Origin of the sequence: uncultured Tateyamaria sp. (assembly GCF_947487805.1) — a bacterium.
In the GTDB taxonomy this organism is placed as follows: Bacteria; Pseudomonadota; Alphaproteobacteria; order Rhodobacterales; family Rhodobacteraceae; genus Tateyamaria.
Genome location: NZ_CANKXW010000001.1, coordinates 1 through 224,697, shown reverse-complemented (window position 1 = coordinate 224,697; position 224,697 = coordinate 1). Strand labels below are relative to the sequence as shown.

Genomic DNA, 224,697 nt, shown 5'->3' with positions numbered 1-224,697 from the left:
TTGTGTCCGCCCCTTATCAGACTTTTTTGATCGGGTTTCCAGACCCCGGCCCGCGATCAATCATAGCTGCGCTGGTCCTCGATCACCAACCCGTCCCGCGGCAAGCTGCCCGGCGCGTGAACCTCGATGACCCCGCGCAGCTTGAGGGTCTCTGCCACGCTTTGTGCATAGGCCTCAGGCGCGCCCTCCGCCGTCTCGATCTGAACCGTCAGCGCATCCTGCTCGCCCTCGCGGCGGGCGATGACACGCGCGCGCGCCACCTCGTCGTGCTTGGCCACAAGCGCCGCCACCTGCTCGGGACGGACAAACATACCCTTGATCTTGGTCGTCTGATCCGCGCGCCCCATCCACCCCTTGATGCGCATATTTGTGCGCCCGCAGGGGCTTTGGCCCGGCATCACGGCGCTCATGTCGCCAGTGGCAAATCGGATCAGCGGATAGTCGGGGTTGAGCGAGGTCACGATGACTTCGCCCACGTCTCCCGGCGCCACGGGATCCCCCGTGCCGGGCGTCACGATCTCGACGATCACGCCCTCGTCCACGATCATCCCCTCCATCGCAGGGCTTTCATAGGCGATATTGCCCAGATCCGCTGTGGCATAGGACTGCATGCAGCTGATCCCGCGGTCGGCATAATGCTGGCGCAGTGACGGGAACAGCGCCCCGCCCCCCACAGCCGCCTTTGTGATGCCCAGCGTCACCCCCATCTCGTCGGCTTTGTCCAGAATGACCTTGAGGTAATCCGGAGTCCCGGCATAGGCGGTGCTGCCCACATCGCGCGCGGCAGTTACTTGCAATTCCGTCTGGCCGGTACCTGCGGGCAACACGGTCGCCCCCACGGCCCGCGCCCCATTCTCAAAAATCATGCCGGCAGGCGTCAGATGATAGCCAAAGCAGTTCTGCACCACATCGCCCGGGCCAAAACCCGCCGCATGCAGAAACCGCCCCATGCGCCACCAGTCGTGGCTGATCCCGCCGGGTTCATAGATCGGTCCCGGTGACTGGAACACGTGCGCCACATGCGCCACCGGCATCCCGCCAAACGGGGGCTTTTCCGCCTGCCACTTGGCCAGCTCGGATTTGCGCAGCACCGGCAGATGCGCGAGGTCTTCGAGGTATTTCAGCTTGCCAATATCCGGCAAACACGACCCCTCGGCCGCGGCAACACGGGCCAACTGCTGATTAACCGCGTCCAGTTGCGCAGCATGGCGCGCGTCCGAAGACCGCGTTTCCAGATCGTCGTAATATACCTTGTCCAGCATCGCTCACACCGCCCTGATCTGTTGCGGACCCTTGACATCAAGGCGCTCGATCTCGCCCCGCACTTCCATTTCCAACTTCACCGTCACCACGTGCCATCCCAGCTTGCCCAGATCGTCCAGCGTCTGGCGTCCAAGCCGCGCCTCAACGGCTGCGTTCAGGTCCTTGTACAGAACGGGCCCATCTGCCAGCGCCTCCAGAATGGCGCTGCGCACGGCATCGAACTTCCAGGCCGGAATGTTCGTGACCCCATCCCGACCGGCGGCGGGGGTGCGGCACGCAACCCGCTCCATCAGCTCAGCCAACGTTTGCGCCGCCGATAGGACCGCACATCGCGGAACGATTTGCGCCCCTCGTCCGACATACCCAGGTAGAATTCCTTCACATCCGGGTTCTCACGCAACTCTGCTGCGGGGCCGTCCATCACCACGCGACCCGATTCCAGAATGTATCCGTAATGCGCAAAGCGCAGCGCCACGTTGGTGTTCTGTTCGGCCAGAAGAAAGGTCACACCCTCATTCTCGTTTACCGACTTCACGATCTCGAAAATCTGCTCCACCAGCTGCGGCGCAAGCCCCATGCTCGGTTCATCCAGCAAGATCGTCTCGGGCCTGCTCATCAACGCGCGGCCAATGGCCGTCATCTGCTGCTCACCCCCGGAGGTGTACCCGGCCTGCGACTTTCGCCGCTCCCTCAGACGCGGAAAATAGTCATAGACCATCTCGAGATCCGCCGCGATGGCTCCCTTGCCATCGGACCGCGTATAGGCCCCGGTCAACAGGTTCTCTTCCACGGTGAGGTGCTCGAAACAGTGACGGCCCTCCATCACCTGAACAACCCCGCGCTTGACCAGATCGGCAGGATCCGCATGGGCGGTGTTCGCCCCGCGATAGAGGATCGACCCCTTGGTCACCTCTCCCCGCTCACTGGCCAACAGGCCGGAGATGGATTTCAACGTGGTGGTCTTGCCCGCACCATTGCCACCCAGCAAGGCCGTGATCCCACCCTTGGGCACCTTCAGGCTCACGCCCTTCAACACAAGGATCACGTGATTATAGATCACCTCGATATTGTTGACCTCAAGAACGGTCTCGGCTTCCGTCTGGCTGTCCAGCATGACCCCACCTTCATTGTTCCAAAAATATGCAAATCCCCGGCGGCAACGGGTGCCGCCGCCGGGGTATGTCTTAGTTACAGCCGGGCTCGATGCCGTTCTCGCTGGCATAGGCCGCGCTGTCCTCATCGATCAGCGGCTGGATCACGCCCATGTCCGTCTCACCGAATTCAGAGATCAGCGACCATGTCTTGCTGCTTGCATCCCACTGCGTCATGCCGATCAGGCCGGGACCGCCGTGGTTTGCACAGGACACGTTAAACGACGGGCCGAAACCGGGCAGGCCCAGATCGGTCATCTTCGCTTCGGTGATCTCCAGCGCTTCCATACCGTCGCGCATCATCGCAGGGGTAATGTCGCCTGTGCCGTGAATGCCCTGCGCCGTCTTGGCGGCCTCAGCGGCAAGCATCGCCGCATAAAGCCCGCGGTTATACAGGACGGTCCCGATCTGATCGCCCGAACCGGCGGCGAGACCCTTGTCGACCACATGCGTCTTGATGTCGTCAAACACCGGGAAATCGCTGCCCACGCCGTGGAAGGTCAGCGCCTTGTACCCGTTCGCCGCGTCGCCTGCTGGCAGCACGTCGTTTTCCGATCCGGACCACCAGATGCCGATAAAGTTCTCCATCGGGAACCGGATGTTCGCCGCCTCTTGGATGGCAACCTGGTTCATGACACCCCAGCCATACATGATGACATTGTCGGGACGCTCACGACGGATCTGCAACCATTGCGACTTCTGTTCCTGGCCGGGGTGATCCACCGCCACCAGCATGAGCTCGAAACCGTGCTTTTCCGACAGCTCTTCGAGCGTACGGATCGGCTCCTTGCCATAGGCAGAGTTGTGATAGACCAGCGCGATCTTCTTGCCGGAAATGTCGCCTTGGCTCATCAGATAGTTGATCGCACCCGACGCGCCGTTCCAGTAGTTGGCCGGATAGTTGAACACGTGGCTGAAGACTTCGCCATTGGCGGCGGATGTCCGGCCGTAGCCCATCGAGTGGATCGGAATGTCATCCGCCGTGGCCTTGGGGATCAGCTGATAGGTGATGCCCGTCGACAGTGGTTGATAGACCAGCGCGCCCTCGCCCTTGGTCGACTCGTAGCATTCCACACCCTTCTCGGTATTATAGCCGGTTTCACATTCCAGAACCCGCGCCGCAACACCGCCGATGCCGCCATCGCGCTCGTTCAGCAACGTAAAGTAATCGGCATAGCCATCCGCAAACGGAATGCCGCCCGCCGCATATGGGCCCGTCCGATAGCTCAGGCTCGGGAACACAAGGTCCGCCAATACCGGGCTTGCCGCCATCATGGCCGCAACGGTCATAGTACCTAGTTTCATCTTCATCGGTAATTCCTCCCTGGTGGTTGTCCGATGTCAGGCCAAAAGGCCCATGTGTTGGGCGGGGTTCTCCCCGCCATTCTTGGCAACCGGCCCCGTCAGTGCGGGAACGGCCACAATCTCAATTTCTCCTTGGCCACGCGCCACAGCTGCGCCAGTCCGTGCGGTTCCAGGATCAGGAACATGATGATCAGCGCCCCCACGATCACCAACTGGAAATGCGCCACGATATCCGTGGGCCACCCCAGCATATCCACGCCCACGATCTTCAGCACCACAGGCAGAACCACAAGAAATGCGGCCCCGGCAAAACTGCCGAATATCGATCCAAGCCCACCGATGATGATCATGAACAGAACAAGGAACGACTTGGTGATGCCAAAGACTTCGCCCACCTCGACCGCACCCAGATAGACAGCAAAGAACAGGGCCCCGGACACGCCAACGAAAAAGGACGACACCGCAAAGGCCGTCAGCTTGGCACGCAGCGGGTTCACCCCGATGATCTCGGCCGCGATGTCCATGTCCCGGATCGCCATCCACTGGCGCCCCACGGACCCCCGCGTCAGGTTGCGCGCGATGATCGCCGCCCCCACCGTAAAGACAAGGCAGAAAAGATAGGTGGCCCAGGCTTCGGTATTGGGGCCCGTCACCTCGACACCGAAAACGGTGCGCTCCGGCGCGTTGATCTGCCCGGAGGCCGAGTAGTTGTAAAACCACGACACCTTGTTGAAGAGCCACACGAGAAAGAACTGCGCCGCCAGCGTCGCCACGGCCAGATAGAACCCCTTGATCCGCAAGCTCGGCAGGCCAAAGGCGGTACCAACAAGCGCCGTGATCCCCCCCGCAATAATCACGTGGAAAAAGATGTTCACATCCGGAAACGCCGTCATCAGCTTATAGCAAGCATAGGCTCCCACAGCCATGAACCCCCCGGTACCAAGGCTCACCTGCCCGCAATACCCGGTCAGTATGTTCAACCCGATCGCCGCGATCGCATAGATCAGAAACGGCAGAAAGATCGAATTGACCAGATAATCATTCATCACAAACGGCATGACCAACACGGCCACCGCCAGCACGGCATAATACCGATATCGGTCGAACCTGATCGGAAATGTCTGGCTATCCTGCGGATATGTCGTCGAAAAATCGCCCGCCTCACGATACAGCATGGGGTGCTCCTCCTGTGGCACGCACCTTGGGCGCGGCCTTAACCATCATTTCCGGATTTCCGGTTTCGCCACATTTCCCACTCGATTCCGTGGCACCTTGGGGCCGGGAAAATGGAGTGGGATCTATGACCGCGATACTGGACGACATCCGTCGTCTCGATGCCGCGCATGCACGGGGTGAAATCAGTGCCGTCGACCTGGCCGCCGCCAAGGCGGACCTGTTCGAGGCGATACCGGACGCAGACGACATCGAGATCGACGCCCCCGATACGACACCGCCGCCGCCCGTGACACTGTCGCGGCTCAGCCAGACATTGCTGCTGTGCCTCTTCGTGCTCACGCTCTGCGCCGGGGCGACGCTGCTGATCACGGGCGACCTCATGCTGGCCGCCACCCTGTCCATCACCATCCTGGCCGCCATGACCGTGGCCCTTTTCCGCCAGATCGACGGATAGCCTGCGAAGGTTCCCGGGTGGGCGGGTCTCGTTGGGCGCAGCCCAACGGGGTCGCACGCGCGGGGATCACACACGTTCAATGATCTTCTCCCCAAACAGACCCTGCGGGCGGAACACCAGGAACACCAACGCCAGCACATAGGCAAACCAGTTTTCGGTCGCATTCATCGTAAACCCAAAGAGCGCTCCGGCCAGATCCCCCGAGGACATGAAGAACTCAAAAAGTTTCTCGCCCACACCAATGATCAACCCGCCGACAATCGCGCCAGGGATCGACGTGAACCCGCCCAGCATCAGCACCGGTAACGCCTTGAGCGCAATCAGGCTCAGCGAAAACTGTACCCCCGACTTGGCCCCCCACATGATGCCCGCAACAAGTGCGACAAAACCCGCAACCGACCACACCAGGATCCAGATATAGTTCAGCGACACACCCACGGACAAAGCCGCCTGGTGATCGTCGGCCACCGCACGCATCGCGCGTCCTTGCTTGGTGTACTGCGAAAACGCCACCAAAACGGCCACCAGCAGGATCGCGATGACCGTCGCTGTGATGTCCAGATTGTCGATAAAGAACCCATAGCCAAAGATGTTGAATGTCGCCTCGTCAATGGCCAGGTTGATGCCCTGCGGCAGGCACGTGCCTTCGGCCAGACAGACGTCCAGCTTCTTGATCTCCGACCCCCACATCAAGTCCGCAACCCCTTCGAGCAAGTACGCCAAACCAATCGTCGCCATGAACAGAATGATCGGCTCCTGCCCGACCAGATGCCGGAAAATGAACCGCTGCACCGCCCAGGCCAGCCCGACCATCACCACAACCGTCAACAGGATCGCGATGATCGAATGCAGCTCCCAGCCGAAGTGATGGATCTTGGTCCCGAACACCGCGTTGATCAGATGCGCAAACGGCACCTGCCCGGTCTGGATCCCCACCAGCGTCATCGCCGCAAAAAGCGCCATGACCCCCTGGGCAAAGTTGAAAATCCCGCTCGCCTTGAAGATCAGAACAAAGCCCAGGGCCACAAGGGCGTACATCACCCCGGCCATCAACCCGTTCAGGAACACCTCCATCGCGTAGATCAGTTGATCCGACATATCCTAACCCTTCCATCCCATCGACGTGCAGAACGCTGCGGCGGCAGGCCCCGTTGTGGCTGCAAACACCACCCGGTCACCGTCGCCTGCGTTAAACAAGACATAAATATCGGGCGCATCCGCGCCGCAGTTTGCATACGCCCGTTGGGGCGGCGGAAACTTCAACTCGACCAGACCGTTGGCGCGCAGCCGCGCATCGGCACTGATCCAGCCGGTCGCGTTGAATGCAGGCCATTGCGGCGCCTTCGGTCCGCTCCCGCTGCACGTCCACGTTCCCGGCGATGTCGACGTGCCGCGGTCATGCGCAAAGCTTACCGCGAAATCAAACCCGCCACCGGACCCTTGCGGATACACCACTGTGGCATCAATGCCCCCTTCGTCCTCATCAACGGAAAGCGGTGCAACCTGCGACGCCCATACGGTCGTCGGCTTGGCCGAAATGTAGCGCGCGCACTCCCCCAGACCCGCGTCAAAGGCGGCGGTGTCCTGCGCCACTGCCGCTACAGGCAGGCAAAGACAAACGGACAGAAAAAGCGCCTTCATTTCAACGCCACCCCCATCAAATCCGCCGTGTGATTCCGCAGCGGCTGGTAACTCACCCGCAACCGCGTCAGCCCCTCGAATGTCAGGTTCCAGTTCAGCGTGATCTCCGTCACCCGTCCGTCCCGACGCGGGGCGGCCAGAAACGCGGCCGCATAGGCCCGGTCCATCGTGACCCGTGACGTGGGCTCAAAACCCGTTGTCGACACGAACCGCGCCCCCGGACCCGTCCGCCAATCGCGAAACGCCAGAAACAGCTCGGAATAGCTCAGCCCGCTCGAAATGATCTCGCAGGCGGGGGCGTCATACATGAACACCACCAGCGTCGCAGGCAGGTCCGTCTCCTGATAGCCCAGCGCGTAAGAATTCAGCGTGCTTTCGAAATAGCGCCGGAATGTGCGCGGGATCGGCATGATGTCCTGCGGCGACAGGCTGGCGGGATCTTCCAGGTACGGCAGGCACCGGGTCTCGATCACTTCGCACAGACCCGCCATGCCGGGCTGTGCCGCGTCACAGATCGCAGGCTCCTCCGCCAGTGCAGTGCCAGCCCAAAGGGCGGCGCATATGGCCAGCGCCCTAGCTTTCAAGGTCCGTCTCCACCACGGCGAATGTCGTGCGCGCCCGGCTGACATCCATGCGCACCATCACCCGCGGCTCGATCCACTCATTGCTGACCAGCCACGCGCCATCCAGCGCATAGCGCCCGGTCGCCAACTGCTCTGCCCGCCACGCAGCACCACCCGGCGACATGTCTTTGCCCGCCTGCTCCACCGCGCAGGCCCGTTCCCCAACCGTGGGCGCCGCATCCAGAACCAGCAGATATCCCTCATCTGTCGGGCCATAGACCCGCCGCGCCTCATGCATCTGATCGACGGGCTGTTCGGCGAGGTCGCCGACGATGGGCAAGGTCTGATGTTCGAACGGGTCCAGACACCGCGCCACGAACATGTCCCACGCCGTCCCGGCCTGTGCCGCAACAGGGAAAAGGCACAGGCAAAGAGCCCAGACCTTAATCATGCGCCACACCCAGATAGGCGTCGATCACCGCCTGGTTGCCGCGCACCTCATCGGGTGTGCCGTCGCCAATCTTCTTGCCGTAATCCATCACGACCACGCGGTCGCTCAGATCCATGACCACACCCATATCGTGTTCAATCAACGCAATCGTGGTGCCAAACTCGTCATTCACATCCAGGATAAAGCGGCTCATGTCCTCTTTCTCCTCGACATTCATCCCCGCCATTGGCTCGTCCAGCAACAAGAGCGACGGCTCCGCCGCCAGCGCACGCGCCAACTCGACCCGCTTTTTCAACCCATAGGGCAGACGCGACACGGGCGTCTTGCGAATCGCCTGAATCTCAAGGAAATCAATAATCTTTTCCGCCACTTCCCGATTCGCCGTCTCTTCGGCCTCGGCCTTGCCCTTCCAGAAGGACTGCGCAAACAACCCGGTCTTCATATGCGTCAACCGCCCGGTCATCACGTTGTCCAGCACGGACATCCCCTCGAACAGGGCGATGTTCTGGAACGTGCGCGCAATGCCCTGACGGGCCACTTCAAAAGGCTTCATCGGCGGGCGCGGCGCACCCTTGTAGAACACCTGTCCCTCCTGCGGGATATAGAACCCCGAGATCACGTTCAGCATCGACGACTTGCCCGCCCCATTGGGCCCGATGATGGCGCGGATCTCGCCCTCGCGAATGTCGAACGAGATATCCTTGATCGCCTCGACACCACCAAAACGCAGGGTGATGTTCTTCATCTCCATCACGACGCCGCCAATCTTGCGCCCGTCCGCGGTGGTGTACCCTTCGACCTGATCAAGCATGATCCGCCTCCATCGCCCGCCGCATTGGGGGCATGTTAACCAATTTATGCGCATGCTCGGACCAACCTGTATCGGAGGGTCCATCATGTTTGACGCACTTGAACGCCGCTATCTGCTGAAACTCGCCTTCGACTGCCGCCGCAAGGGCCTCAGTGCCCGACAGACCCGCGCGGTCATGCGCAACAGCATCGGCGCCTTCACCGGTGACAACCGCCTGCGCTGTGCGGTGCGCCACGTCTTCGACACCTGACACCAACGCCCAAGGGATGGTGGGTGGGGCGATGCCCGAAGGGCGAGCGTCACGCATCATCACTCCGCCGCCATCTTTGTCACAACCGCAGATGTCGCCGCCGACCTGATTTCCAGTGTCGCCGAAATCGACCCTTTGCGCCCATCCTCATAGGTCACCTCGGTCACCGTCGACACGTTGGATGACCCATCATAGAGCGCCGCAATGATGTCCGCGTATTTCTCTTCGATGATCCGGCGACGCACCTTGCGGGTCCGCGTCAACTCACCGTCATCCGCATCCAGTTCCTTGTGCAACACGACAAACCGGTGCACCTGGCATCCCGACAACATCTCGTCCTGCGCCACGGACGCATTCACCTCTTCGACATGTGACTGGATCGTGGCCAGAACCTGCGGATGCTGTGCCAGTTCCTGATAGGACGCGTACCCGATATTGTTCCGCTCCGCCCAGTTGCCCACCGCCGTCAGGTCGATGTTGATAAAGGCCGTGCATTCGTCCCGGCCATTGCCGAACACAACCGCCTCCAGAATGTTGGGAAAGAACTTGAGCTTGTTTTCCACGTATTTCGGCGCGAACAGCGCACCAGAGGCCATCTGACCCACATCCTTGGCCCGGTCGATGATGCGCAGATGCCCGGTGTCTTCCTCGATGAACCCCGCATCACCCGTCGCAACCCAGCCTTCCGCGTCCTTGGTGTCCGCCGTGCTCTCGGGGTTCTTGTAATACTCCACGAACACGCCGGGCGACCGGTAAAACACCTCGCCATTGGGCTCGATTTTCAATTCCACACCGGGGCATTGCACACCCACCGTGTCGCTGCGCACCTCACCATCGGGCTGTGCGGTGATGAATACCGTCGCTTCGGTCTGACCATATAGCTGTTTGAGGTTGATCCCCATCGACCGGTAAAAATCAAAGATCTCCGGCCCAATCGCCTCACCCGCGGTATAGCCCACGCGCACACGGCTGAACCCAAGCGTGTTTTTCAGCGGGCCGTAAACCATCAACTCGCCCAGCGCGTATTTCAGACGGTCCCCAAGACCCACGGACTTTCCGTCCAGAATGGCGGGGCCCACCTTGCGCGCGTGGTCCATGAAATAGTGGAACATGCGCTGCTTGAACTTGCCCGCATCCTCCATCCGGATCATCACATTGGTCAGCTGACCTTCGAACACGCGCGGCGGGGCAAAGTAATAGGTCGGCCCGATCTCGCGCAGGTCCACGTGCATGGTCTCGGCACTCTCGGGGCAGTTCGTGCAAAACCCGGTCCACAGAGCCTGGCCCACGGAAAAGATGAAATCGCCCACCCATGCCATCGGCAGATAGGCCAGAATGTCATCCGTCTGCCGCAGCCCGTCGAACTCGGACGAGGATTTCGACGTCTCGATCACGTTGCGATTGCTCAGCACAACGCCCTTGGGCTTGCCGGTCGTGCCAGAGGTATACAGCATCACGCAAGTGCTGTCGTAATCCAGCTTGTCGATGCGCTTGGCCATCTCGGGCGCCAGCGCATCCCGCTTGGCGCGCCCGGTCTCCTGCACGGTGGAATACTGATGCAGCTTGGAATGATCGTACTTCCGCAACCCCCGCGGGTCGAGATAGATCATCTGCTCGAAATTGGGCAACTCGGCTTGCACTTCGATGACCTTGTCGACCTGCTCCTGATCGCCCACGATCACGAACCGCGCGCCACAGTGACCGAGGGTATAGGCCATCTCTTCGGCCGCAGCGTCCTGATACAAGGGCACAGGCACCGCGCCGCACATCTGTACGGCCATCATCGACCAATAGAGGTAGGGCCGGTTGCGTCCGATCACGGCGACAAAGTCGCCTTCGGCCACGCCCAGATCGATCAGGCCAAGGGCCAGCGCCTCGATCTCGTCGCGCGTTTCGGCCCAGGTCCAGCTTTGCCAGATCCCGAATTCCTTTTCCCGATAGGCAGGGGCGCTGCCGAACTGGGTCGCGTTGCGGTGCAAAAGCGCAGGCACGGACGCAAGGCCCGGCGCGCCATTAGGCGTTTCAACCAACTTCTTTCCTCCCAGACACGCCCCGACTGGCCGGGGTCGCGTTCGATCGCTCAGGCGATTCTTATCCGTCTCCTAAGGATGTCGCTCATACCTTCCACGTCAACTTTTTCCTGATGTTTTCCCAAACCTTACGAATTGTAACAGCCCGTCCGACAGCGTTGTGCGCGGGTCCGTGACAGTGCTAGCCATGTTGCATGGCACAGGATCACACAGCGTCCCTCACGGCCTCCGGCCTGAACCTGATCGCGCAGGCGTTGACGATCTACGACCGTGATTTGCGGCTTGCGGTGTGCAACGCGCCATTCCAGCAGATGTTCGACCTGCCCGACGCGTTGGTCACGCCCGGGTCGACCTTTCGCCAGACAATCACCCATCTGGCCCTCCGTGGCGAATACGGGCCGGTGGATGATGTCGACACCTTCGTACAGGAACGCGTCGATCAGGCCCTCGCGTTCGAGCCGCATTACATGGAGCGTACCCGCGCCAACGGCCGCACCATCAGCGTCGAAGGATCCCCCCTGCCGCAAGGTGGCTGGGTCACCGTCTATACGGACATCTCGCACACCAAGTCCCAGGAAGCGCTCTTGCGCGCCCGCGCCACCGAACTCAGCGATCAGGTCCTGCAACATACCGAAGCGCTCAGCGCCACCAACCGCCAGCTGGCCGCCACCGTCTCCGCACTCGAAGAGGCCAAGCGCCAGTTGACCCGGACCGAGGCGCGCACCCGTCTGACCACCGAAATGATGCCCGCCCATATCGCCCATGTGGACGCATCCGGGCACTATACATTTTCGAACAGACGGCTTGGCTCTGTGATCCCGAACCGGCCCACGGATATCGTCGGGCAACACATCTCGGATGCGCTAGGGGCCTTTGCCTATGGCCGGATCGTGCCAAACCTCACCCGCGCCTACAAGGGCGAAGCATCGGTGTTCGAATTCACCGACGAGGCCAGCGCGCGCCGCATCCGCGTGGCCTTTACCCCCGAAACATCCGGGGGCGTCTACATCCTGTCGATGGACATCACCGAAGAAACCCAGGCCCGTGTCGCCCTGCAACAAAACCGCCGCCGCACGTTGGCGGCCCAGATGACATCGGGCATGGCGCATGACTTTTCCAACCTGCTGACGATCATCCTCGGCCTGCAATCGAAACTGGCGCGTATGGACGATCTGCCACCCGGCGCGCAGGACCTGATCGACGGCACATTGTCGGCCTCGCGGCGCGGCGGCGAATTGCTGAATGCGCTGGCCGACATGACTGCCGGGCGCGCAATGCGGCCCGTGGCCACCGACATCCGGACACTGCTTGGCGATGTGCAGACCATGGCCCGCTCCACCTTGCCGGACGGCGTGACCCTGACCACACATGCGGATGTGACAGGGCCGCAAATGATCGACCCCGGCCTGGTCAAGGACAGCCTGCTCAACCTCATCCTCAACGCCCGCGACGCCTGCGGCACCGCAGGAGACATCACCGTCACCGCGCAATCCGTGCACGACACCTGGCTGGAGTTCAACGTATCCGACACCGGGCCGGGGTTCTCCGATGAAGCGCTGACGCATGGCTTTGACCCTTTCTTTACCACCAAGGGCAGCGAGGGGTCCGGCCTTGGCCTGCCCATGGTGTACGACATGACCAAACGCGCAGGCGGCGACCTCAAGCTTGGCAAGGCCGAGACCGGCGCACGGGTACGCTTGCGCCTGCCGCTGCGCCCCGCCCCTCAGCTGGCGGGCGCGCTGGTTCTGCTCGTCGAGGATGATCCGGACCTGCGCATGCACTACCGGGATATGCTGATGGGTCTGGGTCACGCCGTAATCGAGGCCGCAGGCGTGGACGAGGCCATCGCGCTCACCGCCGATCTGCCTGACATCGGGCTGGTCCTGTCGGACATCAACCTCGGCGCGGGCAGCCGCACAGGGGTCGATCTGGCCCGCCAACTGGGCCACGATCTGCCGGTGATCCTCATGACCTCTCTGCCGCCAACCGATCCGACCTTTCAACAGGCCACCCGCAGCGCACCGGTGCTGCGCAAACCATTCGAGGCCGCAGACCTTCAGGCCCTGTTGCAGGCAGATGCCGCATGACCCAGCCGCTTGTCACCATCCTCGACGACGAACCCGCAATCCGCACGATCCTGTCGGACGCCCTCGAAGAGGCCGGTTTCCGCACCCTGTCCTTTTCCCGCGCCGCTGCGTTCGAGGCGGCGTTGAAAACTCACAAACCCGATGTGTGCCTTGTCGATCTCGGTCTGCCGGACACCGACGGCCTGACGTTGGTGCACAAGCTCGCACTTGAACAGGGGGCCGCCGTCATCATCATCTCGGGCCGCGCGCAGGTGCAGGACCGGGTGACCGGGCTCGAACTGGGGGCGGACGACTATATCATCAAACCCTTCGATCCCGCCGAGGTCGTGGCCCGAATCCGCGTCCGCCTCCGCACGCCCAAGGCCGTCGCCCATCCCGGCCAGACCGCACGTTTCAACGGCTGGACGGCGTCCTTTGACAGTTACACGCTCACCGACGATGCAGGCGTGCAAACCACCTTCTCCCATGCCGAGGGCGAGGTGCTGCGCCTCTTCCTCGAGGCCCCCAAACGCCTCATCAGCCGCGCGCAAATGCAGGAAATGCTGGGCGGCGCGGCGGGCGAAAGCTTTGACCGCGCCATGGACGTCCGGATCAGCCGCCTGCGTACCAAGCTGCGCGAAGACCCCAAGAACCCGCGCCTGATCAAGACGATCTACGGGGCCGGGTACATCTTTCTGGGCGATGTGAACTGGGCATGACAGACCACTCAGGACATGGCGACACGCGCCCTCTTTGCGATGACGAAAACTCTGCTATATTCGCCCCATGGTAGAGGCCCTGCTATATCGCACCTGTCGCAAACACGTCCGGTACTACCGCGTGGAAATCGCGTTCAACCTGTTCACCGAGGCCTCCGTCGTGATCGAATGGGGCCTGCGCGGCGGCACCCCGAACCGCCTGATCTTCTGTCACGGCGATCTGCGCGGCGCGTCCGCGGCAGCCGACAAATACCGTGAACGCGCGCTGCGCCGTGGATACGTCCTGTCCTGATCTGCGCCCAATGGCCCGGAATACCTGACTATCATATCCCGTGCGGGTTGCCCTAAGGTCAGGCATTCCTCCCCCCGAAAGGGCCACACCATGTCTTCCGCACTTCGTTTCAAGGGCTTTGCCCTCATACTCAACACGCTCCTACCATTTGTCCTGATCCTCGGCCTCGGCGTGTTCTTCAACGCCCTCTACGGCACCATCCGCGCCGAACTGGCCCCGCCGGTCAATCAACTGATCACCGATGCACGGCAGCTGGCCAGCCACGCCCAGGAGGCCGCGCGCACCGTCGACGCCACCGCCAAACTGGTTCAGGCCAACGCAGGCGAGGCCGCAGACGCGGTGCAAAACCTCGTCGAACCCCTGACCAACTTCAAGATCAGCATCCCCGCCCTCAACATCCCGATCCCGAAATTCGGCGACTGCAAGATCACCAAGATCAGCAAGTGCGTCGGCAAGATCAACGTGTTCAAAGGACTGGGCGACACGATCAACGCGGGCCTGCGCGAGGCCTTCAAGGAACCCCGCGCCGAGTTCGCCAAGATCAGCAAAACCGTCGACGAAACCCTCGCCGAAGTGAACAAGCTCAAGCCGCTCGCCGAAAGCTTCCGCGCCCAAGCCCGCGAATTCACCAACCGTGCCCAGGCGCTCTCCGGCGCACAACGCCGCCTCGCCGAAGGGGTCGCCGACATTCTCTACGTGGCCATGTGGGTGCTGGGCGCGATCTTTGTCTGGGTGTTGATCAGCATGGGCTGGTGGGTGCTGGAACGGCTTGGCCTCGGTTGGCACCTGATGCGCCACGGGGCCTACCCTTAGGCGTTCAACCCCGCCGCATGCGCGAGAACGCGCAGCCCGGCAACCAGATCGGGTTCGGCCGTGTCTTCGTCAAAGGCATGGCTGATCCCGCCAATGGACGGCACGAACAGCATCGCAACCGGCATCAGTCGCGCGACATTGGTGGCATCATGCAAGGCACCGGACGGCATGGTCCGCCACCGGCCCGGGGCCACGGCTTCGGCCCCTGCCTCAAGCCGCGCGCGCAAGCCTGCATCCATCGCCACAGGCTCCAGGCCCAACAGCGGCCCTTTCTCGACACCCAGTTCCATCTCGGCGGCCACTTCGCTCAGCACCTCGTCGATCACTGCCTCCATCCGTGCCAAACGAACCGGATCGCCGTCACGCCACTGCATCGAAAACCGCACCTCACCCGGCACAATAGACGACGCATTGGGCGCAACCGACACATGGCCAATGGTCCAGACACTCTGCGGCGTCACCACATTGCGCAACCGGTCGTTCAACCGCGACGAATACGCAACCAACCCCTGAAACGCATCCCGCCGCAGCGCCATGGCCGTGGTGCCCGCATGGTTCTGCTGCCCGGTCAGCGTGATCACCCGGTCGCGGATACCAACGATGTCCGTCACAACGCCAATCCGCTCGCCCGCTGAATCCAGCGTCGCCCCTTGTTCAATATGCAATTCGACAAACCCGGTGAATTGTGCGGGATCAACGGCACCTGTCACCCGATCCCCCACCGCCTGACGCGCCGAGCCAAGCGTCACACCGTCATGATCCAACAACTCATCTGCATCCCCGAGGGACAAACCACCAGACCACACGTTCGATCCTGTTGTGACGCCGAAACGGCCTTCCTCATCCTGAAAGGACACAACCGAAATCGCAGGCCCGCCCGCTTCGACACTGGCCCGCGCCACTTCAAGCGCCGCCACCACACCCAACGCCCCATCCAGCCACCCGCCCTGAGGCTGGCTGTCCGAATGTGAGCCCAACAGCAACGATGGCGCACCCGCCAAACCAAACAGATTGCCCATCGCATCGCACTGCACGTGCAACCCTGCCGCATCCATACGCTCCGCCAGCCAATCGCGCGCCGCCATATCCGCGTCACTATAGGCTGGCCGCACAACACCCTTGCCCACACCCGCGGCACCAAAGCGCCGCAGATCCTGCAAATCCTGCAAGAACCGTTCGGGGTTCACCACCGCACAGCTTTCCTTTCGCCCAAAATACCTTGGGGAGTTTGAGGGGTGAAACCCCTCATTCACAAGACAAAATCGCGTGCGCCGTCAGGCGCGCCTGTGGGTCACTCCGCCGCAACCGCCCCCGCCACGGCTTCCACGCGCACGGCCGAAAACTTGAACTCGGGGATCTTGCCATAGGGATCCACCGCCGGGTTGGTCAGGATGTTCGCTGCCGCCTCTACATAGGCAAAGGGCAGGAACACCATGTCCGGTGCGACCGCGCGATCTTCGCGCGCCATGATCTCGATCGACCCGCGTTTGGTCGTCAACCGCACCATCCCGCCCGCAGGCACGCCCAGCTTGCGCAAAGTACTCGGATGCAACGAACAGTTGGCTTCCGGCTCCACCGCGTCCAGCACCGTGGCCCGCCGCGTCATCGACCCGGTGTGCCAATGCTCCAACTGCCGACCGGTGGTCAGGATCATCGGATACTCCGCATCCGGCACATCATCCGGCGGGATCACTGCCGCAGGCGTGAACCGCGCGCGCCCGTCGGGCCGCGGGAACCCGTCGCCAAACACAATCGGCTGCCCGGGATCCTCGGGGCTGAGCGACGGGTAAGTCACCGCGTTCTGCCCCTCCAAACGCTCCCAGGTGATGTTGTTCAGCGACTTCATGTTCAGCTTCATTTCGGCAAACACATCTGCCGGGCTCTGATAATCCCAACCCAGCCCCAGCCGCTTCGCCAGTTCGACCTCGATCCACCAATCCTCGCGCGCCTCACCGGGCGGCGGCACCGCAGGCCGGCCCATCTGCACCTGACGATTAGTGTTGGTCACGGTCCCCGTCTTTTCGGCAAAGGCCGACGCAGGCAGGATCACATCGGCATAGTTCGCCGTCTCGGTGATGAAAATGTCCTGCACCACCAGATGATCCAGCTTGGCCAATGCATCCCGCGCATGTTCCACATCCGGGTCCGACATCGCCGGGTTCTCGCCCAGAATGTACATCGCCTTGATCTCATCCGCATGGACCGCATCCATGATCTCGGTCACGGTCAGCCCTTTCTCGTTCGAGAAATCGCCCGACCCCCAGACATCCGTAAAGGCCGACCGCACACCATCATCCGTCACCGTCTGATAGTCCGGCAGGAACATCGGGATCAAACCCGCATCCGACGCGCCCTGCACATTGTTCTGCCCCCGCAACGGATGCAGCCCCGCACCGGGCCGCCCCACTTGACCTGTCATCAACGCGAGCGAAATCAAACAGCGCGAGTTGTCCGTCCCGTGAATGTGCTGCGACACACCCATGCCCCAGAAAATCATCGCCGACTTGGCCCCGGCAAAGGTCCGCGCCACATCGCGCAGCGTCTCCGCATCGATCCCGCACATCTCGGCCATCTTTTCGGGTGCAAAGCCCGCCAGATGCGCCTTCTCCGCCTCCCAGTTCTCGGTATAGGCGTCGATATACTGCTGGTCGTAGAGGCCTTCCTCCACAATCACATGCATGATCGCGTTCAGCATCGACACATCCGCACCCGGCCGGAATTGCAGCATATGCGACGCAAACCGCTTCAGCGCCTGCCCCCGCGGGTCCATCACGATCAGCTTGCCGCCACGCTTGGTGAACTGCTTGAAATATGTGGCCGCCACCGGATGGTTCTCGATCGGGTTACACCCAATCGCAATCGCCACATCCGCGTTCTCAATCTCGTTGAATGTCGCGGTCACAGCGCCCGAACCCACATTCTCCATCAACGCCGCCACCGAACTCGCATGGCACAGCCGCGTGCAGTGATCCACGTTGTTGTGGCCAAATCCCTGCCGGATCATCTTCTGGAACAGATAGGCCTCTTCATTCGTACACTTGGCCGAGCCAAAACCCGCCACCTCACGACCACGCCCCTTCATGCCGTTCGCGGCAAAGTCCAACGCCTCGTCCCACGATGCCTCGCGGAAATGCGTCGACCAATCACCGGGGTCCACATTCAACCCCTTGGCAGGCGCATCCTCGCGCCGGATCAGCGGCTTCGTCAGGCGGTGATCGTGGTGGATGTAATCGAACCCAAACCGCCCCTTCACACAAAGCCGCCCTTCGTTCGCGGGGCCATTGATGCCCTCGACATATTTGACGCGGCCGTCCTTCACCTTCAGCGAAATCTGACAGCCCACGCCACAGAACGGGCAAATGCTCTCGACCTCGCTGTCGTAGTCCTTGCTGTCGCCCACCTGCGCATCATCCACCACCGTGGACGGCATCAAAGCCCCCGTCGGACACGCCTGCACACACTCGCCACAAGCCACACAGGTGCTGTCCCCCATCGGATCGGCAAAATCAAAGGTCGGATAGGCGTCATGCCCGCGCCCCGCCATGCCGATAACATCGTTGACCTGAACCTCGCGGCACGCCCGCACGCACAAACCGCACTGAATGCACGCATCAAGGTTCACCGACATCGCCACGTGGGAATCGTCCAGCAGCGGAATGCGCCCCTCTTCCAGCTTCGGAAACCGGCTCTCCGTCACGCCGTTCATCTCGGCCATGTCCCAAAGATGCGCGGACTTGTCGTGGGCCACGTCACGCTCCGGCTGGTCAGCCACGAGCATCTCGACGACCATCTTTCGGGCTGTCTCGGCACGGGCCGAATTGGTGGTGACCACCATGCCTTCAGCAGGCTCGCGAATACACGAGGCGGCCAATACCCGCTCGCCCTCGATCTCGACCATACAGGCGCGACAATTGCCGTCAGGGCGATATCCGGGCGCCGGCTTGTGGCACAGATGCGGGATCACAAGGCCACGGCCGTTGGCTACTTCCCAAATGGTCATGCCGGCCTCGGCCTGCACCTCTTGGCCATCCAGCGTGAATGTCACCTTGTCCGTCATCGCGCACATCTCCCTGCAACTGCACCCGTTCTAGCCTGCGCACCGAAGCCAAAGGACTCCCAATCCCGACACCAAGCCCCGGTTTTGCGCCACCCGCGTTTCCGATCCGCAACCATTGCCCCGCCTGCGCAACAAAGATAGCCATGGACCATGCTCGCCCGCCCAACACCCGACAGCCTGCGGATCACCGCCCAAACCCTGCTTGTCGGTGCCATCGGCGCAGGGGTCGCCGAAACGCTGCACGCCCCCATCGCGGTCCTCACGGGACCCGCGCTTGTTGTGGCCGTGGCAGCACTTGCGGGCCTGCGCACCGGCATCGACGACACGGTCCGCAACCTCGTCTTCCTGCTGGTGGGCGTCAGCATCGGCAGCGGCGTCGACGCGTCCTCGGTCCAGGCCATGCTGCGCTGGCCCTTGGCCTTTGCCGCCCTTGGCGTGATGCTCTGGGCAACGCTGTGGCTCTGCGGCCAGATCCTGCAACGCGGCTTTGCCATGGATCGGCGCAGCGCCTATCTCGCCGCCGCCCCCGGTCACCTCAGCTTTGTCGTCGGCCTGTCGACGGGCCTCGGCCTCGACACGACCCGCATCGTGGTGATCCAGTCCGTGCGCCTGCTGGCCCTTACACTGACCGTGCCCGCAATTGCCCTCGCCCTCGGTTTCGAGCTGACAGGCCAGGTCCTGCCCAGCGGCGCGCCCATGCACTGGATCGATCTTTTCATGCTGCTGGGCCTCGGCTACGTGCTGGGCTATGCGCTGGACAAGATCGGCCTGCCCGCACCCCTGCTGATCGGCGGCATGGTGGCCTCATCCGTGGGTCACGCCACCGACCTGACACCCGGCTTCATGCCGCCTTGGCTGGCCTATGCCGGGCTCATGACCGTGGGCACGCTGATCGGCGCCCGGTTCAACGGCCTTACCCGTGCAGCCTTTGCCCAATCGCTCGGCGCGGGGCTTCTTGTTACCGCGCTCACCGTGCTGATGGCGCTGGCCACGGCGCTGCCGGTGGCTCTCGCGCTCGGCTTTGACCCCGCCCATGTCCTTGTCGCCTTCGCTCCCGGCGGGCTCGAGACGATGATCGCCATGGGCATCGTCCTGGGCGCAAATCCGGGCTTTGTCGCGGCCGCCCATGTCGCACGGCTCCTCTACCTGACGGTCATGCTGCCCGCCTTCGTTGGCCGCATCAAACGCGACTAACCCTTCATTGTTCCGATAAATATGCCCGCCGGAGGCACCCGCACTTTCCACACCGCGACCCGTGACCTAGAACAATGCACACAGAGCAGCCGAAGGCCCCCATGTCCCACATCACACTCATCCGCCACGGTCAGGCCAATACCCACGCAAAGGACGAGGCCAGCTACGACCGGCTCAGCCCGCTGGGCCACCAGCAGGCGGCATGGCTGGGCGACCACATGCGGGCCACCCACCAGCATCACACCCGGCTCTATACCGGCACCCTGCGGCGGCACCTGGAAACGGCGGACGGCATGCAGACGGGGCTCGAGGCCACCCGTGACGCGCGCCTGAACGAGCTGGAATATTTCACGATGGCCCGGGCGCTCGAGGCCGAGCACGGCATCGCCGCCCCCGAAGATCCCAGCCAGTTCGTCCACCATTTTCCCAAGGTACTGGCCCATTGGCAAGACAACCGCCTCGAAGGCGCCCCCGAACGCTTCGACGCCTTCGAGACACGGATCAGGGACTCCCTGCGCGAGATCGGCGAAGGCGAAGGCCCCGCGCTGGTGGTCACCTCCGGTGGCCTGATCGCGATGGCGATGCGGTTGCATCTGGGGCTGGACATCAGGGCCATGGCCAATGTCGCGCTGGCGATCATGAACACGTCCATGCACCGGCTGCACCCGATCGGTGGCACGTGGTCGCCGGTGATGTTCAACGCCGTCCCCCACCTTGAAACACCGGACAGGCATCATGCGCAAACGCATGTATAAAGTCGTGTGCGCAGACGCATGTATGACACTCACCTAAGCCTCACAGCCAAGGATCTGACATGAAACTCTACTACGCCCCCGGCACCATCTCCATCGCTGTCGCCATCGCGCTGCGCGAGGCAGGGATCGACCATGACACGCACAAACTGAACTTTGCCGCAGGCGAACAAGGCAGCGCGGACTATGCACGCATCAACTCCAAGGGCCGCGTGCCCGCGCTCGAGACGGACGGCACGATCCTGACCGAAACCGGGGCCATCCTCGAATACATTGCCGCCCTATCGCCCGGCCTGATGCCCGCCGACCCGGTCGAGGCCGCACGCGCCCGGGCGGTGATGTTCTATCTGGCCTCGACCATGCATGTGAACCATGCCCACAAGATGCGCGGCCACCGCTGGGCCGACACCCCCGCAAGCTGGGAGGACATGACCGCCAAGGTGCCCGAGACAATGGCCGCCTCGGCGCAGTATATCGAGGACGAATGCCTCACGGGCCCCTTTATCCTTGGCGACACGGTCACGATTGCCGACGCCTATCTCTTTGTGGTGTGCAACTGGCTGCCGGGTGACGGGGTCGATCTGGCCCCCTATCCGAAACTGTCCGCCTTCATGACCGCGATGGAGAACCGCGTGAGCGTGCAGGCGGTGCGCAGCAACGGCATGCTGCCGTGACCCATCTGTGGGTCCGCGCCGAACAACGCGACAATGAAACCCGCGTGGGCCTCACGCCCGAGGGCGCGGGCAGGCTACGCGCCGCCGGCATCGCGGTCACGGTAGAAGACAGCACCGCCCGCTGCATCCCCACCGACCGCTACGCCGCCGCAGGCGCTGCAATCGCGCCCGAGAACAGCTGGCCCATGGCGCCCGATGACGCCATCATCTTCGGGCTCAAGGAATTACCAGAGGATGGGACGCCCTTGCGGCATCGCCACATCATGTTCGGCCACGCGTTCAAGGGGCAACCTGCGGGCCAGATCCTCTTGCGCAGGTTCCAGGCGGGGGGCGGGACGCTCTATGATCTGGAATATCTGGTGGATGCGGACGGACGCCGCGTCGCCGCCTTTGGCTATTGGGCGGGCTATGCCGGGGCGGCGGTGGCGCTGCGCTGCTGGATCGCGCAGCAAAATGGCACCATCGCGGGGCCCGTGGCCCCCTATCCCAGCTCGAACCACCTGCTTGCCGATCTGCAAGGCGCACTGGTCGCCACCGGCACGCACCGTCCCACCGCGCTGATCATCGGTGCACTGGGTCGCGTGGGCACTGGGGCCGCCGATCTGTGCACCGTGATGGGCGTGCCGACAACGCGCTGGGACATGGCCGAAACCGCGTCCGGTGGGCCGTTCCCGCAGGTGCTGGCCCATGACATTTTCTTCAATTGCATCCTCGCGCGGCCGGGCACGCCGGTGTTTGTCCCCGCGGGGACACCCCACCAGCCCCGCAAACTGACGGTAATCGGCGACATCGCCTGCGACCCCGACAGCGATTTTTCCCCGATCAAGGTCTATGACCGCACGACCACGTGGGACGCGCCTGCCCTGCGGGTCCACGACCACCCTGCGCTGGATGTCACGGCCATCGACAACCTGCCCTCGATGCTGCCGGTGGAAAGCAGCGAGGATTACGCCGAACAGCTGCTGCCCAGCCTGCTGGGCCTGACCGACCTCGATACCGGCGTCTGGGCCCGTGCCCGCGCGACCTTTGACGCAGCACTGCGGTGACGATGCGGGCGCAGTACCATTTCCGCCCCGGCCCGGACGGGCTGCGGGCGTGGGACATGCGCAAGATCGTGGCACAATGCGCCGATCTGCCGGTGCGCGATGTGCCCCTGTCCGAGATTGCGGAACTGGATGAGGATTGGTGGTTCGCCCATGGCGGCACCGCCACGCCGCGCGCGCTGGCCGCACATATGGCGCAGGTTACCGAGGTCGACTGCACCTTTCCAATTGTACTGGACGCGGAGGGGCGGCTGATGGACGGCATGCACCGCGTGGTGCAGGCGCTGCTCGCGGGGGCGCAGACGGTCAGGGCCGTGCAGCTGGCGCAGACGCCGGCGCCCGACTTTGTCGGTGTGGCGCCGGGTGACCTGCCCTATGGCGATGATCCGGCGCGCAACGATCAGGAAAAGATGCGGTAGTACAACCAGTCCGGCAAGAACTGCGACCCGCGGAACAGCAGCGAAAAGAAGGTCGGGAAACTCTTTTTGAAATGGTCGGACATCATCAGCTCGACCATCTCGCGCGCGGCGTCCTCCGGCTCCATGATGAACGGCATCTTGAAATCGTTCTTGTCGGTCAGCTGCGTCTTGATGAATCCTGGATTGGCCACCTGCACCCGCACGCCGGTGTCGCGCAGATCGGCGTACATGCACTCGGCCAACGACATGGTGGCCGCCTTGGACGCCGTGTATCCGATGGACCCCGGCAAGCCGCGGAACCCGGTCAGGGACGAGGTGACGACGATGTGGCCCGCATCACGCGCCACGAATTGCGGCACGACCTGCCCCAGCACCCGCATGAACCCGGTAAAGTTCACATCCGCCATCGCCACGGCCTGCTCCGCGTTCCAGTCGCGCGCAGAGAACGGCCAGTAGACCCCCGCCAACAGCACCAGACCGTCGATCTCGCCCACGGCTTCTGCTGCGGCGCGCACGCTGTCGTCATCCGCGATGTCGATGGTCTGGTAGGACGCCTTGCCCGGCAGCCCTTCGACCACCTCGGCCAGCTTTTCCTCGGACCGGGCCGACACGATCACCTCTGCGCCGATGCGGCTGAGTTGCTGTGCCAGCGCCTTGCCCAGACCGTCGCTGGCGCCCACCAGCCAATAACGTTTCCCTGCCAGGTCAATCGAACTCATGCTGCCTCTTTCAGTTCTTGTGGTGCCGGACGCATGGTCGCCACCAGTTCGGCCACTTTGATCCCGTATTTACGGAACTGCGAGCGGTTCACGATGGTTCCATTGGGCGCGAGATACATCCAGTCGACGGTGTCCAGCACGTGCCCGCCCGAGCTTTTGGGCAATTGGAAGCGGTACTTGAGCTGTACCGAGCTGCCCGATTGCTGGCCCGTAGCCGTGCCCACTACATCGTCGGCCGTGGCCGTGATCGCCCCGTCCGGTTCGACCGTCAGATGCCAGCAGCGGTCCTGTTGCGTGCCGTCATCGTAATGGAAAACCTCGTCCATGGTGCCGCTGTCGCCGTCCCAGTGGCACTGGAACTCGCCGACAAACCGCGAGGACACGCGCCCCATGGGGCCATAGATCACGCCCTCGCAGATGATCGGGCCATTCAGATGCGTCCGCACATCGAACAGGGTGTCCGCACCGGCATAATCCGCCGGGGATTGCGCGAGAAAGTCGGCATATCGGGACCGTGTCCAGCCTAGGGCAAAGATCACGACGGCACCGATCAGTACAAAGATCAGGTCTTCCATCTCAGGTCTCCTTCAGGTCCGTGGTGGCAAGCAATGCGATGGCCACCACCTTGAGGCCGCACGGCACGGCGGCATAAAGCAGCGTCAGAAGCATAAGCGCTTCGGGCGGTGATCCGGCCCCGGCCGCGCTGTCGAAACCCGCATAGTCGAGCGCGGGCAGCAACGTGACGGCGGCAAAGGCCAGGGTAAATTTCGACACAAACGCCCAGAGGCCAAAGCCTTCGGCGGCCGAGGGGCTGATGCGCGCCATGCGGGTCGCAAAGACCGCCGGCAACAGGGTCAGATCCGCGCCCAGCGTCGCCCCCGACAGCGCGCAGATCACGGCAAAGGCGAGGACATCGCCCGGCCCCAGCGCCATCGCCCCGCCAAAGGCCGCGATGGCCAGCACCATCGCGCTGAGCAGCACGGGTTTGACCCCGAACCGTTCCGCGAGCTTGCCCCAGACCGGGGCCGCAATCGCCGCGCTGAGGAAAAAGAGGAGCAGAAGCGGCCCTTCGAAACCGGGCGCGTCCAGACGGCTTTCGACAAAAAACAGGAACAGCGTGGAACTGACCGCAACCGGGGCGGCATTGACCAGCGCAATGAGCAGTAGACGGCGCGCCAGCGCGTCGCCAAGCACCGCGCGAAAGCCAATGGAGGGGGCAAGCCCGTCGCTGACCCATTCGCCGCGCATCATCACGATTGCCACCAGCGCCAGCACGCAGAACCCCACCGCAAACCCGGCAAACGGCGCATCCGTCACGGCACCCAGCATCACCGGCGCAATCGCTGCCACGCACACACCCAAAAGCGCGCCGGTCTCGCGCCATTGCGCCAGCCGCAGGTGGCCCTGTCCGGGCAGGCGGTCGGCCTTGACCACCCCTTGGGCATAGAAATTGATGGTCAGAAAGCTGAAGGCGGAAAACACGCCCGTAAGCATCAGCGCGAACCACAACAGCGGCGGCAGCATGGGTGGGACCGCAAACAGGCCCAGCATTGACAGCGCCATGACACCGGCCCCGATCAGCACACCTGCCGCGCGCCGCGTTCGGAGGGTTTCCGACAACCGGCCAAAGAGCGGGTCCTGCACCACGTCCAGCAGACGCAGCGCAAACAGGACGGACCCGAGGGCCGCCAGCGATACGCCATATTCGTCGACATAGAATTTAGGCGCGTGGATATAGATCGGTAACCCCGCCGATGCGAGCAACGCGGCAAAGACCGCGTAGGCCGGCATGTTTTGGGAGCGGGTCACGGTCACCGCGACACCTCTTTGGCGGGGGGGGTGGGCCGGGGGCGGTAGGTGGCGCGCTTGACCCACAGCTTGAGCGCCTGCCAGTGGATCAGGCCCAGCACGCGGCGCGACCCGAAGGGGCGGCGCAGGGCAGCGCGCAGGATGGACCGGTTGGTCAGCGGACAGCGCCGCCCGGTGAGCGTGGCGATCAGGCCGCCTTCGCCGCGCGAATAGTCGATCCAGATCCCGATCCGGTCGTCGCGGATGTCAAAGCGGAATTCATACCCGCCCTCGACCGGCTGAAAGGGCGAGACGTGGAAAATCTTGGTCGCCTGCATCCGGTCATCGGGCGCGATGGGGCGCAGGTCCGGGTGGTGCACAAGATAGCTGTGCCGGTCGCCAAAGGTGTTCGTCACCTCGGCAATGACCGCGATCATGGCGCTGTCCGTCCGGCGGCAAAGCCAGAAGCTGACGGGGTTGAACACGTGACCCATCACCTTGGGCTGGGCCAGCAGTTCGATCCGCGTCACGCCGGTGATCTGGTGCGCCTCGAGCACATCGCGCACCCATGCGGCCCCGCGCCCGGCCTTGGGCGCGCCACCGTGATCCACGTCATCCAGCGCCATCAGCGCGCGGCCATTGCGCCTGAACAGGCTGGGCGTGCGCAGCGGCGCTTCGGCATCCAGCAACATGTAGTCCACGGAGTAGCGAAAGGCGTTCTCGATCGCGCCCTTGCGCCCGTGATATGTCACCCCGGCAATATGATCGACGGATGCGGTCATTCCGCCGCCACCTGCACTGTGGGTGTCCGGGTGATCGCGTGGGCGACGTCCAGGCCGCTGCTCAGCCCGTCCTCGTGAAAGCCGTGGCGCATCCACGCGCCGCAGAACCAGGTGTGGTTCTCGCCGTTGATCGCACGCACCGTGTCCTGCGCGGCCAGCGCCGCCAGATCATAGACCGGGTGCCGCAGCACGGTCTGGTCATAAATCCTGTCCTCGCGGATCGTACGCTTGGTATTGAGCGTGACGAAATGCGGATCGTCCATCGGGATCGGTTGCAGCGAATTGATCCAGTAGGTCAGGTCGATGCGGTCGGAGCGGCAGTTGCGGTCCTCGGTATAGACCCAGCTGGACCAAGTCTGACGCTTGTTTGGCATGATGCTGTCATCGCAATGCAGGACCACGTCGTTGGGCTGGTACTTGACGGCCCCGAGGGCCGCGCGCTCGACCTCTGTCGGGTCGTCGAGCATGGCAAGGCTGTCGTCGGAATGGGTGGCAAACACAACTTCGTCGAACATCTCCCAAGTGTCGCCCCAGGCTTTGACCTGCGCGCCCCCTGCGGTGCGACGTACCGCCTGCACCGGCGCACCCAGCCGGATGTCCGCACCGTGCGCCAGCAATGCCGCCTCGAGCCGTTGGACATATTGCACCGACCCGCCATCGACCGTGTACCACTGGTGCTGGCCCGTCGTGTTCAGCAGCGCGTGGTTTTCAAAGAACTGGATCATCGCATGGGCCGGGAAATCCATGATCTTTTGCGTCGGCGTGGACCATATCGCCCCGCTGAGCGGCAGAAGGTAGTAGTCGCGGAACCACGCACCCGTGCCCAGCGCCTCGAGGAACTGACCCACCGTCCGCGTCCGGTCGGCATTGGCAATACGCAGCCCGTCGCGGTTGAACCGGAAGATATCCCGCACCATGCCCAGAAACCGGGGGTTCAGCGCGTTGGACCGCTGCGCGAACAGCGCGTTGAGGCTGGCCAGACCGTATTCCAGACGCCCCCCGTCGATGGAGGCGCCAAAGCTCATGTTGGATTTCACGACCGGCACGTCCAGTTCGTCAAACAGTTGCGCCATGTTGGGATAGTTCGCGTAGTTGAACACGAGAAAGCCAGTATCGACCGGTTGGTCGCCCCGGCGTCCTGCGGTGATCGTGCGGGCGTGCCCGCCCAGCCGCGGCTCTGCCTCGAACAGGGTGACGGAGTGTTCGGACGCCAGCGCATAGGCCGCCCCCATACCCGAGATACCGCCCCCTATGACGGCGATGCGTTTGCGGGCGGCGGGCATTGTTTCAAAAGGCATAAAGGTCAGGTGTCCGTTCGTTGGTCGTTTGAAGACATGTACGCCACCAGACGCTGATCGGATGACCAAAAACCAGACATTTATTTTTGATCCAAATCGCTTTTGTCGGCGTAGACGAGATATGTTCGCGGGTTTAGACACGACCAAATCAATGGAACAGCCAGATCCCAACGTGGTTGCGGCGGCTGTCACGGGGCACGCGGGCATGGAAGACAGTGATGGAAAACGGATGTTGTGGGTGTCCCACATGGTCCACATCCGCGACACCCGCGACCAGGCCGCGTTCAAAGAGCTGTTCGAGCACTTTGCCCCGCGCGTCAAAGGGTTCCTGGTCAAGTCGGGGGCGGATGCGTCGCTGGCCGAGGAATGCGCGCAGGAGGTCATGGCCACCTGCTGGCACAAGGCACATATGTTCGACCCCGCGCGGGCGTCGGTGGCGACCTGGATCTTCACCATCGCGCGGAACCGCAAGATTGACCTGCTGCGCAAGCAGCGTCGCCCCGAACCCGAAGATCTGGGATGGGGCCCCGAAGAAGACCCTGATCAGGCCGATGTTCTGGCCCTGCAACAGGAAAGCGAACAACTGGGCCGGGCGATTGCCGAACTGCCGGCCGCCCAGCGCGAATTGGTACAACGGGCGTATTTCGGGGATCTGTCCCACAGCGAAATCGCCGATCAAACCGGTCTGCCCCTGGGCACGATCAAATCGAGATTGAGGCTGGCGCTGGAACGACTGCGCCACGCAATGAAGTGAGCGGAACGATGCAGAATGAGATCAAACATCACCTGACGGATGAGATCCTGATGGGGTACGCGGCGGGCACCTTGCCCGAGGCGTTCAATTTGATGGTGGCCACGCACCTGTCGCTGTGTGACACCTGCCGCGCCCACGCAGAAAGCTACGACGCGCTGGGCGGTGAGTTGATCGCGCAGACCCCCGGCAACGATGTCACGATGGACGATGACAGCTTTGCCGCGACGATGTCGCTGATTGCGGGCGGTGCGCCGGACGAAATCCGCGTGCCGCGCGTCGCGGGGTCGATCCTGCCCGGTCCGTTGCAGGACTATGTCCGCGGTGATCTGGACGCGGTGAAATGGCGCGCCATCGGCATGGGTGTCAAACAGGCGATCCTGCCCACGTCGCGCGACGCCTCGGCCCGGTTGCTGTTTATCCCGGCGGGTGCCGCGATGCCGGATCACGGTCACAAGGGCACCGAGATGACGATGGTGCTGCAAGGCGCGTTTCAGGACGAAGATGACTATTTTGCGCGCGGCGATGTCGAGGTTGCGGACAGCGATCTGCATCACACGCCCGTGGCCGACATCCACGAGGACTGTATCTGCCTGGCTGTCACGGACGCGCCTTTGGAATTCCAGGGCTTGCTGCCGAAAATCGCGCAACGCTTCGCCCGCATCTAAACACAGCGACCGACGCTACTCTGCGGCGTCGGTCCGTTTGCCTATGGGCAGCGGGGGCGTGTCCTCCAACTCCTCGAAATCGAAATTGTCCAGCCGGTGCGCGCGTTTGCCCGCCTTGTCGGCGCTGATCTTGATCTCTTCGATATCCTTGGCGGCCTGACCGAAATGCCGGTCCAGATTGCCGACCCGCGTGCCCAGCCGGTCCACATCCGCCACCAGCATCGACAATTCCTTGCGAATGGCCCCCGCCTGTTCGCGCATGCGCGCGTCCTTGAGGATCGCGCGCATCGTGTTCAGCGTCGCCATGCAGGTCGTGGGTGACACGATCCACACCCGCGCATCGAACCCCGCCCGCACCAGATCCGGGAAATTTGCGTGCAGTTCGGCATAGACCGCCTCGGACGGCAGGAACATCAACGCGCCGTCCGCCGTCTCGCCCTCGATGATGTATTTCTGCGAGATGTCCGCGATGTGTTTTTTCACCGCCACCTTCATCTGTGCCACGGCAAGTTTCAGGTCGTGTTCCGTCTCGGCCCGGCGCAGCGCCTCATAGGCCTCAAGCGGGAATTTGCTGTCGATGACGATGGGACCCGGCGGGTTGGGCAGGTGGATCAGGCAATCGGCCCGCTTGCCATTGGACAGGGTCGGCTGCCAGGCATAGCTGTCATTGGGCAGCGCCTTGCCCACGATGTCGCGCAACTGGATCTCGCCAAAGGCGCCGCGCGTCTGTTTGTTGGACAGGATATCCTGAAGGCTGAGCACATCGCCCGACAGTTTGGTGATGTTGTCCTGCGCCCGGTCGATCACGGCCAGACGTTCCTGCAACTGCGTCAGGCTGGTGGTGGTCTGTTTCGACGACCCGTGCAGCGTTTCCTTCATCCGTTCCTGCATCTCGGTCAGGCTGCGCTGGCTGCGCAGGGCGTTATCGGCCAGCCGGTCCTGCATCTGCTGCTGCACCGCGCCCAACCTCTGTTCCAGCGTCTGCGCCAGTTGCGCCTGACTGTTGGTGGCCGTGTCGGACACCATCTGGATCGAGGCGCGCAGCCCCTCCTGCCCTTGCGCCAACCCCTGCACGTGCTGGCCGAGATAGCCCAGTTGCTGCGCCAGCGGCTGCACCGCGCGGGCCGAGCGGCCCGACCGCACCACCGTCACGATCAGCAGGACAAAGAGCAGCAGGACAAGCGCCGCAGCAACACCCGCAATGATCAGCACAGGCTGGCTCAGCATGATCTGGGTCCCGTCAAATTCGAATGTCATCAGGTGCGTCCGAACAGCCGTTCGATATCGGCCAGCTTGAGTTCGACATAGGTTGGCCGCCCGTGGTTGCATTGACCGGAATGGGGCGTCGCCTCCATCTCGCGCAAGAGCGCATTCATCTCTTCGGCGCGCATCCAGCGGCCCGACCGGACAGATCCGTGACAGGCGACGCGGCTCAGGATCGCTTCTATCCGGGCCTGCACCGACTGGCTGCTGCCCAGATCGGCCAGTTCATCGAGGATGTCGTGGATCATCGCCTTGGCATCGACCTCACCCAGGATTGCGGGCGTTTCGCGCACCGCGATGGCGTCCCCGCCAAAGGCCTCGATCCCGAGGCCCAGCGCCGACAGCGCCTCCGCAATCTCGAGCAAGCGCGCGCAGTCGCCAGGCGACAGGCTGACGATCTCGGGGATCAGCAGGGCCTGTGCGGCAACGCCGTTCTCGGCCATCTGTGTCTTGAGCTTTTCATAGACCAGCCGTTCGTGGGCGGCGTGCTGATCGACGATCACCATGCCGGTCGCGGTTTGGGCGACGATGTAGTTCTCGTGCACCTGCCCGCGCGCCACACCCAACGGCAGATCCTCGGGTGCGGGCGCGGTGTGCACCTCCACCACCTGCGCGCTATAGTCCTGCGCCATCTCGGCAAAGCCCGCGTCGATGGGCGCGCGCGGCCCGAGGCTGGGGCGGTCCATCTGGTAGACACGCGGTTCGGTCACTTCGGGGCGCATGGCCCCCAGCGTCGCCCCCGCCACCGTCGATGACGCACGGTGCCCGGCCCCGGCCAGCGCATGGCGCAGGCCCGATACAATCAGCCCGCGCGCGAGGCCAGGATCACGGAACCGCACCTCGGACTTGGCGGGGTGCACGTTCACATCCACCAACTGCGGGTCGCAATCCACGAACAGGGCCGCCGCCGGGTGGCGATCACGGCTGAGAAAATCGAAATAGGCGGCGCGCAGGGCACCGCTCAGCAGCTTGTCCTTGACCGGGCGGCCATTGACGAACAGGAACTGCGCCACCGCCGCGCCGCGCGAATAGGTGGGCAAGGCGGCATAGCCCGACAGGTGCAGCCCCTCGCGCATCGTATCAATCGCGATGCTGTTTTCGGCAAATTCCTTGCCCAGCACATCAGACAGCCGCCCGCGCAGCGCGTCCATCGGATCGCCGGTCTGTGCCTCGACCTTGAAGACGGTGCGCGGATCATTCGACACGTCACGCAGTTCGAACCGCACGAAGGGTTCTGCCATGGCCAGCCGTTTGATCACATCGGTGATCGCCTGCGCCTCGGCCCGATCCGTGCGCAGGAATTTCAACCGCGCGGGCGTGGCATAGAATAGATCGCGCAGGGTGATGACCGTGCCGCGGTTGAGCGCTGCGGGTTTGATTGCGCTGTGCGCGCCGCCCTGCACCGAAATCTCGGCCCCTGCATCGCCCGGCACCCGGCTGGTGATCGTCAATCGCCCCACCGCACCGAGGCTGGGCAGCGCCTCGCCACGGAATCCGAAGGTGTGGATGTTCAGAAGGTCAGAGCCGTCGATCTTGGACGTGGCATGGCGGCTGAGCGCCAGCGGCAGATCATCCGGCGCAATGCCACAGCCGTCATCCGTCACCCGGATCAACGTCTTGCCCCCGTCCGCCACGTCGATGGCAATGCGCGTGGCACCGGCATCAATCGCGTTTTCAACCAGTTCCTTGACCGCGGAAGCGGGGCGTTCCACAACCTCGCCCGCCGCGATACGGTTCACGGCGGCCTCGTCCAGCTGGCGGATCACGGGTCTTATGTTGGGGGTCTGGTCGTTCATCCCACAAGACTTAGCATGTGGTGGTCCGATTCGACCACAGCCGAAGCGGGGTTTCAGCCGCCGGTTGCCGCGCGGTACCACGCCACGATGGCGGCACGCTCGTCGTCTTCCATATAGCTGAGATTGGCGGGCGGCATCGCGTGGCTGATCCCCGATTGCAGATAGACGGCAAGGGCATTCCGGCTCAGATCCGCCGGGGTTTCGAGCACGACGCCCTTGGGTGCCCAGAGCAGGCCGGACCAGGCCGGTTCGGCGGCGTGGCACATGCTGCACCGGCCCTGCACTATCTCATGGACGGTTTCGAACCCGTCGGCTTGGGCAAAGCGGGTGACGATGGCGGCCTCGCGCTGTGCCATCGGCGCAGTGCTGAGCCAGACAATCGCGATGAAAAGCAGCGCAGTTACACCCCATGTCCAATGCGGATTGCCCTTGCGCGCGTGATGGGTGTTGAACCAGTGCCGGATCGTGACCCCCATCAGGAACACGAGGCTGGCGATCACCCAGTTCCAGTCGCTCGCAAAGGCCAGCGGGTAGTGGTTGGACAGCATCAGGAAGATCACGGGCAGGGTGAGGTAGTTGTTGTGGGTCGACCGCTGCTTGGCGATCTTGCCGTATTTGGCGTCAGGCGTGCGGCCCGCCATCAGGTCGGCGACCACGATTTTCTGGTTCGGGATGATGACAAAGAACACGTTGCCGGACATCAGCGTGGCCGTGAACGCGCCCAGATGCAGCAGCGCCGCGCGGCCCGAGAAGACCTGCGTATAGAACCACGCCATCCCCACCAGCACGGCAAAGAGCGCCACCATCAGCACCGTCTGGTCTGCGTCCACAAAGATGCGACACAGTTGGGTATAGACGATCCAGCCAAAGGCCAGCGAGGCCAGCGAAATGCCCACCGCCTGCCACACGGTCAGGTCCATCACATTGGGGTCGATCAGGTAGAATTCCGCCCCGAGGTAATAGACCAGCACCAGCAGGGCAAAGCCGCTGAGCCATGTCCAGTAACTCTGCCATTTGTGCCAGATCAGCCCGTCGGGCATGCCCGGCGGGGCGACGAGATATTTCTGGATGTGGTAAAACCCGCCGCCGTGGACCTGCCATTCCTCGCCATCCGCACCAGAGGGCAGGTTCCGGTCACGGTGCAGGCCCAGATCCAGCGCGATGAAGTAGAAGGACGACCCGATCCATGCAATCGCCGTGATGACATGCAGCCAGCGGACGGCAAATTCAGCCCATGCGCCCAAGGCGGCCAGATCGTACATGCGCGGGGTTCCTGTCTGTTGTGGAGCCTCAGACTAGACGCCGCCGCGGGCGAGGGGAAGATGCTGCGCACGCCGTTTTGTGTGGCGGGCGTGCGCATGCATATTTTTGGAACAATGAAGGGTCAGTCGTAGCGCAGCTCGGCCGCCTTGCCCTTGAACACGTAATACGCCAGCGCGGTGTACCCTGCGATCATCGGCAGGACAAAGACGGTGCCCACCAGGATGATGAACAGGCTTTCAGGGGCGCTGGCAGCCTCGTAGATCGTGAGCTTTTCCGGGACCACGTAAGGGTAGAAGGAATAGGCCAGCCCGCCGAAGGCAAAGACGAAGAGCGTGATCGACAGCATGAACGGCGTGCGCGCGCCGGCGTCGGTCGCGTTGGGCAGGCGGCCCAAGGCGCGCCAGAGCCAGTAGACGGTGACGCCGGACAGGATCGGCAGGGGCGCAAGCCAGAAGATTTCCGGTGCGGTGAACCATTTGTCGAAGATGCGCGGGCTGACCAGCGGGGTGGCGAGCGAGATCAGGCCGAGGCCGAGTACAAGGCCCCAGATGCCGCCCTTGGCCCAGTCGACGGCTTTGGCTTGCAGGGTGTATTCGGTCTTGAGGATCAGCCAGCACGCCCCGATGAAGGAATAGGCCACCGTCAGGAACACGGCCGTGATCATGGCAAAGGCCCAGGTCCCCAGCGTGCTTTCGAGGCCCATGACGTATTTGCCCAACATGAACCCTTGGCTGAGCGAGGTCATCAGCGACCCGGCAAAGAACAGCCAGTTCCATGTGGCCTTGTGTGGTGTGGGCGCCTTGACCCGGAATTCGAACGCCACACCGCGCAGGATTAGACCGATGAGCATGATCGCCACCGGCAGGTAGAGCGCCGTCAGAATGGTGCCATGGGCGGTGGGAAAGGCCACCAGAAGTAGGCCGATGGCCAGCACCAGCCATGTTTCATTCGCGTCCCAGAACGGCCCGATAGAGGCCACCATCATGTCCTTTTCGCTGTCCGAGGCGAAGGGGAACAGAACCCCTACGCCCAGGTCAAATCCGTCGAGGACAACGTAGACGAGGATGGACACCCCCATCAGTGCTGCAAAGGTAAACGGCAGCCATTGTGCCGGATCGCCGAATAGTTCCATCAAGGTCACTCCGCAGGAACTTGGCGGGCCAGGGCCTCGCCGGATTGAGGGGTGCGGCGACGCGGGACATCACCGTCCACGCCCTTGCGCGCCAGATAGAACAGCACACCGATATAGGCCGTCAGCAGCAGCACATAGATCGACAGATAGGCGCCGAGCGTCGTTGCCACGAAGGGCGCGGGCACATCCGCTACGGCCATTTCGGTGGTCATGATGCCCTGCACCAGCCACGGCTGCCGCCCGATTTCGGTGGTGTACCATCCCGCCAGCGTCGCGACCCAGCCCGAAAAGGCCATCGGCACCATCGCAAAGAGCATCAGCTTGGGCAGCCCTTCGGCCCCGCGCCCCTTGCGCAGCATCATGAAGGCAGCACCCCAGCTGAGCAGCAGCATCGCCATGCCGGTCGCCACCATGATGCGGAACGACCAGAACACCGGGGCCACAGGCGGGTGCATGACTTCGCCGTCTTCGCTGACGAAGTCGTCCAGACCGGGCACGACACCATCAGCTTTGTGCTTGAGGATGATCGACGCCATGTTGGGGATGCCGACCTCGAAATGGTTGGTGCGGGCCTCTTCATCAGGGATGGCAAAGAGGAGCAGGGGCACATTGGACTGGGTTTCCCAGTTGCCTTCCATCGCGGCGACCTTCTGGGGCTGGTATTTCAGTGTGTTCAGACCGTGCATGTCGCCCATGAAGATCTGTACGGGGATCAACAACGCGCCAAGGTAGACGCCGGTTCTCAGCGTCGCGCGCACGCCTTGAGACCGGTCGCCCAGCAGCCAGCGGAACGCGCTGAGACCTGCGATGAGGAAGGCAACCGTCAGGCCCGAGGCCAGCATCATGTGGGTAAAGCGGTAGGGCATCGACGGGTTGAAGATGATCGCGAACCAGTCGGTGGCATAAGCCACGCCATCGCGCATCTCGTACCCCTGCGGCGTATGCATCCAGCTGTTGAGCACGATGATCCAGAACGCCGACATCGAGGTGCCGAACGCCACAAGGAAGGTCGCGGTGGTGTGCAACCAACCCGGCACGCGCGAGAATCCGAACAGCATGATCCCGAGGAACACCGCCTCGAGGAAAAACGCGGTCATCACCTCATAGGCCAAAAGCGGCCCGGCGATATTGCCCACGGTTTCCATGAACCCCGGCCAATTGGTGCCGAACTGGAACGACATGGTGATGCCTGACACGACACCCATGGCAAAGCTGAGGGCAAAGACCTTGACCCAGAACCGGTAGGCGTCCATCCACTTGCCGTCTCCGGTCGCGTTGAACCGCAGCTTGAAGAACAGCAGAACCCATCCCAGGGCGATCGTGATCGTCGGGAACAGGATGTGAAACGAAATATTTGCCCCGAACTGGATCCGGGAAAGCATCAACGTGTCCATGGTGACTTACCTCAAATGTCGCGTATCGCGTTGGATCAGAGATAGGGTATCAGCGGCCTGCGACACCGGGGGTGCGACAGGGTGCGCAGGCGCGTTTTGTCACAGGGGATTTACGGCCCCGCAACGGCATCCGGGATCGCGCGTGGGCGCGGCTACATATCGGCGAACATGCGTTTCAGATCGGCCACATCATCATGTGACAGCAGGCGTATGGGGCCGCCGCGCAATCCGGCCAACACCTTGGCGGTTTCTTCCAGCTCTTCTGCGGCACAGACGGCGGAAAACAGATCCCTGCCGTTGACCACCGGCCCATGATTGGCCAGAAGGACCGCCGCATACCGCCCGCCCAGATCCTCGATCAGTTGCCCGGCCTTTGGATCGCCCGGCCTGACATAGGGTATCCGTTTCACGGTGCCGACGCGCATCACCACATACGGGGTGAGCGGCGGCACGCAGTCGTCCGGGTCAATGTCATCGCGGCACGACAGCGCCGTGGCCCAGGTGGAGTGCAGATGCACAACCGCCCCACAATCGGGCCGGGACCTGTAGAATGCGCGGTGCAGAAACGCCTCCTTCGTGGGTGGGTCGCCCGCGATATGCCGACCGTCTGCATCCAGCGTGGCAATCCGGTCGGGTTCGATATCGCCCAGCGTCGCATTGGTCGGCGTCATCAGGATGCGATCCCCAATTCGCGCCGACACATTTCCGGCCGTGCCGACGCTGAACCCCCGCTGAAACAACGAGGCGCAAAGGCTCGACATCTGTTGCCTGAGGATCTGCTCCTTGGTCATTCCATCGCACCGGTCATGCGGTGCACCGCCTTGGCAAAGAAATCCGGCGCGCCAAAGTTGCCGGATTTCAGCGCCAGCGCCACAGGCGTATCCGTTCCGATGGTCAGCACGGGCACGCCGGGGTCGATCTCCGGCCCGATGGTCATGGCGGACACCTGAAGCGTGTCCGTCACCGCTTGCGCTACCGCGCCCGAGGTCTCGCCGCCCGCAACGACAATCCGGGCAAAGCCCGCGCACACCAATTGGCGCGCCGTTTTCGCGAAAAGGGCGTCCAGCCGTTCCGCGACCGCTATGCGCCCATATTCCGCCTGAAGGGCTGCGACCTCGTCCGGTGTGCCGGACGAATGGACCAGCGGCACCGCATCCGCATGGCGGATGACAAAGGCCACCAGATCCCGCGCCGTCACCGTGCCGTCCATTACGCCCGGCACATCGATGGCATAGGTCGGCTGTGTCTGCGCATGGACCTCGATCTGGCCACGCGTGGCCCCGGAACAGGACCCCGCCAGCACAGCCGCTGGCCCGGCCACGGACACCGGGCTGGCCCCGCCGCCCGTGGCGCGCCCGTCGCGGATCAGGTTGCGCGGCAACCCCAGCGCAATGCCGGACGCCCCTGTCACCAGTGGTTGCCCGGCCACGGCCGCGCCCAACACCAGCAGGTCCGCTTCGGTCACTGCATCTGCCACGACAAAGCGTGTGTCCCGCACCATCTCCACCGTCAGCGCGTTGCGCGTGTCGTGGGCGCCGGACAGGACTGTATCCAAGCCGATGTGACCAATGGTGCTGGCAGTCTGGTGTCCCAACCAACGGCGCAGATCGGGATCCGTCATCGGTGTCAGCGGGTGATGTTGCATGCCGGATGCGTCCAGCAGCCTGTCGAACACAAACAGGTGGCCCTGATAGACCGTGCGCCCCGTCGCGGGAAAGGCGGGGCAGACAAGAACTCCCGTCGCCCCAAGCGCATCGGCAAGCGCATCCGCCACAGGGCCGATATTGCCCGCGCGGGTGGAATCAAAGGTCGAACAATACTTGAACACTAATTGCTGGCACCCTTGTGCCCGCAGCCACGCCAGTGCGTCCAGACTGTCGGCAACAGCCTCCGCCACAGGCGCCGACCGGCTTTTGAGAGAGATCACGCCCGCCTCGATCGCCGGATCTGCGGGGGCGTCCGGCACACCGGCAAACTGTGCCGTGCGCAGGCCGCCTTCGGGGGCCACGCCCTTGGCCAGCGTATTGGCGATGTCACTCGCGCCCGTAAAGTCATCGGCAATGACACCTATCAACATGGTGTTGGGCCCTTTCCTGCATGCTCTACACGGCGGCGCAGCGCGTTTATGGCGGCGTCCGGGCTGGTCAGAACCGGGGTTGTGGTTGCCGCCCGAACGGCATCAACGGCCCCCGCCATCGAAAACTGGCCCAGCAGAATGACATCGAACCCGTCGAGGTCGGCCGCCATCCGTGCAATCAGATCGTCATGGGTCGCGTCATCGCCCGCGCGTTTCGCCGCCAGCGCACCGGGGCAGAATACCGACGTGATCCGCGCCGCTGACCCGCGCTGTGCCGCGGCGGCGCGGAACTCGGCCTCCATGCTGGCGGCGGCGGGTGCAAAGGTCGTGATCAGGGCAACACGATCGCCATGGGAAAAGGCCGCGTCGAACATGGCTTCGTTGGGCTTCATCACCGGAACGGGGCTGTTGTCGGCGGCGTCTTCGATCGCCGGGCCAAAGGCGGAACAGGTGAACAGGATACCGTCCGCGCGCGCCCCTTCGGCGTATCTGGCAAGCCCGACGATTCGGTCCCACAGGGCCAGCGGAAGATCCCCGGTCCCCTGCCGATCCATCGACAGCCCCTCTTCGAGGATGGTCATCAGGTTGGCATCGGGCCAGAGGCGCCGTGCCGCGTCCTCGATCGGTGCCATCGCAACGCGGGTGGCGTGGATCAGGGCGATGCGAGGGGGATGGGTCATCGGCGGATCGTCTCACTTCAGTTGAAAAAAGGGGGTGACACCGCCCACTGGACGGCGCCACCGATGGTGCGGCGGGAGGGTCCGTACGGGGTCAATCGTCAGGCGGCAACAGCCTCGCGCAGGAGGGCCTTGGCGACCAACCTGCCAAAGGCATCCGTGTCCACATCACCGCCCAGATCGCGCGTCCGATTGGCGGGGTCGTCGATGACGACATCCACCGCATCCACGATGGCCTGCCCGGCCTCGAGCAAGCGCGTCACCCCGCGCTGTTCGCCCAGCCACGACAGCATCATGGCCGCCGACAGGATAAGCGAGGTGGGATTGGCCACGTTTCGGCCCGCAATATCCGGCGCGGACCCGTGCTGCGCCTGCGCGCAACACAGGCCGGTTTCCGCATTGGCGTTGATCGATCCGGCAAGCCCCAGCGACCCGGAAAGCTCCGACGCGAGATCCGACAGGATGTCGCCATAGAAATTGGTGGCCACCACCACGTCATAGGTCTCGGGCTTGCGCACCAGCAACGCGGCAAAGGCGTCGACGATCAGTTCTTCGGTCTCGACCTCCGGATAGTCCCTGGCCACCTCGCGAAAGCATTCAAGGAACAGCCCGTCGGTCATCAGGAACGAGTTCGCCTTGTGGATGGCCGCAACCTTCTTGCCCCGCTGCATGGCAAGCTTGAACGCTTCCCGGCAGATCCGCATCGATCCGTGCCGCGTGATCTTGCGCACGGACAGGGCCATGTCCGGATCGGGCATCATTTCCCCAACGCCCCGGAACATGTTGCGGTCGGGGTAAAACCCCTCGGTCGCCTCGCGCATGATGACCAGATCCATGCCGGGCGCCTTGCTTTGCAAAAATTCCCGCGACCGGGCCGGGCGCACATTCGCATAGAGGTCAAGACCAATCCGAAACCCCGCGGACACATTGCGCCCGCCTTCGGCAACGGGCGGGTAGTCCATATGCGACTGGGTCCCAAGGATGACGCCGTCGAATTCCGTCCGCGCACGTTCCAGCACCTCGTCCCGCAGCGTGATTCCGTGGGCCTTCAGACTGTCGAACCCCGATTGCTCCTCATGAAAAGTCAATCCAAGGGCAAAGCGGTCATTGGCGGCCTGCATCACATCCATGGTCGCGGCCATGATCTCTGGGCCGATGCCGTCACAGGGCAGTGTCATGATCTTCATCGCAAAAGTCTCCTCTCGGCCAAACGCCGTCTGATCTGCATGGATTTGATTGGTCTTTTATATTTATATATGCAATTTACAAGAGCTAAAATGCAATTCAAGAGGGAGATAGGGATATGTCCACCTCCGCTAAGCAGGAATAATTTTCAGCTAAAAGATAAAAAACCGCTCTTAAACGAAGCGACCGACGAGAGCTGCCCTCACTCATTTGCATTTTTTATTGACAAGGTGCAATCATCACGTCTATTGCGCTGATCTTATTAAAAATGCAATTTGATCTGAGGGAGGAAACCATGATCAAGCGTCGCACCTTTACCCTGTTGGCCGCCGTGTCCGCGGCAACGGCCTTTGCGCTGCCCGTGGCGGCCGAGGACTATCCGTCGCAGCGGCTGACCTACACGATTGCCTTTGGTCCGGGCGGCGGGAATGACCGCATGTCGCGCACCGTCGTGGACATTTTGCGCCAATACGACCTCTATCCCGGCAACATCGTCGTCGAGAATCGCGAAGGTGGCAGTGGCGCGGTCGGGTTCAGCTATGTCAGCCGGAAAGCGGGCGATCCCTACCGGCTGACATCGACCAGTGGCAATTTCATCGGGACCCCGTTGGTGGCCGATACGGATTGGACCTATGCCGATTTCACGCCCATCGGGCTGTTGGCGAGTGACGCCATGTTGCTGGTGGTCCGCTCTGATTCCGACTTTGGCGATCTGGACACATTCGTGGACGCAGCCAATGCGGGGCGCGTGACCATCGCAGGCAGCGGATCCGCCGGACCCGAGCGGGTGACTGCCGCGCTTTTTGCCAAGTCCGCCGACATTGAATTTGAATACGTGCCCATCGGATCGGGTGGCGAGCTGGTGACCGCGTTGACCTCGGGCAGTGTCGACGCCGTCGTCGCTAACCCGTCCGAAGTCGCAGGCCAGCTGGACGCAGGCACCTTGACCGCCCTCGCCTTTTCCGATTCCGCCCGCAGCACGAACAACCCGGACGTACCGACGTTCATGGAGCTCGGCTATGACTTCAGCTTTTCCCTGCCGCGCGGCGTAGTGATGCCCGATGATCTGGATCCCGCGGTACAGGATTGGTGGGTCGAAACCTTGAAAAAGGTCGTCGAAACGCCCGAATGGCAGGCCTATCTGGTCAAGAACGGGATGTCCGGCAATCCGATCTGGGGTGACGACTTTGCCACCTATCTCGAAGAGACCAGCGCGCAATACCGCGCCACCCTGGTCGAGATCGGCGCCATCCAGAACTGACCCTCGCACCTTGGCCGGGCGGACAACTGCGCGCCCGGCCTCAATTTTACATGACATTTCGAGAGGGGGGCAAACCCCATGAAACAGTGGTTCGCCGCAGGTCTGCTGGCATTGGCCGTCGGCTACACGCTCTACGGGCTTGGCACGCTCACGCTCGTGACGGCATCGGGCCGCCCGGCCGCCGGGTTCTTTCCTCTGGTGATCGGCGCATTGCTTGTCTTGGCCTGCGCCATCAATCTGTGGGGCGACATCCGTGAATGGCGGCATGCGCAGCGCACCGGCATCACCCCCGTCCACCTGGCCGACCCCGAAGCGGAGGCCAAGGCGGACGCGCTGGGTGTGGATGCCCATGCCATCGATGGCGGCCCGGAGTTTGGCCGCGATGTGCTGGTCGTATTTCTCTATATCTGCGGGTTTGTCGCCCTTCTGAACGTGCTCGGCGCGCTACTCGCGATGCTCGTGTTCATGCTCGCCTACCTCTTTACCTTCAATCGCGCCCACCCGGTCAGCAACGTGATCTACAGCCTGGCACTCCCCGCCTTTCTCTATGGGCTGTTCAAGATCCTGCTGAACGCGTCGCTGCCACTCGGCCCGCTTGGCTTTTAACCCCGCTTACGTCCTGCGAAAGGAACACTCCGATGCTTGCTGAAATCGCATCAAATCTCTCATTGGGGCTCAGCATCGCGGCCTCTCCCGAAGGCTTTCTGTTTCTGGTGATCGGCGCATTCCTGGGCATGGTCGTCGGGCTGTTCCCCGGCTTTGGCCCCGCGGCGGGGATTGCCGTTCTGATCCCCATGACCTTCGGACTGCAACCGACCATCGCCATCATCATGCTGGCGGGCATCTATTACGGGTCGATGTATGGCGGCACGATCACGTCGATCCTGATCAACACGCCCGGTGAATCCGCAACCGTTGCATCGACCATCGACGGTTATCCGCTGGCCAAGAAAGGGCGCGCAGGCCCCGCGCTGGTCATGCAGGCCATCGCGTCGTTCTTTGGCGGCACCATCGGCGTCATCCTGATCACAGCGCTGGCCCCGTCGCTTGCCAATTTCGCCGCCTCTTTTGGCCCGTCGGAATACTTCCTGATCATCGCCGTGGGGCTGCTGATGCTGACCACGATGATGGGTGACAACAAATTCAAGGGGTTCATCTCCGCCCTGATCGGCTTTGCTATCGGCACCATCGGTGTCGACGTGATGAGCGGTCAGCAAAGATACACATTCGGCTCGCCCGAGTTGATCGGCGGGGTCTATTTCGTTGCGGTGGCCATCGGGCTTTTCGGGATCGGAGAACTGCTGCACTGCATCTTCAACGGCCAGCATCGCCAACCGGCCACGCGCCTGCGCATCAGCTTTCGGGACAAGGAATTCTGGCCGTCGCGTCAGGACTATTACGAGTCCCGTTTCACCTTCTGGCGCGGGTCGGCCATCGGCTTTGTCGCGGGCGTGCTACCCGGTTCCGGGGCCACGCTGGGGTCGATAATCGGCTATTCGGTGGAAAAGAAAATTGCAAAGGACCCCGAGAAATTCGGCATGGGCGAGATGCGCGGCCTCGTGGCACCCGAGGCCGCCAACAATGCCGCCTCCGCCGGTGCCATGGTCCCGCTCCTGTCGCTTGGCATTCCCGGATCCGGGGCCACTGCCGTCCTCCTGGGCGCGTTTCTGATGTGGGGCCTCCAGCCCGGCCCGCTCCTGATCGTGAATGATCCCGAATTTGTCTGGGGCCTGATCGCCAGCATGTACCTTGGCAACATGATCCTCATCGCAATGAGTATCTTTGCCATCCCGCTTTTCGTGAAATTCCTCGACATCCCTTATGTGAACGTGGTGCCGGTGATCGTGCTGCTCTGTGTCATCGGGGCTTTTGCCATCAATGCCAGCATCATCGAAACATGGATCCTCGTGCTCAGCGGGCTGGTCGGGTTCGCGATGAAAAGCTACGGCTATTCACCGGCGGCCACCGTGCTCGCCCTCGTGCTTGGCGGCATGGCAGAAGAGACATTCCTTCAGACCTATATCATCTCCCAAGGCACCATGAGCCTGTTCTGGGAACGGCCCGTGTCGCTGGTTCTGTCGATCCTTCTGCTGATGATTATCGCGGTTCCTGTCACGCTGTCCTTGATGAACCGGGCAAAGGGCGCAACCGAACCGGGCTGATCATTGGACCTTGCATCGCCAAAATGCCGAAAACGCGCTTACAATTTGCTCTTCGAGATGCAAACTGGGGTCGTGATTTGAACAGGGTCCGGAGGACCAGCCAGAGCCATGCGGACAAGCGACCTTCCCCAGCGTATCTCGCGCCGGCTGTTGCAGGACATCGCCGCGGGCAGCATCCGGGCGGGGCAGCATCTGGGCGCGCAGCAACTGGCCGACCGCTACGGCGTCTCCCGCACGCCCATCCGCGAGGCGATGAATATCCTTGCCGAAAGCGGGTTTCTGATCCGCGAGGCAAACCGTGGCTACTTCGTCGCCGATCCCGATCCCAAGGCGCTCAGCGCGCAGCTCGACCAGCAGCCCGCATCGCTCAACGACGCCTACCACAAGCTGGCCGAGGATTGGCTGACCGGCAGGCTGCCCGAAGAAGTCACCGAACAGCATTTGCGGCAGGAATACGAATGGTCCAAATCCTGGACCAACGACATCCTCGTGCGCGCCACCCGCGAAGGCTGGGCCGAGCGCAAGGAAGGCTATGGGTGGCGGTTCCTGCCCGTGGCCAACACACCCGAATCCTTTGACGAAATCTACCGCTTTCGGATGGCCATCGAACCGGCCGCGATGCTCGAACCGTCCTTTGAACTCAATCGCCAGATCCTCAGCGAACAGCGCCGCATTCAGGAAAGCATGCTCGAGATGGATTTCAGCGCTGTTCCCGCGGAATCCCTGCTCAAGAACGGGTCGCTCTTCCACGAGGAGCTGATCAAACTGTCGGGCAATCCGTATTTCCTCATGGCACTGCAACGGGTCAACCGGATGCGGCGATTGATGGAATACCGGGCCGAGATCAACCATGACCGCCTCGTGGAACAGTGCACAGAGCACCTTGAAATCCTGTCACTGCTGGAGGCAGGCAATATCGTCGATGCCTCGTACCGGATGCGGCAGCACCTCAGCGGCGCGCTCAAACGCAAGTCCCCGCTTGCGTGGAACTGGGCGGCGGACAATGATCCGGGGCACAACAAACAGGCCGCACCATGAAAAACGTCGCACTCGTCGCGCATGACAAGAAAAAGGATCAGTTGATCGCGTGGGTCAAGGATCACGAGGCCGCGCTGTCCGCCTGCACCCTCTATGGCACGGGCACCACCGGCGGACGGATCAATGACGAAACGGGCCTGTCCGTGACACGGCTCAAGAGCGGCCCGCTGGGCGGGGACGCGCAAATCGGCGCGATGATTGCCGAGGGCAAGCTTGATACGCTGATCTTCTTCATCGATCCGCTGTCGGCCCTGCCCCATGACGTTGACGTCAAATCGCTTTTGCGGCTGGCCATTCTCTATGACACCGCCCTCGCCGTGAACGAGGCGACCGCATCGCGCCTGATCCCGGCGTGATCGGCTCAGACCGCCTGCAAACCCGCCTCAAGCGCACTGAGAACCTGATTGATCTCGTCTTCGGTCACGACCAGCGGCGGTGACATCATGATGTTGTTGCCCCCGACACGCACCATCGCGCCCGCCTCGTAAATGGCCTTGTGCAGGCGTTTCATCGTGTCCGCATCCATCGGTGTCTTGGCGCTTGGGTCGCTGACAAATTCCAGCCCCGTCATCAGGCCATGCCCGCCGCGCACATCGCCCAGAACATCGAATTTTTCGGCAAGCCGCTGACATCCGTCGAACAACTGCGTGCCACGTGGCCCGGCATTGGCCTTGGTATCAAGCCGCAGCGTTTCCGCCAGGCAGGCCGTGACCGCCGCCGCACCCACGGGATGCGCCGAATAGGTGTAGCCGTGGAAAATCGCACCATCCGCGTCCGCCTTTTCGAACACCTCGGCCACGGGTTCCGACATCAGCGCCGCACCGACGGGGAAATAGCCCGATGTTATGCCCTTGGCACAGCTCATCATGTCGGGCTGCACGCCCCAATGGCGGCTGCCGCTCCAATCGCCCGTACGGCCAAAGCCTGTGATGACCTCGTCCGCGATCATCAGGATGCCATATCGGTCGCAAATCTCGCGCATCAGCGGCATGAACGTCTCGTGCGGGACAATCACGCCGCCCGCGCCCTGAATAGGCTCCATGATGAATGCGGCGATGCTGCCCGGCCCCTGAAACTGGATCTCGTCCTCCATCGCGGCGGCAATGTTCTGGGCCAGCACGGCGGGGTCGGTTTCGTGGAATGGGTTGCGATAGGGGTAGGGCGACGGCAGGTGGAAACATCCGGGCATCAGCGGCTCATAGGCAATGCGGAACCGGTTGTTGCCATTGACCGAGGCGCCGCCGAAATGGGTGCCGTGATAGCCCTTCTTGAGGCTCAGGAACTTGGTGCGGCCCGGCTCGCCCTTGATGCGGTGGTACTGCCGCGCCAGCCGCAGACAGGTTTCCACCGAATCCGACCCGCCGGAGGTAAAAAACACCCGCGCCATGCCGTCCTCGGCGAAAAATTCGCGCACGGCATAAGATGCCTCGATCGCCGTGGGGTTCGAGGTGCCGAAGAATGCGGAATAATAGGGCAGGTCATAAAGCTGCTTGGCAATCGCGTCCTTCACCACGTTGTTGGAATAGCCAAGGTTCACGCACCACAGCCCGCCCACCGCGTCCACGGTCTTGTGCCCGTCGATATCCTCGATCACCGACCCCTCGGCCCCGGTGATGATCGTCGGCGCATGGGCCATGGCCTCACCCGGATGGCCCATCGGGTGCCACATGTGGCGGGCATTGTTGGCGCGCAGGAAATTGTCGTCTTTCATCTCGGGGCCTCCCATGGCTACACCCCAACAAGGCCACGAACCGGCGCGTCGCACAATCCATATTGAAATCGATTGCATAATTTTTAATCGCACCGCACAGTCCACGCCCAGATAACGGCGCGGACCGAACCGCCTTGCGTTCCACACCGGACCGCCAGGCCCTAGGGTCGCGTGATAAACACCTGGGAGAACACGTATGATCAGACAAACCTTTGCGGCCTTTGCCGCAGCCGCCCTCATGACTGGCGCGGCCATGGCCGAAACCAAGGTGCCCTTCGCGCTCGACTGGAAATTCGAAGGCCCCGCCGCCCCCTATTTCGCCGCCATCGACAATGGCCACTTTGGTGCCGCCGATCTGGACGTCGAAATCTCTGCCGGTCAGGGATCGCTCGACGCCATTCCCAAGGTCGCCACGGGCGCCTTCCCCATGGGCTTTGCCGACATCAACAGCCTCGTCAAATTCCTCGACCAGAACCCCGGCGCGCCGGTCACAGCCGTGATGATGGTCTATGACAAACCGCCCTTTGCCATCGTGGGCCGCAAGTCGCTGGGCGTCTCCGAGCCCAAGGACCTCGAAGGTCGCGTGCTGGGTGCCCCGCCCCCGGACGGCGCTTGGGCGCAGTTCCCGGCCTTTGCCACCGCAAACAACCTCGACGTCGACAAGATCACGGTCGAGCCTGTGGGCTTTCCCACGCGCGAGCCGATGCTGGCCGAAGGCAATGTGGCGGCTGTGACAGGGTTCAGCTTCTCGTCCTTCTTGAACCTCGTGCGTCTGGGTGTGCCGGAGGAAGACATCTCCACCATCCTCATGGCGGATTACGGGCTTGAGCTTTACGGCAACGCGATCATCGTCAACACCGACTTTGCCAGCGCAAACCCCGAGATCGTCACCGGCTTTCTCACCGCTGTGGCCGCAGGTTGGAAAGACGCCATCGCCGATCCCGCCAAGGCCATCGAAAGCCTGATCGAGCGGAACCCGGCAGCAGATGCGGCGCTGGAAACCCGCCGCCTGCAACTGGCCATCGACGCCAACGTGCTGACCGACAACGTGGCCGCCAACGGGATGGGCGGTGTGGATGCCGCGCGCATGGAGACCGCTCTGGGCCAGTTGGGTGAAACCTACGAGTTCCAAAATGCGCCCGACGCGAGCCTCTATTTCACCGACGCGTACCTGCCCGCAGCAGATGCGCGGATGTTGAAGTAAGCGGGAAAGACGGCGCACGCCCATGACAAACCTGATTGATATCAAGGGCGTGCGCCACGCCTACAAAACCCCCTCCGGCCCGCTGCCCGTTCTGGACGGGCTGGAGCTGTCCGTGCCCGAAGGCGGCTTTGCCGCTGTCGTTGGCCCCTCGGGCTGCGGCAAATCCACGTTGACGCGGCTCGTGGCCGGGCTGATGAAGCCTGATGAGGGCGAGGTCTGGCTGCACGGCGATCTGGTCAAGGGGCCGAAATCCACCGTTGGCATGGCCTTTCAGAACCCTGTCCTGCTGGAATGGCGGACGATCCTGCAAAACGTGATGCTGCCGCTTGAGATCGTCTCCACCGGCATGAATAAACGCCAACAAGAGGACCGCGCGCGGCACTTGCTGGACCTTGTCGGGCTGTCGGGATTCGAAGACAAACGCCCCTCAGAACTGTCCGGCGGCATGCGCCAGCGCGCGTCGCTCTGCCGGTCGATTGTGCACAAGCCCGAGGTGCTGATCCTCGACGAACCCTTTGGCGCGCTGGATGCGTTCACGCGCGAGGACCTGTGGCAGACCATGCACAAGGTCAAAGCCGAAGAGCCGTTCACCGGCGTGTTGATTACCCACGACCTGCGCGAGAGCATCTTTCTCACCGATCAGGTCATTGTGCTGTCGGGACGGCCCGCGCGTACGCAATACGTGATGGATGTGCACCTGACCGGCGAACGGGACATCGAAATGCTCTATACCCCCGAAAGTGCGGAGGCGCTGAACATCCTGCGTCAGCAGATCCGCATCGCCCAAGGAAGGGACGCGGCATGACCCTTCGCCAGATCGGCGTGCCTCTGGCCGCGCTCATCCTCTTTGGTCTGTTCTGGGAGTGGCTGGTCTGGGTCAATGGCTGGCCGAATTACAAGATGGCCTCGCCCAGCGACATCTGGCCCGCGTTCTGGAAGTTCCGCGGCCTGTTTCTGGAATACGGGTGGGACACGCTGTGGCGCACGGTGGCGGGCCTGTTGCTGGCGGTGGTGTTCGGCGTGTTTCTGGGCATGATCATGGGCCTGTCCAAGACGATGCGCGATGCGCTTTATCCGTTGTTGGTTGGGTTCAACGCAATCCCCAAGGCGACCGTGGTGCCGATCGTGGCGCTGATGTTCGTGGGCCAGCACGACATGAACACGATCCTGATCGCGTTCCTGATTTCGTTCTTTCCCATCGCCGTGTCGGTGTCCATCGGGCTGTCGACGCTGGAGCCGGAATACCGCGATATCCTTGCATCGCTGGGCGCGTCGAAGTTCACGATCTTCTGGAAGATCGCCTTGCCCAAGACGCTGCCGGAATTCTTTGGCGCGCTGAAGGTGGCGGTGACGCTGGCCTTTATCGGGACCAACCTGATGGAGATCGTGGAGCCGCATGGCCGCGGGCTGGGGCATTTGTTTGACAGCGGCAAGATCAGTGCGGATTACCCGCTGATGTTCGCGGTGCTGATCGCCTTGGCGCTGATGGGGATTGTCCTTTATTACGTGGTGGTCGCGCTGGAAAAGGTGTTCGCCGGCTGGGCCGAGCGCAATCCCGGCTGATCCTTGCGGCGCGCGTGCCGCGCACGACATGTTTCAGGGGGCTCTGCCCCCGGCGCATGCGCGCCTCCCCCGAGGTATTTGTCGCGAAAGGAAGATCAGGCGGTGATAGTGTAGCCGGGGTCGAGTGCGTGTTCTTCGAGGTTTGCGCCCGGTCCGATGCGGTCGATGACGGCAAAGAGGCCCGGTGCGTGCAGCGGGGTCAGGACGCCGTGCCATGTGCCACGGTGGAAGTTGATCGCTTGGCCCGGTGCCGTAAGGAATGCCTGTGGCGTGGCGGTTTTGTCCCGGGCCACGGTGACGAGGAAGCCGTGTTCCGACATCGGGACAAAGCATTGCGAGCCGTCCGGGTGTCGTTCCAGCAGGTCGAGCGTGTAGGGCAGTTGGCGGGGTTGGGCCTGGAACAGGCTGATGCCTGCACGGCCACCGGTGAAGTCCATCTGCGCCCGGTCGTGGTAGCGGCCGCAGAGGCCGGCGTTTATGATCTTGTCCGGATCACCGGCGCAGTCCAGCACATCGCCGAAGGGGGCGAAGGCCCGGGCGGTCAGGGGTTGCGCCTTGATCTCAGAGCGGGACATGGCGGTTCACGTCCTTGTAGAGCAGGTAGCGGAACGGGCCGTCGCCTGTGGCGATGCAGGCTTGCGGGCAGAAGGCGCGCAGCCACATGAAGTCGCCCGGGCCCACCTCGACCCAGTCGCGGTTCAGCAGGTAGCGTGCGGTGCCTTCGAGCACGTAGAGCCCGTGTTCCATCACGTGGGTTTCCGCAAAGGGGATGCGCCCGCCCGGTTGGAAGTTCACGATGTTGACGTGGCAGTCATAGCGCATATCGAGCGGGTCGAGGAAACGCTGCGTGGCCCAGAGGTTGCCACAATCAGGCATGGCGGCGGCGGGGACATCCGTGTCGTGGGTCACGACCGCCTCGGGCAGACCCACACCTGCCCCCGGCACGTATTTCTTGCGGATCCAGTGCGCGCCGCAGGGCGCATCCGACCGGTTCCACAGGGTCCAGCGTGCGCCCGGCGGGATATAGGCAAAGCTGCCCGCGCGCAGTTCGTGCAGGTCCGCGCCCACGGTCAGGTGCGCGGTGCCGTGCGCCATGAACAGCACGGCCTGGGCGTCCATGTCCGGTTCGGGGTCGTTGCTGCCGCCTTCTGGGGCAAGCTCGATGGCGTATTGCGCGAAGGTCTCGGCAAAGCCGCTGAGCGGGCGCGCGAGGATCCACGCGCGCGTGCGGTCCCAGCCGGGCAGAAAGGACGTGACGATGTCGCGTTGCACCGAGGCAGGGATCACCGCATAGGCTTCGGTGAAGACCGCGGTGCTTTCTGGGTTTTCGTTCTGGCCGGGCAATCCGCCGGGGGGAAAGGCGTATGTCATCCCATCGCCTCCAACCGCAGGCGCGCGATGCGTTCGACCTGTCGGCAGGCTTCGGCCATTTCAGTGTCCGTGTCATTGCCGATCCGCCGGTCGAAGGCGCGCAGAATGCCCGCCTTGTCGTGATCCTTGACCGCGATGATGAAGGGGAACCCGTGCTTGGCCACATAGGTGCTGTTGCGCGTGTCGAACTGGTGGCGTTCGTCGTCGGTCAGCGCATCGAGGCCTGCGCTGGCCTGTTCGGATGTACTCTCCGCCGTCAGACGCTTGGCCGCGGCCAGCTTGCCCGCCAGATCGGGGTGGGCGCGCAGCACGCCCAGCCTCTGGTCCTGCGAGGCGGCGCGGAAGACACGGCAGAGCGCATTGTGCAGCCCTTGGGGTGTATCATGGGCAGGCCCCAGTTCGAGCGCATGCGCGCCCTCGGCAATCCATGGGGAGTGTTCAAAAATGGAGCCGAACAGGTCCACGAACGCCGCTCGGTCCAGCAGGTGCCAGCCGCGCGGTTGCACCGGCGGATGCGCGTCGGCCCAATGCGCGGCGATGTCCTGACGGCGCGCGCACCACACCCCTTCGAACCCCTGCACATAGTCGATGAACCGGCGCAGCGCCTGCACCCGACCCGGTCGCCCGATCAGGCGGCAATGCAGGCCCACGGACATCATCGCGGGCCGCCCTGCCACCCCTTCGGCATAGAGCGCGTCGAACGTGTCGCGCAGATAGGCAAAGAACTGGTCGCCCGAATTGAACCCCTGCGGCGTGGCAAAGCGCATGTCGTTGCAATCGAGCGTATAGGGCAGGATCAGCTGATCCCGGTCGCCAACACGCGTCCAGTAGGGCAGGTCATCGTCATAGGTGTCGCTGATCCAGTCGAACCCGCGCGCCGCCGCCAGCGCCACGGTGTTGACCGAACAGCGGCCCGTGTACCAACCGCGCGGGGGCGTGCCCGTCACCTCAGTGTGCAGCGCGATCGCCGCATCCATGTCCGCCGCCTCGTCTTCTGGCGTGTGGTCCTTGTAGTCGATCCATTTCAGCCCGTGCGACGCGATTTCCCACTCGGCCTCCTGCATCGCCTCGACCTGCGCGGGGCTGCGCGCCAGCGCCGTGGCCACGCCGTAAACCGTCACCGGCACACGGCTCTCGGTGAACAGACGGTGCAGCCGCCAGAACCCCGCACGCGCGCCATAGTCATAGATCGATTCCATGTTCCAATGCCGCTGCCCCGGCCACGGGGCGGCGCCCACGATCTCGGACAGGAACGCCTCGGACGCGGCATCGCCGTGCAGCAGGCAATTCTCGCCCCCCTCTTCGTAGTTCAGCACAAACGACACGGCGACGCGTGCACCGCCTGGCCAGGCCGCATCGGGTCGGTCCGCCCCATGGCCGTGAAAGTCGCGCGGATATCGTGGTGGCAGGTCTGCCATGGACTTCCCTTTGTAATCAGAGTGAGATGCGCTCAATCTGAGAGAAACGGGGGCCGGATGCAATGGCTGCGGGATATCTGACGACACATGTTCTGGACACGGCGCGGGGTTTGCCCGCTGCGGGTATAAAGATTGCGCTCTACGTCGTGTCCGGCAACAGCCACCGCATGATTGCGGAGGCCGAGACAAATGCCGACGGGCGCACCGATACGCCCATCCTGCCGCAGGGCAAATTCAAGCCCGGGCAGTACGAACTGATCTTTTTCTGTGGTGACTATATCGATGCGCATGGGCTGAACGGTGAGGCGGTCAAGTTCCTCGACCAGATCCCGATCCGGTTCGGTATCTCGGACGCGGACGCGCATTACCACGTGCCGCTGCTGCTCTCGCCCTTTGGCTATTCGACCTATCGCGGCAGCTAGGCAACCGCCTCCAGCAGGGTCAGGTGCGCGGTGCCAAACCGCCGCGTGTCCACGGCCGCATAGCCTACGGGCGCGTCCATGACACGCTCTTCTTCCCACACAACCAACGCGCCGGGCCGCAACCAACCGTGCACGGCCCCCAGCGCCTTTTGTCCCAATCCCTTGCCATAAGGCGGGTCGAGGAACACCAGATCAAAGGGGCCCTGTGCCTTGGCCCCCAACCGTGTGGCATCCCCACGCATCAAAGCCGCGGCCCCGCCTGCCTGCAACTTGGCCATGTTCTCCGAAATCAGCCGCTGGCCCACACGTCCGTTTTCCACGAACACCACCCGTTCCGCCCCGCGCGACAGCGCCTCGAACCCTAGCGCGCCGGTCCCTGCAAAAAGGTCCAGCACCTGCGCTCCTTCAATCACGTCGCGGTGGGTCAGCATGGAAAACAGGCTCTCGCGCACCCGGTCCGGCGTGGGCCGCAAATGCGCCCCCGGATCGCCCTTGCCCACCGTAGCGAGCGGCACACCGCGCCAACGCCCGGCAATGATCCTCACTTGAGCAGCGCCTTGAGGTCCCCCGCAGGGTCCGCCACCACCGCCGGGTCCGCATCCTTGCCCGCCTCGATCAGCCGCTTGCCGATCATGTAGGCGCGCGGATCATTGGCCGCATCGACGGCCAACAGGGTGTCGCCACGGTAGTACCAGAATGACTGCGCCGCACCGCCATCCCGCGTCACCACGCGGTCATAGCCGGTGTTGAGCCCCGCAATCTGCAATTTCACATCGTACTGATCCGACCAGAACCAGGGCCGCGCGACGTATTCCTTGCCCGCCCCCATGATGTTCTCGGCCACGCATTCCGCCTGATCAATGGCGTTGGGCACGCTTTCCAACCGAATGCGCGCGCCGCGATATGGGAACGACGCGCAATCCCCTGCCGCCCAGACATGAGGCACATTGGTCCGCCCCTGCGCATCCGTGGCAATCCCGTTGTCGAGTGCGACACCCGCCGCCTCGGCCAGCGCCGTGGCCGGGGTGATGCCCACACCGACAATCACCAGATCCACGTCCAGCGTGGTGCCGTCCGTCAGCTCGGCCCCCGTCACGGCTGCGTCGCCCAGCAACCGGGTCAAGCCGACGCCCTCGCGCAGATCCACACCATGCCCGGTATGCAGGCTGCGGAAATAGTCGCTCGTCTCAGGTGCTGCCACACGTTGCAGGATCCGCTCCGCCATCTCGACCAGAACGACGTTCAGACCCAGCTTGGAACAGACCGCCGCCGCTTCCAGCCCGATATATCCGCCGCCCACGATCAATACCGTCTTGCCCGCTGCACAGACCGGCGCCATCGCGTCCACATCCGCCAGATCGCGCACCACGAACACGCCGTCCAGATCACCGCCAATGGCCGCAGGCAGGCGGCGCGGCTCCGACCCGGTGGCAAAGACCAGATCGGTATAGGACAGATCGTCGTCCCCCACACGCACCGTTTGCGCGCCCGTATCGATCCCCGTCACCACGGACCCAAGACGCAGATCAATGTCGTGTTCGGCATAAAACGCCTCCGGGCGCAGGAACAACCGCTCCAGCGGCATCTCCCCCAGCAGATAGGCCTTGGACAAGGGCGGCCGCTGATAGGGCGGCACAGGCTCCGCCCCGATCAACGTCACCGCCCCCTCGAACCCGCCATTGCGCAACTTGGCCACACAGGACGACCCCGCCTGCCCTGCCCCGATCACCACCACATGGCTCATTTGCCCAACCTTTGTTCTCGCCCTTTACCGACGCGCAGCCTATATCGCTCTCCAAGGCATAGGCAATTCCAAGAAAGGCCCAAACACATGGCAATTTCCCAAGGCGACACACTTCCCGACGCAACCCTGTCCTATCTGGGCGACGATGGCCCCGCCACGCTCCAGCTCAGCGAAAAGACCAAGGACCGCAAGGTCGTGATCTTTGCCCTGCCCGGCGCCTATACCGGCGTGTGCAGCACCGCCCACGTGCCCAGCTTTATCCGGACCAAGGACCAGTTCACCGAAAAAGGTGTGGACGAGATCATCTGCATCTCCGTCAACGACCCCTTCGTGATGAAGGCATGGGGTGAGGCGACAGGCGCCACCGCCGCAGGCATCACCATGCTGGGCGACGCCGAGGCCGCGTTCACCAAGGCCATGGGCCGCGACTTCTCCGCCCCGCCCGCGGGCCTCATCGACCGCTCCAAACGCTATGCGATGGTGGTGGAAAACGGCACCGTTACCCTGATCCAGGAAGAAGAAAATCCCGGCATGTGCGAAGTTTCCGGCGGCGAGGCCCTGCTCGACGCCATGTGAGCGGCGCGCCAAATCAGGAATGTCGTAAAAGGCCCCCGGTATCGGGGGCCTTTTTCCTTTGGATCACTCCGCCGCTTGAACAAGCGTACGCGTGGGGAACGGAATATCCACATCGGCCGCGTCCAGCGCTTCCTTGACCTTGCGCTTCATGTCCGCCTGATACTGGAAATAAACAGCACTGTCGCACCACACCCGCACCAGGAAATCCACCGAACTGTCGCCCAGATTGTTCACCTGAATGAACGGCTCTGGATCGCTATGCGACCGGTCGTCCGCCATGATCGTGTCGCGGATCACATCCTCGGCCTGTTTCAGGTTCACACCGTATCCCACACCAAACGTCCACTCGGCCCGGCGCTTGGGATAGATCGAATAGTTGGTGATTACATTTCCCCACACCTCGGAATTGGGGATGATCACCTGCACATTGCTCAGGTCCGCCAGCTCGGTAAAGTTCAGCGTCACGTCCTTGACCGTGCCCATCTTGCCCGCCACGTCGACAAAATCGCCGATCTTGAGCGGTCGGAACAGGATCAGCATCACGCCCGCCGCCACATTCGACAACGTCCCCTGCAAGGCCAGACCAATCGCCAGACCGGCCGCACCCACGGCCGCCACCACAGATGTCGTCTGCACCCCGAAGGTGTTCAGCACGATCAGAAAGGTGAACCCCAGAATGATATAGCGTACCAAGGAGCCGAGGAAGTTGAACAGCGTGTCGTCCAGATGCCGGTGGTTCAAGCCGATCTTGCGCACCCGCCGTCCGGCCCATGCCGCAATCGTCCAACCCACGAACAGAATGGCAATCGCGGCCAGAACCGACCCCACAATCGACGCCAGAAACTCCAGCGACATGAAATCGCCCAACGTCTTGCCGTCCCACACCTCGGTGGACATCAAATTCTGAATATATTCCATTTGTTAACCCGCCAGACTGTCCATTTTGCGCGCCAGTTTCACATCCAGCGTGCTGATGCCACCGACATCATGGGTGGTCAGGGTCACATCAACGGTCTTGTAGACATTCGACCACTCGGGGTGGTGGTCCCACTTCTCCGCCCAGATCGCCACGCGGGTCATCCAGCCAAACGCCTCAACAAAATTGTCAAAGACGAAGGATTTGAAAATCGCATCACGCCCGTCAACAACCTCCCACCCGGTCTCCTTCAGCGGATCCAGCAGGGTGTCGCGCGTCTCTGCGCTCAATTTCTCGGTCATTCCTGTTCCTCGATCTGGACCCGCTTGAAGGGTCCGTAATCCGTGAGAATTTCAATCTCCTCTTCCACCGCCTCACGTTCGGCTTCGAGATAGTTGGCAATCGCATCGGCAAAGCCCGCGTCGCCAACCCAATGCAGGCTATGGGTCTGGTTCGGCAGATATCCCCGCGCCAGCTTGTGTTCGCCCTGCGCGCCCGCCTCGACACGGGCCAGCCCGCGCTCGATCGCGATGTCGATCGCGCGGTAGTAACACAGTTCGAAATGCAGGCACGGATGATGCTCCACACAGCCCCAATAGCGCCCGTATAACGCATCCGCTCCGACAAAGTTCAACGCACCGGCAACAAAACGCCCGTCTCGTTCGGCCAGCACCAGCGCCATGTCGTCCCGCAATGTCTCCTGCGCGATGTCAAAGAACCGGCGCGTCAGATAAGGCGTGCCCCATTTGCGCGCGCCCGTGTCCTGATAAAATTCCCAGAACGCGTCCCAATGCTCAGACCGCAGGTCATCCCCGGAAAAGGTGTGGATCACGCCGCCAAACTCCTGCGCCTTCTTTCGCTCCTTGCGGATGTTCTTGCGCTTGCGGCTGCTCAACGTCGCTAGAAACCCGTCGAAATCCGCATATCCGTCGTTCAGCCAGTGAAACTGCTGCGTGGTGCGCGGCATCAGGCCGAGCGCGGCGCCCGCCTCCCGCTCCGCCTCTGTGCAAAACGTGACGTGCAGTGAACTCAACTGGTTGTTCGCCCCCAGTTGTACCGCCCCCTGCACCAGCGCCGACAGGCCGGTTTCCGCAAAATCAGGATGCGTCAGAAACCGCCGCCCCGTGGCGGGTGTGTGCGGCACCGCAATCTGCAGCTTGGGGTAATACCGCCCCCCCGCCCGCTCATAGGCATGGGCCCAGTTGTGATCAAAGATGTATTCGCCCTGACTGTGCCCCTTGGCGTACATCGGTGCCACCCCGATGGTCTGCCCGGCCAACACAGCTTGCAGGTATTGCGGCTGCCATCCGGTGCCGGGGCCCACCGAATTGCTGTCCTCCAGCGCCTTGAGAAACCGGTGCGTGGTGAACGGATCATTGGGCCGCCCGCCGCCTGCCGCTTCGGGGCAGGCGCAGGCATCCCATGTCGCCGGATCAATGGCCTTTAGGCTGGGCAGAACACGGATTTCGATCTCTTGCTCGGACACGCGATCTCCCTTTGACGACAGAGCCTTGAATGTGTGTCACAAGCGCTGCGGTTCAACAGGGTTGCGCAGCCAGATAACCTTCGAACGTCACATTTTCCGCAACCGTGCGCGCTTCGGCCTCTTGATGGGGCGACCGGATGGTCCAGCACAGCACATTTGCCCCGGCACCCTTCAGTTCCGCAACCCGCGGGCGCGCAAGGTCCGCGGCCTCGTGACTGATAAAGCTGGCCCCGACCCGGTCATAGTCCGGGATCTCGCGCAACCGCTCGCAGGTCTCGACCGGCAAGGGCCAGGCCGACAGCTCAAAAGCGCTGGTCACCAGACCGCGCGGCACGTTCGGGCACAGGACCGCCATGCACAGCACGCTGTTGGGGTTGAACGACATCACCGCAAGCGGGCCGGGATAGCCGGTGATCGCCGTGCCCACCGCCGCCTCAAGCGGGCCGATATTCGTACCCATCGCGCCGTCCTGATCCTTGATCTCGATCAGCAGCGGCACCTGTCCGTCCACCAGTCGCAACACCTCATCCAGTGTGGGAATACCCTCTTCACCACCACGGAGTGTGATGTCCCCAAGTGTCCCCGCGGGGACAGACCGCACAGGTCCAGTGCCGTGGGCCAGCCGGGCCAGGTCATAATCGTGAAACACCATTGCGCGATCGTCGGCGCTCAGTTGCACGTCGATCTCGATGCCATAGCCATTATCAATGGCCGCACGGATCGATGCGCGGCTGTTTTCCGGTCTGACATCCGTGACGTCGTGCAGCCCCCGATGCGCCAGCGGCGCAGCGAGAAACCCCTTCGGCAGTTGCGGTGTCATTGGACCTGAAAGATCCCTTCGATCTCGACCGCGACGCCCAGAGGCAGCGCCGCCGCAGAGACCGCAGAGCGGCTATGCCGTCCCGCGTCGCCCAGCGCTTCGACGAGGAAGTCGGACGCGCCGTTGATGACCTGCGGCTGGTTGGTGAAATCGGCGGTCGAATTCACAAAGCCGGTCAGCTTGACCACCCGCACAAGGCGCTCGATGTCGCCGCCGCACGCCGCCTTGACCTGCGCCAGCAGGCTGATCGCACATGTCTTGGCCGCGGCAGCCCCCGCTTCGACCTCGAGGTCGTCGCCCAGCTTGCCAGTGATCAACCCGTCCGGGCCGTTCGAGATCTGGCCCGAGACATAGACGATGTCACCGATCTGGACAAAGGGCACATAGTTTGCAGCGGGCGCGGGCGCATCCGGCAGGGTGACCCCCAGTTCGGCAAGGCGGGCTTCGATCGACATTTGGACATCCTTTCAGTCTTCTTTTCCCGGACGCTAGACTGACTGGCCGCCAGAGGAAAGACCCCCTTCAGGATTCGCGGAACGCCCGGTTGAAATAGTCGGCCACCGGCTTGATCAGGTAGGTCAGAGGCGACCGGTCCGCGGTGCGGATGAACGCCTCGACCGGCATGCCGGGGATCAGCACCTGGTCCTCGGCAAGCTTGTCCAGCTCACCGGGGTTCAGCACGATTTCCGCACGGTAGTAACTGATCCCGATTGCCTCGTCCTCGAACGAATCCGCCGACACTAGCGCCACCTCGCCGATCAGTTCCGGCGTTGTCCGTTGATCCAGCGCGGAAAACCGCAGGTTCACCGTCTGGCCTTGGATGATCTGGTCGATATTCAGCGGATCGACACGCGCGGCAATCACCAGCGGCCGGTCCTGCGGAATGAGGAACAGCACCGGATCGGCGGGGCGCACGACCGATCGCATCGTCTGCACGCGCATGTTGTAGACGATGCCCGACACCGGCGCGCGGATCGCCATGCGTTCGATGTCCGTCCGCAGGGCAAAGCGTTGCTCGATCAGCTCAAGCTCGCGGGCGCGCAGATCGCGCAGGCGGCTGATCGCCTCCTCGCGGCGCTGCGAGCTGAGGCGGAGGATTTCGATATCAACTTCGGTGATGCGCTGTTCGGCCTGCGCCTTGTTGGCGGCCAGCTCGCCCAGCTGTCCGTCCAGCGAGGCCGACTGCCGTTGCAGGGCCAGCACGCCCGACGCCTGCGTCAGGCCACGGTCCAACAGGCTTTGCTGTGCCTCCAGTTCGGATTCGATCAGTTCAAGCTGACGGCCCAGCGATGCTTCCTGCGCCTCGATACCAACGATCTGGTTCCCGGTCTGCTCGGCACGTTTTTCCAGCTGTTCAACCTGCCGCGCCACGGAATCGCGGCGGGCAAAGAACAGGTTGCGCTGGCCTTCGACCAGTTCCGCGACCTGCGGATCGGCCTCGGCTGCTTCCAGCAACTCCTGATCAAACGTAATTGTGTCGCGTTCGTCCCGCTCGGCCTCCAGGCGGCCACGGCGTGCCATGAATTCAAAGAGCTGGCCCTCGACGATGGCAAGGCTCGAGTCCATCTGCTGGACATCCAGCTGGACCAGCAGATCGCCCGCCAGCACATCATCGCCTTCCTGCACCGCGATCTCGGTGACGACGCCACCGGTGGGATGCTGCACGACCTGCCGGTTCTGGTCGACTTCGATGCGGCCGGGCGCAATGATCGCGCCCGCGATTTCCGTATAGACCGCCCAGGCAAAGAATCCGCCCAACAGGCCGAACAGGCCGAAATATCCCAGCACCAGCGGCCGGGTCGCAGACCATTTCCGAGTGCTCATGTCACGCCTCCTGCCCCTTTGGGCGCGTTCTGAATTTGCTGGTGATTGACCACCATGGACTTGAGAACCTCGTCCTTGGGCCCGAACGCCGCGCGGGCCCCGTTTTCCAGCACCAGCAGAAGGTCGCATTCCTGAATGGCCGCCGGACGGTGGGCCATGATGATGATCGACCGGTTGTCTGCCTTGGCCACCTTGATCGCCTGGTTCAGCGCCTCGTTGCCCTCGTTGTCGAGGTTGGAGTTCGGTTCATCCAGTACCATGATCACGGGATCATCATAAAGCGCGCGCGCCAGACCGATCCGCTGGATCTGTCCGCCGGACAGGCGTTGCTGGCCAGAATTGATCCGCGTGTCGTACCCTTCGGGCAGTTCAAGGATCATCTTGTGCGCATCGGCCTTTTGGGCGGCGGCCACGACCTTGGCATCGTCCGGTTGCAGCGACAGGCGGGCAATGTTTTCCGCAATCGTGCCATCGAACAGCTGCACCCGCTGCGGCAGATAGCCGATGTGGCGGCCCAGAACATCAGGGTCGTATTGGTCCAGCGCCGCGGAATCGAGACGCATCGATCCGCCCGCCGGTCGCCAGACGCCGGTGATGCAGCGGGCCAGTGTCGACTTGCCCGCACCCGACGGCCCGATCACGCCCATCGCCATGCCCGGCGGCAGGTCAAAGTTCAGCCCCCGCAGGGCGGCGACCTTTTCACCGGGCGGCACGACGGTCAGCGATTTGGCCACCAGCCGCGCCTTGGGCTTGGGCAGTTCGGTGCGCGTGGGTTCAGGGCGCACAACGCCCAGCAATTCCGACAGCGCGTCCCAGCCCTTGCTGGCACGCTGTGCGGTCTGCCACTGGGTCAGCATCGTCTCGATCGGCGCCAAGGCCCGGCCCAGAAGGATCGAACCCGCGATCATCGCGCCGGGCGTCATCTCGTTTTGCAGAACCAGATAGGCGCCGAGGCCCAGCATTGCGCTTTGCAAAAACAGGCGCAGCGTCTTTGTCAGCGACGTGAACCCACCGCCCACATCCGTGGCCTTGATCTGTTCCTCAAGGGCGGTGCCACGGGCGGTCTGCCAGCGGTCAAAGGCGGCGTTGCGCATGCCCATGGCCTGCACCATCTCGGCCTCGATCCGGATCTGGTCGGACATCATGGCCGCCACCTGACCGGCCTGACCGGCCCGCAACTGCGGACGCTTGGACATCAGTTGGTTGACCAGCGCGATCAGGATCAGAACGGCCCCGCCCGCCACGGCAAGCCAGCCCAGCCACGGATGGAAGAGAAAGATCCCGGCGATAAAGATCGGGGTCCACGGCAGGTCGAAAAACGCGATCAGCACGGGCGAGGTCAGAAACCTCTGGATCGCTTCGAGGTCGGCCAGACCGGATTGCGTTTTCAGATCGGGCGCCAGCGCGGATTTGCGCACGACCGCATCGAACACCCGGCGGTCCAGCGCGTCCTGAAACCGCGCGCCGACACGCGCCATGATGCGCCCACGGGTGAAATCCAGAATGCCCATGACGCCGTAGAGAAACACCACCAGCAGGGACAGTGCGATCAGCGTTTCCTCGCTGCGGCTGCCCAGCACGCGGTCATAGACCTGAAGCATGTACATCGGACCGGTGAGCATGAGCAGATTGGCAAACATGCTGAACAGGCCAACGGCCCAATATAGTCCCCGGCTGCCGGCCCGCGCGCTACGTAATTCGGCGAGTCCGGCCTGTTTGAAATCGTTTTGCATAGGCACCTTTTTGCTTGTCTGGCTGCCACAGTGTAAGAATGTCTCACCTTCGGTCTAGTTTGTCTGTCACGCAAGTGCCACATGGGGGTACAGGATTTTTTCCAACTATGGGCATTTGGACCAGAGGTATTAGGTAGGTGTTCGGAATTCAGGTCGGAGACATTCATTGACGGTTTTTGCACGAATAAAGCGCGCAGCGATCTTGCTGGTTGCAGGTGCATCCCTTGCCGCCTGTGCGGCGTCTCCGGACGTGTCGGTGTCACCCGACGGCGTATATGACCCTTACGAGCGGCAGAACCGCAAGGTACACGCGTTCAACCGTGGTCTGGACCGCGCCATCGTGCGGCCCGCAGCCATCGGATATTCGACCATCCTGCCGGACGAGATCGAAGACAGCGTGGGCCATTTTGCCAAGAACCTCGGCCAGCCATCCGTTGTCGTGAACAGCGTGTTGCAAGGGGATTTCCGCGGCGCGGGCATCTCGACCGTGCGGTTCCTGACGAACTCGGTTCTGGGGATTGGCGGGCTGTTTGATGTGGCCACCGATTTCGATGTGCCGCAGCACGACACCGATTTCGGCGAGACGCTTTATGTCTGGGGCGTAGGCGAAGGCGCCTATCTGGAGCTGCCGGTTCTGGGCCCATCGACACAGCGCAACACGGCCGGAAAGGTCGTGGATCTGTTCACCAACCCGCTCAGCTATACGCTGGAAAGCCCCGAGGCTTACTACGGAACAATCGCCGGTGTGGCATCCGGGCTGGGCACGCGGGGCCGGTTCTCGGACACGGTGGATTCCATTCTATACGAAAGCGCCGACAGCTATGCGCAGGCGCGCCTGATCTACCTGCAAAACCGCAGGTTCGAGCTGGGCGATGGTGAAGCGGCAACGGAGATCGATCCGTTTGCCCTGGATACGGAAGGGTTTTGATCATGTTTCGACGTCAATTTCTTGCGCTGACCGGTGCGGCGGTGGCTTTGCCCGCCATGCCCGCCTTTGCCATCACCGAAGCCGGGGCCGAGCGGCTGGTCAACACGCTGGTCGCGGACATCAACAATGTCATCGCCTCGGGCAAGAGCGAGAACGCCATGTTCCGCGATTTCGAACGCATCTTTGCCCGCTATAGCGACACGTCCTATATCTCGGCCTATGCGATGGGCGTGGATGGGCGCCGCGCATCGTCCGCACAAAAACGTGCGTTTTCGGATGCGTTCCAGGGATATATCGCCCGCAAATACGGCAAGCGGTTCCGCGAGTTCATCGGCGGGCGGCTCGAGGTCAAGGGCGTCAAGCGCGTCAAGAACTGGTACGAGGTCGAGACCACCGCGTTCCTGCGCGGCGAGGCCCCCTTTGCCGTCACGTTCCATGTGTCGGACCGGTCGGGCAAGGATCTGTTCTTCAACATGTTCATCGAAGGGGTGAACCTGCTGTTGACCGAACGCACCGAGGTCGGCGCGCTGATCGACCGCAATGGCGGCAATATCGACGCGATGATTTCCGACCTCAAAAAGGCCGGCTGATCAGCGATCAGACCCCGAAGGATGACGGCTGCGGTTGTTTTCGTTGGGCGGGCCGCCGCCCAAGATATCGCGGATCAGGAATTCAATGATGCCTTCGGTGGTGCGCGGCACGTCGCGCCGCCGGTTGTCCGCCGGGGCCTGCGGCTGCGGTTGTGGGCGGGCACCCACGGGTGCCTGCATCGGCAGCGGGCGCACAGGCAACCCCTCGTGCACGCGCAACATCGTTTCGCGCCAGATCTCTGCAGGCAAACCGCCGCCCGTGACCCCGGTCAGCGGCGTGTTGTCGTCATAACCCATCCAGACACCCGCCACGTAATCGGCGGTAAAGCCGATGAACCACGCATCCCGCGCGGCCTGGGTCGTGCCGGTCTTGCCCGCGATTTCGCGCCCGCCGAACTGCGCCCGCTGGCCGGTGCCCTGGCTGACCACCTTTTCCATCATCCACACCAGTTGCGCCGCCGCCGCGTCCTGGATGACACGCTCGCGGATACCGCCGCCCGTGCCCATCAGTGGATCCGCGTCACCCTTGAGCCGCAGATCGATCAGCCCGTAGGGTGTGACCGCAGAGCCGCCGTTGAGAATGCCGGCATAGGCCCCTGTCATCTCCAGCAATGTGCTTTCCGATGCGCCAAGAGCGAGGGCGGGTCCGGCGGCCAGATCGCTTTCGATGCCGAAGTCGCTGGCCACGCGCCGGACCAGATCGCGGCCCACGCTTTCGGACACTTTGACCGCCGGGATATTGAGCGAATCCTTGAGCGCGTCGGTCAGCGTCACGCGGCCTTTGTAGTCATTGGTGTAGTTGCGCGGTGACCATGGCCCCGAGCCGGGGATGTCGATCGTCATCGGGCTGTCGTCCACCGTATCCAGCGGGGAATACCCCAGTTCCAGTGCCGCGGCATAGACAAAGGGCTTGAAGGCGGAACCGGTCTGGCGTTCCGCCTGAATGGCGCGGTTGAACACACCCGACACCCGCGTCTCGCGTCCGCCGACCATCGCACGCACCGCGCCGTCCGCGCTCATGACCACGATGGCGGCCTGCGCCTTGGAGCCCTTGCGCACCTTGTTTTCGAACACGTCTGTCAGCGCCTCTTCGGCGGCGCGTTGCAGGCGTTGGTCAAGCGTGGTGCGGATCACCACGTCCTCGGTGGTGTTGCGGGTAAAGAATTCGGGGCCGGTGGACATCACCCAATCGGCGAAATAGCCGCCCGCTTGCCTGCGTGCGGCGCGCGACAGGGTGGCGGGGTTCTGTTGCCACTGCGCGACCTCGGCGTCCGACAGATACCCCTGTTCACCCATCAGGCGCAGCACCGTGGCCGCGCGATCCTGCGAGCGTTTGAGGTCAGATGTCGGCGCCATGCGCGAGGGCGCCGTCAACAGCCCCGCGATCATCGCGCCCTCGGCCGCCGTCAGCTGGGCCGCCGGTTTGCCGAAATAGCGCTGCGCCGCCGCCTCGGCCCCATAGGCGCCTGCGCCCATATAGGCGCGGTTGAGATAGATCGACAGGATCTCGTCCTTGGAATACTTGACCTCCATCGCGAGGGCAAAGATCGCCTCCTTGGCTTTGCGTTGCAGGGATCCGCGACGGCAATCGGCGACATAGGCCGCCTCGTTCTTCCATTCGGTCGGGTCGTATTCAACACCCAGGCACAGCAGTTTCGCGGTTTGCTGGGTGATGGTGGACCCGCCGTGGCCTTGCAGCGCACCACGCCCTTCGCTGAGGTTGATGCGCACAGCACTTGCGATGCCACGCGGGCTGAGGCCGAAGTGGCGGTAGAACCGTTTGTCCTCGGTCGCGACGACGGCGTTCTTGAGATCCTCGGACACCGAGTTCGCTGTGACAGCGCCACCGAACTGATCCCCGCGCCAGGCATAAACGGCGTCTTCGCGGTCCAGCAGCGTGACCGAGCCGCGCGCGCGGCCATCCAGAAGTTGCGTGACATTGGGCAGCGTGGTCCAGACATAGCCAACCGCGAGCGCCAGAACGAGGGCAGCAACCGCAGCGCCGCGCCATGTGACCACCCAGATCAGGCGGACAATCCAACGCAGGATGCGCGCAATGATCCCGCGCTTGGGCGGCGGCGTCGTTTTGCGCGCCTTGGGCTTCGGCTTTTTCGCGGCGGGCTTTGCACCATAACGACGGTCTGCAACCAGGGGCCGCTTACCCCGTTTTGAATCACTCATGAACGACCCCTGCCCGGCCTTGTTGTTTGGCGCATCATATCCCGTTTCGAGGCCAATGCCACGCCCTGCAAACGTGCCCGCCCGATTCCTATCTGTCTAATTATTAGGCAATGCGGTCTTTTTGCGCATTTTTTATGCACATGCGTTGGAATTGGGCAAGGCAAACCGAGGCGGGTTCTTTGCCGTACGGGTCGTTTGCATTCATTTAATCCGCGTATTGCAGGGGTACCTGCCAACCAAAGGGGACATGTGGTGAAACTCATCATTGCAACAATCAAGCCGTTCAAGCTGGAGGAGGTCCGCGAGGCGCTGACCGAGGCTGGCGTGCGCGGCATGATGGTCACGGAAATCAAGGGCTTCGGCTCGCAATCCGGGCACACAGAAATCTACCGCGGCGCGGAATACGCCGTGAACTTCGTGCCGAAGGTCAAGATCGAGATCGTGGTCGCCGAGAGCATGGCCGACCAGATCGTACAGACCATCACCAAGACAGCGCAAACCGGCAAGATCGGCGACGGCAAGATCTTTGTGCTGGATGTGGAACAGGCCGTGCGCGTGCGCACCGGCGAAACCAACGAAGACGCCATCTAAGCGCAGTATCAAAGGGAAAATACGGACAATGAAACCTATCAAATCTCTCCTTGTTGGCACGGGCCTGACCGTTCTGCCGACACTGGCGCTGGCCCAGGATGCCGCTCCGGGCTTTGACGAGATCGGCCCATACATCATGACCACCCTGCTGTTCTGCATGGCTGGTTTCCTCGTGTTCTTCATGGCGGCAGGCTTTGCCATGCTCGAAGGCGGTCTGGTGCGGTCCAAGAACGTGACCATGCAGATGACCAAGAACATCGCGCTCTTCTCGATCGCGGCAATCATGTACTGGATGGTCGGCTTCAACACGATGTATCCGGGCGACTTCAACGGCTACTTCGCCATCGGCGGCCTGACGGTCCTCGACCCGGTGGGTGTGGCCGCGGCGGATGCGGCGCTCGACTACGCGTCGGTCGGTTCGGACTTCTTCTTCCAGCTGGTGTTTGTGGCCGCAACCGCGTCCATCGTCTCCGGCGTGCTGGCAGAGCGGATCAAACTCTGGCCCTTCCTGATCTTTGTCGTTGTTCTTACAGGATTTATGTACCCGATTTCCGGTTCCTGGCAGTGGGGCGGCGGCTGGTTGTCCGAGATGGGCTTCTCCGACTTTGCCGGCTCGACCGTCGTGCACTCCGTGGGTGGCTGGGCCGCTCTGGCCGGTGCCATCGTGCTGGGTCCGCGGATCGGCAAATACAAGGACGGCAAGGTCGTTCCGATGCCCGGTTCGAACCTCGCGCTTGCCACTTTGGGTACGTTCATCCTGTGGCTGGGTTGGTTCGGCTTTAACGGTGGTTCGCAGCTGGCGATGGGCACCGTGGGCGACGTGTCCGACGTGTCGCGCATCTTTGCCAACACCAACATGGCGGCGGCAGCCGGTGCGGTTGCAGCACTGATCCTGACGCAGATCATGTACAAGAAACCCGACCTGACCATGGTGCTGAACGGCGCGCTGGCGGGCCTCGTTTCGATCACGGCCGAGCCGCTCGCACCGTCGCTGTTTGGCGCGCTGTGGATTGGTGCCGTGGGCGGTATCATCGTGGTCTTCACCGTGCCGCTGCTGGACAAGTTCAAGATCGACGATGTTGTCGGTGCGATCCCGGTTCACCTGTTCGCAGGCATCTGGGGCACCATCGCCGTCATCTTCTACGGCGAGGCATCGCTGGGCACACAGCTGACCGGTATCGTGGCTTACGGCGTGTTCACCTTTGTCGCATCGCTGGTGATCTGGTTCATCCTCAAGGCGGTCATGGGCATCCGTGTCAGCGAAGAGGACGAGATCAACGGTCTGGATATGTCCGAGCTGGGCATGGAAGCGTATCCCGAATTCTCGAAAGGCTGAGGTCTCCTTCCTCTCAGACAAGAGAACCAACTGGCCGGGCGGAAACGCCCGGCCTTTTTCGTTTGTGAAGGGTGCGTGCGGTGCATTAACCGGGCGGCGCAACGCAGCGCAGGCAGGGATGACAGCGCAGGGAAACATGCAGACCGGTGCCGAAACTGTACAGTTCTGACCCTGTGGTTTTGGCCGGTATCGGGGCCATTTCAGCAAATTGCGCAGTTTGACCCGCAAACTGTACAGTTTGCCCAGCGCCGATGAACGCCGAGGTTAACGCCCGCCGCAAAGCCCAAAGTTTCAGCGTTCTTTACCCTTTGGTAACGGACAAATCCCGAACACCACGCGTGAATTCAGGGGGGTAGGGTGGGCAATCTGCCCACCATGCGTCAGAGGTCCGCGGGCTCGATCATGTCCACGCGGGTGGCATGGCGGCCGCCCTCGAACTCGGTGCCGAGGAACGCGTCGACAATGGCCATGGCGGCCACGTCACCCACGATGCGCGCGCCGATGGCCAGCATGTTGGCATCGTTATGCGCCCGGATCAGCCCGGCGGACACCGGATCGGAACAGGCGCCGCAGCGGATGCCCGGCACCTTGTTCGCCGCCATCATGATGCCCTGCCCCGTGCCACACAAAAGGATCCCCAGATCGCAGTCGCCCGACGCCACCTGTCGCGCCGCCGCCTGACCGTGCAGGGGGTAATGCGTGCTTTCGGTCGTGGTGGGGCCGATGTCGACCGCCGTGTGACCGAGCGATGTCACATGCGCGGCAATCGCCTGACGCAGATCGATGGCGGCGTGGTCGCTGGACAGAACAATGCGCGCCATGGGTTCACACGCCCGCCTTGACGATGGCCTCGGCAAGGATCGGCACGGTCTGTGCATTAAGGCCCGCGATGTTCATACGGCTGTCGCCCACCATGTAGATGCCGCTGTCTGTGCGCATCTTCTCGACCAGATCGGACGAGGTGCCAAGCCGCGAGAACATGCCCCGGTGCTCGGCCAGAAAGCCGAAGCGGTTGGAGCCGGAGCGGGTCTCAAGCTCCTTGGCCAGTTGTTCGCGCAAGGTAAGCATGCCCAGACGCATCTCTTCAAGCTCGGCCATCCAGTCGGCGCGCAGGGCGTCGTCGTTCAGGATCATCGTGACCAGACGCGCGCCGTGATCGGGCGGAAAGCTGTAGTTCTGGCGGTTGAGGAAGTTGAGCGTGCCCTGGGCGATGCCGGTGTCCGTGCCGTTTGCGATCAGCATCAGGATGCCGGTGCGTTCGCGGTAGATCCCGAAATTCTTGGAGCAGCTGGCCGCGATCAGGCATTCGGGCACGGCGGCGGCAACCTTGCGCGTGCCGGCGGCATCCGCGTCCAGCCCGTCGCCAAAGCCCTGATAGGCGATGTCGATCATCGGCGTGGCCCCGGTGTCGTGCAGCACCGCGATCACCGCGTCCCATTGCGGGCCGGTCAGGTTTGCCCCGGTCGGGTTATGGCAGCAGCCGTGCAGCAGGATCAGGTCGCCCTTTTTCGCGGTCTTGAGGTCGGCGATCATGCCGTCGAAATCCACGCCGCGGGTTTCGTCGTCGAAATAGCGGTAGAGCACGGTTTCCATGCCCAGATAGTCGAGGATCGACAGGTGGTTGGGCCATGTGGGGTTGGACACGAAGACGCGCGCCTCCGGGTTGGCCATGCGGGTCAGCTCGAACGCCTGCCGGACCGCGCCGGTGCCACCGGGTGTGGCCACCGAGTGGACGGACGTGCGCGGCACCGCGTCGCCCAGCACCAGATTGACCATGGCGTCGTTGAAGTCAGGCGCACCGGCGAGGCCCACATAGGTCTTGGTGTCCTGCGCCTCCCACAGTTGGTGTTCGGCGGCCTTGACCGCGCGCATGATCGGCGTGTTGCCGGTGGCGTCCTTGTAGACGCCGACGCCCAGGTCGACTTTGTCCGTGCGGGTGTCCTCGCGGTACATCTGCATCAGCATCAGGATGCCATCGGGTTTCTGGGCGGTGAGATGTTCGAACATCAGGCGTCTCCGGTTGCGACGGGCACGGTGGGGAACATCCCCCATTCGGTCCAGGATCCGTCATAGAGGGACCAGCTGTCATGGCCCATGCGGGTGAGGGCGAGGCCGAGGATCGCGGCGGTGACGCCGGAGCCGCAGCTGGTGATGATGGGTTTGGCGAGGTCGACGCCGGCCTCTTGGAACAGGGCGCGGGTGTCGGCGGGGGATTTCATGGTGCTGTCGTCGTTGAGCAGCGCCTCGTAGTGCACGTTGCGCGCGCCCGGAATATGACCGGCGCGCAGGCCCGGACGGGGTTCGGGCGCATCGCCGCGGAACCGGCCCGGCGCGCGGGCATCGACGATCTGGACCGAGCCCAGTTTCGAGGCCTGACTGACCTGGGTGACATCGCGCACGAGGTGGTTCTGAAAACGCGCCGTCAGGTGGCGGTCCTTGATGACGGGAGGCATGTCCTCGGTCGGGTGCCCTTCGGCCTGCCATTTGGGAAACCCGCCGTCCAGAACGGCCACGTCGCGGTGGCCCATCAGGCGGAACAGCCACCAGACCCGCGCGGCACTGAACAGGCCCGCACCGTCATAGACAACCACCTGATGCCCGTCACCCACGCCCATGGCGCGCATACGGGACATGAACTTTTCCGGCGGGGGGGCCATGTGCGGCAGATCGGAGCGCAGGTCGCTGATCTCGTCGATGTCAAAGAAGCGCGCGCCGGGGATGTGGGCCGCGTCATATTCAGCCCGCGCATCGCGGTCGGTGCCCGGCAGGTACATGGACGCATCCAGCACGCGCAGGTCAGGATCCTTGAGATGCGCGGCCAGCCATGCGGTGGAAACGAGCGTTTTGGGATCGTCTGACATGGGGTGCCCCTCCGGCGGCGTCAAAAACGCCTTTGACTAACGCCGGACGGGGCGCGAGGCAAGCCCCGCTTACTTGCTGAGTTGCGCCCGAACAGCGCCCACGATGGCCAGAACCGCGCCGCCGCCGATGCCGCCGCCTGCGACCTGGGACAGGATGCCCGCGAGGTCCATGCCGCCGCCTGCGCCTGCGCCCAGCATGGACAGCACAGTGCCCCCGATGCCGCCGCCGACAATGCCGCTGAGCGAGTTGATGAGAACCCCTTGGTTCAGGTTCTTGAGCAGGCCGCCGGCAACGTTGCCGCCAACCGCGCCCGAGATGAGGCCGATGATGAGCTCCATGGGTCTTTCCTTTGATCGTTCAGGCGAGGTGTTGCGTGCCGCGGCCTGCGCCTGATCCGCCAGCGGCGTTCAAAGGCATAGCCCACGGGGCGCACCGGTCGGCAGGGGAAAGGTGCGCGGGTTTTCCCACGCGTGGGCCCATCAGCCCTGTTTCAGCAGCCGCTGTTTCTGGCGGCCCCAGTCGCGTTTGGCGGAGGTGTCGCGCTTGTCGTGCAGCTTTTTGCCCTTGGCGATGCCCAGCTTGAGCTTGGCCATGCCCTTGTGGTTGAAATAGAGCACGATGGGCACCAGCGTCATGCCCTTGCGCTGGGTTGCGTTCCACAGGTTGCCAAGTTCCTTGCGGCTGACCAGCAGCTTGCGACGGCGGCGTTCCTCGTGCTTGAACGATTTGGCCTGTTCGTAGGGCGCGATATAGCTGTTGACCAGCCACAGTTCGCCATTTTCGACCGCCGCATAGCTTTCCGCGATATTGGCCCCGCCCAGACGCAGGGATTTGACCTCGGACCCTTCGAGGATGATCCCGCATTCGATATCGTCCTCGATTGCATAATCAAAGCGCGCGCGCCGGTTCTCGGCGGCGATCTTGTAGTTGGGGTCTGATTTACCTTGGGCCATGGCACTGGGATGTAGGGACTTGGCCCCGCGCAGGCAAGGGCTGTGCGGCGTTCATGGATTCTTGGTCATTGGGCCGGTAGGGTGCGCGCAACACAGAAAGCAGAGCAGAGAAATGCGGATTTGGTTGGCGGTGATGGCGTGTGTGACCTTGTTGGGGTGCACCGAACCGGTGCCGTCATCGGGCAACGCGCGGATCATTGCGACGGGCGACAGCATGCTTGCGTGGAATGCCGGGTCGGGGCGGTCCGTCATTGACGCGTTGGAACAGAAATTGGGCGCGCGTGTCGTGGACCGGTCGGTGGTCGGCGCGCGGTACCACTATGTCCTGCCGATCAGCGGCAGCCTTGGCGTGCGCATTGGTGCGCAATATGTGTCCGGGCCGTGGGACTGGGCCGTGATGAACGGCGGCGGCAACGACCTGTGGCTTGGATGCGGGTGCGCCAAGTGTGATGCGCAGCTGGATCGGCTGATTTCACCGGATGGCACGAGCGGCACAGTTGTCGACATGGTCACGCGTGCGCGCGCGGATGGCGCACAGGTGGTGTATGTGGGGTATTTGCGCACGCCGGGCAAACCGTCCCTGATCGACCATTGCCGCACCTGGGGGCAGAAATACGAGGCGCGGTTGGCGCGCATGGCGGCGCGTGATGCCGGTGTGACATTTGTCTCTATTGCCGATGTGGTCCCTGATGGGGACCTGAGTTTTCACGACGTCGACCGCATCCATCCGTCACCCAAAGGCAGTGCCGCCATCGCGGCGCGGATTGCAGCGGTGATCAGGTAACCGGGTCAGTCGCCCAGTTTCTTGTGCACTTCGTCCAGGTCGATCTCACCAATGGGCATCTTGTTGCCCGGATTTTCGAAATCGTATTTGAACAGGTCGAAATCGCGTTTGTAGATTTCGTAGACGAGGTGCATCGACAGGTCGTCAAAATAATCCTCGACCGGGTGCGCCCGCTTGGGCCCGTGCCCTTCGCTTTCGTTGAAGCGGGGGATGTCGGCGATGTTCACGCCGTGGGGCGTCTCGATCGCCTCCATCACCTGTTCCATGCCCTCGTTGAACTTTTCGGTCCAGATTATCTTGTCATAGCGGCCGCCGTTCACGATGAAGGTCGACACGTGGCCGGACATGGCGGACCAGTGGATGTCAGGCTCCATCGGGCGGCGCCAGCGGATGGTGTCGCGCGCAAAGAGCAGGAAGCGGCGGAACGACTGGATCTGGTCAAAGTCCTGCTTGCCGTCATCGCCGCCGACCTCGATCCCGTATTTCTGGATCAGGAGCGGGACAAGGTTGCCGCGGTAGCGTTTGCCGTTGCGCTGGATGCCGCAGATCTTGTCGAAGAACGAGCTGAGGATGCGGGTGTAGGGATTGCGCACGCAGGTGAAGGCATAGCTGTTGTGCGCCTTGACGTTGTCGGTGATGATCGGCTGGCTGTTTTCGATGGCCCATTTGTGCATGCCGCCCTGCGCGTCATGGATGTCGCCGTCAAAAAATTCACCGTGATCGGAGTAGAACATGATCTGTCCGATGGTCGAACAGGCGCACTTGGGCACCACGCGGTATACCACGCTTTCACTTTCCGTCATCCAGGTGCCAGGAAAACCCATACCACTCGCCCCTTTTTACTGCGCAGTTTTTCGCACTGCGTCCATCTATGGCAAAAAACCAAAGAAATCTTGTTTATTCAATCTCTCCTTAGCTTTATCTACGTATACAATCGGCAGTAAAGAGGCAGTTAAGTTTCCAGAATGGCAAAAATCGCCTATATCTTGCTGTGTCACAAGGACCCGGACGCCATCATCAAGCAGGCGGAACGGTTGACTGCGGCTGGCGACTACATGGCCATCCATTTTGATGCCCGCGCCGATCCGACCGCCTTTGCCGCGATACGCACCGCGTTGAAAGACAATGATCATGTGACATTTGCGCATCGCCGCATCAAATGCGGTTGGGGCGAATGGAGCCTTGTCCAAGCCACGCTTTATGCCGTTGAGGCCGCGGTCGAGGCGTTTCCGCGTGCCACGCATTTCTACATGCTGTCGGGCGACTGCATGGCGATCAAGTCGGCGGAGTACACGCACCAGTTCCTTGACGACAACGATGCCGATTTCATCGAGAGCTTTGATTACTTCGAAAGCGACTGGATCAAGACGGGGATGAAGGAAGAGCGGCTGATCTACCGCCATTTCTTTAACGAACGCACGCAGAAGTGGCGGTTTTACACCAGCTATCACCTGCAACAACGTTTTGGGATCACGCGCGAGATCCCGGCGGACATCCAGGTGCAGATCGGCAGTCAGTGGTGGTGCCTGCGCCGCCGCACGATCGAATGGGTGCTGGAATTCACCCGCCAGCGCCGCGATGTGATGCGGTTTTTCCGCACGACCTGGATCCCGGACGAGACGTTTTTCCAGACTGTCGTGCGCCACGTGGTCCCGGAGGACGAGATCCGCACGCGCACGCTGACCTTTTTGATGTTCACGGATTATGGGATGCCGGTGACGTTTTACGACGACCACTATGACCTGCTGCTCAGTCAGGATTTCCTGTTTGCGCGCAAGATCAGCCCGGAGGCCAAGGATCTCAAGCGGCGGCTTGGTCTGCTTTATGCCGCCGAGAATGTTCCGTTCCAGATTTCGAACGAGGGGGCGAGCCTGTTCAAGTTCCTGACCGGTCGGGGGCGGATCGGGCGGCGGTTCGCCACGCGGTTCTGGGAGACGGAGAGCACGCTGGGCCGCAACCGCGAGCTGTTGATCATCATCTGCAAGAAGTGGCACGTGGCCAAGCGGCTGTTGGAGCGGATCCGCGCGATGACCAACGTGCCGGCCATTGAGTACCTGTTCAACGAGGAGCACACGCCCCTGCCCGATCTGGGCGGGATCCAGAACACGCTGGGCAAGCGGACGCGACACCGCCGGGCGCTAATGCGGATGCTGTTCGATTTCTACGAGACCGACCGTCTGATCGTGTGCATGGACCCCGGCAACCTCGATCTGTTGCAGGATTTCGCGGGCGACCGGTCGATCACGCGGATGCTGGAAATCCAGTGCGAGTTCACCGAGGATTACCTGATCGGGCACGCGATGCGCGTGGGTCTGGCCGGGGAACAGACGGCGCCGGAGACGCTGGAGCGGTTGCTGCCCACGATCCGCAACGACATGACCTTTGAATCCGACCGCATCCGCGACGCGGATTTCGAACATCTGGACCGGATGCGCGAGGCCGCGGATCTGGACGACAATGCCAAGGCGCTGGCCCGGTTCCTGACCATGCCCGAGGAAAAGGCCCGCGAGATCGCCGCCGTCGACTACCTCTTTGCCGACTGAAGCGCGCGCAGTTTCCCCTCGAACCCCGGCGGGCGAGCGTCTATGCACTGGGCCCATGTCGGACGCCACCCTCACCCTTTTCGCGATCACCCTGCCCGGTCTGGAACAGACCCTGGCAGAGGAGGCGCGCGGCCACGGGTTCAACGTCACGGATGTCGCGCCCGGCGGCGTCACCATGGCGGGCGACTGGCCGGAGGTCTGGCGCGCCAATCTCGAGCTGCACTGTGCCACGCGGGTGCTGGTGCGGCTGGGGTCGTTCATGGCGTTCCACCTTGCGCAACTGGACAAACGGGCGCGCAAGTTCCCGTGGGGGGACGTGCTGGACCCGTCCGTGCCGGTGCGGGTGGACGTCGCCACATCGCGCAAGTCCAAGATCTATCACGCAGGGGCCGCCACCAGCCGGATCGAAACCGCGCTGACCGAGGCCGCAGGCATGCAGGTCGCGCGGGACGCGCCGGTGATCCTGAAGATCCGCATCGAAGACAACCGCGTCACGATCAGCGCGGATACATCGGGCGAGCCGCTGCACAAACGCGGCCACAAGGAGGCCGTGGGCAAGGCGCCCCTGCGCGAGACACTGGCGGCGGCGTTCCTGCTGCAATGCGGCTTCGACGGCACGCAACCGGTGTTCGACCCGATGTGCGGATCAGGCACCTTTGTGCTGGAGGCCGCAGAGATGGCCGCGGGCCTCCAGGCCGGGCGGGCGCGGCGCTTTGCCTTTGAGCAGTTTGCCGGGGTGTCGGCGGAGGGCGTGGCACAGATGCGCACCGACGCGCGGCGCCGCACACCAAATGTCCGCTTTACCGGGTCCGACCGCGATCAGGGCGTGATCGCCATGGCGCAGGCCAATGCCGCACGCGCGGGTGTGTCTGATCTGGTGCAGTTTGGCACGGGCAATGCGGGCGACGCATCGCCACCTGACGGGCCGCCGGGGATCGTGATGATCAACCCGCCCTACGGCGCGCGGATCGGCGATAAAAAGGCGCTTTATCCGGTGTACGGAAGGCTGGGCCAGGTGCTGACAGAGCGGTTTGCCGGCTGGCGCGTGGGCATTGTCACCAGCGAGCCGGCGCTGGCCAAGACCACCGGGTTGCCGTTTCTGCCCGACGGTCCGGCGATTGCCCATGGCGGCCTGCGTGTCCGCCTCTACCGGACAGACGCGCTGGTGTAGGGTGCGCATTCACTGCGCACCGGCCGTTTAGCGCCCCTAAACGCCCCTTAACGCCAAGTATCGAGCCAGCGGCGAAACCGGCCGCGGCGTTCCTGCACGGCGTCGCCTGCCGCCTCCCAACTGTCTTGCAGATCCTCAAGACGCGGATCGATCCGCGCCCGGCGGAACCGCCGCCACAGAAACCAGATCGCATAGAAGGACGCGGCCAGCAGGGTCAGCACGATGATGTTGACCCACGGGATCCCCTTGGACGCATCCGGCCCGTCCACGGGCTTGAGGCTGATCGCGTTGGCATAGATCGACAGGAACGGGCTGCGCCAGCCGTAGTGGGTCACGATCACCCATTGGGGATCGGCCTTGGTCGACACGACCTCTGCCGCCTCGGCCTGCAAGTTCGAGCTGTCGAGTTTGAAATAGGGCGGCCAGCCAAAACCCGTGTCCTCGTTGCGGTAGACGCTGACCCGCCCGTTGGCGCGGGTCGTGGTGATCAGCCGCAGGTCGCGGTTGCCCACATCGGTGTCGCCGCTGTCCGCCTGCGCATAAAACAGCCGCGACAGGCCCGAGAAATCCTTGCGAATGATCTCTGTCCCCGTCACGCGGACGATGTCCTTTTGCGGCAGGGTATAGTGCAGGAAGGCCCCGACAAAGACCCAGAAGGCAATCAGAAGTGTCCAGCCGATATAGCGCATGGGGGTCCCTTTCAGGCAAAGTTCACAAGGTAGATGGTGACACAGACCAGCGTCATGGGCACGATATAGACGCCGAGGATCAGTTTGCGACGCAGAGAGCTGTCATAGGTAGCCAGCCCCTGCTGGACATAGTCCTCGCGCGGGCCCGCGATATCGCCGGTGTCCCATTCCGCCTCGAGCCGGTCACGGGCGCGGGCGCGGGAATAGAGCGACAGCGACACATAGATCACCGTCAGCACCACAAAGGCGATCAGGAACAGTCGTATCAGCGCCATGTCATCTCCTTTGGACTGCGCCCCAGGGGCCGACGCGCTGGATCATGTCGCGCGGCGCGGGTTCGGGTGGTTCCATCGGCGCGTCATGCCCGAAAAGTGCGGCACGGGCACCGGCCTTGTCGGCCTTGTACTCGGCTTCGAGATACTGCGCGACATATTCCTTTTTCGTCTCGGGCCATGTGGCATAGGCGGCATAGAACGCCTGTTTGTGACAGATAAACAGTTGCCGCACGTCGCGCGGACACAGCTCGGCCAGCAGCATGTTGACCAGATCCGCGTCCGCTGTGTCGGCGGCGCGCAGGGTGTAGAAATAGGCGGGGTGTTCCGAGCTGATCCGCGGCCACGGCCCGCCGTTTTCTGCCCAGTTGACCAGATCGGCCAGACCGTGAAAGGCATCGGGCAGCAGGTGCGCGTGGTGCCGCGCCAGCATACGCATATCGCGCCGTGTCGTGCCAGCGAGGTCCACGCCCGCCTCTGTCACCGCGTCGATCAGGATGAAATCCATCTTTTGCCGCAGGATCGCCGCCCCGTCGACGCCGCGCGCCTTGACCACCGGTTCTGCCAGGTCGTTGAATTCGAGGAACTTGGCGATCCGGTTCCGTTCGGTCAGGTCAAAGGTGTATTCGGTCGGCACCCCGTCGGGTTTTTGCGAGGCCGCGATGGTGGCGGGATGGTCGAGGGTCTGAAAGATATAGAGCCCGCCGAAATGCGCCGTCCAGAAGTTGCCCTTTTGCACCCGCAGCGGGTTCAGCCGGACGGGGTTGCGGGTGACGTCGCCTGTCTGTCCGGCCAGTTGGATCATCTGGCCGATCAGCACATCGTCAAACCACGCGTCATCGGCGTTCAGAAAGGTGTCCACCTTGTCGGCAAGAGCCGCGGCATTGCGCACGGTGCCGCGGGTCGTGTCCGCCTCGACCGTGATGGCGCGGATGTCAAAGAGGCGCGCAGGGTGCGAGATGTCGTAGACGGAATTCACCAGCTCGCCCGCCACCGCATCGCGGGCCGTCAGCGCAAAAAGTGCCGCCTCGTTTTCGGTGATGAACCGTTTCAGGATGCCATGCGAGGTCGAGAATTTCGCGTCCAGCAGCGGGCATTTGCGCTGCTCGGTGGACAGCAGGATAAACTGCCGGTTGACCCCGTTGTGGTTGAGGTAGAGCGGGTCGCCCAACTCGTTGCCCACCTCCGGTGAAAAGCCCGAGATATCCACATAGAAATCGGTCAGCCCGGTGCGCTTGCCCGTGAGATGCTCAAGCGCGCGGTTGTACCGTTCGACCAGCGCCGGGCTCGCCACGTGGAACAGGTTGCCATACATCAGGCCGCGTTGGATGAGGCGGATCATGTGTGGCTCCTTGCGAGGCGGAAGATGAACGGGATGGCCAGCGCCAAGAGCGGCAGGGCAAAGGCGCGGTAGGTGATTTGGAGGTTGAAGCCGACATATGACAGGTAGCTGTCGTTGAACAGCAGCAGCGATTCCGAGATCGGGATCCCTTCGAACCCTGTCGCGGTGTTGACCAACGCCTGCGCCAGGAACAGAACGGCAGCCGCACCGACGAAGCCCCAGACACCCCAGCGCAGTGGCAGGATAGCCCCAGCGGTGAGGCCAGCGGCGATCATGAAGGACAGCAGGATCATTCTTTTCTCCGTCCCAGGAAGTACCCCGCAAATGACAAGGGGAGCGCCAGAACCGATGCCAGAATTGCGAAGTGAACCGCAGGGCCAAACGGATGCAGAGACAGGCCAAACATCCAAGCTTCGGCCATACCGATGCACCACAGAATCACAAAGGTCACGGCAACCCGTTTGAGAATGTTCAACACATGGTCGCGCCCCTCGACCGCGGCATCAAAGACCTTCAATTCGACAATGACCGGTATGGCGATAGCGAGCAATAACAGGACAAAAGACGGCATTATGGTTATCCCTTCCCCCCCAAATACCGCTTCTTCGCCTCTTCCTGCCGCCCAAAGTCGCGCACCATCGCCTCGATCGCCACCTCATCCGATTTGTCCGCATAGCGGAACTCGCTGTCGGCATAGCGGTTGATCTCCTGCACCACCATGTCGACCGTGATCGGCACGCGCAGCTCTGAGATCATCGCCTTCTTGGCATCATAGTCCTTGAACAGGAACAGCTCGGGGTTCTCCATCCACTCATCCGGCAGTTCGAAATCCATCGCGCGCACCTTGACCGCGTCGGTGATGTTCTTGATCGCGCGGCCGGTAAAGCGTTCGTCCGCCTCCTGGATCGCCTTGAGATACGTGCCCAGCTTGGCAATCGTGTTCAGATCACCCACTTGCCCATGCACCCGGTCAAACACCTCCATCAGCCCGGCCTCGTGCGGGCGCGAATGGCTGTCGAAACTGGCGGCGACGGCCTTCTTGATCTCCTGCGCCGAGAACAACTCATGCGCGCCCATGGGGATGTCGTGGTTCTTGCCCATCAGCAGGGCAAGGATGTCGATGTAATCCTCGCGCGTTTGCGGCCCGTCCACGAGGAACCGCGCGCCCGCCCGTTGGCGCAGGGCGTCGTCCACGTTCTCGGGATAGTTCGAGAACATGCCGAATGTGCAATTGCCGCGCACGACGGTGTTGGCCCCGGCAAAGCTCTCCATCAACACGGCGGTGATCTCCAGCTGGCCCGCCGACGACTGGCGGTCGCCCCGCTTGCCCGCAAGCTGGTCGATGTCGTCGATGGTGCCGAAACCGATGGCATTGGGGTCCAGCACGTTGTTGATGAACGCCTTGGCGTTCTGGCCGGACTTGCCCTGATAGCTGTCGATATTGTCGGTGCTCAAGTTCTGGTAGCGGAACGCATAGCCCGCCACCTGACAGTAATCGTTGATCAGCCCCGCCATCATCTGGATCAGCGTCGTCTTGCCCGTGCCCGGCTTGCCATCGCCCATGAAGGTAAAGATAAACCCGCCCAGTTCGGCAAAGGGGTTCAGCCGCCGGTCAAAGTCATAGGCCATCAGCATCTTGGCCAGCTTCATGGCCTGATATTTGGCGATATGGTTGCCCACGACCTCATGCGGTTTCTTGAAGGTCATGGTCAGTGTGGACGATTTGGCGCGCGAGGCGGGCGTGAACCCCTGTACGGTGAAATCATCCGCCTCCACATGCCAGCTGGCTCCGACAAAGGCGGCAAGGCGCGGCGCGGTCTGGGCGCGCAGGGCAACCTTTTCCATGCAGGCCTCGGCATAGGCGGTGATGGCCGCCACCAGATGGCTGTCATCGGGGGCGTGGGCGGCGATGTCCTGGTCCAACTCCCACAGCGCGCCGTGCAGGGCCGTCTGTCCATTGTCGGTCAGGATTTCCTCGACCTCGCCCACCTCGACGGTAACGTCCGACTGATGCGCGGACATCAAATAGGCGGTGGCATTGCAGAACACATGCAGCGTGATCAACGCCTCCGCCGCCAAAAGCTCGGTAAACTCGGTCTTGCGCGCGGCAGGCAGCGCGCCTTCCAGATTGGCGCGCTTGAGATCGCCAAGCCCCGACAGGGCCGCGTAATTTTCGGCCACGGCCATTGCGATGGAGATCGCCCGGCGCAAGGCGTTCAGCGCCGTCGCCTGCACCGGCGACATCAGCGCTTCGTCGTCATCCGCGCCCTCGATCGTGGCCATCACCTGCACCGCCCCGGTGGGCGTGGTGCGGCGGGTCACAAGGCCCGGCGTCGTGGTGCGAAACCGGCGGCGGGTGCCGATGCCCGCCGACCGCTCGGCCTGCGGCACATCCTTGCCCTTGCCGATCCGCGGGGCATGGTCAAACCCCTGCAACATCGCCAGCGCCATGGGATAATGCGCCGTGATCTCCGCCTCGCGCAGCTCCATCCGGTCCGATGTTTCACTCATGCCCATGTCCTCTTCATTGTTCCGGCAAATATGCCCGCCGGAGGCGCACGCCCGATCACGGGCGGCACCCCATCAATATCTCAGCACCCGGCCCGACGGGCTGACCACGAATTTGCGCACCGACCCGAACCCCGGCGGGTTCATCTCCTCCAGCGCCTGAAACGCCCGCTGGGGCAGGACGATGCTGCGGTCAAGCCGCGTGGCACCGGTTTCCGCACCGCGCCCGGTAAACGGATCCAGCGCGAACACCTGGCGTTCGACGGACGAAAACCACCCCGACCGTTCGGTCATCACCCGTTCCGACAGCAGGTTTTCCTCGGTCCAGACCAGCGCCCAGTCCTGGCCCGCAGGGGCGCGCGCCGCTTCGAGCACCTGGCTGATCGGGCCCGACTGTTTGGTAAAGGCCGAGGAATACATCGGCCCGAGGTGAAAGCGGCGCAGGCGTTTGGGGTGCAGGTCGTCGAAATCCTCGTCGAACCCCTTGGCAATCGTCACCAGTTTCAGCGCACCCAGCGATTGCGCCATCAGATGCGCCTGCGCCTCGGGCCAGCGGCGCTGGTCCTTGGGCAGGGCCACGCGGCCGCTGTCCTCCAGCTCCATCATGTAGACAATCGGCAGGTTGACCTGACTGTCGTAGACGGCCCAGTGCACGCGGAAGGTGCGCCGGTCATCGCCCTTGTTGCCGGTCCACACGATCTGCGGATCGTTGCGGGGCCAGAACAGGGTGCCCTTGAGCAATTCCTCGTAATAGAGCCGCTGGGACAGCGCGAATTGCAGCTTGGTCGGCACCTGCCGGTCGCTGATGATCACCTCGACCATCTGCTTTTTCAACTCTGCCGCGCTGGCCATTCCGTCCAGATGGCGTTCGGCCTGCTGGGCGTCGCTGGCCATGGTGATCAGCTCTTCGGCGGCGGGAAATCCGCTGTCATGCGCATCGATGGCGAGGCTGCCGAAAAACCGCCCGGTGTCGCGCCCGACCAGCAGGTATTTCTGGCTGAGCGCGCGAAACGTAAAGGTCAGCTCTGCGATATAGCGCGTCAGGATCTTGACCTCGTCCCGGTTCAGGTCGCCCTCCGCCTCCATCACGCCGGCGACACGTCCCAGATGCGAGGTGATTGTCTCGAACTTTTTGAAGTAGCGGCGCGAGGCAAAGAGGTCGGTCAGGCCGATGGTGTCGGGTTTGGAATTCATCAGAAGCACATCCATCTGAAGGGCAACATCAGGAGGTCCAACCCCGAAATACATGACAAACCCCGATCAAACCAACGCGGGTTCCGCTTTTCAGAGGCCAGCTTGGCGGTGCCGTCAGGCGCGCAGATTGACTGATTTTCGTGCTTCAACTCACCCGCCCTTGCGCGCCCTTGTCAGGATGAAGAGCCCCGCGAGGCCACACAGCAGGCCCACAAGGTTCACCCATGGCGGCGCGCCGAAGGCGAGCGTCGCGATCAGACTGAGGATGGAGACGCCGATGGCGGCAAAGCCGAGTTTCATGGTCTAGCCCCCATACGCGTTGCTGTCGTGTTTCTCCACGATCTGGGCAAAGCGGCGGGCAAAGCGTTCGTCGGCCTTGGCCTTTTGTTCCAGCACGTCGCGGGCAAAGACCATCTGGTCCTCGTGCGCCTCGAGCATGTCGGCCATCCGCGCGTTGGTGGCGGCACCGATCCCGGCCATGGCGGTCTGGGCCTCCTGGTCCGTCTTGACGCCGATCTCGTTGATGCGGTGGGCGACGTCCTGCTGCTGCGCGGTTTTCAACGACTTGGTCAGCGCGTCATAAAGCACCACGCGCTGTTTGGTGTCGGTCTGCAACTTGTTGATCAGCACCATCTGGGTCGCCGCCTGGTTTTGCAGGCTGTCGATCCAGGTCTTGCCCTTTTCGATATAGCGTTCGAGCGTCTGCGACTTGGCCAGCTTGACCTGTTCGTCCTGCACCATCTGGTTGTACTGGCTGTTCAGCTCGGCCAGTTCGGTTTCCAGCGCCGTGCGCTTGGCCGCATCGGTCTCCGAGGCGATCTTGTTTTCCAGCGTGATGATCTTGGGATCCATTGCCTGGATGTCGCCCTGCAACGCTGCCAGTTCCTGCACCGTGAATTCGCGTTCATCCAGTGTTTCGGTCAGGTTCCCCTCGACCTTGACCTTCTGCTCTTCGAGCATGGTCAGCTGGCCCTGCAACAGTTGCACGATCACATCCGATTTGCCGATCAGGTCCTGCAACTTGTCATCGATAGAGGCGGTGCGCACGCGTTCCTGACGCATCGATTCCGCCTTGGCCTTAGCAAAGATCCCGACAAAGCTTTCCCAGCCTGTCTTGGTCCGCATCTCGTCGAAATCCTTGGAGAACGCCGCCGTCACATCGTCGAGCCCCATGATCAGCTCGGCGATATTGGCGTTCATGATGTCGGTATGGGCGTGCACGTCCTCGAGGGTCGCGTTTTCGATATCCATCGCAATGTCGTCGCCGGCCTTCATCTTGGCCCGCGCGGTTTCAATCCGGCTGGTCAGCTCGGCGATGCGCGATTGCGCCTCTTGCACCTGCGCCTGAGACTCGCGCACCTGTGCGTCAAAATCTGCCATGAAAACACTCCCTCTTATCAATTACTTGTTCTACATATAGGTGATGTGAATGCGATTTACATCACCCGGATCTCCATTTTCACCCAAGTTTCGCAAATGCTGTGTCGCATGGGAACCCTCGGGTGGTGCTTTTGCGCTTGATCGACGCGAAGATTTGCCATTTTTTCACCCGGTCACCGAAGGGGAGAGAGCACATGGCATGGTCAGCCGACAAAACGCAGGTCAAAAGCTGGAACGAATGGGACACCTTGCGCCACGTGATCGTGGGGCGCGCCGATGATTGCCACATCCCGCCCGAGGAACCCGCGCTGGACGCCAAAGTGCCCGAGGACAGCGATATGCGCGGTCAGTGGGGGCGCCGTCCGCAAGAGACGATCGACCGCGCCAATGAGCTGCTGGATACGTTCGCAAACCAGTTGACGGCGCGCGGCATCCGGGTCGACCGGCCCACGTCGATTGACCATTCCCTGCCCGCGACCACGCCGGATTTCCACACGGACAGCCAGTTCGGCTGCATGCCGCCGCGAGACGTGTTGCTGACCGTGGGGCACGAGATCCTTGAGGCGACGATGTCTTATCGCTGCCGGTGGTTCGAATACCTGAACTATCGCCCGCTGATGCAGCAATACTGGGATGAGGACCCGAATTTCCGCCACGAGGCCGCGCCCAAGCCGCGTCTGACGGATGCCGATTACCACCCCGATTATCTGAGCGACAAGATCGGCGTGGCCAAGCGGCTGGAATGGGCGGCCGAGAAGTTTTTCGTCACCACCGAAGAAGAGCCGTTGTTCGATGCCGCCGATGTGCTGCGCTTTGGCAAGGATCTGGTGGTGCAGCACGGGTTTACGACGAACATGAAGGGGATCGAGTGGCTGCGCCGGCATTTCCCCGACCACCGCGTGCATGCGGTGAACTTTCCCGGTGATCCCTATCCGATCCATATCGACGCGACGTTCACGCCGCTGCGGCCCGGTCTGATCCTGAACAACCCGCAGCGTCGTTTGCCCGACGATCAGCGCAGCATGTTCGAGGCGAATGGGTGGGAGATCGTCGATGCGGCGCAGCCTGCGCATAACACGCCGCCGCCGCTGTGCTATTCGTCGACATGGCTGTCGATGAACGTTCTGGTGCTGGACCCCAAGACCGTCTGCGTCGAGAAATCCGAGGTCTATCAGGCCGAGCAGATGGACAAGCTGGGCATGGAAGTGGTCGAGGTCGAGCTGCGCGATGCCTATGCGTTTGGTGGCGGGCTGCATTGCTGTACGGCGGATGTGTACCGGGATGGCGACTGCGAGGATTATTTCCCCAAGCAGTAGGGCACGAAGCCGCGCCATCGGCAGGCCGCGGGCTGTCGATCCGACGGGAATGCGGGTGCGCTTTATGGTGGCAACGTCTTTGTTCGGTCGAGCGGCGCGCTGACACGGATCTATCGACAGGCCGTCCGGGCGGCCTGCCGATGGCGCGGCGGCCTGCGGCCTTGATTCCGCGCTATGTGTCGGGGGTCAGGCGGTGGATCATATCGCTGTCGGCGTCCTCAAGAGCGTCGATCACGTTGAAGTGGTGTTCGCCCGCTGTGATCACGTGGCCTGCCCCCCACGCGTCGGCCAGCCACTGCGCCTGATCCAGAAAGACGGGGCGTTCGGATGCGCCGACCCAGACGGTGACGGGCACGTCCGGGCGGGGCTGGTGGCGGGGGCTTTCTGTGCGGGCCATGGCCGCATCCAGCCCGAAATCCGCGTTCATCGAGGTGCGCAGCAGCGGTGTGAGGTCCGATACGGGCGAGATCGGCATCACATGCGCCAGACGGTCGTGGATGGTCTCGTGCAACATACCGGGCGCGCACATCCGGGCCACGAGATGTCCGCCTGCGGAATGGCCGGCGAGGCTGATCGGGCCGGTGGTGGTGGCGGCGATGCGGGTGACGGCCTGGGCGATTTGCTGGGTGATGCCTGCGATGCGGATGTCGGGGCAGAGGTCGTAGGACGGCATCGCCACGGTCCAGCCCCGCGCATTCGCTCCGGCGGCCAGATGGGACCAGTCGTGCCGGTGGAATTTCAGCCAGTAGCCCCCGTGTACGAAGATCAGCGTGCCGCGCGACGGGCCATCCGGGCGAAACAGGTCATAGGCCATGCGGTCCGACGGGCCATAGCTGACGCCCAGCTGCGCACGGCCCCCAAGGCCCGTGCGATAGGCATCGGCCTGGGCCGCCCAGCGCGGGGGGTAGTCGGCGGCCCCGTCGATATAGGCCCCGTTGGCATAGGCGTCGTCCAGATCTGGCGTCATGGTCTTTCATCCTTTGGAACTGGACAATGCTAACGCGGGTTGGTTCAGATGCAACAGACCTGAAAGGATGTGCCATGCTTGACCAAACCACCGATCTGAAATCGATGCTGTCCGATCCCGGCCTGCTGGAAACGCGGGCCTATGTGAATGGCGTCTGGGTGGATGGCGACAATGGCACCTTTGAGGTGACGAACCCCGCGCGCGGCGACGTGATCGCGCAGGTGGCCGATTTGAGCCGGGCGCAGGTGGCCGAGGCCATCGCGGGCGCGCGGGCCGCGCAGAAGGACTGGGCCACGTGGACGGGCAAGGAGCGCGCGGCCACCCTGCGCCGCTGGTTCGACCTGATGATGGAACATCAGGACGATCTGGGCACGATCCTGACCGCCGAACAGGGCAAGCCGCTGGCCGAAGCCAAGGGCGAGGTCGGCTATGGCGCGTCCTTTGTCGAGTTTTTCGCCGAAGAGGCCAAGCGCATCTATGGCGAGACCATCCCCGGCCATCAGCGTGACAAGCGGATCACGGTGCTGAAACAGCCCATCGGGGTCGCGGCATCGATCACACCGTGGAATTTCCCCAACGCGATGATCGCCCGCAAGGCGGCCCCTGCGCTGGCGGCGGGCTGTGCCTTTGTCGCGCGTCCTGCCGAGCTGACCCCGCTGTCGGCGATTGCGATGGGCGTGCTGGCCGCACGCGCGGGCATTCCGGACGGCGTATTTCAGGTGGTGACGACCTCGGACGCGTCGGAGACGGGCAAGGAGTTTTGCGAGAACCCTGCCGTGCGCAAGCTGACCTTTACCGGGTCGACGCAGGTGGGCCGCATCCTGCTGAAACAGGCCGCAGATCAGGTGATGAAATGTTCGATGGAGCTGGGCGGGAATGCGCCGTTCATCGTGTTTGACGATGCGGATGTGGATGCCGCCGTCGAGGGCGCGATGATCTGCAAGTTCCGCAATGCCGGGCAGACCTGTGTATGCGCCAACCGCATTTATGTGCAGGCGGGTGTCTATGACGCCTTTGCGGCCAAGCTGAAGGCGGCGGTCGAGGACCTGCATGTGGGCGACGGGCTGGAGGACGGTGTAACCACCGGGCCGCTGATCACCGACAAGGCCGTGGAGAAGGTGCAGGATCATCTGAACGACATCGTGGCCCATGGCGGCACGATCCTGACCGGCGGCGCGCCGCATGAACTGGGCGGGACGTTCCTGCAACCCACCGTGGCCACGGGCGTGACGCAGGACATGAAGGTCGCGCATGAAGAGACCTTTGGCCCGCTCGCGCCGCTCTTCAAGTTCGAGGATGTGGATGATGTGATCGAGATGGCCAATGACACGATCTTTGGTCTGGCGGCCTATTTCTATGCCAACGACCTCAGCCGGGTGCACAAGGTGTCCGAGGCGCTGGAATACGGGATGGTGGGGGTCAATACCGGCCTGATCTCGACCGAGGTGGCGCCGTTTGGCGGCGTCAAGCAATCGGGCCTCGGCCGCGAGGGATCGCATCACGGGATCGAGGAGTTCCTCGAGATGAAATACGTCTGCATGAGCGTGTGAGGTGTGGTGGGCAGATTGCCCACCCTACCCCGGGGGGGCACCGCATCATTTGATCGGCAAGCGCAGCTTGGCCAGGTCGGTGCCGACCACGACATTGCCGTCGAACCCGCCATCACGCACAGCGGCGTCATAGTCCGCGACAGTCAAGCCGCCGTTCGGCAATGGATAAGGTCCCTGTCGCGGTGCACCCACAGGTGGGATCAGATGTGTCAGCATCAAATGCTGCGCGCCCGCGCGTTGCGACAGCCCACCCAGATCCGTGGCCGTCGATTGGCGGAAATAGATCGGCGGGGGGAACCCGGTTGTGCCGTCTGGCCCCATGACGGGGTGGATGACGGAATGCACAACGATATCCGCGCCTTCGGCCAACAATTCGACCTGCGCGGAGGTGGACGTGTCGCGCGGTGGGGCGGGGCTGTCATTGCCTGCGTCCCCTCCGATGACCACACTGCCTGCGGGCGTATCGACGCGGTAGGATGCGTGGCCGGGCACGTGGCGGCTCGAGATGGCAGAAACGGACACATCGCCCTTTTCCCAGACCTTTTGCGGGGTTTGCGACGCCGGGAATGTCATCAGGTTCAGCAACTCGGCGGGACCGCCGGGCAGGCGTTTGGGATTTTCGGCAAGACGCTGGGCCATCTCTCCCGATTGGATCAGCACGGCACCGATTGCCTTGGCAAAGTTCTCGCAACTCATGATGTGCCCGGCCCCGGAAGGCGCATCCTCGTGGCAGACCATATCAACCTTGGGTCCCGCGGAATTGAAATGCCAGCGCAGTTGCATCATGTCGGGCAGTCCTTCGGAGTGATCCGAGTGGATGTGCGTGAAGAAGACCGCAGACAACCGCCCGACCGGCACGCCGATCTTGGACAGCTGCTGTGTCGTGCCGCGCCCGGTGTCGAACTGCAACAGAACATCCCGGCAGCCGGTCTCTTCCTCGCCATAAGTGACCAGCGTGCCGGACCCGGCCTGACCCTGAAACACGGGCGGGCCACCTTGCGTGCCGGTCAGCGTCACTTCGAGACAGGGGGCCGCAAAGGCATGTGTGCCGTGCAGGGCGCCAAGGGCAACAGCCAAGGCTGCAACGCGCTTCAACATGATAAATCCTCCCAAATTCATCGATATTTTCTAAATTTGACGGTTTTACCGTTTTTTTCGCGGTGGCGCAAAAGAAAACGCAGCAGACGCGGGGCCTGCTGCGTTGGTGATCTGTCCAGATGTGCGGCTTATTCCGCGGCGCGCCGTGGCAGCACCCAGCCGGGGCGGACGAAGTGGCAGGTATAGCCGTTGGGGATCCGCTCAAGGTAGTCCTGATGCTCGGGCTCGGCCTCCCAGAAATCACCGACGGGCTCGACCTCGGTCACGACCTTGCCGGGCCAGAGGCCCGACGCGTCCACGTCCGCGATTGTATCGAGTGCCACGGCCTTCTGATCCTCGTCCACGTAGTAGATCGCCGACCGGTAGCTGAGGCCCCGGTCGTTGCCCTGCCGGTTTGGCGTGGTCGGGTCGTGGATCTGAAAGAAGAACTCCAGAAGTTCGCGATAGGAGATCACGGACGGGTCATAGATGATCTCGATCCCCTCGGCATGGGTGCCGTGGTTGCGATAGGTCGCGTTGGGGACGTCACCGCCGGTATAGCCGACCCGTGTCGCCTTGACCCCGGGTTTCTTGCGGATCAGGTCCTGCATCCCCCAGAAACATCCCCCCGCCAAAACTGCGCGTGCGTCGCTCATGCCACATCCTCCACCTGGTTCAGATACTCACCATAGCCTTCGGCCTCCATGTCGTCACGGTGCACGAACCGCAGGGACGCGGAATTGATGCAATAGCGCAGCCCGCCACGATCCCTGGGGCCGTCCGGGAACACATGGCCCAGATGGCTGTCGCCGTGTTTGGACCGCACCTCGGTGCGGATCATGCCGTGGGTCGTGTCGCGAAACTCTTCGACATAGGCGGCCTCGATCGGTTTGGTGAAGGATGGCCAGCCGCAGCCGCTTTCGTACTTGTCCGACGAGGCAAAGAGCGGCTCTCCGGAGACGATATCGACGTAAATCCCCGGCTCCTTGTTGGACAGCAACTTGCCCGTGCCGGGACGTTCCGTGCCGCTTTCCTGTGTGACGTGGAATTCCTCGGGCGACAGCGTCGCGATGACATCCGGGTCCTTGGTGTATTTGGTCATGTGGCCCCTCCTTGGGTATTGCGTCCTTGCCTTCCTTTATGTGGCGTGCCGCCGCCGGATTGAAAGAGGGTGACGTTGCGCGGCCCGGCCCTAGATCACCTGAAAGCGGTCAAGGGAGGGCGTCTGATGCGTGGCATTTTTGCGGTTGTTGTCTGGCTGTGGGCCTGTGTGCCCGGTTGGGCGGGGATTACCGATATCTCGTTGCCGTCGATTGATGGCGGCGATCTGCGCCTGAGCGAGATGGCGGGCCAGCCCATTCTGATCGTCAACACCGCGTCGCAATGCGCCTTTACCGATCAGTATCGCGACCTTCAGGCGCTCTATGACCAGTACCGCGACGATGGGCTGGTGGTGATTGCCGTGCCGTCGGACGACTTTCGCCAGGAACTGGACGACGCAGAGGCGGTGCGCGCGTTTTGCGAGATGACCTATGGGATCGACATGCCGATGACGGACATCCTGTCGGTCAAGGGTGCGGGGGCGCATCCGCTGTACCTTCAGATCAAGGCGCAAAGCGGGTTTGTCCCGCGCTGGAATTTCAACAAGGTGCTGATCGCGCCGGATGGCACGGTGGCCGCCACGTGGGGGTCCCGCACCGCCCCGATGTCGCGCGATATCCGGCGCGCAGTCGAGGCGATGCTGCCGCAAGGCTAGCGCCTCAGGGCGATGTGGTGGTGGTGGTCGTGGTGCCTTCGCTGCCATCGGTGCCCAGGAGGATCACGGCCACCCCGGCGGCCGCGGCCAGTGCGCCCAGTTCCGGCGTCAGGGTTCCGCCCAGCAAGGCGCCGTTGGTGACCGGGCTGGGGGGCGGTGTTTCGGGTGTTGTGCCCGTTTCTTGGGCATGTGCCGCTGTGGCCAGTGCGAATGCTGCAATTGCAGCCAGTGTCATCCGAATCATGTCGTGGTGCCTCGTGCTGTCGTGAACATCGGCGCGACAGTGACAGCAGGGGCGCATGCCGCAACGCAGCGGCGCCGACAGGCGGGAAACCGGTGATGGATTGCCAGACGGGCGCGCCCGCTCGGCAGGAAATGGCGATGGACGGAAAATGTGATCAAGGCTGCGGGACGCAGATCGTCACGCCGTGATCCGCAGACACGAAAAAGGGGCCTGCGAAATATACAGGCCCCTCAAATTTCTGGAACGAACTTAAAGGCTTAGTTCGTTGTTGTCGTGCTGTTTTCCGAACCGGCGATGAACACCAGCGCGGTCAGACCGGCAACTGTGCCAACAGCTGTCAGCGAGATCACTGTGCCTTCGGCTTGACCGGCGACGATTTCAGCACCGTTGCCACCGGCAACAGTTGTGTTCAGCGGGACGTCCTGCGCCAGAGCGGCGGTGGACGATGCAGCGACGAGAGCGGCTGCGGCAATCAGTTTGAATGTGTTGGTCATGATATGACTCCTTTACGAACTATCTTTGGTTTAGGCCAACTTGGCCGGGAATTCAACAAAGTTCGGCGAAGCGCCCGCCGCACTGTCTGATTTTTGCCGCAGCGCGGCGGGGCGATTATTTTTTAATCCTTCGGGTCCGGATGTAGCCCAGTTCCGGCCCACCCCACTGGCGGGATTGCACGACGACGCCGTCGCGGCGGTCCACCCAGTAGTCATAGGTGATGATGCCGCGCGTACCGGTGCAGTTTTCTTGCAAGTGCACGGTCGGGAAACCCCGCTGGACAATCTCGACGGTCTCGTTGCCGACAGTGCGCATTTCGCAGTCCAGATCCACGGACCGGGTCTGGTTGTCACCGTCCACGTAATACACCGTGTGCAGCCCGGACACCGGCGACCGGCGCTGGATACCCGTCACCGCCGCGTCCGCATTGCTGGAGGCCAGATCATTGCCCAGCCCACGTGTGGCAACGAGGACGCCGCCCCGCATCACCAGCATGGCGTCATTGGCGGTCCGCCAGGTGCGCAGCAGGCCCGGCCGGCTGTCGCGCCGTTCCGAGAACGGGACGAGGAAGGCCGAGGTGTTGCGGTTTTCGACGGTGACCTCGAGCGACGGCACGGTCAGCTGGCTGATCAGGGCCGGGGTCAGTGTCGGCAGTGGCGCCGGCCCGCCACGGTTGCCACGGTTGGCGCGGATGACATCGACATAGGTGCGCAGCTGCGCCGCCTGGGACGACGATTGATCATTGCCACCCGTACACCCGGCCAGGCCCAGCGTCGCGGCGACAATCGCGCATGTGATGGCTCGCATCATTCCCAAACCCTTCCCCAGTCGCCGGTCAGATCACTCACATGACCATCGCGGACTTGCCCATACAGACGCCCCGGCACGTTCAGACGCGCGCCGCCATCCCGCTGGATCGGGCGAATTGTCGTCGACACCGACTGTCGCGAGGGTCGTCCGATGAACCATGACACAGGCACGGTCAGCGTGATGCCCTTGTCGAACGAGCCTTCGCCGAATTCGGCCGCAGACACGTCCGTGAGGGTAAAGAACCCGCCGACACGCCACCCGTTCTCGAACTCGCGTTCCAGCGAGACCGTGGCGCCCACGTCTCCGGCGAGATACCGGCCCACGTCAAGCTGTCCGTAATACCCCTTGCCGAACTCGTAATAGGCCGACACGTGGCCTGTTGCGACGCTGTAGTCCTGGAAGCCAAAGGCCTGATCGAAATCGCGCTGGCGGGCATAGTTCGCCTCGACCCCCAGTGCCAAACGGTTGCCCGACGGTTTCCACAGCAGTTCAGCGGACACGCCCCCGAACATCTGTTCAAGATAGCCTGCGGTCACACGGGCATAGGTGCTCTTGCCCGGTTTCCACTGTTTGGACACATAGAGGTTTTCAATCGTGGTATCCGCTGCACGGGCATAAAGGATCGCATCGGTCCGCACGCGCGGCAGGACCGAGTTGGACAGTCGCGTGCTGTCGGTGATGGTGCCGGTCAAGCGGTGGCGCACCTCGCCTGCGACCAGCCAGCCGGGAGCAAAGCGATACCGTGCCTCGGCGGCGATGCCCGCGTCATAGCGCAGCGGTTCGTCCGGGTCGAAATAGCTGGGACGGAAATAGGGGCCGAGCGACCAGCTGAAGCGCGGGTGCACGTCATCGACCTTGACCGCGTTCGCCGCAGGTTGTGGCGCGGCGTCGCTGATGACGGCCTTGGACAGGAGCAGGTTGGCCGCGTCCGGCTGGAATTCCAGCGTTTCGATGTCACGCCGCGAGATGGTCACGGTCGACAAGGCCAGACCGTTGTTCATCAGCGTGATGTCAAAGGTTTCGACCGACGGCGGCAGGATCCGTGCAAGCGCGCGTGCCGTGCGGCCCACGACGATGGCATGGTTGTCATAGCTGATGCTGGACACGCGGGCTTCGGCGCGGGTGCCGGTTGTCGACAGGGTCTCGAGCCGGATTCCGTTTTCGCGCAGCTCGGGCTGGACGGCATCGCGGATCACGACCGGTGCGCTTTGGGCGCTGGCCCATGCGGTGTCATAGGCGGCCGGGTTGGATGCGCGGCTGGGACGCACGATCACCGGGCGCGGGCCGGAGACGGTATAGGGTGCGGCGGGCGTTTTCGGGTTGAACTGGAATTGCGCATTCAGCCCGATTTCGGACCCATAGAGCCAGTACCCACCCACACGCAGGTTGTTGTTGAGCTGGTACTCCACACCAAAGTTCAGCCGCGAATCCCGGCTGAACACGCCGCGCGACGTTTCCGCGGTATAGGCGTCGCTTGAATATTCTGCCTTGAGGCCGAGGCGGTCGTTGACCTGCCATTCGACACCGGCAAAGGGCGACACCGGCCCGCGGAACCACTGATCCGTGGCGGGTTCGCCGCCCGTGTCATTGGGGTTGAACACCGGGCGCACGCCACCCGACAGCGACCCGATACTGCCAAGCGAGCCCAGACGCCCCCAGCCCAGACCGCCCGTGACCTTGATCTTGCCCGGCAGGCGGAAGGGACGTTTGAAGTTCTTGGTCGCGACCAGGTATTCCGCCGCATAGATGCCCGTGCCCGCGAAATCCTGCAAACCGACGGTCACGGCAGGGCGGAACCGGCTTTCCTTGAACAGCAGGTAGCGGACGTCGAAACTGCGGTCGCGGTAGGTGTCGAACCCGTCCGAGTTCCAGTCCTGAATGCCGATATACCGGAACGTGGCCGAAATCCGTGGAGAGAACTGGAAGGTCAGGTTTGTCCGCGTCTGGCCGCCGAAATTGGAGACGCCAATGGCCAGGTTCCCGTCCGGCAGGGCTTCGCCGCTTGGCAGGTCCACGATCCCGGGAACACCGTAAAAGTTCAGCGAGGGCGCAGAAGTCACAACCTTGGGTTTGTCCGCGCGCCCCTGCGCCTGTGCGATCGTCGCTGTCACGCCGATAGACAGACAGCAGGCCGTGGCCAACAGTCGTGCTTTTTTGGTCTTGGGCATGGTTGTCACTGTCCGGTTCAAAATAGATTTTTATTGGTTGCGCCGTTTAGACCACGCCCCCCCGTCCCAAATCAACGACAAGCCGGGATGATGCGGCGAACCGGCACATAAACGCGTCCTTTAGGATACAGGCGTGATTAATCCGCGGTCGCTTTCGGTCTCTGTGTTGGGGCCGTTGTATCCTTCGACCCAACGCCGCGCGATTTCACGGGCGGCGTCCTCGTCGCTGTTGGCCAGCGCATGGCGCAAGGAGCGCAACGCGGAGGCAACCTCCAGCTCACTCAATCCCTTTTCGATGGTAAAGAAAATCTTCTTGTGGCCCGTGCCGATCAGCGCGCCGTTCAGGGACAATTCCTCGGTCATTTTTTCGCCGGGACGCAGACCGGTAAATTCGATCTCGATATCGCCTTCGGGATTTTGCGCGTCGCGCACGGAAAAACCCGCGCTTTCGATCACTTGCCGGGCCAGTTGCTCGATCCGCATCGGCTTGCCCATGTCGAGGACGAACACCTCTCCGCCCGTGGCCATGGACCCGGCGCGCAGCACCAGGTGCACCGCCTCCTGCACGGTCATGAAATAGCGGGACACGTCGCGATGCGTGACCGTCAGCGGGCCGCCGCGGCGCAGCTGTTCCTGAAACAGCGGCACGACCGACCCGGATGATCCCAGCACATTGCCGAACCGCACGATGGAGAACACGAGGCCGCGCTGCGACGCGATCCGGTGCGCCACGTCCTGCACCACCAGTTCGGCCAGCCGTTTGGACGCACCCATGACGTTGGTCGGGCGCACGGCCTTGTCCGACGAAATCAGTACGAACCGCTCGACACCTGCTTCGGCGGCTTCGGTCACGAGGGTGTGGGTGCCCAGCACGTTGTTGGCCAGACCGGCAAGCGGGTTGTATTCGACCAGTGGCACGTGTTTGTACGCCGCCGCGTGCAGCACAACGTTGATCTCGTGATCCTGCAACACGCGGCGCACTTGCCGCGCATCGGTCACCGACCCCAAGAGGGGAATGATCTCGATATCGCTGCCCTCGGCCAGTTGCAGCAATTCGTGGTGGATCTGGTAGAGCGCCAGTTCGCTCAGCTCATAAAGCACAATCTTGGATGGCAGGCATTCCAGCACCTGGCGGCTGAGTTCCGACCCGATGGATCCACCCGCCCCCGAGATCAGGACATTGCGGCTGGCATAGGCCTCGACCCGCTCGCCCTGGCTGGTGTTGACCTCGTCGCGGCCCAGAAAGCTGCGCGGGTTCACCGGTGTCAGCTTTTCGACCAGCGCTTCTTCGCCGATGAGCTGCGAGAAGGAGGGCAGCGTCTGCACCTCCAGCCCCATTTTCTGCAATCGGCGGGCGATCTGCATCTGCTTGGGATGGCTTTGCGACGGGATGGCCAACAGCACGCGGTCGATCTTTTGCTCTGCCACGATCTGGGCGATACGTGCGGGGGAATAGACCGGCAGCCGCAGGACGTTGACACCGTGCAGCGCCTGATTGTCATCGACAAAGGCCACGGGTTCGATCAGTTCGTGGCTGCGCAGCGCCGACACCAGCTGCATGCCCGTGGTGCCCGCGCCATAGATCAGCACGCGGTAGCGTTCCGTGCCACTGCGATAGATCGCCAGCACGATCTGCAACAGGATGGCACGGCTGAGGATGGAAAAGACAAAGAAGGTGATGCCGAACACAATCTGCGTCGACATCGCGACCGGCATGTTCGCCGCCGTGGTCAGCAAGACCGATGTCATAGACAAAAGCGCTGCAAACACTGCCGTACGGCCAATCGACCCGGCCTCGTAATCGTTCAGCATGGTGGACGAAATGCCCAGCCAGATGGACAGCGCCGCAGACACGATGAGCATATAGGGCAGGATCGGCAGATAGGACCGCGTCATCTCGAGCGCGCCGATGGTCGACAACTGGAGGCTGAAGGCAAAGAACAACGCCATCGGAATAAGCGCGCAGTCAATCGCGATCAGCAAATTCCGCTTTTGCCTGCGAGACAGCGATTTCAAAAAATCCAACATTCTTGTTCTCGTTCCGGCTGGGGCTTCACGTATGTGCAGCACCCGCAATAGTCGTCGACTGTATCAGTTTGTTAAGACACGCCCCCAGTCCTCGAAAAAATCGACGCGTCAAAAGTAGATTAAATGCTTAAAAACCCGACAATTCCCTGTCCACCGCACAGTATTTGCACACTTTTACTGATTCGGTAAGGGAATCACTGCGTCGCCCCCCTGTCATCGCCGCCGCCGAAACAGGTTGCCGATTGTCTGGAACACCAGGTCGAAATCGTAGCAGGTGCTTTGATTGCGGGCATAGATCAGGTCCAGCCGGGCTTTGCGCGGGACGCAGATGCGGGTGTAGACATCGTCGGTTTCCTCGGGCGTGGCGCAGCGCGCAAGCAGTCGGTCTTCGTGTTTGTGGAACCGGATGGTGGCCAGCCCCGTGACACCGGGGCGCGATTTCAGCACCTCGCCGTAGACCTCGGGAAACCGTTCCACATATTCGCGCAAGGGCGGGCGCGGCCCGACAAAGGAGAGGTCCCCGCGCAGGATGTTCCAGAGCTGCGGAAACTCGTCCAGCCGTTTGGCGCGCAGCTTCGCGCCGATGGGGGTGATGCGCGCATCCTTGTCGCCGCCGGACACACCCGCATCCGTGTCCACCACGGTCATCGTGCGGAATTTCCACAGCCCGAACGCCTGATCCGGCGTCTTCATCCGTTCGGCCACGTAGAATAGCGGACGCCCCTGTTTGCGCCAGATCACCCAGATCAGATACAGGATGATCGGCCCGAGGATCACCACCAGCAGGCTGGCAAAGAACAGATCAAAGATGCGCTTGCGCCATGTCATATGTGATCGACCCCGTTCCAGTCCGCCACGATCCCCGCCGCCGTACTGTCCAGCGGGTGGAAGTCAGTGAACCGCGCCAATCGCGTGATGTCGAGGGTGACATTCGCGATCGTGTTCCCCGTCGCGGGGCGCGGTGTCCAGTCGAGATGCGCCGCGTCCAGCAGATCCCCCATCGCCACGGCGCCCGGCGCGGCGACGTTGAGGGTCGCGGGCAGGTCCGCCGCGCGTGTCAGATCGCCCAGAACACGGGCCAGCGCACCGGGGCCGATATAGCTGCGCCGCGGGGTGCCGCCCTCTGGCAGTACATCCAGCGCAAAGCCTGCGCGCCATCCGCCCAGAATGGCATCCGCGCCTGCCACATTGCCAAGGCGCAGGACGGTGCTTGGGTGTGGATATGCCGCGGCCATGTCCTCCATCGCGCATTTCGCGCGGCCATAGTCGGACAGCGGCGCGACGCTGCCCGCCTCGCACAGCGGTCCGGGCAGGGTGCCATAGACCGCCGCCGTGGAAAACAGGAACACTCGCCCCGCGCGGGCTGTCAGGCTTGCGTCCAGAACCGCGCGGGCGAGGGTCACATTGTCTCCCATGTCCCGATCAGAACCCGGCGTGACACCGGCAAGGCACAGGACAACGTCGCCCGCGCCGATGACGCGCATCAGGGCGTGGCGGTCGGCCACATCCGCCTGTGCCCGGTCCAGCCACCGCGCCGGCCACGCAGACCGGGGCCGGATCAACCGCCCCAATCGTCCGCCCGCGCCAAGGACAACGACGCTCACGGGCTAAGGCACCGAGATGTGGATGTCTTGGGGCACCAGCGCGTTGATCTGCCGGATATGTTCGGGCAGGCACACGGTGTTGAAATCATAGGTCTCGACCACATGCTTGCGCGCCGCAGGCCCCAGATGCGCAAAATCCTTGGGCCGCGCCAGCACGTCGGCCACCTGCGCTGCAATCGCCTCGGGGTCAAAGAAATCGACCAGCAGCCCGGTCTCCCCATGGGTGACCGCCTCGCGCACGGGGGCCACGTCGCTGGCGACCACCGTGGCCTCCATCGACATGCTTTCCAGCAGCGACCAGGACAGCACGAACGGCATCGTCAGATAGAGATGGCAGCTGCTGATCTGGATGATGCTCTGATAATCCTCGTAGGGCACCTGCCCGAGGAAATGCAGCCGTTCCCAATCCAGCAGGTGGCCCACCTCTTCTTCCATCTGGCCGCGCAGGCCGCCGGGGTGGTCGGTCTTTTTGCCATAGGACGCATCATTGCCGCCAATCACCAAGACGCGGGCATTGGGCCGCGCCTTTTGCAGATGTGGCATGGCCCGCATGAACTGGTGATAGCCGCGCGTGGTCTCGAGGTTGCGCGCCATGAAGGTCACGATCTCGTCCTTGACCGTCAGGGGCCGCCCGATCCGCCCCAGCGTCACCTGCGCCTTTTTGTTCGGCTTCAGCTTGTCGGTGCGGATGCCGTCGTGACACACATAGATCTTGTCGTGAAAGCTTTTGGGAAAGCGGTTGCGCTGCCACTCGGTCGGGCTGTGGCCCACGTCGACCACCTCGATGTTCATGTGCGGCACCACGTTGTGGCCGTGCATGAAAAAGGGCGCGTGGTCGCTGACCGGGGATTCAGGATCAAACCCGACGGGGCCGCCGTGCACCGAATAGAAATATTCAAAGAAGCCGATCATGGGCGTCTTGGGCAGGACCTCGCGGAAGAACGTCATCTCGCCCCAGCCGACATGGCCGATGACGATGTCGGGGGTGAACCCGCCTTCGACGATCTTGCGCAGCGCCATTGCCGCGCCAAACCCCGCGCCGGCCGCGGTCTCCCATGTCTTGGACAGGCCGAACGCATCCTTGCCCGCGTCATGCGCCGATTTGTAGATCACCGTCTGGACGCCCTCGAAGACGGGCGGTTTCGGTTTCTGCGTGAGAAAGACGATCTCGTGATCGCCTTGCGCGGCAAGCCACTGGATCAGTTCGCGGTACTGACCCGGCATATTCTGGTGCACGAACAATAACTTCATGAAATCCTCGCAATATGTCCAATTGGATAGCGTTCAACCGGCGCTGTTGCAATTGCGGTTATGTGGGCCAGATGGACCCGGTGCCGCGTTTTTCCTGACCGGGGCTTTGGCCGAAGGTGCCGCGGTAGCTTTTGGAGAAGTGCGACAGCGACCGGAACCCGCAGGCCACGCAGATGTCGGTGACGCTCATGCTGGTCTGGCGCAGCAGCCCGCGTGCCTTTTCCAGCCGCAATTGCAGGTAGTGACGCTTGGGCGAGACACCCAAGTGCTTGGCAAAGAGACGCTCCAGCTGCCGCGTGCTCAGCTCGATCACCTGCGCGATCTCTTCGGGGCGCAGCGGATCCTCGAGGTTGTTTTCCATGATCTGCAAGGCGATGCCCAGTTTGCCATGGGCCATGCCGGGCCGGGTCCGGCGCGACAGCCGCTGACCATGGGTGGCCGCGCGCGGGTCGGTATAGACCATCTGGTCGGCGACCCATGTTGCCAGATCGGTGCCGAATTCCGCGCGGATCCGGTCCAGCATCATGTCCATGGACGCGGCCCCGCCTGCGGTCGTGAACACCCGCCCATCGACGGAAAACAGGCTCGATTCAATGATCACATCGGGCAGCAGTTCTATCAGCGCGTCGCGGTATTCCCAATGGGTCGTGACCCGCTTGCCCGACAAGAGCCCGGCCAGCGCCAGCGTGTAGGTGCCCGACGACAGGGCGCCGAAATCCATGCCCTTGCGGGTCTCGCGGCGCAGCCAGTTCAGCACCGGGCGCGTGCTGCCCCGCGCCGCTTCGTTGCCCGCGCAGACCACCAGCGTCTCGGACCGGTCCAGGTCGGTCAACGCGCTGTCCACCGCCGTGGTCACCCCATTGTAGGCGGGCACCGGATCGCCCGTCTCGCCGATCAGGCGCCAGTCATAGAACCGCTGGCCGGAAGGGTGCAGGTTGGCAAGGCTGAGCGCCTCGAGCGCGCAGGCAAATCCCAGCTGGGAATAGCCGGGGATCAGCAGAAACGCGTAGCGCCGCGTCCCGGAGGCCTCAGGCGGCAAGCGCGGTGTCCAAGAGCGCGCGGACCCGACGCGCATAGGGTTCGTTGACCAGCCTTGCGACTTCGGTGCCGTTCTTCATCACGACCAGCGTGGACCGCCGTTCGACGCGCAACCGCTGGGTCATCTGCGACTGGCCGAACGTGTCCCAATCCACGTCCACAAAGGTCAGCTGCCCATAGGCCGGGTTTTCGGCCAGCGCCTCTTCGATCAGTTCGGCCTTGATCTGGCAGGTCAGCGACCACGACGCGCGGTAGTTCAGGATCACGGTCTGGTCCGTCTGTTTCAGCGCATCCCAGACCGCGGGTGAAAACACCTCTGCCGGATAGGACAGCGCCATGGTCGGTATCAGCGCGGCAGAAGACAAAAGGAACATGCGGCGGTGCATCGACGGCTCCGGGTACTGGAATGAAATCACGCGGCAGAATATGGCGCGTGCGCGCCCGCGCAAGGGGGCAGCGTCAGGTTTTGGCCTGTCGTGACAATTGCACCGCAAGAATGCCCGCCGCAATCACGACGACGCCGATCACGTCCAGCGGGCCCAGACGTTCACCCAGCAGCAGCGCGGCGATGGCCACACCGAAAAACGGGTTGAGAAAGTGGAATGTCGCCGCCTTGGTCGGCCCGATCCGCGCCACCAGCGCAAACCAGATCCACGTCGCCACCAGACCCGGCACCAGCACGGTATAGGCAAAGGCCACGAGGAAAACGGGCGTGACCGTCACCTGGATCGTTTCGGTCAGCGCCGACACCACGCCCAGCACGCCCGCGCCCACGAACATCTGCAATCCCACGACCATCATCAGGTTGCCCCCCGACGACATGGTGCGCATCGACAGGGTCGCGACGGTCAACGCCACGGCGGCGATCACGCACATGGCGATGCCGCGCACGTCGACACCGGCCTCAAGCCGCGCCGACATGATCACGACGACACCGCCGATCCCCAGCACCAGCCCGACCACCCCCAGCAGCGGCAGCCGGTCGCGGAACACGACCCACCCGGCAAAGGCCACCATCAGCGGCATGGTGGACGCGATGATGGAGGCCAGCGACGCCTCGATGGTCTGCATGGCGACGAAATTCAGGCCCAGATAGATCGCGTTCTGGCACAGGCCAAAGATCAGCGTCGCGCGCCACTGGTCGCGGGTCAGACGCCACGACTGGCCCAGCGCCCGCGCCACCGCGACCCCGATGATCCCCGCGATCAGGAACCGCAGCGAGGACGCCGCCAGCGGCGGGGCATGGGTGACGATGATGCGCGCGGAAGTGAACGCCGACGACCAGATCAGCGCAAAACTCAGCCCCATCAAGATTGCGCGGATGTCCATCGGTCTGGCCTTTTTCCTTCGGGCGGAGTGTTCTGGCAAAACGATCCGGGATGCAAGCGGGCGTTCACGCGTCTGTTGGGTGCATGTGAACGCGCTAAGGTGCACATAGGCAGCACAGGAGGATGACCCATGGATCTGTCACGACGCGCCTTTGGGGGCCTTGCCCTGTCCGGGCTGGCCCTGCCCCGCACCGCACTGGCCCAGGAAATTTCGATGCTCGACGCGATGCGCGCGCCGCTGTCGGCACCCACCAGCGAGTTCAACGCCGCGATGGAGATGATGCGCACGCGCGGCAACCCGGACGTGGCCGCCAGCCTGATCAACGCGCTGCGCTTTTCCCGGTCAAGGGGGCCGCAGATCGCCGAAACCCTTCAGGCGGTCACGGGCGAGGATTACTTTACCGACTGGTTTGCCTGGATGCTCTGGCAGGAGAAGAACCCCCAGATCAAACCGCATGCCGACTTTCCCGCCTTCAAACGCGAACTGATGTTGCGCATCGACGAGAATTTCGATGAATTCCTGCGCACCGAATACATCCAGCCCGACCGGATGCGCATCCGGCTGGAGGAGATCACGTGGGGTGGCGTGGTCAAGGACGGCATCCCGTCGCTGGACAATCCCGACCTGATCACGGCGGCGCAGGCCGATTACATGCGCGGCGACGATCTTGTGTTCGGCGTGTCGATCAACGGCGATGTGCGGGCCTATCCGCTGCGGATCATGGGCTGGCACGAGATGTTCAACGAGGTCATCGGCGGGGTGCCCGTGGCGCTGGCCTATTGCACGCTCTGCGGTTCGGGCATCCTGTTCGAGACGGATGTGCCGGGACGTGCCGCACCGCTGGTTTTTGGGTCGTCCGGGTTCCTTTACCGGTCCAACAAGCTGATGTTCGACCGCGAGACAAACTCGCTCTGGAACCAGTGGACGGGCAAGCCCGTGGTCGGCCCGCTGGTCGACAGCGGCATCGAACTCAGGCAGCGGCCCGTGGTCATCACCACATGGGACAACTGGACCGCCGCCAACCCCGACACCCGTGTCCTGAGCCTCGAGACCGGGCACCGGCGCGATTACGGGTCGGGCGTTGTCTACAATGACTATTTCGCCTCGCCTGACCTGATGTTCCCGGCGCAGGTGGATCAGGGCACGCACCAGCAAAAGGATTACGTCTTTGCCATCCGCCAGTTCGGTGCCGCGCGCGCCTGGCCGCTCAACGCGTTCGAGGGGATGCCGGTGATCAACGACGCCATCGCGGACACGGCGCTGTTGCTGGTGGGCGATCCCGCCACCCGCAGCGTGCGCGCCTATGAACGCAAGGACCACCGGTTTGCCCCCGCGGGCGGGCGGCTGCGCGATGAGGCCGGCGCCGAGTGGCGCGTGACCGAAACCGCGTTGCTGGGGCCGGACGGTGCATCGCTGCCGCGCGTCGCGGGGCATATCAGCTATTGGTTCGCCTGGGACAACTATCTGGGCGACAGCGCCACGGTCTACGACGGCTGAAACGCAAAAGGGCCGCCCCGTCGGGCGACCCTTTCAAACGGTGTCCGCAGGGGACTTAGCCGTTCACGCTGTCTTTCAGCGCCTTGGCGATGGTCATCTTGACGACCTTGTCCGCCTCTTTCTTGAACTGCTCACCGGTGGCAGGGTTGCGCACCATGCGCTCGGGACGCTCGCGGCAGTAGATCTTGCCAACGCCGGGCAGAGTGACTGCGCCGCCGCCCGAAACTTCCTTGGTGATCAGCCCGCAGATCGCGTCCAGCGCGCCGCCTGCGGCTTTCTTGTCTGTCCCCATTTCTTCGGCCAGCGCGGCGACGAGTTGGGTTTTTGTCATTGGTTTTGCCATTTTCTGGTCTCCTTCGTCTGCCCGAGTTCTTGGGCCTCTGTTCCGCAGTGTAACGGAATGTTGTGCGAACACACAACGAATAGTGGCCCATGGCAAGGGAAAAACAGGCGTTTTCGGCGGTTTTCAGCGGGGAATGGGCCGGTTGCCCCTGCGTTACAGGAATGCCGTCTCGTCAAAGGACCGCAATTTCCTGCTGTGGATGCGTTCCAGCGGCATCTTGCGCAGGTGCTCCATCGCGCGAATACCGATCATCAGGTGCCGCGCGACCTGCTCCTTGTAGAAGTTCGACGCCATGCCCGGCAGCTTCAATTCGCCGTGCAGCGGTTTGTCAGAGACACACAGGAGCGTGCCGTAAGGCACCCGGAACCGGTAGCCGTTGGCGGCGATCGTGGCGCTTTCCATGTCCAGCGCGATGGCGCGCGATTGCGACAGGCGCTGCACCGGGCCGCGCTGGTCGCGCAGTTCCCAGTTGCGGTCGTCATGGGTGGCCACGGTGCCCGTCCGCATGATCCGCTTCAGCTCGTATCCCTTCAGCGCGGTGACCTCGGCCACCGCCTCCTCCAGCGCGATCTGGATCTCGGCCAGCGCCGGGATCGGCACCCATGGCGGCAGGTCGTTGTCCAGCACGTGATCCTCGCGCAGGTATCCGTGGGCCAGCACGAAATCACCCAGCGCCTGAGAGTTGCGCAGGCCCGCACAGTGCCCGACCATCAGCCACGCATGTGGGCGCAGCACTGCGATGTGGTCCGTCGCCGTCTTGGCGTTTGAGGGGCCCACGCCGATATTGACCAGCGTGATCCCCGACCCATCCGCGCGCTTGAGGTGGTAGGTCGGCATTTGCGGCATCTTGGCCGTTTCGGGCAGGACCGCGTCACCGCTGGTGATCTCGGCATTGCCGGTGGACACGAAAGACGTGTAACCGCTGTCCGGATCATCCAGCCGTGACCGGGCATAGGCCTCGAATTCCGAGACGTAGAACTGGTAGTTGGTGAACAGCACGTGGTTCTGGAAATGCGACGGGTCGGTCGCCGTATAATGCGCCAGCCGCGCCAGCGAATAGTCGATGCGCTGGGCCGTGAACGGGGCCAGCGGGTGCACGCCGTTGGCGGGCTCGTAAGTGCCGTTGACGATGTCGTCGTTGGTATTGCTCAGGTCCGGCACGTCGAACACGTCGCGCAGCGGGAACTCCGCCGCCCCCTGCTGGGGCACGGAGATGCTGTCGTCATTGGCCACGGCGAAATGCACCGGCATCGGCGTGTCGGAAAACCCGATCTCGACCGGCTGGCCGTGATTGGTGATCAACAGGCCGATCTGCTGGACGAGGTAATGCTCGAACAGGTCCGGGCGGGTGATGGTCGCGGCATAGGTGCCCGGCGTCGACACGTGGCCAAAGCTGAGGCGGGTGTCCACCTGCGCATAGCTTGACGTGGTGAACCGGATCTCGGGGTAAAAGGCCCGCACACGCCCATCGGGGGCGCCGTCCTCCATCGCCTTGCGGAAATGCGTGTTCAGGTGATCGGATGCCTCGGCATAAAGGGCGGTCAAAAGGGCCACGGCGGCCTTGGCATCGTCAAAGGATTGGTGCGGCCTGTGGTCAGGTGTCATTATTTTCATGTTGTTGGCTCAAGTACGGGTAAGAATTCAAAGGTACGCACATCCACCAGCCCCAGATCTGAAATCCGAAGTTCGGGGATGACCACGAGGGCCAGCAGCGAATGCTGCATATACGCGTTGTTCAGGGTACAGCCGCAGGCGATCATCGCCGCGACCATATTGTCGGCCTTGGCGGCCACGTCGCGGGCCGGACTGTCGGACATCAGCCCCGCAATCGGCAGTTCGACCAGGGCCAGTTCTTCTCCATCGCGGAAGATCGTGATCCCGCCGCCCACCTCGGCCAGCCGGTTGGCGGCCAGCGCCATCTGGGCGCGGTCGGTGCCCACGACGATCATGTGGTGGCTGTCATGTGCCACGGTCGAGGCCATGGCCATCCGCCCGGTGTAACCGAAGCCTGACACCAGCGCATTGGTCACGCCACCGGTCGCCCGGTGCCGTTCGACCAGCGCGATCTGGCAGGTGTCGCCATGCGGTTCGACCTTGCCGTCAGTGACCGGCATGTCGCGTTTCAGCGCCTTGGTCGGGGCCTGGTTCTCGACCACGCCGATCACGTTGGCGGTGACCGAATTGCGCCCTGCGGGGGCTGCGATCTCGAAATCCGCGGCGGTCTTGGGTGCGCCCATGTTCACCGTCTGACGCGCCTTGGCGGGCCAGTCGAGGTGCGGGCAGTCCACCGTCAGCGCCCCGTCCATCGCCACCGTCCGGCCGCGTGCGATCACATGTTCAATCGGCAGCGTCCGCAGGTCCGAGGTCAGGATGACATCCGCCCGGCGTCCGGGTGTCAGCGACCCGATCTCGCGCTCCAGCCCGAAATGGGTGGCGGTGTTGATCGTCGCCATCTGCAACGCCACCAGCGGGTCACAGCCGCAGTCGATGGCGTGCCGCACCACACGGTTCATATGCCCGTCATTAACCAGCGTGCCGGAATGGCAGTCATCGGTGCACAGGATCATGTTGCGCGGATCCAGCCCCTGTTCGGTGATCGCGGTGATCTGCGTTTCGACATCGTACCACGCGCTGCCCAGCCGGATCATCGACCGCATGCCCTGCCGCATCCGGGCGATGGCGTCGGCCTCGCAGGTGCCTTCGTGATCATCCGCCGGACCACCCGCCACATAGGCCGCAAAATCGGGGCCAAGATCGGGCGAGGCATAGTGCCCGCCCACCGTCTTGCCCGCGCGCTGTGTCGCCGCGACCTCGGCCAGCATCTGGGGATCGGCGGCGGCCATGCCGGGAAAGTTCATCATCTCGCCCAGACCGATGATACCGGGCCAGCCCATCGCCTCGGCCACGTCCTCGGCGCTGATCTCGAACCCGGTTGTCTCCATCCCCGGCGCCGAGGGGGCGCAGGACGGCATCTGGGTCCAGATGTTCACCGGCTGCATCAGCGCCTCATCGTGCATCAGGCGCACACCGTCGAGGCCCAGAACATTCGCAATCTCGTGGGGGTCGGTGAACATGGTGGTCGTGCCATGCGGGATCACGGCGGCGGCAAATTCCGCGGGCGTCAGCATGCCCGATTCGATGTGCATATGCCCGTCGCACAGGCCGGGGATCATGTACCGCCCCCGCGCCTCGATCACCTCTGTCTCGGGGCCGATCTGCGCGCTGGCATCTGGCAGGACACAGGCGATGCGCCCGTGACGGATCGCGATATCATGGCCCGGCAACGCCTCGCGCGTGTGCACGTTCACCCATATGCCGCCATGAATGACCGTATCGGCGGGCGCGCGGCCTGCGGCGACATTCACAAGATCGGGGGCAACATCGGGCCACGACGGAAACGGGGGGGGAGAAAGGTCATGTTCCATCCCCTAATATTTCACCACGCCCCAGAGGCTGCAAGCGCAATTGCGCAGGCACGGGCAGGGAACCGCCGTGGCCCCGCCCGCGTTGCACAGGATGATGGACGCCACCGATATACCCGACGGCCTGATCTGGTACCCGGACGACCGGCCCGGCATCACGCGCAAGCGTGCGGGGCGCGGGTTTACCTATCTGGCCCCCGACGGCACCCGCATCGACCAAACCGCAGAGCGCAAGCGGATCGAGGCGCTGGCCGTGCCGCCCGCCTATGACAAGGTGTGGATCAGCCCGCGCGCGAACGGGCACCTGCTGGCCACGGGCTATGATGCGCGCACCCGCAAGCAGTACCGCTATCACCCCGACTACAGCGCCTTTCGCGCCCGGAACAAGTTCGACGATCTGGCCCGGTTCGGCGCGCGCCTGCCTGCAATCCGCAGGCGCGTGCACGCCGCCCTGACCGCAGCGCGCGGCGACGAGGAGTTCGCCATTGCCGCCGCCCTGCGCCTGATCGACCGCGCGTCGCTGCGGGTGGGCACGCCGGACTATGCCGCGGACAACAAGACATACGGTGCCACCACCCTGCGCGGGCGGCACCTGCGCCTTGATGGCAATGTGATCCGCCTCGACTACAGGGCCAAGGGTGGCCAGCGCGTGCGCAAGCGGCTGAACGACCGGACGCTGATGCGCGCCCTGGACAAGATGGACGACCTGCCCGGCGGCGCGCTGATGCAGTACCACGACGACGCGGGCACCCTGCGCCAACTGGGGCCGGAACAGGTCAACCGCTGGCTGCGCGAGGTCACCGACCACGACGGGCTGACGGCCAAGACGTTCCGCACCTGGAACGGATCCGCCGCCGCCCTCGCGGCCCAGTTGGCCAGCCCGGAGCCCGTGCGCATCACCGACATGGCCGAGGCCGCCGCCAGCGCGCTGCACAACACGCCCACGATCGCGCGCAACAGCTATATCCACCCGCAGGTCATCGCCCTTGCCGGCACGTCGCAGCGGCCCAAGGTGCCGGACACCCCCACAGGCCTGCGCCAGTCCGAACGGGCGCTCATGGCGCTTCTGACTTGACGGACAGGCGCCGGGCGTGAACGGTCGCCCCATGGATTATGACAGCATAGACGCAGACAGTTTTGGCCGCGGCCTGCGCGGGATCGGGTTGAACCTGCTGGTGCGCGACGTCGGCGCGCAGGTGGCCTTTCTGAAGGCCCTGTTCGACATGCGCGCCCACCAGCCCACGGCGGATTTCGCGATCATGGCCTATGGCGATCAGGTGTTTCAGCTGCACAGCGACGGCACCTACCACGCCAACCCGCTGCTGGGCCTCTTGCCCGAGAACCCGCCACGCGGCGGCGGCATCGAAATCCGGCTCTATGACACAGATCCCGAAGAGGCAGTGGCCCGCGCCACGGCCCACGGGGCCACGATCCTGCAAGCGCCCACCGACAAACCCCACGGCCTGCGCGAGGCCTATATCCTCTGCGACAACGGCTATGCCTGGGTGCCGTCGCGGGGCAAGGATGCCTGACATTGCGCCATGACTGAGCGGCGACAGGCGGGTGTGAAGCCAAAGAGCTTAACGCCGTGCGCATCGACAATTTCAGACTGTCCATCTCTTGCGATCTGTCGAGATGTGGCGGAATTTCACTTTGGAAAAGGAACTCGAGGTGGAGATGTCAGTAAAAGTCCGGCCAGCAGCAGAGCGTGATCGACAGGAATGGGATACCCTGTTTGAGGCCTACTGCGCGTTTGGCGGAGATCAGCAAACCGCTGAGATGAGAGACAGGGTTTGGGGTTGGATACACGACAAAACGGCGCAAACAACGTGCTTCATCGCCGAAAATGACGGGGGCGAGGTCATCGGTTTCGTGCATTTTAGAGAGTATGAACGCCCGATGCCCGCCACCAAAGGGGCTTACATCGACGACATGTTCGTCTCGCCGTCAGCGCGCGGACAGGGTGTTGTCGATCAGTTGATCGCTTCGGTCGGCAAATATGCCAAGGAACAAGGCCTGGATGTGGTTCGCTGGATGACCTCTGAGACCAATTATCGGGCCAGGTCAGTGTATGATCGGCATGCAACGAAGAGTAGCTGGGTAACCTACCAACTGAACACGTGATGGTTTTCACTTCGAACCCGGGTCATTTCGGCTTCACTTGAGTGCCCGCCTCCCGGCAGCGGGCATTGGCTCAACCGCCGCAAAAGGCAGCACCGTCCGCAACCCCGACAACCCATGTAAACGCCAGACCCTCGAGAAATGTCGCGGCCAGAACAGCCTTTTGAGTTGATCTGGGCGGGCGACCTCATGCACGCTTTGAGTCAAAGCCAAAGGGAGACGCCACATGACCGTCACAGAACTGCGCCCGAACATGGATCACTGGCTGGAGCGCGTGGACCTTGCCGCGGCGTTCCGCTGGACCGTCCGGCTGAACATGCACGAGGCCGTGGCCAACCACTTTTCCCTCGCCATCAATGACGACGGGACCAAGTTCCTGATGAACCCGAACCAGATGCATTTCTCGCGCATCAAGGCGTCGGACCTGATCGTCGTGGACGCCAATGACCCCGCCAGCATGGAGGGGCCGAACGCGCCCGACCCCACGGCCTGGGGGCTGCATGGCGGGATGCACCGGCACTGTGCCCACGCGCGCTGTGCGATGCATGTGCATTCGCCCTATGCCACGGCGCTGGCCGCGCTGGCCGACAGCACGCTGCCCCCGGTCGATCAGAACGGCTGCATGTTCTATGAACGGGTGGTGGTCGATGACAATTACGGCGGGCTGGCCTTTGAGGAAGAGGGCGAGCGCTGTGCCCGGCTGTTTGACGATCCGCGCAAGAAGGTGATGGTGATGGGCAATCACGGCATCATGGTCGTGGGCGACACTGTAGCCGAAACCTTCAACCGGATGTTTTATTTCGAGCGGGCGTGCCAGACCTATCTGCTGGCGTTGCAGACCGGCAAGCCGCTGCGCCTGATCCCGCATGACGTGGCCGCGCAGACGGCACAGGAGATCGAGGATTATCCCGAACAGGACGAACGCCATCTGGCGGAGCTCAAGGCGATCCTGGACGAGGAAGGGTCGACCTATGCGACGTGACGACCCCGGCACGTCGCGGACGGGATGAACGTCCTCTTCCTGATGGCGGATGAGCTGTCGTGGTGGGCTCTGGGCCATCACGACCCACGCATCCACACGGCGCATCTGGACCGGCTGGCCGCGCGCGGGATGCGGTTCGACGCGGCCTATACCCCCTCGCCCATCTGCGTACCGACGCGGGCGGCGATTGCGACGGGCAAATATGTGCACGAGATCGGGAACTGGTCCTCTGCCGAACCCTATGACGGGGCCACGCCCAGCTGGGGGCATGTTTTGCGCGATGTTGGTATTGACCCGGTGTCCATCGGCAAGCTGCACTATCAATCCGGCGACGCCGATTGCGGGTTCGGCACCCAGATCGCGCCGGTGCACGTGGTGGATGGCATCGGCTGGGCACAAGCGCTCTTGCGCCGCCCGGTCGAACCCTACGACATGACCCACACGCTGGCGCGCGACATCGGGCCGGGGGACACTGCCTATCTGGCGCAGGACCGGACGGTGACGGCCGCGGCCTGTGACTGGATCGCAGCACCTGCGCGCCAGAACGCGCCGTGGTGCGCCTTTGTGTCATGGCTGGCCCCGCACTTTCCGCTGACGGCGCCGCCGCAGGACTATGCCCTGTACGATCCGCAGGCCCTTGCCCGTGGCGCGCAAGAGGTGCCGGATCATCCGATCCTGCGGGAAATCGCCGGGTTCTTTGATCACGATCCGTATTTCACGCCCGAATCGCGCGGTATCGCCACGGCGTCCTATTTCGGCCTCTGCACCTTTCTGGACCGGCAGGTGGGACGCGTCCTTGATGCGTTGGATGCGGCGGGCCTGACCGAGGACACGCTTGTCGTCTTTACCGCCGATCATGGCGAGATGCTGGGGGAAAAGGGGTTCTGGACGAAGTCGACCATGTATGACAGCGCCGCGCGCGTGCCGCTGATGCTGGCCGGGCCGGGGATCGATGCGGGCACCTGCGCCACGCCGGTCAGCCTGATCGACATCGCGCCGACGATCTGCGGCACGCTGGGGGCCCGGACCTCCGGGTTCTCGGGCCGCGACCTGCGCCGTCCGGATCCGGACCGCACCGTGCTGTCCGAATATCACGACGGCGGCTGTTCGGTGGGCGTGACCATGGTGCGCTGGGGCACGTGGAAGATGGTCCACTATGCCGAAGGGCACGCCGCGCAGCTTTTTGACATGGCAGCCGACCCGCAGGAAGAGGTGGACCTCGCCATCGCCCGGCCTGACATTATCGCCGAAGGGACGCGGCGGATGCTTGCCCTCGTTGACCCGGAGGACGCCAATGCCCGCGCCCATGCCGACCAGGCGCGGCGCATTGCGGCCCTCGGCGGCATCGACGCCATCCGCGCCATTCCGACCTTTGACTATACCCCCGCCGACAGCCGCTAGGCCCGGCGGAACGCGATCAGCAGCGCGGTATCGCCTGCATGTGGCCCCGTCGCGCCCGGGCCATAGATCGCGACCTCGGTTTCGCTCAGATCCGAAATCGCGTCGCCCAGCGCCGCCAGCTTGGCCGCAAAACCGGTGGCGGCGTAGTGCTGCGCGTTGACCGACACCACGATCCACCCGCGCGGGCGCACGGCGGCCAGCATCGCGTCCAGACCGTCTGGCCCCACATGGCCGTTGGTGAAGGTGCCGGAACTGACCGCGCCCTGATAGGTGTCCGGCGCGTCCAGCCCGGTCAGGATATTGCCGGTGAACAGGTGGCGATAGATCCCCTTGGTGCGCGCGGTTTCCAGCATCTCGGCGGAGATGTCGGTGCCATCGACGGGGCCAATGCCCCGCCCCGCCAGCGCCGCGCCGCACAGGCCCGTGCCCGCGCCCACATCCAGCACCGGGCCGAACCCGCCAAGCACCGCATAGTGGCGCGAGACCTCGGCGGGCAGGACGTAATCGCTGGCTTGCGCGAAATCGCGGTCATAGGTGTCGGCCCAGTCGCGATAGAGCCGCACCGAATCCTCGGGCGTTTTCAGCGCATAGGCGCGGTCGAGATCAGGATCATCCGTCATGGCGCAATAAGGCCGCCCGGGACGGGTTTTGGCAAGGGCGCGCGCGCGCCAAGGGACTTGTCCCCGCGGGGACAGTCGGTACGGTGGGGCGCATGAAGACGCTTCTTTCCTTTGGCCACGGGTATTCAGCGCAGGCGCTGACCCGGCTGTTGCTGCCGCTGGGCTGGCGGGTGATCGGCACCACGCGCAGCGCCGACAAGGCCGCCGCACTTGCCGCCAGCGGGGTCGAGCCGCTGATCTTTCCCGGTGATGCGGTCGACGCGGCGCTGGACGATGCGACGCATCTGCTGATCTCTGCCGGGCCGGATGCCGAGGGCGATCCGGTGTTGCGCGCGGTGGGTGACCAGATCCGCGCCAGCGCCGCGCAGTTCGCATGGGCCGGGTACCTGTCCACCACCGGCGTCTATGGCGATCACAAGGGCGGTTGGGTCGACGAAGACACCGCCCTGACCCCCTCGACCCGGCGCGGGCAGTGGCGCGTCGCCGCCGAGACCGCGTGGCGCGAGATCCCCGATCTGCCGCTGCACATCTTTCGGCTGGCCGGGATCTATGGGCCGGGGCGCGGCCCCTTTGCCAAGGTGCGCGCAGGCACCGCCCGGCGGATCATCAAACCGGATCAGGTGTTTTCGCGCATCCACGTCGAGGACATCGCACAGATCGTGCTGGCCTCGATCCACCAGCCCGCGCCGGGCGCGGTCTATAACCTGTGCGACGATGACCCCGCCCCGCCGCAGGACGTCATTGCCCATGCCGCCGCCCTGCTGGGCCTGCCCGTGCCCCCGGCAGAGGATTTCGAGACCGCCGAGATGACGCCGATGGCGCGCAGTTTCTATGCCGAGAGCAAGCGGGTGCGGAATGACCGCATCAAGGACGATCTGGGTGTCACCCTGCTTTATCCGAACTACAGGGACGGGCTTGCAGCCTTGCTGGCCCGCGACGGCTGAGCCATGGACCCTACCGACCACCCGTCGCTGACGCATCTTCTGGATATCCTCGAAGAGGCTGCGCAGGGCGACAGGGTCACGGTTCAGGACATCCTGCACGAGATCGGCGACCGGTCGATCATGCCCATCGTGCTGGCGATTGCGCTGCTTATGGTGTCGCCCCTGTCGGGCATTCCGGGCCTGCCCACCCTGTCCGCGCTGCTGATCGTGATGGTCATGGTGCAGGCCCTGTTCGGGCGCAGGCACCTGTGGCTGCCGGGGCTTGTGCGCAACCGGGCCGTGCCGGTACGGCGGCTGCGCAGGGCGGTGGCGGCCCTGCGCCGCCCGGCGCGGTGGATCGACCGGCATTCACACCCTCGGCTGCGGATGTTGACGGGCGGGCCACTGCGACTGGGCACGTTGCTTTTGTGCCTGCTCATTCCCATGACATGGCCCCTGCTCGAACTGCTGCCCTTTGTCACGTCCTTCGGGGCGGGGGCGGTGTCGCTGATGGCGTTCGGGCTGTTTACACGCGACGGGCTTTATGTGCTGCTGGGTTACGGCGTGGTGGGCGGTCTTGCGGCGCTGACGCTATGGCTGGTTCAGGCCGGTACCTGACCGCGCATCACGCGCGACAGCACCCAGCCCAGACATCCAAAGACCAACAGCAGGAACAGCGCCGTACCGCCATTGACCAGGTAGAACATCGCCCGTTCCGAAAATTCCATGTTGTTGAGGAACGGATAGGGCAGCCCGCTGGTCACCTCGCCCGCAGGCCGGTCGTTGAAGCGCTGCACGAACAGCTCGCTCCAGGCGACATAGGCGCTGATGATCAGGATCATCGGCACGATGCCGCGCCAGACCCGTCGAAAGACACGGCCGATGAACAGCGCATCAATGATCTGGAGCGCCGGGCCCAGCGCATGCAGGTAGTATTCCAGCCACCACACGATGGGACCGCCATTGTTCACCAGTGCAGGGTCTGTGAAATAGAGCCGCCAGTAGAGGAACACGACCATCACGTTCAGCACGGCGGCGCACATGGCGGTGACCTCGTGCCGACGCGTGATGCGGTGTTCGGACAGGGCCAGCATCCGGCTGGCCGCGTAGAATGACAGGAACAGCGCCCAGATCGTCAGGTAGCGGAACGGCCCGCCCGGCCCGGTCCAGGCCCCCAGCACCAGCTGGTGCAGGCAATAGCCCGCCGCCAGCAGGAACACGATCCAGCGATAGATGTGGACGGGTCGGCTGTGGATCGACATGGGGCACCCTTTGCGTTTCGGTGGGCGCAGTCTGGCCGAAGCCCGCCCCGCCCCGCAAGCGTCAGGCGCGCGCCTCGTCAAGTGACGTTACGCCAAGCACGTTCAGCACCTTGGCCTCGATCTGGTCCGCGTTCATGCCCGCGACGGCATACATGTCCGCCGGGCTGGCCTGATCGATGAACGTGTCGGGCAGGACCATGGACCGGTACTTGAGGCCGGTATCGAACACGCCCTCCTCCGCCAGAAGCTGTGCCACGTGACTGCCAAAGCCGCCGATGGCGCCCTCTTCGATGGTGATGAGGGCCTCGTGATCGGCGGCCAGTTGCAGGATCAGGTCGCGGTCCAGCGGCTTGGCAAAGCGGGCGTCGGCGATGGTGGGCACGATCCCCTTGGCGGCCAGGTTTTCGGCGGCTTTCTGCACCTCAGCCAAGCGGGTGCCAAAGGACAGGATGGCCACGCCCTTGCCGGTCTGGATCATGCGGCCCTTGCCGATCTCCAGCGGGGTGCCGCGCTCCGGCATCTCGACCCCGGTGCCTTCGCCGCGCGGGAACCGGAAGGCGATGGGGCCTGCGTCATGCGCGGCCGCCGTGGCGACCATATGCGCCAATTCCGCCTCGTCCGCGGCGGCCATCACGACAAAGCCCGGCAGGTTCGCCAGATAGGCCACGTCGAACGCGCCCGCATGGGTCGCCCCGTCCGCACCAACGAGCCCCGCGCGGTCGATGGCAAAGCGCACCGGCAACCGCTGGATCGCCACATCGTGCACGACCTGATCGTACCCGCGTTGCAGAAAGGTCGAATACATCGTGCAAAACGGCTTCATCCCGCCTGCGGCAAGTGCTGCCGAAAAGGTCACGCCGTGTTGTTCGGCAATGCCCACGTCAAAGCAGCGGCTGGGAAAGCGTTCGGCAAAAAGGTTCAGGCCCGTGCCATCAGGCATCGCCGCCGTCACCGCACAGATCTTGTCGTCGCCCTCGGCCTGCCTGATCAGGTGCTGGGCAAAGACGGACGTATAGCTGGGCGCGTTGCTGGGCGCCTTTTTCTGCTGGCCGGTGACCACGTCGAACTTGGCCGTGGCGTGGCCCTTGTCGCGGGCGGTTTCGGCGGGAGCATAGCCCTTGCCCTTTTTGGTCAGCACGTGGATCAGGATCGGCCCGTTGGCGCGCTCCTTGACCGTGCGCAGCACCGGCAACAGCTGGTCCATGTCATGCCCGTCGATGGGGCCGAGATAGGAGAACCCCAGCTCTTCGAACAGTGTGCCGCCGACGGCCATGCCCTTGAGCATCTCCTTGGCACGCTTGGCCCCTTCGCGGAACGGTTCGGGCAGCAGGCTGACCGCGCCCTTGGCCGCGGCCTTGAGATCCTGAAACGGGTTCTGGGCATAGAGCCGCGAAAGGTAGGACGACATCGCGCCCACCGGCGGGGCAATCGACATCTCGTTATCGTTCAGGATCACGATCAGGCGCTTGCCCAGGTGACCGGCGTTGTTCAGCGCCTCATACGCCATGCCCGCGCTCATCGATCCGTCGCCGATCACGGCAATCGCGTCGCCTGTCCCCGCGGGGACAGTGCCGCCCAGATCACGCGCCACGGCAAATCCCAGCGCCGCCGAGATGGAGGTCGACGAGTGCGCCGCGCCAAACGGGTCATAATCGCTCTCGCTGCGCTTGGTGAACCCGCTCAGCCCGTCCTTCATCCGCAGCGTGCGGATGCGGTCGCGCCGTTCAGTCAGGATCTTGTGCGGGTAACACTGGTGGCCCACGTCCCAGATCAACTTGTCCCGCGGGGTGTCGAACACCGCATGCAGCGCCACGGTCAGCTCGACCACACCGAGACCCGCGCCCAGATGCCCGCCGGTGACCGACACCGCCGACACCGTTTCGGCCCGGACCTCGTTCGCGATCTGGCGCAGCTGCGCATCGGAGAACCGTTTGAGGTCCGCAGGGCGCTTGACCGTATCAAGCAGGGGGGTGTTGGGGCGATCCGTCATGGGCACTCACGTCTTGCGGGTCACGACAAAGCGGGCGGCGTCCCGCAATACGTCGGCGTCCGCTTGGTACATACTTAACGCGTCGCAGGCATCCGTCACCAGTTGATCGGCGCGGCGTTTCGCCTCGTCCAGACCCAGCAGCGACACGAATGTCGCCTTGCCCGCATCCGCATCCTTGCCGGTGGCCTTGCCCATGGTGGCGGCGTCGCTGGTCACGTCCAGAATGTCATCGGCGATCTGAAAGGCGAGGCCCAGCGCCCGGGCATAGGCCTGCAACGGGCCGGTGTCCGCCTGCGCCATCCGCGCGCCCGCCGTGGCGGCCCATTCGATCAGCGCGCCGGTCTTGCCCCGTTGCAGGGCGGTGATCTGGTCCAGCGTCAGGGGCGCGTCCGCCGTCTCTGCCGCGATGTCGAGCGCCTGACCCAGCACCATGCCCTGCGCGCCCGAGGCCCGCGCGAGCGATGCGGTCAGATCGGCGCGCACGTCACCGGGGCCCACATCCGGGTGGCTCACCAGCTCGAAGGCCAGCGTTTGCAGCGCATCCCCGGCCAGCACGGCGGTGGCTTCGTCCCATTTCACGTGCACCGTCGGCGCGCCGCGCCGCAGATCATCGTCATCCATGCAAGGCAGGTCATCATGCAGCAGCGAATAGGCATGCAGCGCCTCGATCCCTGTCGCAGGCCAAAGGGCGGCACCCGGCTCCACCCCGTGCAACCGCGCGCTTTCCAGCACCAGAAACCCGCGCAGCCGCTTGCCCCCGTGGGTGGCATGGGCCATCGCATGAACCACCGGCAGGTCGTCAAACCCCGCCAGCACGGCATCAAACTGCGCCTGTATGACGGCGGCCGCGCCCTTCAACCGGTCCTGAAACATCGCTCAGAGATCGCCCGCGGCTTTCAACCCGGTGGGATTGCCATCCGCATCCAGCGTGATCGCGGCCACCTTCTCTTCAGCTTCCTTCAGCTTGGCCTCGCAGCGCGCCTTGAGCGCGGCCCCCCGCTCATAGAGCGTGATCGATGCATCCAGCGCCACATCGCCACGCTCCAACTGGCCCAGAACCTGTTCCAGCTCGGCCATCGCTTCTTCGAAGCTCATCTCGTCTACGGGGCGGTCAGTCATGTCGGGGCCTTCATCAGCGATTGTACATGGGCGCGGGCGCAGGCCGCCAGCGCATCCAGATCATAGCCGCCTTCCAGCACCGACACCACCCGGCCCTTGCACAGGTCTCGTGCAGTTTCCGCCAACATGTCCGTGAGGCGCGCATAGGTGTCCACTGTCCAGTTCAACTGGGCCAGCGGGTCATCCTGATGGGCATCGAACCCGGCAGAAATCAGGATCAGCTCGGGCTGGTGTTTGATCAGCGCAGGCATCACGACGCGGGTGTATTCCGCAATCGCATGAGCACCGTCCGTGCCCGGTGCCAGCGGGACGTTCAACACCGTGCCATGCGGGCCGCGATCGGACGCCGCCCCCGTACCCGGCCACAGCGGCATCTGCTGGCTGGTCACAACAAGCGCGCGCGGATCGTCCTGCAAGAGCGCCTGCGTGCCGTTGCCGTGATGCACGTCGAAATCGACAACCGCCACACGGGCCAGCCCCCGCACCTCCAACGCGTGCTTGGCCGCAATCGCCACATTGCCAAAGATGCAGAACCCCATGGGCAGGGACTGCTCCGCATGATGCCCCGGCGGGCGCATCGCGACAAAGGCGTTCGTCACCTCCCCGTCCAGCACCATGTCCACGGCGCGCACAGCCCCCCCTGCCGCGCGCCAGATCGCGTTCTGAGAGGTGGGCGACAGGAACGTCTCCGCATCCGTCTCCCGGTCCAGCCCGGCAAAGCCGTCCGCTGGCATCTGCGCGCGGACCCGGTCGATATAGTCCTGCGGATGACACAACGCGATCTGCGCGTCTGTTGCCAGTGGAGGATCGACCCGCACCAGATCCAGATCCGCCAGCGCGCTCTGGATATAGTCCAACCGCGCCACCTGCTCGGGCATGCCTGCGGGGGTGACGTGCAAGAGGCCGTCGGCGTGGGTGAGGAGCGCTGTTTTCATGGTTTGGACAATAGCAGTGGGCTGCCCGGTTGCCAGCGCCGATTGTTTTGATCAAAGTCCCGGGTCTGAACATACGGGAAAAGGAGCGCGATCATGTCGCGGCAAATGCTGATTTGGATCGGTGTTGCTTTCGTTGCCATCGCGGCGTTTGCGGCTGGCCGGATGTCGGCCCCCGATCATGCCGAAAACCCCACCACCAACCGCGCATTGCTGCGCACGGTATCAACCAGTTCCAGCGTCGTCTTTCAGGAAAGCGTGGTAACGCATTGCTGCGCGCTCGCCGGCACCGCTTTTGCGACCTGTGGTTCCTCGCAGGATGAAGACGGTATCGTCGTGTCCTTTGAAGACGCGGCCTCAACACCACTGCTTGGCGCTTTGCAGCCGTGCGTCCCAATGGACCGTCAGTGACTATCCCACGCCGTCACCGGGTCAATCCGGCGCCAGCATGTACCCTGCACCGCGCACGGTTTGCAGATAGCGCGGTTGTTTCGGGTCGCTCTCGATCTTGCGCCGCAGCCGGGTGATCTGCACGTCTACCGCGCGTTCCTGGGCCTGACCGCGGTCGCGGCCCAGATCCTCGACCAGCTGCGCGCGACTGACCGCCTCGCCGGGCTGGGCCGAGAAAATCTTCATCAGCTGCATTTCCGTGGCCGTCAGCCGGACCAGATCGGCCCCCTGCCACATCTCGCCGCGTTCCATATCGTAGCGGATCGGCCCGAGGGTCAGGATTTTCGGCGTCGCCTCCTCCGGTGCCACATCGGGCACGCGGCGCAGGATCGCGTTGATCCTCAGCAGCAGTTCCTTGGGCTCGAACGGCTTGGCCAGATAATCGTCGGCCCCGGCCTCCAGCCCCTCGATCCGGTTGTCGGTCTCGCCCTTGGCCGTCAGCAGCAAGATCGGCGTCGCATGGGTTTCGCGCAAGGACCGGCACAGGCTCAGCCCGTCCTCGCCCGGCATCATCACGTCCAGCACGATCATGTCGAAATCGAGCCCCGCGAGGATGCGCCGGGCATGTTCGGCATCACGCGCCGCCGTCACCAGAAACCCGTTCCGCATCAGGAACTTCTGCAACAACGTGCGGATCCGCTCGTCATCGTCGACAATCAAAAGGTGTGCATCAAAGTCCATCACGCCCCGCTTTCCTTCAGTCTTGTGTAGGTGCGGCGCATCTCTGTGTCCATCATCGCCTCGAGCACCGTGCGGAACCCTGCCACAGCCTCGGGACCTGCGTCGCGGAAGGCGGTGCGCATACGGGCCCGTTGGGCATCCGACAGCCGCCCTTCGAGCGCGCGGCCCTCGTCGGTCAGGAACAAGTGGCGTTCGCGCTTGTCAGACTGTCCCACCCGGCTTTGCACCAGACCGTCGGCGATCAGGGTACGCAGCACGCGGTTGAGCGATTGTTTGGTCACGCCGAGGATGTTGAGCAGGTTATTCACGGTTGTGCCCGGCGCCCGGTTGATAAAGTGGATCGCGCGGTGATGCGCTCGCCCATAGGCCAGATCCGACAGGATGCGATCGGGATCGGCGGTAAAGCCGCGATAGGCAAAGAACATCGCCTCGATCCCCTGCCGCAATTGTTCGTCCGTCAAGAACAGCAGGTTTTCCCCGCTGATCGCGGCACTCGGGCGTCCGTCGGCCATGCTGTCCCTGTCCTTTGTGTCGTGTTTTGCCGTCAGTTTATGTCAGCCTTGTTGACATTCCAAGAGCGAAGCGATATCGAATCGCAGGTTTTGCGCAACTTTATGACCGTTTCGGACTTATCAGCGCAACAAATGCAAAATGGAGGACGCCATGGCTGGCTATGATGATCGTGATGGGAAAATCTGGATGGACGGCCAGATGGTCGACTGGCGCAGTGCCAATGTCCACGTCCTGAGCCATGCCATGCACTATGCGTCGTCGGTGTTCGAGGGCGAGCGGGCCTATAACGGGAAGATTTTCCTGAGCCGAAAGCATTCGGAACGGCTGCACTTTTCCGCGGGAGAGCTGGATTTCCAGATCCCCTATACGGTGGACGAGATCGAGGCGGCCAAGCAGCAGGTGCTGACCGCCAATGGCCTGACGGATGCGTATGTGCGGGCGGTGGCATGGCGCGGTGCGGGCGAGGACATGGGTGTCGCATCCGCGCGCAACCCCGTCCATCTGGCCATCGCGGCGTGGGAATGGGGCAGCTATTACGGCGACGCCAAGTTCAAGGGCGCCAAGATCGACATCGCCAAATGGAAGCGCCCCAGCCCCGAGACGATCCCGGTGCACGCCAAGGCCGCTGGTCTTTACATGATCTGCACCACATCAAAGCATGCCGCCGAGGCCAAGGGCTGTTCGGACGCGCTGTTCATGGATTACCGTGGATACGTGGCCGAATGCACCGGTGCCAACATCTTTTTCGTCAAGGATGGTGAGGTGCACACGCCCAAGGCCGATGTGTTCCTGAACGGTCTGACGCGCCAGACGGTCATCGGCATGCTCGAAGATCGCCAGATCAAGGTGCACGAGCGGGTGATTATGCCCGAGGAACTCGAAGGGTTCGAGCAGTGCTGGCTGACCGGCACCGCCGCCGAGGTGACGCCGGTAGGGCAGATCGCCGACTTCAACTTTGAGGTCGGGGCCATCGCGCGGGACATCGCCGAAGGGTACGAAAAGCTCGTCCGGGAATAAGCCTTGGATTTCGAGGCCTTTGCAGAGGCGTGGGAGGCCGGCTGGAACTCCCATGACCTTGACCGCATTCTGGCACATTACAGCGAAGACATCGTGTTCCGTTCGCACAAGGCGATGCGGCTTGTGGGGACAGGAGAGCTGCGCGGCAAGGCGGCGCTGCGCACCTATTGGGCACGCGCGCTGGAGGGGCAGCCGGATCTGTCCTTTGTCGTGGTGGACGTGTTGCATGGGCATGGGATGCTGGTGATCACCTATCGCAACCAGCGCGATGTGCTGGCGGCTGAGACCTTGCGCTTTGGCCCGGACGGTCTGGTGATCGAGGCGTCCGCCTGTCACAAGCCCTGATTGCTGTTAGCGATCCAGCTCGTGCAGCCAAAACCGCAAGGTCAGGAACGTATCATTCGAGTTAACCTCGATCGGATCCCGCGTTGGGTTGAAGACAGACGCCACCAAGAAATCGTCAAATCCGGGGTCAATGATCGGGCCTCCGGACACGATCAAGTGCTTTCGCGCAAGGCTCGTTGCGGGGTGCACATCGGCTTCCATCCACATTGGCATGGTTACGGCCTCTTTAGTCGTCATCAAAATGCTCCGACCTGCCGGGATGACGAACGTTCCGTTGATCTCTTCGTCCTTTCCCGTGTCCTCACTGAAAAAAGACCCGAATGCTGTGTCATAGCTGGTCACCCTCAGGCGTTCTTCGGCAAAGCCGTCTATTGACAGCGTTTCGCGTTGGAGCCCGCTATTTGGGCTGGCCTGCATGAACTCAAGGATATGCTCGCGGCGCAACCGTCTGACCCGCGCGCCGGGCAGGTCCTCGAGCGTTGAGTATTCATTCAGGATCGCGCGAAAATAGGCAACGGGGTGCTTGCTGCCGGATTGCGTCTGACGATGAATATCCTTCCAGTTGTCGGGGCTCCCGCCGAACAACAAAGACAGCTTTGTCGCCATCGCGTCAGACAATTTGCGCGCGCCGCTGCCCACCAAGGACAGCGTTGATGGACTGCACCCCAACTCAACCGCGATAGAGCGCTGTGTCATCTTTCGATCTTTGCCATAGGCGGCGACGATATCAATGAACCGCGTCGCTTTTGCCTCAGCGTGCTGGGGTGCGTTGTTGATTGAGGGTGTCATTTGGACCTCAACTTAGCTGGTTGATCAAAGCGACCACGACGCCAATTGTCGTGGCGACTGCCGCAAGGGCGGTCAGCAGCATCACATTGTTTTCTCTTTGCTCACGGCGCAGGCGGCAGACTGGGCATTCTTCCTTCATTGGTTGATCCCCCGATCAATATAGTGGGCAGCTACATCATATTGAAAAGAAGATTTACACATGTTACCGCAAACGACAACAAAATTTTCATTCAGGCCATTGACAAGCCTTAACATTTTCCTTTAACGAAATAGATTTGCCCACAATCGGTGAGAACGAAAAAAGAACGCACCAAAATATAGTGCTGACAACTAGAAAATTTAATTTCGCAGTTTTAGCCCTTGGGATCGGTCACGGCCCGCGCGCGGTTGCGGCCACCGCCCAGCTGGCGTTCGCGCCAGATGATGAGGACGCCGCCCAGCACCACCAGTGACGCGCCGATCACTGTGGGTGTCGTGGGCAGTTCGGCAAAGATCACGTAGCCGATCAGCGCGGCAAAGATCAGCGAAGCGTAGTCGAACGGGGCCAGCATGGAAGCCGCGCCAAAGCGGTAGCTGGCCGTGACGAGGATCTGCGCCACACCGCCCACCAACCCGGCACCGATCAGCAGGCCCGCATCCAAAGTGGAGGGCACGACCCAGCCAAAGGGGATGCTGATCAGGCTGAGGACGGTCGCGGTCAGCGAGAAATAGAAGACGATGGCGGCGGTGTGTTCGGTCTTGACCAGTGTGCGGATGTGGATCTGGACCACTGCGCGCAAGAGCGACGCGCCCAGCACCATGACCGCACCGAGCCCTGCGGCCGTGCTGAGGGCATCCGTACCGATGGAGAGGCGCGGCCAGAGGACGATCATCACCCCGACAAGGCCAAGGCCAACGGCGGTGATACGAAAGATGCGCACGCGTTCGCCCAGCATGAGGGCCGCGAGGATCACGGTGAAGATCGGCGTGGCGTAGCCGATGGCCGTCACCTCGGGCAGTGGCAGCAGGGCCAGCCCGCCAAAGGTGAGCGCCATGGCCGACGTTCCGAACAGCCCGCGCCAGATGTGGCCCGTCAGGTTCACCGGCACGAGGGCCTCGCGCATTTCGCCCCGCTGCCAGATCCAGGCGAGGATGATCGGCATGGCAAAGAACGACCGGAAGAACACCGCCTGACCGGCGGGCACGTTCTGTGTGGCGGCCTTGATCATCGCGGCCATCACCATGAACAAAAACACCGCCAACAGCTTGAGGCTGATGGCGGTGCCGGGTCTGTTTTGGGTCGAGGGCGCTTTCATGTCCCCCGAGCCTTGTCGCTTCGTGAGTGGTTTGGCAAGCGGTCAGTTCAGTTTTGCGACCCCGAGCGGGACACTGAACTTTTCGCACCAGATGTAGACTTCGTTGAAGGCAGACACATCGACGCCCGCGGGCACGACAAAGGATTGCGCGCCGGTCAGGTTGCCGAGAACGCCTGCGTCGGTGTTGCCGTCATAGAAACCGTTCTTGCCCAGACCGACGCGCGGGTCGGGCGCGCCGTCGAGGCTGAAATCTGCGGCGAGGACGATGGTGTGGCTGCCGTCGTCGTTCTTGATGATCTCGACACCACCGGTGGTGATGTGGTCGGATGCGCCGGTGAATGTGCCGGAGGCAACGGGATCGGCTGCGGCAGCAGGCAGGGGTGCAATGGCGACAAGCGCGGCGAGGGCAATGGCGGCGAGGGATTTGAGGGTCTTGAGCATTTGGGCAGTCCTTTGTGTACCGATTGGTTCCGAATAATCGATAGATAACTTGGGGAACTCATTGGTACAATACACAGATTCGTGAGTTCTGGACTATTTGGTTCCCTATGATTATGTAAGGGACACCAAAGGAGCAGCGACATGGCACGGCCCAGAACATTCGACACGGACGAAGCAGTGGAAAAGGCGATGCAGGTCTTTTGGACCCATGGCTATGAGGGCGCGTCGCTGCCTGACCTGCTGGAGGGGATGGGGTTGACGCGTGGCAGCCTGTACAAGGCATTCACCGACAAGAAGACGCTGTTTCTCAAGGTGCTGGATCACTACGAAGGCAAGGCTGTGCGCGCGGGTGTTGACCTGTTGACCGATCCGGGCATTCCCAACGGGGCCGAGCGGATCATGGCGATGTTCACGAATTCTTACCGCGCGGTGACCGAAGGCGATCAGCGCGGGTGCCTCTTGTGTACCGCCGCGGCGGGGCCCAGCACCTATGACGACGAGATCGCCGAAGCGGTATCGCGGGGCCTTGGTGCGATGCGTGACGGCATTGATGTGGCGTTGCAGGCGTCCCCAAAGCACGCGGATCTGAAACCCAGCGCGCGCCGGGCCTTGGCCGACATGCTGGTCGCGCAATATATGGGCCTGCGCACCATGGCGCGGGCCCGGATCGACACGGAGACATTGCGCAATGCGGTGCGGTCCGTAGGTGTGATGCTGGCCTAGCCGATCGGGCCGCGCACGCCGCCCGTTTGCCCACGATCCAGCAGCAGATGGTCGAGGATCACGCAGGCCATCATCGCCTCGCCCACCGGCACCGCGCGGATGCCGACGCAAGGATCGTGCCGCCCCTTGGTGATGATTTCCGCGGCCGCGCCGGATTTGGTGATCGTCTTTCGGGTTTGCAGAATGCTCGAGGTCGGTTTGACCGCGAACCGCACGACGATGTCCTGCCCGGTGGAGATACCGCCAAGGATGCCGCCCGCGTGGTTCGAGGAATATTCGGGGCCATCCGGTCCCATGCTGATCTCGTCCGCGTTCAGCTCGCCCGTGAGCATGGCCGCAGACATGCCTTCGCCGATCTCGACGCCCTTGACGGCGTTGATGGACATCATGCCCGCCGCCAGATCGGTGTCGAGCTTGCCATAGACCGGCGCGCCGAGGCCCGCAGGCACGCCGCGCGCGACGACTTCGATCACCGCGCCGACGCTGCTGCCGGATTTGCGCAGCCGGTCGAGGTAATCCGCCCATGTGGTGGCGGCGTTGGCATCGGGCACCCAGAACGGGTTCTGGTCGATCTGGTCCCAGTCGAATTGGTCACGGTCAATCTCGTGCGTGCCCATGCGGGTCATGTAGCCCTTGATCTCGACCCCCGGAGCCAGCTTGGCCAGTGCCGCGCGGGCCAGACCACCCGCCGCCACGCGGGCCGCCGTTTCGCGGGCCGAAGACCGCCCGCCGCCGCGATAATCGCGAATGCCGTATTTCTGCCAATAGGTGATGTCGGCGTGGCCGGGGCGGAATTTCTCGGCGATGTCGCCGTAATCCTTGGACCGCTGATCGGTGTTTTCGATCATCAACTGAACGGGCGTGCCGGTTGTCACCCCTTCGAACACGCCGGAGAGGATCCGCACCTCGTCCGCTTCGCGCCGCTGGGTGGTGTACTTGTTCTGGCCCGGTTTGCGCTTGTCGAGCCACTGCTGGATCATGGCTTCGTCAATCGCGACGCCGGGGGGGCAGCCGTCGACCGTCGCGCCCAGGGCGGGCCCGTGGCTTTCGCCCCAAGTGGTGACGCGGAAAAGATGGCCAAAACTGTTGATCGACATGTGCGGCTCCTGCTTGCCGCACCCGTCTAGCCGTGCGGCGTTTTCGGCTCAAGGCGATTTGTGCTTGCCCTTGGGGTGCGGCCCGCCTAGCTATTGCCGCACCTCGGGGTGCCCTGACAGGCTGAGATGCAATGATGCGAACCCGTAGAACCTGAACCGGTTAACACCGGCGGAGGGAAGGTTTGGATCATCCCAATACCCTTATCCCGCCGCCTCTCTTGATGGAGGATGCGATGAAGTATCTGATGACGACTGCTGCGGCGCTCTGTGCGACTGCGGCTTGGGCGGAAACGCCCGTTCTCAAAGTGTACACCTATGACAGTTTTGTCAGCGATTGGGGCCCCGGCCCGGCGGTCGAGGCCGCGTTCGAGGAAACCTGTGGCTGTGATCTGCAACTGATCGGCGCGGGCGACGGTGCGGCGCTTTTGGCGCGGATCAAGCTGGAGGGCGCGCGGTCCGAGGCGGATGTGGTGCTGGGCCTCGACACCAACCTGATCGCCGCGGCCAAGGACACTGGCCTTTTTGCGCCGCACAGCGTGACGGCGGATTACACCCTGCCCGTGGCATGGACCGACGACACGTTTGCGCCCTATGACTGGGGGTACTTTGCCTTCGTGCACAATGCGGACATGGACGCGCCAACGAACTTCAAGGATCTGGCCGCAAGCGATCTGAAGATCGCCATTCAGGATCCGCGCTCCTCTACGCCCGGTCTGGGCCTTTTGATGTGGGTCAAGGCCGCCTATGGCGATGACGCCGCATCGGTGTGGTCGGACCTGAGCGACAACGTCCTGACCGTGACCAAGGGCTGGTCGGAAAGCTATGGTCTGTTCCTCGAGGGGGAAGCGGACATGGTGCTGTCCTATACCACGTCGCCCGCCTATCACCTGATCGCCGAAGAGGACGCGTCCAAGGCCGCCGCCGCCTTTGACGAGGGTCATTACATGCAGGTCGAGGTGGCCGGCAAGCTGGCCAATGCCGATCAGCCCGCGCTGGCCGACCAGTTCCTGTCCTTCATGGTGTCGGATGCGTTCCAGTCGATCATTCCGACGACCAACTGGATGTACCCGGCGGTGACGCCTGCGGGCGGCCTGCCCGACGGGTTCGAGACGTTGATCACCCCGGAAAAATCTCTGCTCCTGTCGCCCGAAGACGCGGCGGCGGCCCGTGACGGGGCCCTTGCGGAATGGCGCGACGCGCTGGCGCAATAAGCGGTCCGGTCGCGGCGGGGGCGGTCTTTGGGCTGATCCTCGCCGCGCTGGGGGCCGTAGCGGTGCGGGCCGACTGGCCCGTCACCTTTGGCGCGGCGGACTGGTCGGTGCTGCGGTTCACGCTGTGGCAGGCCACCCTGTCCGCTCTTTTCAGCGTCGGTCTGGCCATTCCGGTGGCCCGCGCGCTGGCCCGTCGCAGGTTCGTCGGGCGCGGGGCGCTTGTGACCCTGCTGGGCGCGCCGTTCATCTTGCCGGTGATTGTGGCCGTGCTCGGCCTGTTGGCCGTGTTTGGCCGGGCGGGGTGGGCCAGTCAGGGGCTGGGGCTGCTGGGCCTGCCGCCTTTGTCGATCTACGGGCTGACCGGCGTGGTTCTGGCACATGTCTTTTTCAACATGCCGTTGGCGACGCGATTGATCCTGCAAGGGTGGCAGACCATCCCGGCAGAGCAGTTCCGCCTGACCGCGCAGCTGGGCCTGCCGCCGCAGACCGTGTTCCGAACGCTGGAATGGCCGTTGCTGTGCCGGGTGGTGCCGGGGGCCTTTGCGCTGGTGTTCGTGATCTGCCTGACGAGTTTCGCCGTGGCGCTCACACTGGGTGGGGGGCCGCGGGCCACGACGATCGAGCTGGCCATCTATCAGGCGTTTCGATTTGATTTCGACCTTGGCCGGGCGGCGGTGCTGAGCCTTGTGCAGCTGGCCGTGGCCGGTGGTGCCGCGTTGCTTGCCGTGTGGATACTGCCGCCGGTGCTGGCCAGTGTCGGGCGCGACCGCCCGGTGCAACGCTGGGATGCAGGCGGTGTGCTGGCGCGCGGTTTGGACACAGGTTGGATCACGCTCGCCGCCCTGTTCCTGATCATGCCGCTGGCGGCGGTGGCCGGGTCCGGCCTGATCGGATTGGGGCAGATGCCGGGCGTGGTATGGCACGCGGCGTGGACATCGCTGTGGGTGGCGGTGCTGAGCACGGGGCTATTGGTGGCGCTGGCCCTGCCCGTGGCCGCATGGGTTGCACAAAGCACCTGGCGCGGGGCGGAGGCGATGACGCTGCTGGGCCTCGCTGCATCGCCGCTGATGATCGGGACTGGGTGGTTCATCCTGATCTATCCCTTTGCGGCACCGGTGGATTTTGCGTTGCCTGTGACGGCACTGGTCAATGCGATGATGGCCCTGCCCTTTGCCGTGCGGATCCTGCGCCCGGCGATCCAGCAGGTGCTGGCCGATCACGGGCGGCTGGGTCTGGGCCTTGGGCTGCACGGCTGGGCGCTGTGGCGCATCGTGCTGTTGCCGCGCATCCGGCCGCAATTGGGGTTTGCCGCCGGGCTGGCGGCGGCGCTGTCGGTGGGGGATCTTGGGGTGCTGACGCTGTTTGCCGATGCGGAAACGGCGACACTGCCCTTGCAGATGTACCGCCTGATGGGCAGCTACCGCACCGACGCCGCAGCGGGCGCGGCGCTGTTGCTGTTGGTGCTGGCCTTTGGGCTGTTTTGGATATGCGATGCGTGGGGGCGGCGACATGCTGGACGTTGAAGACCTGACGGTGCGGCAGGGCGATTTTGCCATGACCGCGCAGTTCAGCGTGGCGCAAGGCGCGCGGGTTGCCGTGATCGGGCCATCTGGTGCCGGGAAATCGACCCTGCTGGGCGCGATTGGGGGCTATGTGCCCGCCACGGGCCGTGTGCGTGTCGCCGGGCGGGATGTGACGGATGCAGCCCCCGATCAGCGCGGGATTGCGATGCTGTTTCAGGACGGCAACCTCTTTCCCCACCTGACGCTGGAACAGAATGTCGGGCTGGGCCTTCGGCCGACGCTGCGGCTGCGGGCGCAGGAACGGGAGCGGGCGCGCGACGCGTTGAAGCAGGTTGGACTGGGCGGATACGCAGACCGGCGGCCCGGCGATATTTCGGGCGGACAGCAAAGCCGCGCGGCGCTGGCCCGGATCCTGTTGCAGGACCGGCCCTTGCTGTTGCTCGACGAACCCTTTGCCGCCCTGGGCCCTGCCTTGCGGGCCGAGATGCTGGACCTGACCAGCACGGTTGCGCGCGATATGGGTGCGACGGTTCTGATGATCACCCACGCGCCCGAAGACGCGGAACGCGCGGCGGATCAGGTTCTGTTCGTGGATCAGGGGCGGGTGGATGCGCCCCGGCCGGTGGCCGAGATCATGGCCAACCCGCCCGAGGCGCTGCGGGCCTATCTAGGCCGCTGAGCGCAAGGAGCGCCTTGTCTCAAGAATGCCCAGAGCGGCCTGTGCGGCCTCGCGCCCCTTGATCACGAAATGATCGCCATAGATCGCGCGGTGATGGGCGGTGTCCTGAAACTGGTGCGGCGTGAGCGAGACGGACAGGACGGGCACCCCGGTCTTGAGGCCCACCTGCATCAACCCGTCGACCACGGCGGCGGCCACGAAGTCATGGCGGTAGATCCCGCCGTCCACGACCAGCGCGGCACAGATCACCGCGTCATAGCCGCCCTGTTCGGCCAGCGTCTGCGCCATCAGCGGCATCTCGAACGCGCCGGGGACGTCAAACCGGTCGACCTGCGCGGGCAGGATCAGCTCGGTAAACCCTTGATAGGCACGGTCGACAATTTCAGCGTGCCAGCGGGCTTGAACAAAAGCAAAGCGGGTGTGTGTCATGGCATATCTCCTTTGGTTCAGACACGTCACCCAAGGCGATTGCGCACGGACAGGCGGCACCCCGATGGGGCGCGACCGTGCCTGTGCGTTCTCTTTCATCCGGACTGTGACCGTCGGCTCAGGCGTCGCACCTGATCTGCTGACCAACATGCCCCGTTTGCGGCGGGGCGCGTCGCGCTCGTGGGCTCGCAGGCACCCTGTGACAGGTCCTACATACCACCGGTGGGGAATTTCGCCCCGCCCTGAGAACACCACCAGCTTGCCAAGGTGGCGGGACCAAGGCAAGACGGACGTGACGTTTCACAAGGCCGCACCCATGCATCCCAATCCCGTCTTTCACACCGAGACCGCGCAGCGCAATCTTGAGTTCGCCCGCGAGCGGGCCTTTGGCATGCTGGCCGTCAATGGCGCGGATGGGCCGCTGATGGCGCATGTGCCGTTCCTGGTTGACGCGGACGGTACGCAGCTGGACCTGCACCTGGTGCGGTCGAACCCGATTGCGCGAGCGCTGAAGGCGCCTTTGCAGGCGAAAATCGCGGTGAGTGGGCCGGACGGGTATATCTCGCCCGATTGGTACGAGGTCACCGATCAGGTGCCTACGTGGAATTATATCGCCGTCCACATCACCGGCACGCTGGAAATGCTGCCGCACGCACAGATGCGCGAGATGCTGGACCGGCAGTCGGCGCATTTCGAGGATCAACTGCTGCCCAAGCCGCCGTGGAAGACCGACAAGATGACGCCCGAGGTGCTGGAAAAGATGATGCGCCAGATCGTGCCTTGCCGGATGCGCATCGAGGCGGTGGACGGCACCTGGAAGCTGAACCAGAACAAGCCCGACGACGTACGCCTGCGTGCGGCGGATTACGTGGACGCTTACGGCATGGGTATGGAAACGCGCCTGCTTGCCGCGCTGATGCGCGGGGCCTAGTCTGCGCGAAACCATCAAAGGACGTGCCCGCCATGAAGCTGTTTCATTCCCCCGCCTCTCCGTTTGTGCGCAAGGTCGTTGTGCTGTTGCACGAATTGGGCAAGGCCGACGACGTTGCGTTGAACACGATCACCACCACGGCCTTTGCGTCGGATGCGGGCCTGAAGGCCGCTAACCCGCTGGGCAAACTGCCCGCGTTGCAGCGTGAGGACGGCATCACCTTGTATGACAGCCGGGTCATCACCGCCTATCTGGACGATCTGTGGGACGGCGGGATGTATCCGGCGGGCAGCGGACGCTGGGACATGCTGACCCTTGAGGCGACGGGCGACGGCATCATGGATTGCGCGGTATCAATGGCCTATGAGGTCCGCCTGCGCCCGGAGGCCCAACAATCGCCCGAGTGGATCGAGGCGCAGTGGGGCAAGGTCGAGCGGGCTCTGGACGTGCTGAATGCACGCTGGATGGGCAACCTGAACGGGCCCGTGGGCATGGGACATATCTCGGTCGCCTGCGCGTTGGGCTATCTTGATCTGCGCCACGATGCGCGGGGATGGCGCAATGGCCGCGCGGCGCTGGCGGCGTGGTACGACGCATTTGCGGCGCGACCGTCGATGCAGGCCACTGCCCCCGCGGCCTGATCCCAAGACGGAATCAGTACGCAGTACCTCTGCCGACATGGAATGTGCGACCCCGCGCAGGCTGCCGGGGCTCGGAGCGGAGTCATATCAAGAGGTTAAACAAGCCCCCTGCGACCACGTGCACCACTTTGCGTGCTGGACGTGGGGGCATCACCCCGCTAGATAGCCCGATGAACAGGCCGCATTCCGTGCGGCCGGTTACGGTATTGGCCCCTTCCGGGTCGCTTGGAAACTGGAGAAGCCCCCCGTGTCCCACGCAGAAGAAGAACACGAAGGCAACCGGCGCGATTTTCTGTACTACGCCACCGCTGGCGCAGGTGCGGTGACCGCAGGTGCCGCAATCTGGCCGCTGGTCAATCAGATGAACCCGTCGGCTGATGTCTTGGCCCTGTCCTCTATCCGTGTCGATGTCAGCTCGCTCGAGCCGGGATCGCAACTGACGGTGAAGTGGCTGGGCAAGCCGGTCTTTATTCGCCGCCGCACGGAAGAAGAAATTCAGGCCGCACGCGACGTCGAACTTTCGGACCTGCCTGACCAGGGCGCCGAGAATGCGAATGCCCCCAACGGCGCGGACGCGTCGGACGAGAACCGCACGCTGGACGAAGCGGGCGAGTGGCTGGTCATGATGGGTGTGTGTACGCACCTCGGCTGTGTGCCTCTGGGCGATGCCGGTGATTTTGGCGGCTGGTTCTGCCCCTGCCACGGTTCGCACTATGACACCGCTGGCCGTATCCGCCGCGGGCCTGCACCGACCAACCTGCCGGTGCCTGTTGCAGAATTCGTGGACGAGACCACGATCAAACTCGGTTAAGGGAGAGAACGAACCATGGGTGGAATTCCTCACGACCATTACGAACCGAAGGCGGCCTGGGAAAAGGGCCTTGCCAAGCGGTTGCCGATTGTCGGCTTGCTCTATGACACGCTGATGATCCCCACGCCCAAGAACCTGAACTGGATGTGGATCTGGGGCATCGTGCTGACCTTTTGTCTGGCACTGCAAATCATCACCGGCATCGTGCTGGTCATGCACTATACGCCGCATGTCGACTATGCCTTTGCCTCGGTCGAGCACATCATGCGCAACGTCAACGGTGGCCACATGCTGCGCTACCTGCACATGAACGGCGCCTCGCTGTTCTTTGTTGCGGTTTACGCCCACATCTTCCGCGGTCTCTACTACGGGTCCTACAAGGCCCCGCGCGAGATCACGTGGATCATCGGGATGCTGATCTATCTGTTGATGATGGGCACGGCGTTCATGGGCTACGTTCTGCCTTGGGGTCAGATGTCCTTCTGGGGTGCGACCGTGATCACCGGCCTCTTTGGCGCGATCCCCTTCGTGGGTGAGGCGCTTCAGACATGGCTGCTGGGCGGGCCTGCCGTGGACAATGCCACGCTGAACCGTTTCTTCAGCCTGCACTACCTGTTGCCCTTCGTGATTGCCGGTCTCGTGATCGTGCATATCTGGGCCTTCCACACCACGGGCAACAACAACCCCACAGGTGTCGAAGTGCGCCGTGGCAGCAAGGAAGAGGCCGAGAAAGACACCCTGCCCTTCTGGCCCTATTTCGTGATCAAGGACCTGTTCGCGCTGGCCGTGATCCTGGTGGTGTTCTTTGCCATCGTGGGCTTTATGCCGAACTATCTGGGCCACCCCGATAACTATATCGAGGCGAACCCGCTGGCGACGCCTGCGCATATCGTGCCGGAATGGTACTTCTTGCCGTTCTACGCGATCCTGCGTGCCTTTACTGCGGACGTCTGGGTTGTGATCATCGCTGAGACGCTGACCGGCGGCATCATCGACGCCAAGTTCTTTGGTGTGGTTGCGATGTTCGGCGCGATTGCCGTGATGGCGCTGGCGCCGTGGCTCGACACCTCGTCGGTCCGCTCGGCCCGTTATCGTCCGATGCTGAAATGGTGGTTCTGGCTTCTGGTCATCGACTTCTTTGCCTTGATGTGGCTGGGCGCGATGCCTGCGGAGGAACCCTATGCGTCGCTGTCGCTGATCGCGTCGACATACTGGTTCGCCTACTTCCTCGTGATCCTGCCGCTCATGGGCGTGATCGAGAAACCGGATGCGCAACCTGCGACCATCGAAGAAGACTTTGCCGCGCATGTAAGTGGCGGTGATGCCGGCGTGACGCCAGCGTCACAGCCTGCGGAATAAGGAGAGACTGCAGATGTTCAAGAAACTTGCAGCAAGTGCGGTGGCGGCAGTGATGCTGACCACCGGAGCCTTCGCGGCCGGTGCGCCGGGTGGCAAAGTGGAAAATATCGACTTTTCCTTTGACGGTCCGTTCGGATCCTATGACCAGAACCAGCTGCAGCGCGGTTTGCAGATCTACACCGAGATCTGCGCAGCCTGCCATGGCCTGCAATATGTTCCGATCCGCACCCTTGGTGACGAAGGCGGCCCCGCGCTGCCCGAGGACCAGGTGCGCGCCTATGCGGAGTTCTACGAGGTCTTCGACCCGGAACTGGACGACTTCCGCCCCGCGACGGAGAATGACCATTTCCCCGGCAGCAACCTGGAAAACGCGCCGGACCTGACCATGATGGCCAAGGCCCGCGCCGGGTTCCACGGACCCTATGGTCTGGGCATCAACCAGTTGCTCAAGGGCATGGGTGGTCCGGAATACATTGCGGCACTGCTGCAAGGGTATACGGGCGAGGAAAAGGAAGAGGCCGGTTCGGTTCTTTATGAGAACACCATCTTCCCCGGTGGCTGGATTTCCATGGCGCCCCCGCTGTATGGCGAGGACGTGGAATTTGCAGACGGTCACGCCAATGACCTGCATCATCTGTCCGAAGATGTGTCCGCGTTCCTGATGTGGACAGCCGAGCCCAAGCTGATGGCACGCAAGCAGGCCGGTTTCGTCGGCGTTGTGTTCCTGACGATCCTGTCGGTTCTGCTGTACCTGACGAACAAGCGGCTCTGGGCCCCGGTCAAGGCGCGCTACAAGAAGAAGTAAGCGTCTGCTGACACAGATTTTGAAAAGCCCCGCCTTCTGGTGGGGCTTTTTCGTTTCAGGGGGCGCTGCCCCCGTCGCGTGCCGCGACTCCCCCGAGGTATTTTGGGCGAAAGGAAGGGGTCAGGCGACCAAATGGTTGCCGTCCTGTCCCAGGATACGGGCGGAGACGAGCGTGCCTTCGGCCTGCGGGGTTTGGAACGTCACCTCGGTGAATTGTTCCGTGCGGCCCATGGTCGGGCTTTCCATCAGGATGCTGTGCGTCTTGCCGATCTGGTCGGAGAGGTGGCGCGCGACTTGCGCCGCACCCTTGGCGCGCAGGCGTGCGGCGCGGTCCTTGATCGCCTTGCCGTCGACCTGCGGCATGCGGGCGGCGGGCGTACCGGGGCGCGGCGAGTAAGGGAACACGTGCAGCCATGTGAGGTCGCAGTCCTCTACCAGCCGAAGCGCGTTGTCGAACATGGCTTCGGTTTCGGTGGGGAAGCCCGCGATTATGTCCGCGCCGAAGGTCATGTCGGGCCGCAGGGCGCGCGCCTCCTGGGCGAAGCGGATGGCGTCATCACGCAGGTGACGACGCTTCATCCGTTTGAGGATCAGGTCATCGCCGTGTTGCAGCGACAGGTGCAGGTGGGGCATCAGCCGGGGTTCTGTTGCAATCGCCTGCATGAGGGCGTCGTCGACTTCGATCGAGTCGATGGAACTGATCCTGAGGCGCGGCAGGTCCGGCACAAGTTTGAGGATGCGCATGACCAGATCGCCCAGACGCGGAGCGGATGGCAGGTCGGCGCCCCAAGAGGTGAGGTCCACACCCGTCAACACGACTTCGTTGAAACCGCGATCCACGAGGCGCTTGATCTGGTCCACCACCACGCCTGCGGGGACGGACCGGGAATTGCCGCGGCCATAGGGAATGATGCAAAAGGTGCAGCGGTGGTCACAGCCGTTCTGGACCTGAACATAGGCGCGGCTGCGCGTGCCGAAGCCGTCGATCAGGTGTCCGGCCGTTTCCGTGACCGACATGATGTCATCGACCTGCACCGGTTCGGTGCCGAAGTCACCGGCGAGGCCGGCCCAGGTGCTGGCCTGCATCTTTTCGGTGTTGCCGATCACCGCGTCGACCTCGTCCATGGCGGCGAAGGTGTCCGGTTCGGTCTGGGCCGCGCAGCCTGTGACGATCAGCTTGGCGTCCGGGTGGGTGCGGCGCAGTTTGCGAATGTCCTGGCGCGCCTTGCGCACCGCCTCGGCGGTGACGGCGCAGGTGTTCACAACAACGGCGTTCTGCACGCCGGACTGCTGGGCCAGCTCTTCCATCGCCTTTGTCTCGTAGGCATTGAGGCGGCAGCCGTGATTGGAGAAGACGGGCGCGGTCATAGGCTGTTCAGGAAGGCGGATGTGAGGGTGCCGTCAAAGACGTGGGCCGTGGGGCCGGACATCCAGACGCCATCGTCGCGCCAGTCGATGTGCAGGGTGCCGCCATCGAGGTCGATGCGGACCTGACGCCCGGTGAGGCCCCGTCTCGCGGCGGCGACGGCCGTGGCGCAGGAGGAAGAGCCGGAGGCCAGAGTGATGCCCGTGCCACGCTCCCAGACGCGCATGCGGATATGGTCGGGGCCGAGGATCTGGGCGAACTGGACATTGGTCCGTTCGGGGTAGAGCGGGTGGTGCTCGATGGCGGCCCCCGCTGTTGCCAGATCAACGGCGGCCACATCGGTCACGAAGAACGTGCAATGCGGGTTGCCCATGCCCGTGGCGACGGGCGCGCCATCAATGGGCAGGGACAGGGTATCGACATCGCGGGCCAGCGGGATGTCCTGCCAGTCAGTCTGCGGGTGGCCCATATTGACAGCTGTCGTGCCATCCGCGGTGCGTACTGCATCAAGCGTGCCGCGCCCGGTGATTTCAATACGCAGCGTGTCGGTGTCGCGCGCGGCCAGTTCACGGGCCGCGATGCACCGCGTGGCGTTACCGCAGGCCGCCGATTGCGAGCCGTCGGCGTTATAGAAGGTGATGGTCAGATCGGCGCCATCCGTGATCAGCGCAAGCTGGTCAAACCCCACCCCGCGATGCCGGTCGGCCAGCGCACGTACAAGCGGTTCGGACAGCGTGACCGGGGACGTACGTCCATCGATCACGACAAAGTCGTTGCCAGCCCCGTGCATTTTCATGAAGGGCAAGTCTGAGGTCATGATATCCACCATCAGGCGCATATAACCCCGCGATTTTGGGGAATCCAGTATGTCGCAGGAAAACATCATAGAATCGGCTTGACCCTGCCCCCGACCCTTTCTAGATAGGCCGCCTAGTGGGCCGTTAGCTCAGTTGGTAGAGCAACTGACTTTTAATCAGTGGGTCGCAGGTTCGAACCCTGCACGGCTCACCACTGAATCCAGAGAATAATCTGTCATTCGCGCCGTAGGCGGCTGGGGATGGCAAACTCCCAGTGACCATATCCTGCGTGAGCTGTGCCTTATCGGGCCCTTCAATTCGGGCTGGCCCCCGTCAGATTTGATCGTTCCATGACCGGGCCGCATGTTCTGCTGGCGTTTGCACAGCCAGGGTTGTGTCCGGGCGGTGATGGTCAAAGTCGTCGCACCACGCAGTGATCAGATTGCGGGCCTGTCGCAAGCTTGTCGAACAGGTGCCCGGTCAATCACACGTTGCACATGCAAACGGCCAAGGTTTGCGTAAATTCGTACCGTCGGCCGAGAGCCGACAGTCGAGGCATTGCCATGACTTCCGCGGGGGCGCGCAGGGTGATCCCGTTCAGCACCCAGCGCTGAAAACGGCATGTCCGCCTTCTGTCGTGTCACAAGGGGTCTGACCCTATCGTCCCATCCAGCCCCCATCCACCAGCATGACATGTCCATACATGTAGGCCGCAGCATCCGAGGCCAGGAAGACGACGGGCCCCTTGAAGTCATCCGGGGAGCCCCAACGACCGGCGGGAATGCGGCTGAGGATCGATTGAGACCGCTCGGGATCGTTGCGCAACGCTTCGGTGTTGTCGGTATCGATATAGCCCGGTGCGATGGCGTTGACGTTCACACCTTTCGATGCCCATTCATTCGCAAAGGCTTGCGTCAGCTGGCCGATGCCGCCCTTGGAGGCTGCGTAGCCGGGCACCGTGATACCCCCCTGAAAGGTCAGGAGCGAGGCCGTGAAGATGATTTTGCCCGCGCCACGTTCGACCATACGGGCCCCGATGTCGCGGGTCAGGATGAACTGGGCGTTGAGGTTGACCTCGATCACCTTGTCCCACATCTCGTCCGGATGCGTGGCCGCCGGTTCGCGCAGGATCGTTCCGGCGTTGTTTACCAGTATGTCGATCTGGGGGTGGTCGGCGGACACCTGTGCCGTGAACGCCTTGACCGCCGCGCGGTCTGAGAAGTCGCAGGCGTAACCGCTGAATTTCCGCCCCATGGCCGTAACGGCGTCGCCGATCTCGGACCCGTTCGGGTCCAGTGAGGCGCTGACGCCGATGATGTCGGCGCCGGCTTCTGCAAGCGCCTCGGCCATGCCGAACCCGATACCGCGCTTGGCGCCGGTGACCAGGGCCGTCTTGCCGGAAAGGTCGAATTTGCTCATCAGGCCCATGTCACGCCTCCTGTGAAATGCGGATCATCGACTTCATCGCATTGGGATTTTCGGTCAGTGATTTGAAGGCTGCCTCGATGTCGGAAAGCCCCTGAATATCGGTGATGAAAGCGTCGCAATCGACGACACCCTTGGCAAGCAACGCCATCGCCTTGTCGTAGTCTTCGGGCCGGTACACCCGTGCGCCAATGAGTTCCAGTTCGCGCCAGAAGAACTGGAACATGTCGATCTGCGGTTTGGTTGCATGGATGGCGACCATCACGATCCGCCCGCGTGTGGCGGCAGCCGCGGTCATCAGGTCGACACCAGGTTGCGAGCCGGACACTTCGAACACGACATCCGCACCCTTGCCACCGGTGTCCTCGTGGATCGCCTTGGCCACATCCGTGTCCTTGGGGTTCATCGTCGCAAAGCCTACCTTTTGCGCAAAAGCCAACCGGTTCTCGTTGATTTCGGACACGGTGACATTTGCCCCGGCCTCGCGCGCGGCCATCGCCACCAGCATCCCGATCGGGCCACCGCCAATGACCAGCACGTCTTCTCCGGGCTGGACGTTGCCGCGGTCGACATCGTGCACGGCGACGGCCAGCGGCTCGATCAGGGCGGCGTGGCTGAGGTCCAGATCATCCGGCAGCACGTGAATGGTATGGGCCGGAACATTCCATTTCTGCTGAAAGGCGCCGTCGGTGTCGATGCCGATGAATTTGAGCGAGTGGCAGATGTGTTCGTGCCCTGCGTTGCAGGCCGGGCAATCGCCACAATGATCGAGGGGCCGCACGACAATGTGTTGACCGGGCGCGAGACCGTCGACACCGGCACCCACCGCCGAAATGACGCCTGACATCTCGTGCCCGATGGTGCGTTCGAATCCGACGCGCGCGTCCATGTGCCCAAGGTAGATGTGCAGATCCGTCCCGCAGATGCCACAATAGGCCACATCGATCTGAACCTGACCCGGGCCGGGCGCGGGAACATCGACTTGTTCGATAGAGAATTGCTTGTCTCCGCGATAAACGGCGGCGGCTGTGGTCATGGTGTTTCCTTCAGTTCGAGAGGAGATTTGCGGCGTCCAGTTTCGCCCAGTCGAATGCAACGCCGATCCCCGGTTCGGAGGGCGCTTGGGCCATGTGATCGCGCACCTGCAAGGGCCGCATCGTGTATTCGTCAATCGGGAAAGAGTGGACTTCGATCCAGCCCGCGTTGTTCCGGGCCGACACGAGGCTGACATGCAGTTCCTGCATTCCGTGACTGCAAATCGGCACGCCGTGTTTTTCGGACAGTTCGGCCACTTGCAGGAACCCCGTGATCCCGCCGCAATTCGATCCGTCCGGCTGAATAAAGCTTAGCCTTGATTGATCGAAGGCATATTCGAACTCGTGGATCGTATGCAGATTCTCGCCCATGGCCAGCGGGCATCCGGTTGCGTCCACGATCCGGGCATAACCGGCGTAGTTGTCGGGAATGATGGGTTCTTCGAACCAGAGGATATCATGGTCCATAAACGCGCGGGCGGCTTTGATCGCCTGATCAACACCCATGGAATAATTCGCGTCCACCATAAAGGCCGTGTCCGGCCCGATCAGCTTGCGCACGGCGGTGACACGGGCCACGTCGTCGTCGCGTCCGACCTTGATCTTTACCCCGTTGAAGCCACGATCCAGATACCCTTGGACGGAGTTCAGGAGCTTTGGCAGCTCGAAACCCAGATCAATCCCCCCGCAATACGCCTTGCATTCCGTGTCGGCGCCTCCGGCCATCTGCCACAGCGGCAGGCCTTTGCGTTTGCCGCGCAAATCCCAAAGGGCGATATCCACCGCCGAGATCGCGAACGACGCGATGCCGCCGCGGGCGACGTAGTGCACATGCCATTGCATCGCCTCATAGAGTGCCTCGACCTGTTCGGCATCCTGGCCCGTCAGAAAGGGCGCGAGGTCATGCGCAATCATCGCCTGGATCGCGTGCCCGCCCTTGCCTCCGGTATAGGTGTAGCCGGTGCCTTGGCTGCCATCCTCCAGCCGGATTGTCGCGGTGATCAGTTCAAAGAAATGGTGGTCGCCATGCTTGGCATCCACCAGAACTTCGGCCAGCGGGATGTGAAACAGGCGCGTTTCGATTGCAGCGATTTTAGTCATGTCCGTACTTTTCGTTCTGTCCGTCCCGACATGACCCGCGCTTGAAACAGGATCACGGCAAACAGGAACACACCGCGGATCACCATCTGCCAATAGGCGCTGAAGCTGATCGTGCCGCGTCCATTTTCAAAATTCAAGATATTGAACACGAGCCCGAGCAGCAGTGCGCCGGCAACGGTTGCCGTGACAGACCCCAGCCCGCCAGTCAGAAGCGTGCCCCCAACCACCACGGAGGCGATGGCGGACAGCTCCCAGCCGATACCTTCGAGCGGTTGTCCCGCGCCGAACCCGGACGCGAGGATGACCCCTGCCAGACCGGCGCAACCACCTGACAGCATGTAGACAAACGCAGTTGCACGATTGACCTTCAACCCCATCAGGACAGAGGCATCTGCGCCGCCCCCGATGGCCAGGACGGTTCGCCCGAGCGTGGTTTTTTCCAGTACGAACCACAGCAGCACGACAACCACACCAACCACAACGATGGACCACGGCAGGATATTGAGCGCCTTTTCCATCCCCATCTTGGTAAAGTTCGACCCCCAGTCGACCGAGATCGTCTGCGCACCGGAGATGACCAACGCGCCGCCTTTTGCACCCAGCATGGTGGCCAATGTAGCAATGAACGGCGGAATGCGCATTGCGATGATGCAAAAGGCATTGAATGCGCCAAAACCGATCCCTGCCAGTACCGCCCCTGGCAGCGCAATCTCGATCCCATAGGGCGACAGGTACGCGGCGATAACGGACGTAAAGGCGGCTACGGAACCCACCGACAGATCGATGCCACCTGTCATGATCACAAAGCACATGCCCACCGAGATCACGATGAACATGGAGTTGTAATTCAGAAACGACGTGATGTTGTAGGCACCGCCAAAATTGTCATAGCGCAGCAACCCGAACAGGATCAGCGCGACCAGCGCGACCCATACGGCCACCGATTGCGGATTGCGCGACAGGTATTTGCGCAGGTCGAAAGCGTCCGTATCCAGCATCCCCCTACTCCTTCCGGGCCTGTTGCACATAAACGGCGGCAAGGATGATGAGCGCTTTGGCGATCAGAGCCACCTCATCTTCCACCCCGTTTGCAAGCAGCGTGTATTTCACCAGCTGGATAATGACGGCACCGAGGATGGCTCCGAAAATCGGGGCGCGCCCGCCTTGCAACAACGCACCGCCGACAACCGCAGCAGCAATCGCGTCCAGTTCCATCAAGTTGCCATTGCGCGCGGCGTCAGAGGCCGAATTGATCGCGACCACGATGAGTCCGGCAAGGCCCGACAGCACGCCGCAAATCATGTAAACACCGATCTTTACCCGTTTGACCGGCCCGCCGGACAGTTCCGCCGCGCGTTCATTGCCCCCAATGGCCAGGACATAGCGGCCAAAGGTCGTTCGCGTCATTACCCAGAACAGAACGGCAGCAATCACAAGGGCCAGCCAACCCTGGAACGGCAGTCCCAGCACCTTGCCGGTACCGAGATAGCTGAAGGTCGGATTCGAGAATGTCTGGAGATTGCCGTTGGTCAGCACCTGCGCGATGCCGCGACCCGAGATGAACAGGATCAGCGTCGCGATGATCGGCTGCACCTTGAGATTGGCGACCAGAATACCGTTGAACAGACCGCAGGCGATGGCCGCGATCAGCGGTACAACGATTGCCGCCGCGATCCCTAGCGCAGGATAGGCCTGCCCGAATTCCGACAGGAAAATCAGCGGCGCCAGCGCGCCTGACAATGCCATGATCGCGCCAACCGACAGATCAATACCCCCCGTCGCAATGACCAACGTCATCCCCATGGCCACAATCGCAATTGTCGCCACCTGGCTGATGTTCACGAACAAGGTCTGCATCTGCACGAAGTTCGGCGTCACAAGGATGTTGAAAATCAGGATCACCGCCAGTGCGACCAGCCCGCCATTGGCACGCAGGAACGGCCCCCACGCACAAGCCTTGGCCCCGTCACTGCGCAACCCTGTGTCCTGCGTGCTCATGCCGCTTGCCCTTCCGTATGCGCCAAGGCGCGCACCAGCGCGGCCTCGGTGATGCCCGGGTTGGTGAGTTCGGCAACAATGCGCCCCTCGTTCAACACGATGATCCTGTCCGCCCCCTCGACGATTTCCTCGAACTCGGAGCTGATCAGAACAACGCCTACGCCATTCGCGACGCAATCGCGGATGATCGCCTGAATTTCACGTTTTGCGCCGACATCCACGCCGCGCGTGGGTTCATCGAGGATCAGCACATCAGGCTCGATCGCCAGCCAACGGGCCAGCAGAACCTTTTGCTGGTTGCCCCCGGACAACTCGCGGATCGGTTGCTCCATGTTCGCGGTCTTGATGCCGAGTGCCTTGATGAAATGCGCGACCAGCTCGCGTTCGCGTGCCCGGTCGATCTGGCCGCCTTTGGTGAGCTTGGGCAGGAGGGCCAGCGTCAGGTTTTCACGCACGGACATGTCCGGAATGATCCCTTCTGCCTTGCGGTCCTCGGTCAGATACCCGAACCCGGCGGCAATGGCGGCCGCGGGCGTGTCCAACCCCGCCCCGTTGCCTTTTGCCGTGATCCGCCCCTTGGTCAGGCGGTCGACGCCGAAAATGGCGCGCGCAGCCTCGGTACGACCGGCGCCCAGCAATCCACCAAGGCCGATGATCTCTCCGCGATGCAATGTCATGTCGAAGCCGTTTAGACGTGGTCCGGTGGACACGTCTTCGGCGGCCAAAAGCACCTCACCCTTATCCGCGCCGGGCGTGCTGCCGCCAAATTCGGTCATGCCGGCCTGTTCGATCTCGTCCGTGTCGCGCCCCAGCATCGCTGCGATAAGTTCCAGTTTGGTGGTCCCCGCGATGTCGCGACAATCCACCGTGCATCCGTCGCGCATCGTTGTCACGCGGTCACAGATTTCGAACAGTTCATCGAGAAAGTGAGAGACATAGAGCACCGAGACGCCCGCCGCGCGCAGGCCTTTGACGACGCCGAACAGCACTTCGACTTCGGAAGCATCCAGCGACGACGTCGGCTCGTCCATGATCACCAGGCGCGCATTCAGCGACACCGCGCGCGCAATCGCGACAAGCTGCTGGATGGCGGTCGAATAGTTGCCCAAGGGCGCGCGCACGTCGATATCGATGCCGAACCTTGCGAGGATCTCGCGGGTGCGGCGGTGCGCTTCTTTCCAGTCTATGAATACGCCGAACCGCTTCGGCTCGTAGCCCATCATTACGTTCTCGGTCACGGAGCGGAGCGGCACCAGATTCAGTTCTTGGTAAATCGTGGCGATACCTGCGGCCTGCGCCTCGCGCGGGCTGCTCAGCACCGTTTCCGCACCGTTGAATTTCACCACGCCACCATCGCGGCGATAGACCCCGGTCAGGATTTTGATCAGCGTGGATTTTCCGGCCCCATTCTGGCCGATCAACGCATGTACCTCACCCGGAGCGATGTCCAAAGACGCGCCAGACAGCGCGCTGACACCGGCAAAGGCCTTGTCGATCCCGCTCATCTTCAGAAGCTCGGCCATGTCGTTCCCCCAAGGCTGAGAATAGGAAGCCAAAGGAGGCAGGGTCAATGACCGCGCCTCCTTCAACAGGGAGGCCCTCAATAGGCTTCGTCGATGTGATCAGCCGCATTGCCTTGGGTAAAGATACGGTCCTGCACTTGCACCCAATGCTCGATCTCTTCGCCACTGGCGTAGCGGTTCATGACCTCACAGGCGAGCGGCCCGAAGAATGGCGAGCTTTCCACTGTCACGCCCATCTTGCCATCAATGATGGCCTGCAATGCGTCACGGGTTCCGTCGATGGAGACGACAAGCACGTCTTCGCCGGGCTTGCGACCCGCCAGTTCCAGCGCCTGGATCGCACCAATCGCCATCTCGTCATTATGCGCATAGACGATATTCACGTCCGGGTGCGCTTGCAGCAGCGTTTCCATCACCTGCCGACCAAGGTCACGTGCAAAATCGCCGGTCTGCGAGGCGACAATCTCGAAACGATCATCCTTGGCGATTGCATCGTCAAAGCCGCTCTTGCGGTCGTTGGCGGGCGAGGACCCGGTCGTGCCTTCGAGCTGGACGATGATACCCTTGTCGCCTTTGAAGTTTTCGATTGTCCATTCGGCAACACGGCGCCCCTGATCGATGAAGTCAGAGCCAAGGAAAGCCACGAAATCCTCTCCGGGCTTGGCAGCCGCCGGATCAACCGAGCGATCGACGAGGAAGGTCGGAATGCCCGCGGCACGCGCTTTTTTCACAGCCGGAATCAGCGGCTTTTCCTCGCGTGGCGGCAAAAAGAGGACATCGATGCCTTGCGCGATCATGCTGTCCACATCTGCGACCTGCTTGGCGGCGGAGCCCGCCGCGTCTGTGGCGATCAGGTCCCAATTGCACATCTCGGCGGTGTCGTGAAATGACTTGGTTTCAGCAATCCGCCACGGATTGTTGGATTCCATCTGGGCGAACCCGACCTTGTAGCGGTCTTTCTTTTCGAGGGGCGGCAGGGACTGGCCAAAGGCCATCGATCCGGCACCAAAGCTCAGGGCCGTTGCGGCCAATAGCAGAATTCTGCGGTTCATGTGTTTTCCTCCACGTTGAGCGCCTAAGTCCTCCCGGCGCGATTGTTCGGGGTCATCCCCAGTTCAAATACGTTGTCTGTTTTCTCATGTAGGCGTCGAAGCCATACTGCCCGTCCTCTCCGCCAAGGCCGGAATGCCCCCACCCTGTGTGAAAGCCCTGCACGGCTTCGCCATTGCTCCGATTGAGGTAGATCTCGCCAAATTTCAGCGCATGGGGGGTCTGGGCGATCTGCTTGGCATTCTGGGTGAACATGTAGGCGGACAAGCCAAAGGACGTGTCATTGGCAAGGGCCACTGCTTCGTCAAAGCCGCTGACTCGTTTTGCGGCGACCACGGGGCCAAATATCTCTTCTTGTAGAAGGGGAGAGGCGTTGTCAGAGACTTCCATCACCGTTGGCGCGACCCAGTGACCCTTTTCATAGGCGCCGCCATCGAGCCTGCCGCCGTCCAGAAGGACGTCCGCGCCAGCGCTCACACCGCGCGCGACTATTTCTTCGATTTTGGTCACTTCGACGCCGCTTACCTTTGGCCCCAGATCGACATCGCCCATTGGGTCACCAATTTTCAGCGCCCGGCTCTTTGCGACGAACTTTTCAAGGAATTCGTCCGCAATCCTGTCGTGCAGATACATCCGCTCATTGCAGGTGCACACTTGCCCGCAATTGGTGTAACGCGCGGTGACTGCCGCTTCGACAGCGGCATCGATCTCGGCGTCGTCCATGACAATGAACGGTGCTTTACCGCCCAGTTCGAGGCGCACGATCTTGAGCTCATCTGCGGCCGCGCGGCAGATCTCGCGGCCGGCCCGGGTGCTGCCGGTCATGGTGATCAGACTGGTATCGGGATGTTCCACCAGACGCTGTCCAACCACGGGGCCGCGCCCCGTCACCACGTTGAAAACCCCTTTGGGCAGGCCGATACGATCCGCGAGCTCTGCAATCGCCAGCCCGGAAAATGGTGTCACTTCGTGACCCAAGAGGACAAAGGTATTACCGGCGACAAGCGCAGGTCCCAGCTTGCGCGCGACAAGTGCCGCCGGGTAGTTCCATGCCGTCAGCCCCACGACCACGCCAATCGGATGACGGCGGATATGGATGTCCTCGGAGGTATTGTCAGAAGTGACAATATCGCCCTGAATGCGCCGCGCCTGTTCAGCGGCATAGCGCAGGAAATTCGAGGTCGCGCCGATTTCGCCGCGTGCCTGAGCGATCGGCTTGCCCTGTTCGGCGGTGACCAGTGTCGCAAGACGCTCGGCATCTGTGTCAATCGCATCAGCCAGCGCGGAAACGTAGCTCGCCCTCTGGATCGCGGGACGCGCCGACCAATCAGAAAACGCGGCCTTCGCTGCACTCACGGCGGCATCCGCGTCCGTGACAGTGCCTTCGGCGATATGCCCGATCACCGCCTCTGTCGCGGGATTTTCGACGGTGATCAAGGATGCATCCGAAGGCGCTTGCCATGCGCCATCAACATACATGGCGCCACGTATCGGTCCATCATTGGTCGGGTGGGCAGCGAGCATATCGGTCTCTCTATCAAAGGTAGCAAGCATCGCTACGAGTCGCCCAATTGGATAGCTGACAGATCGCTAATGTCAATTAGTTATATTAGTAATAATTGATAATTGCATTAGCCAGAAAATTCGGTTACCAGATTTTCCCGAAGCGAGGAGTCGGTATGAAAGACGACACGAAGGCGCATGCGGCGCAGGAAAAACCGAAATCACGCAGCCGGGTGACGATGCGCGACATCGCGCGGGTTGCGGGATGCTCCCAACCAACGGTTTCGTTTGTTCTCAACAACAACGACAGTGTGAAAATCTCTGACCAGACGCGGATGCGCGTGCTCGATGCTGCCCGAGAGCTGGGGTACAAGGCCCCCGCACAACCTTCGAAATCCGGCGACAAGCACCCCGGTTATATCGACGGGCCCATCGCGTTCGTCATCGACACCCTCGCCACCAGCCCCGAAGGCGTCCACGCCTATGACGGCGTGCTCGAAGCCGTGAAGGCAACAGGCAACATCGTGATCCTGGCAGAGACCCGAAACGACCCGGTGCTTGAGCCGAAAACGCTGCAATATTTCATCGACCAACGTGTCTCGGCGATCATTTACGCCTGTGTGTTTACTCGGCAGGTTGAGCTCCCTCCCATATTACAAAACACTGATATTCCTGTGTTTCTCCTCAATTGCTACACCGAGGATCTGTCTCGCCCTGCTGTAGTGCCAAGTGAGATCGCGGGCGGCCATACCGCGACAAACGCGTTGATTAACGCGGGCCACACACGGATCGGCCTGATCACCGGCGAACTGTTCATGGAATGCGCCAGCGGGCGCTACACCGGCTACCGGAACGCACTTGCCTCCGCCGATCTGCCGTTCAGCGAAGAGCTGGTTGTAGAGGGCAACTGGCTGCCGAGCTCCGGCTTTGAAGGCACCAAGAAACTGATGTCCTTGCCCAAGCCACCGACCGCGATTTTCTGCGCAAATGACCGGATGGCCGTTGGCTGCTACGAGGCACTGAAGGAGATGGGGCTGTCGATCCCCGAGGACATCTCGGTGATCGGATATGATGATGATGAAATCGCGCGGCACCTGTCTCCGCCGCTGACGTCGATGAATCTCGCGGATCGGTCCATGGGCCGCTGGGTGATCGATCAGTTGTTTCACGGCCAGGCCGGGAACAGTCGTCATCCGCTCACCAAGCTCGAATGCGAATTGATCGAACGCGATTCCATCGCGGCCCCAAAGGGTGACCGGCGGAACTCCGGCACATGAGCCAGGGCTACGACCACGTCGTTGTTGGCGGCGGGTCGGCCGGTGCGGCGTGTGCGGCGGGTCTGGTCAATGCCGGCGCGCGGGTTCTGTTGCTCGAGGCCGGCCATTCGCACCGTCATCCCCTGCTCGACATGCCGCCGGGCATCTTCAAGATGATCAACGGTTCCAAATTCATGCGGTATTACAAGACCGAACCGCAGGCCCATCTGGACGGACGCGTCCATGACATTCCCCAAGGACATGTTCTGGGCGGCGGGTCGTCCGTAAATGCACAGGTCTACATGCGCGGGCGACCCTCTGACTACGACGCCTGGAACGACGCCCTGCATGGTGCGAACGATGGTGTTGGTTGGGGCTGGCACGATGTCTTGCCCTATTTCAGCAATATGGAAGGCAACAATCGCCTCGCCAACGATCTGCACGGCACCGATGGGCCTGTTCTGGTCTCTGATCCTGGCCACATAAACGAGATGTCGCGCTGGTTCGTGCAAGCCGTTCAGCACATGGGCGAGCCCTTCAACCCGGATTTCAATGGCCCCACGCAGCGTGGCGTGGGTTTCTATCAGTTCACAAATCGCCACGGGCGGCGCAGTTCGTCGGCCTATGCCTTTCTCGAACCACTGAAAGCGAACCCGAACCTGACCGTGAAATTGCGTGCAGAGGTCGCGCGCATCACAACCAAAAAGGGCCGGGCCAACGGGGTCGTGTATCGCGACAGGTCCGGCACGCATACTGTCGAAGTCACGGGTGAAATCATCGTTGCGGCAGGCGCGCTTGTCTCTCCGAAGGTGCTGATGTTGTCCGGGATGGGGCCGCAAGATCACCTGAAGGAGCACGGGATCACACCCATTCTTGACCTGCCCGGCGTCGGGCAGAACCTGATTGATCATCCCGAAGTGCCCGTGACTGCGTTTGCGAACGGCCCCTATGGTTATTTCAGGCAGGGCGATGGCTGGCGCATGTTGCGCAACGGGCTGCAACTGAAACTGTTCGGCAGCGGCCCGGTCACATCCGCCGGTGTCGAGGCTGGTGCGTTTGTCAATCCCGGTGACCCGGACGCCGATCCGACCATTCAGGCCTTTTGCGTGCCGATCGTTTACCTGGACCGCGACGCGCTGCAAGAGGTGCAAGACGACTATGGCGTCACCATCACGACCGTGGTCGTGAAGCCGAAATCACGGGGCGAAGTGCGCCTGCGCTCTGCCAACCCGTTCGACATGCCGAGCGTCTCGCCAAATCTGCTCAAGGACAACGACGATATGGCAGAGATGATCCGTGGCCAGCGTTTCTTTCGCCGGGCGCTTGAGACGAGGCCCCTGTCGGACCGCATCCGCCAGATCGTGATCCCGGAGCGCGACGACGACGATACATTGCGCGCCCACTGCAAGCGTTTCGTCAAAACCAACTATCACCCGGCGGGGACATGCAAGATGGGTGCCGATGACGATCCCATGGCGGTCCTGGACACGCGCATGAGAGTGCGCGGCATTGATGGGCTTCGGGTGTGCGACATGGCGGCCGTACCGGATATCAACGCGGGCAACACCAATGCACCTGCCATGATGCTGGGCGCGCGCTGTGCGGATCTGATCCTCGAAGACACCGAGAAATCGACACAGGCTTGAAGAGCCAGGGCGCCAATGCAGCGCCCTGTGTACCCCCTTTGCGCCGCCTCGCTGAAACCTGCCCGTCACAACACAATAGAGCAGAAACCCCAAGCCATTTCCGGCGGTCATCCCGCTACAATTGCCTTGTGGAGACGGGTCTTCGGCCCGGGTCAAGCCCTCAGGATAGACATGAGCGTGAAGGTTTGCTTTGTTTGCGGCAAGGGGCGCGTCGTTTTTTTGAGGCCTGATTCAACGGATTTATTTTTGTACGACTGATTGAGAAGAAGGGGGGCGGAGCATGCCAATTTCGGTAGCGCAAAGTTCGTATTCGGTTGGCCTGGGGAGCGTCGACACGACGCAAGGCGGGCATGGTATCTATCGCATCGGTGATGCGGCGGTCATCATCAATGGCAGTATGATCGCCAGTTTCAACGATGACGGTCAGGTGTTCTCGGCCATCAGCTATGCCGACACAAGCGGGCTTGGGGCCTTTGGCAGCATCGAAGAGATGTTCGTGCACGACAACGATGACGGCACCATGACCGTTTATTACCAACAGCGTGCGGGCTTGCCGATCATCATAAGTAACTGGCAGGTGTCGCTCGACGCGCAGACAGGGCAACCGCTTGGCCCGGCAACGGAAATCCTGTCTGGCGCTTTTTCGACGACCAGTACCAGCATGCTGCAATTTGCGGCCGATTTGCCAGGTTCGGACATTTTCATGGTCGATCCCAGCGGACAGGGCCTGATCGTTGATGCCGCCGGTGCGGTGCTGACCACCCTTGATCCGCTGGGCGGGTTCGGGGCGACCGCAGTGCAGGGCCACAACGTCGATGTCGCAGTATCCGGCAACACTTTGTTCTATGCCTATGTCGACAACTCTTTCGGTGAGGCGGGCCCGGTCTTTGTTCAGGCCTTTGATCTGACCAATGGCAGCGAGATCCGCGCGCCCGTCGAAGTGAGCCAGGGCACGCAATCGGGTTTCGGCACTTCGCCGTCGGTTCAGGTCGAAACGCTGCCGGATGGCAACGTGGTGGTGGTTTGGGTGGATGCCGCGACACAGCAGGCAGACGGGGATTCGACCTCTGTCTGGTTTCGCATCTATGCGCCGGATGGCAGCGAGATCACCGGCCCGACACTGGTCAATACGATCACGGCGGGCCGCCAGGACACGCCATTGCTGTTCGCGACCCAGGATGGCTTTGTCGTTGGCTACTCCGTTCTGGATTTCCAAGGAACACAAGAAGGGCGGTTGAAGGAATACAGCACCACAGGCACCCTGCTGGACACCGAAACGTCGGCCTATGTCTGGGGCACGGGTGCCGCCGTTCGGACCGACAACAACACCGCCTTTGTTCTCGACGGACAGGTGGTGCAGATCACGCTTCCGGGGGACGACACCCCGCTTGAGGTTGTAGTTACCCCGCCGGCGGTTCCGACCCCGATGGATGACACGCTCACCGGAACGGCGCAGGCTGACACCATTGACGGTCTGGCCGGTAACGACCTGATCCAGGGGTTGGACGGCAATGACACCCTGCTTGGCAATGTTGGCAACGACAGCCTGTCGGGTGGCGAAGGGCAAGACAGCCTTGTCGGTGGATCGGGTGCGGATTCCCTCGCCGGAGACGCGGGCAACGATTTTCTCTTTGGCGAGGCTTTGCAAGTCGGGCTGGTCGCCGATGAGGCCGCACAGGTGTTCCGGCTGTACCAGACGGCACTGGGGCGTGCGCCCGATACCGGTGGGCACCTCGGGTGGACTGAGCGTCTGGTGGCGGGCACCTTCACTCTGGAACAGGCGGCCGCCAGCTTCGTGACCTCCGCAGAGTTCATCGGCCGGTTCGGAGCCAGTTCGACAACCGAGCAGTTTGTAACGTTGATGTACAACAACGTTCTGGGACGCGGGCCGGATCCGGCAGGTCTGGCGGGATGGTCCGACAGGCTCGACAATCTGGGCTGGACCCGCGCCGAGGTGGTCGTCGGTTTCTCTGACAGCGCCGAAAACCGCAGGCTGACCGCAGATGACGCAAGCGACTATATCGAGGCACGCACCGATGCGGTGTGGTCCGACGATGTGTTCCGGGTGTATCAGGCCACGCTGAACCGCACACCTGATGTTGGCGGGTTCACGGGGTGGACCGAACGGATGGGCGATGGCCGCGACCTGCTGGACATGGTGGAGGGGTTCGTGAATTCGACCGAGTTCCAGACCCGTTATGCCTCCGCCACGGACAGCACCACGTTTGTGACGCTGATCTACAACAACGTCCTGAACCGGAACCCCGACCCGGTGGGCGGGGCCACGTGGATCGACCGGCTGGACAATCAGGGCTGGACCCGCGCCGAAGTGGTACAGGGCATCGCGCAATCGGCGGAGTTCATCACGAACTCCACCCAGAACCTGATAGACTGGATGCGCGGGCTTGGCACGGACGACACGCTTGTCGGTGGCGCCGGTGACGACCTTTTGGTGGGCGGCATGTTCTCGGACGTGTTCAAATTTGGCCCGAACGCCGGCGATGACCGCGTGGCCGACCTTGAAGCATGGGACCAGGTCAGCTTCTCGGGCATGGGCTATGTGGATGCGGACGCTGTGCGGGCACTGCTGATGCAAGTTGGCGACGATGTGGTGATCGACGATCAGGGCACGCGCGTCACCTTCGAAGGGGCAACTCTGGCCATGTTCACCGACGATATGATCCTGGTCTGACGCGTCAGACAGACGGGCGGGCACGATCAAGTGCAGGCGGTGCCGGGTATCAATGCCCCGGCGCCGCGCAGGCAATCTGGGTGTTACCAGCTGTTATAGCCCAGGAACTTGCCCGACATCTCGACCTTGACGCGGTCGCCCTTGGGGTGTTCGACCCGCGTGACGGACATGTCGAAATCGATGGCCGACATGATGCCGTCACCAAATTTTTCCTGGATGATCGCCTTGAGCGTCGGGCCATACACGCCGACGATCTCGTAGAAACGATAGATACAGGGATCCGTCGGTACGGCCTGTTCCCAGATCTTGGTGGGGCTTTCTGCCAGAACGGATTCGGCCTCTTGTGGCAAGCCCATGACGGTGACCATCAACGCGGCCTTTTCCGGCGGAAAGGCGTTCATGCCCATCGCGGCCGAGTGGGTCCAGATCGGGGACATGTCGATCTTTTCCGCGATGCCCTCCCATGTCAGCCCGGCCTGTTTCTTTGCCGAAAGGATCATGGCGGTGACGTCTTCCTTGGTCATCATCTCAGTCATTGTGATCGTGTCCTTCATTTCACAGTCCTAACTCAGTCAATCCGGGATGCTCTGGCGGGCGTGGCGTGCCCTCGGGCCAGTGGAACAACCTGTCCGCATCGGCGATCGGCACGTCATTGATCGACGCGTGCCGCACGGCCATGTAGCCAAGCGCATCGAATTCCCAGTTCTCGTTGCCATGCGCTCGAAACCACTGGCCGTCCGCGTCATGCCACTCGTAGCAAAAGCGCACCGCGATCCGGTTGTCGTCATGGGCCCAGATCTCCTTGATCAGGCGGTAACCTGTCTCTGCTGCCCATTTACGGGTCAGAAACGCCTCGACCTCGGCCCGGCCATTCAGAAATTCCGACCGGTTGCGCCAAGTCGTGTCCGGCGTATAGGCCAGCGCCACTTTTTGCGGATCGCGTGTGTTCCACGCGTCTTCGGCCATACGGACTTTCTTGATGGCGTCCTCACGGGAAAAGGGGGGCAGCGGCGCGCGCGGGGCACGTTCGGTCATCTGTCCTATCCCTCCACGGCGCGCAGCAGGGGCGCAGGGTCGGGGTCATCGGTGTCCGCGTCGCCCGTCAGGTCGATGCGAACATTTATGGGGCGGTTGTTGTCGCCCGACTGCCCCGACAGTTCAGAAGACCGTTTGCCCAGGAACTGCACCAGATGGTTGCGGATCGCATAGTAGTTCGGGTGTTCGACAATCGAAGTACGGTTACGCGGGCGCGGGATCGTGATCTCGACGCTTTCCGCGACCTGAGCCATCGGCCCATTGGTCATCAACAGGATGCGGTCGGCCAGCAGGATCGCTTCATCGATGTCATGGGTGATCATGAACACCGTCTGATCCGTGTCGCTCCAGACTTTGATCAACTCGTCCTGAATGGTACCGCGGGTCAGTGCATCCAGCGCGCCAAAGGGTTCGTCCAACAGCAGCAGCTTGGGCTCGTTGGCAAAGGCGCGCGCAATCGACACCCGTTGACGCATCCCGCCGGACAGCTGGCTGGGTTTGCGATGTATCGTGTCACCGCTCAACCCGACCTTGGCAAGAAATGCGGTGGAATGCGCGATCACCTTGGCCTTGTCCCATTGCGGAAAGCGCGCTGCGACGCCGAATGTCACGTTCTTCAACGCCGACAACCACGGCAGCAACGAATAGTTCTGGAACACGACGCCCCGGTCAAGGCTGGGTCCCGACACTTCGAAACCGTCCATCTTGACCACGCCGCTTGTCGGGTCCGACAACCCGGCAAGAATGTTCATGATCGTCGACTTGCCACAGCCCGAGTGCCCGAGGATACAGACGAACTCCCCCTTTTCGATGCCGAAACTCGCGTTCTCGAAAACCGTGAATTCCCCACCCTGACCGTCCGGATATCGCTGCGTCAGTTGCTCGATGCTCAGAAAAGACTTGGACACGCGGCCCTCCTATTCGGTGTAGGCGACGGCGCGTTGCAGCAAGCCGAACATGGAGTCCAGCAGCATGCCAACGACGCCGATCATGAGGATGGAAAAGATGACGGATGTCAGGTCGAGATTGTTCCACTCGTTCCAGACATAGTACCCGATGCCTGTGCCTCCGACGAGCATCTCGGCCGCGACGATGACCAGCCACGCAATGCCGATGGAAATGCGCATCCCTGTCACGATTGTGGGCGCCGCCGCAGGCAGGATGACGGTAAAGGCCGTCTTGAACGGACCCAACTCATGTGTCCGGGCCACGTTGACCCAATCCTCGCGCACACCGGCCACCCCAAAGGCGGTGTTGATCAGCATCGGCCAGATCGAACAGATAAAGATGACAAAGATCGCGCTCGCCTCGCTGTCCTGGATGATGAACAGCGCAAGCGGCATCCATGCGAGGGGCGAGATCGGGCGTAGCACCTGGATGAACGGATTTAGGGCCTTGTAGGCAACCGATGACATGCCGATCAAGAACCCAAGCGGGATCGCGATCAGAGCCGCCAGAAAGTACCCCGTCAAAACGCGGTAGATCGAATAACCGATCTGAATGCCGATGCCTTTGTCGTTCGGGCCTGCGTCATAAAACGGGTTCGACAGCTGTTCCCATGCCTTTCCCAGCACCTGACTGGGCGGCGGCACGCCAGCCTTGGGTTGCCCACCGCCGGTCAACAGCTCGTATTCCGTCAATTCTCCGACGGCCTTCTGTGCGGGGATCGACATCTCCCAGATCAGGCACCCGACAACCAAAAGCAGCACCGACAGCAGTGCCGCTTTCTTGTTTTCCGACAAGGCCCGCATCAGTTCGCCTTGATCGCGAAGCTGTCGACATAGGCCTCAGGTGTTTCGGGGTCAAAGGACTTGCCCATGATCATGTGCGATTTGTAGGTGACGTCAGGCGCGTCATAGCCAAGGTCCTCCATGACCTTCTTGGCATCCGCCGCCAAATACACCTGTTCGGCCACGCCTTTGTAGTCCACGTCCCCTTCGATATAACCCCAGCGTTTCATCTGGGTCAGGATCCAGACCCCCATCGAATGCCAGGGGAACGGATCGAAATCGATCCGGTCGGGCACGCGTTTCACCTCTCCGAGGCCGTCGGCATAGGTGCCTGTCAGGACCTGCTGGATCACAGTCACCGGCTGGTTGAGGTAATTCGTCGGCGCGATGGCCTCGGAAATCTCGATCCTGTTGTCCGGGTTCGACGCGTATTGCGTGGCATCGATGATCGATTTGAGCAGCGCGCCATACGTGTTGGGCAACTCCGTGGCAAAGGACAACGGAGCGGCAAAGGCGCAGCATGGGTGCCCTTCCCAGATTTCCTTGGTCAGGATGTGGATAAAGCCGATGCCCTCATAGACCGCCCGTTGGTTGAACGGGTCAGGCGACAAGTATCCGTCAAGGTTGCCCGCCCGCAGGTTGGCGACCATTTCCGGCGGCGGCACAACGCGGATCTGGATGTCGACGTCGGGGTCCAGCCCGAATTCGGCGACGTAGTACCGCAGCAGGAAATTGTGCATCGAATATTCGAACGGCACGCCAAAGGTGAACCCTTTCCACTGGCTGGGGTCGCGCTTGTCCAGATGCTCGTTGGACAGCACGATCGCCTGACCGTTGATGTTTTCGACCGCGGGCATGATGTAGGGTTCGGCCACCGACCCGGCGCCCAGCGTCATCGCCAGCGGCATTGGGGTCAGCATGTGGCTGGCGTCATATTCACCCGACAGCGACTTGTCCCGCGCCACGGCCCAGCCTGCCGTCTTGATGACCTGCGCATTCAGGCCATAGCGTTCATAAAATCCCAGGGGCTGCGCCATGATGATCGGTGTGGCGCAGGTGATCGGAACGAAGCCGATGTTCAGATCTGTTTTTTCGGGCGGACCGAGATCGTCCAGAATGGCGGCTGCAGCCTCCTTGACCGGAAAGACCGAGGACAGGGCCGCAGCGAATGTGGACCCCCCCAGCATCCCCATGAAGGAGCGGCGCGCGATATCGTTCTGCCCAAAGACGGACCGGACGACCGCGCTTTCTACCGCGCGCTCCATCATCTGCTCCGAGGACATATGCGTCGGTTCTACATGTGCCTTGTCGTGACCGTGGCCGCCAAGGCAGCCGTCACAGCCGCAGTCGGCACCGTGTCTCAGATCGGTCTTGTCGGAATAGGGATTCCCGAGGCTTTTGATTGTCATATCCGTCTCCTGTCAGCGTTGGCTACAGCGTGTCACCCGAACCAGCAGCGGAGAAGGCACTGCGCACAGCGCCTCAAAACGGTCATATCCCTGAATTTGTTGACTTATTTTTAGGCATATCTCACGAATTTTCGTAAATTACGGGTTTTCGTAATTCCAACGGGGCAATCGGGCAGAAAAGATCGGCGCCATGCTCGACGAAACCGAATCCATGCGTCTGATCGCACAGCACCCGTTGCCCAGTGTCCTTGTGAACACGCGTACGGACCGGATGACCGCCGCAAATCACACGGCGCGGCACCTGTTCGGCGACGCTGCCTTGGGCGCGCCATTCTGTGGCCTGATGCGCAACGACGTGTCCGTCGCTGCCGTGTTCTTTGACGCGGTTGCACATTTCGGATCCTATGTGGATCGCACCCTCCGGCTCGCGGCGGCGGATGGCGGCACGCTGCGATTGCAGACCTATGGTGTGCAGCAGGGCCCCGCTTTGGTCTTGCTCAGCTTTCTGGATCTGGACGAACATGAGCGGCGCAACCAGCAGGCCGAACGCGACGCACACCAAAGCGCAGGCCTGTCACAATGGCAGAACATCTATGGTTTTTTCCGCGAAGTCGAAGCGCAGAACCACCTGATCCTCGAAGCGGCAGGCGAAGGGATCTATGGCATCAACGCCAAGGGGCAGGCCACTTTCGTCAACCGCGCGGCGCAGGAAATGCTGGGCTGGTCCTCTGACGATCTGATCGGCAGCGAACTGCATTCGATCATCCACCACAAGCACATCAACGGCGACCATTTCCCGGCGCATGAATGCCCGATCTACAAATCCTTCCGCCAGGACCAGACCGTCCGTGTCGAAGACGACGTGTTCTGGCGCAAGGATGGCAAACCCATTCTCGTCGAATATGTCTCGACCCCGATCTATGACCACAACATGCTGGCGGGTGCCGTGGTGATCTTTCGCGACGTGACCGAACGGAAGGAAAATGAACGCAAGCTGCGCGAGGCCTTGGCGCAGGTCGAAGACCTGAAGGTAAAGCTGGAGCAGGAAAACGAATACCTGTTGACCGAAATCCGCTCTGCCCGGTCGCACACCGGGGTGGTGGGCGTGTCGCCCGCGATCAAATCGCTGAATGCCCAGATCGACCTGGCCGCACAAAGCGATGCGCATGTTCTGGTGTCCGGCCCGCCCGGTTCGGGCAAAAGCATGACCGCCTCCGCCATTCACGAGGCCAGCAGCAGGCACCGCCGCCCGTTGGTGCGGATCAACTGCGATCAGAAGACCGCGACCGAACTGGAAACAGAGCTGTTTGGATATCGGCGCGGTGCATTCCCCGGAGCCACCCGCGACGTCACGGGCAAGTTGCTGATGGCGCATCACGGGACGCTGCATCTGGATGAAATCGCGGCGCTGCCCGCAAGCGTGCAGGCACGGTTGCACGACGTGTTGCAAACCGGTCAGTTTCGGCGGCTTGGTGACAGCACGGACACACCCGTATCAGCGAAGGTGATCGCCACGACGGCCTATGACCTGCTGGCCGAAGTGCGCGCGGGTCGCTTTCGGCAGGACCTGTATTTCGCGCTGAACCTGCTGTCGATCACCAATGAACCGATCCGGAACCGCCCCGAAGACATCCCCTATCTCGCACGACATTTCCTCGACCGGACAACGCGCCGACTGCGGCTGCCCAAGACGACACTGACCAAGGCGAATATCTCGACGCTCCAGCAATATGACTGGCCCGGCAATGTGCGTGAACTGGAAAACGTGATCGAACGCACGGCCATTCTCGCACAGGGCGGGCGGCTGCAATTCGACCTTCAGTTCGGTCAGGCGGATGCCTCTGCGGTTTCGGATCAGGTCCTGACCCAAAAGGAACTGCGCAAGCTCGAAGCACGGAATTTCGAGAATGCGCTGCGTCGGTCCAAGGGCAAGATTTCCGGCAAGACAGGTGCCGCCGCCATTTTGGGGATTGCACCGACGACGGCCTATTCCAAGGCCAAGGCGCTAGGGATCGACACGTCGGAATTCTCTTAGCGGGCGGGTGCCGTCAGTGCTGCGGACTCGATCCGCCGCCGAAATGGTTGCAGATCCCGGAAATGACCTGATCGCGCACGGGCGTCGTTTCACACAGCATGTCGTGCCGCGCACCCTCGATCATATGCAGTGTCCCATCGGACCAGTGCGCCATCCGCTGCTGGATCGTCGGGATGTCGACCACCACGTCAGCCGTCCCGCAATAGGTGACACAGGGAATGTCCGGGCAAGGCAAGGCCGTGAGCCGCCGTGTTTCCCCCAATGCCTGCAACAGCCAGCCAAGGCTGGGCCCGCCGATTTGCAGATCGCCAAGCGCCTCTGCCTGTCGGATGAAATACGCATACATCTCCGGATCGCGTGTCAGCCGGTTGCCGTCGAACGCATTGGCCAGAACATAGCATTGACCACCCGTGCCGGGGGCAAAGGCATCGCCCTTGCCGATGGCGCTGGCGAGCCACGCCGTGGGCCATGCCACCGCGCGTTTCTGGGGCGGCAGGTTTATGCCCCACATCGGTGCGGTAAACGCGCAGGCCGATACGCGCAAACCCTCGGACAGCGCACGCAGCGCGATGCAGGCCCCCAATGAATGGCCCATAAGGTACCATGGCTTTGGCAGATCCAGCGCCGTGGCGGCCTCTACCACCGCGGCAACGTCCCGCTGGTAATCGGAGAAGTGACCAACATGGCCGACTTGGCGCTCTCCTGTCATCCGGTCGGACGCGCCCTGCCCGCGCCAGTCGACCACCAGCGAAGCAAAACCTGCATCCCGAAGGCGGGTCACTGTCCGTCCATATTTTTCGATGTATTCGGTGCGGCCCGGAAACACCAGGATTGTGCCCTTGGCCCGTGCAGGGGGTACCCAGACCCCGATGCGCAACCGCAGACCATCATCCGTGCGGACCCAGTACCCGGCGCCAGTGTCCGGTGCCTCGGCGATCTCAAGCCAAAGCGGGGCAGTCTCCATCTCTCGTCTCTCCAGCGGCGCGGGTTCGAACCTTGATGCCCGTCTTTCCACCTGCACCGCAACTGCACAACGTAAAAGAGTGGCGCGCACCCTGCGCACCACTCTCGATGTCGTTCGCCAAAGAACAGCCTGTCAGAGACGCAGGCCAGAGGTTTTGTCAAAAGCGTGGATCAGGTCCGGCTTGATGGTAAAGCCCAGCAGGCTGCCCTTGTCCTCGACCGGCGGCTTTTCGGTCTTGGCGATAAACTCGGTCCCGTTGGGCGTCACCAGATGGACCAGTGCATATTCGCCCAGGTTCTCGACCAGCTCCAGACGCCCCTGCACAGCGGCATTGGCCGCGTCGGTGACCATCATGTGTTCGGGACGCATACCAACCTGTTCGCTGTCGGCCATCGCGCGACCCAAGAGCGGGGCCAGATCCCCGGACAGGTCCGCCTTGGAAAAGAAGTTCATCTTGGGGCTGCCGATGAACTGCGCGACAAAGGCATTGGCCGGGCGTTCATAAAGCTCGATGGGGGATCCCACCTGTTCGATGCGCCCGTCGCGCAGCACCACGATCTTGTCGGCAAGCGTCATCGCTTCGACCTGATCGTGCGTGACGTAGATCATCGTGGTCTTCAGCCGTTCATGCAGGCGTGCAATCTCCAGACGAGTCTGCACACGCAATGCCGCGTCAAGGTTCGACAGTGGTTCGTCAAACAGGAACACCTGTGGGTCGCGGACGATGGCACGGCCAATGGCCACACGCTGACGCTGACCACCCGACAGGTTGCGCGGGCTGCGATCCAGATAGTCGGTGATTTGCAGAATGTCGGCCGCATCCTTGACGCGCCGGTCGATCTCCGCCTCCGCGGTTTTCGCCTGCCGCAGCCCGAATGCCATGTTCTTGTACACTGTCATGTGCGGATACAGGGCGTACGTCTGGAACACCATTGCCACACCGCGCTTGGACGCCGCAACCTCGTTGACCTCGCGATCCCCGATGGCGACGCTGCCACCCGAGATATCCTCGAGCCCGGCAATCATCCGCAGCAACGTGGACTTGCCGCAGCCGGACGGACCAACGAAGACGACAAATTCGCCGTCCTCGATATCGAGGTCCACACCGTGCATGACTTGGGTTGCACCATAGCTTTTGCGCACATCGCGCAGAGTTAGACCGGCCATTTCGCCTCCAATTCTGTCAGCTCACGCCGCAGGGTCGCGGCAAATTCGGGGTAGGTTGCGGGCAAGTCGCCCCAAAGGCGGCGGCTTGTGATAAAGTCTTCGGTGCCCAACATGGCGCGCAGGTCGTCCCAGCTGGGTTCGATGTAGTCAAAGGGCATCTTGCCTGCGGCCACATGGGTGGCAAACACATGCCAGCCCGCAATGCTGCGGATTGCAAAATGCGGCATGATCCCCTGGGCAAGGCAGCCAGCCAGCGTCGGGCGGATAAAGATCGGGAACTTGGCCATCCCGTCCGCACAGATCCGGGCAACCGTGTCGCCAATCGCGCGGTTCCCGAAACGACGAGCGATTTGCACGACATAGTCCGACTTGGAAAACGGCAGATCGACCGTGATCGCAGGCAGAACCTCTTTGGTCTCAAAATCGTGGAAATGCGCGTTCAGGTGCGGCACCCGCATCGCGGCATCAAAGGTTTCCACCCGCTCCAGCGCCGCAAGATAGGCCAACGCCGTGTGCCCACCATTGAGCACGCGGATCTTGGTCTCCTCGTAGGGGTCGACGTCATCCGTCACCGTGACACCCGCTTGGGCGATGTCCGGCATCTCTGCGGCTGCGACGTCCTCCAGCACCCATTGCTTGAAATCTTCTGCCATGATCGGCGCGGCCACGGTGGCGCCCACGATGGATGACAACTCCTCGCCCAGATCGGCGGAACTGCGCGGGGTAATGCGATCCACCATGGAACAGGGGAAGGCGGCGTTCGCCTCGACCCAGGCAACAAGACCAGTGTCACCGCAGGCGGCCAGATAGGCCAACAGGTTGCGGCGCAGCATCTTGCCGTTCTGGCGGATGTTGTCGCAGCACGCGAGCGTCAGCGGCGCGCCACCGTCGGCCACGCGTTTTGTCAGGGCCGCGCGCAAATAGGCATAGACGCTCTGGCCCTTGCCTCCGGCAACCTCGGTGGCGATGGTCGAATCCTGCGTATTCAGATCACCGTTGGGATCGGTGTAATACCCGCTTTCGGTGACCGTAATCGTGACCAGATGCACGGACTGCAAAGCGACCAGCGCCTCGGCGGCGTCCATATCCGTGCTCCAATCAGAAAAGGCCACGTGACTGCGCACCCGGCGCAGCGTGACATCCCCATCGGGCGACACGGATTTCAGGAAATACCCGTCGTGGCGCGCAATGTCCGACGCGGCGATCTCGAAGGCTTGCGCCTCGGAAGGGCGCAGGTTGACCGCGGCAATACCCCAGCGCATGTCGCCCGACTGTTCGATGTAATCATCAAGGTACACGGCCTGATGCGCGCGGTGAAACGCGCCAAAACCCAGGTGCACAACGCCAATCGCGCAGTCTGACCGGTCATACCCGGTGGCATAGATGTGTTTCGGCGCGGCGCTGTTCATGATGTCGTTTCCAGCGGTGGCGCAAGATCCTTGCGCGCAGTTTCACGGTATTCCGAAGGGGTCATGCCTTTGAGCTTCAGGAAATGGCGGTTGAAATTGGCAAGGTTCTTGAATCCCGCCTTGTGGCAGATCGACGTCACCTGATCGTCCGAGGCATAGAGCATCCCGCAGGCCTGCCCGATGCGCACGCTGTTGACGAACTCGACAAAGCCGTGGCCGGTGACCGTCTGGAAATTCCGGCTGAACGTCGCCTGGGTCATGCCCGCCAGATCGGCGGCCTGCGTGACCGAGATCTCTTCCTTGAAATTCTTGATGATGTGATCGACGACCTGACCGATACGGGCATGTTTGCTGCCGCCCTGCGGCTGGATCAGCTTGGTCGCGGACAGGATTTTCTTTTCCGCGTGTTCGTTCAGACGCACGAGGAACCGGACAAAGGCCAGAATGCGTTCCGCGCCCTTGCTGTCCCGGATCGATTCCATGTGACCGCGTGCGAAGGTCGGGTTGAACCCTTCGAACTGGATGCCGGATTGGCTCATTTTCAGGATGTTCAAAACCTGAGAGAACTCGGGAAAGCCCTCGGCCAGCTTTTCCACGCTTTCATGGCTGAACTGCACCAGCATGTCGCGGGTTTCCAGCGGCTCGGACCAGACCTGGTCGGTCACCCAGTTGTGCGGCAGGTTGGGGCCCGTCATGAACAGATCGCCCGCCTTGAAATCACCGATATAGTCGCCGACGAACGCCTTGCCCCGTGACGCGACAATCAGGTGCAATTCGCATTCCTGATGCGCGTGCCAACGGCACAGTTCCGACGGCCAGCCATGTTCCAGATACCGGATGGACCGCGTGCTGCGGTCAACCATTTCGATTTCCGGTTCCATGATCGACATATCATCTACCTCAACACATTGCCGCCATCGACGCCGATGGTCTGGGCGGTCATATAGGCAGATTGGTCAGAGGCAAGAAAGACGGCCGCGCGCGCGACATCCGCAGGCGCACCCATGTATCCAAGGGGCACGGCCTCGCCGACTTCGCGCTTTTTCTGGCCCGGTGCCTTGTTCTCGAACTTGGCAAAGAGCGCGTCGACCTCGCCCCACATCGGCGTGTCGATCACACCGGGGCTGATCGCGTTCACGCGCACCTTGTGTGGCGCAAGCGCAAGCGCCGCAGATTGGGTATAGCTGATCACCGCCGCCTTGGTGGCACAGTAGTGGGCCACAAGGGCCTCGCCACGGTGCCCGGCCTGCGAGGCAAGATTGATGATCGATCCCGGTTTGCCTTCGGCAACCATGGATTTCGCGGTGGCCTGCATCACCGCATAAAAGGCCCGGACATTGACGCCGAACAAACGGTCGTATTGGTCCAGATCACCGGAATCGATCACACTGCCCATGGCGAAAATCGCGGCGTTGTTGAACAGGATGTCGGGCTTGATCTCTGCCACCCAGTCACAGCACGCGCCCAGATCGGCATCGTCCAGCAGGTCGAACCTGCGATAGGTCGCGTCGCCGTCGAACGTATCGGCAATGTCGGTCGCGTACACCTGCGCACCAAGGGCGGCAAAATGCGCGACCGCACTGGCCCCGATGCCACCGACAGCGCCGGTGACAAGGGCTACCTTGCCTGTCAGGTCTGTGGGTGCCGCATCGAGGGTCATTACTTCACCGCTCCGAAGGTCATGCCCTGCACCAGCTGTTTCTGCGCCAGCCAGCCAAAGACCACGATGGGTGCGCAAGCCAGCGTCGACACCGCCGACACCTTGGCCCAGAACAGGCCCTCGGGTGCCTGGAATGACGCGACGAAGGCAGTCAGCGTGCTGGCATCCGTGGTGGTCAGAACGATGGACCAGAATGCCTCGTTCCAGCACAGGATGATCGACAGCAGCGCGGTGGACGCAATCCCACCCCACGCCAGCGGCATCACCACCTGGCGGATCTCATTGAAAGTCGACGTGCCGTCCATGCGCGATGCCTCAAGGATCTCCTTGGGGATCTCGCGGAAATAGTTGAACAGGATCAGCATCACGATCGGCAGGTTGATCATCGCATAGATGATGACCAGCACGGCCTTGGTGTCATAAAGGCCCGAATTCTGCGCCAGAAAATAGATCGGCATCAGAACACCAACCGCGGGCAGCATCTTGGTGGACAGCATCCACATCAGGATGTCCTTGGTCCAGCGACCGGGGTTGAACGCCATGGCATAGGCCGACGGGATCGCGATCAAAAGCGCCAGCAGCGTGCCGCCAAAGGACGTGATGATCGAATTCAGCGCGAACTTGCTGTAGTTGGTGCGCTCGTTGATCTCGGTGAAATTCTCCAGCGTCGGTTCAAAGAACAGCAGCGGGGGAATGGCGATGGCCTGGTTTTCGGTTTTGAACCCGGTCAGGACCATCCAGAAGATCGGAAAGAAGAAGAGCAGAGCCGCCACCCACGCAAAGAAAACGGCGATGCGGTTTTTCCAGATATCGCGTTGCTTGTCTGTCATGGGATTACACCGTCAACGTTTTGCCAATCGCGCGGATCAGGAAGATCGCAACGATATTGGCGAGGATGATTGCAAACACACCACCGGCCGAGGCCACGCCCACATCGAACGCCTGCTGCGACTGGATGTAGATCAGGTAGGTGAGGTTCGTCGATTGCACGCCGGGGCCACCGCTGGTGGTCACAAAGATTTCGGCAAAGATCGCGAGGTGAAAGATCATCTGGATCAGGATCACGATGGAAATCGGGCGCGCCAGATGCGGCAGGGTCAGGTGATAGAACTGCGACCAGAACCCGGCACCGTCCAGCGTGGCGGCCTCTTTCTGCTCTTGGTCCTGGCTTTGCAGCGACGTCATGAAAATCAGGATGGCAAAGGGCGTCCACTGCCAGCTGACCATGATGATGATCGACAAAAGCGGAAAGTCCTGAAGCCATTCGATCGGTGTCATGCCCAGCGCATTGGCGGCAGCGGCAAACAGACCGTTGTTGGGATCCATCAGCATGTTCTTCCAGACCAGCGCCGATACGGTCGGCATGATGAAGAACGGGGAAATCAGCATCACCCGCGCCACCCCACGGCCCCAGAACGGGCGGTCAATCAGCAATGATACAGCGAGACCAAGGACAACGGTGATGATCAGAACCGACCCAACCAGCACAAGCGTGTTGATCAACGCGGGGTAAAAGGACGGATCCGTGTAGAAGAATTCGTAGTTGGAGAGTCCAATGAACCCTTTCCGCTCAGGATAGAGGAGATTGTAGCGGATCGTGGAGAAGTAGATCGTCATGCTGAGGGGGACAATCATCCAGATCAGCAAGAGGACAATACTCGGGGCCTGAAGCCACCTGACAAGCGCTGGGTTCATCTGACCAATCCTAAATGAGAGGGGATAAGGTACTTGGGTGGGTCAGGGGCGACGCATGGCCGCCCCCGACCGTCAGCTTACTAGGCGCAAGGCTTAGTAGTAGCCGGCTTTCTTCATTTCGCGGTCGGCGATCTCTTGCGCGTTGGCAAGGGCTTCTTCGACCGAGATATTGCCCGCAAGCGCGTCGGTGAACTGCTGACCGACAGCTGTACCAATCGCCTGGAACTCAGGGATGGCTGCGAACTGGACGCCAACGTAGGGCGACGGGTTCTGTGTAGAGTTCGACGGATCAGCCGACTTGATCGCTGCCAGTTCTGCCTCGGCAAAACCCGCTGCGGCCTGGAAGTTGGGGTTGTCGTATGTCGACTGACGTGTGCCTGTCGGTACTTTGCCCCAACCGTTGGTCTCGGCAACCAGCTCGATGTACTCTTTCGACGTCGCCCACTCCATGAACTTCATGGCGTCTTCTTTTTGGTTGGTGCCCGCAGGAACGGCCAGCGACCAAGCCCACAGCCAGTTTGCACCACGGTCCGTGATTGCGACAGGCGCTTGGGCGTATGCCATGTTTTCGTTGGTCAGGAACGATGCGGCGATTGTCGCGTCGATCCACATGCCACACTTGCCTTCGTTCATCAGCGCCAGGATCTCGTTGAACGAGTTGGCCGAGGAACCGGGAGGTCCGTAGTTGTTCATCAGATCAACATAGAAGTTCAGGGCATGGTTCCACGCGGGGCTGTCCAGCGCGGGTGTCCAGTCTTCGTTGAACCACTGTGCGCCAAAGCTGTTGGCCATTGTGGTGATGAACGCGGCGTTGTCGCCCCAGCCGGGCTTGCCGCGCAGGCAGATACCGTACTGGTCGTTCTCTTTGTCGGTCATGGCGGCGGCTGCGTCAGCAACGTGACCCCAGCTTGGGCGATCCGGCATTTCCATACCAGCGGCGTCCAACAGGTCCTTGCGGTACATGATCATGGACGACTCACCGTAGAACGGTGCGGCGTACAATGTACCTTCGTGGGACAAGCCACCGCGCATGGCGGGCAGGATGTCTTCGACGTCATAGTCGGCGCCGAAATCCAGTGGCTCCAACCAGCCGCGCGAACCCCAGATCGGGGCTTCGTACATGCCGATTGTCATGATGTCGAACTGGCCACCTTTGGTGGTGATGTCCGTGGTCACGCGGCTACGCAGCGTGCCTTCGTCCAGTGTCACCCAGTTCACGGTGATGCCGGGATTGGCTTCTTCGAACTTGGGTGTCAGTTTCTGCATTTCGATCATGTGACCGTTGTTCACGGTTGCGATCGTCAGCTCGCCAGCAGACGCTGCTGTTGCACCGGCAACAACAAGCGACAGGCCGAGAGCCGTGTTCATTAGAGATTTCATGTTTTTCCTCCCAGAAATCACAGATGCGTTAATCACTGTGCGCCTAACGGTGCGGCAATGTGCGCGCCTCCGCAAATACGATTCCTTCAAAAGCGTGTACGTTTTTTGCAAACACCGGCCATTTTCGACAATGCGGGGCGTCCGACTCTCATAATCCATCTTGGAGGGGAACTGAAAAAGAATCGACAGATTCGCGACGCACGCGCAAAAAATGTGTAGAAAAAAGATCAGTCAGTGGTGGTCAAGCCGGTGCAGCTGCACCACTTCAATACGGCAAACCGACATAATTTTGCGCCATCGCGGCCTGCGCTTCGGGGCTGTCGCGCAGAAATGCCAGCTCGGCCAGCTGCATGTTCCGGTCGAAATCCGACTGGCCGGGATAGCGGTGCATCAGGTTCGAAAACCACCAGCTAAAGCGCTGCGTCTTCCACACGCGGGCCAGCGCGTTGCTCGAATAAGCGTCCAGCTCGTGGCTGTCGCCTGTCGCATAGAACTGGCGCAAACCCTGATTGAGATAATGCACATCGCTGGCGGCCGTGTTCAGCCCCTTTGCCCCCGTGGGTGGCACGATATGGGCTGCATCCCCGCACAGGAACAACCGCCCCCACCGCATCGGCTCGCATACGTAACTGCGCAGCGGCGCAATGGACTTTTCAATGCTGGGCCCAGTGACAAGCGTGTCGGCGGCCGCCTGAGGAATCCGCCGCCGCAATTCATCCCAGAACGCATCATCCGTCCAGTTGTCCGGGCTGTCGCTCATCTCGCACTGGATGTAATAGCGGCTGAGGTTTGCATTGCGCATGGAACACAAGGCAAAGCCCCGGTCCGAGTTGGCATAGATCAGTTCGGGATGCACCGGCGGCGTTTCCGACAGCACCCCCAGCCAGCCAAAGGGATAGACCTTTTCATAGTCGCGGCGCACCGCATCGGGGATCGTCTTGCGGCTGACGCCGTGAAACCCGTCACAGCCTGCCACGAAATCACAATCGATCCGAACGCGTTTACCTTCATGATCAAACATCACATAGGGCGCGTCGGTGTCCGCCCCATCGATCACCACGTTGTCGACTTCGAACCGGGTGTCACCGCCCGTCGCGTCGCGCGCCTCATAAAGGTCGCGCGTCACCTCGGTCTGGCCATAGACCAGAACTGTCGCACCCGTATGTTCGGCGAAGTCCACGCGGAACATCTCGTGGTCATAGGCGATCTGCGTGCCGTCATGGACAAAGCCCTCGGCCTTCATGCGGGCATCGACACCCGCCTCGCCCATAAGGCCGACCAGCCCGCGTTCCAGCACGCCTGCACGGATCCGGCCCAGGACATAGGCGCGCGACTGGCGCTCCAGCACAACCGTCTCGATACCCGCCCGGTGCAAAAGTTGACCCAGCAACAGGCCCGATGGCCCGCCGCCGACTATGACGACCTGAGTGCGCACGAAACCCCTCCCTCACGCGACGTGGCAAACAGTGGACACTCGCCCGCGGCGGGTCAAGCCGCAGACGCTATCCGGCCACCGAACGGGCATAGGCGTTGAATGCGGCAATCTCGTGCGCCGGGGCCGCCTGCCCCGTAAACGCGATCAGATAGCCGGGCACCATCGCCAACCGCGCGTCCAGCGTTTCGCCAAGGTTCGCATCGTCATAGCCCAACTGCATGTAGTAGATCACGCGCGCACGGGCCGTTGCCTCAAGCGGGGCAAAGCCGAACCGCGCGAACATCTCCGTCAACGCTGCAAGCCGCGCATCATCCCCCGCCCGCAGCACCGCATTCACCCGGGCCGACCGCCGCGCCCAGTCGCGCACCGCGAAATCCAGACGATTGTCAAACAATGCCTCGTTGATATTGCAATGAAAGACGTGAATGCAGGCCTCGGTAATCGTCGCGGCGGGCGCATTGGCCTGCGCCACCAGAGCTGCGGTGTTGGTGGCCTGCCAATGGTCCAGCAACGCGTCCAGCAGTTCGGTGCGCTTCTTGAAATACCAGTAAAAGCTGGACCTCGACACGGACAGTCGTGCGGCCAGATCCGCGACTTTGACGGTTTCCACCCCGCCCTGCTTGAGGGCGGCAAGGGCGGCGTTCAGCCAATCCTGCCGCGTGACTTTGACATTCCCGATCAGCGGATCCTTGTCCGGGTCGTCCCGGTGCAGCAGCGGCGCGCCCATCAGTTTTCCGGCGCGCAGCCACCGGCGGCGCTGCGGTCTGCAATGTACTTGCGCAAGGTTTCCAACCGGTCCGCATCATTCGGGGGCGGGGTGAAATCGCGCAGGATCCCTTTCCAGACGTCCGTGGCGCGGTGGGTGGCGTCCACGCTGCCGCGATCCTCCCACGTGCCTATGTTGGCAAAATCCGCGACGACGGGCTCATAAAATTCCGTCTGATACCGTTCCATCGTGTGCGCCGCGCCAAAGAAATGCCCCCCCGGCTGCACCTCTTCCAGCGCGTCGATGGCGATCTCGGCCTCTTCTGCCGGGGTCGCGGTGCACAGTTCCGCCACCATCTGCAACACTTCGACATCGGTGATCAGCTTTTCATAGGACACCGACAGCCCACCCTCCAGCCAACCGGCCGCGTGCAGCGTCACCGTGGCCCCGGCCAGCAAACAGCCCCAAGTCCCGAACTGTGTCTCGTTGGCAGCCTGCGCATCGCCCAGGTTCGCCGCCGACCCCGATGCACAACGCCACGGCAACCCGATGTGCCGCGCCAGTTGCCCTGCGGCCAGCGATGCCTTGAAATGCTCCGGCGTGCCAAAGATCGGCGCGCCGGATTTCATGTCCACATTCGACGTGAACGTACCATAGCACACGGGCGCACCTGGGTTCACCAACTGGCCCAGTGCAATGGCGGCCAGCGCCTCGGCATGGGACAGCGTCATGGCCCCGGCCACGGTGATCGGCGCCATGGCCCCCATCAGGGTGAACGGCGTGATGATCGCCATCTGCCCGGCCCGCGCGAAATCCATCACGCCCAGCGCCATGGGGATATCCAGCTGGCGGGGCGAGTTGGTGTTGATGATGGTATAGCAATGCGACGCCGCTGCGAAATCTGCATCCGACAGGCCGCGCGCGATCTGCAACATCTCGAACGCTTCGGTCACCTGTCCCGTGCCGCGGGAATAGATGAACGGCACCTTGTCCGTCAGCTCCATCTGACCCAGCGTCATGGCGTAGTGGCGCAGGTGAATGGGCACGTCCTGCGGCTCCACCAGCGGCGGGATCATGTGCAGCACGTCGAAATGCTGCGTCAGGGTGATCAACTCGCGAAAGTCCTGCTCCGTCCCCGGTCGACGGCCCCGTTCCAAATCCGTGGCGTGGGGACAGCCCGCCCCCGGTTGAAAGATCATTGACCCCAGTTCCATGACCTGATCCCGGTCGGGGTGACCCGCAATCAGGGGAAAGGATTTGGGGGCCCTGGCCAGCGCCGCCTCGATGATGTCGCGCCCGATATGCACCATCTCGGTGCCCTCATCGACCCGCGCACCCGCCTTGCGGAACTCCGCGCGGGCGGCGGGCAACAGCACCTTGATCCCCAACCGCTCCAAGACGTCCAGCGCAGCGTCGTGCATCGCAGCGATGCGATCAGGCGGGAACACATCCATCGGCGGGAACGGATTGCGCAGGCGGCGGTAATCCGTCTGCCGCGTCTTGGCTGGCGGGGCGCCGCGCCCGCGTCTGCGCCGGGGTTGGTCAGTCATCCCCGCATCGCCTTGCCCGCCGGATCATAGGGCGACGCCGCCACCACCCGCGCGTCCCGCTCAACGCCCACGATATGCACCGTCAGCGCGCTGCCCTCGCCCGCACAATCGGCATTGACCAGCGCCATGGCCAGGGATTTGCCAACCGTATGCCCGTAACCCCCTGAAGTGACAAAGCCGACCTTGGCCCCGTCCTTCCACACCGGCTCGTACCCCGAGGCATCCGCTCCGTCGGCATCTACCTCAAGTGTCACTTGCAGTTGCGCCGGCCCATTGCCATCCCGTTCGGCCAGCGCGGCGTCCTTGCCCACGAATGTCTTGTCCCAGTCGATCCAGCGGTCCATGCCCGTCATGCCGGGGGTGTAACCTTGGGTGAACTCCGCCGACCAGATGCCAAAGCTCTTCTCCAGCCTCAGCGACAAGAGCGCGTTGAACCCGTATTCGATCATCCCCTCGTCCGCGCCTGCCGCCAGCAGCGTCTTGCGCAGTGTGATGTGATCGCCCATGCGGCAGTGGATCTCGTACCCCATCTCGCCCGTGACCGACAGCCGCCCGACCTTGCAACGCAGCATACCGATATCAAAGTCCCCGCAGCCCATGAACGGCAGATCGCCCACCGCACCATCCGTCAGCTTTTCAATCACGGCCTTCGATCTCGGCCCGGACAGCGAGAACCCCGCCATCTCGTCCCCCAGATCCCTGACTGTCACGCCGTCCATCATGTGATCGTCAAACCACCGCATGTGCCAGGTCCGCAGATAATAGCTGCCCATGATCCACCAGGTGCCGTCGCCCCAGTTGAACACGGTCAGATCACCCTTGAGCCGCCCGTCCTCGCCCAGCATCGGGGCCAGCCGCGCGCGCCCCGGACCGGGCAGGCGCGATGCCATTACATGGTTCAACCACGCCTCGGCGTTTTCCCCGGTGACCTCGAACCGCGAGAACCCGCTGATGTCCAACAGGCCCACGCCCTCGCGCACGCCCTTGCACTCGGCAGCGACGATATCAAAGGCGTCTGATCGCTTGAGCGACGGCGTCTCTTTGAACCCCTGCGGCGCAAAGTACAAAGGCACCTCCATGTCCCAGCTTTGCCCCCATTGGCACCCGGCGGCGGTCATGTCCGAATAAGCGGGCGCGGTTTTCAGGGGCCGCCCCGCGGGCAGCTGTTCGTTGGGATAGGTCATCACGAACCGGCGGGAATAGAACTGGCCGGTCGTTTCCTTGATGTACTGCTTGTTCTCGGCCCACACGCCATAGCGGGCGACATCCATGCCATAGACATCCGCCTCCGGCTCTCCGTGGATCATCCACTCGGCCAGGCTCTTGCCGACGCCGCCCCCTTGCAGGAACCCGGCCATGACCGCACAGGCCGACCAGTATCCGCGCTTGCCCGGCACCGGCCCCACCAGCGGGTTGCCATCGGGCGAGAATGTGAACGCCCCGTTGACCCATGTCTTGACGCCCACGTCCTGCAAGGCCGGATAGCGTTCAAACCCCATGATCAGCTCTTTTTCGATGCGATCCGGGTCTTCCTGCTGCAACTCGAACCCGTAGTCCCACGGCGCGCCATCCATGTTCCAGTGCTGGTGATCAATCTCGTAAATGCCCAGCAGCACGCCTTTCTGATCCTGCCGCAGATAGGTGAACCCCTCCAGGTCAACTGTCATAGGCACTTCGAAATCCAGCTCTTCGAGCGCGGGGATGCTGTCGGAAATCAGGTAATGGTGGTTGAGCGGGGACACCGGCAATTCGATCCCCGCCATGCGCCCCACCTGCTTGGCCCAGAGACCCCCGGCATTGACCACATGTTCACAGGAAATCGTGCCCTTTTCGGTCACCACGTCCCAACCTTGCAGGGTCTGGTTCAGCTCAAGCACCCGGTTGTGTTCGATCACCGTGGCGCCACGTTTCTTGGCCGCCGTGGCATAGGCGTGCACGGTGCCCGTGGTGTCGATATACCCCTCGCGGTCGGCCCACATGCCGCCCAAAAGACCCTCGCCCGACATGATCGGGTTTAGCTCCACCGCTTCCTCTACGCTGACAAGGCGGCAATCCTCGATCCCGATGGACTGGAACGTGCGGTAGGCAGATTGCAGCCATTCCCACCGATCCGGCGTGCCCGCCATGGTCAGCCCCCCGGTCATGTGCAGGCCGATGTTCTGACCGGATTCTTCCTCGATCTCGGACAGCAAATCGATGGTATAGGCCTGAAGCTGCGCGATGTTCGGATCCGCGTTCAGCGCGTGGATACCACCCGCCGCGTGCCAGCTTGACCCCGCCGTCAGCACCGACCGTTCAACCAGCGCCACGTCCGTCCACCCCATCTTGGCCAGGTGGTACAGCACGGATGCCCCCACGACCCCGCCGCCAATCACCACAACCCGGTAATGCGATTTCATGTCTGTCCCCTGTCGTCAGTCCGCGTGTTGGGGTCAAGCATCGGCGAACTGGACAGACCTGTCCAGTACTTTTGCGACACGAGCGCGCCGGGGTGCGACACCAATGGCCGGACAGGTGGATGTCAGTCGATGCTGTCCGTCAGGTGCTTGCGCAACACCGACTCCAGATGGGTTTTGACACGTTCGTACCGCGTCGCAGGCACCGGCGTGGACAGTGCATAGATGTCGCCTGCGGCATCACTGATGGCAAAGCCCAGTGCGCAGACACCCTCGGTATGTTCGTTTTCATCCCGCGCAAGCGCGCCGTCCCGAATGGCCTGCACCTCGCTCAGCAGATCGGCAAGGGGGCGGTCCGGGTTGCCGTCCAGCTCATCAAGGATCAGGCGTGTGGCCCGCGCAGGCTCCATCGCGGCAAGCGCCGCCTTGCCATTGGCGGTCGTGGTCAGGGGGAACCGCTCGCCAATGCTGGACACGGTGCGCAACCGCTGGCTGCCCACGACCTGATCGACAAACAGCATCCCGTCGCCGTCCAGCACAGCCAGATCAACGGTCTCTCCGGTCTCATCGGCGATGCGTTTCATCACGGGGCGCAAACGGTCGCGCATATCGGCCTCCGCGGCCTGGGCCAGGCTCTGGATCTCCGGGCCCAGCTTGATTCCCCCATAGCCCTTCTCGGTCGAGATGAACCCCTCGACCGACAGCGCGGCCACGATCCGCTGTACCGTAGAGCGGGGCAATTTCACACGGGTCGCGATCTGGCCCAGGCTCAGCCCGCCAGTATCCTCGCCCAAAAGGCGCAGGATGTCAGCCGCACGGGATATCACCTGAATACCCTGATTTTTATGAGAAATATCGCCGTCCACCTGCCGCCTCCGTCGCCGCATACGCCCCTGATTGGCGTGGCTTAGCCTAAGCAGCGGCGGGTTTCAAATCAATGCTTGACCGCATTACGGTACATACGCACCATCATGCAGAACACCTACAACCGCTTTTGGGAGGAACGGATGGTCGTCAATATTCGCGGGATCGATTTCCAGGAAAACGACAACAACGATATGGGGCTGGAGTTCGTGAACCTCAGCCACCGCTACGGGTTCCAGTGCCCGAACTGGCCGTACTTCAAGGACGTCCAGATCGACCGCAAACACTACATGGCCAAATCCGGCGTGCTGTCGCAGACGATCACGACGACAATGCACGTCACCACCCACATCGACGCCCCGGCGCACGTGGTGCAAGGCACGCCCTTTATCGACGAAGTGCCGCTGCCGCATTTCTTTGGCACCGGGCTGGTCGTGGATATCCCCAAGAAGAAGTGGGAACAGATCACCGGTGACGATCTCGAAAAGGCCTGTGGCCACGCCATCCGCAAGAACGACGTGCTGATCATCAACACCGGCTGGCACAAGCAGTACGAGGACGGCGACTATTTTGCCTATTGCCCCGGTCTGGTGCCGTCAGCGGCCGACTGGATGGTGGAAAAGGGCGTGAAAGTCGTGGGCCACGACACACAGGCCAATGACCACCCGCTGGCCACCGCCATCGGCCCACAGCGGAACGGCCCCATCCTGCCACATCTGGAGCAAGAATACCTCGAATGGTCGGGCGGCACGCCGTGGGAGGTCGACTTCCCCGAGTGGGAGCCCGTGCACCAGAAACTGTTCAAGAACGGCATTCTGGGCATCGAGAACGTGGGCGGCGATCTGGACCGGGTGACGGGCAAGCGCGTGACCTTTGCGTTTTTCCCCTGGAACTGGGATCGCGGCGACGGGTGCATCATCCGGCTGGTCGCGATGATGGACAAGGATCAAGCCTACCGCATCGAGGCGGGCGAGACGTTCTAAGGAGCGGTGCGCGCCAAGCGCGCACCCTACAGCGCCGGGGTAGGGTGCGCGGTTCCCGCGCACCTCTGGGAGGAGACCCGACATGCTTGTCAAACGATTTGAAGATGCCACACCCTACGAGGCGCCAAATCACTGGGGCGTCACCGGATTGCGCCTGCAAGGGTTCGAAGATGGCGGCCCGGAGAACCAATGGGTCGGCTTTTCGCAATTCCTGCCCGGCGGCGGCGCCGGTCCGGACGCGACGCCCTTCGAAAAGGTCTATGTCGTGCTCGAGGGCGAGATGACCGTCACCATTGACGGCACCGACACGGTCCTGTCCGCCATGGACAGCTGTACCATCCCCCCCGGCGAAATCCGCACCATCGAAAACCGCAGCAACCACATCTGCAAGATGCTGGTCGTCATCCCCTACCCCCAAGGAGGTCGGCCATGAGCCTCGACAATCCGCTTTCCTTCTTTGATGTCTCGGGCAAGGTCGCGCTGATCACCGGCGCGTCCGGGGCCTTTGGCGCGGTCGCCGCCCGCTGTCTGTCGGGGGCGGGGTGCAAGGTCGTGCTGGCCGCGGGCAACGCCGACGCGATGGCAAAGGTCGCCGACACCTGCACCGGCGATACCCACCAGATCAACGCCCGCCCCGACAGCGAAGACGCCTGTGCTGCGCTCGTCGCCGAAACGGTCGCCAAATACGGGCGGATCGACATTCTGGTCGTGGCCTCGGGCATGAACAAGGTCGCCAAGATCGGCGACATGGAGCCGTCCACCTTTGAAAGCGTCATGGACGCCAATGTCACCCAAAGTTGGCTGATGGCACGCGCCGCCAGCGCACAGATGCAGGCGCAAGGCGACGGCGGCAAGATCGTCTTGATGTCCTCTGCCCGCGGCCTTCTGGGCCACCCTGCAGGCTACACCGCCTATTGCGCGTCCAAGGCCGCCGTCGACGGCATCACCAAGGCGCTGGGATGCGAGCTTGGGCCCACCGGCATCACCGTCAACGCGATTGCGCCCACGGTCTTCCGCTCCCCGCTCACGGCGTGGATGTTCGAGGACACCGACGCCGCCAAAACTGTGCGCGACGGGTTCCTGACCCGCGTGCCCAAGGGCCGGCTGGGCGAGCCCGAAGATCTGGCAGGGCCGCTGCTGTTCCTCGCCTCAAAGGCGTCGGATTTCTACACCGGGCATATCCTCTATGCCGACGGCGGGTACACGGCGGGATAACCCATGACCAAGAACCAGCAAATCGCCGTCATCGGAGGCGGCCTCATGGGCCACGGCATCGCGCTGACCTTTGCGCGCGCCGGGCAATACGTGACCGTGACCGACCCCAATGCCGACATGCTCAACAGCGTGCCGCAGCGCGTGTCCGACAGCCTGCGCCTGCTGGGCGCCGACGATGCCGAGATTGCGCGGGCGCTCAAGCGGATCGAGCTGTGCAGCACCGTGCAAACGGCGGTGCAGGACGCCGCATTCGTCTTCGAAGCGGCGCCCGAGAAACTGGCGCTCAAACAGTCGATCTTTGCCGAGGTCGAAGCCTACGCGCCCGCGTCGGCCGTGCTGGCCTCGAACACCTCCGTCATCCAGATCACACGCATCATGGAAGGGCTGACAACCCGGCACCGTGCCCTTGGCACCCACTGGTGGAACCCGCCGCACATGATCCCGCTGGTCGAGGTGGTCAAAACGGAATGGACCGATCCGGCACTTGCGGACAGCATGCACGCCCTGCTGGCCGATGCGGGCAAGACGCCCGTGATGGTCGAAAAGGACGTGCCCGGTTTTATCGGCAACCGCCTGCAACACGCCATGTGGCGCGAGGCGATCAACCTTGTCGAACAGGGTATTTGCACCGCCCAGGCCGTGGACGATGTGGTCAAGGCCAGCTTTGGCCGCCGCCTCGCCGTGCTGGGGCCGCTCGAAAACGCCGATCTGGTGGGGATCGAACTGACACAGGACATCCACGCACAAGTGCTGCACGATCTGGACGCGCGGCCCGCGCCCTCGCCCTATCTGCAAACGCTGCGCGATGCGGGACGCGACGGGATGGCCGCAGGCGCGGGCTTCCGCGACTGGCCCCGGGGCGCGCTGGAAGAAACCAAGGCGCGCATCGCCCGCCACCTGTTGCACATTGATGCCCTGCTGGACGGCGAAACTTGACCGGGATGGCCCAAGCCCAGCACCATCGGCAAGACACATAAGAAAGAGGCGCACAGACGCCCGACCAATGACGACAGCATAATCTCAGGGAGGAGAGACATGACTTACAAGGCAAACAGACGGACGATTCTGGGCGGGCTCGCCGCCACCGTGGCATCGCCCGCGATCCTGACGGCGACACGGGCCTACGCCGCCAATCCGACGATCAAGGTCGGCTTTGTCACGCCCTCGACCGGGCCGCTGGCGGGGTTCGCCGAGGCGGATGACTATATCCTCGAAGGGCTGCGCGCGCATTTCGCGGGCGGGGTCACCAACAATGGCAAGACCTACAATATCGAGATCATCAAGAAGGACAGCCAGTCCAACCCCAACCGCGCCGCCGAAGTGGCCGCCGAACTGATCCTGTCGGACGAGGTGGATATCATCACCGCCGCCGCAACCCCCGACACCACCAATCCCGTGGCGGATCAGGCCGAAATCAACGAAGTGCCCTGTGTCACCACCGACGCCCCGTGGCAGCCCTATTTCTTTGGCCGCGGCGGCAACCCGGCCGAAGGGTTCCAGTACACCTACCACTTCTTCTGGGGGCTAGAGGACGTCATCGCCAACTTCACCGGCCTGTGGAACGACAGCGGTGTCGCGAAAAAGGTCGGCGGGCTGTTCCCCAATGACGCCGACGGCAATGCATGGGGCCATCCCGAACTGGGCCTGCCCGCACCGCTTGCCGCGCAAGGGTTCGAATTGATCGATCCGGGCCGATTCCAACCGCTCAACGACGACTTTTCCAACTATATCGCCGCATTCAAGGACGCAGGCTGCGAGATCGTCACCGGCGTGATGATCCCGCCGGATTTCGGCACCTTCTGGGCGCAGGCCGCGCAACAGGGGTTCAACCCCAAGGTCGCGACCATCGGCAAGGCGCTGCTCTTTCCCTCGGCCATCGCGGCACTGGGCGATCGTGGCGTGGGCCTGACCACGGAAATCTGGTGGTCGCCGAACCACCCGTTCAACTCGTCGCTGACGGGCACGTCCGCAGGTGATCTGGCGGGCGGCTATACCGCCGCGACAGGCCGCCCCTGGACCCAGCCCATCGGGTTCAAGCACGCGCTGTTCGAGGTGGTCGCCAACGCCATCAGCCGGGCCGAGGATCTGGACGATCCCGACGCCATCGCCGCCGCCATCAAGGGCACCAACATGTCGACGATCGTGGGCGACGTGAACTGGTCCGCAGGCCCCGTGCCCAACGTGTCGAAGACACCGCTGGTCTCGGGCCAATGGCAGAAATCCGGCGACGGTGTCGAACTGGTCATCACCAACAACAGCCACGCCCCGCAGATCCCTGTGGGCGGTGACCTGCAACTGTTGGGTTAAGCGAACATGCCCGCCCTGTTGTCCATCTCCGGTCTGCACAAGTCCTTCGGGGCTGTTGTGGTGGCCGATGGCACCAGCTTTGAGGTGGCCGAAGGCGAAGCCGTCGGCATCCTCGGGCCCAACGGGGCGGGCAAGACATCCCTCTTCAACCTCATCACCGGGGCGCTGCCCCCGGATGCGGGCACCATCACCTTCGGGGGGCAGGACATCTCGGCCACCGGGGCCGCGCAACGCTGCAAGATGGGCATCGCGCGATCCTTTCAGGTGCCGCAGCCCTTTGGCGGCATGACCGTATTCGAAAACGCACTGGTCGGCGCGATGGAAGGCGCGGGCCTGCGCGGCGCCGAGGCCGAGGCCCACGTGCTGTCGGTGCTGGACGACACCGGCCTTCTGCTCAAGGCCAATGTCCGTGCCGGAACGCTGACCCTGCTGGAACGCAAGCGGCTCGAGATGGCGCGCGCCCTCGCCGCGCGTCCCCGGCTGCTGCTGCTCGACGAAATCGCGGGCGGCCTGACCGAGGCGGAATGCACCGCCCTGATCGAAACCATTCAACGCGTGCACGCGGGTGGCACCACGATCATCTGGATCGAACATGTGGTGCACGCCCTGCTTGCCGTGGTCGAACGGCTGATCGTCATCGACTTTGGCAAAAAGATCGCCGAAGGCCCGCCCAAGACCATCATGGACAGCGCGCAAGTCAAGGAAATCTACCTGGGGGTCGATCCCGATGTCTGATCCGGTTCTGACCCTGTCCGGGCTCGACGCCCATTACGGGGATTTCCAGGCGCTCTATGGCATCGACATGGATGTCCACGCCGGCGAGGTGATCGCGATCATCGGCGCCAATGGCGCGGGCAAGACGACGCTGATGCGGTCGATCTCGGGCCTTTTGGGCAATGGCGCGGCACAGGTCCGGTTCAAGGGCCAGCCCATCGGCGCGCTGCGCGCCGATCAGGTCGCCTATGCCGGTATCGCGCTGGTGCCCGAGGGCCGACAGCTCTTTCCCTCCCTCTCGGTCGAGGAGAACCTGAAACTCGGCGGCACGGTCGGACGGGCCGGGCCATGGGGGCTGGACGCGGTCTATGACCTCTTTCCGGTGCTCGCCGAACGGCGCGCCCAGCCGTCGACCTCCCTGTCGGGAGGCCAGCAACAGATGGTCGCCATCGGGCGGGCGCTGATGTCGAATCCCGACCTGATCCTTTTTGACGAAATCAGCCTCGGCCTCGCGCCGGTGATCATCAAATCCATCTATGACGCCCTGCCGGGCATCGTGGGCGACGGCATGACCGCGATGATCGTCGAACAGGACATCACCAAGGCGCTGGCCGTGTCGTCCCGCGTCTATTGCCTGCAAGAGGGGCGCGTGTCGCTGACCGGTCGGGTCGAGGACATCACCCGCGACCAGATCACCGCCGCATATTTCGGAGTCGCACCATGATCGAATGGGTCAACGCCGTCGTCCAGGGCGTTTTGCTGGGCGGGCTTTATGCGCTCTTTGCCGCCGGGCTGTCGCTGATCTTCGGGGTCATGCGGCTGGTCAATATCGCCCATGGCGACCTGATCATCCTCGCCGCCTATCTGGGCCTGTCCACCACCGTGATGCTGGGCATCCACCCGTTTGTCGCCCTGCTGATCGTGATGCCCGCGATGGCCGGGATCGGGTATATCCTGCAACGGGGCCTTTTGAACCAGACCCTGGGCCCGGATATCCTGCCGCCGCTCCTTGTGACGTTCGGGCTGTCAGTGATCCTGCAAAACGCCCTGCTTGAAGGGTATACCGCCGATCCGCAGAAACTGAACGCAGGTGCCATCGAAACGGCAAGCCTGTCGGCGGGCGGGCTGACCATCGGGGTGCTGCCGCTCCTGACCTTTGCCATGGCCATCGCGGTCATCGCGACGCTGCAATGGGTGTTCTATGCGACCGCCCTCGGGCGCGGATTCCGCGCGGTGTCCGACAATCAGGACATCGCCCAGCTGATGGGCCTGAACAAGGCGCATGTCTTTGGCCTCGCCATGGCGCTGGCCCTTGCCGTGACCGCCATCGCGGGGATTCTTCTGGGCGTCCGCACCAGCTTTGATCCCGCCATCGGCGGCGGGCGGCTGATCTTTGGCTTCGAGGCGGTGATCATCGGCGGGCTGGGCAACATCTGGGGCACTCTGGCGGGCGGCGTCATCCTTGGCGTGGCCCAGACCGTGGGCGCCAAGATCGATCCCGGCTGGCAGGTGCTGGCCGGACACGTCGCCTTTCTGATCGTTCTCGCCGTGCGTCCAAACGGCCTGTTCCCGAGGGTAGAGCATTGAGCACCGCAACCGTCACCCGCGCCACCCGCGCCAGCCGCATCGCGATGATCATCGCGGCCCTTGCTCTGATCGTCCTGGCCCTCGCCCCGTGGTGGGCGGGCCGCGCCGACCTGCGCCTGATGGGCGAGATCTTTCTCTACCTGTCGCTGGCCTGCCTGTGGAACCTGATGGCGGGCTATGCGGGCCTCGTGTCCGTGGGCCAGCAGGCCTTTGTGGGCTTTGGCGGCTACATGCTCTTTGCCCTCACGATCTTTGGCGGGCTGCACCCGATTGCGGCGATCCTGCTGGCCGGGGTGCTGGCGGCCGCGCTGTCGGTGCCGGTCGCGGCGCTGATATTTCGGCTCAAGGGGGCCTATTTCGCCATCGGCACATGGGTCGTGGCCGAGGTGTTCCGCCTGACTTTCGCCCAGATCTCGGCGCTGGGGGGCGGGTCCGGCACATCCCTGCCCGTGGGCATCGTCAAATCGCTCGCCGATGGCCGGTCGGCCCGCGAGGCGCTCAGCTACTGGCTAGCGCTGGGGGCGGCGGTCACGGTGATGGCCTGTGTCTACCTCTTTCTGCGCTCACGCCGGGGCCTTGCCCTGACTGCCATCCGCGACAGTGAAACTGCCGCCGCAGGCCTCGGTATCGACATCTGGCGCACCAAACTCGAGGTCTACGTGGTCACCTCCGCCTTCACCGCAGTCATCGGCGGGCTGCTCTTTCTGCAAAAGCTGCGGATCTCGCCTGATGCCGCGTTTTCCGTCAACGACTGGACGGCCTTCGTGATCTTCATCGTCGTCATCGGCGGCATCGGAACGCTGGAAGGGCCGATCATCGGCACGCTCCTCTTTTTCCTGCTGCGCGAAACCCTTGCGGATTTCGGCACAATCTATCTCATGGTTCTGGGCGCCGTAGCGATCGTCATCATGCTCAAGGCCCCCAAGGGCGTCTGGGGCCTTGTGCGCGACCGTTACGACCTGGAACTCTTCCCGCTCAGCTACCGCGTCAACACACAGAACAAAGGCAACTGATCCATGGCCAAGAACAAAACCATCATCACATGTGCGGTCACGGGGTCGATCCACACGCCGACCATGTCCGATCACCTGCCGATCACGCAGAACGACATCGCCGAACAGGCCATCGCCGCCGCCGAGGCTGGGGCCTCCATCCTGCACCTGCACACCCGCGACCCCGACGACTTCCGCCCTTCGGTCACGCCCGACCACTACGCGCCGATCCTGTCGCGCGTGAAACAGTCGACCAATGCGGTGGTCAACATCACCACCGGCGGCGCGCCCACGATGCGGATCCGCGAACGGATCGAGGCCGCAACCCGCTTCAGTCCGGAAATGTGCAGCCTCAACATGGGCTCCATGAACTTTGCCTTTCACCCGCTGGCCGGGCGCTATGACGATTGGAAATACGACTGGGAAAAGGACTATGTCGAAGGGTCAGAGGCGAACATCTTCCGCAACACCTTTGCCGACATCCGCGAGGCCGCCGAGACGCTGGCCCCCCATGACATCAAGTTCGAGCACGAATGCTATGACGTGGGCCACCTCTATAACCTGAAATTCTGCATGGCGCAGGGTCTGTTCAAGGCACCGGTGTTCATCCAGTTCATCTTTGGCATCCTTGGCGGGATCGGCCCCGAGATCGACAACCTGATCTTTATGAAACGCACCGCCGACCGGCTCTTTGGCGACGATTATCGCTGGTCCGTTCTGGGCGCGGGCGGCGCGCAGATGCCGCTGGCCACCACGGCCAGCCAGATGGGCGGCAATGTGCGCGTGGGCCTCGAGGACAGCCTGTTCATAAACCGTGGCCAACTGGCCGTGTCGAACGCCGAACAGGTGGCCAAGATCCGCCGCATCGTCGAGGATCTGGGCAACGAAGTCGCCACCCCCGACGAAGCCCGCGAAATCCTCGCGCTCAAGGGCGGGGATCGCGTGGCGTTCTGATCGCGGTTGGGAAATTGGTCGGAGTGAGAGGATTCGAACCTCCGGCCCCTGCCTCCCGAAGACAGTGCTCTACCAGGCTGAGCTACACTCCGACCGTGCCGGGCGGATTACTCCGGCACACGGTCTTTGGCAAGTGCCTTGTCGCGGTGCCGCCCGCTGGTCATCAGGCTGCTGACACGAAAGGTGCCGGGTGTCCCGATCCGCGTCCGGGTGCGGAGCACGGGCGTGTTCTCCGAATTGCCCGGCGTGCTTTCGCGGAACACGATGAACAGGCCCGACCCGATGATGATCGCCGCCCCCACACCGGTGAACAGATCCGGCGTCTCGTCAAAAAAGATCAGCCCATAGGCCGTGGCCCACAGGATCTGCGAATACTGCATCGGCGCCACGATGGCCGCCTCACCCGTCTGGTACGCCGCGATGATGAACCGTCCCGCAACCCACGCCATGACCGAGATGATGGCCAGCATGGCCAAGTGTTCCCCCGGCATCGGCTCATAGACAAAGATCAGCGCCACCCCCATGACGATGAAATTCGCCACCATCGGATAGAGCAACAGCACAACCGTGCGCTCCTCGGCCCCGATCTTGCGCACGACAATCGACGCAAACGCCCCGGCAAAAGCCGCCAGAATCGCCGCCGCATGCCCCAATGTCAGGTCCGTCGCACCGGGCCGCAACACCACCATGACCCCGGCCAGCCCGACCATCACCGCCAACCAGCGCGGCAGCCGCACCTTTTCCCCCAGAACGGGGATCGACAGCACCGTGATCAGCAGGGGCGTGGCAAACAGGATCGCATAGGTCTGCGTCAACGGCAGGTTCGAAAACGCATAGAACGCCGACACGCCCGTAATCACCGCGCCCACCGTCCGCACCGCCATCCACCACGGATGCACCGGCAACAGCGTACCCGGCTTGGCGTCCCGCATCAGCATGATCGTCGCCAGCGGAAAGCTGAGCAAGACGCTGAAGAACACGATCTGGATCGGGGAATAGCTCGCACCCAGCGTCTTGATGAACACATCGTGCGTGGAAAAGATCCCAAAGGCGATCAGGGCCAGCAGGGCCCCTTTGACGTTGGATGACATGGCGTACGCTTTGATAGGGTTTTTCAAGGTTCAACAGCACGCGGGCCGGAATGTCCACCGACCCGCGCCTTGTCACGGTCAAATAGTCATATAGCCAAGGCACCTTGCCCAAAAATGAACTGCCAGCGGCTGCCGTCACTCATTGTGACGAAACCGGAACCGGTACTCGCCGACTGGAACACCGCCGTACCGACTCCGCGCAGGCCGTTGTTGCACACCACCGGGAAACTGACGGAGCTGATGTCGGCAAACTTGTCATAGGTGCCGGAGCAGACAGCAGTGCCATTGGTCGCGTGAAAACTGCCACCGTGCAGGAACGTGTCTGTGGCGGACCCCCGGAACGTCATTCCGTTTTCGCCGATGACGGTCACGGGATAGGCGAGGTCGCAAGCGGCAACACCGCCAAGAACAAGACCGCACAAAGCGGCACGCAGAGAAAAAAGAGACATGGAAATTCCTTTGATACGTTGAATATGGATCAAACGTGGTGACCACGCCGTTCCATCCCAAGTCAGGAATACCACCTCTTATAAAGGGCGCGCATCGTGGTTAACGCGCGCCCGCGACTGTCAGACGCTGGCGTCCAGCGCAGCCAGGATCGCGTCGCCCATCTCGGACGTGGACAGGGGTGTGCCGCCCTCGGGGCCCATCAGGTCCGCGGTGCGCGCACCATCGGCCAGCACCTTCTCGATCGCTGTTTCCAGCCGCGCGGCCTCGTCGCCCTGATCAAAGGAATAGCGCAGCGCCATCGCAAAGCTGAGCATGCAGGCAATCGGGTTCGCCTTGCCCTGGCCCGCGATGTCGGGGGCGGATCCGTGCACGGGCTCGTACATCGCCTTGGGCCGGCCATTGGCCATCGGCGCGCCAAGGCTCGCAGACGGCAACATGCCCAGCGACCCGGTCAGCATCGCGGCACAGTCGGACAGGATGTCACCAAAGAGGTTGTCCGTGACGATCACGTCAAACTGCTTGGGCGCGCGAACCAGCTGCATCGCGCCGTTGTCGGCATACATGTGGCTCAACTCCACCTCGGGGTAGTCGGCGCCGACGCGCGTGACGACCTCGCGCCACAGGATACCCGATTCCATCACGTTGGCCTTCTCCATCGAGCAGACCTTCTTGTTGCGGCGCATCGCCAGTTCGAATGCCGATCGCGCGGCGCGTTCGATCTCGGATTCGGTGTAGCGCTGGGTGTTGATGCCGACGCGCTCATTGCCTTCTTCGAAGATGCCGCGCGGCTCGCCGAAATAGACACCCGAGGTCAGCTCGCGCACGATCATGATGTCGAGGCCCGCAACGATGTCCTTTTTCAGCGACGAGAAATCCGCCAGCGCGTCAAAACATTGTGCCGGGCGCAGGTTGGAGAACAGATCCATTTCCTTGCGCAGGCGCAACAGGCCGCGCTCGGGCTTGACCGAGAAATCCAGATCGTCATAGGCCGGGCCGCCAACGGCGCCCAGCAGAACCGCGTCCACCTCTTGCGCGCGCGCCATCGTGTCGTCGTGCAGCGGCACACCATGCGCGTCATAGGCGGCACCGCCCACCAGATCCGTCGACACGTCAAACGCAAGGTCACGCTTGGCGCCGTACCAGTCGATCACGCGGATGACCTGGTCCATGACTTCGGGACCGATACCATCGCCGGGCAGGATCAGGATCGACGGATTGGACATGGCGAAACTCCTTTGATTGCTTGGGGTTTCGCCTATCCACCGCCGGGGGATTGGTCAAGGGTGAGGTCCACCCAAACCAGCTTGTGACGGCTGGCTGTGGCCGCCGCGTCCGCCAGCGGGTCCTCCGGGCCGGGCCACAGCACGCCGCTCCCGGTCACGGTCCAGTGCCGCGAGGGCAAGACATAGTCCACGCGCAGATTGCCGGGCACCGGATCGTCCCAATCCACCGTGTCCGTGCCCTCGTGTCCCCGCGGGGACACGTCCCAAATCATGTCCAGCGCCAGCAGGTCGCGGATCGCGGATTTGCGGCCCGCGCCGTCCACCGGGTCGAGGTTCGCGTCACCCGCAATCACGAACGGCCCCGTGGGCGCCACGCCGACCTGCCCGTCCAGCACCTGCGCCCACAGGCGGATCTCGTCGTGGTTGCGCTTGCCGTTGCGGTCTTCGGGCCCATCGAACACGGGCGGCGAGGCGTGAAACGTCATCAGGTCAAACCGCCCGCCCGGCGCATCGATGGGCACGATCCAGTGCCCGGTTGTGGACAGACGCTGTGCCGCCAGCGCCGCGTCACTGGGAAAGGGTGCGCCATTGACCTCTGGCAGGGTCGCATCCGGAATGTCCCGCCACAGGATCGCCGAAAGGTCCTGCACACCGTCCCGGTCTATGGGCCAGCGCGACAGGATCGCCATGCCCCCCTGACCCGAAAACCGGCCGTAACCCTGCGCGTCGCGCGGCCCGCCCAGACGGCCATCGCCATCCATGTCCAACCCCGTGGGCAGGCCTGTGTTGGGCCGCAGGGAAAAATACTCGGGATAGCCCGCCGCCTCGGCCAGCCGTGCCACCGCCTCTTGCGTCAGGTCATAGTCGATGCCCTGCAAGGCCAACACATCCGCATCCGCGTCCCGGATGATCCTGAGCACCGCGGCCAGCTGCGGATCCTCCCCGCGCGCAATGTCCCGCAAGAGAAGACCCGGCCCCTTGCGCTGCAACTCGGTGTTGAAGGTGGCGACCCGCAGCGTGTCCGCCTGTGCGACGCAGGCCGCGACACACAGCAGCCATGCGGCGATCAGGCGATCTGCAAATCGCCCTCTGCGCTGGCATAGGCGCGCTTGCGCTGGTCGCGGATCATCTCTGCGATCCGCTGCATCGCGATACCGCGCATGATCATGCTGGCAGGAAGGAAGGCCCATGCGCTCATTGTCCAGATCAGGGTTTGCGGGTTCTCAAGCGTAATCGGGTTTAGCAGGTCCGCCGCCATCTTGACCACCGCAGGGATCAGGAACGGCAACAGAAAGCCGAGCGCAATGTTGATCCGCGCATCGCGGTTCAGACGGTAGAGAACATCGCCCCCCGCCGTCGGATCAAAAAGCGGCAGGTTTACCCAGACATTGAACGACCCGTTCCGCGACGGCCAGCCCAGCACCCGCACCAGAAACAGGAACACCGCCATCGCCGTCAGCGAGATCAGGTAGGACAGGCCCGCCGCGGTACGCACCGACTGCACGATCTCTGCATCCGCATCCGCCGGCAGCATCAGCACCACCAGCCGCACGGGCGAGAATGGGAAATCGATGCTGTTGCCGATGATCGTCCCGATCGAACTCAGCGCGCCGGTCAACAGGGTGGGGTCCGTCTTGCCCCGGCAGATCACGCTGAGCAGAAAGACGGTCAGGAACAGCGCCACGAACCGCAGGCGGTTGAACGGGCCCGCATCGCGAAACTCGACAATGCTGGGGCTGCTGGAATTGTATTCCACAAAGGTCAGGAATGCCGCCAAAAGGGCAACAAGAACAGTGGCTTGCGATGAATCAATCGACACACCCGGCACCACGAGTGCAGGCGTGGCAATCATCAATGCCACCAAAAATCCGCGCATCGCTGCGCCTGACAGTCGTGCTATCACGTCTCGATCCCTTCAAACTGGCCAGCCACGATACGTTGCCGCGACTTGTTCCAACTTGATCCCACCGGGTCAGGCGGGTGCCTCATTTAGGACACATTGTTGCCCAGATTGCCCGGTCGTCTCAAGTCTGTTGGTTAATCAAACGTAAGACCTGGGGCATTTTGAGGGAGGGTGTGGTGCCTTTGTGCATCATTTGTAAGGCGGGATTTTGTCAGGGCCCAACATCTTGTGTGCGGGCCCTGACAGGCGCATAGCACGGTGCCGATTTCCTCTGCACCGTGCCTGTTTTTCGATCAGACCCAGGGCCGTGCCTGTGCGGCCTGTTCCTCAAAGCTCTTGATGCTGTCGGCCTTGGCCATGGTCAGGCCGATATCGTCCAGACCTTCGATCAGGCAATGCTTCTTGAAGCTGTCGACCTCGAAGGCAAACACCTCCCCGTCCGAGCTGGTCACGGTCTGCGTCTCAAGGTCGATGGTCATCCGCGCATTGGAGCCCTTTTCGGCGTCCTTCATCAGCACGTCCACGGCCTCTTTGGGCAGGGCGATGGGCAGAATGCCGTTCTTGAAACAGTTGTTGTAGAAGATGTCGGCAAAGCTGGTGGAGATCACGCAGCGGATACCGAAATCCTTGATCGCCCAGGGCGCGTGCTCGCGGCTGGAACCGCAGCCGAAATTGTCGCCGGCCACGAGGATCTCCGCATTGCGATAGGCATCCTGGTTCAGCACGAAATCGGGGACTTCGTTGCCCTGCCGGTCAAAGCGCATCTCGTCAAAGAGGTTCGCCCCGAGTCCCGAGCGCTTGATCGTTTTCAGGAACTGTTTCGGGATGATCATATCGGTGTCGATGTTGACCAGCGGCATAGGCGCCGCGATCCCGGTGAGTGTTTCGAATTTGTCCATGTTCGTTAACCTTTCGAAAGGTGGCAGCGCAGGGCAGGCCCACCCTGGATTTTAGCGTGTGATGTGGCGTGGATCCGGCTACTCATTGCCTTGCACCCGGCTCAGATCGGGCGCATCGGCTTGCGCGATGCGCAGGGCCGTGTCCGTGTCTATGGCTGTGCAGAACTCGCCATGCAGGTTCGACACCGTGACGTCGTGCAACAGCTGCGGGTCATAGTCGGTGCCGTCCGGCCCGATGCGGTTGCACGTGGCACAGGCATCGTGGACCAGATAGGTGTCGTATCCCATGTTGCCGGACATCCGCACCGAAGTCTCGACACAGAAATTTGTGAAGAACCCGGCGACAACCAGGCGGCTGACACCGTGCTGGCGCATCCGCAGTTCCATGTCTGTACCGACAAAGGCGGAGTTTACGTCCTTTTCGATCACCACCTCGTCCGGCGCGGGGTCAAACCCGTCGATCTGCGCGCCCGTGGGAAGCGAGAATTTGAGCGGCGAGGCGTCCTCACGGCTGTCATGGCGTGTCCAGAATACCGGGTTGCCCGCCGCGCGCCACTGCGTGAGCAGCTTTTGCATATTCGGTTCGGCATCCGGGTTGTTGCGACGCCCGGTGGGGCCGCCCCAGTGTTCAAATGTGTTCACGCCCTTCTGGATGTCGATAAGCAGTAGGCCGGTTTCGGGGCCGAATTGGCGAATCATGTCTTTATCCCACTCTGTGCGGTGTGGTGGGCAATATTGCCCACCCTACGCGTCTGTTGATCGATTTGCAGGATGGGCAATGTGCCCACCTCACATCAGCTCCCGTACATCCGTCAGTTTACCGGTGATTGCAGCCGCAGCCGCCATGCCGGGTGACACAAGGTGCGTGCGGCCTTTATAGCCCTGACGCCCCTCGAAGTTCCGGTTCGATGTCGACGCGCAGCGCTCGCCCTCGCTCAACTGGTCGGGGTTCATCGCAAGGCACATGGAGCAGCCCGCAAGGCGCCATTCGAAACCGGCCTCCTTGAAGATATCCGCCAGCCCTTCTTCCTCGGCCTGCGCGCGCACGAGGCCCGAGCCGGGCACGACCATGGCGCGTTTGACCTTGACCTTCTTGCCCTTCAGGATCTCTGCGGCGGCGCGCAGGTCCTCGATCCGGCCATTGGTGCACGAGCCGATGAACACCGTGTCGATCTCGATCTCGGACAAGGGTGTGCCGGGTGTCAGGCCCATGTAGTCGAGGCTGCGTTGCGCCGCGCCGACCTTGCCGCCTTCGAAGTCGTCAGCCGAGGGCACAGTGGCCGTGATCGGCAGCACATCCTCGGGCGAGGTGCCCCATGTGACCACCGGCGCGATGTCTTCACCCTTGATCGTGATGACCTCGTCCCAATGGGCGTCGTCGTCGGAATAGAGGGTCTTCCACCACGCCATCGCCGCCTCGAACTGCGCGCCCTTGGGCGCGTGGGGGCGGCCTTGGACATAGGCAAATGTCTTTTCATCCGGTGCGATCAGGCCAGCGCGTGCGCCGCCTTCGATGGCCATGTTGCAGACGGTCATGCGCCCTTCCATGGACAGATCACGGATCGCTTCGCCGCAATACTCGATGACATAGCCGGTGCCGCCCGCCGTCCCGGTCTTGCCGATCACCGACAGGGTGATGTCCTTGGCCGTGACGCCGGGGCGCAGCTTGCCCGTGATCTCGACTTTCATGTTCTTGGATTTCTTCTGGATCAGCGTTTGCGTGGCCAGCACGTGCTCCACTTCGGAGGTGCCGATGCCGTGGGCCAGCGCGCCGAATGCGCCGTGGGTCGCCGTGTGGCTGTCACCGCACACGACGGTCATGCCGGGCAGGGTCCAGCCCTGTTCGGGGCCCACAATGTGCACGATGCCCTGACGGACATCCGACACGGGGTAATAGTGGATGCCGAAATCCTTGGCGTTCTTGTCGAGGGCCGCGACCTGAATGGCGCTGTCCTCGGTCATGTTGGCGGGATCCTCGCGGCCTGCGGTCGTGGGCACGTTGTGATCCGGCACCGCGATGGTCTTGTCGGGCGCGTGCACCGCGCGACCCGCCATGCGCAGCCCCTCAAAGGCCTGCGGGCTGGTCACTTCGTGCACAAGATGCCGGTCGATATAGAGCAGGCAGGTGCCGTCCTCGGCCTCGTGGGCTACGTGGGCATCCCAGATTTTGTCATAGAGCGTCTTGGGGGACATGTCGGTCCTCTCCCTTTTGGAATATGTGAATGGATCGGCGTAGGGTGCGCGGTTTCCGCGCACCGCTCATAGGCGTGCGAGCACCGTGTGCGTCGCCCCGAAAAAGCGTTCGCGCAACCGCGCGCGGTCATCCATGTCAAAGAGACGGGTCATAGCCAGCGCTTTAGCGGGATTCCCCTGACCAATCAAGCAAACCAACCCGGCCCACGCGGGCTTCTTGCATTGAACCCGGGCGCGGGGCCGTGCAATCTGGTTCCAAGAAGGATCCACAATGAGCAGTCACACGACCCAACCCGGCACGAATGGCATCGCGGAGGCGCTGAACTCCGCCGCCGAAGCGGCCGTGTCGGGCCAGGCCGAAACCGGCGAGACGCTGGTGGAAATCGTGATGTCGCTGGGCCAGACGCTGCTGTTCGAGGCGCAGACCTTTGTGCAGGGGTTGCTGCGCCCCTGGGTCGGGTATCAGGTCCTGATGATCATCGCGGTTCTGGTGGCCGCGCATTGCCTGCGCCAGTGGCTGGGGCCGCGTATCCGCGCATGGATGGGCACCCGCGAAGGCTGGCCGAAATGGCGGATGCGGGTGCTGGTCGTCGTGCACCAACGCCTGCGCGCCATCTTTTTCGTGGCGCTGCTGTGGTGCCTCGTGCTGGTCATGCGCGAGATCACGTGGCCATCGCGGTCCTATATCCTCAGCCTGATCGCAACGCTGGCGATGGCGTGGCTGGCGGTTGTCTTTGCCACGCGGCTGATCCGGTCGATGTTCCTGCGCCGTGTGGTGCGACTGGGGGCTTGGGCCTATGTCACGCTCTACGTGCTGGGCATTCTCGACCAGACCGCCGAAATCCTCGACGCGGCGGCGATCAGCATTGGCGACATGCGCCTGTCGCTGCTGCTCGTCGTGCAGGGGATCGTCGTCATCGGCGTCCTGCTGGCGCTGGCGCGGTTCGTGACCACGACCACCTCGTCGCGCATCCAGTCGAACGAAGACATCTCGCCCTCCATGCGCGTGCTGATCGTCAAGGTCGTGCAGATCGTGTTCTACGCCATCGCCTTCTATGTTGGCGTGCGGTCGCTGGGCATCGACCTGACCGGGCTGGCTGTGCTGTCGGGCGCCATCGGCGTGGGACTGGGCTTTGGTCTGCAAAAGGTGGTGTCGAACCTTGTCTCCGGCGTCATCATCCTGCTCGACAAGTCGATCAAGCCCGGCGACGTGATCAGCCTTGGCGAAACCTTTGGCTGGATCCAGACGCTGGGCGCGCGCTATGCCTCGGTCGTCACCCGTGACGGCAAGGAATACCTGATCCCGAACGAGGACCTGATCACCAGCCAGGTGGTCAACTGGTCCCACTCGGACCAGTTCGTGCGGCTCGATATCCACTTTGGCACGGCCTATGACGACGACCCGCACCAGGTCCGCAAACTGGCGATCGACGCCGCCAAAGGCGTCGAACGCGTGCTATCCAGCCGCCCGCCCGTCTGCCACATCGTGGGCTTTGGTGACAGTTCGGTGGATTATATCCTGCGCTTCTGGATCAGCGACCCGACCGGCGGGCTGACCAATATCCGCGGCAACGTGTTCCTCGCACTCTGGGACACGTTCAAGGCAAACGACATCTCCATCCCCTTCCCCCAGCGCGAGGTGCGGATGCTGGGCGAGGACACCCCATGATCCAGATTGGCGAAAACGCGTGGCAGATCCCGGTGATGCCCCGGCAGGCGCTAAACTGCTTTCTGCTGGGCGATGTGCTGGTGGATGCGGGCATGTTCTTTTCCCGCGGGCGGATCCTTGCGGCGTTGCAGGGCAAGGCCGTGGGCGCACACGCGCTGACCCACGCCCATGTAGATCATCAGGGGGCGACGGCGGCAATTGCGCGGGCGCTGAACCTGCCGGTGTGGTGCCACGGCATCGAACGCAACGCGGTCGAGACCGGCGATGTGACCGGGTCCTTTGCCAACCCGCGCGCCCTGACCGCGCGCCTGCAACAACGCTTTCTCGCGGGCGACGGCCACCCGGTGGCGCGCGCTCTGGCGGAGGGCGACAGCGTGGGCGGGTTCGAGGTGATCGAAACCCCCGGCCACACGGCGGGGCATATCTCGTTCTGGCGGGCGTCCGACGGGCTGTTGGTCGCGGGCGATGCGGCGCTGGGCATGCACCTGTTGACCACCCGTCCGGGGATGCACCTGCCATATGCCCACGTCTCGTGGGACATGGACCACGTCCGCGCCAGCATCCGCAAACTGGCCGCTCTGGGCCCGCGCCGCGTGGCCTTTGGCCACGGGCCCGCCGTGCCGGGCGAGGTGTTCACCGGTTTCGCAGCCGGTCTGGCATAGCCCTCACACCGTGCCTTCGGGCATCGCCTCCAGCAGGTCACCCGGCTGACAGTCCAGCGCCGCACACAGCCGCGCCAACGTCTCGAATCTTATGCCTTTGACCTTGCCGGACTTGAGCAGGCTCAGGTTCTGTTCGGTGATTCCAATCTGCGCGGCCAGCTCCCGGCCCCTGATCTTGCGCCGGGCCATCATCACGTCCAGCCGCACCACGATATCCACACTCATACAAAGCCCTCGTTCTCGGCCGACAGGCGCGCCGCCTCGGACTGGATCCAGCCGAACAGCGTCATCAACCCCGCGGCCAGGATCAACAGCACCTCCGCACTGCCAAAGCCAATGGCCAGCGACCGCTGCCCCGCCGGGTTGTGCCATGTCAGCGCCGCGACAATGACGGTGTTGCCGATCACATGCGCCGCCGCCAGAACCAACAGCCCGCTGCCGATCCGCTGCACATGGCGCGCCGTGTCCGCGGCAAAGATCGCGCCCTGCGCGCAGGCCGCCAGCCAGCGCCGCACGGACCACAGCACCCACAGGACCAGCGCCATGCGCAGCGTCTCCACCCACAGCCAGACAAAGGTAGGACCCGTGCCGATGTCGTCCGGCATGGTCCTGATCCCATAGGTCGCGCGCAGGGTTTCGCTGTCCACGCCCCCCGTCGCCAGCACCGCCACCGCCGCCACGGGCAGGGCAATCATCATCGCCACCGTGACCCCCGCCAGAAGGCGCGCGCGCCGTGCAATCCGCGTCATCTCCATTTTTTCTCTTCCCCTTTCCATTTTGTATTTTTATCGTAGCACAATAAATAATGATTCGAAAGGATAAAGTCTATGAAAGATATCGTTCTCGCCTCCGCCATCTGTCTGGCCGGATGCAGCACCCTTGTGCCCGCGACCCTGATGCAGCTGAACGGCGTTGACCCGCTCTTTGCGGACCCGGCGGCGATTGCGCTGCGTATCGACCTGCCCGCAGGGCTGTCGCTGCCGCCGGATGCGGGCACGTTGGACCTTGCTGCGACCCTGCGCGACGGCACGACGCGCGCGGGCCAGTTCCCCATCGAACGGGTCGGCGACATCCTGCAAGTCACGCCCGGGGCCCACGACGACCTGCGCGCCCTCCAAGCCGAGATCCGCACCTGGAAGGATGCCGATCCCGACGGCACCAGCGGCAGCCTGAGCGTGGATCTCGCCCCCTGCCTGACCGCACCTGCCCTGCCCGACAACGCCCGCATATCCGTCGCCATCCGGCTTGATGCGGACGGCCCCTTCCTGCCGCTGGTCCGCGACGCATCGGTCCAGGACGCGATGAAAGGGCAGGCGCTCACGGATGTGACCCCATGTTCCTGACGCCGTTTCATTGAAATGTCATGCGCGCATTGCTACCATTAGAGCATCCCAGCGCCGGGGAAGGTGGACGGCGCGATGAAAAGGAGGACGATGTCCTGTCAATTTCTACCGAAGCGGTGCGCGCCGCTGATGGGGCGGCGGCCATGATGGCCACCGCCAAAACGCAGGCCACAAGCGATTTGCTCCTTGCGGCTGTTCTTTCATCCCTTTCCGACGACAAGGCCGAAGACGTGGTGCAGATCGATCTGCGCGGCAAGACCGAGATCGGTGACCACATGGTCATCTGCTCGGGCCGCTCGTCGCGTCAGGTCGCCGCGATCTCGGAAAAGCTGGTGCAGCGCCTCAAGGACGAATTTGGCCGCACCGCCCGGATCGAGGGCAAGGACACCGGCGATTGGGTGCTGATCGACACGGGCGACATCATCGTCCACGTGTTCCGCCCCGAAGTGCGCGAGTTCTATCAGCTGGAGAAGATGTGGCAGCCCAGCGCCGCCGCCGCCAACTGATCCTGCACCGATGCGCGTGCATATCTGCGCCGTGGGCCGCCTGCGCGGCGGTCCAGAGGCCGACCTGATTTCCGACTACACCACCCGTTTCGACCGAACGGGCCGGGCTCTGGGCCTCGGCCCGCTGTCCGTGGTCGAGGTCGAGGACCGCAAGGGCGGCGGCATGCGCACCGAAGGTGACCTCTTGCGCCGCGCCCTGCCCAAGGGGGCGGTGCTCTGCTGTCTCGATGAACGCGGCACCGTCGAACCCTCGCCCGCCTTTGCCAAACGGCTGGCGGGCTGGCGCGACACCGGGTGCTCCGACGTGGCCTTTGTCATCGGGGGTGCCGACGGGATCGACCCCGCCCTGCGGGCAGAGGCCGACCACCTCCTGTCCTTTGGCAAGATGGTCTGGCCGCATATGCTGGCGCGGGTCATGCTCAGCGAACAGCTCTACCGCGCCGCGTCCATCCTCGCGCGCAGCCCCTATCACCGCGCCTGACGCGGCAGATCACCGCAAATCGACAGTCACCGTGCCCGCGTTCCAGCCTTCAGGCAGATCGCGCGCCTGTACCTGCACCTGCGTGGCCCCCTTGGGCACGACAACACCGTCCAGACTGCGGGTAAAGGGCTGTTCATCCACATGCGGATGGAACAGCACCCGCAGGCCCAGCTCGTTTCCATCCATGTCCAGCACACGCCAGCCATCGGCATAATGGTCCCACCCGGTGTCGGGGTGCCGGATCGTCACGGCAAAGCGATAGGTGTCGGGCGCGGTGCGCGTGGCAACCACGTTCTCGATCACGGGTTCTTCGGCAAAGGCGGGGCTGGCGGCCAGCAACAGGGGGATCAGACGTTTCATGGGCGCAAGGATAGACGGATCGCCTGCGCGCTGTCCCATCACGACTCCGTGCCCAGCAGGATGGTGCGCGACCGCGAGGCAAACTCGCGCCGCCAGATCACCGCCAGCGTGAACACGGTCGCCACGATCAAGGGCACCGGTCCCGCCAGCCATGCCGCCATCGTCAGCGCGAAATAGACCGACCGCAGGCCGCGGTTGAACGACCGCGCGGCGGTGATGTTGATCTCTGCCGCCTGATCGGCGCGGACGGAACAGGCCGGGTCGCTGATGTCATTGGGAACCGCGGCCATCACCACCGCAGCATAGCCAAAAAGCCGGTTGGCCCAGACGAATTTCAGAAACGCGTTGGTCAGGAACAGCGCCAGAATGACCAGTTTGACCTCCCAGACAAAGGCGGGCGTGTCCATCAGGGTCAGATCATTGGCAATGCCCGTCACCCGCTCTGCATTGCCGATCACCGCCAGCGCGCCGCCAATGGCGATCACCGAGGTGGAGGCGAAAAACGCCGTGCCCTGCCGCAGGCTGGCCACGATCTGCGCATCGAAAATGCGCGGCTCGCGCGTGATCATCTGGCGCATCCACTCGCGGCGGAACCCGGCCATGATCTGCGATGTCGACGGATGCTTGGCCGCCGGGTGTTCGATCCGCCACCCGATCAGCCACCAGCCCAGCAGCACAAGGGCCAACGCCGCCATGTCGAGTGGGGTGAAAAAGCTGAGGCGGTCAATCCATGTCATGGGTGTGCTCTTACACCGCAGGAATTGAGATTGCATCCCGGTGAAATTGGTCATATTATTTTACCAATCCCGGAGGAGGTGCCCCATGGAAATGCCTGTCCCTGATTCTGCCGTACTGGCGCGCAAGGCCCGCGTGGTCGAACGTCTGCGCGGCGTGTTGCCCGCCGATGCGGTGATCGACGACCCCGCCGAAACGCGCGCCTATGAATGCGACGCACTGACGGCCTATCGCTGTCCGCCCATGGTTGCCGTGTTGCCCGCAACCACGGAGGAAGTGTCTGACGTGCTGCGCATCTGCCATGAAGAGGGCGTGCCGGTGGTGCCGCGCGGCTCGGGCACGTCGCTGGCGGGCGGGGCGCTGCCTACGGCCGATTGTGTGATCCTGGGCGTGGCGCGTATGAACGATGTGCTCGACACCGACTATGACAACCGCATCATCCGCGTGCAGACGGGCCGCACCAATCTGAGTGTGACTGGCGCGGTCGAATCGGACGGGTTCTTTTACGCGCCCGACCCGTCGAGCCAACTGGCCTGCGCCATCGCGGGCAACATCGCGATGAATTCGGGCGGGGCGCATTGCCTGAAATACGGCGTGACCACCAACAACCTGATGGGCGTGACGCTGGTGCAAATGGACGGCACCGTGGTCGAGATCGGCGGCGGGCATTTGGATGCGGGTGGTCTTGACCTGCTGGGTGTGATCTGCGGATCCGAGGGGCAGCTGGGCGTTGTGACCGAGGCCACCTTGCGCATCCTGCACAAGCCCGAGGGCGCGCGGCCCGTGCTCATGGGCTTTGACAGCGCCGAGGTGGCAGGCGCTTGCGTGGCCGACATCATCAAGGCGGGCGTGCTGCCCGTTGCGATCGAGTTCATGGACAAGATGCTGATCGAGGTCTGTGAGGACTTTGCCAAGGCCGATTACCCGATGTGCGAGGCCCTTCTGATCGTCGAGGTCGAGGGGTCGGAGGCCGAGATCAACGACCAGCTGGCGCTGATCACTGCAATTGCCAAACGCCACAACCCGGTGGCCTTGCGCGAAAGCGCGTCGGCAGAGGAATCGCTGCGCATCTGGGCCGGGCGCAAGGCGGCGTTCTCCGCCATCGGGCGGGTCAGCGACTACATGTGCCTCGACGGTACGATCCCCGTGTCCGAACTGCCATTTGTGCTGCGCCGGATCGGTGAAATGTCCGAGAAATACGGGCTGCCCGTAGGCAACGTGTTCCACGCGGGCGACGGCAACATGCACCCGCTGATCTGCTATGACGCGAACAAGCCCGGCGATCTGGAGATCTGCGAAGAGTTTGGCGCCGAGGTGCTGAAGCTCTGTGTCGAGGTGGGCGGGTGCCTGACCGGCGAACACGGTGTGGGCATCGAAAAGCGGGACCTGATGACGCATCAATACGCCCCCGCGGATCTGGAAGCGCAGATGGCCGTCAAGGACGTGTTCGACGCCAAGTGGCTGCTGAACCCGGCAAAGGTGTTTCCGCTGGCGGTCTCCGAACCCCGCCGGTCGGTGCCGTTGGCGGCGGAATAGGGGGCCAGCCCCCTCGGCCTTTGGCCTCACCCCCGGAGTTTATTGGGCAAGATGAAGATGAGCACAGTGAAGACAGAAAACGCAGTGGCCGAGGCCGTTGCCGCGGCGCAAGGCCCGCTTGTTGTGCGGGCCGGTGGCACGCGCGCCGTGGGCCGTCCGGTCGCGGGCGAGACGCTGGATGTGTCGGGCCTGTCGGGCGTGACGCTCTATGAGCCCGGCGCGTTGACCATCGTGGCGCAGGCCGGCACCCCCCTGACCGAGATCGAGGCAACGCTGGCCGCGGAAAACCAGCGGTTGGCCTTTGAGCCCTATGACCTGACCGGGCTTTTGGGCACCACGGGGGCCACGACCATCGGCGGCATCCTCGCCACCAATGCCAGCGGTCCGCGCCGTATCCAGGCCGGGGCCGCGCGCGATTTCGCGCTGGGGGTGCGGTTTGTCGATGGGGCGGGCAACATCGTCAAGAACGGCGGGCGGGTGATGAAGAACGTGACCGGCTATGACCTCGTCAAGCTGATGTGCGGATCCTGGGGGACCCTGGGCGTGTTGACCGAGGTCAGCCTCAAGGTCCTGCCCAGTGTCGAGGCGGTGACCACCCTTGTGATTCCGGGGCGCACCCCTGCACAGGCCGTCGCCGCGATGAGTGCGGCGCTCGGATCGCCCTACGAAGTGTCGGGGGCCGCGTGGATCGACGGGGCGGTGTGGCTGCGGCTCGAAGGGTTTGCGCGCTCTGTGGACTACCGGGCCACGGCCTTGCAGGACCTGCTGCGCGCCCACGGCGAGGTGACGCGCGATGAACAGGCCGACTGGACCCGCGTGCGGGATGCAGGCCCGCTGCACAGGTCGGAAGCCGTCTGGCGCGTGTCGGTCAAACCCGGCGATGGCCCCGCGCTGATCGCCACCCTGCCCGAGGGGTGCGACACGATGATGGACTGGGGCGGTGGGCTCATCTGGGTCGGCCAGTCGGGCGGTGACGCCGCCGCCACCCACGGTACGGTGCAGGGCACGGTCGCCGCGATGGGCGGGCATGCCACGCTGATCAAGGGGCCGGATACGCTGCGTGCCGCGGTGCCGGTGTTTCAGCCCGAATCGCCCGGCGTCGCCGCCCTCAGCACCGCGCTCCGCGCCCGGTTCGACCCGCGCGGCATCCTCAATCCGGGGCTCATGGCCGCCTGATGCTGCTGATCCTGTTCACCATGGCCTTCGTTATCGGCCCGGCGCTGTTTCTTGTGCTGGTGGCCTTTGACGGCCGCCGCTGGCCGCTGGCGCTGGTGGCCTCGGTGCTCGTGGTGCTCAGCCTGGCGCTGCGCAACGAGGCAAGCCTGTCGCTGGGCGTGGCCCCGGCCCCGGTGTTCCTCAGCATCCTGCTGATCTGGCTTGCCTGGATCCTCGTGATGGTCCTCGTGGCGCGCGCCCTGTACGCGGCGCAACCAACCCCAACCATGCGGCGCTGGAGCCGTGCAATCTGTGCCATGGGCACAACCGTGCCGTGGTTCGGCTTTGCCACCGCACAGATGATGGCGGAGTGACATGCAGACGACCTTTTCCCCCGAACAGCTGACCAACCCGGACACCGCGCGGTCCAACGAGATCCTGCGCAATTGCGTGCATTGCGGGTTCTGCACGGCCACCTGCCCCACCTATCAGGTGCTGGGCGACGAACTCGACAGCCCAAGGGGCCGCATCTACCTGATCAAGGACATGCTGGAGAATGACCGCGACCCGGATGAAAAGGTGGTCAAGCATATCGACCGCTGCCTGTCCTGTCTGGCCTGTATGACAACCTGCCCGTCGGGCGTGCACTACATGCACCTTGTCGACCACGCCCGCGCCTATATCGAGGACCGGTACGACCGGCCCTTGATGGACCGGGTGCTGCGCTGGACGCTGGCGCGCATCCTGCCCTATCCGATGCGGTTCCGCGTGGCCCTGCTGGGGGCCAAACTCGGCCGCCCCTTTGCCCGGCTGATGCCCGATGCCCGCCTGCGCGCCATGCTGGAAATGGCGCCGAAACACATCCCCCCGGTGTCGCGCAATGACGACCCGCAAAGCTTTGCGCCCAAAGCGCCCCGGACGATGCGCGTGGCGCTGATGACGGGCTGTGCGCAAAAGGCGCTGAACACCGACATCAACGACGCCACGATCCGTCTGCTGACGCGGCTGGGTTGCGAGGTTGTGGTGGCCAAGGGGGCGGGATGCTGCGGCGCGCTGACCCACCACATGGGCAAGACCGGCGAAAGCCACGACGCGGCGGCGCGCAACATCCGCGCATGGGCCAGCGAAATGGACGGCGACGGCCTCGATGCCATCGTGATCAACACGTCCGGCTGCGGCACCACGGTCAAGGATTACGGCCACATGTTCCGCAATGACCCGCTGGCTGCCGATGCCGCGCGGGTGGCGGGCATCGCCATGGATATCAGCGAGGTGCTGATGAAGCTCGACCTGCCCGCGCAGGCATCGCAGGACATGACCATCGCCTATCACGCCGCCTGTTCGCTGCAACACGGCCAGCAGATCAAGACCTATCCCAAGGACCTGCTCAAGCGCGCGGGCTACACGGTCGTGGAACCTGCCGACAGCCACCTGTGCTGCGGATCGGCGGGCACCTACAACCTGATGCAGCCCGAGATTTCGGCGCAACTCAAGGAACGCAAGGTGCGCACGCTGATGGCCAAGGCGCCAGACATCATCGCCGCGGGCAATATCGGCTGCATGATGCAGATCGGGTCGGCGGCAGGCGTACCGGTCGTGCACACGGTCGAGTTGCTGGATTGGGCCACTGGCGGGCCACGCCCACCTGCGTTGGACCGGGCGCACAGCGATATCCCCATTTTGCGTTAAATTCTGCGCGTGCCCTAATTCTGCCGCCTTTGCGTCCTAAGCGAACAGCATAGAGACACATGTATTTAGGTGGCTGATGCGCCGTTGGATGGCACTTTCCTTGATGGCTCTGGTCGTGACCTCGACCGCCTTTGCCCAGGACGCGCGCTTGCGCCGTCTGGGCACGGGCGATGACGCGCGCCCGTGGGAGGCCGTGGGCCGGCTGAACATCGGCGGCAACGGGTTCTGCACCGGCGCGCTGATCGCACCCAAGATGGTGCTGACCGCCGCGCATTGCCTCTTTGACCAAAAGACCGGCGCGCGCATCGACCATACCGACATCGAATTTCTGGCCGGGTGGCGCGATGGCCGGGCGCTGGCCTACCGCACCGTGCGCCGCGCGGTGGTGCACCCCGACTATGCGATGGCCGATCACCTAAGCTCGGACGGCGTGCGCAATGATTTGGCGCTGCTTGAGCTTGACCACCCGGTGCGCGACGGCAAGATCCGGCCCTTTGACACCGCTGCCCGCCCGCAACGTGGTGCGCAGGTTGGCGTGGTGAGCTATGGCAAAGGCCGTTCCGAAGCGCCATCGCTGCAAGAGCTGTGCCGCGTGCTGGCGCAACAGGACGGTGTGCTGGTGACCTCCTGCACTGTCGATTTCGGCAGCTCGGGCGCGCCCATCTTCGTGGTCAAGGACGGCACGCCCCAGATCGTATCGGTCGTATCGGCCAAGGCCGAAGTGGATGGCGAGGCCGTGTCGCTGGGCACATCGCTCGGCACGCCGCTTGCGCAGCTTCGGGCCGAAATGGTCGCGCAAAAGGGGATCATCACGCCCCGTGTCGCCGCCGGAACCCGCAACGACACCGGAGCAAAGTTCCTAAAGCCATGAGACCCCTGATCGCCTCCCTTCTGATGCTGCTCGCCGCGACCTGTGCCTCTGCGCAGACCACGGCGCTGCGTACGCTCGACACCGACTATGCCGCCGCCAGCTGGAAGGCCGTGGGGCGCATCGACTTTGGCCGTGGCGCGTTCTGCTCGGGCACGCTGATTGCACCAGACCTCGTGCTGACGGCGGCGCATTGCCTCTACCAGCCGGGCAGCGCGGTGCTCTGGCCCACCGACAGCATCCGCTTTCGCGCAGGCCTGCGCGACGGGGCCGCCGTGGCGGAACGCACGGCATCGGATGCCGCCGCCCACGCCCGGTTCCGCCCCACCGAACCGATGTCCGCCGTCAACGTCAGCAATGACGTGGCCCTGATCCGCCTCTCCGAACCGATCTCGACCTTCGACGTCCCGCCCTTCTACGTGCACGACGACCGGATCACCCCCGGCCCGGTCAGCGTCGTCAGCTACGGCAAGGGCCGCGCCGACGCACAGTCGCGGCAAAAGGAATGCCAGATGCTCAGCCAGCACGGCGACACCATGCTCTTTGACTGCGACGTCACCTTCGGCTCCTCCGGCAGCCCGGTCTTTACACACCTCAACGGGCGCGGGCGCATCATGTCCGTCGTCTCCGGCATGCTCGACATGGAAGGACAGAAACGCTCCGTCGGCATGGTCCTGCCCGCCCGCGTCGCCGAACTGAAATCGCAGATGCGGCTGCAAGTGGCCCCGCCCACGGCCAAGGTCCGCCGCATCACGGTCGGCGGCGGGACATCGCGCAACAATATCGGCGCAAAATTCGTCAAACCCTGACGGGTCTTGAACCGCGAAAAATCCTCACCACATCATGCGTACCGGATGCCCATACGGGGTCCGGCCATAGCAACCCGCGGGTCTGTCCACGACGGAAGGCCCGCCCTGTAATCGCTCTGATGAGGATAACAATGCGTACATATGATTTTGCACCGCTTTACCGCGCAACCGTTGGTTTCGACCAGATTGCCGACCTGATGGACCGGGTCACCGCAACCGAGACCAATGCCAACAGCTACCCACCCTACAACATCGAAAAGATCGACGACGATGCCTACCGCATCTCGATCGCCGTGGCCGGGTTCTCCGACGCCGACCTGGGCGTTGAGGTCAAGGAAAAGAGCCTGATCGTCTCGGCCCGCAAATCCGACGACGCGGACCGCACCTACCTGCACCGCGGCATCGCCACACGCGCGTTCGAGCGCAAGTTCCACCTGGCCGACCACGTCGTCGTGACCGGTGCCAGCCACGTGGACGGCATGCTGCATATCGACCTGGTCAAGGAAGTGCCCGAGGCGCTGAAACCCCGCCGGATCGAGATCGCCAGCCAAAAGGCGATTGAAACCGACGTCGTCGACGCCAAAGCCGTCAACTAAGGCGACATGCAAATGACCTGAGACAGGATCAAACACCCAACCCGTTGAAACCACAGGTTTCAGGCAGGGTTGGGGGATCCCGGTCTTTGCATTTCTGCCCCAAAGCGGTCTGACTGTGTAACCTCCCCCTGACGTGCTTCTCCTCCGGGGATGCACGGCACAGGTCAGATCGCGGCAAGCCCAAGACTTGCTCGGCGGCGGCCCGGTATGCCACATGCGCATGCCGGGCCATTTTTGTGTCGTCACACCTGCGGCGTATGTCCGTCCAACACCGTCTTGAACCAACCGGTGTCGATATTGCCGCCGCACAGGATCACGGCCACCTTGCGCCCGGCCATGCGGTCACGCTCCTGCATCAACCCGGCCAGCGGCGCGGCCCCGGCCCCTTCGGCCACATTGTGCGTCGCCGTGAAATACAGGCGGATCGCGTCGGCCACCTCGGCATCCGTCACCGCAATGATCCGCGCGGCCCCCTTGGAATAGATGTCGAACGCCGCCTGCACCGGCACCCGCACCGCCATCCCGTCGGCAAAGGTCACGGCGGAATTCGTTTCAATCAGCCGCCCGGCCTCCACCGACAGCTTGGCCGTCTGCGCCCGGTCCGACACCACGCCCACCACCTGCGTGGACAGGCCCAGCGCATCACGCGCCATGATCGTCCCGCAAATGCCCGACCCGCAGCCGATGGGCACATAGACCGTGTCCAGATCGGGATGCGCGCTCAGCAGCTCATAGGCATAGGTGGCGACCCCGCGCACCAGCTCGGGGTGATAGGGCGGCACAATGAACAGCCCCTCGGCCTCGGCCACGCGAAACGCCTCTTCGCGCGCAGTGTCGAAATCGTCGCCATGTTCGATCAGTTTGGCCCCAAAGGCGCGCATCGCCGCATTCTTTTCAAGCGAATTACCGCGTGGCACGTAAACCTTGGCCGTCAGCCCCGCATTGGTCGCGGCCCAGGCCTGGCCCTGCCCGTGATTGCCCCGCGTCGCCGTGCAGATGCCCGGCACGTCCGGATGCGTCCGCGTCAGCCAGTCCATGAAGGTCAGCGTGCCCCGCACCTTGAAGGCCCCGGTGGGCGTGTGGTTTTCGTGTTTCACCCACACCTGCGCGCCTGCGGCCGCGCTCAGCAGCGGCCAGTGATGCTGTGGTGTGGGGGCCATGCGGGCGTGCACGAAATCGGCGGCGGCAGAGAGGTCATCAAGGCTCAACATGGCCCCATGTCGCCATGACCCAAGGGCGGTGTCAACGCGATCCTTCAGCCGATGGCAACACGCGGTCTGCCTGCCGCCTCGACGGTCAGAGTGGCCTCGATGAACACTTCGCGCGCCTCGGCCTGTGCGGTGCGGATGTCGCGCGTGACGCGCACCTCGATGTCATCGGCACCTGCGCCGCGTGCGGCGGCGCGCGCGTCCTCGGTCAAAACAGTCTCTAACCGGGCCAAAGCAGGCCCTGACGCGGCGAAATCCTCCGGCCCGCTGTCCAGGTGCACCCGGAACAGTCCCTCGCTGGGGGCCGTGACGGTGCCCGTGCGCCGCATGGTGACCCGCCCCACCACGGCGCCAATCGCATTGGCGACCCCGGCATCCTCCGGCAGGATCATCTGCGTGCCCAGCGCTTGACCCACCGCCGGATAGTAGGTCGCAGCGGAGGCGCCCAGCCCCACCACCGGCACCGCCAGCCCCGTCTCGATCCGCAACAGCCCGGCGTGGCCGCCCAGCCCCGCTTGCATCAGCGGATGCGTGGCCAGCGCTTCGTCCATCCCCTCCTCGGCCAGCGCGGCCTCCAGCAGGGCAATGCCCGTCTGGCGCGTCAGCTGATCGACCACCATCTGTGCCATCACTGCCGGATCGCTTGCCAGCACCTCGCCCGCGCCGGTGCGCCGCCGCCCGAAGAGCAGGCAGGCCAGCCGCGCGGCCTCTGCATCCCACGCCGACAGCCGCCCCAGCACGTGGCAGGCATCCGACGGCGTCAGCGCCCCGATCTGCACCAGCCCCCGCGCCACCAGGCGTTTCAGCGCGCCCTGCTCCATCCGCGTTTTCAGAACGGCCGACAGCGGCTGCGCCTCCGGACCGATCCGGTCCAGCAGGGCCGCGTCCCGCGCGCCCAGCCCATCGGCCTGCACCCCCGGCACCGCCCGCACGAACCGGCCGTCATGCTCGCCCGGCGTGGTGGTGCGCATCTGTTGTTCCAGCACCTCCCGCACGCCCGCATGCTCCGTCGCCAGCAGCGACACAGGCACCACCCGCCGCGGCCCCAGCGTCACGCCGCCGCGCAGACCTTCGCCAACAAAATGCACCTCGCTGTCACCACCCAGACCCGTGGTCCGCATCGCCACCGCCTCGACCATGGTGCGATAAGGCCCGACCCGCGCGCCTTGCGCGTCAATCGCAGGCCGCCCGTCGCGCAGCAACGCGACATCCGTCGTGGTGCCGCCAATGTCGCTGACCATCGCGTGATCCACCCCCGTCAGCCACCGCGCCCCAACGATCGAGGCCGCAGGCCCGCTCAGGATCGTCTCGATCGGCCGCTGCCGCGCCTGCGCCGACGACATCAGCGCCCCATCCCCGCGCACCACCGTCATCGGCGCGTCGATCCCGAGGCGGCGCAGCTCGTCCTCCGCCCGCCCGATCAGCGCGTCAATCATCCCGATCAACCGCGCATTCAGCACCGCCGTCAGCGCCCGCTTCGGCCCGCCCAGCTTGGCCGACAACTGGTGCGACGCCGACACCGGCCGCCCCGTCACCGCGCGCACCATCTCCATCACCCGCTGCTCATGGCCTGGGTTGCGCGTCGCGAACTGCGCCGCCACCGCAAAGCCGCTCACCTCGTCTCTATGTGTCTCTAAAAAGGCCAAAAGCCCCGCCTCATCCAGCGCCGCAGCCTCCGACCCGTCATGCCCATGCCCGCCCGCCAGCACGCACACCGGATCGCCCGCCAGCGCATCGGCCAGGCCCTGCGTCTCCAGATCCCGCGCCCGAAACCCGACATAGATCAGCGCCACGCGCCCGCCCTGCCCCTCGACCAACGCATTGGTCGCCAACGTCGTCGACAGCGACGCCATCGCCACCTGCTCCGCCGCAACCCCCGACGCCGCCAGTACGGACCGCACCGCCGCCCCCACGCCCAGGGCCAGATCCTGCCGCGTGGTCAGCGCCTTGGCCCGCGCCAACACGTCCCGCTCATCGCGGATCAAAACCGCGTCCGTATAGGTCCCGCCTGTATCGACGCCCAGAACGATTGCCATGGCCTGCTCCCTCTTTGGCCTCCGCCCTACCGCGCCTGTTTCCGACCCGTCGCGCCCAATTGCGTCACCGCCCAGCGCGCCGCGTCCGCCACCGCCGCATCCGCGTCATCCACCAGCGCCCGCGCCAGATCAACCAGTGACGCCTCGCCCGAATTCCCGATCGCATAAAGCACATTGCGCACAAACCGGTCCCGCCCGATCCGCTTGATGGGCGAGCCCGAAAACCGCGCCCGAAACGCCGCATCATCCAGCCCCGCCAAAACGGCCAGGGGCGGCGCGCCCACCGCCCCCAAATACCGCATGTCACTGGCCGCCACGGCAAACTTGTTCCACGGACAGACCGCCAGACAATCATCACAGCCGTAAATCCGGTTCCCCAGGCCAGGCCGCAACGCCTCGTCCACAGGTCCCTTATGCTCGATCGTCAGATAGGAAATGCACCGCCGCGCATCCAATTGATACGGCGCGGGAAACGCGTCCGTCGGACAGACATCCAGACAGGCCCGGCACGACCCGCAATGATCCACCTCCGGGGCATCAGGCGCCAATTCCAACGTGGTGAAAACAGACCCTAAAAAGGCCCAATTGCCCCACTCCCGACTGACCAGATTTGTGTGTTTGCCCTGCCATCCCAGACCCGCCGCCTGCCCCAGCGCCTTCTCGGGCACCGGTGCCGTGTCCACAAACACCTTCACCTCGCCCCCGGCTTCCGCAATCAACCAGCGCGCCAACCGCTTCAGCCGCTTCTTGACGATGTCATGGTAATCCCGCCCCTGCGCATAGACGGACACCGCCCCCAATTCGGGCCGCTCCAACACAGCCAGCGGATCATGCTCCGGCGCATAGCTTTCGGCCAACATGATCACCGACCGCGCCGCAGGCCACAAAACGGACGGATCGGCGCGCCAATGCATCCGCTCCGCCATCCACCCCATCTGCCCATGCCGCCCTTCGGCAACAAACGTGGCCAACCGGTCGGCCACCTGCGGCACCGCATCAGGGCGACACACGCGCGCGGCCACAAACCCCTCGCCGAGGGCCTGCGCCACAACCCGCTCTTTCAGCGCGCCCATGGCTTCATTGTTCCAAAAATATGCGCGGGGGTCCGGGGGTGGCAAACCCCCGGTCCGACGGCAGATCTAGAAATCGAGATCATTGTAATGCCGGGGCGGCGGAAATCCGGGCACCTGATCCGCCAGAATGCTGCGAAAGGCCGGGCGCGACTTGATCTTGGCGTACCAGTCCTTGACCACCTCGCTGCGGTTCCAATCCACGTCCGAGATGTAGTCCAACGCCGACAGATGCGCCGCCGCCGCAAAATCGGCCAGCGTCATCACATCCCCCGCCAGCCAGCGGCGGTGATCCAGCAGCCAGGTCATGTAATCCAGATGATACTTGATCGCCTTCGCCCCGTCCTTGACGTTGCGGCTGTCCGGGAACCCTTGCCCCATCACCTTCTTGTTCACCCGCTCATAAAGCAGCTTGGACGTCACCTCGTTGTGGAATTTGTCGTCAAACCAGCCCACCAGCCGCCGCACTTCCAGCTTGGCCGCCGGATCCGCAGGCATCAGCGACGGATCGGGGCGCGTCTCTTCGATATATTCGCAGATCGCCGCGCTCTCGCTCATCATGATCCCGTCAAGGCGCAGCACGGGCACCTTGGCCGCCGGATTGCGGCGCAGGAAATCCGGGTCCGCCTCCCAATACCGCTCTTCCACCAGCTCCACCTCGATCTTCTTCTCGGCAAGGCTCAGCCGGACCTTGCGGCAAAAGGGGGACAGGGGGACGTGAAACAGACGGGCCATGGGTCTTCCGGGTCAATCGCGGGGTCAGGCATCCATGCACCCCCCGGCGGGGATTTTCAACTCTGGAAACAGCGCGCGCGCCCATCCGCGCGGATCGTGGCCGCCCCGCTCAGGATCTGAGAGGCCCGTTTGCGCACAAAAGACGACGGGTTGCTGGCGCTCCGGTTCTTGGGATTGGGCAGGATCGCGGCCAGCCGTGCGGCCTGCACATTGCTCAACGCTTCGGGGCCCACGCCGAAATAGTGCCGCGCCGCAGCCTCGATCCCGAAAATGCCCTCGTCGAACTCCGCCACGTTCAGATAGACCTCGAGGATGCGCCGCTTGGACCAGATCGCCTCGACCAGCGGGGTCATCCCCGCCTCCAGCACCTTGCGCGTCCACGACCGCCCGTGCCAGAGGTACACGTTCTTGACCACCTGCTGGCTGATGGTCGACGCACCGCGGTTGCTGCCCTCTTCGATGGCGTTGCGGATGGCGTTGACGTCAAGGCCCCAGTGCAGGCAGAAATTCGCGTCCTCCGCCGCGACGGCGGCGCGCGCCATGATCGGCGCGATCTCTTCCATGTCGACCCATTCGTGATCGACCCCGCCCAACCGGCGGCTTTCCTGCATCATGTAGAACGTGGTGGGCGGGTTCAGCACCGACCAAAGCAGCGTGACGGCGACGGCCAGCAGGAACACGATGCTGATGGCGCGCAGGCCCCAGCGCAGCACCCAGCGCACGGGCCGGAACCGGCGCGCGGGCTTGGCCTTTTTCCTGGCGGATGTGCTGCGGGGTTTTGCCATGTCCCCAGCTATAGGCGGACGCGTCTGGCCTGTGAACTACCGCGCGACAGATTGGGCCAGATATGTGCCAATCCTGCGCGCGCCCTGCGCCGACGGGTGGATGCCGTCAAAGGCAAAATTCGACCGGTCGTCCGGGTCGATCGCATCCTCGCTGTCGATGAATGTCAAGCCGGGTGTCGCGGCGGCCAGCTCGGCCAACCGCGCGTCCAGTGTGACGAGATAGGGCCGGCACCCGGCAAACTGCCCCGACCGCGCGCTGGCATAGTACCCCATCCAGACGACCTGCGTACCCGTCACCCGCAACTGCGCGACAAACTCCGCCACCTCGCCCGTCAGATCTGCGGCCAGCAACCCGTCGAGCACAGGCGCGCAGTCGCCACAGTTGCAATCGGCCAGCATGTCATTGGCCCCGCCATTCACCAGCACCATGTCCCACGCGCCTTGCCGAAACTGCGCGCGCACGTCGAACCCCGTGGCCCGGCCCAGCGCGGATGTGTTCGAAAACCGCGCCCCCGCCACCGCGTCATTCTCCACCCGCGCGCCAAGGATGTCCCCCACCACCGACGGAATGTCCCGCCCGGTCCACTTGTGCCACGCAAGGATGCTGTCCCCGATGGCGAGGATGCGGGGCTGTTCGGCAAAGGCGGGCGTCCACAGAACGCATAGAACAAGGATCAGGTATCGCATGCGCCACAGATAACGCCCCGCGCCGCCGCGACCAGTCGGCAACACTTCGTTCAGCACGTTTTCGAAAAACTCTAATCAATTACAAAGCGTTAATTCCTAACGGCTGGTAACCGATTCTGGTACTCTCTCCTTGCCCCAACGTTCACCCTGATTTCGGAGATTGGAGATGCTCGAAGCCCTGACTGCCACGCAGCCGACTGCGGTTGCACCTCAATACCGCGTGCTCAACGCGACCGACGCCGCCCTCGTGTGGGTCCTGAAATGGTCCGGCGACGCCGACCACGTGATCGCCCACAAACTCGGAACCATGCCCACCCGTGTCGCCGACATCCTCGCGGAAAACACCCACGTGGGCAGCCGTGATCAGGCCACCCGCATGATATCCCGCGGCTAGCAAGCCTACTGTTTGAGACGATACTGCTTGCCGTTGCCTTTGGCATAGATCAGCGCAGGCGTGCCGTCCTTCTGACGCACAAAGTGGAAGCGGATCTTCCTTTTGGTCGCTGCATCGTGAATTTCCACGTTGCCGTTGGAAAACACTTTGAATGTACCCGCCTCGCTCGAAGAGCGATGCGTAAAGGTGAACGTGCCGTCTTGCTTGAAGATACCAACGCTGCCCGCCTCGAACTGTAGCGGGCCCTGGGCCATCAGACTGGCCACCTCCTGCCCCTTCATCCGGTCGGCAATCGCCGCTGTGGACCAAACAACCAAAGACAGCAAAATGATGACGAAACGCATGCCACACAATTCCTCTAACTGTTGATTCAAATTCAATGGTCAAAGGAAAACATGCCGCGCCCTAAACAGCAATGCGGCGGTGCTTCCTTGCACCGCCGCACGCCGTACTCAACAGGAAAGGTGCCTCTTTATTCCGCAGGCACCGCCGCCGCCTCAAGGCTGATGGGATGGGCCAGCTTGTCCAGCATCTCCTTGGGACAGACCTGAAGGAAATGCCGCTGCTCGGTGTCCCAGTGTTGCAGGATATCGGCGGCCTTGGCGCTGCCGGTCTCCTCCAGATGCCGCTCCAGCAACCTTTCCAGCTGCGCCATCCAGTGATCCACCGTCACCGGACAGGTCACCAGCGTCTCCAGGTTCATCAGCGCCTCGGCCTTGCCCTCGGGATCATACAGATACGCCATCCCCCCGGTCATGCCCGCGCCGAAATTGGCACCGATCTCGCCAAGGATCACGGCGACACCGCCGGTCATGTACTCGCACCCGTTCGACCCACAGCCCTCGATCACCACCGACGCGCCCGAATTGCGCACGGCAAACCGCTCGCCCGCACGCCCGGCGGCAAAAAGATACCCGTCCGTCGCACCGTACAGGACCGTGTTGCCGATGATCGTGTTCTGCGCCGCCACGATGGGCGAGGCCATGGGCGGACGCACCACGATAGTGCCGCCCGACAGACCCTTGCCCACATAGTCATTGGCATCACCCGACACTTCCAGCTTCAGTCCCGGCGCCGCAAAGGCCCCCAGCGACTGCCCGGCAGAGCCGGTCAGCTTGACCGTCAGGTGATCGGGCTGCAACGTATTGCGCATCCCGAACTTGCGCACGATGTGGCTCGATGTCCGCGTGCCCACGGTCCGGTGCGTGTTCTGCACCGCATAGGACAGCTGCATCTTTTCCCCTTCTTCGAGGAACCGCGCCGCATCCCGCACGATCTGCGCATCCAGCGTATCGGGCACTGCATTCCGCTCCTTGTCGCGGTTGTAAACGATGTCCGCCGCCCCATCGACAGTGATCAGCATCGGGTTGAGATCCAGATCATCCAGATGCGCCGACCCGCGGCTGACCTGCGCCAACAGGTCCGCACGGCCAATCACGTCATCCATGCTGCGCGCACCGATGCTGGCCAGCAACTCGCGCACCTCCTGCGCGTAGAAGGTGATCAGGTTCACAACCTTGTCCGCATTGCCGGTGAACTTTTCGCGCAACGCTTCGTCCTGCGTACACACGCCCACGGGGCAGGTGTTCGACTGGCACTGACGCACCATGATACAGCCCATCGCGATCAACGCCGCCGTGCCGATGCCGTATTCCTCGGCCCCCAGCATCGCCGCCATCACAATGTCCCGACCCGTACGCAGGCCGCCATCGGTGCGCAATGTCACCCGCTCGCGCAGGTTGTTCATCGACAGCACCTGATGCGCCTCGGTCAGACCCATCTCCCACGGCAGGCCAGCATATTTGATCGACGTCGCAGGGGATGCGCCCGTGCCGCCATTGTGGCCCGAGATCAGGATCACATCGGCCTTGGCCTTGGCCACACCGGCGGCAATCGTACCAACGCCGCTGGATGCCACCAGCTTTACCGTCACCTTGCAGCGCGGGTTGATCTGCTTCAGGTCATAGATCAGCTGCGCCAGATCCTCGATACTATAGATATCGTGGTGCGGCGGAGGCGAGATCAGCGTCACACCCTTGGTCGAGTGCCGCAGCCGCGCGATCAGGTCGGTGACCTTCATGCCGGGCAGCTGGCCACCCTCACCGGGCTTGGCCCCCTGCGCCACCTTGATCTCCAGCTCTTCGCACTGGTTCAGGTATTCCGCCGTCACACCGAAACGCCCCGAGGCGACCTGCTTGATCTTGGCCGAGGGGTTGTCGCCATTGGGCTCGGGGTGGAAGTGTGCGGGGTCTTCGCCGCCCTCGCCACTGTCCGACTTAGCGCCGATCCGGTTCATCGCCACGTTCAGCGTCTTGTGCGCCTCGGGCGACAGCGCGCCCAGGGACATGCCCGGCGTCACGAACCGCTTGCGGATCGAGGTGATGCTTTCCACCTCTTCCAGCGGCACGGGCTTGCCCAGCGGCTTGATGTCCATCAGGTCACGCAGGTGAATGGGCGGGTTCGACCGCATCTTGGCGCTGTACTGCTTCCACAGCTCGAATGACGCGCGGTTGCACGCCATCTGCATCATGTGCATCGACGTCGCTTCCCACGCGTGGGTCTCGCCCGACTTGCGCGCCTTGTAAAACCCGCCGATGGGCAACACGTTGGTCCCGGCCCAGCCCGCCGCGTGCACGTCCTCGGCCTTGGACTGGATACCCGTGACACCGATACCGCTGATGCGGCTGGTCATGCCGGGGAAGAACTCCGCGCACATCGCCCGGCTCAGGCCCACGGCCTCGAAATTCAGCCCACCGCGATAGGACGACACGACGCTGATCCCCATCTTGGCCATGATCTTGAGCAGACCCTGATCAATCGCATTGCGGTACCGCGCAACCGCCTCGGTCAGCGTCCCGTCGATCAGGCCCCGGTCGATCCGGTCGGCAAGCGAATCCTCGGCGAGATACGCGTTGACCACGGTGGCACCACAGCCGATCAGCACGGCAAAGTAGTGCGGGTCGATACATTCCGCACTGCGCACATTCAGCGAACAGAACGTCCGCAGCCCCTTGCGGGTCAGATGGCTGTGCACCGCAGAGGTGGCCAGGATCATCGGCATCGCCACCTTGTCCGCGTCCGAATACTGGTCGGTCAGCACGATATGCCCGGCACCCGACCGCACGGCATCCTCCGCCTCAGCCCGGATGCGGGCCAGCCCCGCGCTCAACGCGCCGGTGCCGGGGGCAAAGGTACAGTCGATCTCGACCAGATCGGCGTTGAAATGGGCGGTGATCTCGTCCCATTGCGCATTGCCGACAAAGGGGCTGTCCAGCGTGATGATCTCGGTCTGTGCACTGCTTTCGTCCAGCACGTTCTTGAGGTTGCCGAACCGCGTCTTCAGGCTCATCACCCGGAACTCGCGCAGGCTGTCGATGGGCGGGTTGGTCACCTGGCTGAAATTCTGGCGGAAGAAATGCGACAGCGGGCGGTAGGTCTTGGACAGGACCGCCGACGGAGTGTCGTCACCCATCGAGGCCAGCGCCTCTTTGCCGTCCTCGGCCATGGGGGCGAGGATGTTCTCCAGCTCTTCGATGGTGTAACCGGCCGCGATCTGCCGACGACGCAGCGCGTCACCGGTGAACAGCGCCTTTTCCGTCACGCCCGACAGTTCGGATTCCAGGTCCTTGATCTTGCCGACCCAGTCGCCAAAGGGCTGGCTCGCCGCCAGTTGGTCCTTGATCTCGGTGTCGTGGTAGAGCTTGCCCTCGGTCATATCGACCGCAAGGATCTGCCCCGGCCCCAGCGCGCCCTTTTCAACGACATTCGCCTCGTCCAGCGGCACCATCCCGGTCTCGGAGCCTGCAATCACCATCCCGTCCCGCGTCACCACGAACCGCATCGGCCGCAGCCCGTTCCGGTCCAGACCCGCACAGACCCAGCGCCCGTCGGTCATCGCCAGCGCCGCCGGGCCGTCCCACGGCTCCATCACCGAGTTGCAGTAGGAATACATGTCGCGCCACGCCTGCGGCAGCTCCACCGCCTGCTTGGACCACGACTCCGGCACCAGCATCGTCTTGGCCATCGGCGCATTGCGCCCCGCGCGCACCAGCACCTCGAACACCGCATCCAACGCGGCGCTGTCACTCGACCCATTCGCCACGATCGGCTTGATATCCTCGGCCATCTCGCCAAACGCACCCGACGCCATGCGGATCTCGTGGCTCTTCATCCAGTTGAGGTTGCCCTTCAGCGTGTTGATCTCGCCGTTATGGGCCAGCATCCGGAACGGCTGCGCCAACCACCACTGCGGGAACGTGTTGGTCGAATACCGCTGGTGATAAATCGCAAACGCACTTTCAAAGCGTTCGTCCATCAGGTCCGGGTAAAACTCCGCCACCTGCTCGGCCAGCATCATGCCCTTGTAGATGATCGACCGACAGCTCAGCGACGCGATATACAGCTGCGGCACCTGTGCCGCCGCCGCCGCCTTCTCGATCCGCCGCCGGATCACATACAGCTCACGCTCAAAGGTCTCTTCGTCCACACCCTTGGAATTGCTGATCAAAATCTGCTCAATCTCGGGGCGGGTCGCATTCGCCTTTTCACCCAGGCACGAGATATCGACCGGCACATGCCGCCAGCCGTAAATGTAATACCCCATCCGCAGAACCTCGGTCTCCACGATGGTCCGGCAGGTCTCCTGCGCGCCGAAATCCGTGCGCGGCAAGAACACCTGCCCCACGGCAATCATCTGATCGCGGTTGGGCGTGTGGCCGGTCCGCTCGATCTGATCATAGAAAAACGCCACCGGGATCTGCACGTGAATGCCCGCACCGTCGCCGGTCTTGCCATCGGCATCCACGGCGCCCCGGTGCCAGATCGCCTTCAGCGCCTTGATCCCGTTTTCCACAACCGCCCGGCTCTTGGATCCGTCCACGGACACAACAAGGCCAACACCACAGGACGAATGCTCTTCGGCCTCGGAATACAGACCGTTCTCGGCCATGTACGTGCGCTTGGCGTCCTCGGCCCGGACCCATTCGGCATCATATTTGGTCATTGGTCATATCCTTTCACAGTCGGGACATAGCGGGCCAAAGAGGCCTCGCAGTCGTAAAGAGGTGTCTTCGAGAAGAAGCCGGGCTCGCCCGGATAGATGAAATCGACAGGCGTGTAATCGCGCTCTGTCACCTGATCGCCGCGCGTGCGCGTCGTGATCCCGCCGATGAAACGGCGATGCCGCACCGACACATATTCAAACCCTGTCACCGTCAGGTACGGGCCCTGAAAATCCTCGTATCGGGCCGAGAATTCCGTGCCCAGCAGCGGCTCATCGTCGATCACAACATCCTCGCCGGTCAACCGGTCAAAGCCCACGACGCGCACAATGCTGTCGCCCATCTTTTGTATGAAATCAAAGGTGTCGATCCCGGTCTCAAGCAATTCAGTCAGGCTGGCAGGGTCATCCGCAGGCAGGCGCAACACATTGTGCTGGTTCGGAAACAGGTCATAGCTTTCCAGCCACTGCGTCTCCGCGTCGATCTTGGACAGGAATACCGGCCCATCGGCCTCAAGCACCAGTTTCCAGTTTTCGCCCGGCGCGTCGGCGGCGCAGGTATAGATGTTCGACAGCCGGCAACTGCGCATCTGAATGGTCAATTCACCGGTGCAGCCCGCGGGCGGATAAAACACGCTGCCATCCTGCGCCGCAGCGGGCAGGGGCATGGCGGCCGCAAGGGCCAAGAGGGCAACCGCACAGCGCATCAGATCTTGTCCACATCCGGGTTCAGCGCGACGACATCCGCGCGGGTCAGGCGCTTTTGCCCCCTGTCGACAATTTCGAACCCGTCCGGCGCGTGATCGGTGAAAATCTCGTGGGTCAGGGTAAATCCATCCGGGTCGTCAAAGATGCCCAGCGGCAGATCGGTCGCGCCGAACCATTCGCCTTCCTGCGTCTGCCGGAAATAGAGTCCGGTGCCACAAGCACTGCACCACGCCCGTTCGGCCCAGTCGCTGCCCGCGCGCGTCGCGATATGTTCGGCGCCTTCCCAGGTGATGTTCTCGGTCTTGACGCTGACCTCGACAAGGGCCGATCCGGTCCAGCGGCGGCACATCGGACAATGGCAGATCCCGAAGGTTGCGGGCACGTCACGCGCGACAAAGCGCACGGCGCCGCACAAGCAGCCCCCCGTTGCCTCGTCAAACTGAGCGCGCGGTGCGGTCATGTCCTGTTCATTCCTTCGATCCAGTGTGTCAGCGTCGCTGACCCTTCGAGTTCATGTTTCGTCAAGGTTTCGACCCCGTCCGAAACTGTGCAGTTGCCGTGTGAAACTGTACGTTTTGCCGTTTTTCGCCCGAAACCGGTGATTTTCGCGGGGTCAGAAACGTACGATTTCGGCAGGAAACTGTACGTTATTCCGCGGCCATGACCTGTGCCTTGGCGTTCATGGCGTCCAAAATCGCCTCGGCACAGTCGCGACCATCCTTGATCGCCCACACCACGAGGCTCGCACCGCGCACGATGTCACCCACCGCATAGACGTTCTCCATCTCGGTCTTGCCGGTGGTGAATTGCGCCTTGATCGTGCCCCATCGGGTCACCTCAAGTTCGGGCTGGTCCCACAGTGTCGGCAGTGCCTCCGGCTCGAACCCCAGCGCCTTGATGACAAGGTCGGCCTCTTCGACGTAATCCGCGCCCTCGATCACTTCGGGAGCCTGACGGCCCGTGGCATCCGGTGCGCCCAGACGCATCTTTTGCACCATCACGCCCGCGACGCTGTCGCCGTCGGTGGTGAACCCTTTGGGCGCGCTCAGCCACTCGAACACCACGCCTTCTTCCTCGGCGTTCTGCACTTCGCGCTGGCTGCCGGGCATGTTGGCCCGGTCGCGGCGATAGAGGCATTTCACGGATGTCGCGCCCTGCCGGATCGAGGTGCGCACACAGTCCATTGCCGTGTCGCCGCCGCCGATGACCACCACGTTCTTGCCTTCGGCATTCAGGCGGCCACTGTCGAACTCCGCCACCGCGTCGCCAAAGCTCTTGCGGTTGCTGGCGGTCAGGAAATCGATCGCTTTCTCGATGCCCTTTGCCTCACCATTCGGCATGGCCAAATCGCGGCTCTTGTAGACACCGGTGGCGATGATCACAGCATCATGTGCCTCGCGGATCTCTTCAAAGGTGATGTCGGTGCCCACGTCACAGTTCTGGCGGAAGGTCACGCCGCCTGCCTCAAGCTGTTCGTTGCGGCGCATCACCACGTCTTTTTCCAGTTTGAAACCGGGGATGCCATAGGTCAGCAAGCCGCCCGCGCGGTCGTAGCGATCATAGACGGTGACCTGCACCCCCGCGCGCCGCAGCACGTCCGCCGCCGCCAGCCCGCCGGGGCCCGCGCCGATGATGCCCACGGATTCCGCGCGCTCCGTCGCCGGTTTGATCGGCTGGACCCAACCCTGTTCCCAGGCGGTGTCGGTGATGTATTTTTCGACCGATCCGATGGTGACGGTGCCGTGGCCTGATTGTTCGATCACGCAGTTGCCTTCGCACAGGCGGTCCTGCGGGCAGATGCGGCCACAGATTTCCGGGAAGGTGTTGGTTGCCTGGCTGACCTCATACGCCTCTTGCAGCCGCCCCTCGGCGGTCAGGCGGAGCCAGTCGGGGATGTTGTTGTGCAGCGGGCAGTGGCTCTGACAATAGGGCACGCCACACTGGCTGCACCGGCTGGACTGTTCCTTGGCCTTGGCGTCGGCGTATTCGGCATAGATCTCGTTAAAGTCCGCGCGCCGCTCCTCCGCCCCCCGCTTCTCAGGCATATCGCGCTCGATCTTCACAAATTTCAACATCGGTTGCTCAGCCATAGTCAGTCCTGCAGTGAATCAAGTAAATTTCCCGTTTTCGCGGAGTACGGTATATCGTAATAGAATAAAAGTCAGTCTAGCTGACCTATTTGCAGAAAAATTGCAATTTACTGGAGCGGAGCAAAGCTTTTCGCCGTCAAATTAGATCCGAATCGGACCAAATATCATCATTTGCGTTCAGAATCAGCGTCTTGTACCAACAGCATAACACAAGGGCTCGACCGGCATGACTCTTTTTCAACTTCTGATTGTTGCGATCATACAGGGTGTGACAGAGTTCCTGCCCGTGTCTTCGTCCGGACACTTGATTCTTTTACCCGCTTTGACCGGTTCGCCGGATCAAGGATTGGCCATTGACGTGGCCGTGCATGTCGGCACCCTGCTGGCCGTCATCCTCTATTTCGCCCGGGATGTTCGGATGGCTGCCGGTGGCGTCTTGAGGCTGGCTCAGGGCAAGGTCGACACAAGAGGCGCGTTTCTCGCACTGTGCCTTCTCATCGCGACGATCCCGGCCTTGGCGGTCGGATTGGCGATCAAGGTCACTGGACTGGACGAGGCCATGCGGTCGGTCGCCGTGATCGGCTGGACCATGCTGATCTTTGGCCTGGTCCTGTTCTGGGCTGACAGAACGGGCACCACGGACCGTAGCGCCGAACAGTGGACCCTGCGCGACGCGTCGATCATGGGACTGGCGCAGTGTCTTGCACTCATTCCCGGCACATCGCGATCCGGCATCACGATCACAGCTGCACGCAAGCTGGGATACGAAAGGGAAGGAGCGGCACGCCTCGCCATGCTGATGTCAATTCCGGTCATCATCGCGTCCGGCGCCGTGCTCAGCCTTGATGTGGCCAGCGCGGCGAACTGGGCGCTGATGCGCGACTCGTGCATCGCAGCGGCCTTCGCCTTTGTCGCGGCCCTGTTGGCGCTTGTGATCATGATGCGCCTGTTGCGCACCGTCAGCTTCACACCATACGTGATCTACCGCGTCATCCTCGGCCTTGGCCTGCTGATCTGGGCCTATGGCTAAGCGCGCAGGTTCTTGGCGCTTTCCTTGATGGCGTCGTATTGCCCGGACGGGCGGAACCGCCACAGATACTCGGGCAGCACCGACTCCAGCGCAACCGGCGTGATCCCAAGATCGGACAGACCCTTGGCACCTTCGGCGACGACATTGTCGTTCTTCAGATTGCGCACCTGATCACGGGTAATCTGCGCGGGGATCAGGCCCAGCGAAACAGCGTTCACCATATCAAAGACAAAGCCCATGATGGTCGCCGCAAAGAAAGGAATGTTCAGGATCGGACGGCGACGGCGGATTACCTTCAGCATCGTTTCCATCAACGCCCGGAACGTCCGCACATCCGGTCCGCCCAGCTCATACACGCCACCTTCGACCGGCGTGGTCAAGGCAACCTCCGCAGCCTTGGCCACATCATCGACATAGACTGGCTGAAACCTTGTGTCCGCGCCCACAACCGGCAGGACCGGACCCATCCGCGACAAGCCCGCGAACCGGTTAAAGAAATCGTCCTCGGGTCCGAACACGATGGACGGGCGCAGAATGATCGCCCGGGGCATATGCTCGAGCACGGCCGCCTCGCCTTCGCCCTTGGTCCGGGCATAGTCGCTGTCGCTGTTCACGTCGGCACCGATCGCAGAGATGTGGACCATCTTGCCAACGTGCATCTTGGCTGCGATCCGCGCGACCCGCCCTGCACCTTCGGACTGAACCGCGTCAAAAGTGTTCTTGCCATTCTTCGCCAGAATGCCAACGCAATTGATCACGGCATCCGCCCCGGTCATCACCGACGCGACAGACGCATCGTCGCGGATATTGCACAGCACCGGTTCTACCTGACCGACAACGCCATAGGGTTTGACAAAGATCGCCTCGTTCGGGCGCCGGACCGCAACGCGGACGCGCCAGCCCGCCTTGGCCATGCGCCGCGCGATATATCGCCCGACAAAACCCGACCCGCCGTAAATGGTCACCAGCTTGGACATATCGCGCACCTCGCACATTTGCTCGGACTTTGGTTTACCGATCCACCTTGCCACAAACAAGACGCCAAATTGGCGCGCACAAAGGATCGGGACCCGCCGGCTCGAAACGCTTGGGCTTTGGGGCAATTTCGCCACCAGAATCGCATTGACACCCCCCGCCGCTGGGCTTAAACGCCCGTCTACCAACCCGTGCCCAGATGGCGGAATTGGTAGACGCGCTAGCTTCAGGTGCTAGTGTCCGTATGGACGTGGAGGTTCGAGTCCTCTTCTGGGCACCATTCTACTTTTCCATAGACATACAGAAGACATCTAAATATCTTTGATTTATAGGTATTTTTTGTTGCGACCTGACCATGCCGCCTCACAGCACCTCACTGTTTTTCCAAATACTGAGGTGGCCCAAAGGGTGGGCTGGAGTTGGGTTCTGAAAGGTGGGCTATGACGCTTTTGAACGCATTGACCCAACTCAAGGTCAAAAACCTTGGCCCAGGCAAACACTTTGACGGCCAAGGTTTGATGCTGGTGAAGAGCCAGAAAAAGACCGGGAAGTGGATGTTGCGCATGACCGTTGCAGGAAAACGACGGGAAATGGGGCTGGGTCGGTGGCCGGATGTACCCTTGGCCGAAGCGCGGCAGCGGGCGTCCGATGCACGCCGACAGTTGCGGGCAGGTGTTGATCCGATCCAAGCGCGGCGAGTTGCGATGCGTCATGAGCAACGGCTAACTGTAGCGGATGCGATTGAACGGTGCTTCGCGGCGCGGCAGGCCGAACTCAAAAATGACGGGCAAGCGGGACGTTGGCTCTCTCCCCTGTCCGTGCATGTCATTCCCAAGATTGGAACGATGGCGGTCGAGGATGTCGATCAGCATGTGCTCAAGAAAACGCTTGAGCCGATCTGGCATGAAAAAGCTGATACCGCGCGCAAGGCGATGAACCGGATGAACCTCACTTTGAAACATGCCGCCGCTCTCGGACTCGACGTCGATCTACAAGCGGTGATGAAGGCGCAGGCACTCCTGGGAAAGCGGCGACACGAGACGAAACACATCCCCTCTCTCCCCTACCAAGAGGCCCCCAAGTTCTACCGCTGGCTGACGCAGCAGAATTTTTCATCCGCCTTCGCGCTGCGGTTTTTGATGCTCACTGTCGCGCGCACAAGCGAGGTGCGGTTTGCGGTGCCGGATGAGATTGAGGGTGGCGTCTGGACGCTCGATCCGAAGCGCACCAAGACGGCAACTGAGCATCGCGTGCCGTTGTCATCGGAAGCCTTACGGGTCATCGACACGCGCCCGATCTTGGCCGGGTCTGAGTTCCTATTCCCGTCGCCTCGAGGCAAAGCGATGTCGGACGCGACTATGAGCCGGTTGATGGAACGAGAGGAAATGGAAGCTCGACCGCATGGGTTCCGGGCGACGTTTCGGACTTGGGTAGAAGAGATGACAGACACCCCTTACGAGGTGAAAGAGACGGCACTTGGACACCAAGTTGGTAGCGAAGTGGAGCGCGCGTATCAGCGGGGCGACTTGCTCGAGAAGCGGCGCGTGTTGCTGGATCAGTGGGCGGCGTTTTTGGTGAGCGATCCCAACGAATGAAATCGCGTGATACAATGCAGGCATGATCGACAACTATATCGGCACACGCCGCAGTATGCCGCTGCATGAAGCTGTGCAGCAGGATGCAGCGAAGGAAGATACGGCTCAAAGTAAGGATTTGCATGGGGGTGCAGCGGTACAAAGCGGCTGCAGATGCAACACGAAGACAAAGATGAAGACTTCACCATCTCTGTTGAGCAAGTGCGCGAGCATCTTCGCTCGAAAGGTTTACACAAGTCCAAGGACACGGTTCAACGCTGGTGTCGCACGGGCGATCTTACCTGCCAGAAAAAGGGCGTCCTAAATCGGTACTTTACGACCGAAGCCTCTTTGAAAAAACTTGAACAGAAGCTGTTGCCCGACATGGTTGCGGAGGGGGCTGGCGAAACAAAGCAACCCGCCGTCTCGGCTTTACCGCTGCATGCAGATGCACCTGCATCCAACAGTATGCAGGTGCACGCAGGTGCAGATACCGCTGTACGCAGCGGCACGCAGCAGGATTTGCAGATGCATGCAGCGGCACCTGATCCATTGGAACTTTCCGACCAGATCGAAACCCCGTCAAGACCTGCGTCAGCCGAAGTTCAGAATTTGAAGGAACAGCTCAAAAGCAAGGACAGTGAAATTGAATTCTTGCGCGAAGAAATTCGTGCGGCGCGAAGTGAGCGCAGCAACGTAGTTCAGATTTCACATCGGATGATGGAAGCGATGGAGACCATGGTCGTCGGGGGCAAGGTGGATCGTCTGAACACGGTCGAAAGTAGTTCGAATGATCCCCAGCAATCAACGAATGGGTATGGTATAATAATCGGACCTATGACCCACATTGGCGACCACTTCGACAAGAACAAATTCAAACGCCGACCGCGCTACACCATTGTGCTGCATGACGTGCGTGAACAGTTAGGTCTGTCCACCAACACCTACATCGTGATCGACAGTATCCATAAACTTTGCACCACAGATCGTAACTTTCCATACTGCGTGATGAGCAAAGAGGGGTTGGCCGATTTCTTGCGGCTTGGTCGAGCGACGGTGTTCCGGTCGATCAAAGAAGCGGAGGAAGCTGGGTTGATTGAGAGAGAGCCACGCAAGGGACTGCGAACAACCCAGAAGTGGATCAACACCGTTGAACTCTTCAGTTTAGATGCCGACCGCTAGGTCGGTTTTTTAACGGTCCAGTTAGGCCCTTGAGACGGTGGGTATAAGTCTTGATACGATCCCGATCACCGTATCAACTTGAGACTAGAGTGGTATCAATTTGAGACGCAATTCGTCTCACTTCGAGACTGTGACCGTATCAGTTTGAGACCACTCTATATTAGTAATATAAGTCCATGATATTCCTATAAATTAATAACTTTCAAATAAGGAAAAAGTTGTGAAAACAGTTTTGCAACATGGAATGAATTCCTTACCACCTCCACCACCCAGAACGTTACCAGAGCCCACACAGTCCACGCTACGCCATTTTCACACCAAAAACGAAGTGACCCCCGCCTTTGCTGAAAACGCCGCTTAGAATGGCATACAGCGCGTGTCCGCCGTTGCAGCTCGCGCGGCGTCTCAGCAGGCCAGACAAAACACCAAAAGTGTGATACAATTCAGTTACATATGAATATTTCAATCTCAATTCCAGATACTCATAAGGCGGTGCAGGCACTCGAGGCGAAAGGGCACAGCAAGGCGATGGCGGAGGGCATCGTTGAAGCGGTGCAGAGTGCAAAACTATCCAGCGAGCCGGCTACCCAGGCGGATTTAGCACGTGAAATTGGAGCGTTGCGATCAGAAATGTACCGCGCCCTTACCATCCATGGCTTCACCACCGTGGGCACAATCCTAGCTGCTGTATTCGGGGTTGCCGCATTTTTTGGATAGGTATGGACGCAACTTTCGCACAAGCCGTTTCCAAGATCATCGAAATGCCAGTGGGCACACAGCGCATCATTGGTGAGGCGCTTTTAGACGGTGGCGCACAACCAGACTTGCCGGTGATTGAGTTCACGGCTGAGGAAAGCGCCAAGATTGATGAAGCGCTAGAGGATATTGAAACCGGAAACGTCATTGGTCAAGAAGAGATGACGGTGTTCTTTGAACGACTGCGCGCAAAGGGATATGCGCAAGGTTGAGTATACCGAACGGGCACAAGCTGACATTGAAGACATATTCGATTGGGTGGCCCAACAAGACGGGCCAACGGCAATCCTGGTTGTAGATCGGATTGAAGAAACGGTTCTAAATGTCGCTACATTTCCGCAGATGGGGAAGGTCACAACCAAGCAAGGTGTCTTTTTATTTGGTGGATCACGCAAGCATCCTTTTCGGATCACGTATCGATTCAGCAATGAACGATTGACCATTGTACGCGTCTTTCGCAGCAACCGCCGGTCAGTTCAGTATTGATGGGCCGCTTGACCCAAGCAACCATTCCATAAACACTTATCCAGCCTAGGTTTCGCAAACCGGGGTGATCGCGATTGCCTCCTTTTTGGAGCATATCGTGATGACTAGACTACTGAGCAAAAAGCAAGTCCGGGAGATTGTGGGTTTTAGCTTTGCACATATAGATCGCATGGAAAGCGATACGGCATACGCGCATTTGGGTTTCCCAAAGCGGGTGCAGATCGGGTTCCGGGTCTTTTGGGTGGAGAAGGAAACTCACGCCTGGGTGGCTGCGCAGATAGCTAAGCGCGACGCCTCCTAGCGGGGCAGGGGGGCGGGTCCAACCGTCCCCCGATCTACCATATTGAACACGCGTGTCGGTAACGCAAAGATTTCATAATTGCATGCCGTCCTAACGTTGCGCTATGTTTGCGCAGTTCACTTCTTAAAACCACTGTGTCGTCGAGGTGCAGTTTGTCTAAATCCATGATTGAATGAAGTTGGAAAATTTAGGATGAAATTTGTAAGCTGTATGATTGCAAGCCTGTTGAGCGTTCTTGCCGTGCCCTGCCTTTCTAAAGATCGTTCAGCCATAATTGATACGGCATATGACACGAGGCCGTACCTTGACAGACTATTAGGACCCGAGAAAGGCGTATTGGTCATTGGTCGCTACTTGGCGCGTTGTAAACAACCTGAGCACTGGTTGCGCAACAAACGCCTGATTGACCAGGGTCTACCGAGTGACCCGAACAGCGAAATAAGCGAAATCACCAAGCGCGGTGGTGCTATCTTATCAATTTATCAGTTTTATAGTAACGATCCCAGTAAGTTCCGTGGTTTGAAAAAAGATGGTACGGCGCTTCCTGACGCGTCTTGCGATTGGAAAAACGCACGTTCGCGTACAGTGGAAGACGAAGCATTGCTAGACGTAACAGCTGCGATTTCACAAGCTCGTCAACTAGGGCAACATAAAGGCTCAGCGATATACTTTGGCGTCGATTTCCAGTTGCAAACCAATGACGCCGAAGCTCAGAGTAACGTTGTTCGGTACTTTACTGTAATTCATGAGCACATGCGTGCCGCTGAATTTAAGATCGGTGCTTACGGCAACGGTTTCACACTAGAAACTTTAAAGCAAAGCAAGGCGCCGACAGGAGAGCTGGGATTAATTGACTACTCATGGCTAATGGCTTCCCCTTCATTTGATCGCACAACGGAGATGCATCGAGAACTTACTTGGAATTTATTCCAGCATAAGGTGGACTTGGAGTGGTTTGGGTCACCGACAGCGGCTTCAAAGTGTAGTTGGGGGCTTCCAGTCGACACCAATATTCAAAATCCTTACCTGGGTTTTGATGTCGGATTTTGGCTCCCGAAAGCAGAAAAATCTGAAGCTTTTGAGGTTTCGCATGTGCGGACACTCAGTGTTTTTGATAGTCATCGTTTCGTTTGTAATGGAGATACCATTCTTCGAAAATTCGCCACGTCCAAGACGACGGAGACCGCTGACAAAACCGTTTGCTACGAAGGTGCGCTCAAACCCATGGATGTCGTCGTCCCGTTTGCCACTTCGGTGCGAATTGGTGAGCAAAATACGACAACTCAAACGGTTCAAGTAGATGTCGATGGGGATGGCTCTTGGGATGGTTGGACTAGGCGCAACAATCTGACACAGGATTTTCAACAGAAACCGGCGTGGATTGATGGAGGTGCGCCCTCAAACGTGTTGTGTCCATAGCCCTGCTAAGTCTCGATATATCTTGTTGAAAACATTCAAAAATATGAATGATTTGAAAGGAACAAATTGTGAAGCTTGTTCAATCCACGATTTTGCTTGGCTGCGCATTGGCTGTGAGTGCATGTCAAACACCTCGCCCAATAGGTGTAGGTAGTAACAAGACGGGCGCTGCAATTGTTGCGACCCCATCCACATTCGGGACGACCACACTCACTGCGACGGGTAACAAGCAACACGCATGCACTGAGCCACGTCCCAATGCATCGCTAGGATCGGCGCTTGCAGTAGATACCAGTCTAGACGCGGAACAAATTCAATCCGTTCTCACCGCTCAGGCGAATGCAGGAGTAACAGTGGGTCAAAGCGAAGAGTTTGAAACTGTCGAGTTTCTTTCACATGGTCTTTTTGGCATTTGCCAGTTGGTGGCGTCAGGAGCTATTTCCGGCGAGCAAGCTACTAAGCTAGTTCAATCAGTTGTGGAGCAGGCCGCTACACTGTCTCACGAGCAGTCTGAATAGCGAATTTTCTCTGCAGGATTGTTGGTTGAGAATGGTTTTCAAGCATTGAAACAGTCATTGAACCTGTTTCAATGTCTCACGTAACACCTCAAAGCCGCACATACGGCTTCATACAACACCATTCCGCATCAACTGGTCGTCAGGCATCCGCCATGACCCAATACCCTTTAGGGTACAAAGTCCCCCAAAGCCCTACCGGGTAAAGCGTATTGGGTCATGGCGCATTTGCGCCAGACGACACAGTTGAGCGGACAACCGTACTAGTACATCCACTCTTCAGATAGATTTCACCATTCCATCATCTGAAGAGATGAGAAGACTGATACGATACCTCTGGACGTTCTTTAACGGCAGCGGGTTTTGCAGCCCCCGACCAGTCACCGCACAACGGGGTGGGGGACTAGTTCGCTGCCGTTGTGGCTCGTCATCGTCACATCATCGGCCAACCCGCAACCGGCAAGACCGCGTTGCTCTTTGAGCTGTTCAACGCAGATACGTCCCCCGGTTGCCTGGTGATCGATACCAAAGGCGACCTCGACATTGCCCATGACTTTCTGTTCGATCCAACCGTCACGCGGTGGAACCCGCTGGCCGAACCGATCAACCCCGACCTGGCCCCGAGCTTCTTTGCCCAAGCGATCAAAGAAGCCTTCGGGTACGACGACATCGCCACGCCAGTGATGTCGATGTACCTATCGTTCTCCGCCGCTGTCTTGATCGACAACGGGTTCAACCTGACCGACGCACCGCGCTTGTTGATCGATCCAGACTTTCGCGCGAAGTGCCAATACACCAATCCACTAGTGCAACAGTTCTGGGACACCTTCGACGACCTGACGGAGCGCGAGCAGCGCGGAGAGGTGGCGAGCACACTCAACAAGTTCATAGGGCTCTTGCTCGACGGGCGGGCACAACGGTTGTTTTCGGTTAACAATTCCGGCCTGTCGCTTAGCGGCATGGCTGACAAAACCATGCTGGTACGATTGCCTATTTCCGAATACGGGACTGATACCGTGACACTGATTGGGTCACTGCTTCTCACGTACATCGCCCAGATCATTCAAACGCCATATTCGATCTATGTGGAAGACGCGCATTTGTTTGCGCACGGCACACTCATCAAAATGCTCTGCGGCAGTGCGCATTCTCTCACGCTGTCGCATCAATACCTGGATCAGTTGCGTAAGTCGGCCAATGATGACCGGCTGGTTTCTGCGATCATGGGGAATTGTTCGGAGCGTTTTGTTTTCCGCGTTTCGCAAGCGGACGCAAAGGTTTTGGCAAAAGACTTGCCGCCAATGTCATCTAAGAAAAGTCTAGACGAATTGGAAAATCACACATACCGTCGCAGCCCATACAATAAATCATTACCCGATTTGCCCACATTTCCACTGGAGAAGATTGATGAAAGTTTCCATTGAACACAAAGAAAAGACCACCGGCATGTGGTCATCCCCCACTGAAGTGGTCCTCCGCTATGTTTAGGAAAACGGAGGAAACACATGGCAAACAAGCGACCGAAG

Annotated in this window: 229 protein-coding genes, 3 tRNA genes and 2 riboswitches; of the genes, 91 read left to right on the top strand and 141 right to left on the bottom strand. The window is 62.7% G+C overall.

The annotated features are described in order from the left end of the window. Positions 1 to 56: 56 nt before the first annotated feature. The 5 genes from Q0949_RS01160 to Q0949_RS01140 form a co-directional block, all read right to left on the bottom strand. Positions 57 to 1,262, bottom strand: a complete 1,206-nt coding sequence (locus tag Q0949_RS01160; protein ID WP_299367381.1) for a phenylacetate--CoA ligase family protein — start codon at positions 1,260 to 1,262, stop codon at positions 57 to 59. A gap of 3 nt (positions 1,263 to 1,265) precedes the next feature. Beyond that, a complete protein-coding gene (locus tag Q0949_RS01155; protein ID WP_299367378.1) occupies positions 1,266 to 1,565 on the bottom strand; it encodes a hypothetical protein in 300 nt (99 codons plus the stop codon). Continuing rightward, positions 1,553 to 2,377 (bottom strand): ABC transporter ATP-binding protein, encoded by an 825-nt coding sequence (locus Q0949_RS01150; RefSeq protein WP_299367375.1) that lies wholly within the window; start codon positions 2,375 to 2,377, stop codon positions 1,553 to 1,555. The genes Q0949_RS01155 and Q0949_RS01150 overlap by 13 nt, the downstream gene beginning before the upstream one ends. 70 nt (positions 2,378 to 2,447) lie before the next feature. Further along, positions 2,448 to 3,725 carry an ABC transporter substrate-binding protein gene (locus Q0949_RS01145; RefSeq protein WP_299367372.1) on the bottom strand — a complete coding sequence of 426 codons (1,278 nt, stop codon included), beginning with the start codon at positions 3,723 to 3,725 and terminating at the stop codon, positions 2,448 to 2,450. A gap of 92 nt (positions 3,726 to 3,817) precedes the next feature. Continuing rightward, positions 3,818 to 4,894, bottom strand: coding sequence for a branched-chain amino acid ABC transporter permease (locus tag Q0949_RS01140; RefSeq protein WP_299367369.1), 1,077 nt, complete (start codon positions 4,892 to 4,894; stop codon positions 3,818 to 3,820). A gap of 125 nt (positions 4,895 to 5,019) precedes the next feature. Between Q0949_RS01140 and Q0949_RS01135 the strand changes: the two genes are divergently transcribed. Beyond that, on the top strand, positions 5,020 to 5,349 hold the full coding sequence (locus Q0949_RS01135) for an SHOCT domain-containing protein (protein WP_299367366.1): 330 nt from the start codon (positions 5,020 to 5,022) through the stop codon (positions 5,347 to 5,349). Between the two features lie 66 nt (positions 5,350 to 5,415). On the opposite strand, the gene Q0949_RS01130 is transcribed toward Q0949_RS01135, so the two are convergent. From Q0949_RS01130 to Q0949_RS01110, 5 genes are read right to left on the bottom strand one after another with little or no spacing between them, the layout of a single operon-like run. Beyond that, positions 5,416 to 6,447, bottom strand: a complete 1,032-nt coding sequence (locus Q0949_RS01130) for a branched-chain amino acid ABC transporter permease (RefSeq protein ID WP_299367363.1) — start codon at positions 6,445 to 6,447, stop codon at positions 5,416 to 5,418. Positions 6,448 to 6,450: 3 nt separating this feature from the next. Next, complete coding sequence (locus Q0949_RS01125) at positions 6,451 to 6,990, bottom strand: hypothetical protein (RefSeq protein WP_299367360.1); 540 nt, start codon at positions 6,988 to 6,990, stop codon at positions 6,451 to 6,453. After that, a complete protein-coding gene (locus tag Q0949_RS01120) occupies positions 6,987 to 7,574 on the bottom strand; it encodes a hypothetical protein (protein ID WP_299367357.1) in 588 nt (195 codons plus the stop codon). The genes Q0949_RS01125 and Q0949_RS01120 overlap by 4 nt, the downstream gene beginning before the upstream one ends. Further along, positions 7,564 to 8,004 (bottom strand): hypothetical protein, encoded by a 441-nt coding sequence (locus Q0949_RS01115; RefSeq protein WP_299367354.1) that lies wholly within the window; start codon positions 8,002 to 8,004, stop codon positions 7,564 to 7,566. Before Q0949_RS01115 ends, Q0949_RS01120 begins: the two co-directional genes overlap by 11 nt. Next, positions 7,997 to 8,815, bottom strand: a complete 819-nt coding sequence (locus tag Q0949_RS01110; RefSeq protein ID WP_299367351.1) for an ABC transporter ATP-binding protein — start codon at positions 8,813 to 8,815, stop codon at positions 7,997 to 7,999. Before Q0949_RS01110 ends, Q0949_RS01115 begins: the two co-directional genes overlap by 8 nt. 85 nt (positions 8,816 to 8,900) lie before the next feature. On the opposite strand from Q0949_RS01110, the gene Q0949_RS01105 reads away from it, so the two are divergent. Then, positions 8,901 to 9,065, top strand: a complete 165-nt coding sequence (locus tag Q0949_RS01105) for a hypothetical protein (protein WP_299367348.1) — start codon at positions 8,901 to 8,903, stop codon at positions 9,063 to 9,065. A gap of 59 nt (positions 9,066 to 9,124) precedes the next feature. On the opposite strand, the gene Q0949_RS01100 is transcribed toward Q0949_RS01105, so the two are convergent. Further along, a complete protein-coding gene (locus Q0949_RS01100; RefSeq protein WP_299367345.1) occupies positions 9,125 to 11,095 on the bottom strand; it encodes an AMP-binding protein in 1,971 nt (656 codons plus the stop codon). Between the two features lie 194 nt (positions 11,096 to 11,289). Here Q0949_RS01100 and Q0949_RS01095 point away from each other — a divergent pair, with 194 nt between their 5' ends. The 4 genes from Q0949_RS01095 to Q0949_RS01080 all read left to right on the top strand — a co-directional run bounded on the left by Q0949_RS01095 (position 11,290) and on the right by Q0949_RS01080 (position 14,985). Continuing rightward, positions 11,290 to 13,182 carry a PAS-domain containing protein gene (locus Q0949_RS01095; protein ID WP_299367342.1) on the top strand — a complete coding sequence of 631 codons (1,893 nt, stop codon included), beginning with the start codon at positions 11,290 to 11,292 and terminating at the stop codon, positions 13,180 to 13,182. Then, positions 13,179 to 13,880, top strand: coding sequence for a response regulator transcription factor (locus Q0949_RS01090; RefSeq protein WP_299367339.1), 702 nt, complete (start codon positions 13,179 to 13,181; stop codon positions 13,878 to 13,880). The genes Q0949_RS01095 and Q0949_RS01090 overlap by 4 nt, the downstream gene beginning before the upstream one ends. A gap of 67 nt (positions 13,881 to 13,947) precedes the next feature. Further along, on the top strand, positions 13,948 to 14,172 hold the full coding sequence (locus Q0949_RS01085; protein WP_299367335.1) for a WGR domain-containing protein: 225 nt from the start codon (positions 13,948 to 13,950) through the stop codon (positions 14,170 to 14,172). A gap of 90 nt (positions 14,173 to 14,262) precedes the next feature. Continuing rightward, positions 14,263 to 14,985: a hypothetical protein gene (locus Q0949_RS01080; RefSeq protein WP_299367332.1), complete on the top strand. Its 723-nt coding sequence runs from the start codon at positions 14,263 to 14,265 to the stop codon at positions 14,983 to 14,985. On the opposite strand, the gene Q0949_RS01075 is transcribed toward Q0949_RS01080, so the two are convergent. Next, positions 14,982 to 16,175, bottom strand: coding sequence for a hydantoinase/carbamoylase family amidase (locus Q0949_RS01075; protein ID WP_299367329.1), 1,194 nt, complete (start codon positions 16,173 to 16,175; stop codon positions 14,982 to 14,984). The genes Q0949_RS01080 and Q0949_RS01075 overlap by 4 nt on opposite strands. Positions 16,176 to 16,276: 101 nt before the next feature. Continuing rightward, a complete protein-coding gene (fdhF, locus tag Q0949_RS01070) occupies positions 16,277 to 19,042 on the bottom strand; it encodes a formate dehydrogenase subunit alpha (protein WP_299367326.1) in 2,766 nt (921 codons plus the stop codon). A 150-nt stretch (positions 19,043 to 19,192) separates the two neighbouring features. Here fdhF and Q0949_RS01065 point away from each other — a divergent pair, with 150 nt between their 5' ends. The 5 genes from Q0949_RS01065 (at position 19,193) to Q0949_RS01045 (ending at position 23,124) form a co-directional block, all read left to right on the top strand. Then, positions 19,193 to 20,236 carry an AbrB family transcriptional regulator gene (locus Q0949_RS01065; RefSeq protein ID WP_299367323.1) on the top strand — a complete coding sequence of 348 codons (1,044 nt, stop codon included), beginning with the start codon at positions 19,193 to 19,195 and terminating at the stop codon, positions 20,234 to 20,236. 101 nt (positions 20,237 to 20,337) lie between these two features. After that, a complete protein-coding gene (locus Q0949_RS01060) occupies positions 20,338 to 20,991 on the top strand; it encodes a histidine phosphatase family protein (protein WP_299367320.1) in 654 nt (217 codons plus the stop codon). Positions 20,992 to 21,050: 59 nt separating this feature from the next. After that, positions 21,051 to 21,662, top strand: a complete 612-nt coding sequence (locus Q0949_RS01055) for a glutathione S-transferase family protein (protein WP_299367317.1) — start codon at positions 21,051 to 21,053, stop codon at positions 21,660 to 21,662. Further along, entirely contained in the window at positions 21,659 to 22,708 is a 1,050-nt protein-coding gene (locus Q0949_RS01050; protein ID WP_299367314.1) for a saccharopine dehydrogenase, read from the top strand. The genes Q0949_RS01055 and Q0949_RS01050 overlap by 4 nt, the downstream gene beginning before the upstream one ends. Continuing rightward, entirely contained in the window at positions 22,705 to 23,124 is a 420-nt protein-coding gene (locus Q0949_RS01045) for a hypothetical protein (protein ID WP_299367310.1), read from the top strand. The genes Q0949_RS01050 and Q0949_RS01045 overlap by 4 nt, the downstream gene beginning before the upstream one ends. Here the strand turns inward: Q0949_RS01045 and Q0949_RS01040 are convergent. Genes Q0949_RS01040 through Q0949_RS01020 form a run of 5 tightly spaced genes read right to left on the bottom strand, consistent with a single transcriptional unit; the run spans position 23,106 to position 27,711 of the window. Further along, on the bottom strand, positions 23,106 to 23,843 hold the full coding sequence (locus Q0949_RS01040; protein WP_299367307.1) for an SDR family NAD(P)-dependent oxidoreductase: 738 nt from the start codon (positions 23,841 to 23,843) through the stop codon (positions 23,106 to 23,108). The two genes, Q0949_RS01045 and Q0949_RS01040, sit on opposite strands and share 19 nt — an antisense overlap. Next, on the bottom strand, positions 23,840 to 24,418 hold the full coding sequence (locus Q0949_RS01035; RefSeq protein WP_299367304.1) for a DUF3833 family protein: 579 nt from the start codon (positions 24,416 to 24,418) through the stop codon (positions 23,840 to 23,842). Before Q0949_RS01035 ends, Q0949_RS01040 begins: the two co-directional genes overlap by 4 nt. A gap of 1 nt (position 24,419) precedes the next feature. After that, a complete protein-coding gene (locus Q0949_RS01030; RefSeq protein WP_299369465.1) occupies positions 24,420 to 25,652 on the bottom strand; it encodes an MFS transporter in 1,233 nt (410 codons plus the stop codon). A 2-nt stretch (positions 25,653 to 25,654) separates the two neighbouring features. Continuing rightward, positions 25,655 to 26,413 carry a DUF1365 domain-containing protein gene (locus tag Q0949_RS01025; RefSeq protein WP_299367301.1) on the bottom strand — a complete coding sequence of 253 codons (759 nt, stop codon included), beginning with the start codon at positions 26,411 to 26,413 and terminating at the stop codon, positions 25,655 to 25,657. Beyond that, positions 26,410 to 27,711, bottom strand: coding sequence for an FAD-dependent oxidoreductase (locus Q0949_RS01020; protein ID WP_299367298.1), 1,302 nt, complete (start codon positions 27,709 to 27,711; stop codon positions 26,410 to 26,412). The genes Q0949_RS01025 and Q0949_RS01020 overlap by 4 nt, the downstream gene beginning before the upstream one ends. Before the next feature lie 205 nt (positions 27,712 to 27,916). Between Q0949_RS01020 and Q0949_RS01015 the strand changes: the two genes are divergently transcribed. Then, the gene (locus tag Q0949_RS01015; RefSeq protein WP_299369463.1) at positions 27,917 to 28,465 is read left to right on the top strand and encodes a sigma-70 family RNA polymerase sigma factor; all 549 of its coding nucleotides are present in this window, start codon (positions 27,917 to 27,919) and stop codon (positions 28,463 to 28,465) included. A gap of 8 nt (positions 28,466 to 28,473) precedes the next feature. Then, positions 28,474 to 29,130 (top strand): ChrR family anti-sigma-E factor, encoded by a 657-nt coding sequence (locus Q0949_RS01010; RefSeq protein WP_299367296.1) that lies wholly within the window; start codon positions 28,474 to 28,476, stop codon positions 29,128 to 29,130. A 15-nt stretch (positions 29,131 to 29,145) separates the two neighbouring features. Here the strand turns inward: Q0949_RS01010 and rmuC are convergent, their stop codons facing one another. The 9 genes from rmuC to Q0949_RS00965 form a co-directional block, all read right to left on the bottom strand. Continuing rightward, positions 29,146 to 30,357: a DNA recombination protein RmuC gene (gene rmuC, locus Q0949_RS01005; protein ID WP_299369461.1), complete on the bottom strand. Its 1,212-nt coding sequence runs from the start codon at positions 30,355 to 30,357 to the stop codon at positions 29,146 to 29,148. A 29-nt stretch (positions 30,358 to 30,386) separates the two neighbouring features. Beyond that, positions 30,387 to 32,189: a DNA mismatch repair endonuclease MutL gene (gene mutL, locus Q0949_RS01000; RefSeq protein WP_299367294.1), complete on the bottom strand. Its 1,803-nt coding sequence runs from the start codon at positions 32,187 to 32,189 to the stop codon at positions 30,387 to 30,389. A 53-nt stretch (positions 32,190 to 32,242) separates the two neighbouring features. Next, positions 32,243 to 33,451: a urate hydroxylase PuuD gene (locus Q0949_RS00995; RefSeq protein WP_299367291.1), complete on the bottom strand. Its 1,209-nt coding sequence runs from the start codon at positions 33,449 to 33,451 to the stop codon at positions 32,243 to 32,245. Between the two features lie 122 nt (positions 33,452 to 33,573). Further along, a complete protein-coding gene (locus tag Q0949_RS00990) occupies positions 33,574 to 34,584 on the bottom strand; it encodes a cytochrome d ubiquinol oxidase subunit II (protein ID WP_299367288.1) in 1,011 nt (336 codons plus the stop codon). Between the two features lie 5 nt (positions 34,585 to 34,589). Further along, the gene (locus tag Q0949_RS00985; RefSeq protein ID WP_299367286.1) at positions 34,590 to 35,978 is read right to left on the bottom strand and encodes a cytochrome ubiquinol oxidase subunit I; all 1,389 of its coding nucleotides are present in this window, start codon (positions 35,976 to 35,978) and stop codon (positions 34,590 to 34,592) included. A 152-nt stretch (positions 35,979 to 36,130) separates the two neighbouring features. After that, the gene (gene otnC / locus Q0949_RS00980; protein ID WP_299367283.1) at positions 36,131 to 36,769 is read right to left on the bottom strand and encodes a 3-oxo-tetronate 4-phosphate decarboxylase; all 639 of its coding nucleotides are present in this window, start codon (positions 36,767 to 36,769) and stop codon (positions 36,131 to 36,133) included. Continuing rightward, positions 36,766 to 38,055 carry a 3-oxo-tetronate kinase gene (gene otnK / locus Q0949_RS00975; protein WP_299367281.1) on the bottom strand — a complete coding sequence of 430 codons (1,290 nt, stop codon included), beginning with the start codon at positions 38,053 to 38,055 and terminating at the stop codon, positions 36,766 to 36,768. The genes otnC and otnK overlap by 4 nt, the downstream gene beginning before the upstream one ends. Beyond that, positions 38,049 to 38,735 (bottom strand): aspartate/glutamate racemase family protein, encoded by a 687-nt coding sequence (locus Q0949_RS00970; RefSeq protein ID WP_299367278.1) that lies wholly within the window; start codon positions 38,733 to 38,735, stop codon positions 38,049 to 38,051. Before Q0949_RS00970 ends, otnK begins: the two co-directional genes overlap by 7 nt. A 98-nt stretch (positions 38,736 to 38,833) precedes the next feature. Beyond that, entirely contained in the window at positions 38,834 to 39,919 is a 1,086-nt protein-coding gene (locus tag Q0949_RS00965; RefSeq protein WP_299367276.1) for an isocitrate/isopropylmalate dehydrogenase family protein, read from the bottom strand. 293 nt (positions 39,920 to 40,212) lie between these two features. On the opposite strand from Q0949_RS00965, the gene Q0949_RS00960 reads away from it, so the two are divergent. From Q0949_RS00960 to Q0949_RS00940, 5 genes are all read left to right on the top strand, one after another. Continuing rightward, positions 40,213 to 41,178: a tripartite tricarboxylate transporter substrate binding protein gene (locus Q0949_RS00960; RefSeq protein WP_299367273.1), complete on the top strand. Its 966-nt coding sequence runs from the start codon at positions 40,213 to 40,215 to the stop codon at positions 41,176 to 41,178. A gap of 78 nt (positions 41,179 to 41,256) precedes the next feature. Beyond that, a complete protein-coding gene (locus tag Q0949_RS00955) occupies positions 41,257 to 41,784 on the top strand; it encodes a tripartite tricarboxylate transporter TctB family protein (RefSeq protein ID WP_299367271.1) in 528 nt (175 codons plus the stop codon). A 32-nt stretch (positions 41,785 to 41,816) separates the two neighbouring features. Then, positions 41,817 to 43,340 carry a tripartite tricarboxylate transporter permease gene (locus Q0949_RS00950; RefSeq protein WP_299367268.1) on the top strand — a complete coding sequence of 508 codons (1,524 nt, stop codon included), beginning with the start codon at positions 41,817 to 41,819 and terminating at the stop codon, positions 43,338 to 43,340. Positions 43,341 to 43,448: 108 nt separating this feature from the next. Next, positions 43,449 to 44,378, top strand: a complete 930-nt coding sequence (locus Q0949_RS00945; protein ID WP_299367265.1) for a GntR family transcriptional regulator — start codon at positions 43,449 to 43,451, stop codon at positions 44,376 to 44,378. Then, the gene (locus tag Q0949_RS00940) at positions 44,375 to 44,734 is read left to right on the top strand and encodes a methylglyoxal synthase (protein ID WP_299367261.1); all 360 of its coding nucleotides are present in this window, start codon (positions 44,375 to 44,377) and stop codon (positions 44,732 to 44,734) included. The genes Q0949_RS00945 and Q0949_RS00940 overlap by 4 nt, the downstream gene beginning before the upstream one ends. A gap of 5 nt (positions 44,735 to 44,739) precedes the next feature. On the opposite strand, the gene Q0949_RS00935 is transcribed toward Q0949_RS00940, so the two are convergent. Further along, entirely contained in the window at positions 44,740 to 46,089 is a 1,350-nt protein-coding gene (locus tag Q0949_RS00935) for an aminotransferase class III-fold pyridoxal phosphate-dependent enzyme (RefSeq protein ID WP_299367259.1), read from the bottom strand. Between the two features lie 196 nt (positions 46,090 to 46,285). Between Q0949_RS00935 and Q0949_RS00930 the strand changes: the two genes are divergently transcribed. The 3 genes from Q0949_RS00930 to Q0949_RS00920 are packed head-to-tail and all read left to right on the top strand — an operon-like array spanning position 46,286 to position 48,856. Continuing rightward, positions 46,286 to 47,293: an ABC transporter substrate-binding protein gene (locus Q0949_RS00930; protein ID WP_299367256.1), complete on the top strand. Its 1,008-nt coding sequence runs from the start codon at positions 46,286 to 46,288 to the stop codon at positions 47,291 to 47,293. Positions 47,294 to 47,315: 22 nt separating this feature from the next. Continuing rightward, positions 47,316 to 48,098, top strand: coding sequence for an ABC transporter ATP-binding protein (locus tag Q0949_RS00925; protein ID WP_299367253.1), 783 nt, complete (start codon positions 47,316 to 47,318; stop codon positions 48,096 to 48,098). Next, a complete protein-coding gene (locus Q0949_RS00920) occupies positions 48,095 to 48,856 on the top strand; it encodes an ABC transporter permease (RefSeq protein ID WP_299367249.1) in 762 nt (253 codons plus the stop codon). Before Q0949_RS00925 ends, Q0949_RS00920 begins: the two co-directional genes overlap by 4 nt. A gap of 95 nt (positions 48,857 to 48,951) precedes the next feature. Here Q0949_RS00920 and Q0949_RS00915 read toward each other — a convergent pair whose 3' ends face one another. Genes Q0949_RS00915 through puuE form a run of 3 tightly spaced genes read right to left on the bottom strand, consistent with a single transcriptional unit; the run spans position 48,952 to position 51,645 of the window. Then, entirely contained in the window at positions 48,952 to 49,431 is a 480-nt protein-coding gene (locus tag Q0949_RS00915) for an ureidoglycolate lyase (RefSeq protein ID WP_299367246.1), read from the bottom strand. Next, a complete protein-coding gene (locus Q0949_RS00910) occupies positions 49,418 to 50,227 on the bottom strand; it encodes a bifunctional allantoicase/(S)-ureidoglycine aminohydrolase (RefSeq protein WP_299367243.1) in 810 nt (269 codons plus the stop codon). The genes Q0949_RS00915 and Q0949_RS00910 overlap by 14 nt, the downstream gene beginning before the upstream one ends. Further along, positions 50,224 to 51,645, bottom strand: coding sequence for an allantoinase PuuE (gene puuE, locus Q0949_RS00905; RefSeq protein ID WP_299367240.1), 1,422 nt, complete (start codon positions 51,643 to 51,645; stop codon positions 50,224 to 50,226). The genes Q0949_RS00910 and puuE overlap by 4 nt, the downstream gene beginning before the upstream one ends. A 62-nt stretch (positions 51,646 to 51,707) precedes the next feature. On the opposite strand from puuE, the gene uraH reads away from it, so the two are divergent. Next, positions 51,708 to 52,067 carry a hydroxyisourate hydrolase gene (gene uraH / locus Q0949_RS00900; protein WP_299367237.1) on the top strand — a complete coding sequence of 120 codons (360 nt, stop codon included), beginning with the start codon at positions 51,708 to 51,710 and terminating at the stop codon, positions 52,065 to 52,067. Here uraH and rsmD read toward each other — a convergent pair. Continuing rightward, positions 52,064 to 52,612: a 16S rRNA (guanine(966)-N(2))-methyltransferase RsmD gene (gene rsmD, locus Q0949_RS00895; protein ID WP_299367234.1), complete on the bottom strand. Its 549-nt coding sequence runs from the start codon at positions 52,610 to 52,612 to the stop codon at positions 52,064 to 52,066. The genes uraH and rsmD overlap by 4 nt on opposite strands. Next, the gene (locus Q0949_RS00890; RefSeq protein ID WP_299367232.1) at positions 52,609 to 53,811 is read right to left on the bottom strand and encodes an FAD/NAD(P)-binding oxidoreductase; all 1,203 of its coding nucleotides are present in this window, start codon (positions 53,809 to 53,811) and stop codon (positions 52,609 to 52,611) included. The genes rsmD and Q0949_RS00890 overlap by 4 nt, the downstream gene beginning before the upstream one ends. An 87-nt stretch (positions 53,812 to 53,898) precedes the next feature. On the opposite strand from Q0949_RS00890, the gene Q0949_RS00885 reads away from it, so the two are divergent. Further along, on the top strand, positions 53,899 to 54,387 hold the full coding sequence (locus Q0949_RS00885; RefSeq protein WP_299367229.1) for a peroxiredoxin: 489 nt from the start codon (positions 53,899 to 53,901) through the stop codon (positions 54,385 to 54,387). Between the two features lie 63 nt (positions 54,388 to 54,450). On the opposite strand, the gene Q0949_RS00880 is transcribed toward Q0949_RS00885, so the two are convergent. The 7 genes from Q0949_RS00880 to Q0949_RS00850 form a co-directional block, all read right to left on the bottom strand. Next, a complete protein-coding gene (locus tag Q0949_RS00880) occupies positions 54,451 to 55,305 on the bottom strand; it encodes a mechanosensitive ion channel domain-containing protein (RefSeq protein ID WP_299367226.1) in 855 nt (284 codons plus the stop codon). Positions 55,306 to 55,308: 3 nt separating this feature from the next. Beyond that, positions 55,309 to 55,605 carry a 4a-hydroxytetrahydrobiopterin dehydratase gene (locus Q0949_RS00875; RefSeq protein WP_299367223.1) on the bottom strand — a complete coding sequence of 99 codons (297 nt, stop codon included), beginning with the start codon at positions 55,603 to 55,605 and terminating at the stop codon, positions 55,309 to 55,311. After that, positions 55,602 to 56,789 carry a GNAT family N-acetyltransferase gene (locus tag Q0949_RS00870; RefSeq protein WP_299367220.1) on the bottom strand — a complete coding sequence of 396 codons (1,188 nt, stop codon included), beginning with the start codon at positions 56,787 to 56,789 and terminating at the stop codon, positions 55,602 to 55,604. The genes Q0949_RS00875 and Q0949_RS00870 overlap by 4 nt, the downstream gene beginning before the upstream one ends. A 52-nt stretch (positions 56,790 to 56,841) precedes the next feature. Continuing rightward, the gene (locus tag Q0949_RS00865) at positions 56,842 to 57,609 is read right to left on the bottom strand and encodes a glycerophosphodiester phosphodiesterase family protein (protein ID WP_299367217.1); all 768 of its coding nucleotides are present in this window, start codon (positions 57,607 to 57,609) and stop codon (positions 56,842 to 56,844) included. Continuing rightward, positions 57,606 to 58,064 carry a RidA family protein gene (locus Q0949_RS00860; protein WP_299367214.1) on the bottom strand — a complete coding sequence of 153 codons (459 nt, stop codon included), beginning with the start codon at positions 58,062 to 58,064 and terminating at the stop codon, positions 57,606 to 57,608. Before Q0949_RS00860 ends, Q0949_RS00865 begins: the two co-directional genes overlap by 4 nt. A gap of 67 nt (positions 58,065 to 58,131) precedes the next feature. Next, positions 58,132 to 59,433 carry an HlyD family type I secretion periplasmic adaptor subunit gene (locus tag Q0949_RS00855; RefSeq protein WP_299367211.1) on the bottom strand — a complete coding sequence of 434 codons (1,302 nt, stop codon included), beginning with the start codon at positions 59,431 to 59,433 and terminating at the stop codon, positions 58,132 to 58,134. Continuing rightward, positions 59,430 to 61,166: a type I secretion system permease/ATPase gene (locus Q0949_RS00850; RefSeq protein ID WP_299367208.1), complete on the bottom strand. Its 1,737-nt coding sequence runs from the start codon at positions 61,164 to 61,166 to the stop codon at positions 59,430 to 59,432. Before Q0949_RS00850 ends, Q0949_RS00855 begins: the two co-directional genes overlap by 4 nt. Before the next feature lie 202 nt (positions 61,167 to 61,368). Here Q0949_RS00850 and Q0949_RS00845 point away from each other — a divergent pair, with 202 nt between their 5' ends. After that, positions 61,369 to 62,094: a VacJ family lipoprotein gene (locus Q0949_RS00845; RefSeq protein WP_299367205.1), complete on the top strand. Its 726-nt coding sequence runs from the start codon at positions 61,369 to 61,371 to the stop codon at positions 62,092 to 62,094. Positions 62,095 to 62,096: 2 nt separating this feature from the next. After that, positions 62,097 to 62,684 (top strand): phospholipid-binding protein MlaC, encoded by a 588-nt coding sequence (locus Q0949_RS00840; RefSeq protein ID WP_299367202.1) that lies wholly within the window; start codon positions 62,097 to 62,099, stop codon positions 62,682 to 62,684. Here Q0949_RS00840 and Q0949_RS00835 read toward each other — a convergent pair whose 3' ends face one another. Next, the gene (locus Q0949_RS00835) at positions 62,685 to 64,865 is read right to left on the bottom strand and encodes a PBP1A family penicillin-binding protein (protein ID WP_299367199.1); all 2,181 of its coding nucleotides are present in this window, start codon (positions 64,863 to 64,865) and stop codon (positions 62,685 to 62,687) included. A gap of 252 nt (positions 64,866 to 65,117) precedes the next feature. Between Q0949_RS00835 and Q0949_RS00830 the strand changes: the two genes are divergently transcribed. Both Q0949_RS00830 and Q0949_RS00825 read left to right on the top strand, forming a co-directional pair. Further along, the gene (locus tag Q0949_RS00830) at positions 65,118 to 65,456 is read left to right on the top strand and encodes a P-II family nitrogen regulator (protein WP_299367196.1); all 339 of its coding nucleotides are present in this window, start codon (positions 65,118 to 65,120) and stop codon (positions 65,454 to 65,456) included. Between the two features lie 28 nt (positions 65,457 to 65,484). Further along, the gene (locus Q0949_RS00825) at positions 65,485 to 66,792 is read left to right on the top strand and encodes an ammonium transporter (RefSeq protein ID WP_299367193.1); all 1,308 of its coding nucleotides are present in this window, start codon (positions 65,485 to 65,487) and stop codon (positions 66,790 to 66,792) included. Positions 66,793 to 67,172: 380 nt separating this feature from the next. Here Q0949_RS00825 and rpiB read toward each other — a convergent pair whose 3' ends face one another. The 5 genes from rpiB to smpB form a co-directional block, all read right to left on the bottom strand. After that, the gene (gene rpiB, locus Q0949_RS00820) at positions 67,173 to 67,613 is read right to left on the bottom strand and encodes a ribose 5-phosphate isomerase B (RefSeq protein ID WP_299367190.1); all 441 of its coding nucleotides are present in this window, start codon (positions 67,611 to 67,613) and stop codon (positions 67,173 to 67,175) included. Positions 67,614 to 67,617: 4 nt separating this feature from the next. Beyond that, complete coding sequence (locus Q0949_RS00815) at positions 67,618 to 68,799, bottom strand: amino acid aminotransferase (RefSeq protein WP_299367187.1); 1,182 nt, start codon at positions 68,797 to 68,799, stop codon at positions 67,618 to 67,620. Continuing rightward, positions 68,799 to 69,653, bottom strand: a complete 855-nt coding sequence (gene sseA, locus Q0949_RS00810) for a 3-mercaptopyruvate sulfurtransferase (RefSeq protein WP_299367184.1) — start codon at positions 69,651 to 69,653, stop codon at positions 68,799 to 68,801. Before sseA ends, Q0949_RS00815 begins: the two co-directional genes overlap by 1 nt. A 69-nt stretch (positions 69,654 to 69,722) precedes the next feature. After that, complete coding sequence (locus Q0949_RS00805) at positions 69,723 to 69,992, bottom strand: hypothetical protein (protein ID WP_299367181.1); 270 nt, start codon at positions 69,990 to 69,992, stop codon at positions 69,723 to 69,725. A gap of 141 nt (positions 69,993 to 70,133) precedes the next feature. Further along, the gene (smpB, locus tag Q0949_RS00800) at positions 70,134 to 70,607 is read right to left on the bottom strand and encodes an SsrA-binding protein SmpB (RefSeq protein WP_299367178.1); all 474 of its coding nucleotides are present in this window, start codon (positions 70,605 to 70,607) and stop codon (positions 70,134 to 70,136) included. 112 nt (positions 70,608 to 70,719) lie between these two features. On the opposite strand from smpB, the gene Q0949_RS00795 reads away from it, so the two are divergent. Next, positions 70,720 to 71,391, top strand: a complete 672-nt coding sequence (locus Q0949_RS00795) for an SGNH/GDSL hydrolase family protein (RefSeq protein WP_299367175.1) — start codon at positions 70,720 to 70,722, stop codon at positions 71,389 to 71,391. Positions 71,392 to 71,396: 5 nt separating this feature from the next. Here Q0949_RS00795 and Q0949_RS00790 read toward each other — a convergent pair whose 3' ends face one another. Next, positions 71,397 to 72,215, bottom strand: coding sequence for a sulfotransferase family protein (locus Q0949_RS00790; protein ID WP_299367172.1), 819 nt, complete (start codon positions 72,213 to 72,215; stop codon positions 71,397 to 71,399). Positions 72,216 to 72,356: 141 nt separating this feature from the next. On the opposite strand from Q0949_RS00790, the gene Q0949_RS00785 reads away from it, so the two are divergent. Then, a complete protein-coding gene (locus Q0949_RS00785; protein ID WP_299367169.1) occupies positions 72,357 to 73,934 on the top strand; it encodes a DUF5928 domain-containing protein in 1,578 nt (525 codons plus the stop codon). Positions 73,935 to 73,989: 55 nt separating this feature from the next. Next, positions 73,990 to 75,105 (top strand): class I SAM-dependent RNA methyltransferase, encoded by a 1,116-nt coding sequence (locus tag Q0949_RS00780; RefSeq protein ID WP_299367166.1) that lies wholly within the window; start codon positions 73,990 to 73,992, stop codon positions 75,103 to 75,105. Positions 75,106 to 75,152: 47 nt separating this feature from the next. Here Q0949_RS00780 and Q0949_RS00775 read toward each other — a convergent pair whose 3' ends face one another. From Q0949_RS00775 to Q0949_RS00735, 9 genes are all read right to left on the bottom strand, one after another. After that, positions 75,153 to 75,794: a DUF1523 family protein gene (locus Q0949_RS00775; RefSeq protein ID WP_299367163.1), complete on the bottom strand. Its 642-nt coding sequence runs from the start codon at positions 75,792 to 75,794 to the stop codon at positions 75,153 to 75,155. Positions 75,795 to 75,805: 11 nt separating this feature from the next. Then, positions 75,806 to 76,069 carry a hypothetical protein gene (locus Q0949_RS00770; protein WP_299367160.1) on the bottom strand — a complete coding sequence of 88 codons (264 nt, stop codon included), beginning with the start codon at positions 76,067 to 76,069 and terminating at the stop codon, positions 75,806 to 75,808. 1 nt (position 76,070) lies between these two features. Next, the gene (locus tag Q0949_RS00765; RefSeq protein WP_299367157.1) at positions 76,071 to 77,408 is read right to left on the bottom strand and encodes a DUF6638 family protein; all 1,338 of its coding nucleotides are present in this window, start codon (positions 77,406 to 77,408) and stop codon (positions 76,071 to 76,073) included. Continuing rightward, complete coding sequence (locus tag Q0949_RS00760; RefSeq protein ID WP_299367154.1) at positions 77,405 to 77,701, bottom strand: hypothetical protein; 297 nt, start codon at positions 77,699 to 77,701, stop codon at positions 77,405 to 77,407. Before Q0949_RS00760 ends, Q0949_RS00765 begins: the two co-directional genes overlap by 4 nt. Then, complete coding sequence (locus Q0949_RS00755; protein WP_299367151.1) at positions 77,698 to 77,979, bottom strand: hypothetical protein; 282 nt, start codon at positions 77,977 to 77,979, stop codon at positions 77,698 to 77,700. Before Q0949_RS00755 ends, Q0949_RS00760 begins: the two co-directional genes overlap by 4 nt. A gap of 5 nt (positions 77,980 to 77,984) precedes the next feature. Continuing rightward, positions 77,985 to 79,919, bottom strand: coding sequence for an ATP-binding protein (locus tag Q0949_RS00750; protein ID WP_299367148.1), 1,935 nt, complete (start codon positions 79,917 to 79,919; stop codon positions 77,985 to 77,987). A 72-nt stretch (positions 79,920 to 79,991) separates the two neighbouring features. Continuing rightward, on the bottom strand, positions 79,992 to 81,110 hold the full coding sequence (locus tag Q0949_RS00745) for a hypothetical protein (protein WP_299367145.1): 1,119 nt from the start codon (positions 81,108 to 81,110) through the stop codon (positions 79,992 to 79,994). A gap of 150 nt (positions 81,111 to 81,260) precedes the next feature. After that, entirely contained in the window at positions 81,261 to 81,410 is a 150-nt protein-coding gene (locus tag Q0949_RS00740; RefSeq protein ID WP_299367142.1) for a hypothetical protein, read from the bottom strand. A gap of 3 nt (positions 81,411 to 81,413) precedes the next feature. After that, the gene (locus Q0949_RS00735) at positions 81,414 to 82,490 is read right to left on the bottom strand and encodes a hypothetical protein (RefSeq protein WP_299367139.1); all 1,077 of its coding nucleotides are present in this window, start codon (positions 82,488 to 82,490) and stop codon (positions 81,414 to 81,416) included. 194 nt (positions 82,491 to 82,684) lie between these two features. Between Q0949_RS00735 and Q0949_RS00730 the strand changes: the two genes are divergently transcribed. Next, on the top strand, positions 82,685 to 83,806 hold the full coding sequence (locus Q0949_RS00730; RefSeq protein ID WP_299367137.1) for a serine/threonine protein kinase: 1,122 nt from the start codon (positions 82,685 to 82,687) through the stop codon (positions 83,804 to 83,806). A gap of 172 nt (positions 83,807 to 83,978) precedes the next feature. On the opposite strand, the gene Q0949_RS00725 is transcribed toward Q0949_RS00730, so the two are convergent. After that, a complete protein-coding gene (locus Q0949_RS00725) occupies positions 83,979 to 84,773 on the bottom strand; it encodes an alpha/beta hydrolase (RefSeq protein WP_299367132.1) in 795 nt (264 codons plus the stop codon). Between the two features lie 74 nt (positions 84,774 to 84,847). On the opposite strand from Q0949_RS00725, the gene Q0949_RS00720 reads away from it, so the two are divergent. After that, positions 84,848 to 86,323, top strand: coding sequence for an NAD-dependent succinate-semialdehyde dehydrogenase (locus Q0949_RS00720; protein WP_299367129.1), 1,476 nt, complete (start codon positions 84,848 to 84,850; stop codon positions 86,321 to 86,323). 45 nt (positions 86,324 to 86,368) lie between these two features. Here the strand turns inward: Q0949_RS00720 and Q0949_RS00715 are convergent, their stop codons facing one another. From Q0949_RS00715 to msrB, 3 genes are all read right to left on the bottom strand, one after another. Then, a complete protein-coding gene (locus Q0949_RS00715) occupies positions 86,369 to 87,421 on the bottom strand; it encodes an MBL fold metallo-hydrolase (protein WP_299367126.1) in 1,053 nt (350 codons plus the stop codon). Between the two features lie 128 nt (positions 87,422 to 87,549). Next, complete coding sequence (gene msrA / locus Q0949_RS00710; RefSeq protein WP_299367123.1) at positions 87,550 to 88,056, bottom strand: peptide-methionine (S)-S-oxide reductase MsrA; 507 nt, start codon at positions 88,054 to 88,056, stop codon at positions 87,550 to 87,552. Continuing rightward, positions 88,053 to 88,502, bottom strand: coding sequence for a peptide-methionine (R)-S-oxide reductase MsrB (msrB, locus tag Q0949_RS00705; protein ID WP_299367121.1), 450 nt, complete (start codon positions 88,500 to 88,502; stop codon positions 88,053 to 88,055). Before msrB ends, msrA begins: the two co-directional genes overlap by 4 nt. Before the next feature lie 126 nt (positions 88,503 to 88,628). Between msrB and Q0949_RS00700 the strand changes: the two genes are divergently transcribed. Further along, a complete protein-coding gene (locus Q0949_RS00700; protein WP_299367118.1) occupies positions 88,629 to 89,156 on the top strand; it encodes a glutathione peroxidase in 528 nt (175 codons plus the stop codon). 4 nt (positions 89,157 to 89,160) lie between these two features. Here Q0949_RS00700 and Q0949_RS00695 read toward each other — a convergent pair whose 3' ends face one another. The 11 genes from Q0949_RS00695 to Q0949_RS00645 form a co-directional block, all read right to left on the bottom strand. Continuing rightward, positions 89,161 to 89,400, bottom strand: coding sequence for a hypothetical protein (locus Q0949_RS00695; protein WP_299367115.1), 240 nt, complete (start codon positions 89,398 to 89,400; stop codon positions 89,161 to 89,163). Between the two features lie 257 nt (positions 89,401 to 89,657). Further along, positions 89,658 to 89,894 (bottom strand): hypothetical protein, encoded by a 237-nt coding sequence (locus Q0949_RS00690; protein WP_299367112.1) that lies wholly within the window; start codon positions 89,892 to 89,894, stop codon positions 89,658 to 89,660. 115 nt (positions 89,895 to 90,009) lie between these two features. Then, a complete protein-coding gene (locus tag Q0949_RS00685) occupies positions 90,010 to 90,705 on the bottom strand; it encodes a YjbF family lipoprotein (RefSeq protein ID WP_299367109.1) in 696 nt (231 codons plus the stop codon). Continuing rightward, positions 90,702 to 92,873, bottom strand: coding sequence for a YjbH domain-containing protein (locus Q0949_RS00680; RefSeq protein ID WP_299367106.1), 2,172 nt, complete (start codon positions 92,871 to 92,873; stop codon positions 90,702 to 90,704). Before Q0949_RS00680 ends, Q0949_RS00685 begins: the two co-directional genes overlap by 4 nt. A gap of 120 nt (positions 92,874 to 92,993) precedes the next feature. Further along, positions 92,994 to 94,901: a nucleoside-diphosphate sugar epimerase/dehydratase gene (locus tag Q0949_RS00675; RefSeq protein WP_299367103.1), complete on the bottom strand. Its 1,908-nt coding sequence runs from the start codon at positions 94,899 to 94,901 to the stop codon at positions 92,994 to 92,996. 213 nt (positions 94,902 to 95,114) lie between these two features. Next, positions 95,115 to 95,729 carry a sugar transferase gene (locus Q0949_RS00670; protein WP_299367100.1) on the bottom strand — a complete coding sequence of 205 codons (615 nt, stop codon included), beginning with the start codon at positions 95,727 to 95,729 and terminating at the stop codon, positions 95,115 to 95,117. Next, on the bottom strand, positions 95,726 to 96,505 hold the full coding sequence (locus Q0949_RS00665) for an NAD(P)-dependent oxidoreductase (RefSeq protein WP_299367097.1): 780 nt from the start codon (positions 96,503 to 96,505) through the stop codon (positions 95,726 to 95,728). The genes Q0949_RS00670 and Q0949_RS00665 overlap by 4 nt, the downstream gene beginning before the upstream one ends. Positions 96,506 to 96,508: 3 nt before the next feature. Further along, on the bottom strand, positions 96,509 to 97,756 hold the full coding sequence (locus tag Q0949_RS00660) for a glycosyltransferase family 4 protein (RefSeq protein WP_299367094.1): 1,248 nt from the start codon (positions 97,754 to 97,756) through the stop codon (positions 96,509 to 96,511). A 58-nt stretch (positions 97,757 to 97,814) separates the two neighbouring features. Further along, positions 97,815 to 98,795, bottom strand: a complete 981-nt coding sequence (locus Q0949_RS00655; protein ID WP_299367091.1) for a GlxA family transcriptional regulator — start codon at positions 98,793 to 98,795, stop codon at positions 97,815 to 97,817. Beyond that, positions 98,785 to 99,168, bottom strand: coding sequence for a thioredoxin family protein (locus tag Q0949_RS00650; RefSeq protein ID WP_299367088.1), 384 nt, complete (start codon positions 99,166 to 99,168; stop codon positions 98,785 to 98,787). The genes Q0949_RS00655 and Q0949_RS00650 overlap by 11 nt, the downstream gene beginning before the upstream one ends. Before the next feature lie 85 nt (positions 99,169 to 99,253). Further along, positions 99,254 to 100,123 carry a DMT family transporter gene (locus Q0949_RS00645; RefSeq protein ID WP_299367085.1) on the bottom strand — a complete coding sequence of 290 codons (870 nt, stop codon included), beginning with the start codon at positions 100,121 to 100,123 and terminating at the stop codon, positions 99,254 to 99,256. A gap of 129 nt (positions 100,124 to 100,252) precedes the next feature. Here Q0949_RS00645 and Q0949_RS00640 point away from each other — a divergent pair, with 129 nt between their 5' ends. Then, positions 100,253 to 101,620: a DUF3179 domain-containing protein gene (locus Q0949_RS00640; protein WP_299367082.1), complete on the top strand. Its 1,368-nt coding sequence runs from the start codon at positions 100,253 to 100,255 to the stop codon at positions 101,618 to 101,620. A 55-nt stretch (positions 101,621 to 101,675) separates the two neighbouring features. Here the strand turns inward: Q0949_RS00640 and Q0949_RS00635 are convergent, their stop codons facing one another. The 3 genes from Q0949_RS00635 to ade form a co-directional block, all read right to left on the bottom strand. Next, positions 101,676 to 101,963: an HU family DNA-binding protein gene (locus Q0949_RS00635; RefSeq protein WP_299143788.1), complete on the bottom strand. Its 288-nt coding sequence runs from the start codon at positions 101,961 to 101,963 to the stop codon at positions 101,676 to 101,678. A gap of 153 nt (positions 101,964 to 102,116) precedes the next feature. Next, positions 102,117 to 103,577, bottom strand: coding sequence for an AMP nucleosidase (locus Q0949_RS00630; RefSeq protein WP_299367079.1), 1,461 nt, complete (start codon positions 103,575 to 103,577; stop codon positions 102,117 to 102,119). Continuing rightward, the gene (ade, locus tag Q0949_RS00625; protein WP_299367076.1) at positions 103,574 to 105,388 is read right to left on the bottom strand and encodes an adenine deaminase; all 1,815 of its coding nucleotides are present in this window, start codon (positions 105,386 to 105,388) and stop codon (positions 103,574 to 103,576) included. Before ade ends, Q0949_RS00630 begins: the two co-directional genes overlap by 4 nt. A gap of 67 nt (positions 105,389 to 105,455) precedes the next feature. On the opposite strand from ade, the gene Q0949_RS00620 reads away from it, so the two are divergent. The 5 genes from Q0949_RS00620 to Q0949_RS00600 all read left to right on the top strand — a co-directional run bounded on the left by Q0949_RS00620 (position 105,456) and on the right by Q0949_RS00600 (position 109,889). Next, on the top strand, positions 105,456 to 106,460 hold the full coding sequence (locus Q0949_RS00620; protein ID WP_299367074.1) for a DNA topoisomerase IB: 1,005 nt from the start codon (positions 105,456 to 105,458) through the stop codon (positions 106,458 to 106,460). Positions 106,461 to 106,491: 31 nt separating this feature from the next. Beyond that, complete coding sequence (locus Q0949_RS00615; RefSeq protein ID WP_299367071.1) at positions 106,492 to 106,917, top strand: glyoxalase; 426 nt, start codon at positions 106,492 to 106,494, stop codon at positions 106,915 to 106,917. A gap of 121 nt (positions 106,918 to 107,038) precedes the next feature. Further along, a complete protein-coding gene (locus Q0949_RS00610; RefSeq protein WP_299367068.1) occupies positions 107,039 to 107,509 on the top strand; it encodes a GNAT family N-acetyltransferase in 471 nt (156 codons plus the stop codon). 223 nt (positions 107,510 to 107,732) lie between these two features. Beyond that, positions 107,733 to 108,488: a class II aldolase and adducin N-terminal domain-containing protein gene (locus Q0949_RS00605; protein ID WP_299367065.1), complete on the top strand. Its 756-nt coding sequence runs from the start codon at positions 107,733 to 107,735 to the stop codon at positions 108,486 to 108,488. Positions 108,489 to 108,512: 24 nt separating this feature from the next. After that, complete coding sequence (locus tag Q0949_RS00600; RefSeq protein WP_299367062.1) at positions 108,513 to 109,889, top strand: sulfatase-like hydrolase/transferase; 1,377 nt, start codon at positions 108,513 to 108,515, stop codon at positions 109,887 to 109,889. On the opposite strand, the gene Q0949_RS00595 is transcribed toward Q0949_RS00600, so the two are convergent. Next, positions 109,886 to 110,509: a class I SAM-dependent methyltransferase gene (locus Q0949_RS00595; protein ID WP_299367059.1), complete on the bottom strand. Its 624-nt coding sequence runs from the start codon at positions 110,507 to 110,509 to the stop codon at positions 109,886 to 109,888. The genes Q0949_RS00600 and Q0949_RS00595 overlap by 4 nt on opposite strands. 92 nt (positions 110,510 to 110,601) lie before the next feature. Here Q0949_RS00595 and Q0949_RS00590 point away from each other — a divergent pair, with 92 nt between their 5' ends. Together Q0949_RS00590 and Q0949_RS00585 are read left to right on the top strand one after the other, a co-directional pair. After that, positions 110,602 to 111,453 carry an SDR family oxidoreductase gene (locus tag Q0949_RS00590; RefSeq protein ID WP_299367056.1) on the top strand — a complete coding sequence of 284 codons (852 nt, stop codon included), beginning with the start codon at positions 110,602 to 110,604 and terminating at the stop codon, positions 111,451 to 111,453. Between the two features lie 3 nt (positions 111,454 to 111,456). Then, positions 111,457 to 112,050, top strand: a complete 594-nt coding sequence (locus Q0949_RS00585; protein WP_299367053.1) for an exopolysaccharide biosynthesis protein — start codon at positions 111,457 to 111,459, stop codon at positions 112,048 to 112,050. Here Q0949_RS00585 and Q0949_RS00580 read toward each other — a convergent pair. From Q0949_RS00580 to Q0949_RS00560, 5 genes are all read right to left on the bottom strand, one after another. Next, on the bottom strand, positions 112,035 to 112,694 hold the full coding sequence (locus Q0949_RS00580) for a hypothetical protein (RefSeq protein WP_299367050.1): 660 nt from the start codon (positions 112,692 to 112,694) through the stop codon (positions 112,035 to 112,037). The genes Q0949_RS00585 and Q0949_RS00580 overlap by 16 nt on opposite strands. Positions 112,695 to 112,755: 61 nt before the next feature. Then, complete coding sequence (dxs, locus tag Q0949_RS00575; RefSeq protein WP_299367047.1) at positions 112,756 to 114,684, bottom strand: 1-deoxy-D-xylulose-5-phosphate synthase; 1,929 nt, start codon at positions 114,682 to 114,684, stop codon at positions 112,756 to 112,758. 6 nt (positions 114,685 to 114,690) lie between these two features. Then, a complete protein-coding gene (locus tag Q0949_RS00570) occupies positions 114,691 to 115,557 on the bottom strand; it encodes a polyprenyl synthetase family protein (protein ID WP_299367044.1) in 867 nt (288 codons plus the stop codon). A gap of 3 nt (positions 115,558 to 115,560) precedes the next feature. After that, positions 115,561 to 115,803, bottom strand: coding sequence for an exodeoxyribonuclease VII small subunit (locus Q0949_RS00565; protein WP_299367041.1), 243 nt, complete (start codon positions 115,801 to 115,803; stop codon positions 115,561 to 115,563). After that, on the bottom strand, positions 115,800 to 116,738 hold the full coding sequence (locus Q0949_RS00560; protein WP_299367039.1) for a histone deacetylase family protein: 939 nt from the start codon (positions 116,736 to 116,738) through the stop codon (positions 115,800 to 115,802). The genes Q0949_RS00565 and Q0949_RS00560 overlap by 4 nt, the downstream gene beginning before the upstream one ends. A 93-nt stretch (positions 116,739 to 116,831) precedes the next feature. On the opposite strand from Q0949_RS00560, the gene Q0949_RS00555 reads away from it, so the two are divergent. Next, positions 116,832 to 117,146 carry a hypothetical protein gene (locus Q0949_RS00555; protein WP_299367036.1) on the top strand — a complete coding sequence of 105 codons (315 nt, stop codon included), beginning with the start codon at positions 116,832 to 116,834 and terminating at the stop codon, positions 117,144 to 117,146. Positions 117,147 to 117,167: 21 nt separating this feature from the next. On the opposite strand, the gene Q0949_RS00550 is transcribed toward Q0949_RS00555, so the two are convergent. Further along, on the bottom strand, positions 117,168 to 117,869 hold the full coding sequence (locus tag Q0949_RS00550; protein ID WP_299367033.1) for a response regulator: 702 nt from the start codon (positions 117,867 to 117,869) through the stop codon (positions 117,168 to 117,170). Further along, positions 117,866 to 118,378: a MarR family transcriptional regulator gene (locus Q0949_RS00545; RefSeq protein ID WP_299367030.1), complete on the bottom strand. Its 513-nt coding sequence runs from the start codon at positions 118,376 to 118,378 to the stop codon at positions 117,866 to 117,868. The genes Q0949_RS00550 and Q0949_RS00545 overlap by 4 nt, the downstream gene beginning before the upstream one ends. A gap of 151 nt (positions 118,379 to 118,529) precedes the next feature. Here Q0949_RS00545 and Q0949_RS00540 point away from each other — a divergent pair, with 151 nt between their 5' ends. Together Q0949_RS00540 and Q0949_RS00535 are read left to right on the top strand one after the other, a co-directional pair. After that, a complete protein-coding gene (locus tag Q0949_RS00540) occupies positions 118,530 to 119,396 on the top strand; it encodes a branched-chain amino acid aminotransferase (RefSeq protein ID WP_299367027.1) in 867 nt (288 codons plus the stop codon). A gap of 3 nt (positions 119,397 to 119,399) precedes the next feature. After that, positions 119,400 to 119,741, top strand: coding sequence for a nuclear transport factor 2 family protein (locus Q0949_RS00535; protein WP_299367024.1), 342 nt, complete (start codon positions 119,400 to 119,402; stop codon positions 119,739 to 119,741). Between the two features lie 6 nt (positions 119,742 to 119,747). On the opposite strand, the gene Q0949_RS00530 is transcribed toward Q0949_RS00535, so the two are convergent. From Q0949_RS00530 to Q0949_RS00515, 4 genes are all read right to left on the bottom strand, one after another. After that, entirely contained in the window at positions 119,748 to 120,437 is a 690-nt protein-coding gene (locus tag Q0949_RS00530; protein ID WP_299367021.1) for a hypothetical protein, read from the bottom strand. A 100-nt stretch (positions 120,438 to 120,537) separates the two neighbouring features. Then, positions 120,538 to 120,669, bottom strand: coding sequence for a hypothetical protein (locus Q0949_RS00525; RefSeq protein WP_299367018.1), 132 nt, complete (start codon positions 120,667 to 120,669; stop codon positions 120,538 to 120,540). Positions 120,670 to 120,883: 214 nt separating this feature from the next. After that, positions 120,884 to 121,825, bottom strand: coding sequence for a DMT family transporter (locus tag Q0949_RS00520; RefSeq protein WP_299367015.1), 942 nt, complete (start codon positions 121,823 to 121,825; stop codon positions 120,884 to 120,886). Positions 121,826 to 121,867: 42 nt separating this feature from the next. After that, a complete protein-coding gene (locus Q0949_RS00515) occupies positions 121,868 to 122,266 on the bottom strand; it encodes a DM13 domain-containing protein (RefSeq protein WP_299367012.1) in 399 nt (132 codons plus the stop codon). Positions 122,267 to 122,407: 141 nt separating this feature from the next. On the opposite strand from Q0949_RS00515, the gene Q0949_RS00510 reads away from it, so the two are divergent. Beyond that, on the top strand, positions 122,408 to 122,989 hold the full coding sequence (locus tag Q0949_RS00510; RefSeq protein ID WP_299367009.1) for a TetR/AcrR family transcriptional regulator: 582 nt from the start codon (positions 122,408 to 122,410) through the stop codon (positions 122,987 to 122,989). Here Q0949_RS00510 and aroC read toward each other — a convergent pair. Next, on the bottom strand, positions 122,986 to 124,086 hold the full coding sequence (gene aroC / locus Q0949_RS00505) for a chorismate synthase (RefSeq protein ID WP_299367006.1): 1,101 nt from the start codon (positions 124,084 to 124,086) through the stop codon (positions 122,986 to 122,988). The two genes, Q0949_RS00510 and aroC, sit on opposite strands and share 4 nt — an antisense overlap. A gap of 94 nt (positions 124,087 to 124,180) precedes the next feature. Then, positions 124,181 to 124,281: riboswitch (TPP riboswitch) on the top strand. A gap of 38 nt (positions 124,282 to 124,319) precedes the next feature. On the opposite strand from aroC, the gene thiB reads away from it, so the two are divergent. The 3 genes from thiB to Q0949_RS00490 are packed head-to-tail and all read left to right on the top strand — an operon-like array spanning position 124,320 to position 127,499. Further along, positions 124,320 to 125,297 carry a thiamine ABC transporter substrate binding subunit gene (gene thiB, locus Q0949_RS00500; RefSeq protein WP_299367003.1) on the top strand — a complete coding sequence of 326 codons (978 nt, stop codon included), beginning with the start codon at positions 124,320 to 124,322 and terminating at the stop codon, positions 125,295 to 125,297. Continuing rightward, positions 125,273 to 126,820 (top strand): ABC transporter permease subunit, encoded by a 1,548-nt coding sequence (locus Q0949_RS00495; protein WP_299367000.1) that lies wholly within the window; start codon positions 125,273 to 125,275, stop codon positions 126,818 to 126,820. Before thiB ends, Q0949_RS00495 begins: the two co-directional genes overlap by 25 nt. Then, entirely contained in the window at positions 126,807 to 127,499 is a 693-nt protein-coding gene (locus tag Q0949_RS00490) for an ATP-binding cassette domain-containing protein (RefSeq protein WP_299366997.1), read from the top strand. Before Q0949_RS00495 ends, Q0949_RS00490 begins: the two co-directional genes overlap by 14 nt. On the opposite strand, the gene Q0949_RS00485 is transcribed toward Q0949_RS00490, so the two are convergent. Next, positions 127,488 to 128,027 (bottom strand): 6,7-dimethyl-8-ribityllumazine synthase, encoded by a 540-nt coding sequence (locus tag Q0949_RS00485; protein WP_299366994.1) that lies wholly within the window; start codon positions 128,025 to 128,027, stop codon positions 127,488 to 127,490. The two genes, Q0949_RS00490 and Q0949_RS00485, sit on opposite strands and share 12 nt — an antisense overlap. Beyond that, positions 128,012 to 128,182: riboswitch (FMN riboswitch) on the bottom strand. It overlaps the preceding gene by 16 nt. Before the next feature lie 62 nt (positions 128,183 to 128,244). Between Q0949_RS00485 and Q0949_RS00480 the strand changes: the two genes are divergently transcribed. From Q0949_RS00480 to Q0949_RS00460, 5 genes are all read left to right on the top strand, one after another. Continuing rightward, on the top strand, positions 128,245 to 128,859 hold the full coding sequence (locus Q0949_RS00480; RefSeq protein ID WP_299366992.1) for an FMN-binding negative transcriptional regulator: 615 nt from the start codon (positions 128,245 to 128,247) through the stop codon (positions 128,857 to 128,859). Positions 128,860 to 128,891: 32 nt separating this feature from the next. Further along, positions 128,892 to 129,500 (top strand): glutathione S-transferase, encoded by a 609-nt coding sequence (locus tag Q0949_RS00475; RefSeq protein ID WP_299366990.1) that lies wholly within the window; start codon positions 128,892 to 128,894, stop codon positions 129,498 to 129,500. Positions 129,501 to 129,747: 247 nt separating this feature from the next. Beyond that, positions 129,748 to 130,311, top strand: coding sequence for a ubiquinol-cytochrome c reductase iron-sulfur subunit (gene petA, locus Q0949_RS00470; RefSeq protein ID WP_299366987.1), 564 nt, complete (start codon positions 129,748 to 129,750; stop codon positions 130,309 to 130,311). 15 nt (positions 130,312 to 130,326) lie between these two features. Beyond that, positions 130,327 to 131,670: a cytochrome b gene (gene petB / locus Q0949_RS00465; RefSeq protein ID WP_299366984.1), complete on the top strand. Its 1,344-nt coding sequence runs from the start codon at positions 130,327 to 130,329 to the stop codon at positions 131,668 to 131,670. A 13-nt stretch (positions 131,671 to 131,683) separates the two neighbouring features. Beyond that, on the top strand, positions 131,684 to 132,475 hold the full coding sequence (locus tag Q0949_RS00460) for a cytochrome c1 (RefSeq protein WP_299366981.1): 792 nt from the start codon (positions 131,684 to 131,686) through the stop codon (positions 132,473 to 132,475). A 120-nt stretch (positions 132,476 to 132,595) separates the two neighbouring features. Here Q0949_RS00460 and mtaB read toward each other — a convergent pair whose 3' ends face one another. Then, positions 132,596 to 133,843 carry a tRNA (N(6)-L-threonylcarbamoyladenosine(37)-C(2))-methylthiotransferase MtaB gene (gene mtaB, locus Q0949_RS00455; protein ID WP_299366978.1) on the bottom strand — a complete coding sequence of 416 codons (1,248 nt, stop codon included), beginning with the start codon at positions 133,841 to 133,843 and terminating at the stop codon, positions 132,596 to 132,598. Further along, on the bottom strand, positions 133,840 to 134,658 hold the full coding sequence (gene dapF / locus Q0949_RS00450; RefSeq protein ID WP_299366975.1) for a diaminopimelate epimerase: 819 nt from the start codon (positions 134,656 to 134,658) through the stop codon (positions 133,840 to 133,842). Before dapF ends, mtaB begins: the two co-directional genes overlap by 4 nt. A 118-nt stretch (positions 134,659 to 134,776) precedes the next feature. Between dapF and Q0949_RS00445 the strand changes: the two genes are divergently transcribed. Beyond that, a tRNA-Lys gene (locus Q0949_RS00445) sits at positions 134,777 to 134,852 on the top strand. Positions 134,853 to 135,295: 443 nt separating this feature from the next. On the opposite strand, the gene Q0949_RS00440 is transcribed toward Q0949_RS00445, so the two are convergent. From Q0949_RS00440 to Q0949_RS00405, 8 genes are all read right to left on the bottom strand, one after another. Next, positions 135,296 to 136,060, bottom strand: a complete 765-nt coding sequence (locus Q0949_RS00440) for an SDR family oxidoreductase (protein WP_299369459.1) — start codon at positions 136,058 to 136,060, stop codon at positions 135,296 to 135,298. A gap of 7 nt (positions 136,061 to 136,067) precedes the next feature. After that, positions 136,068 to 137,099 (bottom strand): alcohol dehydrogenase catalytic domain-containing protein, encoded by a 1,032-nt coding sequence (locus Q0949_RS00435; RefSeq protein WP_299366972.1) that lies wholly within the window; start codon positions 137,097 to 137,099, stop codon positions 136,068 to 136,070. Between the two features lie 10 nt (positions 137,100 to 137,109). After that, on the bottom strand, positions 137,110 to 138,198 hold the full coding sequence (locus tag Q0949_RS00430) for a mandelate racemase/muconate lactonizing enzyme family protein (protein ID WP_299366969.1): 1,089 nt from the start codon (positions 138,196 to 138,198) through the stop codon (positions 137,110 to 137,112). Beyond that, on the bottom strand, positions 138,195 to 139,196 hold the full coding sequence (locus Q0949_RS00425; protein ID WP_299366966.1) for an ABC transporter permease: 1,002 nt from the start codon (positions 139,194 to 139,196) through the stop codon (positions 138,195 to 138,197). The genes Q0949_RS00430 and Q0949_RS00425 overlap by 4 nt, the downstream gene beginning before the upstream one ends. 4 nt (positions 139,197 to 139,200) lie before the next feature. Next, a complete protein-coding gene (locus Q0949_RS00420) occupies positions 139,201 to 140,196 on the bottom strand; it encodes an ABC transporter permease (RefSeq protein ID WP_299366963.1) in 996 nt (331 codons plus the stop codon). After that, positions 140,193 to 141,719 (bottom strand): sugar ABC transporter ATP-binding protein, encoded by a 1,527-nt coding sequence (locus tag Q0949_RS00415; protein WP_299366960.1) that lies wholly within the window; start codon positions 141,717 to 141,719, stop codon positions 140,193 to 140,195. The genes Q0949_RS00420 and Q0949_RS00415 overlap by 4 nt, the downstream gene beginning before the upstream one ends. 77 nt (positions 141,720 to 141,796) lie before the next feature. Then, positions 141,797 to 142,771 carry an ABC transporter substrate-binding protein gene (locus tag Q0949_RS00410; protein ID WP_299366957.1) on the bottom strand — a complete coding sequence of 325 codons (975 nt, stop codon included), beginning with the start codon at positions 142,769 to 142,771 and terminating at the stop codon, positions 141,797 to 141,799. A gap of 52 nt (positions 142,772 to 142,823) precedes the next feature. Further along, on the bottom strand, positions 142,824 to 144,293 hold the full coding sequence (locus Q0949_RS00405; RefSeq protein WP_299366954.1) for an aldehyde dehydrogenase family protein: 1,470 nt from the start codon (positions 144,291 to 144,293) through the stop codon (positions 142,824 to 142,826). 95 nt (positions 144,294 to 144,388) lie between these two features. Between Q0949_RS00405 and Q0949_RS00400 the strand changes: the two genes are divergently transcribed. The 3 genes from Q0949_RS00400 (at position 144,389) to Q0949_RS00390 (ending at position 149,866) form a co-directional block, all read left to right on the top strand. Then, the gene (locus Q0949_RS00400) at positions 144,389 to 145,549 is read left to right on the top strand and encodes a LacI family DNA-binding transcriptional regulator (protein ID WP_299366951.1); all 1,161 of its coding nucleotides are present in this window, start codon (positions 144,389 to 144,391) and stop codon (positions 145,547 to 145,549) included. Further along, positions 145,546 to 147,174: a GMC family oxidoreductase N-terminal domain-containing protein gene (locus Q0949_RS00395; RefSeq protein WP_299366948.1), complete on the top strand. Its 1,629-nt coding sequence runs from the start codon at positions 145,546 to 145,548 to the stop codon at positions 147,172 to 147,174. The genes Q0949_RS00400 and Q0949_RS00395 overlap by 4 nt, the downstream gene beginning before the upstream one ends. 280 nt (positions 147,175 to 147,454) lie before the next feature. Further along, positions 147,455 to 149,866: a DUF4214 domain-containing protein gene (locus Q0949_RS00390; RefSeq protein WP_299366945.1), complete on the top strand. Its 2,412-nt coding sequence runs from the start codon at positions 147,455 to 147,457 to the stop codon at positions 149,864 to 149,866. A gap of 83 nt (positions 149,867 to 149,949) precedes the next feature. Here the strand turns inward: Q0949_RS00390 and cynS are convergent, their stop codons facing one another. The 5 genes from cynS to Q0949_RS00365 are packed head-to-tail and all read right to left on the bottom strand — an operon-like array spanning position 149,950 to position 154,040. Next, positions 149,950 to 150,402 (bottom strand): cyanase, encoded by a 453-nt coding sequence (cynS, locus tag Q0949_RS00385; protein WP_299366941.1) that lies wholly within the window; start codon positions 150,400 to 150,402, stop codon positions 149,950 to 149,952. 19 nt (positions 150,403 to 150,421) lie between these two features. Beyond that, the gene (locus Q0949_RS00380) at positions 150,422 to 150,901 is read right to left on the bottom strand and encodes a nuclear transport factor 2 family protein (protein WP_299366938.1); all 480 of its coding nucleotides are present in this window, start codon (positions 150,899 to 150,901) and stop codon (positions 150,422 to 150,424) included. A 5-nt stretch (positions 150,902 to 150,906) separates the two neighbouring features. Next, entirely contained in the window at positions 150,907 to 151,809 is a 903-nt protein-coding gene (locus tag Q0949_RS00375) for an ABC transporter ATP-binding protein (RefSeq protein WP_299366934.1), read from the bottom strand. A gap of 9 nt (positions 151,810 to 151,818) precedes the next feature. Continuing rightward, positions 151,819 to 152,652 carry a nitrate ABC transporter permease gene (gene ntrB / locus Q0949_RS00370; protein ID WP_299366931.1) on the bottom strand — a complete coding sequence of 278 codons (834 nt, stop codon included), beginning with the start codon at positions 152,650 to 152,652 and terminating at the stop codon, positions 151,819 to 151,821. Next, entirely contained in the window at positions 152,652 to 154,040 is a 1,389-nt protein-coding gene (locus tag Q0949_RS00365; RefSeq protein WP_299366928.1) for a CmpA/NrtA family ABC transporter substrate-binding protein, read from the bottom strand. The genes ntrB and Q0949_RS00365 overlap by 1 nt, the downstream gene beginning before the upstream one ends. A gap of 190 nt (positions 154,041 to 154,230) precedes the next feature. Here Q0949_RS00365 and Q0949_RS00360 point away from each other — a divergent pair, with 190 nt between their 5' ends. Continuing rightward, a complete protein-coding gene (locus Q0949_RS00360; RefSeq protein ID WP_299366923.1) occupies positions 154,231 to 156,075 on the top strand; it encodes a sigma 54-interacting transcriptional regulator in 1,845 nt (614 codons plus the stop codon). 13 nt (positions 156,076 to 156,088) lie between these two features. On the opposite strand, the gene Q0949_RS00355 is transcribed toward Q0949_RS00360, so the two are convergent. The 13 genes from Q0949_RS00355 to Q0949_RS00295 form a co-directional block, all read right to left on the bottom strand. After that, a complete protein-coding gene (locus Q0949_RS00355) occupies positions 156,089 to 157,039 on the bottom strand; it encodes an alpha/beta hydrolase (RefSeq protein WP_299366920.1) in 951 nt (316 codons plus the stop codon). 132 nt (positions 157,040 to 157,171) lie between these two features. Beyond that, positions 157,172 to 158,206, bottom strand: a complete 1,035-nt coding sequence (gene ugpC / locus Q0949_RS00350; RefSeq protein WP_299366917.1) for a sn-glycerol-3-phosphate ABC transporter ATP-binding protein UgpC — start codon at positions 158,204 to 158,206, stop codon at positions 157,172 to 157,174. Next, positions 158,194 to 159,615, bottom strand: coding sequence for a mannitol dehydrogenase family protein (locus Q0949_RS00345; RefSeq protein WP_299366914.1), 1,422 nt, complete (start codon positions 159,613 to 159,615; stop codon positions 158,194 to 158,196). Before Q0949_RS00345 ends, ugpC begins: the two co-directional genes overlap by 13 nt. Then, complete coding sequence (locus Q0949_RS00340; protein WP_299366911.1) at positions 159,612 to 160,505, bottom strand: AraC family transcriptional regulator; 894 nt, start codon at positions 160,503 to 160,505, stop codon at positions 159,612 to 159,614. Before Q0949_RS00340 ends, Q0949_RS00345 begins: the two co-directional genes overlap by 4 nt. Positions 160,506 to 160,510: 5 nt before the next feature. Continuing rightward, positions 160,511 to 161,275: an SDR family oxidoreductase gene (locus Q0949_RS00335; RefSeq protein WP_299366908.1), complete on the bottom strand. Its 765-nt coding sequence runs from the start codon at positions 161,273 to 161,275 to the stop codon at positions 160,511 to 160,513. Further along, complete coding sequence (locus tag Q0949_RS00330; RefSeq protein WP_299139435.1) at positions 161,275 to 162,105, bottom strand: carbohydrate ABC transporter permease; 831 nt, start codon at positions 162,103 to 162,105, stop codon at positions 161,275 to 161,277. Before Q0949_RS00330 ends, Q0949_RS00335 begins: the two co-directional genes overlap by 1 nt. A gap of 4 nt (positions 162,106 to 162,109) precedes the next feature. Then, complete coding sequence (locus Q0949_RS00325; protein WP_299366905.1) at positions 162,110 to 162,970, bottom strand: sugar ABC transporter permease; 861 nt, start codon at positions 162,968 to 162,970, stop codon at positions 162,110 to 162,112. 93 nt (positions 162,971 to 163,063) lie between these two features. Further along, on the bottom strand, positions 163,064 to 164,350 hold the full coding sequence (locus Q0949_RS00320; RefSeq protein WP_299366901.1) for a sugar ABC transporter substrate-binding protein: 1,287 nt from the start codon (positions 164,348 to 164,350) through the stop codon (positions 163,064 to 163,066). Positions 164,351 to 164,615: 265 nt separating this feature from the next. Continuing rightward, a complete protein-coding gene (pobA, locus tag Q0949_RS00315; RefSeq protein WP_299366898.1) occupies positions 164,616 to 165,785 on the bottom strand; it encodes a 4-hydroxybenzoate 3-monooxygenase in 1,170 nt (389 codons plus the stop codon). Positions 165,786 to 165,852: 67 nt separating this feature from the next. Further along, positions 165,853 to 166,515: a TetR/AcrR family transcriptional regulator gene (locus Q0949_RS00310; protein WP_299369457.1), complete on the bottom strand. Its 663-nt coding sequence runs from the start codon at positions 166,513 to 166,515 to the stop codon at positions 165,853 to 165,855. Further along, positions 166,512 to 168,041: a trimethylamine methyltransferase family protein gene (locus Q0949_RS00305; RefSeq protein WP_299366895.1), complete on the bottom strand. Its 1,530-nt coding sequence runs from the start codon at positions 168,039 to 168,041 to the stop codon at positions 166,512 to 166,514. Before Q0949_RS00305 ends, Q0949_RS00310 begins: the two co-directional genes overlap by 4 nt. Beyond that, on the bottom strand, positions 168,038 to 170,440 hold the full coding sequence (locus Q0949_RS00300; protein ID WP_299366891.1) for an FAD-dependent oxidoreductase: 2,403 nt from the start codon (positions 170,438 to 170,440) through the stop codon (positions 168,038 to 168,040). The genes Q0949_RS00305 and Q0949_RS00300 overlap by 4 nt, the downstream gene beginning before the upstream one ends. Before the next feature lie 122 nt (positions 170,441 to 170,562). Further along, positions 170,563 to 171,264: an IclR family transcriptional regulator gene (locus Q0949_RS00295; RefSeq protein ID WP_299366888.1), complete on the bottom strand. Its 702-nt coding sequence runs from the start codon at positions 171,262 to 171,264 to the stop codon at positions 170,563 to 170,565. A gap of 144 nt (positions 171,265 to 171,408) precedes the next feature. On the opposite strand from Q0949_RS00295, the gene Q0949_RS00290 reads away from it, so the two are divergent. From Q0949_RS00290 to Q0949_RS00245, 10 genes are all read left to right on the top strand, one after another. Next, a complete protein-coding gene (locus Q0949_RS00290; RefSeq protein ID WP_299366885.1) occupies positions 171,409 to 172,284 on the top strand; it encodes a cyclase family protein in 876 nt (291 codons plus the stop codon). Positions 172,285 to 172,366: 82 nt separating this feature from the next. Further along, positions 172,367 to 172,717: a cupin domain-containing protein gene (locus tag Q0949_RS00285; protein WP_299366882.1), complete on the top strand. Its 351-nt coding sequence runs from the start codon at positions 172,367 to 172,369 to the stop codon at positions 172,715 to 172,717. After that, on the top strand, positions 172,714 to 173,499 hold the full coding sequence (locus tag Q0949_RS00280) for an SDR family oxidoreductase (RefSeq protein WP_299366879.1): 786 nt from the start codon (positions 172,714 to 172,716) through the stop codon (positions 173,497 to 173,499). Before Q0949_RS00285 ends, Q0949_RS00280 begins: the two co-directional genes overlap by 4 nt. A 3-nt stretch (positions 173,500 to 173,502) precedes the next feature. Next, entirely contained in the window at positions 173,503 to 174,435 is a 933-nt protein-coding gene (locus Q0949_RS00275; RefSeq protein WP_299366876.1) for a 3-hydroxyacyl-CoA dehydrogenase NAD-binding domain-containing protein, read from the top strand. 99 nt (positions 174,436 to 174,534) lie between these two features. Next, positions 174,535 to 175,806, top strand: a complete 1,272-nt coding sequence (locus Q0949_RS00270; RefSeq protein WP_299366873.1) for an ABC transporter substrate-binding protein — start codon at positions 174,535 to 174,537, stop codon at positions 175,804 to 175,806. 6 nt (positions 175,807 to 175,812) lie between these two features. Next, the gene (locus tag Q0949_RS00265) at positions 175,813 to 176,541 is read left to right on the top strand and encodes an ATP-binding cassette domain-containing protein (protein WP_299366870.1); all 729 of its coding nucleotides are present in this window, start codon (positions 175,813 to 175,815) and stop codon (positions 176,539 to 176,541) included. Next, the gene (locus Q0949_RS00260) at positions 176,534 to 177,244 is read left to right on the top strand and encodes an ABC transporter ATP-binding protein (protein WP_299366867.1); all 711 of its coding nucleotides are present in this window, start codon (positions 176,534 to 176,536) and stop codon (positions 177,242 to 177,244) included. The genes Q0949_RS00265 and Q0949_RS00260 overlap by 8 nt, the downstream gene beginning before the upstream one ends. Then, positions 177,241 to 178,107 (top strand): branched-chain amino acid ABC transporter permease, encoded by an 867-nt coding sequence (locus tag Q0949_RS00255; RefSeq protein WP_366523956.1) that lies wholly within the window; start codon positions 177,241 to 177,243, stop codon positions 178,105 to 178,107. Before Q0949_RS00260 ends, Q0949_RS00255 begins: the two co-directional genes overlap by 4 nt. Continuing rightward, positions 178,104 to 179,120, top strand: a complete 1,017-nt coding sequence (locus tag Q0949_RS00250) for a branched-chain amino acid ABC transporter permease (RefSeq protein ID WP_299366865.1) — start codon at positions 178,104 to 178,106, stop codon at positions 179,118 to 179,120. Before Q0949_RS00255 ends, Q0949_RS00250 begins: the two co-directional genes overlap by 4 nt. Before the next feature lie 3 nt (positions 179,121 to 179,123). Next, complete coding sequence (locus tag Q0949_RS00245) at positions 179,124 to 180,053, top strand: 3-keto-5-aminohexanoate cleavage protein (RefSeq protein ID WP_299366862.1); 930 nt, start codon at positions 179,124 to 179,126, stop codon at positions 180,051 to 180,053. Positions 180,054 to 180,068: 15 nt separating this feature from the next. On the opposite strand, the gene Q0949_RS00240 is transcribed toward Q0949_RS00245, so the two are convergent. From Q0949_RS00240 to leuC, 9 genes are all read right to left on the bottom strand, one after another. Then, positions 180,069 to 180,145: transfer RNA gene (locus Q0949_RS00240), tRNA-Pro, on the bottom strand. A 15-nt stretch (positions 180,146 to 180,160) separates the two neighbouring features. Beyond that, on the bottom strand, positions 180,161 to 181,144 hold the full coding sequence (locus tag Q0949_RS00235; RefSeq protein WP_299366859.1) for a DMT family transporter: 984 nt from the start codon (positions 181,142 to 181,144) through the stop codon (positions 180,161 to 180,163). 86 nt (positions 181,145 to 181,230) lie between these two features. Beyond that, complete coding sequence (locus Q0949_RS00230; protein WP_299366856.1) at positions 181,231 to 181,593, bottom strand: hypothetical protein; 363 nt, start codon at positions 181,591 to 181,593, stop codon at positions 181,231 to 181,233. A 120-nt stretch (positions 181,594 to 181,713) separates the two neighbouring features. Further along, positions 181,714 to 182,817: a 3-isopropylmalate dehydrogenase gene (leuB, locus tag Q0949_RS00225; RefSeq protein WP_299366854.1), complete on the bottom strand. Its 1,104-nt coding sequence runs from the start codon at positions 182,815 to 182,817 to the stop codon at positions 181,714 to 181,716. A gap of 32 nt (positions 182,818 to 182,849) precedes the next feature. Then, a complete protein-coding gene (locus Q0949_RS00220; protein ID WP_366524001.1) occupies positions 182,850 to 183,833 on the bottom strand; it encodes an endonuclease/exonuclease/phosphatase family protein in 984 nt (327 codons plus the stop codon). Positions 183,834 to 183,883: 50 nt separating this feature from the next. Next, positions 183,884 to 184,720, bottom strand: a complete 837-nt coding sequence (locus Q0949_RS00215; RefSeq protein WP_299366851.1) for a hypothetical protein — start codon at positions 184,718 to 184,720, stop codon at positions 183,884 to 183,886. A gap of 293 nt (positions 184,721 to 185,013) precedes the next feature. Further along, positions 185,014 to 185,619, bottom strand: a complete 606-nt coding sequence (gene leuD / locus Q0949_RS00210) for a 3-isopropylmalate dehydratase small subunit (protein WP_299366848.1) — start codon at positions 185,617 to 185,619, stop codon at positions 185,014 to 185,016. 78 nt (positions 185,620 to 185,697) lie between these two features. Next, the gene (locus Q0949_RS00205) at positions 185,698 to 186,318 is read right to left on the bottom strand and encodes a cysteine hydrolase family protein (RefSeq protein WP_299366845.1); all 621 of its coding nucleotides are present in this window, start codon (positions 186,316 to 186,318) and stop codon (positions 185,698 to 185,700) included. A gap of 90 nt (positions 186,319 to 186,408) precedes the next feature. Next, the gene (gene leuC / locus Q0949_RS00200; RefSeq protein ID WP_299366843.1) at positions 186,409 to 187,812 is read right to left on the bottom strand and encodes a 3-isopropylmalate dehydratase large subunit; all 1,404 of its coding nucleotides are present in this window, start codon (positions 187,810 to 187,812) and stop codon (positions 186,409 to 186,411) included. Between the two features lie 388 nt (positions 187,813 to 188,200). On the opposite strand from leuC, the gene Q0949_RS00195 reads away from it, so the two are divergent. Both Q0949_RS00195 and Q0949_RS00190 read left to right on the top strand, forming a co-directional pair. Then, entirely contained in the window at positions 188,201 to 189,481 is a 1,281-nt protein-coding gene (locus tag Q0949_RS00195; protein WP_299369451.1) for a mechanosensitive ion channel domain-containing protein, read from the top strand. Next, a complete protein-coding gene (locus Q0949_RS00190; protein ID WP_299366840.1) occupies positions 189,478 to 190,143 on the top strand; it encodes an MBL fold metallo-hydrolase in 666 nt (221 codons plus the stop codon). The genes Q0949_RS00195 and Q0949_RS00190 overlap by 4 nt, the downstream gene beginning before the upstream one ends. 3 nt (positions 190,144 to 190,146) lie before the next feature. Here the strand turns inward: Q0949_RS00190 and Q0949_RS00185 are convergent, their stop codons facing one another. Both Q0949_RS00185 and Q0949_RS00180 read right to left on the bottom strand, forming a co-directional pair. Then, a complete protein-coding gene (locus Q0949_RS00185; protein ID WP_366523954.1) occupies positions 190,147 to 190,368 on the bottom strand; it encodes a helix-turn-helix transcriptional regulator in 222 nt (73 codons plus the stop codon). After that, a complete protein-coding gene (locus tag Q0949_RS00180) occupies positions 190,365 to 190,898 on the bottom strand; it encodes a hypothetical protein (RefSeq protein WP_299366837.1) in 534 nt (177 codons plus the stop codon). The genes Q0949_RS00185 and Q0949_RS00180 overlap by 4 nt, the downstream gene beginning before the upstream one ends. 72 nt (positions 190,899 to 190,970) lie before the next feature. On the opposite strand from Q0949_RS00180, the gene Q0949_RS00175 reads away from it, so the two are divergent. The 3 genes from Q0949_RS00175 to rlmH all read left to right on the top strand — a co-directional run bounded on the left by Q0949_RS00175 (position 190,971) and on the right by rlmH (position 192,473). Further along, entirely contained in the window at positions 190,971 to 191,486 is a 516-nt protein-coding gene (locus Q0949_RS00175; protein ID WP_299366835.1) for a hypothetical protein, read from the top strand. 146 nt (positions 191,487 to 191,632) lie between these two features. After that, positions 191,633 to 191,992 carry a ribosome silencing factor gene (gene rsfS / locus Q0949_RS00170; RefSeq protein WP_299369447.1) on the top strand — a complete coding sequence of 120 codons (360 nt, stop codon included), beginning with the start codon at positions 191,633 to 191,635 and terminating at the stop codon, positions 191,990 to 191,992. 10 nt (positions 191,993 to 192,002) lie between these two features. Then, on the top strand, positions 192,003 to 192,473 hold the full coding sequence (rlmH, locus tag Q0949_RS00165) for a 23S rRNA (pseudouridine(1915)-N(3))-methyltransferase RlmH (protein WP_299366833.1): 471 nt from the start codon (positions 192,003 to 192,005) through the stop codon (positions 192,471 to 192,473). A 9-nt stretch (positions 192,474 to 192,482) separates the two neighbouring features. Here rlmH and Q0949_RS00160 read toward each other — a convergent pair whose 3' ends face one another. Both Q0949_RS00160 and Q0949_RS00155 read right to left on the bottom strand, forming a co-directional pair. Then, positions 192,483 to 192,833, bottom strand: a complete 351-nt coding sequence (locus tag Q0949_RS00160) for a hypothetical protein (protein ID WP_299369445.1) — start codon at positions 192,831 to 192,833, stop codon at positions 192,483 to 192,485. A gap of 38 nt (positions 192,834 to 192,871) precedes the next feature. After that, positions 192,872 to 193,570: a DUF599 domain-containing protein gene (locus Q0949_RS00155; protein WP_299366830.1), complete on the bottom strand. Its 699-nt coding sequence runs from the start codon at positions 193,568 to 193,570 to the stop codon at positions 192,872 to 192,874. A gap of 85 nt (positions 193,571 to 193,655) precedes the next feature. Here Q0949_RS00155 and Q0949_RS00150 point away from each other — a divergent pair, with 85 nt between their 5' ends. The 7 genes from Q0949_RS00150 (at position 193,656) to Q0949_RS00120 (ending at position 200,221) form a co-directional block, all read left to right on the top strand. Beyond that, the gene (locus Q0949_RS00150; RefSeq protein WP_299366827.1) at positions 193,656 to 195,104 is read left to right on the top strand and encodes an FAD-linked oxidase C-terminal domain-containing protein; all 1,449 of its coding nucleotides are present in this window, start codon (positions 193,656 to 193,658) and stop codon (positions 195,102 to 195,104) included. 57 nt (positions 195,105 to 195,161) lie between these two features. Then, a complete protein-coding gene (glcE, locus tag Q0949_RS00145; RefSeq protein ID WP_299366825.1) occupies positions 195,162 to 196,280 on the top strand; it encodes a glycolate oxidase subunit GlcE in 1,119 nt (372 codons plus the stop codon). Next, positions 196,280 to 196,633, top strand: a complete 354-nt coding sequence (locus Q0949_RS00140; RefSeq protein ID WP_299366823.1) for a hypothetical protein — start codon at positions 196,280 to 196,282, stop codon at positions 196,631 to 196,633. Before glcE ends, Q0949_RS00140 begins: the two co-directional genes overlap by 1 nt. Before the next feature lies 1 nt (position 196,634). Continuing rightward, positions 196,635 to 197,948 (top strand): glycolate oxidase subunit GlcF, encoded by a 1,314-nt coding sequence (glcF, locus tag Q0949_RS00135; RefSeq protein ID WP_299366821.1) that lies wholly within the window; start codon positions 196,635 to 196,637, stop codon positions 197,946 to 197,948. Between the two features lie 88 nt (positions 197,949 to 198,036). Beyond that, a complete protein-coding gene (locus Q0949_RS00130; RefSeq protein ID WP_299366820.1) occupies positions 198,037 to 198,819 on the top strand; it encodes a trypsin-like serine protease in 783 nt (260 codons plus the stop codon). Next, a complete protein-coding gene (locus Q0949_RS00125; RefSeq protein WP_299366818.1) occupies positions 198,816 to 199,625 on the top strand; it encodes a trypsin-like serine protease in 810 nt (269 codons plus the stop codon). Before Q0949_RS00130 ends, Q0949_RS00125 begins: the two co-directional genes overlap by 4 nt. A 131-nt stretch (positions 199,626 to 199,756) precedes the next feature. After that, positions 199,757 to 200,221 (top strand): Hsp20 family protein, encoded by a 465-nt coding sequence (locus Q0949_RS00120; protein ID WP_299366816.1) that lies wholly within the window; start codon positions 199,757 to 199,759, stop codon positions 200,219 to 200,221. Positions 200,222 to 200,463: 242 nt separating this feature from the next. Here Q0949_RS00120 and Q0949_RS00115 read toward each other — a convergent pair whose 3' ends face one another. The 6 genes from Q0949_RS00115 to Q0949_RS00090 form a co-directional block, all read right to left on the bottom strand. Then, positions 200,464 to 201,432, bottom strand: a complete 969-nt coding sequence (locus tag Q0949_RS00115; RefSeq protein WP_299366814.1) for a threonine dehydratase — start codon at positions 201,430 to 201,432, stop codon at positions 200,464 to 200,466. A 44-nt stretch (positions 201,433 to 201,476) separates the two neighbouring features. Further along, positions 201,477 to 203,465, bottom strand: a complete 1,989-nt coding sequence (locus tag Q0949_RS00110) for a hydantoinase/oxoprolinase family protein (RefSeq protein WP_299366813.1) — start codon at positions 203,463 to 203,465, stop codon at positions 201,477 to 201,479. Positions 203,466 to 203,491: 26 nt separating this feature from the next. Next, positions 203,492 to 204,538 (bottom strand): tRNA epoxyqueuosine(34) reductase QueG, encoded by a 1,047-nt coding sequence (gene queG, locus Q0949_RS00105; RefSeq protein ID WP_299366811.1) that lies wholly within the window; start codon positions 204,536 to 204,538, stop codon positions 203,492 to 203,494. A gap of 66 nt (positions 204,539 to 204,604) precedes the next feature. After that, complete coding sequence (locus Q0949_RS00100; RefSeq protein WP_299366808.1) at positions 204,605 to 205,270, bottom strand: glutathione S-transferase family protein; 666 nt, start codon at positions 205,268 to 205,270, stop codon at positions 204,605 to 204,607. A 56-nt stretch (positions 205,271 to 205,326) separates the two neighbouring features. Then, positions 205,327 to 206,055 carry a monofunctional biosynthetic peptidoglycan transglycosylase gene (gene mtgA / locus Q0949_RS00095; RefSeq protein ID WP_299366806.1) on the bottom strand — a complete coding sequence of 243 codons (729 nt, stop codon included), beginning with the start codon at positions 206,053 to 206,055 and terminating at the stop codon, positions 205,327 to 205,329. 36 nt (positions 206,056 to 206,091) lie between these two features. After that, positions 206,092 to 206,742, bottom strand: a complete 651-nt coding sequence (locus Q0949_RS00090; RefSeq protein ID WP_299366804.1) for an SGNH/GDSL hydrolase family protein — start codon at positions 206,740 to 206,742, stop codon at positions 206,092 to 206,094. A 166-nt stretch (positions 206,743 to 206,908) separates the two neighbouring features. Here Q0949_RS00090 and Q0949_RS00085 point away from each other — a divergent pair, with 166 nt between their 5' ends. Further along, positions 206,909 to 207,136, top strand: coding sequence for a hypothetical protein (locus tag Q0949_RS00085; protein WP_299366802.1), 228 nt, complete (start codon positions 206,909 to 206,911; stop codon positions 207,134 to 207,136). A 5-nt stretch (positions 207,137 to 207,141) separates the two neighbouring features. Here the strand turns inward: Q0949_RS00085 and Q0949_RS00080 are convergent, their stop codons facing one another. From Q0949_RS00080 to Q0949_RS00060, 5 genes are all read right to left on the bottom strand, one after another. After that, positions 207,142 to 207,480, bottom strand: coding sequence for a hypothetical protein (locus tag Q0949_RS00080; RefSeq protein ID WP_299366799.1), 339 nt, complete (start codon positions 207,478 to 207,480; stop codon positions 207,142 to 207,144). A gap of 128 nt (positions 207,481 to 207,608) precedes the next feature. Further along, a complete protein-coding gene (gltB, locus tag Q0949_RS00075) occupies positions 207,609 to 212,138 on the bottom strand; it encodes a glutamate synthase large subunit (RefSeq protein WP_299366796.1) in 4,530 nt (1,509 codons plus the stop codon). Further along, positions 212,135 to 212,842, bottom strand: coding sequence for a hypothetical protein (locus Q0949_RS00070; protein WP_299366793.1), 708 nt, complete (start codon positions 212,840 to 212,842; stop codon positions 212,135 to 212,137). The genes gltB and Q0949_RS00070 overlap by 4 nt, the downstream gene beginning before the upstream one ends. Next, the gene (locus Q0949_RS00065; RefSeq protein ID WP_299366790.1) at positions 212,842 to 213,303 is read right to left on the bottom strand and encodes a GFA family protein; all 462 of its coding nucleotides are present in this window, start codon (positions 213,301 to 213,303) and stop codon (positions 212,842 to 212,844) included. The genes Q0949_RS00070 and Q0949_RS00065 overlap by 1 nt, the downstream gene beginning before the upstream one ends. Before the next feature lie 187 nt (positions 213,304 to 213,490). After that, positions 213,491 to 214,933 carry an NAD(P)-dependent oxidoreductase gene (locus tag Q0949_RS00060; RefSeq protein ID WP_299366787.1) on the bottom strand — a complete coding sequence of 481 codons (1,443 nt, stop codon included), beginning with the start codon at positions 214,931 to 214,933 and terminating at the stop codon, positions 213,491 to 213,493. Between the two features lie 226 nt (positions 214,934 to 215,159). On the opposite strand from Q0949_RS00060, the gene Q0949_RS00055 reads away from it, so the two are divergent. Next, entirely contained in the window at positions 215,160 to 215,963 is an 804-nt protein-coding gene (locus tag Q0949_RS00055) for an undecaprenyl-diphosphate phosphatase (RefSeq protein ID WP_299366785.1), read from the top strand. Here the strand turns inward: Q0949_RS00055 and Q0949_RS00050 are convergent. Further along, on the bottom strand, positions 215,960 to 216,940 hold the full coding sequence (locus Q0949_RS00050) for a complex I NDUFA9 subunit family protein (RefSeq protein ID WP_299366782.1): 981 nt from the start codon (positions 216,938 to 216,940) through the stop codon (positions 215,960 to 215,962). The two genes, Q0949_RS00055 and Q0949_RS00050, sit on opposite strands and share 4 nt — an antisense overlap. 191 nt (positions 216,941 to 217,131) lie before the next feature. On the opposite strand from Q0949_RS00050, the gene Q0949_RS00045 reads away from it, so the two are divergent. The 9 genes from Q0949_RS00045 (at position 217,132) to Q0949_RS00005 (ending at position 224,595) form a co-directional block, all read left to right on the top strand. Next, a tRNA-Leu gene (locus tag Q0949_RS00045) sits at positions 217,132 to 217,218 on the top strand. A gap of 160 nt (positions 217,219 to 217,378) precedes the next feature. After that, on the top strand, positions 217,379 to 218,533 hold the full coding sequence (locus Q0949_RS00040) for a site-specific integrase (RefSeq protein ID WP_299366779.1): 1,155 nt from the start codon (positions 217,379 to 217,381) through the stop codon (positions 218,531 to 218,533). A 153-nt stretch (positions 218,534 to 218,686) separates the two neighbouring features. Further along, a complete protein-coding gene (locus Q0949_RS00035) occupies positions 218,687 to 219,694 on the top strand; it encodes a hypothetical protein (RefSeq protein ID WP_299366776.1) in 1,008 nt (335 codons plus the stop codon). 453 nt (positions 219,695 to 220,147) lie between these two features. After that, positions 220,148 to 220,411 carry a hypothetical protein gene (locus tag Q0949_RS00030; protein ID WP_299366773.1) on the top strand — a complete coding sequence of 88 codons (264 nt, stop codon included), beginning with the start codon at positions 220,148 to 220,150 and terminating at the stop codon, positions 220,409 to 220,411. A gap of 2 nt (positions 220,412 to 220,413) precedes the next feature. Further along, a complete protein-coding gene (locus Q0949_RS00025) occupies positions 220,414 to 220,662 on the top strand; it encodes a hypothetical protein (RefSeq protein WP_299366770.1) in 249 nt (82 codons plus the stop codon). Next, on the top strand, positions 220,649 to 220,936 hold the full coding sequence (locus Q0949_RS00020; protein ID WP_299366767.1) for a type II toxin-antitoxin system RelE/ParE family toxin: 288 nt from the start codon (positions 220,649 to 220,651) through the stop codon (positions 220,934 to 220,936). Before Q0949_RS00025 ends, Q0949_RS00020 begins: the two co-directional genes overlap by 14 nt. 100 nt (positions 220,937 to 221,036) lie before the next feature. Beyond that, a complete protein-coding gene (locus tag Q0949_RS00015; RefSeq protein WP_299369443.1) occupies positions 221,037 to 221,237 on the top strand; it encodes an AlpA family phage regulatory protein in 201 nt (66 codons plus the stop codon). 192 nt (positions 221,238 to 221,429) lie between these two features. Next, positions 221,430 to 222,656 (top strand): glycoside hydrolase domain-containing protein, encoded by a 1,227-nt coding sequence (locus Q0949_RS00010; protein ID WP_299366764.1) that lies wholly within the window; start codon positions 221,430 to 221,432, stop codon positions 222,654 to 222,656. A 934-nt stretch (positions 222,657 to 223,590) separates the two neighbouring features. Next, a complete protein-coding gene (locus Q0949_RS00005; RefSeq protein ID WP_299366760.1) occupies positions 223,591 to 224,595 on the top strand; it encodes a hypothetical protein in 1,005 nt (334 codons plus the stop codon). Positions 224,596 to 224,697 lie beyond the last annotated feature (102 nt).

Bases quoted from the DNA above. Each gene is read 5' to 3' on its own strand.
- msrA (WP_299367123.1), bottom strand. From the start codon at position 88,056: ATGAGCGACGCACGCGCAGTTTTGGCGGGGGGATGTTTCTGGGGGATG.
- mtaB (WP_299366978.1), bottom strand. From the start codon at position 133,843: ATGACCGCGCCCGTCTTCTCCAATCACGGCTGCCGCCTCAATGCCTAC.
- Q0949_RS00650 (WP_299367088.1), bottom strand. From the start codon at position 99,168: ATGTTCCTTTTGTCTTCTGCCGCGCTGATACCGACCATGGCGCTGTCC.
- Q0949_RS00125 (WP_299366818.1), top strand. From the start codon at position 198,816: ATGAGACCCCTGATCGCCTCCCTTCTGATGCTGCTCGCCGCGACCTGT.
- Q0949_RS00435 (WP_299366972.1), bottom strand. From the start codon at position 137,099: ATGACCACAGCCGCCGCCGTTTATCGCGGAGACAAGCAATTCTCTATC.
- Q0949_RS00380 (WP_299366938.1), bottom strand. From the start codon at position 150,901: ATGACCGAACGTGCCCCGCGCGCGCCGCTGCCCCCCTTTTCCCGTGAG.
- Q0949_RS01135 (WP_299367366.1), top strand. From the start codon at position 5,020: ATGACCGCGATACTGGACGACATCCGTCGTCTCGATGCCGCGCATGCA.
- Q0949_RS01090 (WP_299367339.1), top strand. From the start codon at position 13,179: ATGACCCAGCCGCTTGTCACCATCCTCGACGACGAACCCGCAATCCGC.
- Q0949_RS00190 (WP_299366840.1), top strand. From the start codon at position 189,478: ATGATCCAGATTGGCGAAAACGCGTGGCAGATCCCGGTGATGCCCCGG.
- cynS (WP_299366941.1), bottom strand. From the start codon at position 150,402: ATGACTGAGATGATGACCAAGGAAGACGTCACCGCCATGATCCTTTCG.
- Q0949_RS00590 (WP_299367056.1), top strand. From the start codon at position 110,602: ATGAAGACGCTTCTTTCCTTTGGCCACGGGTATTCAGCGCAGGCGCTG.
- Q0949_RS00355 (WP_299366920.1), bottom strand. From the start codon at position 157,039: ATGGAGACTGCCCCGCTTTGGCTTGAGATCGCCGAGGCACCGGACACT.
- Q0949_RS00055 (WP_299366785.1), top strand. From the start codon at position 215,160: ATGACTCTTTTTCAACTTCTGATTGTTGCGATCATACAGGGTGTGACA.
- Q0949_RS00335 (WP_299366908.1), bottom strand. From the start codon at position 161,275: ATGACCCTCGATGCGGCACCCACAGACCTGACAGGCAAGGTAGCCCTT.
- Q0949_RS00580 (WP_299367050.1), bottom strand. From the start codon at position 112,694: ATGTCGATCCACAGCCGACCCGTCCACATCTATCGCTGGATCGTGTTC.
- Q0949_RS00515 (WP_299367012.1), bottom strand. From the start codon at position 122,266: ATGCTCAAGACCCTCAAATCCCTCGCCGCCATTGCCCTCGCCGCGCTT.
- Q0949_RS00490 (WP_299366997.1), top strand. From the start codon at position 126,807: ATGCTGGACGTTGAAGACCTGACGGTGCGGCAGGGCGATTTTGCCATG.
- Q0949_RS00150 (WP_299366827.1), top strand. From the start codon at position 193,656: ATGGAAATGCCTGTCCCTGATTCTGCCGTACTGGCGCGCAAGGCCCGC.
- otnK (WP_299367281.1), bottom strand. From the start codon at position 38,055: ATGTTGATAGGTGTCATTGCCGATGACTTTACGGGCGCGAGTGACATC.
- Q0949_RS00410 (WP_299366957.1), bottom strand. From the start codon at position 142,771: ATGAACCGCAGAATTCTGCTATTGGCCGCAACGGCCCTGAGCTTTGGT.
- Q0949_RS00545 (WP_299367030.1), bottom strand. From the start codon at position 118,378: ATGGCCGACGGACGCCCGAGTGCCGCGATCAGCGGGGAAAACCTGCTG.
- Q0949_RS01040 (WP_299367307.1), bottom strand. From the start codon at position 23,843: ATGAGTTCGATTGACCTGGCAGGGAAACGTTATTGGCTGGTGGGCGCC.
- Q0949_RS00330 (WP_299139435.1), bottom strand. From the start codon at position 162,105: ATGACAGACAAGCAACGCGATATCTGGAAAAACCGCATCGCCGTTTTC.
- Q0949_RS00115 (WP_299366814.1), bottom strand. From the start codon at position 201,432: ATGTTGAGCCTTGATGACCTCTCTGCCGCCGCCGATTTCGTGCACGCC.
- msrB (WP_299367121.1), bottom strand. From the start codon at position 88,502: ATGACCAAATACACCAAGGACCCGGATGTCATCGCGACGCTGTCGCCC.
- sseA (WP_299367184.1), bottom strand. From the start codon at position 69,653: ATGTCAGACGATCCCAAAACGCTCGTTTCCACCGCATGGCTGGCCGCG.
- Q0949_RS01020 (WP_299367298.1), bottom strand. From the start codon at position 27,711: ATGCCTTTTGAAACAATGCCCGCCGCCCGCAAACGCATCGCCGTCATA.
- Q0949_RS00530 (WP_299367021.1), bottom strand. From the start codon at position 120,437: ATGACACAGCGCTCTATCGCGGTTGAGTTGGGGTGCAGTCCATCAACG.
- Q0949_RS00060 (WP_299366787.1), bottom strand. From the start codon at position 214,933: ATGGCTGAGCAACCGATGTTGAAATTTGTGAAGATCGAGCGCGATATG.
- Q0949_RS00340 (WP_299366911.1), bottom strand. From the start codon at position 160,505: ATGTCGATCATGGAACCGGAAATCGAAATGGTTGACCGCAGCACGCGG.
- Q0949_RS00065 (WP_299366790.1), bottom strand. From the start codon at position 213,303: ATGACCGCACCGCGCGCTCAGTTTGACGAGGCAACGGGGGGCTGCTTG.
- Q0949_RS00815 (WP_299367187.1), bottom strand. From the start codon at position 68,799: ATGTTCGAACATCTCACCGCCCAGAAACCCGATGGCATCCTGATGCTG.
- Q0949_RS00290 (WP_299366885.1), top strand. From the start codon at position 171,409: ATGCAGAACACCTACAACCGCTTTTGGGAGGAACGGATGGTCGTCAAT.
- Q0949_RS00205 (WP_299366845.1), bottom strand. From the start codon at position 186,318: ATGATTCGCCAATTCGGCCCCGAAACCGGCCTACTGCTTATCGACATC.
- Q0949_RS01055 (WP_299367317.1), top strand. From the start codon at position 21,051: ATGAAACTCTACTACGCCCCCGGCACCATCTCCATCGCTGTCGCCATC.
- Q0949_RS00555 (WP_299367036.1), top strand. From the start codon at position 116,832: ATGTCGCGGCAAATGCTGATTTGGATCGGTGTTGCTTTCGTTGCCATC.
- Q0949_RS00305 (WP_299366895.1), bottom strand. From the start codon at position 168,041: ATGACTGACCAACCCCGGCGCAGACGCGGGCGCGGCGCCCCGCCAGCC.
- Q0949_RS00245 (WP_299366862.1), top strand. From the start codon at position 179,124: ATGGCCAAGAACAAAACCATCATCACATGTGCGGTCACGGGGTCGATC.
- Q0949_RS00670 (WP_299367100.1), bottom strand. From the start codon at position 95,729: ATGACATGGCGCAAGCGCATCTTTGATCTGTTCTTTGCCAGCCTGCTG.
- Q0949_RS01080 (WP_299367332.1), top strand. From the start codon at position 14,263: ATGTCTTCCGCACTTCGTTTCAAGGGCTTTGCCCTCATACTCAACACG.
- dapF (WP_299366975.1), bottom strand. From the start codon at position 134,658: ATGACCTCAGACTTGCCCTTCATGAAAATGCACGGGGCTGGCAACGAC.
- puuE (WP_299367240.1), bottom strand. From the start codon at position 51,645: ATGGCAGACCTGCCACCACGATATCCGCGCGACTTTCACGGCCATGGG.
- petB (WP_299366984.1), top strand. From the start codon at position 130,327: ATGGGTGGAATTCCTCACGACCATTACGAACCGAAGGCGGCCTGGGAA.
- Q0949_RS00735 (WP_299367139.1), bottom strand. From the start codon at position 82,490: ATGGCAGATTTTGACGCACAGGTGCGCGAGTCTCAGGCGCAGGTGCAA.
- Q0949_RS00640 (WP_299367082.1), top strand. From the start codon at position 100,253: ATGGATCTGTCACGACGCGCCTTTGGGGGCCTTGCCCTGTCCGGGCTG.
- Q0949_RS01095 (WP_299367342.1), top strand. From the start codon at position 11,290: ATGGCACAGGATCACACAGCGTCCCTCACGGCCTCCGGCCTGAACCTG.
- Q0949_RS00935 (WP_299367259.1), bottom strand. From the start codon at position 46,089: ATGAAAGACGACAATTTCCTGCGCGCCAACAATGCCCGCCACATGTGG.
- Q0949_RS01035 (WP_299367304.1), bottom strand. From the start codon at position 24,418: ATGGAAGACCTGATCTTTGTACTGATCGGTGCCGTCGTGATCTTTGCC.
- Q0949_RS00950 (WP_299367268.1), top strand. From the start codon at position 41,817: ATGCTTGCTGAAATCGCATCAAATCTCTCATTGGGGCTCAGCATCGCG.
- Q0949_RS00755 (WP_299367151.1), bottom strand. From the start codon at position 77,979: ATGCCGTCTTTTGTCCTGTTATTGCTCGCTATCGCCATACCGGTCATT.
- Q0949_RS00360 (WP_299366923.1), top strand. From the start codon at position 154,231: ATGCTCGACGAAACCGAATCCATGCGTCTGATCGCACAGCACCCGTTG.
- Q0949_RS00715 (WP_299367126.1), bottom strand. From the start codon at position 87,421: ATGTTGAAGCGCGTTGCAGCCTTGGCTGTTGCCCTTGGCGCCCTGCAC.
- Q0949_RS00140 (WP_299366823.1), top strand. From the start codon at position 196,280: ATGCTGCTGATCCTGTTCACCATGGCCTTCGTTATCGGCCCGGCGCTG.
- Q0949_RS00035 (WP_299366776.1), top strand. From the start codon at position 218,687: ATGCAACACGAAGACAAAGATGAAGACTTCACCATCTCTGTTGAGCAA.
- ugpC (WP_299366917.1), bottom strand. From the start codon at position 158,206: ATGGCCGGTCTAACTCTGCGCGATGTGCGCAAAAGCTATGGTGCAACC.
- Q0949_RS00180 (WP_299366837.1), bottom strand. From the start codon at position 190,898: ATGGAGATGACGCGGATTGCACGGCGCGCGCGCCTTCTGGCGGGGGTC.
- Q0949_RS00920 (WP_299367249.1), top strand. From the start codon at position 48,095: ATGACCCTTCGCCAGATCGGCGTGCCTCTGGCCGCGCTCATCCTCTTT.
- Q0949_RS01105 (WP_299367348.1), top strand. From the start codon at position 8,901: ATGTTTGACGCACTTGAACGCCGCTATCTGCTGAAACTCGCCTTCGAC.
- Q0949_RS00025 (WP_299366770.1), top strand. From the start codon at position 220,414: ATGGACGCAACTTTCGCACAAGCCGTTTCCAAGATCATCGAAATGCCA.
- Q0949_RS00120 (WP_299366816.1), top strand. From the start codon at position 199,757: ATGCGTACATATGATTTTGCACCGCTTTACCGCGCAACCGTTGGTTTC.
- Q0949_RS00990 (WP_299367288.1), bottom strand. From the start codon at position 34,584: ATGGAACTATTCGGCGATCCGGCACAATGGCTGCCGTTTACCTTTGCA.
- Q0949_RS00560 (WP_299367039.1), bottom strand. From the start codon at position 116,738: ATGAAAACAGCGCTCCTCACCCACGCCGACGGCCTCTTGCACGTCACC.
- Q0949_RS00840 (WP_299367202.1), top strand. From the start codon at position 62,097: ATGTTTCGACGTCAATTTCTTGCGCTGACCGGTGCGGCGGTGGCTTTG.
- Q0949_RS01150 (WP_299367375.1), bottom strand. From the start codon at position 2,377: ATGCTGGACAGCCAGACGGAAGCCGAGACCGTTCTTGAGGTCAACAAT.
- uraH (WP_299367237.1), top strand. From the start codon at position 51,708: ATGGCTGCGGGATATCTGACGACACATGTTCTGGACACGGCGCGGGGT.
- aroC (WP_299367006.1), bottom strand. From the start codon at position 124,086: ATGTCGATCAACAGTTTTGGCCATCTTTTCCGCGTCACCACTTGGGGC.
- Q0949_RS00565 (WP_299367041.1), bottom strand. From the start codon at position 115,803: ATGACTGACCGCCCCGTAGACGAGATGAGCTTCGAAGAAGCGATGGCC.
- Q0949_RS00645 (WP_299367085.1), bottom strand. From the start codon at position 100,123: ATGGACATCCGCGCAATCTTGATGGGGCTGAGTTTTGCGCTGATCTGG.
- rlmH (WP_299366833.1), top strand. From the start codon at position 192,003: ATGCGCGTGCATATCTGCGCCGTGGGCCGCCTGCGCGGCGGTCCAGAG.
- Q0949_RS00600 (WP_299367062.1), top strand. From the start codon at position 108,513: ATGAACGTCCTCTTCCTGATGGCGGATGAGCTGTCGTGGTGGGCTCTG.
- Q0949_RS00130 (WP_299366820.1), top strand. From the start codon at position 198,037: ATGGCACTTTCCTTGATGGCTCTGGTCGTGACCTCGACCGCCTTTGCC.
- Q0949_RS00405 (WP_299366954.1), bottom strand. From the start codon at position 144,293: ATGCTCGCTGCCCACCCGACCAATGATGGACCGATACGTGGCGCCATG.
- fdhF (WP_299367326.1), bottom strand. From the start codon at position 19,042: ATGACGGACAAGGTGACATTCACGCTGGATGGCCAAGAGGTGCAGGCC.
- smpB (WP_299367178.1), bottom strand. From the start codon at position 70,607: ATGGCCCAAGGTAAATCAGACCCCAACTACAAGATCGCCGCCGAGAAC.
- Q0949_RS00825 (WP_299367193.1), top strand. From the start codon at position 65,485: ATGAAACCTATCAAATCTCTCCTTGTTGGCACGGGCCTGACCGTTCTG.
- Q0949_RS01145 (WP_299367372.1), bottom strand. From the start codon at position 3,725: ATGAAGATGAAACTAGGTACTATGACCGTTGCGGCCATGATGGCGGCA.
- Q0949_RS00270 (WP_299366873.1), top strand. From the start codon at position 174,535: ATGACTTACAAGGCAAACAGACGGACGATTCTGGGCGGGCTCGCCGCC.
- Q0949_RS00585 (WP_299367053.1), top strand. From the start codon at position 111,457: ATGGACCCTACCGACCACCCGTCGCTGACGCATCTTCTGGATATCCTC.
- Q0949_RS00595 (WP_299367059.1), bottom strand. From the start codon at position 110,509: ATGACGGATGATCCTGATCTCGACCGCGCCTATGCGCTGAAAACGCCC.
- Q0949_RS01110 (WP_299367351.1), bottom strand. From the start codon at position 8,815: ATGCTTGATCAGGTCGAAGGGTACACCACCGCGGACGGGCGCAAGATT.
- Q0949_RS00605 (WP_299367065.1), top strand. From the start codon at position 107,733: ATGACCGTCACAGAACTGCGCCCGAACATGGATCACTGGCTGGAGCGC.
- glcF (WP_299366821.1), top strand. From the start codon at position 196,635: ATGCAGACGACCTTTTCCCCCGAACAGCTGACCAACCCGGACACCGCG.
- Q0949_RS00675 (WP_299367103.1), bottom strand. From the start codon at position 94,901: ATGTTGGATTTTTTGAAATCGCTGTCTCGCAGGCAAAAGCGGAATTTG.
- Q0949_RS00485 (WP_299366994.1), bottom strand. From the start codon at position 128,027: ATGAAAGAGAACGCACAGGCACGGTCGCGCCCCATCGGGGTGCCGCCT.
- Q0949_RS01060 (WP_299367320.1), top strand. From the start codon at position 20,338: ATGTCCCACATCACACTCATCCGCCACGGTCAGGCCAATACCCACGCA.
- Q0949_RS00965 (WP_299367276.1), bottom strand. From the start codon at position 39,919: ATGAAGATCATGACACTGCCCTGTGACGGCATCGGCCCAGAGATCATG.
- Q0949_RS00855 (WP_299367211.1), bottom strand. From the start codon at position 59,433: ATGAGCACTCGGAAATGGTCTGCGACCCGGCCGCTGGTGCTGGGATAT.
- Q0949_RS00420 (WP_299366963.1), bottom strand. From the start codon at position 140,196: ATGAGCACGCAGGACACAGGGTTGCGCAGTGACGGGGCCAAGGCTTGT.
- Q0949_RS00970 (WP_299367278.1), bottom strand. From the start codon at position 38,735: ATGACCCATCCCCCTCGCATCGCCCTGATCCACGCCACCCGCGTTGCG.
- Q0949_RS00690 (WP_299367112.1), bottom strand. From the start codon at position 89,894: ATGACCAACACATTCAAACTGATTGCCGCAGCCGCTCTCGTCGCTGCA.
- Q0949_RS00985 (WP_299367286.1), bottom strand. From the start codon at position 35,978: ATGGACACGTTGATGCTTTCCCGGATCCAGTTCGGGGCAAATATTTCG.
- Q0949_RS00345 (WP_299366914.1), bottom strand. From the start codon at position 159,615: ATGAACAGCGCCGCGCCGAAACACATCTATGCCACCGGGTATGACCGG.
- Q0949_RS00430 (WP_299366969.1), bottom strand. From the start codon at position 138,198: ATGACTAAAATCGCTGCAATCGAAACGCGCCTGTTTCACATCCCGCTG.
- Q0949_RS00695 (WP_299367115.1), bottom strand. From the start codon at position 89,400: ATGATTCGGATGACACTGGCTGCAATTGCAGCATTCGCACTGGCCACA.
- Q0949_RS00020 (WP_299366767.1), top strand. From the start codon at position 220,649: ATGCGCAAGGTTGAGTATACCGAACGGGCACAAGCTGACATTGAAGAC.
- Q0949_RS01130 (WP_299367363.1), bottom strand. From the start codon at position 6,447: ATGTCGGATCAACTGATCTACGCGATGGAGGTGTTCCTGAACGGGTTG.
- Q0949_RS00955 (WP_299367271.1), top strand. From the start codon at position 41,257: ATGAAACAGTGGTTCGCCGCAGGTCTGCTGGCATTGGCCGTCGGCTAC.
- ade (WP_299367076.1), bottom strand. From the start codon at position 105,388: ATGGAACATGACCTTTCTCCCCCCCCGTTTCCGTCGTGGCCCGATGTT.
- Q0949_RS00770 (WP_299367160.1), bottom strand. From the start codon at position 76,069: ATGGCGCTGATACGACTGTTCCTGATCGCCTTTGTGGTGCTGACGGTG.
- Q0949_RS00265 (WP_299366870.1), top strand. From the start codon at position 175,813: ATGCCCGCCCTGTTGTCCATCTCCGGTCTGCACAAGTCCTTCGGGGCT.
- Q0949_RS00915 (WP_299367246.1), bottom strand. From the start codon at position 49,431: ATGTCCCGCTCTGAGATCAAGGCGCAACCCCTGACCGCCCGGGCCTTC.
- queG (WP_299366811.1), bottom strand. From the start codon at position 204,538: ATGGGCGCGCTGAAAGAGCGGGTTGTGGCGCAGGCCCTCGGCGAGGGG.
- Q0949_RS01160 (WP_299367381.1), bottom strand. From the start codon at position 1,262: ATGCTGGACAAGGTATATTACGACGATCTGGAAACGCGGTCTTCGGAC.
- Q0949_RS00880 (WP_299367226.1), bottom strand. From the start codon at position 55,305: ATGGAATATATTCAGAATTTGATGTCCACCGAGGTGTGGGACGGCAAG.
- gltB (WP_299366796.1), bottom strand. From the start codon at position 212,138: ATGACCAAATATGATGCCGAATGGGTCCGGGCCGAGGACGCCAAGCGC.
- Q0949_RS00745 (WP_299367145.1), bottom strand. From the start codon at position 81,110: ATGAATTCCAAACCCGACACCATCGGCCTGACCGACCTCTTTGCCTCG.
- Q0949_RS00680 (WP_299367106.1), bottom strand. From the start codon at position 92,873: ATGCCCAAGACCAAAAAAGCACGACTGTTGGCCACGGCCTGCTGTCTG.
- leuC (WP_299366843.1), bottom strand. From the start codon at position 187,812: ATGTCCCCCAAGACGCTCTATGACAAAATCTGGGATGCCCACGTAGCC.
- Q0949_RS01085 (WP_299367335.1), top strand. From the start codon at position 13,948: ATGGTAGAGGCCCTGCTATATCGCACCTGTCGCAAACACGTCCGGTAC.
- Q0949_RS00085 (WP_299366802.1), top strand. From the start codon at position 206,909: ATGCTCGAAGCCCTGACTGCCACGCAGCCGACTGCGGTTGCACCTCAA.
- dxs (WP_299367047.1), bottom strand. From the start codon at position 114,684: ATGACGGATCGCCCCAACACCCCCCTGCTTGATACGGTCAAGCGCCCT.
- Q0949_RS00480 (WP_299366992.1), top strand. From the start codon at position 128,245: ATGCATCCCAATCCCGTCTTTCACACCGAGACCGCGCAGCGCAATCTT.
- Q0949_RS00930 (WP_299367256.1), top strand. From the start codon at position 46,286: ATGATCAGACAAACCTTTGCGGCCTTTGCCGCAGCCGCCCTCATGACT.
- leuD (WP_299366848.1), bottom strand. From the start codon at position 185,619: ATGGACAAATTCGAAACACTCACCGGGATCGCGGCGCCTATGCCGCTG.
- Q0949_RS00615 (WP_299367071.1), top strand. From the start codon at position 106,492: ATGGATTATGACAGCATAGACGCAGACAGTTTTGGCCGCGGCCTGCGC.
- Q0949_RS00030 (WP_299366773.1), top strand. From the start codon at position 220,148: ATGAATATTTCAATCTCAATTCCAGATACTCATAAGGCGGTGCAGGCA.
- Q0949_RS00255 (WP_366523956.1), top strand. From the start codon at position 177,241: ATGATCGAATGGGTCAACGCCGTCGTCCAGGGCGTTTTGCTGGGCGGG.
- rpiB (WP_299367190.1), bottom strand. From the start codon at position 67,613: ATGGCGCGCATTGTTCTGTCCAGCGACCACGCCGCCATCGATCTGCGT.
- Q0949_RS00885 (WP_299367229.1), top strand. From the start codon at position 53,899: ATGGCAATTTCCCAAGGCGACACACTTCCCGACGCAACCCTGTCCTAT.
- glcE (WP_299366825.1), top strand. From the start codon at position 195,162: ATGAGCACAGTGAAGACAGAAAACGCAGTGGCCGAGGCCGTTGCCGCG.
- Q0949_RS00865 (WP_299367217.1), bottom strand. From the start codon at position 57,609: ATGACACCGCAACTGCCGAAGGGGTTTCTCGCTGCGCCGCTGGCGCAT.
- Q0949_RS00100 (WP_299366808.1), bottom strand. From the start codon at position 205,270: ATGGCCCGTCTGTTTCACGTCCCCCTGTCCCCCTTTTGCCGCAAGGTC.
- Q0949_RS00195 (WP_299369451.1), top strand. From the start codon at position 188,201: ATGTCGCTGGGCCAGACGCTGCTGTTCGAGGCGCAGACCTTTGTGCAG.
- Q0949_RS00730 (WP_299367137.1), top strand. From the start codon at position 82,685: ATGGCATGGTCAGCCGACAAAACGCAGGTCAAAAGCTGGAACGAATGG.
- Q0949_RS00805 (WP_299367181.1), bottom strand. From the start codon at position 69,992: ATGGAGCTCATCATCGGCCTCATCTCGGGCGCGGTTGGCGGCAACGTT.
- Q0949_RS00110 (WP_299366813.1), bottom strand. From the start codon at position 203,465: ATGGCAATCGTTCTGGGCGTCGATACAGGCGGGACCTATACGGACGCG.
- Q0949_RS00910 (WP_299367243.1), bottom strand. From the start codon at position 50,227: ATGACATACGCCTTTCCCCCCGGCGGATTGCCCGGCCAGAACGAAAAC.
- Q0949_RS00850 (WP_299367208.1), bottom strand. From the start codon at position 61,166: ATGCAAAACGATTTCAAACAGGCCGGACTCGCCGAATTACGTAGCGCG.
- Q0949_RS01115 (WP_299367354.1), bottom strand. From the start codon at position 8,004: ATGATTAAGGTCTGGGCTCTTTGCCTGTGCCTTTTCCCTGTTGCGGCA.
- rmuC (WP_299369461.1), bottom strand. From the start codon at position 30,357: ATGCTGAGCCAGCCTGTGCTGATCATTGCGGGTGTTGCTGCGGCGCTT.
- otnC (WP_299367283.1), bottom strand. From the start codon at position 36,769: ATGACCAAGGAGCAGATCCTCAGGCAACAGATGTCGAGCCTTTGCGCC.
- Q0949_RS00660 (WP_299367094.1), bottom strand. From the start codon at position 97,756: ATGAAGTTATTGTTCGTGCACCAGAATATGCCGGGTCAGTACCGCGAA.
- mtgA (WP_299366806.1), bottom strand. From the start codon at position 206,055: ATGGCAAAACCCCGCAGCACATCCGCCAGGAAAAAGGCCAAGCCCGCG.
- Q0949_RS01065 (WP_299367323.1), top strand. From the start codon at position 19,193: ATGCTCGCCCGCCCAACACCCGACAGCCTGCGGATCACCGCCCAAACC.
- Q0949_RS00320 (WP_299366901.1), bottom strand. From the start codon at position 164,350: ATGAAATCTCTAATGAACACGGCTCTCGGCCTGTCGCTTGTTGTTGCC.
- Q0949_RS00415 (WP_299366960.1), bottom strand. From the start codon at position 141,719: ATGGCCGAGCTTCTGAAGATGAGCGGGATCGACAAGGCCTTTGCCGGT.
- Q0949_RS00780 (WP_299367166.1), top strand. From the start codon at position 73,990: ATGTCGGACGCCACCCTCACCCTTTTCGCGATCACCCTGCCCGGTCTG.
- Q0949_RS00570 (WP_299367044.1), bottom strand. From the start codon at position 115,557: ATGTTTCAGGACCGGTTGAAGGGCGCGGCCGCCGTCATACAGGCGCAG.
- Q0949_RS00540 (WP_299367027.1), top strand. From the start codon at position 118,530: ATGGCTGGCTATGATGATCGTGATGGGAAAATCTGGATGGACGGCCAG.
- Q0949_RS00760 (WP_299367154.1), bottom strand. From the start codon at position 77,701: ATGATCCTGCTGTCCTTCATGATCGCCGCTGGCCTCACCGCTGGGGCT.
- Q0949_RS00995 (WP_299367291.1), bottom strand. From the start codon at position 33,451: ATGTACGATCTGGCCGCCTTGGGCGCATGGGCTGAATTTGCCGTCCGC.
- Q0949_RS00390 (WP_299366945.1), top strand. From the start codon at position 147,455: ATGCCAATTTCGGTAGCGCAAAGTTCGTATTCGGTTGGCCTGGGGAGC.
- Q0949_RS00925 (WP_299367253.1), top strand. From the start codon at position 47,316: ATGACAAACCTGATTGATATCAAGGGCGTGCGCCACGCCTACAAAACC.
- Q0949_RS00945 (WP_299367265.1), top strand. From the start codon at position 43,449: ATGCGGACAAGCGACCTTCCCCAGCGTATCTCGCGCCGGCTGTTGCAG.
- Q0949_RS00890 (WP_299367232.1), bottom strand. From the start codon at position 53,811: ATGAGCCATGTGGTGGTGATCGGGGCAGGGCAGGCGGGGTCGTCCTGT.
- Q0949_RS00725 (WP_299367132.1), bottom strand. From the start codon at position 84,773: ATGACGCCAGATCTGGACGACGCCTATGCCAACGGGGCCTATATCGAC.
- Q0949_RS00080 (WP_299366799.1), bottom strand. From the start codon at position 207,480: ATGCGTTTCGTCATCATTTTGCTGTCTTTGGTTGTTTGGTCCACAGCG.
- Q0949_RS00785 (WP_299367169.1), top strand. From the start codon at position 72,357: ATGGCAAAAATCGCCTATATCTTGCTGTGTCACAAGGACCCGGACGCC.
- Q0949_RS00285 (WP_299366882.1), top strand. From the start codon at position 172,367: ATGCTTGTCAAACGATTTGAAGATGCCACACCCTACGAGGCGCCAAAT.
- Q0949_RS00015 (WP_299369443.1), top strand. From the start codon at position 221,037: ATGACTAGACTACTGAGCAAAAAGCAAGTCCGGGAGATTGTGGGTTTT.
- Q0949_RS00525 (WP_299367018.1), bottom strand. From the start codon at position 120,669: ATGAAGGAAGAATGCCCAGTCTGCCGCCTGCGCCGTGAGCAAAGAGAA.
- Q0949_RS00235 (WP_299366859.1), bottom strand. From the start codon at position 181,144: ATGTCATCCAACGTCAAAGGGGCCCTGCTGGCCCTGATCGCCTTTGGG.
- Q0949_RS00425 (WP_299366966.1), bottom strand. From the start codon at position 139,196: ATGCTGGATACGGACGCTTTCGACCTGCGCAAATACCTGTCGCGCAAT.
- Q0949_RS00325 (WP_299366905.1), bottom strand. From the start codon at position 162,970: ATGAACCCAGCGCTTGTCAGGTGGCTTCAGGCCCCGAGTATTGTCCTC.
- Q0949_RS00630 (WP_299367079.1), bottom strand. From the start codon at position 103,577: ATGAAAATAATGACACCTGACCACAGGCCGCACCAATCCTTTGACGAT.
- Q0949_RS00280 (WP_299366879.1), top strand. From the start codon at position 172,714: ATGAGCCTCGACAATCCGCTTTCCTTCTTTGATGTCTCGGGCAAGGTC.
- Q0949_RS00090 (WP_299366804.1), bottom strand. From the start codon at position 206,742: ATGCGATACCTGATCCTTGTTCTATGCGTTCTGTGGACGCCCGCCTTT.
- Q0949_RS00475 (WP_299366990.1), top strand. From the start codon at position 128,892: ATGAAGCTGTTTCATTCCCCCGCCTCTCCGTTTGTGCGCAAGGTCGTT.
- Q0949_RS00260 (WP_299366867.1), top strand. From the start codon at position 176,534: ATGTCTGATCCGGTTCTGACCCTGTCCGGGCTCGACGCCCATTACGGG.
- Q0949_RS00010 (WP_299366764.1), top strand. From the start codon at position 221,430: ATGAAATTTGTAAGCTGTATGATTGCAAGCCTGTTGAGCGTTCTTGCC.
- Q0949_RS00700 (WP_299367118.1), top strand. From the start codon at position 88,629: ATGCGTGGCATTTTTGCGGTTGTTGTCTGGCTGTGGGCCTGTGTGCCC.
- Q0949_RS00495 (WP_299367000.1), top strand. From the start codon at position 125,273: ATGGCGCGACGCGCTGGCGCAATAAGCGGTCCGGTCGCGGCGGGGGCG.
- Q0949_RS00160 (WP_299369445.1), bottom strand. From the start codon at position 192,833: ATGAAACGTCTGATCCCCCTGTTGCTGGCCGCCAGCCCCGCCTTTGCC.
- mutL (WP_299367294.1), bottom strand. From the start codon at position 32,189: ATGAACGACCAGACCCCCAACATAAGACCCGTGATCCGCCAGCTGGAC.
- Q0949_RS00860 (WP_299367214.1), bottom strand. From the start codon at position 58,064: ATGTCGATCGAAGCCCGCCTTGCCGAACTGGGGGTCACCCTGCCGGAT.
- Q0949_RS00875 (WP_299367223.1), bottom strand. From the start codon at position 55,605: ATGACCGAGAAATTGAGCGCAGAGACGCGCGACACCCTGCTGGATCCG.
- Q0949_RS00300 (WP_299366891.1), bottom strand. From the start codon at position 170,440: ATGAAATCGCATTACCGGGTTGTGGTGATTGGCGGCGGGGTCGTGGGG.
- Q0949_RS00460 (WP_299366981.1), top strand. From the start codon at position 131,684: ATGTTCAAGAAACTTGCAGCAAGTGCGGTGGCGGCAGTGATGCTGACC.
- Q0949_RS01025 (WP_299367301.1), bottom strand. From the start codon at position 26,413: ATGACCGCATCCGTCGATCATATTGCCGGGGTGACATATCACGGGCGC.
- Q0949_RS00740 (WP_299367142.1), bottom strand. From the start codon at position 81,410: ATGAAACTCGGCTTTGCCGCCATCGGCGTCTCCATCCTCAGTCTGATC.
- Q0949_RS00365 (WP_299366928.1), bottom strand. From the start codon at position 154,040: ATGACAATCAAAAGCCTCGGGAATCCCTATTCCGACAAGACCGATCTG.
- thiB (WP_299367003.1), top strand. From the start codon at position 124,320: ATGAAGTATCTGATGACGACTGCTGCGGCGCTCTGTGCGACTGCGGCT.
- rsfS (WP_299369447.1), top strand. From the start codon at position 191,633: ATGGCCACCGCCAAAACGCAGGCCACAAGCGATTTGCTCCTTGCGGCT.
- Q0949_RS00230 (WP_299366856.1), bottom strand. From the start codon at position 181,593: ATGTCTCTTTTTTCTCTGCGTGCCGCTTTGTGCGGTCTTGTTCTTGGC.
- Q0949_RS00790 (WP_299367172.1), bottom strand. From the start codon at position 72,215: ATGGGTTTTCCTGGCACCTGGATGACGGAAAGTGAAAGCGTGGTATAC.
- Q0949_RS01140 (WP_299367369.1), bottom strand. From the start codon at position 4,894: ATGCTGTATCGTGAGGCGGGCGATTTTTCGACGACATATCCGCAGGAT.
- Q0949_RS00510 (WP_299367009.1), top strand. From the start codon at position 122,408: ATGGCACGGCCCAGAACATTCGACACGGACGAAGCAGTGGAAAAGGCG.
- leuB (WP_299366854.1), bottom strand. From the start codon at position 182,817: ATGTCCAATCCGTCGATCCTGATCCTGCCCGGCGATGGTATCGGTCCC.
- Q0949_RS00835 (WP_299367199.1), bottom strand. From the start codon at position 64,865: ATGAGTGATTCAAAACGGGGTAAGCGGCCCCTGGTTGCAGACCGTCGT.
- Q0949_RS00040 (WP_299366779.1), top strand. From the start codon at position 217,379: ATGACGCTTTTGAACGCATTGACCCAACTCAAGGTCAAAAACCTTGGC.
- Q0949_RS01010 (WP_299367296.1), top strand. From the start codon at position 28,474: ATGCAGAATGAGATCAAACATCACCTGACGGATGAGATCCTGATGGGG.
- Q0949_RS00795 (WP_299367175.1), top strand. From the start codon at position 70,720: ATGCGGATTTGGTTGGCGGTGATGGCGTGTGTGACCTTGTTGGGGTGC.
- Q0949_RS00685 (WP_299367109.1), bottom strand. From the start codon at position 90,705: ATGATGCGAGCCATCACATGCGCGATTGTCGCCGCGACGCTGGGCCTG.
- Q0949_RS00765 (WP_299367157.1), bottom strand. From the start codon at position 77,408: ATGATCCGCCTCATCCAACGCGGCCTGATGTATGGCAACCTGTTCCAC.
- Q0949_RS00175 (WP_299366835.1), top strand. From the start codon at position 190,971: ATGAAAGATATCGTTCTCGCCTCCGCCATCTGTCTGGCCGGATGCAGC.
- ntrB (WP_299366931.1), bottom strand. From the start codon at position 152,652: ATGCGGGCCTTGTCGGAAAACAAGAAAGCGGCACTGCTGTCGGTGCTG.
- Q0949_RS00155 (WP_299366830.1), bottom strand. From the start codon at position 193,570: ATGACATGGATTGACCGCCTCAGCTTTTTCACCCCACTCGACATGGCG.
- Q0949_RS00750 (WP_299367148.1), bottom strand. From the start codon at position 79,919: ATGAGTGAAACATCGGACCGGATGGAGCTGCGCGAGGCGGAGATCACG.
- Q0949_RS00635 (WP_299143788.1), bottom strand. From the start codon at position 101,963: ATGGCAAAACCAATGACAAAAACCCAACTCGTCGCCGCGCTGGCCGAA.
- Q0949_RS00775 (WP_299367163.1), bottom strand. From the start codon at position 75,794: ATGCGCTATATCGGCTGGACACTTCTGATTGCCTTCTGGGTCTTTGTC.
- Q0949_RS00960 (WP_299367273.1), top strand. From the start codon at position 40,213: ATGATCAAGCGTCGCACCTTTACCCTGTTGGCCGCCGTGTCCGCGGCA.
- Q0949_RS01015 (WP_299369463.1), top strand. From the start codon at position 27,917: ATGGAAGACAGTGATGGAAAACGGATGTTGTGGGTGTCCCACATGGTC.
- Q0949_RS00520 (WP_299367015.1), bottom strand. From the start codon at position 121,825: ATGAAAGCGCCCTCGACCCAAAACAGACCCGGCACCGCCATCAGCCTC.
- Q0949_RS00395 (WP_299366948.1), top strand. From the start codon at position 145,546: ATGAGCCAGGGCTACGACCACGTCGTTGTTGGCGGCGGGTCGGCCGGT.
- Q0949_RS01125 (WP_299367360.1), bottom strand. From the start codon at position 6,990: ATGAAGGCGCTTTTTCTGTCCGTTTGTCTTTGCCTGCCTGTAGCGGCA.
- Q0949_RS00940 (WP_299367261.1), top strand. From the start codon at position 44,375: ATGAAAAACGTCGCACTCGTCGCGCATGACAAGAAAAAGGATCAGTTG.
- Q0949_RS00720 (WP_299367129.1), top strand. From the start codon at position 84,848: ATGCTTGACCAAACCACCGATCTGAAATCGATGCTGTCCGATCCCGGC.
- Q0949_RS00185 (WP_366523954.1), bottom strand. From the start codon at position 190,368: ATGAGTGTGGATATCGTGGTGCGGCTGGACGTGATGATGGCCCGGCGC.
- Q0949_RS00275 (WP_299366876.1), top strand. From the start codon at position 173,503: ATGACCAAGAACCAGCAAATCGCCGTCATCGGAGGCGGCCTCATGGGC.
- Q0949_RS00050 (WP_299366782.1), bottom strand. From the start codon at position 216,940: ATGTCCAAGCTGGTGACCATTTACGGCGGGTCGGGTTTTGTCGGGCGA.
- Q0949_RS00070 (WP_299366793.1), bottom strand. From the start codon at position 212,842: ATGCGCTGTGCGGTTGCCCTCTTGGCCCTTGCGGCCGCCATGCCCCTG.